The 226,408-nt window shown below is 71.6% G+C and carries 210 protein-coding genes and 2 tRNA genes (2 of these 212 running past the window's edge); 96 read left to right on the top strand and 116 right to left on the bottom strand.

The window, feature by feature from the left end; all coding sequences use genetic code 11:
- On the bottom strand, nt 1-1,140 hold the 5' portion of the coding sequence (locus OG521_37620) for an MFS transporter (protein ID WUW26180.1). Its footprint begins 105 nt before the window's first position; the window shows 1,140 of its 1,245 coding nt (coding positions 1-1,140); the start codon lies at nt 1,138-1,140; its stop codon lies beyond the left edge, outside the window.
- A gap of 119 nt (nt 1,141-1,259) precedes the next feature.
- Between OG521_37620 and OG521_37615 the strand changes: the two genes are divergently transcribed.
- The 3 genes from OG521_37615 to OG521_37605 all read left to right on the top strand — a co-directional run bounded on the left by OG521_37615 (nt 1,260) and on the right by OG521_37605 (nt 3,556).
- Nucleotides 1,260-2,276 carry a helix-turn-helix domain-containing protein gene (locus OG521_37615; protein ID WUW26179.1) on the top strand — a complete coding sequence of 339 codons (1,017 nt, stop codon included), beginning with the start codon at nt 1,260-1,262 and terminating at the stop codon, nt 2,274-2,276.
- A gap of 72 nt (nt 2,277-2,348) precedes the next feature.
- Entirely contained in the window at nt 2,349-2,627 is a 279-nt protein-coding gene (locus OG521_37610) for a hypothetical protein (GenBank protein WUW26178.1), read from the top strand.
- 365 nt (nt 2,628-2,992) lie between these two features.
- The gene (locus OG521_37605; protein ID WUW26177.1) at nt 2,993-3,556 is read left to right on the top strand and encodes a hypothetical protein; all 564 of its coding nucleotides are present in this window, start codon (nt 2,993-2,995) and stop codon (nt 3,554-3,556) included.
- 115 nt (nt 3,557-3,671) lie between these two features.
- On the opposite strand, the gene OG521_37600 is transcribed toward OG521_37605, so the two are convergent.
- From OG521_37600 to OG521_37590, 3 genes are all read right to left on the bottom strand, one after another.
- A complete protein-coding gene (locus tag OG521_37600; GenBank protein ID WUW26176.1) occupies nt 3,672-4,913 on the bottom strand; it encodes a lanthionine synthetase C family protein in 1,242 nt (413 codons plus the stop codon).
- A gap of 157 nt (nt 4,914-5,070) precedes the next feature.
- Nucleotides 5,071-5,724 carry a hypothetical protein gene (locus OG521_37595; GenBank protein WUW26175.1) on the bottom strand — a complete coding sequence of 218 codons (654 nt, stop codon included), beginning with the start codon at nt 5,722-5,724 and terminating at the stop codon, nt 5,071-5,073.
- A 331-nt stretch (nt 5,725-6,055) separates the two neighbouring features.
- Nucleotides 6,056-6,943, bottom strand: coding sequence for a helix-turn-helix domain-containing protein (locus tag OG521_37590; protein ID WUW26174.1), 888 nt, complete (start codon nt 6,941-6,943; stop codon nt 6,056-6,058).
- Between the two features lie 76 nt (nt 6,944-7,019).
- Between OG521_37590 and OG521_37585 the strand changes: the two genes are divergently transcribed.
- Together OG521_37585 and OG521_37580 are read left to right on the top strand one after the other, a co-directional pair.
- Nucleotides 7,020-7,877: an alpha/beta hydrolase gene (locus OG521_37585; protein WUW26173.1), complete on the top strand. Its 858-nt coding sequence runs from the start codon at nt 7,020-7,022 to the stop codon at nt 7,875-7,877.
- A gap of 18 nt (nt 7,878-7,895) precedes the next feature.
- Complete coding sequence (locus tag OG521_37580; GenBank protein WUW26172.1) at nt 7,896-9,119, top strand: FAD-dependent oxidoreductase; 1,224 nt, start codon at nt 7,896-7,898, stop codon at nt 9,117-9,119.
- 99 nt (nt 9,120-9,218) lie between these two features.
- On the opposite strand, the gene OG521_37575 is transcribed toward OG521_37580, so the two are convergent.
- The gene (locus OG521_37575) at nt 9,219-9,785 is read right to left on the bottom strand and encodes a TetR/AcrR family transcriptional regulator C-terminal domain-containing protein (protein WUW26171.1); all 567 of its coding nucleotides are present in this window, start codon (nt 9,783-9,785) and stop codon (nt 9,219-9,221) included.
- Nucleotides 9,786-9,880: 95 nt separating this feature from the next.
- Here OG521_37575 and OG521_37570 point away from each other — a divergent pair, with 95 nt between their 5' ends.
- On the top strand, nt 9,881-11,110 hold the full coding sequence (locus OG521_37570) for an FAD-dependent monooxygenase (GenBank protein WUW26170.1): 1,230 nt from the start codon (nt 9,881-9,883) through the stop codon (nt 11,108-11,110).
- A gap of 103 nt (nt 11,111-11,213) precedes the next feature.
- On the opposite strand, the gene OG521_37565 is transcribed toward OG521_37570, so the two are convergent.
- From OG521_37565 to OG521_37555, 3 genes are all read right to left on the bottom strand, one after another.
- Nucleotides 11,214-11,774: a cysteine hydrolase gene (locus OG521_37565; protein WUW26169.1), complete on the bottom strand. Its 561-nt coding sequence runs from the start codon at nt 11,772-11,774 to the stop codon at nt 11,214-11,216.
- Nucleotides 11,775-11,977: 203 nt separating this feature from the next.
- A complete protein-coding gene (locus tag OG521_37560; protein ID WUW26168.1) occupies nt 11,978-13,186 on the bottom strand; it encodes an alpha/beta hydrolase in 1,209 nt (402 codons plus the stop codon).
- Nucleotides 13,187-13,413: 227 nt separating this feature from the next.
- Nucleotides 13,414-14,046: a TetR/AcrR family transcriptional regulator gene (locus OG521_37555; protein ID WUW26167.1), complete on the bottom strand. Its 633-nt coding sequence runs from the start codon at nt 14,044-14,046 to the stop codon at nt 13,414-13,416.
- 94 nt (nt 14,047-14,140) lie between these two features.
- Between OG521_37555 and OG521_37550 the strand changes: the two genes are divergently transcribed.
- Nucleotides 14,141-15,298, top strand: coding sequence for a beta-lactamase family protein (locus OG521_37550; GenBank protein ID WUW26166.1), 1,158 nt, complete (start codon nt 14,141-14,143; stop codon nt 15,296-15,298).
- Between the two features lie 138 nt (nt 15,299-15,436).
- Here OG521_37550 and OG521_37545 read toward each other — a convergent pair whose 3' ends face one another.
- The 5 genes from OG521_37545 to OG521_37525 all read right to left on the bottom strand — a co-directional run bounded on the left by OG521_37545 (nt 15,437) and on the right by OG521_37525 (nt 21,608).
- Nucleotides 15,437-16,024 (bottom strand): histidine phosphatase family protein, encoded by a 588-nt coding sequence (locus tag OG521_37545; protein WUW26165.1) that lies wholly within the window; start codon nt 16,022-16,024, stop codon nt 15,437-15,439.
- A gap of 53 nt (nt 16,025-16,077) precedes the next feature.
- Nucleotides 16,078-17,130 (bottom strand): DUF4073 domain-containing protein, encoded by a 1,053-nt coding sequence (locus OG521_37540; GenBank protein ID WUW26164.1) that lies wholly within the window; start codon nt 17,128-17,130, stop codon nt 16,078-16,080.
- A 175-nt stretch (nt 17,131-17,305) separates the two neighbouring features.
- Nucleotides 17,306-19,840, bottom strand: a complete 2,535-nt coding sequence (locus OG521_37535) for an FtsX-like permease family protein (GenBank protein ID WUW26163.1) — start codon at nt 19,838-19,840, stop codon at nt 17,306-17,308.
- Nucleotides 19,837-20,667 (bottom strand): ABC transporter ATP-binding protein, encoded by an 831-nt coding sequence (locus tag OG521_37530; protein WUW26162.1) that lies wholly within the window; start codon nt 20,665-20,667, stop codon nt 19,837-19,839. Before OG521_37530 ends, OG521_37535 begins: the two co-directional genes overlap by 4 nt.
- Nucleotides 20,668-20,783: 116 nt before the next feature.
- Nucleotides 20,784-21,608, bottom strand: a complete 825-nt coding sequence (locus OG521_37525) for an SDR family oxidoreductase (protein WUW26161.1) — start codon at nt 21,606-21,608, stop codon at nt 20,784-20,786.
- Between the two features lie 224 nt (nt 21,609-21,832).
- On the opposite strand from OG521_37525, the gene OG521_37520 reads away from it, so the two are divergent.
- The 4 genes from OG521_37520 (at nt 21,833) to OG521_37505 (ending at nt 27,860) form a co-directional block, all read left to right on the top strand.
- Nucleotides 21,833-22,414, top strand: coding sequence for a TetR/AcrR family transcriptional regulator (locus OG521_37520; protein WUW26160.1), 582 nt, complete (start codon nt 21,833-21,835; stop codon nt 22,412-22,414).
- 30 nt (nt 22,415-22,444) lie between these two features.
- The gene (locus tag OG521_37515; protein WUW26159.1) at nt 22,445-22,882 is read left to right on the top strand and encodes a hypothetical protein; all 438 of its coding nucleotides are present in this window, start codon (nt 22,445-22,447) and stop codon (nt 22,880-22,882) included.
- A gap of 133 nt (nt 22,883-23,015) precedes the next feature.
- Nucleotides 23,016-23,627, top strand: coding sequence for a sugar O-acetyltransferase (locus tag OG521_37510; protein WUW26158.1), 612 nt, complete (start codon nt 23,016-23,018; stop codon nt 23,625-23,627).
- Between the two features lie 327 nt (nt 23,628-23,954).
- Complete coding sequence (locus OG521_37505; protein ID WUW26157.1) at nt 23,955-27,860, top strand: DUF4981 domain-containing protein; 3,906 nt, start codon at nt 23,955-23,957, stop codon at nt 27,858-27,860.
- 51 nt (nt 27,861-27,911) lie between these two features.
- Here the strand turns inward: OG521_37505 and OG521_37500 are convergent, their stop codons facing one another.
- Nucleotides 27,912-28,415, bottom strand: coding sequence for a hypothetical protein (locus tag OG521_37500; GenBank protein ID WUW26156.1), 504 nt, complete (start codon nt 28,413-28,415; stop codon nt 27,912-27,914).
- 159 nt (nt 28,416-28,574) lie between these two features.
- Here OG521_37500 and OG521_37495 point away from each other — a divergent pair, with 159 nt between their 5' ends.
- From OG521_37495 to OG521_37485, 3 genes are all read left to right on the top strand, one after another.
- A complete protein-coding gene (locus OG521_37495) occupies nt 28,575-30,191 on the top strand; it encodes a phosphodiester glycosidase family protein (GenBank protein ID WUW26155.1) in 1,617 nt (538 codons plus the stop codon).
- 58 nt (nt 30,192-30,249) lie between these two features.
- On the top strand, nt 30,250-31,257 hold the full coding sequence (locus OG521_37490) for an esterase family protein (protein WUW26154.1): 1,008 nt from the start codon (nt 30,250-30,252) through the stop codon (nt 31,255-31,257).
- A 95-nt stretch (nt 31,258-31,352) separates the two neighbouring features.
- Complete coding sequence (locus tag OG521_37485; GenBank protein ID WUW26153.1) at nt 31,353-32,159, top strand: dienelactone hydrolase family protein; 807 nt, start codon at nt 31,353-31,355, stop codon at nt 32,157-32,159.
- Here OG521_37485 and OG521_37480 read toward each other — a convergent pair.
- Together OG521_37480 and ppsA are read right to left on the bottom strand one after the other, a co-directional pair.
- Nucleotides 32,151-32,645, bottom strand: a complete 495-nt coding sequence (locus OG521_37480) for an ATP-binding protein (protein WUW26152.1) — start codon at nt 32,643-32,645, stop codon at nt 32,151-32,153. The genes OG521_37485 and OG521_37480 overlap by 9 nt on opposite strands.
- On the bottom strand, nt 32,638-35,265 hold the full coding sequence (ppsA, locus tag OG521_37475; protein ID WUW26151.1) for a phosphoenolpyruvate synthase: 2,628 nt from the start codon (nt 35,263-35,265) through the stop codon (nt 32,638-32,640). Before ppsA ends, OG521_37480 begins: the two co-directional genes overlap by 8 nt.
- A gap of 391 nt (nt 35,266-35,656) precedes the next feature.
- Here ppsA and OG521_37470 point away from each other — a divergent pair, with 391 nt between their 5' ends.
- On the top strand, nt 35,657-38,827 hold the full coding sequence (locus tag OG521_37470; GenBank protein WUW26150.1) for a discoidin domain-containing protein: 3,171 nt from the start codon (nt 35,657-35,659) through the stop codon (nt 38,825-38,827).
- A 101-nt stretch (nt 38,828-38,928) separates the two neighbouring features.
- On the opposite strand, the gene OG521_37465 is transcribed toward OG521_37470, so the two are convergent.
- Together OG521_37465 and OG521_37460 are read right to left on the bottom strand one after the other, a co-directional pair.
- On the bottom strand, nt 38,929-39,645 hold the full coding sequence (locus tag OG521_37465; GenBank protein ID WUW26149.1) for a cupin: 717 nt from the start codon (nt 39,643-39,645) through the stop codon (nt 38,929-38,931).
- Nucleotides 39,639-40,559 (bottom strand): PmoA family protein, encoded by a 921-nt coding sequence (locus tag OG521_37460; GenBank protein WUW26930.1) that lies wholly within the window; start codon nt 40,557-40,559, stop codon nt 39,639-39,641. Before OG521_37460 ends, OG521_37465 begins: the two co-directional genes overlap by 7 nt.
- A gap of 322 nt (nt 40,560-40,881) precedes the next feature.
- Between OG521_37460 and OG521_37455 the strand changes: the two genes are divergently transcribed.
- The 6 genes from OG521_37455 to OG521_37430 all read left to right on the top strand — a co-directional run bounded on the left by OG521_37455 (nt 40,882) and on the right by OG521_37430 (nt 48,661).
- Nucleotides 40,882-41,895, top strand: coding sequence for a LacI family transcriptional regulator (locus OG521_37455; GenBank protein WUW26929.1), 1,014 nt, complete (start codon nt 40,882-40,884; stop codon nt 41,893-41,895).
- The gene (locus tag OG521_37450; GenBank protein ID WUW26148.1) at nt 41,892-43,478 is read left to right on the top strand and encodes an FAD-dependent oxidoreductase; all 1,587 of its coding nucleotides are present in this window, start codon (nt 41,892-41,894) and stop codon (nt 43,476-43,478) included. The genes OG521_37455 and OG521_37450 overlap by 4 nt, the downstream gene beginning before the upstream one ends.
- Nucleotides 43,479-43,608: 130 nt before the next feature.
- Nucleotides 43,609-45,738: a hydantoinase/oxoprolinase family protein gene (locus tag OG521_37445; protein ID WUW26147.1), complete on the top strand. Its 2,130-nt coding sequence runs from the start codon at nt 43,609-43,611 to the stop codon at nt 45,736-45,738.
- Nucleotides 45,735-46,328: a hypothetical protein gene (locus OG521_37440; GenBank protein ID WUW26146.1), complete on the top strand. Its 594-nt coding sequence runs from the start codon at nt 45,735-45,737 to the stop codon at nt 46,326-46,328. Before OG521_37445 ends, OG521_37440 begins: the two co-directional genes overlap by 4 nt.
- Before the next feature lie 4 nt (nt 46,329-46,332).
- A complete protein-coding gene (locus OG521_37435; GenBank protein WUW26145.1) occupies nt 46,333-47,610 on the top strand; it encodes a transporter in 1,278 nt (425 codons plus the stop codon).
- A 55-nt stretch (nt 47,611-47,665) separates the two neighbouring features.
- A complete protein-coding gene (locus OG521_37430; GenBank protein WUW26144.1) occupies nt 47,666-48,661 on the top strand; it encodes a hypothetical protein in 996 nt (331 codons plus the stop codon).
- Nucleotides 48,662-48,707: 46 nt separating this feature from the next.
- Here the strand turns inward: OG521_37430 and OG521_37425 are convergent, their stop codons facing one another.
- Nucleotides 48,708-49,886 carry a beta-lactamase family protein gene (locus tag OG521_37425; protein WUW26143.1) on the bottom strand — a complete coding sequence of 393 codons (1,179 nt, stop codon included), beginning with the start codon at nt 49,884-49,886 and terminating at the stop codon, nt 48,708-48,710.
- Between the two features lie 219 nt (nt 49,887-50,105).
- On the opposite strand from OG521_37425, the gene OG521_37420 reads away from it, so the two are divergent.
- Nucleotides 50,106-51,311: an MFS transporter gene (locus OG521_37420; GenBank protein ID WUW26928.1), complete on the top strand. Its 1,206-nt coding sequence runs from the start codon at nt 50,106-50,108 to the stop codon at nt 51,309-51,311.
- A gap of 81 nt (nt 51,312-51,392) precedes the next feature.
- Here OG521_37420 and OG521_37415 read toward each other — a convergent pair whose 3' ends face one another.
- Nucleotides 51,393-52,127, bottom strand: a complete 735-nt coding sequence (locus tag OG521_37415; GenBank protein WUW26142.1) for a lipase — start codon at nt 52,125-52,127, stop codon at nt 51,393-51,395.
- Between the two features lie 190 nt (nt 52,128-52,317).
- Between OG521_37415 and OG521_37410 the strand changes: the two genes are divergently transcribed.
- A complete protein-coding gene (locus tag OG521_37410) occupies nt 52,318-53,208 on the top strand; it encodes an LLM class F420-dependent oxidoreductase (protein WUW26141.1) in 891 nt (296 codons plus the stop codon).
- A 108-nt stretch (nt 53,209-53,316) separates the two neighbouring features.
- Here the strand turns inward: OG521_37410 and OG521_37405 are convergent, their stop codons facing one another.
- On the bottom strand, nt 53,317-54,315 hold the full coding sequence (locus OG521_37405) for a GNAT family N-acetyltransferase (GenBank protein WUW26140.1): 999 nt from the start codon (nt 54,313-54,315) through the stop codon (nt 53,317-53,319).
- A 97-nt stretch (nt 54,316-54,412) separates the two neighbouring features.
- On the opposite strand from OG521_37405, the gene thpR reads away from it, so the two are divergent.
- From thpR to OG521_37385, 4 genes are all read left to right on the top strand, one after another.
- Nucleotides 54,413-55,054: an RNA 2',3'-cyclic phosphodiesterase gene (gene thpR, locus OG521_37400; protein ID WUW26139.1), complete on the top strand. Its 642-nt coding sequence runs from the start codon at nt 54,413-54,415 to the stop codon at nt 55,052-55,054.
- 204 nt (nt 55,055-55,258) lie between these two features.
- On the top strand, nt 55,259-56,425 hold the full coding sequence (locus tag OG521_37395) for an alanine--tRNA ligase-related protein (protein WUW26138.1): 1,167 nt from the start codon (nt 55,259-55,261) through the stop codon (nt 56,423-56,425).
- Between the two features lie 84 nt (nt 56,426-56,509).
- Nucleotides 56,510-57,424, top strand: coding sequence for an alpha/beta hydrolase (locus OG521_37390; GenBank protein WUW26137.1), 915 nt, complete (start codon nt 56,510-56,512; stop codon nt 57,422-57,424).
- 39 nt (nt 57,425-57,463) lie between these two features.
- Nucleotides 57,464-58,201, top strand: coding sequence for a MerR family transcriptional regulator (locus tag OG521_37385; GenBank protein WUW26136.1), 738 nt, complete (start codon nt 57,464-57,466; stop codon nt 58,199-58,201).
- A 69-nt stretch (nt 58,202-58,270) separates the two neighbouring features.
- Here the strand turns inward: OG521_37385 and OG521_37380 are convergent, their stop codons facing one another.
- The 3 genes from OG521_37380 to OG521_37370 form a co-directional block, all read right to left on the bottom strand.
- Nucleotides 58,271-59,497 carry a sensor histidine kinase gene (locus OG521_37380; GenBank protein WUW26135.1) on the bottom strand — a complete coding sequence of 409 codons (1,227 nt, stop codon included), beginning with the start codon at nt 59,495-59,497 and terminating at the stop codon, nt 58,271-58,273.
- A 153-nt stretch (nt 59,498-59,650) separates the two neighbouring features.
- Nucleotides 59,651-60,025 (bottom strand): metalloregulator ArsR/SmtB family transcription factor, encoded by a 375-nt coding sequence (locus OG521_37375; protein WUW26134.1) that lies wholly within the window; start codon nt 60,023-60,025, stop codon nt 59,651-59,653.
- On the bottom strand, nt 60,022-60,468 hold the full coding sequence (locus tag OG521_37370; protein WUW26133.1) for an SRPBCC domain-containing protein: 447 nt from the start codon (nt 60,466-60,468) through the stop codon (nt 60,022-60,024). Before OG521_37370 ends, OG521_37375 begins: the two co-directional genes overlap by 4 nt.
- Nucleotides 60,469-60,625: 157 nt before the next feature.
- Between OG521_37370 and OG521_37365 the strand changes: the two genes are divergently transcribed.
- The 3 genes from OG521_37365 to OG521_37355 all read left to right on the top strand — a co-directional run bounded on the left by OG521_37365 (nt 60,626) and on the right by OG521_37355 (nt 62,504).
- Nucleotides 60,626-61,411, top strand: coding sequence for a DeoR/GlpR family DNA-binding transcription regulator (locus OG521_37365; GenBank protein WUW26132.1), 786 nt, complete (start codon nt 60,626-60,628; stop codon nt 61,409-61,411).
- A 62-nt stretch (nt 61,412-61,473) separates the two neighbouring features.
- Nucleotides 61,474-61,827, top strand: coding sequence for a DUF4406 domain-containing protein (locus OG521_37360; protein WUW26927.1), 354 nt, complete (start codon nt 61,474-61,476; stop codon nt 61,825-61,827).
- Nucleotides 61,824-62,504 carry an NUDIX domain-containing protein gene (locus OG521_37355; protein WUW26131.1) on the top strand — a complete coding sequence of 227 codons (681 nt, stop codon included), beginning with the start codon at nt 61,824-61,826 and terminating at the stop codon, nt 62,502-62,504. Before OG521_37360 ends, OG521_37355 begins: the two co-directional genes overlap by 4 nt.
- A 64-nt stretch (nt 62,505-62,568) precedes the next feature.
- On the opposite strand, the gene OG521_37350 is transcribed toward OG521_37355, so the two are convergent.
- A complete protein-coding gene (locus OG521_37350; GenBank protein WUW26130.1) occupies nt 62,569-63,186 on the bottom strand; it encodes an ATP-dependent endonuclease in 618 nt (205 codons plus the stop codon).
- Between the two features lie 82 nt (nt 63,187-63,268).
- On the opposite strand from OG521_37350, the gene OG521_37345 reads away from it, so the two are divergent.
- The gene (locus OG521_37345; protein ID WUW26129.1) at nt 63,269-63,847 is read left to right on the top strand and encodes a GrpB family protein; all 579 of its coding nucleotides are present in this window, start codon (nt 63,269-63,271) and stop codon (nt 63,845-63,847) included.
- A gap of 70 nt (nt 63,848-63,917) precedes the next feature.
- On the opposite strand, the gene OG521_37340 is transcribed toward OG521_37345, so the two are convergent.
- The 4 genes from OG521_37340 to OG521_37325 all read right to left on the bottom strand — a co-directional run bounded on the left by OG521_37340 (nt 63,918) and on the right by OG521_37325 (nt 67,170).
- Nucleotides 63,918-64,502: a hypothetical protein gene (locus tag OG521_37340; GenBank protein WUW26128.1), complete on the bottom strand. Its 585-nt coding sequence runs from the start codon at nt 64,500-64,502 to the stop codon at nt 63,918-63,920.
- A gap of 13 nt (nt 64,503-64,515) precedes the next feature.
- A complete protein-coding gene (locus OG521_37335; GenBank protein WUW26127.1) occupies nt 64,516-65,517 on the bottom strand; it encodes a zinc-binding dehydrogenase in 1,002 nt (333 codons plus the stop codon).
- 166 nt (nt 65,518-65,683) lie between these two features.
- Nucleotides 65,684-66,283 (bottom strand): dihydrofolate reductase family protein, encoded by a 600-nt coding sequence (locus OG521_37330; protein WUW26126.1) that lies wholly within the window; start codon nt 66,281-66,283, stop codon nt 65,684-65,686.
- The gene (locus OG521_37325) at nt 66,280-67,170 is read right to left on the bottom strand and encodes a metalloregulator ArsR/SmtB family transcription factor (GenBank protein ID WUW26125.1); all 891 of its coding nucleotides are present in this window, start codon (nt 67,168-67,170) and stop codon (nt 66,280-66,282) included. Before OG521_37325 ends, OG521_37330 begins: the two co-directional genes overlap by 4 nt.
- Nucleotides 67,171-67,293: 123 nt before the next feature.
- Between OG521_37325 and OG521_37320 the strand changes: the two genes are divergently transcribed.
- Nucleotides 67,294-68,004, top strand: a complete 711-nt coding sequence (locus OG521_37320; GenBank protein WUW26124.1) for a hypothetical protein — start codon at nt 67,294-67,296, stop codon at nt 68,002-68,004.
- A 108-nt stretch (nt 68,005-68,112) separates the two neighbouring features.
- A complete protein-coding gene (locus OG521_37315) occupies nt 68,113-68,676 on the top strand; it encodes a GNAT family N-acetyltransferase (protein WUW26123.1) in 564 nt (187 codons plus the stop codon).
- Nucleotides 68,677-68,906: 230 nt separating this feature from the next.
- Here OG521_37315 and aroQ read toward each other — a convergent pair whose 3' ends face one another.
- The 4 genes from aroQ to OG521_37295 form a co-directional block, all read right to left on the bottom strand.
- Nucleotides 68,907-69,557 carry a gamma subclass chorismate mutase AroQ gene (gene aroQ, locus OG521_37310; protein WUW26926.1) on the bottom strand — a complete coding sequence of 217 codons (651 nt, stop codon included), beginning with the start codon at nt 69,555-69,557 and terminating at the stop codon, nt 68,907-68,909.
- A 227-nt stretch (nt 69,558-69,784) separates the two neighbouring features.
- On the bottom strand, nt 69,785-70,222 hold the full coding sequence (locus tag OG521_37305) for an SRPBCC family protein (protein ID WUW26122.1): 438 nt from the start codon (nt 70,220-70,222) through the stop codon (nt 69,785-69,787).
- 31 nt (nt 70,223-70,253) lie between these two features.
- Nucleotides 70,254-71,264: an aldo/keto reductase gene (locus OG521_37300; GenBank protein WUW26121.1), complete on the bottom strand. Its 1,011-nt coding sequence runs from the start codon at nt 71,262-71,264 to the stop codon at nt 70,254-70,256.
- 238 nt (nt 71,265-71,502) lie between these two features.
- Nucleotides 71,503-72,375, bottom strand: a complete 873-nt coding sequence (locus tag OG521_37295) for an NAD(P)H-binding protein (protein WUW26120.1) — start codon at nt 72,373-72,375, stop codon at nt 71,503-71,505.
- Nucleotides 72,376-72,464: 89 nt separating this feature from the next.
- Between OG521_37295 and OG521_37290 the strand changes: the two genes are divergently transcribed.
- Both OG521_37290 and OG521_37285 read left to right on the top strand, forming a co-directional pair.
- Nucleotides 72,465-73,211, top strand: coding sequence for a TetR/AcrR family transcriptional regulator (locus tag OG521_37290; protein WUW26119.1), 747 nt, complete (start codon nt 72,465-72,467; stop codon nt 73,209-73,211).
- A gap of 145 nt (nt 73,212-73,356) precedes the next feature.
- Nucleotides 73,357-73,857: a hypothetical protein gene (locus OG521_37285; GenBank protein WUW26118.1), complete on the top strand. Its 501-nt coding sequence runs from the start codon at nt 73,357-73,359 to the stop codon at nt 73,855-73,857.
- Nucleotides 73,858-73,979: 122 nt separating this feature from the next.
- Here the strand turns inward: OG521_37285 and OG521_37280 are convergent, their stop codons facing one another.
- Nucleotides 73,980-75,035, bottom strand: a complete 1,056-nt coding sequence (locus tag OG521_37280) for a methyltransferase (protein WUW26117.1) — start codon at nt 75,033-75,035, stop codon at nt 73,980-73,982.
- 456 nt (nt 75,036-75,491) lie between these two features.
- Between OG521_37280 and OG521_37275 the strand changes: the two genes are divergently transcribed.
- Nucleotides 75,492-78,866 (top strand): pyruvate carboxylase, encoded by a 3,375-nt coding sequence (locus OG521_37275; GenBank protein WUW26116.1) that lies wholly within the window; start codon nt 75,492-75,494, stop codon nt 78,864-78,866.
- Between the two features lie 17 nt (nt 78,867-78,883).
- Here the strand turns inward: OG521_37275 and OG521_37270 are convergent, their stop codons facing one another.
- The 3 genes from OG521_37270 to OG521_37260 form a co-directional block, all read right to left on the bottom strand.
- Entirely contained in the window at nt 78,884-80,725 is a 1,842-nt protein-coding gene (locus OG521_37270; GenBank protein WUW26115.1) for a hypothetical protein, read from the bottom strand.
- Nucleotides 80,722-81,783, bottom strand: a complete 1,062-nt coding sequence (locus OG521_37265; protein WUW26114.1) for a MoxR family ATPase — start codon at nt 81,781-81,783, stop codon at nt 80,722-80,724. Before OG521_37265 ends, OG521_37270 begins: the two co-directional genes overlap by 4 nt.
- Before the next feature lie 105 nt (nt 81,784-81,888).
- Nucleotides 81,889-82,329: a GNAT family N-acetyltransferase gene (locus tag OG521_37260; GenBank protein ID WUW26113.1), complete on the bottom strand. Its 441-nt coding sequence runs from the start codon at nt 82,327-82,329 to the stop codon at nt 81,889-81,891.
- 267 nt (nt 82,330-82,596) lie between these two features.
- Between OG521_37260 and OG521_37255 the strand changes: the two genes are divergently transcribed.
- Nucleotides 82,597-83,169 (top strand): GNAT family N-acetyltransferase, encoded by a 573-nt coding sequence (locus OG521_37255; protein WUW26112.1) that lies wholly within the window; start codon nt 82,597-82,599, stop codon nt 83,167-83,169.
- A gap of 104 nt (nt 83,170-83,273) precedes the next feature.
- Here OG521_37255 and OG521_37250 read toward each other — a convergent pair whose 3' ends face one another.
- The gene (locus OG521_37250; protein WUW26111.1) at nt 83,274-83,780 is read right to left on the bottom strand and encodes a cupin domain-containing protein; all 507 of its coding nucleotides are present in this window, start codon (nt 83,778-83,780) and stop codon (nt 83,274-83,276) included.
- A gap of 138 nt (nt 83,781-83,918) precedes the next feature.
- Between OG521_37250 and OG521_37245 the strand changes: the two genes are divergently transcribed.
- The 11 genes from OG521_37245 (at nt 83,919) to OG521_37195 (ending at nt 94,736) form a co-directional block, all read left to right on the top strand.
- Nucleotides 83,919-84,353: an Rrf2 family transcriptional regulator gene (locus tag OG521_37245; protein WUW26110.1), complete on the top strand. Its 435-nt coding sequence runs from the start codon at nt 83,919-83,921 to the stop codon at nt 84,351-84,353.
- Complete coding sequence (locus tag OG521_37240) at nt 84,350-85,270, top strand: DsbA family protein (protein ID WUW26109.1); 921 nt, start codon at nt 84,350-84,352, stop codon at nt 85,268-85,270. Before OG521_37245 ends, OG521_37240 begins: the two co-directional genes overlap by 4 nt.
- 577 nt (nt 85,271-85,847) lie before the next feature.
- Nucleotides 85,848-87,422: an ABC transporter substrate-binding protein gene (locus OG521_37235; protein WUW26108.1), complete on the top strand. Its 1,575-nt coding sequence runs from the start codon at nt 85,848-85,850 to the stop codon at nt 87,420-87,422.
- A 39-nt stretch (nt 87,423-87,461) separates the two neighbouring features.
- Entirely contained in the window at nt 87,462-88,490 is a 1,029-nt protein-coding gene (locus OG521_37230) for an ABC transporter permease (protein ID WUW26107.1), read from the top strand.
- Between the two features lie 3 nt (nt 88,491-88,493).
- Nucleotides 88,494-89,384, top strand: coding sequence for an ABC transporter permease (locus tag OG521_37225; GenBank protein WUW26106.1), 891 nt, complete (start codon nt 88,494-88,496; stop codon nt 89,382-89,384).
- Nucleotides 89,385-89,401: 17 nt separating this feature from the next.
- Entirely contained in the window at nt 89,402-90,271 is an 870-nt protein-coding gene (locus OG521_37220; GenBank protein WUW26925.1) for an ABC transporter ATP-binding protein, read from the top strand.
- Nucleotides 90,268-91,137, top strand: coding sequence for an ABC transporter ATP-binding protein (locus OG521_37215; protein WUW26105.1), 870 nt, complete (start codon nt 90,268-90,270; stop codon nt 91,135-91,137). Before OG521_37220 ends, OG521_37215 begins: the two co-directional genes overlap by 4 nt.
- Before the next feature lie 81 nt (nt 91,138-91,218).
- On the top strand, nt 91,219-92,577 hold the full coding sequence (locus tag OG521_37210) for an NtaA/DmoA family FMN-dependent monooxygenase (GenBank protein ID WUW26104.1): 1,359 nt from the start codon (nt 91,219-91,221) through the stop codon (nt 92,575-92,577).
- Nucleotides 92,578-92,646: 69 nt separating this feature from the next.
- Nucleotides 92,647-93,447: a lysophospholipase gene (locus OG521_37205; protein WUW26103.1), complete on the top strand. Its 801-nt coding sequence runs from the start codon at nt 92,647-92,649 to the stop codon at nt 93,445-93,447.
- Between the two features lie 78 nt (nt 93,448-93,525).
- Nucleotides 93,526-94,083, top strand: coding sequence for an NADPH-dependent FMN reductase (gene ssuE / locus OG521_37200; protein WUW26102.1), 558 nt, complete (start codon nt 93,526-93,528; stop codon nt 94,081-94,083).
- Nucleotides 94,084-94,190: 107 nt separating this feature from the next.
- Nucleotides 94,191-94,736 (top strand): AAA family ATPase, encoded by a 546-nt coding sequence (locus OG521_37195; protein ID WUW26101.1) that lies wholly within the window; start codon nt 94,191-94,193, stop codon nt 94,734-94,736.
- A gap of 39 nt (nt 94,737-94,775) precedes the next feature.
- Here OG521_37195 and OG521_37190 read toward each other — a convergent pair whose 3' ends face one another.
- A complete protein-coding gene (locus OG521_37190) occupies nt 94,776-95,354 on the bottom strand; it encodes a TetR/AcrR family transcriptional regulator (protein ID WUW26100.1) in 579 nt (192 codons plus the stop codon).
- Nucleotides 95,355-95,478: 124 nt separating this feature from the next.
- On the opposite strand from OG521_37190, the gene OG521_37185 reads away from it, so the two are divergent.
- On the top strand, nt 95,479-96,345 hold the full coding sequence (locus tag OG521_37185) for an SDR family oxidoreductase (GenBank protein WUW26099.1): 867 nt from the start codon (nt 95,479-95,481) through the stop codon (nt 96,343-96,345).
- Nucleotides 96,346-96,393: 48 nt separating this feature from the next.
- On the opposite strand, the gene OG521_37180 is transcribed toward OG521_37185, so the two are convergent.
- Together OG521_37180 and OG521_37175 are read right to left on the bottom strand one after the other, a co-directional pair.
- A complete protein-coding gene (locus OG521_37180) occupies nt 96,394-97,494 on the bottom strand; it encodes a winged helix DNA-binding domain-containing protein (protein WUW26098.1) in 1,101 nt (366 codons plus the stop codon).
- Between the two features lie 159 nt (nt 97,495-97,653).
- Nucleotides 97,654-98,232 carry a DinB family protein gene (locus tag OG521_37175; GenBank protein ID WUW26097.1) on the bottom strand — a complete coding sequence of 193 codons (579 nt, stop codon included), beginning with the start codon at nt 98,230-98,232 and terminating at the stop codon, nt 97,654-97,656.
- A 101-nt stretch (nt 98,233-98,333) separates the two neighbouring features.
- On the opposite strand from OG521_37175, the gene OG521_37170 reads away from it, so the two are divergent.
- Entirely contained in the window at nt 98,334-99,374 is a 1,041-nt protein-coding gene (locus OG521_37170) for a WYL domain-containing protein (GenBank protein ID WUW26096.1), read from the top strand.
- 109 nt (nt 99,375-99,483) lie between these two features.
- On the opposite strand, the gene OG521_37165 is transcribed toward OG521_37170, so the two are convergent.
- The 3 genes from OG521_37165 to OG521_37155 all read right to left on the bottom strand — a co-directional run bounded on the left by OG521_37165 (nt 99,484) and on the right by OG521_37155 (nt 101,325).
- Nucleotides 99,484-100,293: an AAC(3) family N-acetyltransferase gene (locus OG521_37165; GenBank protein WUW26095.1), complete on the bottom strand. Its 810-nt coding sequence runs from the start codon at nt 100,291-100,293 to the stop codon at nt 99,484-99,486.
- A gap of 163 nt (nt 100,294-100,456) precedes the next feature.
- A tRNA-Met gene (locus tag OG521_37160) sits at nt 100,457-100,530 on the bottom strand.
- Between the two features lie 87 nt (nt 100,531-100,617).
- Complete coding sequence (locus OG521_37155; GenBank protein WUW26094.1) at nt 100,618-101,325, bottom strand: SDR family NAD(P)-dependent oxidoreductase; 708 nt, start codon at nt 101,323-101,325, stop codon at nt 100,618-100,620.
- 102 nt (nt 101,326-101,427) lie between these two features.
- On the opposite strand from OG521_37155, the gene OG521_37150 reads away from it, so the two are divergent.
- From OG521_37150 to OG521_37135, 4 genes are all read left to right on the top strand, one after another.
- A complete protein-coding gene (locus OG521_37150) occupies nt 101,428-102,267 on the top strand; it encodes a helix-turn-helix transcriptional regulator (protein WUW26093.1) in 840 nt (279 codons plus the stop codon).
- A gap of 109 nt (nt 102,268-102,376) precedes the next feature.
- Entirely contained in the window at nt 102,377-103,306 is a 930-nt protein-coding gene (locus OG521_37145; GenBank protein ID WUW26092.1) for an LLM class F420-dependent oxidoreductase, read from the top strand.
- A gap of 133 nt (nt 103,307-103,439) precedes the next feature.
- The gene (locus OG521_37140) at nt 103,440-104,318 is read left to right on the top strand and encodes a sigma-70 family RNA polymerase sigma factor (protein WUW26091.1); all 879 of its coding nucleotides are present in this window, start codon (nt 103,440-103,442) and stop codon (nt 104,316-104,318) included.
- 121 nt (nt 104,319-104,439) lie between these two features.
- The gene (locus OG521_37135; protein WUW26090.1) at nt 104,440-104,955 is read left to right on the top strand and encodes a hypothetical protein; all 516 of its coding nucleotides are present in this window, start codon (nt 104,440-104,442) and stop codon (nt 104,953-104,955) included.
- Between the two features lie 40 nt (nt 104,956-104,995).
- On the opposite strand, the gene OG521_37130 is transcribed toward OG521_37135, so the two are convergent.
- Complete coding sequence (locus tag OG521_37130; GenBank protein WUW26089.1) at nt 104,996-105,283, bottom strand: DUF2087 domain-containing protein; 288 nt, start codon at nt 105,281-105,283, stop codon at nt 104,996-104,998.
- Between the two features lie 159 nt (nt 105,284-105,442).
- On the opposite strand from OG521_37130, the gene OG521_37125 reads away from it, so the two are divergent.
- Nucleotides 105,443-105,883: a GNAT family N-acetyltransferase gene (locus OG521_37125; protein WUW26088.1), complete on the top strand. Its 441-nt coding sequence runs from the start codon at nt 105,443-105,445 to the stop codon at nt 105,881-105,883.
- A gap of 63 nt (nt 105,884-105,946) precedes the next feature.
- Here the strand turns inward: OG521_37125 and OG521_37120 are convergent, their stop codons facing one another.
- Complete coding sequence (locus tag OG521_37120; protein WUW26087.1) at nt 105,947-107,197, bottom strand: MFS transporter; 1,251 nt, start codon at nt 107,195-107,197, stop codon at nt 105,947-105,949.
- Nucleotides 107,198-107,339: 142 nt separating this feature from the next.
- On the opposite strand from OG521_37120, the gene OG521_37115 reads away from it, so the two are divergent.
- Nucleotides 107,340-108,272 carry a LysR family transcriptional regulator gene (locus OG521_37115; protein WUW26086.1) on the top strand — a complete coding sequence of 311 codons (933 nt, stop codon included), beginning with the start codon at nt 107,340-107,342 and terminating at the stop codon, nt 108,270-108,272.
- Between the two features lie 72 nt (nt 108,273-108,344).
- Here OG521_37115 and OG521_37110 read toward each other — a convergent pair whose 3' ends face one another.
- Nucleotides 108,345-109,847, bottom strand: a complete 1,503-nt coding sequence (locus OG521_37110) for a UDP-N-acetylmuramoyl-L-alanyl-D-glutamate--2,6-diaminopimelate ligase (protein WUW26085.1) — start codon at nt 109,845-109,847, stop codon at nt 108,345-108,347.
- A 452-nt stretch (nt 109,848-110,299) separates the two neighbouring features.
- A complete protein-coding gene (locus OG521_37105; GenBank protein ID WUW26084.1) occupies nt 110,300-111,469 on the bottom strand; it encodes a S1 family peptidase in 1,170 nt (389 codons plus the stop codon).
- A gap of 304 nt (nt 111,470-111,773) precedes the next feature.
- Here OG521_37105 and OG521_37100 point away from each other — a divergent pair, with 304 nt between their 5' ends.
- On the top strand, nt 111,774-112,805 hold the full coding sequence (locus tag OG521_37100; GenBank protein ID WUW26083.1) for a hypothetical protein: 1,032 nt from the start codon (nt 111,774-111,776) through the stop codon (nt 112,803-112,805).
- Between the two features lie 42 nt (nt 112,806-112,847).
- Here OG521_37100 and OG521_37095 read toward each other — a convergent pair whose 3' ends face one another.
- The 5 genes from OG521_37095 to OG521_37075 form a co-directional block, all read right to left on the bottom strand.
- Nucleotides 112,848-114,371 carry a carboxylesterase family protein gene (locus OG521_37095; protein WUW26924.1) on the bottom strand — a complete coding sequence of 508 codons (1,524 nt, stop codon included), beginning with the start codon at nt 114,369-114,371 and terminating at the stop codon, nt 112,848-112,850.
- Nucleotides 114,372-114,559: 188 nt separating this feature from the next.
- Nucleotides 114,560-115,009, bottom strand: coding sequence for a spore-associated protein (locus OG521_37090; GenBank protein ID WUW26082.1), 450 nt, complete (start codon nt 115,007-115,009; stop codon nt 114,560-114,562).
- 171 nt (nt 115,010-115,180) lie between these two features.
- The gene (locus tag OG521_37085) at nt 115,181-116,311 is read right to left on the bottom strand and encodes a serine/threonine-protein phosphatase (GenBank protein WUW26081.1); all 1,131 of its coding nucleotides are present in this window, start codon (nt 116,309-116,311) and stop codon (nt 115,181-115,183) included.
- Nucleotides 116,312-116,396: 85 nt separating this feature from the next.
- Nucleotides 116,397-116,519 carry a hypothetical protein gene (locus OG521_37080; GenBank protein WUW26080.1) on the bottom strand — a complete coding sequence of 41 codons (123 nt, stop codon included), beginning with the start codon at nt 116,517-116,519 and terminating at the stop codon, nt 116,397-116,399.
- Entirely contained in the window at nt 116,516-117,055 is a 540-nt protein-coding gene (locus OG521_37075) for a helix-turn-helix domain-containing protein (GenBank protein WUW26079.1), read from the bottom strand. The genes OG521_37080 and OG521_37075 overlap by 4 nt, the downstream gene beginning before the upstream one ends.
- Nucleotides 117,056-117,091: 36 nt before the next feature.
- Here OG521_37075 and OG521_37070 point away from each other — a divergent pair, with 36 nt between their 5' ends.
- The 3 genes from OG521_37070 (at nt 117,092) to OG521_37060 (ending at nt 119,700) form a co-directional block, all read left to right on the top strand.
- A complete protein-coding gene (locus OG521_37070; GenBank protein WUW26078.1) occupies nt 117,092-118,369 on the top strand; it encodes an alpha/beta fold hydrolase in 1,278 nt (425 codons plus the stop codon).
- A 136-nt stretch (nt 118,370-118,505) separates the two neighbouring features.
- Nucleotides 118,506-118,991, top strand: a complete 486-nt coding sequence (locus OG521_37065) for an ion channel (protein WUW26077.1) — start codon at nt 118,506-118,508, stop codon at nt 118,989-118,991.
- A gap of 184 nt (nt 118,992-119,175) precedes the next feature.
- Complete coding sequence (locus OG521_37060; GenBank protein ID WUW26076.1) at nt 119,176-119,700, top strand: hypothetical protein; 525 nt, start codon at nt 119,176-119,178, stop codon at nt 119,698-119,700.
- Nucleotides 119,701-119,818: 118 nt separating this feature from the next.
- Here OG521_37060 and OG521_37055 read toward each other — a convergent pair whose 3' ends face one another.
- Together OG521_37055 and OG521_37050 are read right to left on the bottom strand one after the other, a co-directional pair.
- Entirely contained in the window at nt 119,819-121,072 is a 1,254-nt protein-coding gene (locus OG521_37055) for an amidohydrolase (GenBank protein ID WUW26075.1), read from the bottom strand.
- Between the two features lie 101 nt (nt 121,073-121,173).
- The gene (locus OG521_37050) at nt 121,174-122,040 is read right to left on the bottom strand and encodes an isocitrate lyase/phosphoenolpyruvate mutase family protein (protein WUW26074.1); all 867 of its coding nucleotides are present in this window, start codon (nt 122,038-122,040) and stop codon (nt 121,174-121,176) included.
- Between the two features lie 65 nt (nt 122,041-122,105).
- On the opposite strand from OG521_37050, the gene OG521_37045 reads away from it, so the two are divergent.
- Entirely contained in the window at nt 122,106-122,810 is a 705-nt protein-coding gene (locus tag OG521_37045) for a winged helix-turn-helix domain-containing protein (protein ID WUW26073.1), read from the top strand.
- 273 nt (nt 122,811-123,083) lie between these two features.
- On the top strand, nt 123,084-123,518 hold the full coding sequence (locus OG521_37040) for a nuclear transport factor 2 family protein (protein WUW26072.1): 435 nt from the start codon (nt 123,084-123,086) through the stop codon (nt 123,516-123,518).
- 30 nt (nt 123,519-123,548) lie between these two features.
- Here OG521_37040 and OG521_37035 read toward each other — a convergent pair whose 3' ends face one another.
- Both OG521_37035 and OG521_37030 read right to left on the bottom strand, forming a co-directional pair.
- Nucleotides 123,549-125,573, bottom strand: a complete 2,025-nt coding sequence (locus OG521_37035) for a prolyl oligopeptidase family serine peptidase (protein ID WUW26071.1) — start codon at nt 125,571-125,573, stop codon at nt 123,549-123,551.
- A 100-nt stretch (nt 125,574-125,673) separates the two neighbouring features.
- A complete protein-coding gene (locus tag OG521_37030; GenBank protein WUW26070.1) occupies nt 125,674-129,075 on the bottom strand; it encodes a discoidin domain-containing protein in 3,402 nt (1,133 codons plus the stop codon).
- Between the two features lie 373 nt (nt 129,076-129,448).
- Here OG521_37030 and ligD point away from each other — a divergent pair, with 373 nt between their 5' ends.
- Entirely contained in the window at nt 129,449-130,417 is a 969-nt protein-coding gene (gene ligD / locus OG521_37025) for a non-homologous end-joining DNA ligase (GenBank protein ID WUW26069.1), read from the top strand.
- 37 nt (nt 130,418-130,454) lie between these two features.
- Here ligD and OG521_37020 read toward each other — a convergent pair whose 3' ends face one another.
- A complete protein-coding gene (locus OG521_37020) occupies nt 130,455-131,273 on the bottom strand; it encodes an isocitrate lyase/phosphoenolpyruvate mutase family protein (GenBank protein WUW26923.1) in 819 nt (272 codons plus the stop codon).
- Between the two features lie 137 nt (nt 131,274-131,410).
- On the opposite strand from OG521_37020, the gene OG521_37015 reads away from it, so the two are divergent.
- On the top strand, nt 131,411-132,214 hold the full coding sequence (locus OG521_37015) for a methyltransferase domain-containing protein (GenBank protein ID WUW26068.1): 804 nt from the start codon (nt 131,411-131,413) through the stop codon (nt 132,212-132,214).
- A 64-nt stretch (nt 132,215-132,278) separates the two neighbouring features.
- On the opposite strand, the gene OG521_37010 is transcribed toward OG521_37015, so the two are convergent.
- Nucleotides 132,279-133,232: an immunity 49 family protein gene (locus OG521_37010; protein WUW26067.1), complete on the bottom strand. Its 954-nt coding sequence runs from the start codon at nt 133,230-133,232 to the stop codon at nt 132,279-132,281.
- A gap of 175 nt (nt 133,233-133,407) precedes the next feature.
- On the opposite strand from OG521_37010, the gene OG521_37005 reads away from it, so the two are divergent.
- A complete protein-coding gene (locus OG521_37005; protein WUW26066.1) occupies nt 133,408-133,818 on the top strand; it encodes a VOC family protein in 411 nt (136 codons plus the stop codon).
- Between the two features lie 76 nt (nt 133,819-133,894).
- On the top strand, nt 133,895-134,344 hold the full coding sequence (locus OG521_37000) for an AraC family transcriptional regulator (GenBank protein WUW26065.1): 450 nt from the start codon (nt 133,895-133,897) through the stop codon (nt 134,342-134,344).
- Here OG521_37000 and OG521_36995 read toward each other — a convergent pair.
- From OG521_36995 to OG521_36965, 7 genes are all read right to left on the bottom strand, one after another.
- Nucleotides 134,302-134,952 (bottom strand): Type 1 glutamine amidotransferase-like domain-containing protein, encoded by a 651-nt coding sequence (locus OG521_36995; protein ID WUW26064.1) that lies wholly within the window; start codon nt 134,950-134,952, stop codon nt 134,302-134,304. The genes OG521_37000 and OG521_36995 overlap by 43 nt on opposite strands.
- A gap of 43 nt (nt 134,953-134,995) precedes the next feature.
- On the bottom strand, nt 134,996-135,997 hold the full coding sequence (locus OG521_36990) for a GNAT family N-acetyltransferase (protein WUW26063.1): 1,002 nt from the start codon (nt 135,995-135,997) through the stop codon (nt 134,996-134,998).
- 30 nt (nt 135,998-136,027) lie between these two features.
- On the bottom strand, nt 136,028-136,333 hold the full coding sequence (locus OG521_36985; protein WUW26062.1) for a ferredoxin family protein: 306 nt from the start codon (nt 136,331-136,333) through the stop codon (nt 136,028-136,030).
- A gap of 47 nt (nt 136,334-136,380) precedes the next feature.
- On the bottom strand, nt 136,381-137,637 hold the full coding sequence (locus OG521_36980) for an MFS transporter (protein ID WUW26061.1): 1,257 nt from the start codon (nt 137,635-137,637) through the stop codon (nt 136,381-136,383).
- Between the two features lie 60 nt (nt 137,638-137,697).
- Complete coding sequence (locus tag OG521_36975) at nt 137,698-138,975, bottom strand: MFS transporter (protein WUW26060.1); 1,278 nt, start codon at nt 138,973-138,975, stop codon at nt 137,698-137,700.
- Between the two features lie 115 nt (nt 138,976-139,090).
- Nucleotides 139,091-139,792, bottom strand: a complete 702-nt coding sequence (locus tag OG521_36970) for a 2OG-Fe dioxygenase family protein (GenBank protein WUW26059.1) — start codon at nt 139,790-139,792, stop codon at nt 139,091-139,093.
- A 53-nt stretch (nt 139,793-139,845) separates the two neighbouring features.
- On the bottom strand, nt 139,846-141,141 hold the full coding sequence (locus tag OG521_36965) for an ATP-grasp domain-containing protein (protein ID WUW26058.1): 1,296 nt from the start codon (nt 141,139-141,141) through the stop codon (nt 139,846-139,848).
- A 918-nt stretch (nt 141,142-142,059) separates the two neighbouring features.
- Between OG521_36965 and OG521_36960 the strand changes: the two genes are divergently transcribed.
- The 5 genes from OG521_36960 (at nt 142,060) to OG521_36940 (ending at nt 150,015) form a co-directional block, all read left to right on the top strand.
- A complete protein-coding gene (locus tag OG521_36960) occupies nt 142,060-143,493 on the top strand; it encodes a radical SAM protein (protein WUW26057.1) in 1,434 nt (477 codons plus the stop codon).
- Nucleotides 143,494-143,751: 258 nt separating this feature from the next.
- Nucleotides 143,752-144,843 (top strand): DUF1152 domain-containing protein, encoded by a 1,092-nt coding sequence (locus OG521_36955; GenBank protein WUW26056.1) that lies wholly within the window; start codon nt 143,752-143,754, stop codon nt 144,841-144,843.
- 21 nt (nt 144,844-144,864) lie between these two features.
- Nucleotides 144,865-146,169 carry an ATP-grasp domain-containing protein gene (locus OG521_36950; protein ID WUW26055.1) on the top strand — a complete coding sequence of 435 codons (1,305 nt, stop codon included), beginning with the start codon at nt 144,865-144,867 and terminating at the stop codon, nt 146,167-146,169.
- Complete coding sequence (locus OG521_36945) at nt 146,169-147,533, top strand: hypothetical protein (protein ID WUW26054.1); 1,365 nt, start codon at nt 146,169-146,171, stop codon at nt 147,531-147,533. Before OG521_36950 ends, OG521_36945 begins: the two co-directional genes overlap by 1 nt.
- A 340-nt stretch (nt 147,534-147,873) precedes the next feature.
- Nucleotides 147,874-150,015, top strand: coding sequence for an AAA family ATPase (locus OG521_36940; protein ID WUW26053.1), 2,142 nt, complete (start codon nt 147,874-147,876; stop codon nt 150,013-150,015).
- Between the two features lie 116 nt (nt 150,016-150,131).
- Here OG521_36940 and OG521_36935 read toward each other — a convergent pair whose 3' ends face one another.
- Complete coding sequence (locus OG521_36935) at nt 150,132-151,679, bottom strand: polysaccharide lyase family 1 protein (protein ID WUW26052.1); 1,548 nt, start codon at nt 151,677-151,679, stop codon at nt 150,132-150,134.
- A gap of 632 nt (nt 151,680-152,311) precedes the next feature.
- Here OG521_36935 and OG521_36930 point away from each other — a divergent pair.
- Nucleotides 152,312-153,403 (top strand): helix-turn-helix domain-containing protein, encoded by a 1,092-nt coding sequence (locus OG521_36930; GenBank protein ID WUW26051.1) that lies wholly within the window; start codon nt 152,312-152,314, stop codon nt 153,401-153,403.
- Nucleotides 153,404-153,443: 40 nt separating this feature from the next.
- Here the strand turns inward: OG521_36930 and OG521_36925 are convergent, their stop codons facing one another.
- The 5 genes from OG521_36925 to OG521_36905 all read right to left on the bottom strand — a co-directional run bounded on the left by OG521_36925 (nt 153,444) and on the right by OG521_36905 (nt 159,774).
- Complete coding sequence (locus tag OG521_36925) at nt 153,444-154,703, bottom strand: MFS transporter (protein WUW26050.1); 1,260 nt, start codon at nt 154,701-154,703, stop codon at nt 153,444-153,446.
- 50 nt (nt 154,704-154,753) lie between these two features.
- Nucleotides 154,754-155,512, bottom strand: a complete 759-nt coding sequence (locus tag OG521_36920; protein ID WUW26049.1) for a GntR family transcriptional regulator — start codon at nt 155,510-155,512, stop codon at nt 154,754-154,756.
- 123 nt (nt 155,513-155,635) lie between these two features.
- Nucleotides 155,636-157,036, bottom strand: coding sequence for a carboxylesterase family protein (locus OG521_36915; GenBank protein ID WUW26048.1), 1,401 nt, complete (start codon nt 157,034-157,036; stop codon nt 155,636-155,638).
- Between the two features lie 108 nt (nt 157,037-157,144).
- The gene (locus OG521_36910; protein ID WUW26047.1) at nt 157,145-158,038 is read right to left on the bottom strand and encodes an acetylxylan esterase; all 894 of its coding nucleotides are present in this window, start codon (nt 158,036-158,038) and stop codon (nt 157,145-157,147) included.
- Nucleotides 158,039-158,247: 209 nt separating this feature from the next.
- Nucleotides 158,248-159,774, bottom strand: coding sequence for a long-chain fatty acid--CoA ligase (locus OG521_36905; GenBank protein WUW26046.1), 1,527 nt, complete (start codon nt 159,772-159,774; stop codon nt 158,248-158,250).
- 140 nt (nt 159,775-159,914) lie between these two features.
- Between OG521_36905 and OG521_36900 the strand changes: the two genes are divergently transcribed.
- Complete coding sequence (locus OG521_36900) at nt 159,915-161,126, top strand: helix-turn-helix domain-containing protein (GenBank protein ID WUW26045.1); 1,212 nt, start codon at nt 159,915-159,917, stop codon at nt 161,124-161,126.
- An 89-nt stretch (nt 161,127-161,215) separates the two neighbouring features.
- Nucleotides 161,216-162,352, top strand: coding sequence for an MFS transporter (locus OG521_36895; protein ID WUW26922.1), 1,137 nt, complete (start codon nt 161,216-161,218; stop codon nt 162,350-162,352).
- A 32-nt stretch (nt 162,353-162,384) separates the two neighbouring features.
- Here OG521_36895 and OG521_36890 read toward each other — a convergent pair whose 3' ends face one another.
- The 4 genes from OG521_36890 to OG521_36875 form a co-directional block, all read right to left on the bottom strand.
- Entirely contained in the window at nt 162,385-163,020 is a 636-nt protein-coding gene (locus OG521_36890; protein ID WUW26044.1) for a DUF4232 domain-containing protein, read from the bottom strand.
- A gap of 185 nt (nt 163,021-163,205) precedes the next feature.
- On the bottom strand, nt 163,206-163,922 hold the full coding sequence (locus tag OG521_36885) for a DUF6215 domain-containing protein (GenBank protein ID WUW26043.1): 717 nt from the start codon (nt 163,920-163,922) through the stop codon (nt 163,206-163,208).
- Between the two features lie 92 nt (nt 163,923-164,014).
- Nucleotides 164,015-164,701 carry a class F sortase gene (locus tag OG521_36880; protein WUW26921.1) on the bottom strand — a complete coding sequence of 229 codons (687 nt, stop codon included), beginning with the start codon at nt 164,699-164,701 and terminating at the stop codon, nt 164,015-164,017.
- Between the two features lie 140 nt (nt 164,702-164,841).
- Nucleotides 164,842-165,363, bottom strand: a complete 522-nt coding sequence (locus tag OG521_36875; protein ID WUW26042.1) for a hypothetical protein — start codon at nt 165,361-165,363, stop codon at nt 164,842-164,844.
- Nucleotides 165,364-165,661: 298 nt separating this feature from the next.
- On the opposite strand from OG521_36875, the gene OG521_36870 reads away from it, so the two are divergent.
- On the top strand, nt 165,662-166,369 hold the full coding sequence (locus tag OG521_36870; GenBank protein ID WUW26041.1) for a DUF2470 domain-containing protein: 708 nt from the start codon (nt 165,662-165,664) through the stop codon (nt 166,367-166,369).
- Nucleotides 166,370-166,426: 57 nt separating this feature from the next.
- On the opposite strand, the gene OG521_36865 is transcribed toward OG521_36870, so the two are convergent.
- Both OG521_36865 and OG521_36860 read right to left on the bottom strand, forming a co-directional pair.
- Nucleotides 166,427-166,924 carry a hypothetical protein gene (locus OG521_36865; GenBank protein WUW26040.1) on the bottom strand — a complete coding sequence of 166 codons (498 nt, stop codon included), beginning with the start codon at nt 166,922-166,924 and terminating at the stop codon, nt 166,427-166,429.
- A gap of 77 nt (nt 166,925-167,001) precedes the next feature.
- Nucleotides 167,002-168,099, bottom strand: coding sequence for a M20 family metallopeptidase (locus OG521_36860; GenBank protein ID WUW26920.1), 1,098 nt, complete (start codon nt 168,097-168,099; stop codon nt 167,002-167,004).
- A gap of 268 nt (nt 168,100-168,367) precedes the next feature.
- Here OG521_36860 and OG521_36855 point away from each other — a divergent pair, with 268 nt between their 5' ends.
- Nucleotides 168,368-169,294: a LysR family transcriptional regulator gene (locus OG521_36855; protein ID WUW26039.1), complete on the top strand. Its 927-nt coding sequence runs from the start codon at nt 168,368-168,370 to the stop codon at nt 169,292-169,294.
- An 86-nt stretch (nt 169,295-169,380) separates the two neighbouring features.
- A complete protein-coding gene (locus OG521_36850; protein WUW26038.1) occupies nt 169,381-170,019 on the top strand; it encodes a DUF1707 domain-containing protein in 639 nt (212 codons plus the stop codon).
- Between the two features lie 95 nt (nt 170,020-170,114).
- Here OG521_36850 and OG521_36845 read toward each other — a convergent pair whose 3' ends face one another.
- From OG521_36845 to OG521_36835, 3 genes are all read right to left on the bottom strand, one after another.
- Complete coding sequence (locus OG521_36845; protein WUW26037.1) at nt 170,115-171,209, bottom strand: beta-lactamase family protein; 1,095 nt, start codon at nt 171,207-171,209, stop codon at nt 170,115-170,117.
- A 136-nt stretch (nt 171,210-171,345) separates the two neighbouring features.
- Nucleotides 171,346-172,782: a sulfatase-like hydrolase/transferase gene (locus OG521_36840; GenBank protein ID WUW26036.1), complete on the bottom strand. Its 1,437-nt coding sequence runs from the start codon at nt 172,780-172,782 to the stop codon at nt 171,346-171,348.
- Between the two features lie 162 nt (nt 172,783-172,944).
- Nucleotides 172,945-174,060 carry an alkene reductase gene (locus tag OG521_36835; protein ID WUW26035.1) on the bottom strand — a complete coding sequence of 372 codons (1,116 nt, stop codon included), beginning with the start codon at nt 174,058-174,060 and terminating at the stop codon, nt 172,945-172,947.
- A 53-nt stretch (nt 174,061-174,113) separates the two neighbouring features.
- Between OG521_36835 and OG521_36830 the strand changes: the two genes are divergently transcribed.
- Nucleotides 174,114-174,491 (top strand): MerR family transcriptional regulator, encoded by a 378-nt coding sequence (locus tag OG521_36830; protein WUW26034.1) that lies wholly within the window; start codon nt 174,114-174,116, stop codon nt 174,489-174,491.
- A 103-nt stretch (nt 174,492-174,594) separates the two neighbouring features.
- On the opposite strand, the gene OG521_36825 is transcribed toward OG521_36830, so the two are convergent.
- On the bottom strand, nt 174,595-174,936 hold the full coding sequence (locus OG521_36825) for a DUF5713 family protein (GenBank protein WUW26033.1): 342 nt from the start codon (nt 174,934-174,936) through the stop codon (nt 174,595-174,597).
- 211 nt (nt 174,937-175,147) lie between these two features.
- Between OG521_36825 and OG521_36820 the strand changes: the two genes are divergently transcribed.
- A complete protein-coding gene (locus tag OG521_36820) occupies nt 175,148-175,576 on the top strand; it encodes a pyridoxamine 5'-phosphate oxidase family protein (GenBank protein WUW26032.1) in 429 nt (142 codons plus the stop codon).
- A 19-nt stretch (nt 175,577-175,595) separates the two neighbouring features.
- Here the strand turns inward: OG521_36820 and OG521_36815 are convergent, their stop codons facing one another.
- Nucleotides 175,596-176,162, bottom strand: coding sequence for a helix-turn-helix domain-containing protein (locus OG521_36815; protein WUW26031.1), 567 nt, complete (start codon nt 176,160-176,162; stop codon nt 175,596-175,598).
- A 108-nt stretch (nt 176,163-176,270) separates the two neighbouring features.
- Between OG521_36815 and def the strand changes: the two genes are divergently transcribed.
- A complete protein-coding gene (gene def, locus OG521_36810; GenBank protein ID WUW26030.1) occupies nt 176,271-176,930 on the top strand; it encodes a peptide deformylase in 660 nt (219 codons plus the stop codon).
- Between the two features lie 17 nt (nt 176,931-176,947).
- Here the strand turns inward: def and OG521_36805 are convergent, their stop codons facing one another.
- Both OG521_36805 and OG521_36800 read right to left on the bottom strand, forming a co-directional pair.
- Complete coding sequence (locus tag OG521_36805; protein ID WUW26029.1) at nt 176,948-177,280, bottom strand: NIPSNAP family protein; 333 nt, start codon at nt 177,278-177,280, stop codon at nt 176,948-176,950.
- Between the two features lie 117 nt (nt 177,281-177,397).
- Complete coding sequence (locus tag OG521_36800; protein ID WUW26028.1) at nt 177,398-178,219, bottom strand: SDR family NAD(P)-dependent oxidoreductase; 822 nt, start codon at nt 178,217-178,219, stop codon at nt 177,398-177,400.
- A gap of 125 nt (nt 178,220-178,344) precedes the next feature.
- Between OG521_36800 and OG521_36795 the strand changes: the two genes are divergently transcribed.
- Nucleotides 178,345-178,944, top strand: coding sequence for a TetR/AcrR family transcriptional regulator (locus OG521_36795; protein WUW26027.1), 600 nt, complete (start codon nt 178,345-178,347; stop codon nt 178,942-178,944).
- 34 nt (nt 178,945-178,978) lie between these two features.
- On the opposite strand, the gene OG521_36790 is transcribed toward OG521_36795, so the two are convergent.
- Both OG521_36790 and OG521_36785 read right to left on the bottom strand, forming a co-directional pair.
- The gene (locus OG521_36790) at nt 178,979-179,566 is read right to left on the bottom strand and encodes a hypothetical protein (protein WUW26026.1); all 588 of its coding nucleotides are present in this window, start codon (nt 179,564-179,566) and stop codon (nt 178,979-178,981) included.
- A 142-nt stretch (nt 179,567-179,708) separates the two neighbouring features.
- A tRNA-OTHER gene (locus OG521_36785) sits at nt 179,709-179,827 on the bottom strand.
- A 199-nt stretch (nt 179,828-180,026) separates the two neighbouring features.
- On the opposite strand from OG521_36785, the gene OG521_36780 reads away from it, so the two are divergent.
- A complete protein-coding gene (locus tag OG521_36780; GenBank protein WUW26025.1) occupies nt 180,027-180,215 on the top strand; it encodes a DUF6381 family protein in 189 nt (62 codons plus the stop codon).
- Between the two features lie 100 nt (nt 180,216-180,315).
- On the opposite strand, the gene OG521_36775 is transcribed toward OG521_36780, so the two are convergent.
- Nucleotides 180,316-180,714 carry a DUF6221 family protein gene (locus tag OG521_36775; GenBank protein ID WUW26024.1) on the bottom strand — a complete coding sequence of 133 codons (399 nt, stop codon included), beginning with the start codon at nt 180,712-180,714 and terminating at the stop codon, nt 180,316-180,318.
- Nucleotides 180,715-180,937: 223 nt separating this feature from the next.
- Here OG521_36775 and OG521_36770 point away from each other — a divergent pair, with 223 nt between their 5' ends.
- A complete protein-coding gene (locus OG521_36770) occupies nt 180,938-182,176 on the top strand; it encodes a cytochrome P450 (protein WUW26023.1) in 1,239 nt (412 codons plus the stop codon).
- Nucleotides 182,177-182,219: 43 nt separating this feature from the next.
- Here the strand turns inward: OG521_36770 and OG521_36765 are convergent, their stop codons facing one another.
- The 8 genes from OG521_36765 to OG521_36730 form a co-directional block, all read right to left on the bottom strand.
- Complete coding sequence (locus tag OG521_36765) at nt 182,220-182,666, bottom strand: nitroreductase family deazaflavin-dependent oxidoreductase (GenBank protein WUW26022.1); 447 nt, start codon at nt 182,664-182,666, stop codon at nt 182,220-182,222.
- 176 nt (nt 182,667-182,842) lie between these two features.
- Nucleotides 182,843-183,814, bottom strand: coding sequence for an alpha/beta fold hydrolase (locus OG521_36760; GenBank protein ID WUW26021.1), 972 nt, complete (start codon nt 183,812-183,814; stop codon nt 182,843-182,845).
- Between the two features lie 128 nt (nt 183,815-183,942).
- Nucleotides 183,943-184,455, bottom strand: a complete 513-nt coding sequence (locus OG521_36755) for a GNAT family N-acetyltransferase (protein WUW26020.1) — start codon at nt 184,453-184,455, stop codon at nt 183,943-183,945.
- 112 nt (nt 184,456-184,567) lie between these two features.
- The gene (locus OG521_36750) at nt 184,568-185,083 is read right to left on the bottom strand and encodes a lytic polysaccharide monooxygenase (protein ID WUW26019.1); all 516 of its coding nucleotides are present in this window, start codon (nt 185,081-185,083) and stop codon (nt 184,568-184,570) included.
- A gap of 275 nt (nt 185,084-185,358) precedes the next feature.
- Nucleotides 185,359-186,078: a DUF4230 domain-containing protein gene (locus tag OG521_36745; protein ID WUW26018.1), complete on the bottom strand. Its 720-nt coding sequence runs from the start codon at nt 186,076-186,078 to the stop codon at nt 185,359-185,361.
- Nucleotides 186,079-186,193: 115 nt separating this feature from the next.
- Complete coding sequence (locus tag OG521_36740) at nt 186,194-186,709, bottom strand: DinB family protein (GenBank protein ID WUW26017.1); 516 nt, start codon at nt 186,707-186,709, stop codon at nt 186,194-186,196.
- A gap of 41 nt (nt 186,710-186,750) precedes the next feature.
- Nucleotides 186,751-187,533 (bottom strand): DUF4389 domain-containing protein, encoded by a 783-nt coding sequence (locus OG521_36735; protein WUW26016.1) that lies wholly within the window; start codon nt 187,531-187,533, stop codon nt 186,751-186,753.
- 159 nt (nt 187,534-187,692) lie between these two features.
- Nucleotides 187,693-188,367, bottom strand: a complete 675-nt coding sequence (locus OG521_36730; GenBank protein WUW26015.1) for a VanZ family protein — start codon at nt 188,365-188,367, stop codon at nt 187,693-187,695.
- Nucleotides 188,368-188,510: 143 nt separating this feature from the next.
- On the opposite strand from OG521_36730, the gene OG521_36725 reads away from it, so the two are divergent.
- From OG521_36725 to OG521_36715, 3 genes are all read left to right on the top strand, one after another.
- Nucleotides 188,511-190,040 carry an SDR family oxidoreductase gene (locus OG521_36725; protein ID WUW26014.1) on the top strand — a complete coding sequence of 510 codons (1,530 nt, stop codon included), beginning with the start codon at nt 188,511-188,513 and terminating at the stop codon, nt 190,038-190,040.
- Between the two features lie 67 nt (nt 190,041-190,107).
- Nucleotides 190,108-191,481, top strand: a complete 1,374-nt coding sequence (locus OG521_36720) for a DNA photolyase family protein (protein ID WUW26013.1) — start codon at nt 190,108-190,110, stop codon at nt 191,479-191,481.
- 108 nt (nt 191,482-191,589) lie between these two features.
- Nucleotides 191,590-192,279, top strand: a complete 690-nt coding sequence (locus OG521_36715; protein WUW26012.1) for a DUF1275 domain-containing protein — start codon at nt 191,590-191,592, stop codon at nt 192,277-192,279.
- A 179-nt stretch (nt 192,280-192,458) separates the two neighbouring features.
- Here the strand turns inward: OG521_36715 and OG521_36710 are convergent, their stop codons facing one another.
- A complete protein-coding gene (locus OG521_36710) occupies nt 192,459-192,722 on the bottom strand; it encodes a type B 50S ribosomal protein L31 (GenBank protein WUW26011.1) in 264 nt (87 codons plus the stop codon).
- A gap of 62 nt (nt 192,723-192,784) precedes the next feature.
- Nucleotides 192,785-192,949 (bottom strand): 50S ribosomal protein L33, encoded by a 165-nt coding sequence (gene rpmG / locus OG521_36705; GenBank protein WUW26010.1) that lies wholly within the window; start codon nt 192,947-192,949, stop codon nt 192,785-192,787.
- A 220-nt stretch (nt 192,950-193,169) separates the two neighbouring features.
- Between rpmG and OG521_36700 the strand changes: the two genes are divergently transcribed.
- Nucleotides 193,170-193,463: a hypothetical protein gene (locus OG521_36700; GenBank protein ID WUW26009.1), complete on the top strand. Its 294-nt coding sequence runs from the start codon at nt 193,170-193,172 to the stop codon at nt 193,461-193,463.
- 345 nt (nt 193,464-193,808) lie between these two features.
- Nucleotides 193,809-195,278, top strand: coding sequence for a SpoIIE family protein phosphatase (locus OG521_36695; GenBank protein WUW26008.1), 1,470 nt, complete (start codon nt 193,809-193,811; stop codon nt 195,276-195,278).
- Nucleotides 195,279-195,357: 79 nt separating this feature from the next.
- Here the strand turns inward: OG521_36695 and OG521_36690 are convergent, their stop codons facing one another.
- Nucleotides 195,358-196,854, bottom strand: a complete 1,497-nt coding sequence (locus OG521_36690) for a hypothetical protein (GenBank protein ID WUW26007.1) — start codon at nt 196,852-196,854, stop codon at nt 195,358-195,360.
- 231 nt (nt 196,855-197,085) lie between these two features.
- On the opposite strand from OG521_36690, the gene OG521_36685 reads away from it, so the two are divergent.
- On the top strand, nt 197,086-198,219 hold the full coding sequence (locus tag OG521_36685; GenBank protein ID WUW26006.1) for an aminoglycoside phosphotransferase family protein: 1,134 nt from the start codon (nt 197,086-197,088) through the stop codon (nt 198,217-198,219).
- A gap of 119 nt (nt 198,220-198,338) precedes the next feature.
- Here the strand turns inward: OG521_36685 and OG521_36680 are convergent, their stop codons facing one another.
- A complete protein-coding gene (locus tag OG521_36680) occupies nt 198,339-199,670 on the bottom strand; it encodes an N-acetylmuramoyl-L-alanine amidase (protein ID WUW26005.1) in 1,332 nt (443 codons plus the stop codon).
- A 401-nt stretch (nt 199,671-200,071) separates the two neighbouring features.
- Between OG521_36680 and OG521_36675 the strand changes: the two genes are divergently transcribed.
- A complete protein-coding gene (locus OG521_36675) occupies nt 200,072-202,285 on the top strand; it encodes a germacradienol/geosmin synthase (GenBank protein ID WUW26004.1) in 2,214 nt (737 codons plus the stop codon).
- On the opposite strand, the gene OG521_36670 is transcribed toward OG521_36675, so the two are convergent.
- The 3 genes from OG521_36670 to OG521_36660 form a co-directional block, all read right to left on the bottom strand.
- Entirely contained in the window at nt 202,261-204,516 is a 2,256-nt protein-coding gene (locus OG521_36670; protein WUW26003.1) for a glycoside hydrolase family 95 protein, read from the bottom strand. The two genes, OG521_36675 and OG521_36670, sit on opposite strands and share 25 nt — an antisense overlap.
- 280 nt (nt 204,517-204,796) lie before the next feature.
- Nucleotides 204,797-205,297, bottom strand: coding sequence for a hypothetical protein (locus OG521_36665; GenBank protein WUW26002.1), 501 nt, complete (start codon nt 205,295-205,297; stop codon nt 204,797-204,799).
- A 94-nt stretch (nt 205,298-205,391) separates the two neighbouring features.
- Nucleotides 205,392-205,802, bottom strand: coding sequence for an ACT domain-containing protein (locus OG521_36660; GenBank protein WUW26001.1), 411 nt, complete (start codon nt 205,800-205,802; stop codon nt 205,392-205,394).
- Between the two features lie 214 nt (nt 205,803-206,016).
- Here OG521_36660 and OG521_36655 point away from each other — a divergent pair, with 214 nt between their 5' ends.
- A complete protein-coding gene (locus tag OG521_36655) occupies nt 206,017-208,131 on the top strand; it encodes a pentapeptide repeat-containing protein (GenBank protein WUW26000.1) in 2,115 nt (704 codons plus the stop codon).
- Between the two features lie 48 nt (nt 208,132-208,179).
- On the opposite strand, the gene OG521_36650 is transcribed toward OG521_36655, so the two are convergent.
- The 5 genes from OG521_36650 to OG521_36630 form a co-directional block, all read right to left on the bottom strand.
- Complete coding sequence (locus OG521_36650; protein WUW25999.1) at nt 208,180-208,449, bottom strand: DUF397 domain-containing protein; 270 nt, start codon at nt 208,447-208,449, stop codon at nt 208,180-208,182.
- A gap of 111 nt (nt 208,450-208,560) precedes the next feature.
- Nucleotides 208,561-209,727, bottom strand: coding sequence for a thiolase domain-containing protein (locus OG521_36645; protein WUW25998.1), 1,167 nt, complete (start codon nt 209,725-209,727; stop codon nt 208,561-208,563).
- A complete protein-coding gene (locus tag OG521_36640; protein ID WUW25997.1) occupies nt 209,720-210,772 on the bottom strand; it encodes a thiolase domain-containing protein in 1,053 nt (350 codons plus the stop codon). Before OG521_36640 ends, OG521_36645 begins: the two co-directional genes overlap by 8 nt.
- Entirely contained in the window at nt 210,773-211,714 is a 942-nt protein-coding gene (locus OG521_36635) for an OB-fold domain-containing protein (protein ID WUW25996.1), read from the bottom strand.
- Nucleotides 211,715-211,729: 15 nt separating this feature from the next.
- Complete coding sequence (locus tag OG521_36630) at nt 211,730-212,530, bottom strand: crotonase/enoyl-CoA hydratase family protein (protein WUW25995.1); 801 nt, start codon at nt 212,528-212,530, stop codon at nt 211,730-211,732.
- A gap of 166 nt (nt 212,531-212,696) precedes the next feature.
- Between OG521_36630 and OG521_36625 the strand changes: the two genes are divergently transcribed.
- The 3 genes from OG521_36625 to OG521_36615 all read left to right on the top strand — a co-directional run bounded on the left by OG521_36625 (nt 212,697) and on the right by OG521_36615 (nt 216,645).
- Nucleotides 212,697-214,325 (top strand): acyl-CoA synthetase, encoded by a 1,629-nt coding sequence (locus tag OG521_36625; GenBank protein WUW25994.1) that lies wholly within the window; start codon nt 212,697-212,699, stop codon nt 214,323-214,325.
- Nucleotides 214,326-214,474: 149 nt separating this feature from the next.
- Nucleotides 214,475-215,548: a right-handed parallel beta-helix repeat-containing protein gene (locus OG521_36620; GenBank protein WUW25993.1), complete on the top strand. Its 1,074-nt coding sequence runs from the start codon at nt 214,475-214,477 to the stop codon at nt 215,546-215,548.
- Between the two features lie 35 nt (nt 215,549-215,583).
- Nucleotides 215,584-216,645, top strand: a complete 1,062-nt coding sequence (locus OG521_36615) for a methyltransferase (GenBank protein WUW25992.1) — start codon at nt 215,584-215,586, stop codon at nt 216,643-216,645.
- Nucleotides 216,646-216,718: 73 nt separating this feature from the next.
- On the opposite strand, the gene OG521_36610 is transcribed toward OG521_36615, so the two are convergent.
- The 7 genes from OG521_36610 to OG521_36580 form a co-directional block, all read right to left on the bottom strand.
- Entirely contained in the window at nt 216,719-217,051 is a 333-nt protein-coding gene (locus OG521_36610) for a TcmI family type II polyketide cyclase (GenBank protein WUW25991.1), read from the bottom strand.
- 75 nt (nt 217,052-217,126) lie between these two features.
- Entirely contained in the window at nt 217,127-217,606 is a 480-nt protein-coding gene (locus OG521_36605; protein WUW25990.1) for an SRPBCC family protein, read from the bottom strand.
- Between the two features lies 1 nt (nt 217,607).
- A complete protein-coding gene (locus OG521_36600) occupies nt 217,608-217,865 on the bottom strand; it encodes an acyl carrier protein (protein WUW25989.1) in 258 nt (85 codons plus the stop codon).
- Between the two features lie 39 nt (nt 217,866-217,904).
- Nucleotides 217,905-219,152: a ketosynthase chain-length factor gene (locus tag OG521_36595; GenBank protein WUW25988.1), complete on the bottom strand. Its 1,248-nt coding sequence runs from the start codon at nt 219,150-219,152 to the stop codon at nt 217,905-217,907.
- Nucleotides 219,149-220,417, bottom strand: coding sequence for a beta-ketoacyl-[acyl-carrier-protein] synthase family protein (locus OG521_36590; protein WUW25987.1), 1,269 nt, complete (start codon nt 220,415-220,417; stop codon nt 219,149-219,151). The genes OG521_36595 and OG521_36590 overlap by 4 nt, the downstream gene beginning before the upstream one ends.
- Nucleotides 220,414-220,848 carry a cupin domain-containing protein gene (locus OG521_36585; protein WUW25986.1) on the bottom strand — a complete coding sequence of 145 codons (435 nt, stop codon included), beginning with the start codon at nt 220,846-220,848 and terminating at the stop codon, nt 220,414-220,416. The genes OG521_36590 and OG521_36585 overlap by 4 nt, the downstream gene beginning before the upstream one ends.
- A 74-nt stretch (nt 220,849-220,922) precedes the next feature.
- Nucleotides 220,923-222,044 carry an antibiotic biosynthesis monooxygenase gene (locus tag OG521_36580; GenBank protein ID WUW25985.1) on the bottom strand — a complete coding sequence of 374 codons (1,122 nt, stop codon included), beginning with the start codon at nt 222,042-222,044 and terminating at the stop codon, nt 220,923-220,925.
- A gap of 254 nt (nt 222,045-222,298) precedes the next feature.
- Between OG521_36580 and OG521_36575 the strand changes: the two genes are divergently transcribed.
- Complete coding sequence (locus OG521_36575; protein ID WUW25984.1) at nt 222,299-223,933, top strand: FAD-dependent monooxygenase; 1,635 nt, start codon at nt 222,299-222,301, stop codon at nt 223,931-223,933.
- 21 nt (nt 223,934-223,954) lie between these two features.
- Here OG521_36575 and OG521_36570 read toward each other — a convergent pair whose 3' ends face one another.
- A complete protein-coding gene (locus OG521_36570) occupies nt 223,955-225,478 on the bottom strand; it encodes an alpha/beta hydrolase (protein WUW25983.1) in 1,524 nt (507 codons plus the stop codon).
- 374 nt (nt 225,479-225,852) lie between these two features.
- Between OG521_36570 and paaF the strand changes: the two genes are divergently transcribed.
- On the top strand, nt 225,853-226,408 hold the beginning of the coding sequence (gene paaF, locus OG521_36565) for a phenylacetate--CoA ligase (GenBank protein WUW25982.1). Its footprint extends 740 nt past the window's final position; only the first 556 of its 1,296 coding nucleotides appear in the window; the start codon lies at nt 225,853-225,855; its stop codon lies beyond the right edge, outside the window.

The raw sequence follows: 226,408 nt of genomic DNA, 5'->3' as shown, positions 1-226,408 counted from the left end.
CGCAGTGCCGTACGGAATGACCAAGGTGGTCAGCAGGCCCGGGCCGAACGCCTGACTCGCGGAGATTCCGGTCTGGTAGACGCCCTGGTAGGCGCCGTGGGCGTGGTCGGGTGCCAGGTCGTAGGAGAGGGTCCAGCTGCCTGCCTGCGAACTGACCTCGCCCAGGGTGAGCAGGACGGCGGCGGCCAGGAGGACGGCGCCGGCGACGATCGGTGACCGGTGGGCGGCGCAGGCGGCGGCGAGGCATGCGGCCGCGACGAGGAGGCCTCCGCGGCGGAAGGCGCGCGCCGCCTGGGGCGGGCCGGTGATGCCACGGGTGGCACGGACCTGCAGAGCGACGACCAGGGCCGTGTTGGTGACCAGGAGCCAGCCGACCATGGCCCGTGGCGCGCTCGTGCACGTGAGGAGCCACAGGGGCAGGGCCACTTCGAGAACGACGTAGAGGGTGTTGACGACCCCGTTGAGCGCGGTGACGGCGAGGTACGGCAGGTCGCGCAGCGGCTGGGCCGCGCGCCGGCCGGGCACGGCGGCGTGCCGTGCTGCCGCGGTCTGCGCCACGTCGGTCTTCGCGGCCGGCGGCCGGGCGGTGAGAGGGATCCGGCGGAGTGGGATCAGCGCGAGGAGGAATGCGGCGGCGCTCACGCCGATGGCCGCCCGGTAGGCCGCGTCGCTGTCGAAGGCGAGGAGGAGCGATCCGAGGGCGGCGCCCGCTCCGATGCCCACGTTGTTGACCGCCCGCAGCAGGGCCAGGGCACGGGTGCGTATGCCGACGGGGAGCGCATGGGCGTACAGGGTGGCGCGCGCGGTGGCGTTGGCACGGCTGCCGGCCGTGGCCAGGCAGGCCAGCACCAGGAAGACCGGGAAGGAATCGGCGACGGCGTACAGACCGACGGCGGCCGCCTGCAGGAGGTGCAGGCAGGTCAGGACGGTCCTGGCGTTCCATCGGTCGCACGCGCGACCGGCGGGGAGGGAGGCGAGGATCCCGCAGAGCCCGGCGACGGTCAGTGCCAGTCCGACCCGCGCGACGGAGTAGCCCAGACCCTGGGTGAACCACAGGGTGCTGATCGTCAGGAAGAGTCCGTTGCCGACGGCGTTGACCGAGAGCAGTGCGGCGATCCCCCGTACGGTCGGATCGTTCATCAGCCGGGTCGTCGGGGAGGCAGGGGCCGGAGGGAGGGGTGGGGCGGAAGCGGCAGTGGTCATGGGCTTCAGCACAGCTTCGGCCCTGAGTGAGCGGAATGGATTTACCCTGGGGCTTAATGATTCGCTTCCGTCTCGGTGTGGCCGACCTCGCGGCGACCTCGTTCGCCTACTCGCCGTTGCAGGAGACCGTCCTCAGCCTGCGGATGTGGACGGGGCACGCGTGGCGCTTCCCCGCTCTGCGCGAGACCTTCGCCGGCCTCCGTCCGGACTTCGAGCATCTCGATCACGTGCTGCTCACCTCGCTGGTGGCCCGTCGGCGGTACTGGGTGCCCGACTTCCTCACGCCCCGGCCGGCCACCTCGGCACCCGACATCGGCCGGGAGTTCGCCGAGCTGCGCGCCACCGACCCGGCTCTGGTGCGGGCGGGTCTGGAGCAGACGTTCCTGCCGCTGGGCGAACCGGTCCCGGCCAGGCTGGCCGACGCCTGGGACGACCCGGCACGCCTGCTCGCCGACATCGCCGACGCCCTGGAGGAGTACTGGGCCTCGTGCCTGCGCCCCACCTGGTGGCCGCGGGCGAGGGCGGTGCTGGAGGCCGACATCGGCCACCGTGCCCGCGTACTGGCCGAGGGCGGCGCGAACGCCCTGCTCACCGGCATCAGCACCCGGCTCTCCTGGGCCGAGAACATGCTCACCATCCGGCGCGACGGCCCCTGGCCCTCGCCTCCGACCGAGATCCCCATCGACGGACGACGCCTGCTGCTGACCCCCAGCTGCTTCGCCGACGGCGTGTCCACCATGCTCAGCTCACGGGCGCTGCCCCATATCGTCTACGGCGCGCGGGGACTGGCCACCCTCACCGAGCGCCCGGCAGCGCCCGCTGCCCGAGCGCTGGAACGGCTCCTGGGCGCGCCACGCGCGCGTCTGCTGACCATGCTGGCCGAGCCCGCCTCCACCACGGAACTCGCCCACCGCCTGGGTGTCACCCCGGCCGCCGTCAGCCAGCACCTGTCCGTCCTGCACGCGGCTCGGCTCCTGGAGCGGACCCGCCACGGACGCCACGTCCGCTACCGGCACAGCTCGCTCGGCGCCGCCCTGTGCGCACCGCACCTCGGCCACGGCTCCGACCACTGAGCCCGGACCATCGGGCGGGCCTGTCGGACGCTGCGGTTGCTGCGCGGTGAGCGGGGCGCGACCGTGGTGGTTATGACGAGTCGGTACGAGGGCGACGCGGTGCTGATGGCTGGGCGCCTGCAGATCCCGGTGGAAGCGCACCTGGTCACGGTGGACCCGGACGGGTGGCGCGGCAGCCTGCGCGGTGTTCCGACCAGCCGGGTGTTCGACCTCCACGACAGTGACGTGCTCCGCCTCAGCATGCCGGACGGACAGGTGCGGCAGGTCCATATGGAGCAGGCCAGTCATGCGCATGAGAGCGAGTTCACCGTTGTGCCCGTGTCGGGTGACGGGCCGCCTCCCTTTTCGTAGGGCGTCCCTCCGCGGGTTCGGCCACCGGCACACCCGCGTCGACACCTTCGAATCGGCCCGAACACCTGTGTGTCGCGGGCGGCACATCCGTACCCATGCACGAGGGACGAACACCTCGCGCCCGTCGCGAAGTCCTTCACCGACATGTCCCCGTGAAGAGGCCGCGCAGTGGGTGCGAAGGAATCGTCGGCGCGCAACGAGCCGAGTAGGGTGTTGCCTTCAACCTGCGCAGCACCGGCGTACCAGCCTCCCTCCGCCATGGAAACGTGCCCGGTCGGCCGTTCTTCACCGTTCACACATATCGGCGAGCACCATCGCGGTGGGTACCATGCGCAGCACCGTCCAACACGAAGGAGTGCCCGGTTGTGACCAGCCAATCAGCTGCCACGCTCCGATCGCGGTATGCGGAACAAGCCGCGACGGACCTGGAGGACAACCGTCGTCTCCAGCAGGAACTGGCCGAGAAGATCAAGGTGTTGAAGCAGGAGGAAATCCTCCTGACGGGCATCATGAACCTTGCCGAGCGGCACGAGGGCCCGTCGTCGGCCCCGCCCGCCGCGCCCGAGCAGGTCCAGGGCGAGCCCGTCCCCGCGCAGCGGAAGCAAGGAACCGAGGGCACCGCCGCCGACAAGCCGTCCCGGCCCTCCGCCCCGGTCAAGAAGTCCCCGGCCAAGAGCACCGCGAGCAAGCCCGCGAAGGCCAAGTCCCCTCAGCCTCTGCTGGGAGACGTGCTTCTGGATCTGCTCCGGACGTACAACGAGCCGCGTCTCGCGAAGGAACTGCGTGACGAACTGCTGGAGAAGCACCCGGACCGCACCCCGACACCGCAGGTCGTGCGCAACACCCTTGAGGCGCTCGTCGCCAAGGGGCGCATCCGGCGCCACAAGCAGCAGCGGTCGGTGATGTACTCCCCCCTCGAGTCCTCCTGAGGCCTGACGGGAGTTCGGCCGCCGCGCCCGGGGTCATGGAGGCCGGCGTCTCCATGCCCCCGGCCGGGGAGTGCGGATGACGGTCCGGGCCCAGGAACCCGTGTGGTGCACTCGCTCAGGCAGTGGGCGGTTGGTCCGGGAAGGGAACCGCGTAGCGCGGGTCCCGGCCCGAGGTCGTGCGGGCGTACCGCAGGAGCTCGCGGATGATGCCCGCGTTGCCCATGGCCCAGCCGGTGGCCGGGTCGAGGTCACTGGGGGTTTCGCGGTGTTCGGCGTTGGACCAGCACGTTCCGTCGGCGTCGGTCCTGGCGCGGGCCGCCAGATCGGCAACAAGTACCCGGGCGAACGCGTGGCCGTCGCCGCATTCGGCCTGTCGGTCGCAGGCGAGGGCGAGGACGCCCGCGGTGCCGCAGCAGCGGCCGTTGTTGTCCCAGAATCCGGGACGGGTCCGTTGCGGGATACCGGAGTTGACGAGTGTGTGCCAGCAGCGGTCCACGAGGGCGGGCCACGTGGGGTCGTCGGGCAGGATGCGGCTCAGCAGGCGGAACGCCTGGGCGTCACCCGCCGTACCGTGACACCAGCCGTAGCTGTGGCGTTCGATCTTCTCGTGTTGCTGTTGCGGGTCGGAGTGCGCGACGAGGAAGCCGTCCGGGCCTGCCTCGTTGCGGGAGATGACGTCAGCGGCGCCCGCCGACGCGAGTTCGACGAGGTCGGGGCGGTCGGCGGCCCGTCCGACCGCGGCGAGCGCGTAGACGATACCGAGGGTGCCGTGCGACATGTGGTGCATGCGCGGAGCCACACCGGTGCGGATCTCCCACTGGACTCCGCCGGCGGTGGTTTCGGCGGTGGCCGGGTAGCGGTCGACGGCCAGGCCGGCGAGATCGAGATCCCCGCACTCCAGCGCGGCGAGCGCGATACCGGCGTTGCCTGCGATCAGTTCGAAGCAGTCGTTCCACCCTGCGCCGTCGTAGCGGGACCGCAGGAGGTCCAGAGCCCGGTCGGCGGCCGCCCCCGCCTCGGTGTCACCGAGCACGCGGTGCACACCCCGCAGGGCCACGGCCATTCCGGCCACCCCCGTGTGGAGGCCGCTGTGTCCCCACCCGTCGACCGCGTCCGCGACGCTGCGTGCACCGCGCACGGCCGCGTCCGCGTACCGGTCGTCCGCGAAGTGCGACCAGGCGTCGAGGAGGGCGGTCAGCACGCCCGAAGTCCCGTTGTACAGAATGGGCGTCGTCTGCTCGGCGGTGAGCGTGTCCGGCCAGGCCAAGCCGCCGTCGACGTCCCGCGCGGCCTTCAGCAGCCAGTCGAGGGCGCCGACGGCGAGCGATTCCGCGTTGTCCGTCGCACTGGTGGTCATCGCCCCAGCGTTCCACAGAGTCGGCGTCCCCCACGAGCCCCGGAGCAGGTCAACTCCTCATGGCGTCGCCGACTCCTGCACAGGACGCACCGGTTGAGGCGGACCGCGCGGATCAGCACGTGCCGGGGACGGCCGGGCTCCGCCCCCGCGACCGGGTTCAGCGCAGCAGCGCCGCGCGCAGGGTGATGGCGTGCCGCGTACGCAGCCGCCGCAGCTCCCACATCGCCACGGCGGTGACGGTCAGCGGGGCCCCGAGGACGAAGGCCACCCGCACGCCCGTCGACACACCGTCGTACGCACCCCGGAACACGTCGAAGAGGGCGACCTCCCACACGAGCAGGGTCGCGAGCAGCGGTGGCACCGTCTCGTGAAGATCCGCCGTCCTGAACACGTGCACGAGTGACTGCGCGATGCCGTAGAGAGCGAAGGGGGCGAGCCACAGGAGGAAGGCGCCCAGGGCGAACAGCAGTACCACCCGCCCTGCCGAAGCAGTCCAGTCCGTGTTCTCGCCCACGTATCCCAGCCCCGTGACCAGTCGTGGCGAGGCGAGCGTGACGACCAGCGCGAGCAGTGCCCCGACGGGCTTGCCCACACGGCGCAGGAACAGGCGCCGGTTCGGCGGGCGGGCCGCCATGACGAACGCGGCGACGGCGACCGGGAACGTGACTCCGAGCGCGATGAGCGTGGTCCGGATCTGGCCGAAGCGGTCGTCCATCACGTCGTCGGCGTCGGCCGCCGGCCCGTAGGACAACAGCATCCACGTGACGGCGATCAGGCCGACGACCGACCGCAGGACCTGGATCCTCTTCACCGCCGGATCGTGCACCCGGTCCGGCCGGGACGGTGTGAACACCGCACGCCCGACCGCGATCGGGTTGAAGAGTCGTCCGAAGGTCAGCCGGCGCGCCGGACCCGGAGGCCACGGACCCGCCGGCGGCACGGGTGGCACGCCTGCACCCGGCGGTGGTCCTCCGCCGTACGGATTCAACGGTGCCCCGCCGCCGCTCATCCCCCGCGTCCTTCCTGTTGCCGTCGCCGCGGACAGTGTCCGTGCGGCACAGCGACTGATTCACCTCAGCAGTTGCGCTACAGCTGTATGTTGACAGCCTTTCGGCGGCCGAGGTGGAAGGAACCCAGAGTTCCTACGACGCGACGAACCGCGATCCGCCATCGTCCGGAGAGGCGGGGCCCGGCCCTGTGCCGCGGCTCGGCCAGGCCATGTCGTCCACGGCGAGGAACCGCTCGCCGGCCACCGCGGCGGGGGTCGCCCCGGTGAACGCCATGACGTCGCGGTGCAGGTGGGACTGATCGGCGTAGCCGGCGTCCACCGCGACGTATGCCGCGGCCTCACCCGCGACCAGGCGGTGGGCGGCGTGGTCGAAGCGGACCAGGGTCATGGCGCGCTTGGGCCGCAGACCGAGTTGCGAACGGAACCGCGACCACAGGCGCTTGCGGCTCCAGCCGACCTCGGCCGCGAGCCCGTCGACGCGGACCCGTCCCCGGCTGCCGATGATCCGGTGCCAGGCCCAGGCCACCTCCGGGTCCACCTGCGGCCCCGCCTCGTACCGGCGGGCGAGCAGCGCTTCCGTCAGTGCGAAGCGCTCCTGCCAGGACGCGACATCGCCCAGTTGCCCGCGGATCCGGGACGCCTCGCGGCCCCACAGGTCACCCAGGGAGACGGCGGCGCCGTCGAGAGAGGCGGGGGACTCGCCCAGAACCGCGCGTGCGATCACCGGGGACAGGCGCACCTGCACGCACTCGACGTCCTTTCCCCACGCCCGGACCGCGCCTCCGGACCCGAGCCCGGGCCCGGCCACCATGCTTCCCCGCTGCTGCCACCCGGCGGCGCAGTCAAGGACGGGCGAGCCGGCGCCGAAGTCCAGGAGCAGTGTCACGGCCGGGTGCGGAACCATCCGGAGTTCGTTCAGGTCATGGGCGCGGAACCCGGCCATGGTGAGACCGGCCACCCTGCTCGGAATGCGGGGACATGCGACATCCCACGTAGCCTCACCGTGCCTGAAGGTCTGCACCGTTCCATGCTACGCGAGCCGGCCGACGGGACATTTGTCCAATCCGCGGGCGGGTGCGGGCAACGACAGTGCATCCATGACTGCTTCGGACAACGCACCGCATGCGAACGGCTCCACCGGAGCCACCGGGAGTTCGATCCTCTCCCTCGACGACGGCGGCCTCCACGTGTGCCAGGACGGCCCTCCCGACGCCCCCGCGCTCCTGCTCATCCACGGCTCCGCGTCCTCGGCCCGCTCGTGGGACGCGCTGGTGCCGATGCTGGCCGGATCCCACCGCGTCATCCGGATCGACCTGCTCGGACACGGCCGGTCGGCCAAGCCCGCCGACCGCAGTTACGCACTGGCCGACCAGGCGCGCCGGGCCGGCATCGCACTCGACAGCCTCGGCGTCGAACGCGCCCTGGTCGTCGGTCATTCCAGCGGCGGTGTGGTCGCCACCGCTCTCGCCGAACAGCGGCCGGCCCTGGTGACCGCGCTCGCGCTCGTCAACACCGGGCCCGGCCTGGACGCCTTCATCGCACCGCAGTCCGGCGGGGCGGGGCTGACCCAATGGCCGCCGACCGACGAGCAGATCCGGGAGTTCGCGAGCACCGGCTTCAGCCGGGCGGGGTACCGGTTCCCCGACGAGCTCCTGGACGAGGTGCGCTGCATGACCCTCCACACCCTCACCGCAACGATGCAGGGCACCCGCGACTACCTGGAACAGCAGGCGCTGCCGGGCCGGCTGGCGGTCCTCGCCAAGCCGCTGCTGGTTCTCTTCGGCGAGGACGACCGCAGGTGGAGATCCTCGTCGGCCAACGACTACCTCACCGTTCCTGGGGCGGAGGTCGAATTGCTGCCGGGTCTCGGGCACTCGCCCATACTCGAGGATCCGCCGCGCACCGCCGCCTCCCTGCTGAGGTTCGCCGCCCTCCACTCCGTACCGGTGAACTGAACGACGAGGAGGGGTGTCATGCGGATTCTCGTCTCCGGCGCAGGCGTCGCCGGTCCGGTACTGGCGTACTGGCTCACCCGGCACGGCTTCTCGGTCACCGTCGTCGAGCGCGCTCCGAGTCCGCGCAGGACCGGCGGCCACGCGGTCGACCTGTTCCGGCCCGCGATGGACGTCTCGGAGAAGATGGGTGTGCTGCCGCTCGTCGAGGAGCGGGCCACCGGCACACGGCGGATGACTGTTCACCGCGAGGGCGTACGACGTCCCGTCCGGGTGGACCTCTCCAGAATCTTCGGTGCCGCCTCCGACCGGCACGTCGAGATCATGCGCGACGACCTGAGCGAGATCTACTACGACGCCGCGCGCGATGACGTCGAGTACCTCTTCGACGAGTCGGTCACCGGGATCTCGCCCGACGGCGAGGTGCGGTTCGAGCACGGGGCGCCGCGCCGCTTCGATCTCGTCGTCGGCGCGGACGGTCTGCACTCCAACGTGCGTCGTCTCGCCTTCGGCGACGAGTCCCGCTACAGCACCTTCACGGGGGCCTACCTCGGCGTTCTGGCCCTGCCGAACGCCTCGGGACTCGACGGCGAGCTCCACATGCACGTCGGTGTGGGCCGCACGGCCGGCATGTACGGCGCGCGGCACCTCGACGACGCGCGCGCGTTGTTCCTGTTCCGGAGCGAGCATGAGCCGGCCTGCCACCACCACGACGTGCCCCGGCAGAAGCAGCTGCTGCGGCGTGCGTTCGACGGCCTGCACCCGGACGTGGACGGGTGGCTGGACGAGCTCGACCGGACTCCGGCGTTCTACTTCGACTCGATCACGCAGCTCCGCATGGACTCGTGGTCGCGGGGGCGGGTGACGCTCGTCGGCGACGCGGGCTACTGCCCGGGCCCGGCCGTCGGCGGCAGCACCAGCGTCGCGGTCGTCGGGGCCTATGTCCTCGCCGGGGAACTGGCGCGGGCGGGTGGTGACCACGAGCGCGCCTTCCCCGCCTACGAGCGCGCCATGGCGGAGTACGTACACGGCAGCCGAGCGGCCGCGCTCAGTGCGGCCAGGACGCTGATCCCCACCTCACGCCTCGGCGTGCACGGGCTGGCGCAGGGTGCGCGCCTGGTCGCCGCCCTGCCCGCAGGGCCCGGCCGCGCGCTCCTCCGTGTCGCCACCAGGACCGCACGCGTGCACGACTCGGTGACCGTCGACGACTACCCGCCGTCGCCCACCGCCCCACGGGCCCGGTGACCGTTGTCGCGTACGCCGGGGCCGGGCGCCGCGCGCCGTTCACTCATGCACGGGCCCCTGGGCGCGGCGTGTCCCGCCCCCGGCTCCGTACGCGTGCCGCTACACCCCGACGCGTTGCGCCAAGCCGTCCACGATGAGGGCCAGCCCGGCCTCGAACGCCGACTCGTTGTCGATCTCCGGGACGACCGGGTGGTCCGCGTCGGCGGCGGGGCCGGTGCCGGCCTGTTCCTCCAGGACGCTGCCCACGGTGTAGCGGCCCGCGGCCAGCATCGCCATCTGGGCCTCCCTTTCGGGCAGACCGGAGGCGAGCAGGAAGTCCATCTTCCGTGCGACCCGGTCGAGGTCCGCCCCGCCGGGCATGCTCCCGGCGTGGAGCCGTGCGCCGTCCCGGCGCAGCAGCAGGGTTCGCCGGAAGCTGCGCGTGTTCTCCAGGAACCAGTCCCGCCAGTTCTCGCCGGGCCGCGGCAGCGGAACACTCGCATGCGGCGCCATGGCGGCCTCGGCCATGGCGCTGAGCAGCTCTTTCTTGTTCCGGAAGTGGTAATAGAGCGACGGCTGCTCGACACCCAGCCGCTTGGCCAGCTGCCGGGTGCTGACAGCGTCCAGACCGGCCTCGTCGAGCAGGTCGAGCGCCTCGCCGACCACGATCTCTCGGTTCACCTTCACGTTGACAACCTATCGCTGATAGACGACGCTGTACATTCACCTATCACCGATAGAAAGTGGGTGGCGGCATGACACGGGAAGCGGGAACGCCCTCCTTGAAGGTCCTTGTGTGCGGCGGTGGGGTCGCGGGACAGGCCCTGGCCTACTGGCTCGCCCGGGGCGGCCACCGGGTGACCGTGGCCGAGCGCTTCCCGGCGCTGCGGGACACGGGCGCGCAGGTGGACCTACGGGGCCAGGGCATCGACGCCGTCGAGCGGATGGGACTCCTCGACACGGTCAGGGACAAGCTCGTGGACGAAGCCGGCGTCGCCTTCGTGAACGCGCGCGGCAAGGCGCGGGCGACCATCATGGCCAACACCTCCGGCCGGGGCCGGCAGAGCCTGACATCCGAGTACGAGATCATGCGCGGCGATCTGGTGCGCATCCTCCACGAAGCGGCCAAGGACGACGTGAACCACCTCTTCGGCGTCGCTGCCGAGCGCTTCGAGCAGGACGAGCGGAAGGTCGTGGCCCACTTCTCGGACGGCTCGTCCGGCGAGTACGACCTTCTGGTCGGCGCGGACGGCCAGGGCTCGCGCATGCGCCGGACCGTCCTGCCGGACGACTCCCCCGATCCGTACTGGCGGGTGGGCATGCACATGGCCTACTGGTTCGTCCCGCGCATCGCGTCGGACACCGATATCCGGGACACCTACAACGCCCCCGGCGGCCGCATGATCATGCGCCGGAGCCACAACCCGACCGAGACACAGGTGTACTTCGTGCTGCGCGAGGAGTCCGAGGAGGCGACGGCGGTCCACCGGGAACCGGTCGAACGCCAGAAGGAGTTCTGGGCCGACAGGTTCCGCGACGCGGGATGGCAGACCGGGCGGTTCCTCGAAGGCATGCGGACCACCGGCAGCTTCTACTCCCAGGAGGTCGTGCAGGTACGCACCGACACCTGGTCCAAGGGCCGCGCGGTGCTGGTCGGCGATGCCGCCCACTGCGCCTCTCCCTTCAGCGGCATGGGGATCTCGGGCGGGCTGACCGGTGCGTACGTCCTGGCCGGCGAGATCAACCGGTGCCCGCACGACCTGCCTCAGGCCCTGGCGAACTACGACACCGTCCTGCGGCCGTTCGTCGACGAGATCCAGGCCGAGGTGAAACCGCACCTCCTGCGCGTGGGCATGCCCATGAGCCGGCTGGCCATCGACGCCTTCCACTCCGTCACGGCACTGGCCTGCTTCCTGCGCGTCCCCGGTCTCATCGCACGGTTCTCCAGGGAGGACCGGGGCGGCAGCTGGCGGCTTCCGGACTACCCGGAACTCCGGCTCGGCGCTGCCTGACCCGGCGACCCAGCAGGGCCCCATACGAAGGACCGGCACCCGCGGCCGAGAAATGCCGCACGTCAAGACGTCGGAGTGTCAAGGCGTCGGGCGGGTCAAGGTGTCAGGCCGTGCCGCCGAGGACGACGTCCTTGGCCTCGACCGCCCCGGCCGTCCGCCCCGGTGCCGCCTGGTAGTTCCAGTACAGGTTCGTGTGCGCGATGACCTGGTCCACCGGGGGCGCGCCCCATGCCGTCTTGTCGCCGGCCGTGTGGGCGTCACTGACCAGCGTCACGTCGTACCCCCGGGTGAACGCGCCGTGGAGTGTCGAGCGGATGCACGCGTCGGTCTCCGCACCCACGACCACGAGCCGCCCCACTCCGAGTCCCGACAGCACGGTCTCCAGTGTGGTGTCCTCGAAGGAGTCCCCGTAGTTCTTCTCGACGAGCGGATCGCCGTCCTCCGGCGCGAGCTCCGGAACGATCCGCCAGTCGTCGCTCCCTCGTGTCAGCCCCTCGTCGGAATGCTGGACCCAGACGACCGGGACCCCTTCCCTGCGCGCCCGCTCCACGAGGCCCGCCACGTTCGCGACGACGACATCGCGCTGGTGGGCCCCTTCGACGACGCCGTTCTGCACGTCGATGACGAGAAGCGCGGAGTTCGGCCGGTTCTCCAGTGTGGTCATGCTCTTCCCCTATCACGCTGATCCTGTACCCCTCGCAATCTAGCCCGCCGCACTGACAACGACCCTGTGGCGGGTCGGCGAAGGGCCGCCGGCCGCATCTCTTCGCGGTCGGCGGCCCCGGTCGGCGCATGAACGGGATCAGGCACGGATCAACGCGGATCAGGCACAGATGAGGCACCGGTCAGACGGAGACCAGGCACGAATCAGCTCGGGAGCCGATCCATGATCCAGGTGCACAGCTCCTCGGTGATGGCCGTATGCGCACTGGTCGTGGAGGAACAGCGGAAGTCGTCCAACTCGCTCTCGTCCGGAGCGAGATCGTCGATGTTCACATACAGGTCGTCCTGCTTGTCGATGTCGCGAACGGCGACCGCGCTGACCGTGGGGACGAAGCACACCTCCTCCTGCCGCAGGTCCGTCTTGGCGCCGAGCTTCCTCATCGTGTCGGCGAGGATCTTGTACGTGTGCAGGGTGCCGCCCGGCGCACCGTCCAGTTCCGGGAAGGCGTCGGTCGTGACGGTCCTCTCGGCCTTGGGGAACCTGCGGTTCAGATAGGCCGCCGTCACGTCGTCGCCCCGGGCCTGGGCGTAGAAGGTGGTGCCCGGGTAGATCCGGTCGATGCGAAGGGTGACCTCGCCCGGCTCCACGTCCGGCAGTCCGAGCCCGTCGGACCGGCCGTTGGCCACGGCGATCTTCATCGGGATCTGCGGCCAGCCACCGACCCGGTCCAGAGCGGCCAGGAATTCCGTGCGCTCCGGGGCGACGCCGATCTTCTCGGTGTCCTTGTCGTAGTGCTGCCAGAGCATCTGACGCGCGGCCGGGCTGTCCATCTGCTTCGCGAAGGCGTTGGGGAACGGGATGAAGTGCGAGAACGCCTGCACGCCGACCGGGATGGAAGCGCCTCGGTGCGGGCTGTCGTAGGAGAAGTACAGTCCGGTCCGGTGGTCCATCCGCTGCGTTTCGAGACGGGCGAGCGCGTAACGGGTGACGATGCCGCCCATGCTGAACCCGCCGACGGCCAGGCGGGCGTCGCCCACCTGCTCGGCGATGGCCCGCATGATGGCGGCTTCGGCCGCGCGCGCGTTGTCCAGGATCGACGCACTGCGCTCCTCGAAACCGAGGAGGATCACGTCCCGGCCGCGTCGGCGCAGTTCGCTGATGAAGGGGAAGTCGCCGCCCTCCAGCCCGTGATAGAGCACATCGAGCTTGCTCCGGCCCAGATTGAAGCCGTCGGCCATGATCACGGGCCGGACGAGGCCGCCGTGGTTGCCCTCGCCCGGGAAGACCCAGGCGAAGCCGTTGGGCAGGGGCCATTCAGCGTGGTCCGGCACCTCGATCGGTGCGGCGGGCTCGGTGGCCGGCAGGCCGCCGAGGGTGAACGAACCGACGTTGGGCTCGGTCGTCTCGGACAAGGTCGTACTCCTTCGGAAGGGCGGGCGAGACAACGCCATCATGGGGGACGATCCGGGCACATCGCCCTTCTGAGCTGCGGGGTTCACCTCATGTGATGGAGCGGGCACAAGATTGTTTACGACAGCCCTCGGCGGCCTGCGCTCGTCGCGGGGCGCGGTCACAGCCACGCCCGTTCCCAACCCTTGCGAGTTGTCAGGACGTTGCTAACCGAGTTGTCGGGACGTAGCTAGCCGAGTTGGCCGTGTCGGCAGGTTCCGGTGAACACGCGGCCGAGTTGGTCGTCCAAAGCGGCCACGATCGCCGGTTCCGGTGTGCCGTCGGGGTCGATGTGCGCGTGCAGGGCGAGCCCTTCGGCGAACGCAACGATGCGCAGGGCCCGGTCAGCGGCGTCGACCCCCTGGGCGACCTCGCCGCAGACCGTGCCGTTGCCGATGGCCCGGGCGACGCGTGAGCGGATACCCATGAGCGTCTCCCTCTGGACGGCGGCCAGGCGGGCGCTGTGTGCGGCCTGGTCAGCAAAGGCGAGTCGGACCAGGAACTCGGCGCGGCGGGCTTCGTCGAGCGGCATGAACTCGGCCAGTGCCTGCCGCAGCATCTCGGCGATGGTCAGGCCCTCGGCCTCGCCTCGGCTCACCAGCTCGTCCACGCGCGCGGTGAACCGCCCGTTGACCCGGGTGAACGTGGCCAGCAGCATCTCGTCCTTGGCCGTGAAGTAGTGCTGCACCAGGCCCACGGACATGCCTGCTTCCGCGGCGGTCCGCGCAACGGTCACGGCGGTGAGGCCGTGGCGCACGACCAGGCGTTGGACGGCGTCGGTGATCTGCCCTTGCCGGGCGTCATGGTCGGAAACTCTCGGCACGTGAGGACGGTACCGCGTGCTATAACCGTACGTCTATATTGCTACCGGGGAGGAACCTCTGATGATCCGACTGCACTCAACCCGGCTGTTAGGCATGGGACTTGCCCTCGCTCTCCTGCTGCCACCCGGCGTGGCCACCGCGAGCCGGGCCAGTGACGGACTGGCGGCCGGCAGCCGCCGCGACCCGGCCCTGCAGGAACTGGCCGATCAGGTGGCGGCCGGCCCGAACCCCAACCCGGGCGCCTTCCTGTTCACCCGGCGTGGCCCGGACGACCGCTTCGGCGCGGCCGGTCTGGCCGACCGGTCCACCGGGAAGCCGATGGCACCGGACCTGAGGTTCCGCACCGGGAGCGTCACAAAGACGTTCACCGCGACGGTCGTCCTGCAACTCGTCGCCGAGCACCGGTTGCGACTCGACGACACCGTGCAGAGCCTGTTGCCCGAACAGGTCCGCACCGACAACGCGCTGTCCGGTGCGCCCATCACCGTCCGCCAGCTGCTCAACCACACGAGCGGGCTGTACGACTACATCGACGGGCTGCTTCCCCACTTCCGCAGCCTCGACCAGTACTGGCCCCGTGACCAGCTGATCGGCATCGGCCTCGCCCGGCCCCGGTACTTCCCGGCCCCCGGCACGCGGTTCCGCTACTCCAACACCAACTACCTGCTGCTCGACCTGATCGTCGAACGGATCACCGACCGCGACCTGCGCACCAACCTCGAACGCCGCGTCTTCGCCCCCCTCGGGCTGCGCGACACGTCGTACCCGCTGACCCGGACCACGATCGACGGCAACCACGTCCACGGCTACGCGGACGTCTCGCTCCTCCTTCCGGACGCACCGGACCCCACCCGGTTCGACGTCACCGCGCTCAGCCCGTCGGAGGCCGGCGCGTCGGGCGCCCTCGTCACGACCGCGGCCGACATCGCACGCTTCTACCGGGCCCTGCTGCAGGGACGTCTGCTGCCTCCGGACGTGCTTCGCAGGATGCTCACCGACACGGTCCCCACGACCGGCAGCGCCCCGCCCGCCGTCGCCTACGGCCTGGGCATCTACGTCTACGCCACCAGCTGCGGCCGCGCGTACGGCCACGGCGGCAGCGCACTCGGATATCTGACCTTCGCCCTCAACAGCCGCGACGGGAACGACCAACTCGTCGCCCACACCAACTGGAACCCGTTCTCCGACACCGGGATCGACGAGGACTTCTGGGCCGCCTTCCAGCAGGGCTACTGCGCAAGTGCCGGGTAGCTCCCGCCGGCGCCGGATGGCCGTCAGGACACATTTCGCCCGGAGATCCGCAGGCCACCCGCTTCGGGTGTGCGCATCTTCGGGCGGTCCGGTCGCGGTCACCGGCCGTGTGCCCGACCTGCCGGTCGCCTCCTCCCACTACGGCATGTTCCAGGCGGCAAGGACGGGCTGCGCGTCCTCGGTGGCCAGGAAGGCGAGCGTGCCCGGATGCGGATGGCCGAGCAGGCGGCCTGCGGACGCGTCGAGACCGAGCCAGCGCACGGTGAGCAGGCGCGCCAGATGACCGTGCGCGACGACGGCGACATCGCCGTCGTCCAGCAGCGGACGGATCCGGTCCAGTACCGCGTCCACCCGTGCCGACACCTGCCGGAGCTGCTCGCCGGGATGCTCGGCGTCGCCGGGAACGACGCCGTCCCGCCAGAGGTCCCAGTCCGGACGCGACTCCCGGATCTGCGCCGCCGTCAGCCCCTCGTAGCCGCCGTAGTCCCACTCCGTCAGGTCCTGATCGGGCCTGACACCGGTCAGGCCGGCCAACTCCGCCGTCCGCAACGCGCGGTTCAGCGGGCTGCTGAACACGGCCACCAGGTCGTGTCGCGCGAGCCTCGGCGCGAGCGCCCTCGCCATGGCCTCACCGGCATCGGTCAGCGGAACGTCGGTACGCCCGGCGTGCCGGCCCGACACGCTCCATTCGGTCTGACCGTGCCTGATCACCATCAGTGCGCCCATGGCCGCGCACGATACCCCGCCATGGAACGGTCGGACCGTGGGGTGCCCGCCCCTCAGCCAGTTGTGTGCAGCGGAACCGTGAGCTGCTTGAGCCAGGTGCCCGTGGTGAAGTCGCGGGCCTTGATGACGACCGCACGGGGGCCGACCTCGATCTGGAGCCCCTGGTTGAAGGCGCCGCTCACCGAGACCTCGCCGCCCTTGCCGTCGTCCGTCCAGCCCGCCTGGACCGCTGCGGTGTTCACCACGGTGAAGCCTTCGAGGTTGCCGGTGCCGGGGACGACCCTGCGTACCACCCAGTCGGACAGGTTGAGGTCCCAGTGGGTGTGGCCGGAGAAGAGGAACACGTCCTTGTGGCGGCCGAGGATCGAGAGGAGCCGGTCCGGCTGGAGGTAGTCGCTCATGTAGAGCTTGTTGTGCGTGCCCGACACCGTGTTGGGCAGCGGGTGATGGGTCATGACCATCACCGGCTTGCGTCGTCGCGCCCAGTGGGCGAGCCGGTCCTCCAGCCAGGCGAACTGCGCGTCGCTGATCCACACCTCGTCCCACAACTTCGCGTCGTGGTAGTGCGCGTAGCGCTCGGTGCCGAGGCTCAGGACCGGAATGCCGCCGAACGACGTCTCCGAGTAGACCTTGTTCCGGCCCGCGAAGTTGTAGAAGCTGCGGAAGAGGGAGTCCTCGGTGGTGCCGTTGGGCCAGGTGTCCTGGGCGAGCGTGTTCGGGTCGCGGTACTTCGGGACGTAGAACTCGTGGTTGCCGATGGCCCACGCGACGTTCCTGGGGTGCTGGTGCTGTCCGAGGGTGCGGCGGACGTCCGCGTACTCGAAGTCGTAGCCGCGGGGCGTGATGTCGCCCGCGATGCCAAGCCCGGCACTGCCGGGATTGATGCGGCGCAGGTCGTCGAGGGCTCTGCCGAAGTCGGTCAGGTCGCCCTGGATGTCGCTGATGATGTTGAACCGCACCGTGCTGTCCCCGCTGCCGTGGCCGCGCCTGTCGTCCAGCGGGGCGGCCGAGGCCGACGCGTCCGTCAGGGCTGCGCCGACGGTGAGGGCCCCGCCCGCGAGCACGGTGGCGCGGCCCGTCGTGGACATGAACGATCTGCGATCCATCGGTAGTACTTCCTTCGTCGTGCGGCCCCGGTACGGGGATGGGACGGGAGAAGCGTTTCCGATCCTGGTGACCTCCCGGCGTAGCGGAGGTGGCCGCGGACTGAAGTCCAAGGGCGCTCACCCCGGCAGGGGGCGGGCGGCGGTGTGATGCCGGCTCCCGCCCCCTGTCCATGCGCTACGACCGGCGGCGCAGCGCCGCACGGGCCGGCAGCGTGACCGCGAGCAGGGCCAGTCCCCCGGCGGCGGCCACGAAGGCTCCGTACAGCAGCGGGGGCACGTACGGTCCTTCGCCTGTCATGCCGCGCATCATGGGGACCAGCGTGGCCGCGGCGATCGCGGAGCCGAGGACCACGCCCACCAGGGAGACCAGCAGGCCCTCCCAGCGCAGCATCCGCAGCACCTGGCGCCGGGTGGCGCCGACGAGTCGCAGCGTGCCCAGTTCGCGGCGGCGGTCGAGAACGGTCATCACCAGTGTGTTGACGGCGGCGACTGCGGCGAAGCCGCCGAGGACCGCGGCCATGGTGGTGTTGGACCAGGCGCCCAGCTTCGCGTCGAGGTTCTGCTCGGTGGCGTAGCCGGAGGCGTCGGTGACCTCGCCCAGGGCGGCGAGCGACTTCGCCGTGCCGCCGCGCACCAGCAGCGTGCTGTCGAAGCCCGAGGTGACGTGCCCGGTCAGGGCGGCCCGGTCCATGGTCACCGTCGCCAGACCGAGGCCGCGGCCGTAGACGGCGACGATTTCGGGGCGGGCCTCGGTGCCGTCGGGCAGGTAGAGCGGGAGCCGGTCGCCGACGCCGGCGCCCGCGGAGGTCGCCAGGGTCGTGTCGATGGCGATGCGGTCCCGTCCTAGCCGGTCGAGGCCGCCCTCGCGTACGTCCAGGTCCTGCACCTTCGCGAGCTCGGCGCCGGATCCGGTGACGCCCTGGGTCGCCGCGCCCTGCAGCGACTTGAACTCACCGGAGCCGACGGGCACCAGCACCTGAGTGGTCAGCAGGCCGACGGCCGCGTCCACGCCCGGCGCGCGGGCGGCGCGCGCCACGGAGTCCACCGGGAGCCCGGCCGGGTCGGTCACCACGTGGTCCGCGGTGATACCGGCGCGCAGTTGCTCGTCGGCGATGTGGGTCTCGCTCGTGTGCATGAAGACGAGGGTCGACGCGAAGGCCATGGCGAGCACGATCGGGGTGATCGCGGAGGCGAGGCGGCGGGAGTTGGTACGGGAGTTGGCGACCGCCAGCGCGCCCGCCGCGCCCGCGCCGCGCAGCGGGAGGCCGAAGAGGCCCGCGCACAGCCGCGCCACCAGCGGGCCGAGCAGTGCGACGGCGAGCATGAAGAGCATGACGACGCCGAGGGCCGCCCCTGCCGCGTCGTCCCCGGTGGAGCGGGCGGCGACACCGGTGAGGATCGCGCCGCCGACGAGGGCGACGAGGCCCAGCGCGGTACGGATCACGCCCGGCCGCAGCCGCTCCACCGACGCCTCGGTGAGCGCCTGCCCCGGCTTGATCCTCGCGGGCCTGCGCCCTGCCGCCCATCCGGCGCCGAGCGCGGTGAGCAGCCCGGCCCCGACCGCGGCGACCAGCGGGATCCAGGAGACGTGCATCCGGACCGCCTCCGGGATCGCCCCGCGGTCCTGCAACTGCCCGAACCACCAGTGCGCGAGCCCGATGCCGGGCAGGCAGCCGACGATCCCGGCGAGGGGCGCGATGAGCAGCGCCTCCGAGGCCACCGCGCGGCGGATCTGTCGCGGCGTGGCACCCACGGCACGCAGCAGCGCGAATTCGCGGGCCCGCTGGGAGACGGACAGCGCCACGGTCCCGGCCGCGGTGAAGACCGCGACGATGGCGGCGATGCCGCCGAAGGAGCCGCCGATCCCGAAGAGCGTCTGCTTGGCGTAGCCGAGGCCCGGGTCCTCGATCGCGCCACGGTCGTCACCGGTGTGCACCTGGGCGCCGAAGCCGGCCAGGACCTTCTCCACGGAACCCGCGAGGGCGTCGGTATCGGTGCCGCCGTCGGCCCGCACGGCGATGGCGTCCGCCTTGCCGGGGTGGCCGGCGAGCGTGGGGGCCTGGGCGTCGGTGAACCAGGCAAGGGCGCCGGTGCTCCGGGCGGTGTCGCCGGGGCCGGTCCTGGCGATGCCCGCGACGCGGAAGTCCTGCCGCCCGGCGAGGGTGTGCAGCGCGACGGTGTCCCCGACGGCGGCCTTCGCCGTGCGGGCCGTGCCGGAGTCGAGCACGACTTCCCCGGCGCGGGGCGCGGAGCCGGTGGTCAGCGCGCTGCCGGTGAAGACGTGCGAGCCCCATCCGTGCCCGGTGAGCGCACCGCCGGGCACGGGAAGTCCGGGGGTGCCGGAGCCCACGCTGTCGTGCGCCGGGCGCACGGGGAAGGTGAAGTCCGCGACGGCGGCGGCCACGCCCGGCACCCGGGCGGCCCTCGCGGCCAGCCCGGCGTCCACCCGTGCGGTGTCCGGCAGCGGGACCGCCTCCTCCTCGCGGTCCTCGCCGCTGCCCGTGCCGATGTACTTGTACTGGTCCGCCGCCACGACGACCGGCGCGTCGGCGTACCGCTCCGCCGGCACCGACGCCCGCAGACCGGTTTCGAGCAGGATGCCGCAGGCCGTGACGATGAGCGCGGACATCAGCAGGGCGACGAAGGTCCCCGCGAACGATGCGGGCCTGGAGCGGACGGCCGCGCGGGCGAGTCCGTTGGGAAGCATCATGCCGCGGCACCCGCCATCGTGCCCGTGCGGGAGGCAGGGGCGGTGAACGCCCTCATCCGTGCCGCGATCTGCTCCGCCGATCCACGCTCCAGTCCGCCGGCGAAGGTGCCGTCGGCGAGGAACAGCACGCGGTCGGCCCAGGTGGCGGCCGCCGGGTCGTGGGTGACCATGACGACGGTGGCCCCGAGGGTGTCGACGGCGTGCCGGAGCAGGCCGAGCACCTCGGCCGCGGTGCCGGAATCGAGGGCGCCGGTGGGCTCGTCGGCGAACACCACGTCGGGGCCGGTGACCAGGGCGCGGGCCACGGCGACACGCTGCTGCTGGCCGCCGGACAGCTCGCCGGGGCGGCGCCGCGCCTTGTCGGCGAGTCCGACCTGCGCGAGCATCGAGGCCGCCAGACGGCGGTCCTGACGGCGGCCCGCGAGACGCATGGGCAGCAGCACGTTCTGCTCCACGGTCAGCGACGGCAGCAGGTTGAAGGACTGGAACACGAAGCCGAGGCGGCTGCGGCGCAGCTCGGTGAGCTGGTTCTCGCTCATGCCGGTGATCTCCGTGCCGCCGAGGCACACGGATCCGGACGAGGGCCGGTCGAGACCGGCGGCGCACTGCAGGAACGTGGACTTGCCGGACCCCGACGGCCCCATGACCGCGGTGAACGTGCCGCGCGGGAGAGCGAGATCGATGCCCGCCAGGGCGTGCACGGAGCCCGCGCCGCGGCCGTACTGCCGTCGGACACCGCGCAGTTCGACGGCCTGACCGGGTGTGGGGCCCCCGGCCGCCTCCGCCCGGTCGTCCGCCTTCTGCCGCCTTCCGCTGCGTACCCTCATGTTCCGCCCTCTCGCGATCTTCTCGTGCCGACCGGACGGAGTGTGCGTGGACGGCCGCGCGCCTGGCGTCATACCCGGGAGCCAATATGAGGGTGCTACCGCGGTAGGGGGAGGACCTACGCCGCGTGCTCCTTCGGCTTTGTGGCGCCGGGGGCGCCCCCGGGGCCCAGGACTTTCCGGGTGACGCGTTCGGCGAGGGCGGTGACCAGGGTGCGCGGCCGGCGCGGCAGCAGGTGCGCGGACAGGGCGTTGCCGAGTCCGGGCGTGACGTAGCCGCGGTCGCGGTCGAGGGCGCGCAGGGCGGCGCGTACCACGGGCTCCGGCGTGGTGAACGAGCCGTTGACGGCCGCCTTGCGGGTGCCGATGGCGTCGAAGAACGGGGTGTCGACCGGGCCGGGGCACAGGATGAGCACGCGTATGCCGCGTCCGCGGTACTCCTGGCGCAGGGCGAGCCCGAAGTTCAGCACGAAGGTCTTGCTCGCGCTGTAGACGGCGAAGTACGGGGACGGCTGGAAGGCCGCGGTGGAGGCGACGTTCACGACCGCGCCGCTGCCGCGCTCCAGCATGTCCGGGAGCAGGGCGTGGGTGAGGTCGACGAGCGCGACGACGTTGACCATGAGCTGGTCGTGGTCACGGTCCGGCGCGATGTCCTCGAAACGGCCGCAGGTGCCGAACCCGGCGTTGTTGACCAGCAGGTCGACGCTCAGCTCCAGGGCGGCGAGTCGGTCGGTGATGTGCCGGGCCGCGTCGGGCTCGGCGAGGTCCTGGACCAGGACATGGGCGCGGATGCCGTGCTCCGCGGCGAGACGATCGGCGAGGGCGGTGAGCTTGTCCCCGGAACGCGCCACCAGGATCAGATCGTGCCCGCGGGCGGCGAGTTGCGCGGCGAACTCCGCGCCGAGTCCGGATGAGGCACCGGTGACGAGCGCTGCGGTGTGCATGGGAGATCTCCTTCATTCGACGAGCTACGGACCACGAGTGCGAACCACGAACACGAACCACGAACGGCGAATCTCGAACGGCGAGCGGCGAACTGCGAATCACGAGCAACTGAGACATGAGAGTACTCACTTCTCCAGCAAGTGCAACAGCACTGATGCAGTTCACCCGAACTTGACTCACCGATGTATCGTTTTGAAGGTCACGCGGATGAGAGGGAGGCGCCATGAGCGAACCGGCGGCACGGCCGTTGCGGGCGGACGCGGAGCGCAGTGTGCGCGCGATCCTGGAGGCGGCCGAACGCGTGCTCTCCGCGGACCCCGGCGCATCGATGGAGCAGATCGCGACCGCGGCAGGCGTGGCCAGGACGACGATCCACCGGCGGTTCACCCACCGGCAGGCGCTGATCGACGCCCTGGCCTCGTCGGCCGCCCGCCAGCTCGCCCAGGCCGTGGAGGACGGCAGGCCGGACACCGCCCCGCCGATGGTGGCACTGCACCGGATCACGGCCAACGTGCTCGAGGTGAAGAGCGCCTGGGCCTTCGCCCTGGGACTGCCGGCCGCCCCCGACAGCGAAGCCACGGCACTCCATCAGGACATCGCCCGCCGTTGCCTCACCGTGCTGGAACGGGCCAGGGCGGACAGGCTCATCGACGAGGCGGCCGACCTCACCTGGGTACGGCGGTTCTACTACGCACTTCTCGGGGAATCCCTGAACGGGAACCCGGACGACGCCGGCGTCGACACCGACACGCTCGCCGCCCGCATCATCGAGACCCTGCTGCACGGCGCCGGACCGCGCCCCTGAGCACCCGAAGCGGCGGTAGCCTGCGTCATCATGATGCGCGCATGGATACCGCCGATACTGTTCACACTCAGCGGCTCAGCCGTTGCGGCCGAGCTGATCCGCCAGGGAAACCCGTGGGGAGCAGCGGCCGTCCTGGTGGTGTTCGCGCTGCCCGCGGGCGTGAACTCGCCCCTGATCTTCCCGAAGTCGGTCGGTGCGGCGGAAGCACAACGCCGTAGCGCGGCCGATGGCCGGCCGGTCGTCTTCTGGCGGCCCGGCTGCACGTACTGCATCCGGCTGCGCATGCGACTGGGCCGGAACGCCCGCCGGTTGCACTGGGTCGACATCTGGCGCGATCCGGAGGGTGCGGCGGTCGTGAGGGCCGCCAACGAGGGCAACGAGACCGTACCGACCGTGGTCGTGGCGGGCCGGCCCCACGTCAATCCGGACCCCGCCTGGGTGCGCGCGCAGCTTTCCTCATCCGCCTGACCGGGCACGGAAACCCCTCATCGGGATCAGGCAAACCCTGCCGGTGACTGCCTGCTACACGTAGGCTCTCGGCGCAGTGGATCAGGGGCACGTCAATCCGGGGTGCCCGAGCCGGACGAGGGAGTGCCCCGCTGTGACGGACACGCACGACGAGAGAGTGCTCGCCAAGATCGCGAAGGGGCTCGTCTACACCGAGTCGGAAGCATCGTTCCAGGACTCCCAGCGGCGCACCGAGGAGATCTTCGAGTACAACCGGACACCGCCGAGCGAAGAACAGAAGCGCAGGTCGCTCCTCACCGCCATCTTCGGTTCCGTCGGTGAACGCACGGTGCTGCTGCCCCCGTTCCACGCCGGGTTCGGCAGCCGGGTCCACATCGGCGACGACTTCTTCGGCAACGTGAACCTGACGTTCGTCGACGACGTCGACATCCGCATAGGCAACGATGTCATGATCGCGCCGAGCGTGACGCTGACCACGACCGGACATCCGGTGCATCCCGCGCGCCGGGCCGACTTCGGACGCTTCTCCGAGCCGATCGTGATCGAGGACAAGGTGTGGATCGGCAGCAACGTGGTCGTCCTGCCCGGCGTCCGGATCGGCTACGGGTCGGTCATCGGCGCGGGCAGCGTCGTCAGCCGCAGCATTCCCCCGATGACCGTCGCGCTTGGAACCCCTTGCCGGGTGGTCCGCCCCATCACCGACGAGGACCTCACCACCCGCGCCGCCGGGCACTGGGCGGACTGACCCGCAGGGGCGCCCACACGGCCCGGGGTGCCGTGACCGGCCGCTGCCGATGTGTGCCGATTCGGCCATTCGCATGGCGTGGTGCGGGGCCGCGGATCATGGACGACGCGTTGCGGGCGCCGATCGATTCTTTGCTGCCACCGTGGCCGGAGCGGTCGCGGCGAAGCCATGCAGTGCGTCCGGCCCGGGGCACCCAGCCGTCAGAAAACAACAAAACCTGACGTTGTCATTGTGGTGGTTGTGTTCCCTTTCTAGGGTGGGTGCGTCTCAACAGGTGTTATCCGCCACACCAGTTGCACATCTCGGCACCCGAGGAAGGCCCCCGCCATGCCACACTCGAACCCGACCCCCCACCCCCTCCCCCACCGCGGATACGTGAGCCGCCGCCGGCTCATGGAAGCGGGCGCCGCCGTGCTCGGCGGACTCGCGCTGTCCGGCGTCCTGCCGGGGGCCCGTGCCGTCGCGGCTGCCGGTGATGTGTCCGCCGACGGCGACGAATGGAACGGGCGCATCGACGTCTTCCGGCTCGGCACCGAGCGGCCGCACGCCACCCTCATGCCGTACGCGAACCTCAAGCAGGCTCTCGCCGCCGACCGCACCACCTCCCCCTGGCGTCAAAGCCTCGACGGCACATGGAAGTTCGCGTACGCCGACCGGCCCGCCGACAAGAAGCAGGACTTCTACCGCACCGACCTCGACGACTCCGGCTGGGAGACCACCCCGGTCCCCTCGGCCTGGCAGCTGCACGGCCACGACTACCCGATCTACGTCAACATCACCTACCCGTGGTGGGGCCCCAACGGACTCGGGGAGGACGCCCAGCCGCCCGCCGCTCCGACCCTGTACAACCCCGTCGGCCAGTACCGGCGCACCTTCACCGTGCCGAAGGGCTGGGCCGGCCGGCGTACGTTCCTGCACTTCGAGGGTGTCAAGTCCGCCCACTACGTGTGGATCAACGGACATCTGACGGGGTACCACGAGGACTCGTACACCGCGGCCGAGTACGACATCACCCCGTACCTCAAGGACGGCACCAACCACATCGCCGTCGAGGTCTACCGCTACTCCGACGGTGACTGGCTCCAGGACCAGGACATGATCCGGCTGAGCGGCATCTTCCGGTCGGTGTATCTGTACTCGACGCCCGGCGTCCATGTCCGGGACTTCAAGCTCGACACCCCGCTCGGGGACGGGTTCACCAGCGCCGAGCTGTCCGTCACCGCGCAGGTCAGGGACTACGCGGGCGACGCCGGCGGAGCCGCCCACACGGTCGAGACGCAGCTGTACGACGCCGACGGCCATGCCGTGTGGGCGCGGCCGCTGGCCCTGAGGGCGGTTCCCGCCGACGGCGAGGTGACCGTCAAGGGCACCAGGGCCGTGCCCTCACCGCGGCTGTGGTCCGCCGAGGACCCGTACCTGTACACCGCCGTCCTTCAGCTCCGCGACCCGTCCGGGAAGGTCGTGGAGACGCTCTCGCACCGCGTCGGGCTGCGCGAGTTCGCACTCAAGGACGGTCTGATGCGGATCAACGGGCAGCCGGTCACCTTCCGCGGCACCAACCGTCACGAGATGCACCCGGAACGCGGTTCGGCTCTCAGCCGTGCCGATCTGGTCGACGACATCACGCTCGTCAAGCGGCTCAACATCAACTCGGTCCGTACCTCGCACTATCCCAACAACCCGCTGTGGCTGGAGCTCGCCGACGAATACGGCCTCTACATCGTGGGCGAGACCAACCTGGAGACGCACGGCATCCGCGACGAGTACCCGGCCAGCCGCGCCGACTGGACACCGGCGTGTGTGGACCGTGCGCAGAACATGGTCCACCGCGACAAGAACCACGCCAGCGTCGTCATCTGGTCACTGGGCAACGAGGCCGGCTCCGGTTCGTCGTTCCGGGCCATGCACGACTGGATCCGCTCCTACGATCCGACCCGTGTGATCCAGTACGAGGGCGACGACGGGCCCGCCACCAGCGACATCCGCTCCAGGATGTACGAGTCGCCGAGCCGGATCGAGGCCCGGGCGAAGGACACCACCGACACCCGGCCCTACGTGATGATCGAGTACGCCCACTCGATGGGCAACTCCACCGGGAACTTCAACGAGTACTGGGACACCATCCGCCGCTACGACGTCCTGCAGGGCGGCTGGATCTGGGACTTCGTCGACCAGGCCCTCAGCTGGCCGACACCGACGCGCAAGCTGCTCACGGAGACCGGGCCCGCCGGGCTGAAGGGCGAGGTCATCAATCCGTCGGGCTCGTTCGGCCCCGAGCACGGCGTGAGCGGAGCGACCGTCTTCGCGCGGGACGACCGGCTCGATCTGACCGGCTCGCTGACGCTCGAGGCGTGGATGACCCCGCACGTCCGCGGCTTCCACCAGCCGATCCTGGCGAAGGGCGACACGCAGTACGCGCTGAAGCAGGCCGACAAGGGCCTGGAGTTCTACATCTACGCGAACGGGCAGTGGATCGCCGCCTCCTGGACGACCCCCGACGACGGCTGGACGGGCGAGGAGCATCACGTAGCGGGCGTCTTCGACGCGGACGCGGGGACGCTGACGCTGTACGTGGACGGCGAGGCCAAGGCCAGCAAGAGCACCGGTCTGAAGCCCAGCAGCAACACCGCCTCGCTCTCCCTCGCCGGTGAAGTGGAGAACCCGACACGGGAGTTCAGCGGGACGATCCGCCGGGCCCGGGTGTACGCGCGCGCCCTGAAGGCGGCGGAGCTCGCCGACGACGGACGTGGCCCCGGCGACGACGGTGTGCGCTTCTGGTTCGACGCGCGGACAGCCCGGTACGAGCAGAAGAAGGCCGGGGCGAAGACCTTCCACGCCTACGGCGGCGACTGGGGCGACAATCCCAACGACGGCGCGTTCGCCGGCGACGGCATCGTCCTGCCCGACCGTCGCCACACCGGCAAGGCGGCCGAGGTCAAACGCGTCCACCAGACGATCCGCGCGACCCGGACGGACGGGGCGGCGCCCGGCGAGATCACCCTCACCAACGACAACCTGTTCACCAACCTGCGCGCCTACAGCGGCCGCTGGGAACTCTCGGCCGACGGCGAGACGGTGCGGCGCGGCACGTTCAGCCGTGACCAGCTCGATGTGGCACCGATGAGCAGCAAGGCCGTCACGCTGCCCGTCGCACTGCCCGCCGGCCCCTCCGCCGGGGCCGAGTACTTCCTCCAGTTGTCCTTCGTCACGAAGGAACGCACACCATGGGCCGACGCCGGCTTCGAGGTGGCGCGGGTACAGCTGCCCCTCGACGCGGACAGTCCCGCGATCGAGCCGGTTCCGCTCGCCGAGGTGCCGGAACTGTCGTACCGGACCGATGAGGCCGAAGTCGGCGTCACCGGACGCGGGTTCGAGGTCGTCATCGACAGGTCGACCGGGCTCATCACCTCGTACGAGGCCAACGGCACGAAGCTCCTCGACTCCGGCCCGGTCCCCAACTTCTGGCGCGCCCCGACCGACAACGACCGCGGCAACGGCCAGCACACCCGCAACCAGACCTGGCGGGACGCGGGCGCGCGGCGCGCGGTGACCGACGTGACGGTGCGCGGGATCGAGGGGCGTGCGGTCGAGATCACGGTCAAGGGGACACTGCCGACGAGCACCGCATCGGCGTACACCACCACCCTCACCGTCTTCGGCAACGGCGAGATCAAGGTCGACAACACCCTCGCTCCGGGTGCGCCGGCCCTTCCGTACATTCCCGAGATCGGCACGATCCTGCGCCTGCCCGCGGCGCTGGAGCGGTTCGACTACTACGGGCGCGGCCCCGAGGAAAGTCACTGGGACCGCAAGGACGGCACGGACGTGGGGCGTTGGTCCGGGACCGTCACCGGTCAGTGGAACCCGTACCTGCGGCCGCAGGAGAACGGGAACAAGACCGATGTGCGCTGGGCGGCGCTCACCGACCGGCGCGGTCGCGGGCTGCTCGTCAGCGGCGACGGGCTCCTGGAAGTCAACGCCTCGCACTTCACACCGGAGGACCTCTCCGTGGGGGCCCGCCACGACTACCAGCTGACACCCCGTGACGAGGTGATCCTGCGGGTCAACCACCGGCAGATGGGCGTCGGCGGCGACAACAGCTGGGGCGCGCACACGCACGACGCGTACAAGCTGCTCGCCGACCGGGAGTACACGTACACGTACCGGCTGCGTCCGCTCACGGACGTGCGGGACGCGACGCGCCTGTCCCGTCGGCCGACGGCCGCCGGGTAGCCGCACCCCGGGCGAGGTGCCGTCCCCCGGCACCTCGCCCGGGACAGCCGCTCAGACCCCGGCCGTGCAGAACACGCACGCCTCCCAGAACGGCCGCGCGTCCAGCACCCGGTGGCGTACGCAGGAGGCCGTCGCGGCCTCGTGCGGCCCGGGCAGGACACTCCCGCCGGCCTGCGCCGTCGCGGGGTCGCCGGGGTCGAAATCCGCCACCATCGAGCGGTAGGCGAGCAGGTATCCCTCCGCCCTGGGCGGCTCGTACGTCAGCTCCTCCCACCTGTGGCGGGACAGTGCCAGATCGAGGACGCTCAGCAGGAAGCCCTTCGCCGCCGCCCGCTCCTGCGGTGTGTCCCCCCAGTCGAGCTCGGCCAGGCCGAAACCGACCACTCCACGCCCCATCACGTTCTGGTCCTGGAGCGTCAGCAGGGCGGCGAAGCGGAAGTCCCACGGTTCACGGGCCAGCTCGGACACGGCGAGCATCAGCACGTCCACGAACACCGCCGTGCCGCCGTTGGTCATCTCCAGGAACCGGCCGTCACCGCCCTCGAACATGTTCATGCTTCCAGGTTATAGAGAGTGGGGCGTGCTCTTGCGCCTCGCGTCCGCACACCGAGCGGCCGGCGCATCAGCATCACGCTCATTGACGTGCACACGTCTTGACTGAAGGTCTCTCCCGCACGCACCTTTGCTGAGCCCGATCTTTCCCAGGGGGTCGACATGAACAGCAAGGTCCTCGGCGCGTCCACGGTGCTGGCGCTGTTGGCCGTGGTGGGCGGCCTGCCTGCGCCCGCCTCGTCCGAGCCGCGCCCGCGGTCCGCCCGCGCCCTTCCGCTGGGCGCAGGCGGCCTGACCGAGACGCGCAGCACGCGGACACTGCAGCCCGGTGTCACCCTCACGCGGATCGTGCGCGGTGCCGAGGCCCCGGCGCTCGCGTGGACGGTCGAGCTGTCGATCCCCGGTGGTGCGACCTCGCCGGATCCCGACGCGCCGCCGACGGCGCTGAAGGACCGGGCCAGTGCCGATGAGCTGACCTCCGACGTCGGGGGCGACGGGTTCGACGCCCGGCTCGAGGAGGTCACGACTCCGGCCGTCGCCGACTACGCCGGCGGATCGCTCGGGTGGCGGGTGCGGGTCGGGCGGTTCGGCGCGCAGTCCGCCGCGACGGCCGAACTCGCCCGGCTGAAAGCGGCCGGGTACGCCGGGTCGGCCGTGTACACCGGCTGGGACGGCGATCCGGCGGACCGCGGCCCGTGGCGCGTCGACGTGCTCACCATCGACCCGCACCGCTTCCGCGGCAGGCTCGAACCGTCGTACGGCCCCGATCTGGAGAACCGCGAGAGGACCAGCGAGCTGGCGGCCGCGGCCGGCGCGACCGCGGCGGTCAACGCCGGGTTCTTCGTCCTCGACCCGAAGGCCGGGGCCCCGGGCGATCCCGCCGGTGTCGGCGTCTACGACGGCCGGCTGCTGAGCGAGCCGGTGAGCGGACGTCCCGCCCTGGTGATACGTGACTCCGGCCGGCACACCGGCGTCACCCGGCTCACCTGGCAGGGGCGAGTGGCCGGCCGGGGCGCGTCGCAACCCCTGGACGGCATCGACCGCGTACCGGGCCTGATCAGGAACTGCGGCGGCACCGCCGACGACACCCCGACCTCACTGCCGCTGCACGACGCCACCTGCACCGACCCCGACGAACTCGTCGCCTTCACGCGTGAGTACGGCGGGCAGACCCCGCACGGCGACGGCCTCGAAGCCGTACTGGACAGCCATGACCGGGTCGTGGAGCTGCGCTCACCGCGCGGCGGCGCCCTGCCGGCCGGCGGCAGCTCCGTACAGGCGACCGGCAACCGCGTCGCCGGGCTGACCGCCCTGGCGCAGGCAGGCAAGCCCCTGCGCGTCGAGAAGACACTGCGGGACGGCGACGGCCGCAGGGTCCCGCTGTCATCGACGACCGGCATCCTCAACGGAGGGCCCGAACTGGTCCGCGACGGGCGGCTGCACGTCACTCCGGCCACCGACGGGATGGTGCAGCCGGGCAACGCGAGCTTCTACTACGGCTGGGTGCACAAGCGCAATCCGCGCACCCTGGCCGGGGTGGACGCGGCGGGCCGAACGGTCCTGGTCACGGCCGACGGACGCGGCACGGCCGCACTCGGGCTGAGCATCCCCGAGAGCGCCGCCGTCGCCCGGTCGCTCGGCCTGCGCGACGCGGTCAACCTCGACGGCGGCGGGTCCACCACCCTCGTCGTCGACGGAGCAGTGCTGAACACCCCGTCCGACGCCACCGGTGAACGCCCCGTCGGGGACGCCCTGCTGATCCTGCCCGACCGGAGCTGATCCCGCCGCCCGGTCCGGGAAGGCCGGGCCGGCACCCCCACCGCGAGGAGACGATGCCATGACCGCCCTCCCGATCCGACGAACCCGCCTCCTGCTCGTCCTGGCCGCACTGCTCCTGATCCTGGTGTCGGCCCCGTCCGCACCGGCCGACGCCGCGGAAACGGACGGGCACGCCCCGAACCGGGGTGCGGAAGTCGTCGCGGTCACCCAGGTCGCCGACCGGCAGATCGACCTGTCGGTCCGGTCTGCGGCTCTCGGCGGCCAGACCGTGAAGGTGCGTCTGCTGACGCCCGACGGGTGGAAGCCGGGCGGACGCGGCCGTCACTGGCCGACCCTCTGGCTGCTGCACGGCTGCTGCGGGGACTACACGTCGTGGACCGGTCAGACCGATGTCGCGCGGACCGAGAGCCTGCGCGATGTCCTCGTGGTCATGCCGGAAGCCGGCTGGAACGGCTGGTACAGCGACTGGTGGAACTACGGCGAGGGCGGCGCCCCGGCGTGGGAGACCTTCCACACCCAGGAGTTGCGTCTCCTCCTCGAACGCGGCTGGGGCGCGAGCCCGAACCGCGTCGTGGCCGGACTCTCGATGGGCGGCCAGGGGGCGCTGCTGTACGCCGCCCGGCACCCCGGCATGTTCAAGGCCGCCGCCGCCTACTCCGGCTCGGTGCACCCGCTGCTCAACGACGAGTCCGTGAACCGCGTCATGGGGTTCTTCGCCGGCCAGGGCAACGATCCGCTGCGGGTCTGGGGCGACCCCGTCGCGCAGCGCGGCGTGTGGGAGGCCCATGATCCGTACCACCTGGCCGGGCGCCTCACATCGACCCCCGTCTACCTGTCCTGCGGTGACGGCACCGCAGGGCCCTTCGACCCGCCCGGCGCCACGGATGCGCTCGAAGCGGACTTCAACCGGCAGAACCAGGCCCTGGCGAGCGAACTCGAACGCCGTGGCGCGCGGCATGTGACCACCCACTTCTACGGACCGGGAACCCACGGCTGGGCCTACTGGCAGCGCGAGTTGCACGCCTCGCTGCCCATGCTGCTGCAGGCGTTGCGGGTCGATCGCTGAGCGATGCCACAGGGACCGGGCGTGCCCGGTTGCGGTGTTCCGCCGACGGTGAAGTCCGGCCCGATCGGGCCGGACTCACCTTACGGTCGGTTCTCATGACGACAGTCACCGCACACCCGGTCACGTACTCGGCCGACGGCCTGACGATGACCGGACACCTCGCGCTCCCCTCCGGTACCGGCCGCCGGCCCGCCGTCCTGATCGGACCCGAGGGAACCGGTCTCAACGACTTCCAGCGCCGCCGGGCCGAAGCCCTCGCCGAACTGGGCTACGTGGCCATGCTCTTCGACCTGCACGGCGACGGGCACTGGTTCACCGACCCGGAGGAGATGCTGGCGCGCGTGATGCCGCTGCTCGCCGACCCCGGCCGGATGCGCGGCATCGGCCTGGCGGCACTCGACGTGCTGCGTGCCGAACCCCGTACCGACCCCGACCGGATCGCCGCCATCGGCTACGGCACCGGGGGTGCGATCGCGCTGGAACTCGGGCGGGCCGGCGTCGACCTGCGCGCGATCGCGACGGTCAACGGGCTGACCGCGGGCCTGCCGGGCGAGGCCGCACGCATCCGTTGCCCCGTCTGGGCCGGGGTCGGGTCGGAGGACCCGATCATGTCCGCGGAGCACCGGGACGCGTTCGCGGCCGAGATGCGTGCCGCAGGCGTCGACTGGCGCCTCGTGGTCTACGGCGGGGCCCAGCACGCCTTCCACCATCCGAAGGTCGAGCAGACCGTGCGCCCCGGCGTCGGCCACCACCCGTTGCACGCGCAGCGGGCCTGGCGCGATGTCGTCGACCTGCTCACCGAGTGCCTGCCCGTCACCTTCCCGCCGCACGCGGCACCGGCCGCGGCCGCGGCCGCGGACACCTCGCCCGCGCCGGACCGGACCGCGACTCCGTCAGGCTGAGCCGGGAAGGACCGGGGGCTCCTCCCCCTCACCCACGGGGGCTTCGGAGTGCTCGGCGATCCAGGCCAGTGTCTCCCGCGAGATCACGCCGTGCTCCGGTTCGCCGTTCCGCTTCGCCAGCCTCCGCAGCAGCTCGTCGTGCGCGACCTGGAAGTGGACGAGCCGCCACCTGCCGCCGCACTCCGTGACCAGGCCCTTGTAGTCGTCCCTGACCGCGCGGGTGCCCAGGCCGTGGTCCAGCACGACCGAGCGGCCTTCCCCGAGGAGCGCGGCGAACTGTCGCCGCACGTCCTCGATCACGGGAGCCTGAAGCGCCAGGTGGTCGCTCGCCGCGTGGTCCTTGCCGATCCGTCCGTGCAGGTCCGTCATCCGGTCATCCACCGACAGACGGACGACGGCGCCCCGCGCCAACGCCGTCGCGAAGGTGGTCTTGCCGGAGCCCGGCAGGCCGGTGAGGAGCCACGCGACGGGCCGGGGGTCACTCACCGGACCGGTGCTCCGGTGCCGTGGAGGGCAGGATCTCCACGTACCCGTCCGTTCCGTGCACGCGGATGCGCTGCCCGTCCCGGATGAGCCGGGTCGCCTGTTCGACGCCCACGACGGCCGGCAGGCCGTACTCGCGGGCGATCACCGCACCGTGGGTCATCAGTCCGCCCACCTCCGTCACCAGGCCCGCGATCCCGACGAACAGCGGAGACCAGCTGGGGTCCGTGAACGTCGTGACCAGGATGTCGCCCGCTTCGAGATCGGCCTCCGCCATGTCCAGGATGACGCGGGCCCTTCCCTCGACCGTCCCGGCGGAGACCGGGAGACCGGTCAGGGCGCCGGCGGGCACGTCGTCGCGCCGGTAGGACCCGGTGACAGCCTCGCCGTCCGACGTGAGCACCCGGGGCGGTGTGAGCGCGTGGTACGAGCGGAACGCCTCCTCGCGCCGCGCGAGGAGCCGGTCGTCCACCAGGTTCGAGCGTGCCACGTCGTGGAGTTCCTGGAACGTGAGGAAGAAGATGTCCTCCTTCTCAGCGAGCACCCCGGCCCGCACGAGGCGTTCGGCCTCCGCCAGCAGCGCCTGCTTGTAGACGAAATAGCGGCTGATGATGCCGTACTTCGGGTACTCCCGGTACCCGATGAAGGTGCGGACCCGGTCGATCATCCGCTCGGCCTCGTCGGCCCTCCGGTCGCCGTCCGGCAGGTCCCGCAGGCGTGTCAGCACGTCCTGCGCCTTCTTCTCCGCCTTCTGCCGCCCCTCCTCGAAGCGGCGCCCGGCGGCGCCCGGCTCGAAGATCCTGACGTTGTCGAGGATCACGGGCACCAGCGTGCTGGGGCGTTCGCGCCAGCGTGGCCTCGTGATGTCGATCTCGCCGACGCACCGCATGCCGTAGCGGTCGAGGTAGGACTCGATGGCGTCGCGCGCCTCGGTGCCGCCCTCCAGTTTCGGCAGCCCGTCCAGGAAGTTCTCGTCGTCGACGCCCTGCAGGAACGCCACCACCTGCGGATACGGGCGGATCACGTCGGCGACGTCGAGCAGTTCGAGTCCCATCTCCGACGTGATGTTGTCGGGGGCGGACAGCGTGAGCGTGTCCGCCGCGTTCTTCTCGCCCAGCCACTCCTGCAGCTTGTCGTTGAGCCACCAGGTGGCCTCCATCCCCGCCATGATCACTTTCATGCTCTGCGGGTCGCTCAGCACGCGCCTGTGCTCGACGAACGCCTCAAGGAGGAAGTCGAACAGCTCCGGTCCGGTCTTCGTCCGGATGTCGCGCTCCAGGGCGGCGATCGACACCCTGCTGCGCTCGATCAGTTCGGTGACGATCGCCGGATCGGTGTCGATCGGGGCGGGCGCGTCCCCGGCCGGCGGGCGGCCGGGGGCCGTGTCCGGAAGCGTCGGAACGAAGTCGCCGCGGTCCAGGACGGTTTCCAGAGCGTCCCGGATCAGCGGATCGCCCTTGCCCATGGCATCCAGCAGTCCCGCGCGCGTCGCGGGTGAGGCCAGGCGCCCTGTGACGTCGACGAACAGCCGCCCGCCCGCCTCGTGCATGGCCACCATGGCCGTCAGCTGCCACATGGAGTACCCCAGGGGCTTCATGGGGTCGGTCATCATCTGGCCGTGGCCGACGGAGACGTAGACGTGGTTCTCCTCGTCGTCGGACTCCGGGACGGGGAACAGCGTCGTGATCGGTCGGCTCTGCACGATCCGGAAGCCGTCGTCGACCAGGCACCACTCGATGTCCTGCGGGCTGCCGAAGTGTGCTTCGATCCGCCGCCCGAGCCTGACGAGCCGCACGGCCTGTTCGTCCGTCAGCGCCGGCTGCTCCTGCTCCCGCGCGTCGACCGCCACTTCCTGCGTGCCGCCGGCCGGCAGGGCCTGGATGGCCAGCTGTTTGGTGCCGATCACCTTGGCGACGACTTCGTCGTTCCGCACCGTGAAGACGTCCGGGTTCACCAGGCCGGAGACGAGTGCCTCGCCGAGGCCGAAGCCGGCGTCCACCGTGGCGGTCTTCCGGTTGCCCGTGACGGGGTCGGCCGTGAACAGGATTCCGGCCGCCTGCGGGAAGACCATCTGCTGCACCACCACGGCCATGTGCACCGTGCGGTCGTCGATGCCGTTGCGCCGCCGGTAGGTCACGGCCCGCTCGGTGAACAGCGAGGCCCAGCACCGGCTGATGTGCCGGAGGATCTCCGCCGGCCCCACGATGTTCAGATACGTGTCCTGCTGGCCGGCGAAGGAGGCCGTCGGCAGGTCCTCCGCCGTCGCGCTGGACCGTACGGCGCAGGCGGTCCCCTCGCCGAGCCGGGCGAGCGCCCGGGTGACCGCCGCCGCGACCTCGTCCGGGACGGGGGTCTCCTCGATGGTCCGGCGGATCTCCGCACTCAGCGTGCGGATCCCCTCCCGGTCGTCCGGGCTCACGCGCGACAGCTCATCCAGCCGGCCGTCGAGCGACGGAGTGCCGGCGATGACCCGCCGGAAGGCGTGCGTGGTCACACACAGCCCGGGCGGCACCCGGACGCCGTCGATCCGCGACAGCGTGCCCAGGTGCGCGGCCTTGCCGCCGACGACCGCGATCTGCGTCCCGTCGACGTCCTGAAGATCCAACACATACCGCTCGTTCACCGCGTTGCCTCCGAGGCAGTCGTGTCCCATTGCCCTGCACTGGCCAAGCCAACCACCGGTGCCGCCGGCTCCGGCGCACCCTTCGTCAGGCGCGTCCCGCTCACCGTCGGCGCTCTCCCACCGGAGCCACGGCCGTCCCGCACGTCGACCGCACGCACGCCGTCGGCCCCTCGTATCCGCAGGTGGTGGGCTCGGCCGGGACATTCTGCGCCACCCCCCGGGCCTTGCCGCAAGCCCCACGGTGCGCTATAAGTTAAGAGTGGCAGGGAGAGGTCTCCCTGCCTTTTGCTTTGGGCTCCCCCGCACGACGGAACCCTTGACGGGTACCGGGACAGAGGAAAGGATGATCGCGCCTGACGTTTGACAACGTTGTCATCACCCGGAGGACCCCATGCCCGAAGCACCCGCCTACTACGACCGGCGCAGATTCGTTCAACTCGCAGGACTGACCGGACTGTTGACCGCCGGTTCACTCGCTCTCCCGGGTGCGGCCACCGCCGCGGGCCCGTCCGCCGCCCCCGGCGGCAGCCGTCACGGCGGCGGTGCGGAGCAGGACAGCATCGCGGAAACGTACTACCAGGTGCTGCTGACCCACACGCGCTGGGCGGAGACGCAGTGGGACGCCGCCCTCGGCCACTACACGGCCAAGGACTTCGGCTTCGCGGTGGTGCTCGGCAACGCGGTGCTGCTGACCCAGGGCACGTACGACTCCGGACGCGCAGGCATCGCCAAGGACGAACTGCTCTCCCGCACGCTGGCCACCCTCAAGCACTTCGCCGCCTCCAACCGCCTCACGGGCGGCACCGAGTGGGGCCGCAAGCTGTTCTTCGACACGACCTTCCAGCTGTACTTCGTGCTCGCCGCGCGGCTGCTCTGGGACCAGCTCGACGACGCCACGCGGCGGAACGTCGACACGATCGCCCGCGAACAGGCGCAGTACACCACCGCCCTCGGCGACAGGACCGATCCCGACTCCGGGGACTGGACGCCGAACGGGCTCAAGGGCGGCTTCGTCGGTGACACGAAGCTGGAGGAGATGGGCGTCTACGCCCAGTCGCTGGCACCGGGCCTCGCCTGGGCCCCCACCGATTCCCGTTACGAGGCGTGGTCCGCGGCCTTCGGCCGGTGGACCCGGAACGAGGCGGGCCTTCCCGCGGCGGACCTGGCCAATCCGGCCCTGGTCGACGGGGTCGCCGTGGACGCGAACACCGCGACCAACCTGTACGACACGTTCATCGTCGAGAACCACAACTCCTTCGGCCCTCACTACCAGGAGGAGTTGTGGCGGACCTCCGGCCGCAACGCCGCCCACTTCATCGCCGCCGGCCGTCCCATGCCGCAGGTCCTGACCTCGCAGCCGAACGCGGGGCCGCTGTGGCGCACGCTGCTGATGGTGATGAGCGACGCGGGCGAGCCGCTGATGCCCATGGTGGCCGACCGAGAGCACCTCTACGGACGCGATGTGATCCCGCTGGCGTTCCTGGCCCAGGTCACCGGGGACCGTGCCGCCGCCTGGGCGGAGGCCGCGATGGCGAAGCGGCTGGAGCCCTACCAGGCGTACGCGCCGGAGTACCGGCTCGCCAAGTTCTCGGGTGAGGCGAAGTACGAGCCGGAGGCCCGGGCCGAGATCGCCATCAGCTACCTGCTGCACCGGTGGCGGGCGGCCCACGGCGGCCCGGTGACACCGCTGTCCGACGAGGCGTTCTACGACCTGGCCTCCGGTGTGCGGGACTTCGCCGAGGGCCCCGGCCTGGTGGTCCAGCAGACCCGGGCGGCCTGGGCGGCCGCGGTGAGCAAGCCGGGCTTCGTCAAGTTCGCCTGGCAGCCCGCTCATGACGACTGGCTGTTCGCGCTGAGCGGCAGCACGCCGATGTTCCTGCCGTCGACCGGGAGCAAGGTGCAGCGCCGCTCCGTCACGACCTACCGCAAGGTCCGCGACGGCATCGACGCGACCGCGTCGGTTCTCGAACTCGACACCGGCATCGCCGGCTTCACCACCCTCCCGTCGGGTGCGGTCGTCTACGCGACGAGCGGCACGGCCGCCGGTGAGGGGCACCTCCAGATACACAACCTGACGATGCCGGGCCTGGCGGGCCTGGACGGCAGCCGTACGTACACCTCGGCCGAGGGATCGGTCCAGGTGAAGTCGAAGGACAGCGGGAACACCTCGGGCGGGACCGGACCCCGGGTGGACACCCTCGCGCTCCCCCGGGGCTCCCACCGCTTCGTCCGCATGCAGGGCGTGGCCGGGCACCCGCAGTACGGGTACTCCCTCTACACCGTCTCCGTCCGGGACGGCGCGGACGGCACCGACCTCGCCCGCACCGCCACCGCCACCGCGTCCTCGGCGGCGACGGGCCGCGAGGCGGCATACGTGCTGGACGGGGACGGCACCACCCGCTGGGCCGTCGCCGTCGCCGAACGGGGCCGCCAGGACAGCTGGCTGACGGTCGACCTCGGCAGCGCCGTCGCCTTCGACCGCATCACTCTGGCATGGGAGTCCGCGGCCGCGGCCCGGTACCAGGTGCAGGTCTCCGACGACGGGAAGACCTGGACCGAGCTGACCCGGTTCCCCGAGGCGGAGCTCACCAGCTCCGGCGGCTGGCTCTCCGTGGACGGACGGGCCGGACTCGTGGTCCGTGACGCCGCCCATCCGCTCGCCGTGTACGGCGACATGGTCGTGCTGTCCGACGGTCCCGCCGAGGCCCTCACCGTCGAGGGCCATCCGACCGGGGATCCCGCCGTGTTGAAGGCGGCGGCGGCCCGCGAGGCGCCACGGGCCGCGAACCCCGTCGTGCACGCCAGCACGGCCGGCGGGCACCTGAGTCTGTTCAACCTCTCCCCCGACTCCGTGAAGACCGTGGTGGCCCTGCCCCGGCAGGACGCCGCACTGGTCCTCTACGCAGGTACGCAGACGGTGACCGCCTCCGGCACGGACTTCTCGGCCGAACTGGACGGCGCGACCGCGGCTGTCGCCGCGGCCCGCTTCACCCTGCTTCCGGCGACGGGGCGGACGGTGCCGCCGGGTGTCCGGGCGGACGTGGTCGACGCCGCGACCGTTCGGCTGACCGGTCCGTCGTGCGATCTGTTCGTGACGGCGGGCAACGGCCGGCGCACGAAGGTCCGGCTGCGCCGGGGCCGCACCACGACGGTGTCGGTGCGCGATGTCGTCCCCTATCCGCTCGACGACGCCGCCCTGGGCCGCGACACGTTCCCGAACGCCCCGCGTCCCGCGGGCATGTCGGACCCGTCGGCCGCGGTGGACGGCGACCGGCACACGTCGTGGACTCCGGGTTCCGACGGGGCCCGGATGGTCGTGGACCTCGGTTCCGTCCTCCCGGTGGAGCGGATCCTCGTGGAGTGGACGACGAGCAGGGTGCCGCGCGCGACGGTCGGGTTCAGCGACGACGGCGTCAGTTACCGGCTCGGCGGCACGCTGCGGGGCCGCGGCACCATGACCGCCCTCACGGCCGGCGCCACCGCCCGCTATGTGGCGCTCGACGTCTCGGGCTGGAGCAGTGGGCACGCACGTCTTCGGGCCCTCTCCGTGCTCCCCCGGTAAGGGACCGCGACACCCACGCACCCGGACACGCCCCCGCCGGCAGCACCAGCTGCCGGCGGCAGGCGCGCCCGGTGGCCGGCGCCGGTTCGGCTCGCGGCGGCTCAGGCCCCCGGGAGCCGGTAGGTGTCCAGCCGCCCGCACATGCCGTACCTGCCGGCCTCCGCGGGGACCGCGGTGTGCACGGAGGCGTCCGCCAGGTGTCCGGCATCGCCCTCCGCGAGCCGGCCGAGCTGTTCCCCGGTGACCCGGGCCGCCTCGGCGGCCCCTCGTTCCCAGCGCTGCCGCCAGTCGGCGACCCGGGGCCGCACCAGCGCCGCGGCTGCCTCGTGGAACGCGAGCAGCGGGCCGTTGTCGCCGGCCTCCGAAGCGCGACGCAGCACCTCGAACCCTTCGAGCGCCAGGTCCCGGCGGCGGCGCGCGGCCCGCGCGGGGTCATCCGCCGGGAGCGCAACGGCCTGCGCGTAGCGGGCGGGGTCCGTCAGATACGGCGGCGGCAGTGTGAGGACGGCGTCACCGGCCTCCGGGAGCCCGTTGTTCTGCATGAGCACGGTGATCCGGAGCCCGCCGTCCTCGTTGACCAGCCGGTGGATCGTGCCGGGGGTGAACCAGACCAGGGACCCGGGAGCGAGCGGGGTCACGGTGAACCCGTCGGCGGTCAGGGTGTGGACCGCCCCGCGCCCGGCCTGGACCACGTACCCCTCGGAGCAGGTGAGGTGCAGGTGCGGGGTGCCTCCGTGCAGACCGTCGGCCGCCTCCCAGTCGTAGACGCCCAGATGGGAGACGCCCACGGCTCCGGGCAGTCCGGCGAAGGTCACCACGGGTGGTCCGCCAGGTACTTGACGATGTCCGCGCGCCCGAGCCGCCCGTCGGCCACGACGACCCGGTAGCGCCGGGTGAGGGTGTCGCCCGGGGGCAGCACCAGTTCGTCGTAGAACGCCCAGGAGGGGGCTACCGCGGCGAAGGGGTCGTTGCGGACGAACCAGTGGGCGGGGTGGCCGTCGCCCTCGCCGGTGTGGTCGTTCTCGGGTGCGTGCGCGAAGACGAGGGTGGCGTGTCCGTCGACGCCGTCGAGCTCGCCCGTGAAGCCGAGCCACGGCGACTGGGTGCCCATGGCGTCGGGTCCCTCGGCCCCGGCGGTCAGGATGTTCCCGCCGCGGAAGGCGCGCGGCCCGCGCCAGAAGAGGCCGGTGTAGCCGGCCATCTCGCGGCCCGCGGTCGTGGGACTGCCGAACCGCAGTTCCTCGTCACGGAGGTTGGTGATCGCGGTGGACACGGTGAGGTGCCAGCTGCCGGACGCCGGGTCCGTGACGGCCGCCTCGATCCTGCGCCTCTCGCCGGCCCACGGGTCGCCGTCGTGGTTGCGCCAGGTGAGCCGCTCCGCGATCACGGCCTGGCCGTCCTCGGCGCGCACGTCGTCGAAGCCGTCGTGGGTCATGGAGCCCACCCGGCCGGGGAGTGCGCGGTAGCCCTCGCCGTGGACGTAGCTGTTGCCGCCCCAGAGGTTCTGGCCGGAGAGGTGGGACGCGGTGATCTGCAGGCCCTTGTGCCAGCGGTGGTCGTTGGGGCGGTAGTCGGTGACGACCGCGCCCGACAGCGTGGCGAGCGGATGCAGGTAGGGCTTGGGGGCCTCGAAGGGTGCCTCGGGCGCGTAGACGTAGGAGAGCAGGCGGGTTCCGTCCTGCGACACGTCGATGCGCTCGCCGTGGACGTGTGTGAGCTTCGTACGGAACAGAGTGAACACCCCACGGTACGAGTCGGTTCAGTGAGCGCTTTCCGGGAGGAAGCCTACACAGAAAGCGCTTCCCCTCCGGGTCCGGCCGCCCTGGCGCACCGGTCAAGTGCGGCGGCCCCTCGCACGGTTCGCACCGGAATCCTTGTCGAAACCCTTGACGCGTCCGGCGGGCAGCCGCAAAGTACTCCACTAATGCGCATCAGTAATGCGTATTAGTTCAACGGAGGCATGGGTGGAACACGAGAACAGGCGGACCGGGCGCGGGCGTTCGGCGTCGCCGCGCAGCCGGACCGCACGGCCGCGGCAGGCGGAGGTCGCACGGCTGGCCGGGGTCTCCCAGGCCACGGTCTCCCTGGTCCTGGCCAACAAGCAGAACGGCGTGGTGATCTCCGACGAGACCCGTCAGAAGGTCCTCGACGCCGCTCAGGAGCTGGGCTACGTCCCCGACCCGGCCGCACGCAGTCTGGCCGCCGCGCACAACAACCTCCTCGGTGTCTTCAGCTTCACCTCGACCTTCCCGACGGATGTGCGGCACTCGTACTACCCGTTCCTGGTCGGCGTCGAGCAGGAGGCCGCGGCGCGCGGCTTCGACCTGGTGCTGTTCACCGGGTCCAGCAGCGGGGGCGCGGGGGCGCAGGCGCCGGAGGCGCTCGGCCGGGTGCGGCTGGCCGACGGCTGCCTCTTCCTCGGCCGCCACATCCCCACGGACCAGCTCCGCCGGTTCGTGGACGAGGGGTTCCCCGTGGTCCACCTCGGCCGCAGGGACGAACTCGAAGGCCTGTCCTGGGTGGGTGCCGACTACGTGAGCGCCACCCGCGAGGTCGTCGCCCATCTGGCGGCCGCGGGCCACCGGCGCCTGATGCTCGTCCGCGAGAACGACGAGGCCCCCGCATCGACCGACCGTGAGCGCGGCTTCCGCGAAGGGCTCGCGGAGGCCGGGATCGAGGGCGAGGTGTTCCGCTCGGCCGACCCCGCGGAGCAGCTCACCGCACAACGGCTGCGCGGGTGGCTCGACGACGGCGTCACCGCGCTCGTCGCGGAGGAGACCGACACCGGCAACGCCTGGCGTGCGCTGCTCGCCGCGGTGCGCGCGGCCGGGCTCCGTACCCCGGCCGACGTGTCCCTCGCGCTGCTCGGCAGTCCGCCCGCGGATCTCGCCTCCGATGCCGTACCCACCGGATTCGACATCCCCCGCAAGGAGTTGGGTGCGGCGGCGGTACGCCTGCTGGCCTCTCTCGTCGCGGGGGATCCCGTCCCCGAGCCCCTGGTGGCCTGCACCTTCCGGCCCGGTGCCACGTCCGGGCCCGTCCACAGCACCTCGCAAGGAGTTTCGTGATACCCGAACCCGACATCCTCATCGTGGGCGGCGGACTGGGCGGCGTCGCCGCCGCTCTCGCCGCCTGCCGGGCCGGCCGCACGGTCGTGCTGACCGAGGAGACCGACTGGATCGGCGGTCAGCTCACCGCACAGGCCGTACCTCCCGACGAACACCCGTGGGTCGAGCAGTTCGGCACCACCGCGTCCTACCGGGCCCTGCGCGAGGGCATCCGTACGTACTACCGCCAGTGGTACCCGATGCGCTCGGAGGCCGCCGCGCTGACCGACCTCAACCCGGGGGCGGGCCGTGTCAGCAAGCTGTGCGCGGAGCCGCGTGCCGCGCTGACCGTCCTGGAGGGCATGATCGCGCCCTACCGGTCGGCCGGACTGCTGACCCTGCTCACGGAGATCCGCCCGGTCTCGGCCCGGACCGAGGGCGACTTCGTGCGCTCGGTCACCTTCGACGACGGCTCCACCGTCGGGGCGCGCTACATCATCGACGCCACCGAGACCGGTGAACTCCTCGAACTGGCCCAAGTGGAGAACGCGCTGGGCGCCGAGGCCCGTGCGGAGTTCGACGAGCCGCACGCGCCCGAGGTGGCCGACGCCGCCAACCAGCAGGGCATCACCGTGTGTTTCGCGCTCTCGCACCACGAGGGCGAGGACCACACCATCGAGCGGCCCGCCGACTACGACTTCTGGCGCGCCTACCGGCCGGACTTCTGGCCCGGCCCGCTGCTGGGTTTCCAGGCTCCCGACCCGCGCTCGCTGGAGTCCGTCCCGCGCACCCTGGTCCCCAACCCGGAGCTCGACCCGCTCGACGTCTCCGCCGACCAGAGCACGGACGCGGGCGACAAGGAGCTGTGGGGGTTCCGGCGCATCCTCGCCCGCAGGATGCACCGGGACGGCGCCTTCGACTCCGACATCACGCTCGTCAACTGGCCGCTGAACGACTACTGGCTGAAGCCGTACATCGGGGAGACCCAGGCCGAAGCACTGGACGAGGCACGGCAGTTGTCGCTCTCGCTGCTGTACTGGCTCCAGACGGAGGCCCCCCGCGAGGACGGCGGGAAGGGGTTCCCGGGGCTCCGGATCCGTCCGGACGTGACCGGCACCGCCGACGGTCTCGCCAAGTCCGCGTACGTGCGCGAGTCCCGCCGCATCAAGGCCGTCACGACGATCACCGAGCACGACGTGGCCATCGACATCGTCGGTCCGCGGGGCGGCACCCGCTACCGCGACTCGGTCGGGGTCGGCGGCTACCGCATCGACCTGCACCCGTCCACCGGAGGTGACAACTACATCGACATCGGCTCGGTGCCGTTCGAGATCCCGCTCGGCGCGCTCGTCCCGCGGCGCGTCCGCAACCTTCTCCCGGCGTCCAAGAACATCGGCACCACCCACATCACCAACGGCTGCTACCGGCTGCATCCGGTGGAGTGGAACATCGGCGAGGTCGCCGGCGCGCTGGCCGCGCACTGCCTCACCGAGGGTGTCGAACCGCACCGGGTCCAGGCCGAGGACAAGCGGTTCGCACGGTTCGCCACCCTGCTCGACCGCGCGGGAGTCCAGCGCCACTGGCCCGACGTCCGGGGTTACTGACCCGGTTCCGCACCCCTGTCCCCGTACTCCCCGGCTCCCGCCGGGGAGCGGAACGCCGGGGGGACAGCTCCACCTGTCCCCCCGGCCCGCCCACGCAGCACAGCCCACACGCACAAGGAAGTGCCCAGCCATGACCACGCACCGCATCCGCGTCGGCATCGACGTGGGCGGAACCTTTACCGACGCCGTGGCCGTAGACGCCACGACGCTCGCGCTCCTGGGGCAAGTGAAGGTTCCCACCAGCCACCACCACGAGGACGGAGTCGCCCACGGCATCGTCGAGGCGCTCGGCCGACTGCTCGAACAGACCGGCTGCGCGCCCGATGACGTGGCGTTCCTCGCCCACGGCACCACACAGGCTACCAATGCCCTGCTGGAGGGCGACGTCGCCACCGTCGGCCTGCTGGGGATCGGCAACACCCCCGGCGCGGTCTTCACCCGCCGGCTCGCCTCACTGGCCAAGCTCGAACTGGCCCCCGGCAAGCGGCTTCCGCTCGTCTACGCCCATGTCGCCGACCCGGACGACACTCCTGCCGTGGAGCGAGCCGTCGCCGAGGTCGTCGGGCGGGGCGCCGAAGTGCTGGTCGCCAGCGAGCCCTTCGGCGTCGACCTCCCCGACGGTGAGCGCTCCGTGCTCGAATCGGCCCGGCCGCACGGACTTCCGATGGCGGCGGCGCACGAGATCACCTCGCTCTACGGACTGCACAAGCGCACGCGAACCGCCGTGGTGAACGCGGCGATCCTGCCGCGGATGCTCGCCACCGCGGACCTCGTGGACGCCTCCATCACCAAGGCGGGCGTCACGGCGCCCCTGATGGTGATGCGCTGCGACGGGGGTGTGATGTCCCTGGACGAGATGCGCCGCAGACCGCTGCTGACGGTCCTTTCAGGGCCGGCGGCGGGCGTCGCCGGTGCGCTGATGCAGGAACGCATCAGCGAGGGGGTCTTCCTGGAGACCGGCGGGACGTCCACCGACATCAGTGTCGTGCGGCGGGGCAAGGTCGCGGTGCGGCACGCGACGATCCTCGGCAAGGGCTCGTACCTCTCGGCCCTCGACGTCCGCACCGTGGGCGTCGGAGGCGGGTCGATGGTCCGTGTCGGTGACGGCAGGGTCGTCGGCGTCGGTCCGCGCAGCGCTCACATCGCGGGGCTGCCGTACGCCTGCTTCGCGTCCCTGGAGGATCTGCGCGACGCCGAGGTCGCCACCGTCCGTCCGATGGACGGCGACCCCGACGACCATGTGGTCATCGACGCGGCGGGCGGCCGGTTCGCGCTCACCATGACCTGCGCGGCCAACGCCCTCGGCCGGGTCGGCGAGGGCGACTTCGCCCGGTGCGACCAGGAGGTGGCCCGGGCCGCTCTGGAGCCGCTCGCCCGGCACCTCGGTGTCGACGTGGCCGCCGCGGCCACCCAGGTCCTCGACGCCGGCTGCGCGCAGGTGCGCAAGACGGTCGACGCGATGATCAGGGACTACCGGCTCGACGAGGACGCGGTCGTCCTCGTCGGCGGCGGAGGCGGCGCGGCGGCCGTCACCCCGCACCTCGCCGCGCTGACCGGGATGGAGGGACGCACCGCCCGCCACGCCGAGGTGATCAGTCCCATCGGTGTGGCGCTCGCCCTGGTCCGGGAGCAGATCGAGCGGATCATCCCGGGGGCCGGCCAGGAGCAGATCCTCGCCGTCCGGGCCGAGGCCGAGCAGGCCGTGATCGCCCAGGGAGCTTCCCCGGAGGGCGTCGAGGTCGAGGTCACCGTCGACCCGCAGACCTCCACGGTCCGCGCCGTCGCCACCGGCGCCACCGAACTGCGCACGCAGGACCGGGCGCACCGGGCCGACGGCGACGAACGGCTGCGGGCCGCCGCCGCGAGCCTCAAGGCGGATCCGTCGGCCGTGCGCGTCCTGGCGGGCACCCCCGCCCACACCGTGTACGGCACCGAGGTCCGGCGGCGTTTCCGCGGTGTGCGCCGGCCGGTCCGGGTCGTCGACGCCGACGGCGTGGTGCGTCTGCACGCGCCCGACGCCCGGGTGGAGACCACGACCGTGGCCGCCGCGCCGGAGTTCCTGGCCCGCCTGGTCGCCGAGTCCACGTCGTACGGCGACGGGGGCGTGCGCGCCCCTGCTCTGCGGCTGCTGCTCGGCGCCCGGATCGTCGATCTCTCCGGTGTCCTGGATCCGCAGCCGCTGCTCGCGCTCGCCGCCGGGGAGCTCCGCCCGCGTGCGGCCGACGAGCCGGTGGTCGCGGTCCTGGAGACACGCTCGTGACGGCCGCGCTCCCGACGGCGGCCGGCCCGGCCGCCCGGCTCGCCGCCGTCGACGACATCGCGTACGGCGCGGAGCTGCTGGCCTCGACGCCGACGCACGAGGGCCGCGATCCGGAGCTCCTGCGCCGGTGGGCCCGTGCGGCAACGGAGTTCGGTTCGGCGATGGCCCCGGTGGAGTGCCGGGCCCGGGTCGTGGAGAGCTCCGGCGGCCTCGCCCTCGGGCTGCTGGCCCGCTACCACTCGCGGCCCGTGCCCACCGTGGAACTGTTCACCGACACGATCGCCCTCGCCGAGGAGACGATCGACGCGTACGGCTGGCGGCACTGGTACCCGGCCGGTTCGGTCAGGGCCGCGGCGCTCGCCCACGAGGCCGTGCACGAGCGGCTCCACCACGGCCCCGCCAAGCGCGAGTTGAAACAGCTCCTCGGCCACACCGTGCTGCGCCTGGGCCGCCACCGCGTCCACGGCCATGTGGCCGGCGCCGACGAGGTCGCGGCGCACGCCTACGCCCGTACCGCCTGCGGTCTCGGCCGCAGCCCCCTGCTTCTGACCGCCGCCCTCGTGGCCGCGTCCTCCGGAAAAGAGAACTGACGCCATGGGTGTCGTCATCCTGCTCATCATGGCCGTCGGCGTCGTCGCGATGCTGACCCGCAAGATCCCCACCGCGTTCGCCCTGGTCCTGCTGGCCGTCGCCATCGCGTTCGCCGCCAAGGCGCCGCTTACCGGCGAGAACAGCGTCATGGACGGGGTCATCCAGAACGGGGCGCCGCTGCTGGCCTCGACGATGATCGCCATCATCCTCGGCTCCTGGCTCGGCAAGCTCCTGGACGAGACCGGCATCGCCGGCACCCTCGTCCGCAAGATCGTCGAGTTCGGCGGCGACCGCCCGGTCGTGGTGGCGCTCGGCATACTCGCGGTGTCGACCCTGGTCGGCACCGTCACCGGTTCCGCCCCGGCGGCGATGCTCGCGGGCATCATCGGGATCCCCGCGATGATCGCGGTCGGCATCCCGAAGGTGACGGCGGCCGGCACGATCCTGATGGGGATCGCGGCCGGAATGCCGTTCGAGCTGCCGATCTGGCAGTTCTTCTCCACGGCGCTGGAACTCCCCGTGGACACCGTCCGCGGCTTCATGCTGAAGCTGTTCCCGTTCGCGCTCGCCGCCGCGGTCCTGTTCGTCCTCGTCGAGTCCCGCCGCCGCGGCGTCGAGCACGCCTGGGCGCTGAAGTCGGCGCCCGCCCGCCCCTCGCAGCGGGAGCGCCGGGGCGACGCCCCCTGGTACGCGCTGCTCACACCGGTGATTCCGCTCGTCCTGGCCCTGGGCTTCGAACTCGCCATCATCCCCTCGCTGCTGGCGGGCATCCTGTTCGCCCTGTTCACCACCACCCGCCCGGGTGAGTACGGCAAGCGCCTGCTGCGGACCCTGTACAGCGGCTTCGAGGTGGCGGCCCCACCGATCACGCTCTTCGTCGCGATCGGCATGCTGCTCGCCGCGGTGAAGCTCCCCGGTGCCGTCTCCGCCCTCGAACCCCTGGTGAAGGCGGTCAGCCCGGACAACCCCGTGCTGTTCGTCGCCGTGTTCACCGTTCTCGTCCCACTGTGCCTCTACCGGGGCCCGCTGAACGTGTACGGGCTCGGGGCCGGCATCGCGGGGGTCCTCATCGCCGCCGGCATCTACCCCGCCGTCGCCGTGCTCGGGCTCGCCACCTCGTACAACCAGGTCTTCGGCGTCGCCGATCCGACCAGCACCCAGACCGTGTGGAGCGCGCAGTACGCGGGGGTCTCCCCGCAGCAGGTGATGGTCCGCACGCTGCCGTACGTCTGGGCGGTCGCGCTGGCCGGGCTGTGTGTCACCGCCGCCACCTACCTCTGAGCGCGTCGCACGCCCGTCCCCCCACTCGCCCCTCCGAGCTCACCTGGAGCCATCGATGTCTCCTCTCGACCGTCGCCACTTCCTGCGCGGCAGCGCCGCCGCCCTCACCGTCGGCGCCGCCGGCGGCCTGAGCGCCGGCCCCGCCGCGGCAGCCGTCCCGGCCGGGTTTCCCGCGTACAAGTACGTCCGTACGCTGCTCACCCCGTCGCAGCTCTCCTACAACCCCACCGGAGAGATCATCTTCCCGTGCATCCGGGGCGTCGCCGGGCGCATCGCCTCGCCGCTGGGCCGCTACTACCTCTACTACGCGCCGCACGACGCCCCCGGCGGCATCTGCCTCTCCTACGGCGACTCGCTCGAAGGGCCGTTCACGGAGTACCCGGGCAACCCCATCGTGCGCAACGACTGGTCGCCGCACTACAAGGTCAGTCATGTCTCGTCCCCGCACGTGATGTGGAACGAGGACGCCAAGGAGCTGTGGATGTACTTCCACGGCGAGAACACCACGACCCGCCTGGCCCGTTCCAAGGACGGCATCAACTTCACCTACGACAAGGGCGTCCTCAGCACGGCGATGCTGCCCGCCGGCACCACCGAGACGTCGTACGCCCGGGTCTTCCGGCACGACCTGCCCGCGCGCGGGGCGCGGTACGTGATGGTCTTCATGCTCAACAACACGACCAACCACCGGGACATCGGCTGGGGCTGGTCGGCCGACGGCCGCACCTGGACGTTCTCCCAGACACCGCTGGTCCGCCACGACGAGGTGGGCGCGCTCAACATCGGGGGCCCGCACCTGCTCTACCGCAACGGCAGCACGTACGTCGTCTACAACTCGAACAAGGAGAACGGCGGGAACCTCCTGCTCACCGAGGTCGGCAACGACTTCAGCCTCCGCAAGCACCTCGGGATCTTCTACGACTCCGGGTCCGCGGCGCCGGAGAACGGCCGCGCGGCGGCTCCCTCGTTCGGCACCGACGGCGGTGTCCCGTACATGATCTACGAGGCCGGCGAGCGGCTCGCCGGATCGATCGCGATGGCCCGCGGCTGATCCTCCACGCGGTCGCCGGACGGCCCGTCCGGCGACCGCGTCCTGGTTACGGCCTGCGCAGCAGCGCGCAGACGAAGTTCTCCTCCACGGTCCGCAGCCGCTCCAGCAGTTCCGGCTTGTTGGTCTTGTTGACCTGGGTGGTGAGCGAGAAGGTCAGGGACCGCTTGCCGTCCGGGGTGGCGGCGATCAGCTGGGTGTAGCCGGGGAAGTTGCCCGTGTGGCCGTACACGACGCCGCACCGGGTGTCGTACCGGAAGAGCGCGAGCCCGGCCTTGTTCGTGCCGGGGCCCGCGGGTTCGGACGCGCCGTTCACCCACTTCAGCTGCTGCCGGCGGGTCCGGTCGGAGATCAGCTTTCCGCCGGCGTAGCCGCGGACGAAGGCCGTCATGTCCTTCGGGGTCGAGACGATGCCGCCCGACGCCCACACGCCCGACGCGCTGATCGCCTCGCTGACGTCCTCGGGCGGGTTCGGCGGGGTGACGTCGTAGCCGTGCATGTACGGCTCCGGCAGCCGGTAGCCCTGGGGCAGGCTGGTGCGGCGCAGGTCGAGGGGCCGGTACACGAGCCGGGCGAGCAGGTCCTCGTAGCGGCGGCCCGTCACGGCCTCCGCCATCAGGGCCACGGCGATGTTGTCGGAGTTGGAGTAGGCGTACCGGGATCCCGGGCGGAAGACCGGCGGCTCGTCGGCGACGAAGTCCAGCAGCCGGCGGGAGTCGAAGTGGCGGCGCGGGTTCGCGGTCAGCAGTTCGAGGAACTCTTCGTTGCTGCTGAAGTCCGGCAGTCCGCTGGTGTGGTTCAGGAGCTGTCGCAGGGTGATCCGGTGCCAGGCGCGGGGCAGCCGGGGCAGCACCTTGCCGATGGTGTCGTTCAGCCGCAGCTTGCCCCGGTCGACGAGCTGGAGGGAGACCGCGCCGCTGTACGCCTTGGCCGTGCTGGCGATGCGCATGTGGTCGGTGGTCCGGATCGGACGGCTGGTGCCGGTCTCGGCGACGCCGGCCCGGTAGATCTCCGTCCGGGAGCCGCGCTTGAGCACGGCGATCACTCCGGGCGGCCCGCCGGGCTCGGTGGTGAGTTGCTGCAATTGCCTCTGAAGGGCGCGGTCGTGTCCGTGGTCGGCCGGAACGACGGCGGCCTGCGCGGGTGCGTACAACAGCCCGGCCGTGCAGGCGGCGGCCAGCAGGGCGACCAGGGGCAGGCGGACCTGCGGGGAGCGGGGAAGCGGCACGGAAGGTCTCCTGAGACGTGAGCGCGGTGGGGAGATCCAGCTTCGCCCTCCCGTGCGGACCCTGCGCGGGGGCTGTGCTCCATCCAGCCGACGCCGTGCACACTCCCGGCGCACCGCCCCTGTCCGTACCGGCCCGTCACACCTGATACCGGCTCACCCGGCCACGTCTCGCGCCGAGCACGGGCCGCGCGGGTGGCCGATCGTAGGGTGACGTGGGTGATCGTTCGAGAGCGTGCCGTCAACGCAGGAAGTGGCCGGCGGTCCGGCTACCTGGCCGCGGCCGTGGTGTTCGCCATCGGGATGGCCGGAACCACGCTGCCCACTCCCCTGTACGGGCTCTACCAGCGGCAGATCGGCTTCTCCGAGCTGATGGTGACCGTCGTCTTCGCCGTCTACGCCCTGGCGGTGATCACCGTGCTGGTGGTGGCCGGCAACTACTCCGACAAGGTCGGCCGCAGACCGGTGCTCCTGTGCGCCATGGCGCTGTCGGCGGCGAGTGCGGGGTGTTTCCTGCTGGAGAGCGGGCTGCCGCTGCTCTTCATGGGACGGCTGCTGTCGGGTGGCGCGGCCGGGCTGCTGAGCGGCGCGGCGACGGCGGCGGTGCTGGAGCTCGCCGGCCCCGGGCAGAAGGCGCGGGCCGGGTTCGCCGCCACGGCCGCGAACATGGGCGGGCTGGGCTGCGGGCCGCTGTTGTCGGGTTTCCTGGCCGAGTACACACCGTGGCCGCTCACGCTGCCGTTCTGGGTCCATCTGGGCCTCGTCGCCGTGGCGTGCGGGATCACCTGGCGGCTGCCCGAGACCGTGACGCGGCCTCAGCGGTGGCCGCGTCCGACCCCGCAGGGTGTCGCGGTTCCGGCCGCCATGAAGGGTGTGTTCGTCCGCGCCTCACTGGCGGCGTTCGCCGGCTTCGCGCTGCTCGGCCTGTTCACGGCGGTCGCGCCGAGCTTCGCCGCGCAGACGCTGGGCGTGCACAACCTGGCGGTCACCGGGGCCGTCGTCTTCTCCGTGTTCCTGGCCTCGACGCTCGGCCAGTCCCTGACCCGGCGCGTCGGCACGCGCCTCGCGCTGCCGCTCGGGTGCGGCACGCTCGTCATCGGCCTGCTGCTCGTGGCCTCGTCCCTGATCGCCGAATCCCTGCCGCTGCTCGTGCTCGGCGCCCTGTTCGGCGGAACCGGCCAGGGGCTGTCCTTCCGCGCGGCACTCACCCTGGTCAGCGACGCGGCACCGGCCACGCATCGGGGCGGCACCATCTCCGCGTTCTTCATCGTCGCGTACACGGGGATCTCCGTGCCGGTCGTCGGGGTCGGTGCCCTCGCCACCTGGCTCGGCCTGCGTGAGGCGGGGCTGATCTTCACGGGCTGCGTGATGGTGCTGGCCGCGGGCGCGGGAACGTACGCCGCGCTCCGGCCGCCCGGGCAGACGTAGCCGCCATCGGCACAACCACACGGCCCGTCCCCGGCGTTTCGGGTGCCGGGGACGGGCCGTGTCCGGGTCGCGTGCGGTGGGTCAGGAGGCGACGAAGCGCGCGATCTGTCCCAGCACGACCGTGTCCGTCAGGTACCCGATGTGGGTCTGGCAGAGCACGTTGTTGTTGGTGGCACCGCTCAGCCGGGTGCTGGTGTACGGCAGGATGATGCCGTCGCAGGCCGAGTACCAGGTGGCGTACTTGGTGTCGCCCGGTGTCTCGTCACCCGAGGTGATCTGCGAGATGAACGAGGATCCCGGGTACATCTGCTGGCACGTCGTGTAGATCAGACAGGCGCCGGCATACGTGGTCCCGTGGTTGGCGCCCGCGATCGAGGCGAGGTGGCTGACGCTGGTGTTGCCGCCCAGCACCTTCAGGTAGTACTGGCTGACCAGGCCGCCCATCGAGTGGTTGACGATCGCGACCTTGCTCGCGCCGGTCCGGGCCTTCACGTTGTTGACGAAGGTGGCCAGGCCCTGGGCGTTGGTGATGTTGTTGCCGTAGGAGTTGTACTCGTACGCGAAGAGGTTGGAGCTCGACCAGCCGTTGAGCTGGAAGACGCTCCTGGCGGTGACCCAGTTGGACGCGTTGCCCGTGTACCCGTGGACGAACACCACGGGGGTGCTGGTCGACAGGGGCTGCACGGCCGCGGACCGCGCGGCCGGGGTGGCCGTGGGCGCCGCCGCGCCGGCTGTCGGCGCCGAGGAGAACAGGGTGAACGCGACCGTGACGGCCGCGAGAACGCCGAGAAGCCGGCGGGGTGAACGACGACGCATGGAGCACTCCTGACGGGGCGTGGGGATGCGGATGCCTGCCCGGACAAGAGTCGGGGTGCGGACGGCGGCCGCCATCGGTGAAATCACCGGCCTCGGCGGAAGACAGCGGACATCCGACCCCGGAGGGGGCCGTCCGTGGGAAGCACGGGAGCCACGGGAATAGGCTGCGCGCCCCGCTGTTGATCACACCATGACTTCTGAGACGCGCGAGGCATTCGGACAGGTCGGCATCTGGAGCGGGGCCCTGCACGGGTCGCGGACGGACGACGCGGGGAGGGCGGCAATCGCGGAGGCGCTCTCCGAGCTCGATGACCTGGGTTACGGCACGGTGTGGATCGGGGGCAGCCCCTCGCCCGACGACGCGGCCGCCGTCGTCTCCGCCACCCGTTCGGTGACCGTGGCCACCGGCATCCTGAGCATCTGGGACCACCCCGCGCAGGACGTGGCGGCACGGATCGCGGCGATCGAGGCCGACGCCCGCGGGCGCTTCGTGCTCGGCCTGGGCGTCAGCCACGGCCCGATGGTGCCGCAGTACGCGAAGCCGTACAGCGCGATGGTGGCCTATCTCGACGCACTCGACAGTGCGACCCCGCCCGTGGAGCCCGGGCGCCGGGTGCTTGCTGCTCTCGGCCCGAAGATGCTCAAGCTGGCGACCGCCAGGGCGGCGGGCGCCCACCCCTACCTCGTGACCACCGAACACACGGCGGAAGCCCGCGAGGCACTCGGCCCCGACGCCCTGCTCGCCCCGGAACTGACCGTCGTACTGGACACCGACCTCGACCGGGCCCGCACTACCGCGCGGACCATGCTGAGCATGTACCTCCAGCTGCCCAACTACACCGACAACCTGCTGCGTCTGGGATTCACCGAGAGCGACTTCGCGGACGGCGGCAGCGTCCGCCTCCTCGACGCGCTGTTCGCGCTGGGCGACACCGAGCGGGTGCGGGCCCGGACGCAGGAGTACTTCGACGCCGGCGCCGACCATGTCGCACTCCAGGTGCTCACGGCCGACGAGGGCGGCTCCGGTCTGCCGCGGGCCGAGTGGCGTCAGCTGGCGGAGGCCTTCGGCGACGCGCTGTAGCGGGCCCTTGCGCCGGCCGGGCAGCGACGCCACCGCCCGGCCGGCTGCCGACGGATTCCGGGCCCCGTCGGACAGGTCGGACGGGATGGGGCGGACGGACCGGATGCATCAGGAGCGCATCGGCCTGCGATAGCGGACGTACTCGTTCCGGCGCCGGAACCCCACGCTCTCGTAGAGATCGTAGGAACGGTTCGGATTGGCCGTTCCCGTGAACAGACGCGCTGACCGCGCCCCGTGCTCGCGGAGACATCGCAACCCGTCCAGCAGCAGCGCCCGCCCCAGGCCCAGCCGCCTCGCGTCCGCGCGCACGCTGAGTTCTTCGACCTCGCCGACCGTGGGGTCGTGGCGGCGGAGGGTGCACAGGGCGACGCCGACGATCCCGTCCCCGTCCCGGGCGGCTCGCCAGCACGTCGGGGCGGCCGTGTCGACAAAGCGCTCGAACGTCCATTTCTGGGTGAAGGCGGCATCGGCGTAGGAGTCGACGACCGTCTTCCAGACCGCGTGGTAGCTGCTCGGTTCGACGGGCACGATGGTGATACCGGCCGGCCGTGCGCCGTCGTGTCCTGAAAGCTCGTGAAGATCGGTCAGTTCCAGCTCCACCAGGCTGAAGACGCGCCGGTACCCGGTCGCGAGCAGCAGCTCCGTCGCGTCGGCATCAGCGAGTGCGGCGTTCGCGCCGAACACGGCGGTCCGCGCGGTTCCGTGCTCCGCCACGAGCCGGCGGATCCGGTTCTCCGCCCAGGCGACCAGTTCCGAGCCGATGCCCCGGTCGCGGTGCTCGGGCAGGAGGTGGCCCCGGTGCAGGTACAGCCAGGTCCCGTCCCGCTCCTGCCACCACCTGACCGTCGCGTAGCCGACGACCCTGCCGTGGTGCTCCACGAGTACCTGATTCCCGGACGCGTTCTCCAGCCCGGCCGAGGTCTCGGCGATCTCCGCCGCCGTCGGAACCCCCTCCACGACGGAGTGGGGGTCGGCCCCGTCCCGCTCCGCACACCCCCGCCGCACGGCGGCCATCGCTTCGTGGTCCCCGTCGCCGCTCCAGGGCCGGAGGACGTACCCCGCAGGCCGTCCCGACGTCATGGCGCCGCTCCCGCTGTTCGCACCCATCGCGTGTCCTCCCCCGTGCCGACCGGGACAACCCTAGGGCGTGACGACGGGCCTCGGCCCGAGGAAGCGATCGCGGCGATTACTGCTCGGCCCGCGCATGCGGTACGAAGACCGGGTGAACGAACAGACTCCGCCCGCGACCGTACGCGTGTTCATCGCCCTCGCACCGCCCGACCGGGCGAAGGACGAACTCGCCCGGGAGCTGCGCCCCGCCTATCGCACGCACCCCGACATGCGGTGGAACCGCATCGAGGACTGGCACATCACGCTGGCGTTCCTCGGCGAGCTGCCGGTCGGGACCGTTCCGCTGCTGTGCCCGCCGCTCGCCGGCCTCGCGGCGGCCGCCGGGCCACCGCTCCTGGCGCTGCGCGGCAGCGGAACGTTCGACGAGCGGGTGCTGTGGAGCGGGATCGACGGCGACCTGGACGGGCTGCACGGGCTCGCCGCGGACGTGCGTACGGCGGTGAGAGGGTGCGGCGTCGCGTTCGAGGAGCGGCCCCTGCGCCCGCACCTGACGCTCGCCCGTGCGCGCCGGGGCGACCGGTCGTCGGCGGGGGAGATCGCCGAGGGGCTCGCCGCGTTCTCCGGTCAGCCGTGGCCGGCCGGCCGTCTGCACCTGGTCGGCAGCAACGCCGGACGCAGCAGTGGGCCGATCCACTACCGCGACATCATGGCCTGGCCCCTCGGCGGCGAGGACCGCACCCGAAATCAGGTGCGTCCGCAGGCCGGGCCGCGTTAGTGTCGTCGGTATGAACGTCAACGGCCCCGGCACCACCGCGACCGCGCGAGCGACCAGCTCGCCGGTTGCCGCCGTCTGACTTCCCTCCCCCCGGCGACCGGAAACGGTCCGCCGGCAGTGTCGTGGAGCCCCTGGCCCCGGCCGGGCAGCTGAGCGGTCCCGTTCTCCGGCGCCTCCCCCGCTGCCCCGCGAAGGAGCCGTCCCATGGACACGGAACAGTTGGTCAGCACGTTCGTCGAGTACTTCGAGGAGCGTGGCCATCGCCGGATCACCGGTTCCACCCTGCTGCCACCACCCGGCGACCCCGTGCTGTTCACCACCTCCGGCATGCACCCGCTGACGCCGTACCTGGAGGGCCGCCCCCATCCCCTGGGCAAGCGCCTGGTCAACGTGCAGCGATGTCTGCGCACCACGGACCTGGACGAGGTCGGCGACGCCACGCATCTGACCGTCTTCGAGATGCTCGGCACCTGGTCGCTCGGCGACTACGAGGGACCGGTGAGTCTCGACTGGGGATACGGGCTGCTCACCGAGGGCCTGGGGGTCGATCCGGGGCTGCTGCACGCCACCGTGTACGCCGGCGACGACCGGACCGGGCCGGACACCGCCTCCCTGGAGCTGTGGCAGGGCCTCGGTGTCCCGACGGAACTCACCGTGGAGGACAACTGGTGGTCCAACGGCCCCGTCGGCCCCTGCGGCCCGGACTCGGAGATCTTCCTGTGGAGCGGTGACGGCCCGCCCCGGTCGACGCCCACCCGGGACGACCGCTGGGTGGAGGTCTGGAACCACGTGACGATGAGCCACCGCAGGCTCGACGACGGTTCTCTGGTGCCGCTCCCGCAGCGCAACGTCGACACCGGGCTCGGCCTGGAGCGGCTGGCCTCGCTGCTTCAGGGCAGGTCGTCCGTGTTCGACGGCGATATCTTCGATCCCTGGCGACGGCTCGTCCCGCCCCTGTGGCAGCTGGACGAACCGTCGCTGCGTCTGGTCTGCGACCATCTGCGCTCGGCCGTCGTCATCCTCGGTGACGGCGTGCGTCCGGCCAACACCGGGCGGGGCTACGTCCTGCGCCGTCTGATGCGCCGGCTGCTCACCGTGCTGTGGCGGGACGATCCGACCCGTGATGTCGGTGACCTGCCCGGGGAACTGGTGCGGCACACCCTGGACCACTTCCGGCAGGATCTGCCGCCGGACCGGGTACGTCAGGTGCTGGTCGAGGAGCAGCACCGGTTCGGCCGGCTCCTGGAGCGCGGCCGGCACGTGCTCGCCCGGCCCCGGTTCCGGGGCCCGCTGACCGAGGACGACCTCCATTACCTCCACGACACGCATGGACTGCCCCGTGACCTGATCACCAGCCTGCGTGACGAATGACGACGGTGCCGGTGGGGTGAGGACGAGGGGCGACCGAGGCCGGGGGTTGACCTTGACCCTGCGTCAGGGTTGGAGCCTTGCCGCATGACGAACCACATCACGTCCTCCGTCCGGCCCGCCCCGCCGGTGGGAGGCTTCCAGCAGATCGGGGACCGACGGCTCTTCGTCCACCGCGCGGGCAGCGGTGGACCGGCCGTCGTGTTCCTGCCGGGTGCCAGTGCCGTCGGCCTGGACTATCTCGGTGTCCAGCAAGGTGTTTCGCGGTTCACCACCGCTGTGGTGTACGACCGCGGCGGCACGGGTTACAGCGATCCCCTCGCCCTGCCCCGCACGGCCACGGCCGTCGCCACGGAACTGCACGAGCTCCTGGGCTCCCTGGACGTCCCCGCTCCCTACGTCCTCGTGCCGCATTCCCTCGGCGGCTTCTACGCCCATCGGTTCGCACAGCTGTATCCGCAGGAGGTGGCCGGACTGGTCTGGCTGGACGCCTTCAACCGCGACTGGGACAGGTTCCTGCCGCCGGCCATGCACCTCTCGGCGCTCGAACGGGCGGCGCCCGGTCCTGAGCAGCTCGAACAGTCGCGCCCGGCGGTGCGCGACATGCGCGGCGAGTTGCTCGCGGGCTACCCGGCACACGTGCGGGAACCGCTGATCGACGCCCATGAGAGCGACGCGTGGACGCGGGTGGGCATCGCCGAACGCAGCGGACTTGCCGGACTCGCGGCCGAACTGCGCGCCGGGCCGGGCCTTCCCGACGTGCCGGCTGTCGCTCTCACCGTCCTCGGCGTCGGCCCCGCCCAGCGGGCGCAGATGCCGCAGGACACGGTGCGGGAGATGCTGGACGGCAGGACGAGGATGGACGCGGCACTGATGGACTCGGTCTCGTACGGGGAGCAGCGTCTGCTCTCCGACACCCTTCACCACCGGCTGTGCTTCGACCGCCCCGACGCCGTGGTCCGGGCGGTCCGCGACATCTTCGACCGGGTGGCCCGCGTTTAGAATTACATGATCACGTGTCACGACGACCCGAGGAGGACGGTGCTCACGATCAGTCAACTCGCCGCGACCGCGGGGGTGACCGTGCGCACCGTTCGCCACTACCACCAGGTCGGCCTGCTGCCCGAGCCCGAGCGCGATGCTTCCGGCTACCGCCGCTACAGCGCGCAGGCGGCGGTGGATCTCATCCGCATCAGGACCCTCGCCGACGCCGGGGTTCCGCTGGCCAGGATCGACGCCCTGCTGCACGCGGAGCCCGAGGAGTTCGCCTCGGCGATCGACGACATCGACGCCGGGTTGCAGCGCAAGATCGACCGGCTGAGCGAGAACCGGCGCCGGATCGCCGAACTGGCAGGCGGCGAACGTCTTGTGCTGCCTCCCGAGGTCGTCGCCGTCCTGGAGCGGATGCGCGGTCTCGGGGTCGGCGAGCTGAGGATCCGGCTGGAGCGCGACGCGTGGATCCTGATGCGGGCGATGGACCCGCAGGCCGTGGCCCGGCGAGTGCGGGAGAAGAACGCCGAACTCGACGACCCCGAGACGACGCGTCTGTTCCTCGCCTGTGACCGGTCGGCCGACTGGGATCCGTACGATCCGCGTCTGGACCGGCTCATCGACGACCTGGACGCCTGGAAGGTCGCGCACGGGCGGGACGACAGCCGGGGCACGTACCTGAAGCTGGTGTCCTCCCGGATCTCCGAGGCATCGCCCGCGTGGCAGCGGATCATCGGTGCCGTGGCCCACCGGGCCGAGCAGCGCCGGACCGCCCGTCTCGACACCTGACGCCACGCTCCCGTCCACGCCCCGGCAGCACGGAGGGCAGGTGCCGACGCCCGAAGTCCGGCTGCTGTTCTACGCGTCGTGGGGAGGCGTGAGCGGGATCGCGGCGGAGAGCACGGTGCCCTCGCCCGGGGCGGACTCGATGGTCAGGGTGCCGCCGAGTTGCTCGGCCCGGACCCGCATCGCGGGCAGACCGTGGCCTCGTACGCCGCCCGGCCTCTCGACCGGGTCGAATCCCCGCCCGTCGTCGGCGATGTCCAGGACCACCTGGTCGTCGAGGTAGGTCAGGGTCAGGGCGGCGGAACGGGCGCCGGCGTGTTCCCGGATGTTGGCCAGGGCGCCCTGTGCGATCCGCAGCAGCGCGGCCTGCACCCGCTCGGGGAGGTCGGTGACGGCGGCGCCGTCCTGGTGGAAGCGGACGGGGAGGGTGTCCGACGACTCCCGGCCGGCCAGGGCGCGCAGCGCGCCGTCGAGGCTGCCGCCGCCGGCCAGGTCGGCAGGGGCGAGGTCATGGACGAAGCGGCGGGCCTCGGCGAGGTTGTGTTCGGCGATGGAGGCCGCCGTGCGCGCGTGGCGGCGCGCGGTTCCGGGGTCGCTGTCCCAGAGCCGTTCGGCGGCCTGGAGCAGCATCTGCTGACTCGACAGGCCCTGGGCCAGGGTGTCGTGGATCTCCATGGAGAGCCGCTGGCGTTCGGCGAGGGTGCCCTCGCGGCGTTCGGTGGCGGCCAGTTCCCGGCGGGTACGGATCAGGTCGGCGATGACGGCCTGCAGCCGGGCCGCCTGCCGCTGGGCATGGAGGAACACCGCCGTCGCCAGGGCGGCGACCGCCGGCGGGCCGAGCATCAGGTTGGGGTCGAAGCCGAAACGCAGACGCAGTTTGACCTGCGCGACCACGACGAAGACCGTGATCAGTGCGACGAGGACGATCGCGGATCGCGTACGCAGGGAACGCATCGCGGTGTAGAAGAGCGGCACCGCACACATCGCGAAGCTCGGAGCGAGGATCACGAGGGTGAGCCAGACCCCGATCACGCCCGCCAGCCAGAGCCGGGCGTCCCTGATCGCCGTCCCCGGCGCGGGAGCTTCCTTCGGTCCCAGAACGGGGCCGAGTACGTACAGCAGGGACAGCACTACGGCGAGGGCGATCACCCAAGGTGTCGCCGGGGTTCCGGGGTGGACGAGCAGGTACCGGGTGAGCGACGAACACAGGAGGACGAAGAACGCCACGTGCATCACGGTCGCGAGCCACCCGGCATCGGGATCGGCCGACTCCGTGTCGACCGGCGATCGCTCGTTCATCCCCACTGCGCACTCCTCACCGGCGGCCGGCCCCTGGCCTCAGGCTATCCGGAATGATCTCCTCCGATTTGGCGGAGCGCCCGCCTCAGGCACCTGCCGGCAGCGACGGCGACCGCGGGACGGGCGAGAGGCCCGCCCCGCGGTCGCATGCGGTCAGACCGCGCCCCCGTCGGACCGCGGCGGGTGCGCTTCCCGCTCCGCCGCCTCTGCCACGCGCTTGATGGTGGCAAGACGGAGGTCCCAGTCGGCCGCGAGCGAGGCCATCCACCGCGCCGTCGCGTCGAGCGCCGCGGGCCTCACCGCGTACCGCACCTCGCGCCCCACCCGGGTACCGGCGACCAGCCCGGCGGCGTCCAGTACGGCGAGGTGTTTGACGACCGCTTGCCGGGAGACGGGAAGCCGCTCGGCGAGCGTCGTCGCGGTGGCCTCGCCACGGGCGGCGAGCTGATCCAGCAACTGCCGTCGCGTCGGGTCGGCGAGCGCGGTGAGGACGCTGTCGACGGCCTCGCCGTGGCGGTCTTCCGTCACGCGGCGGGCTGTTCGGCGCGCGACTTGAGCGCACCGAGCTCCAGGGGCCAGCCGCCGCTGTGGTCCTTGAAGTTCTGGCTGCGCAGCTCCTCGGAGCCGGCCAGTTCCGCGAACCCGCTCTCGACGACGCGCAGCCGCGTCTGCTCGCCCTCCGGGGTCAGCGTGAACTCGACGAGCGTGCTGTTGCTCTCGTGCAGCTCCTCCCCCGGGAACGCACTGGTCCACCGGTACGCCAGGTACGTCGGAGGCTCGACCTTCTCCACCCGCACGGGGAAGTCGCCGTGCTCGGCGTTCTTGGCCACCATCGACTCCCCCTCTCTGGCCACGGTGCCCGGCAGGCTCGCCTTGTCGGCCACCCAGAACCCGGGCTGGGCCACCAGTGACCAGACCCGCTCCAGAGGTGCGGAGATGAGGGTCTCGCGTTCGATCCGGTCCTCACTCATGACTGTCTCCGTTCATCGTCACCCTTGACTTGCAACTCCAGGGTTGCACGAGAATGAGACGAGTGCAACCTGTCAGTTGCACATCCATTCGTCGGCACACTCACTCGTTCGAACATCATGTTGTTCGTTTGCACGCAAGGGTGGTAGAAATGCTCGCATGAGTGTTGCTCACCGTTTGGATCTGACCCTGCGACTGGTGCAGGGCACCGACCGGGTGTCCGTGTCGGAGCTCTCCCAGCGCCTGGGCGTGTCGGAGATGACCGTGCGCAGGGACCTGGACGCACTGGAGGGCCAGGGGCTGGTCCGCCGCGTGCACGGCGGCGCAGTGGCCACGCGTTCCCGGGCCGAGGACGCCGGGTTCGTCGCGCGGGAGCCGTGGCAGGCAGCGACCAAGGACCGGCTGGGCAGCGCCGTCGCCGCACTGGTGGAGCCCGGGTCACGGGTGCTGCTGGACGCGGGCACGACGACGGTGCATGTGGCCGAGCACCTGGCGGCCCGGGCCCCATTGACGGTGGCCGTGCTGAGTCTCCAGGCCGCGGTGTGCCTGGCCGACCGGCCGGGGATCGAACTCCTGGTCGTGGGCGGCCGTTCCCGCCCGGGTGAGCGCTCGTTCGTGGGGCCGCTGGCGCTGCGGACGCTGGAGGCGCTGGCCTTCGACTGCTTCGTCATGTCCATCGGCGGCGTCCACGCCGAGCACGGCTGGTCGGAGTTCTCCCTGGACGACGCCGCGGTCAAGCAGACAGGCCTGGTCCGGGCCGACCGCACCATCGCAGTGGCGGACGCGACCAAGCTCGGCGTACGGGCCTTCAGCCGGGTCGCCCCGCTCGACTCCGCACAGCACTTCGTCACCGACAGCGCGGCCGAGAACGCCGACACCCACCCCCACGGTCCGCAGACCCTGGACGCCCTGCGCGATGCGGGCGTCGAGACGGTCCTGGCCTGAGCCCCGCCTCTTTCCCCCGAACCAAGGAGTGTGCCGTCGTGGCCGCCGATCCCCGCCCTCTGATGATCCTGGTCGCCGGTCCGTACCGCTCGGGCACCGGCGACGACCCGCACAGGCTCGAAGCCAACGTGCACGCCATGAACCGGACCGCCCTCGCCCTCTTCCGCGCCGGCCACCTGCCCGTCACCGGCGAGGCCCTGGCCCTGCCGCTCCTGGACACCGCGGGCAGCACCGGGCCCGGCGACCCGCTGTTCGACGAGATCTTCCACCCCGTCGCCGAACGGCTGCTGGCCCGCTGCGATGCCGTACTGCGGATCGGCGGCCCCTCGCAGGGCGCGGACCGGATGGTCACGCGCGCCCACGACCAGGGCAAAAGCGTCTACACCGGCCTCGCCGACGTGCCGGCCGCCCGATGACCGCCGGTGTCGACACCCCGGACCGCCGCGGCCGTACGGGCCTCGACCGGCACGGCCACGACCTGACCGGCAACCCGCGCGTGCGGATCCACGACGTGGAGGTGCTGTCCTGCGACTGGTACGTCCTGCGCAGGACGACCTTCGACTACGAGCACACCGACGGCCACGTCAGCCGCGAGCAGCGGGAGACGTACGACCGCGGTGACGGTGCGACGATCCTGCTGCACAACACCGACCACGGCACCGTGCTGCTGACCCGTCAGTTCCGCCTCCCCGCCTACGTCAACGGGCACACCGACGGCATGCTCCTGGAGACGGCCGCCGGACTCCTCGACGGGGACAGCCCGGACGAGGCGATCCGCCGCGAGGCGGCCGAGGAGACGGGACACGTCATCGGCACCCCCGAGCACGTCTTCGACGTGTTCATGAGCCCGGGCTCCGTCACCGAGCGTCTGCACTTCTACGCCGCCCCCTACGACCCGGCGGACAACCCCACCGACGCGACCGGCATCGCCGAGGAGGGCGAGGACATCACCACGGTCGAGCTCCCGTTCACCGACGCGCTCGCCATGGTGCGGGAGGGCACGATCGCCGACGCGAAGACCATCATGCTGCTCCAGTGGGCCGCCCTGGACGGTCCGTTCCGACCGCCCTCGCCACTCCCCCGGCAGAGCTGACACGCGCGCGGCACCGCAGGGCGGTCACAGCAGTCACGGCCGTCAGGACATCATCCGGCGGTCGTCAGAGGCTGGCGAGCAGGGCGTCCAGCGGGCCCGGTACGCGATCGGGGTCCAGCGCCTCGGTGAGGACCCGACCGTAGTGGATCTTGCGCCCCTTCTTCGTACCGAGGAAGCGCCGCAACTGCTGTTGCGTGGTACGGCCCCGCTGCGCGGGCTGGCGGAGGAAGGTCTGCAGGGCGCGCAGATCGCCCTCCGCCCGGATGAGCTCCTCCACGCGTGTCACGCCCAGCGCACGGATGAGTTCGTCCTCCAGGTCCGCCGCGCAGACGAAGAACTCCTGCTGTGCCGCATCGGCCCGTTCCAGGGCGCGGGAGTAGTACGGCCGCTCCGCCTCGTCGCACAGCCCGGTGAGGCGCAGGCCGAGACCGGCCGGCCCCAGAAGGAGGGCGAAACGTCCCACGCTCATCGCGCCGCCCATGGGCAGCACGCACACGCCCTCGGCGGCCAGATCCCTCCCGCGACCGGCGGCGAGCGCGCCGACCGCTGCGGCGTCGCTCGGCCCTTCCAGCAGAACGGCCGCCCGGACGGACAGCCGCGCGGCGAGTTCACGCGCGGGGTCACCGGCGCCACCCGCCGCCCAGGCAAGGACCGCATCTCGGAACAACCCCATGTCAGCCACGGTACGAGTGTCCGCCATCGCCGACGGCAACGGTAGGCAATTTCCGTCGGCGGACGGGCTGTACGGGATAGCGTGGTGAACCATGCCGTTCCCCGATGAGCCTTCGCAGGTCGATGTCGTCGAGTACCGGCCGCAGTGGCCGCAGGAGTTCGAGGCCCTCGCCGAGGTGCTCCGCGATGCGCTGGGCGGTCTCGCGCTCGGCGTCGACCACGTGGGCTCCACCTCGGTTCCGGACCTGCCGGCCAAGAACTGCATCGACGTGCAGGTGCGGATGAGGTCGGTCGACGCGGCACGTGACGTACCGCTGCTCGCGGCGATCGGCTTCCGGTGCCGCCCGGAGGCCTGGAACCGGATCGAGGTCTCCGGCGGACGGCGGTGCCACAAACTCGTCTTCGCGCCGCCGCCCGGGGCGCGCCGGTGCAATGTGCACCTCCGGGATGCCGACGGGCCCAACGCCCGCTTCGCCCTGCTGTTCCGGGACTATCTGCGCGCGGACGACTTCGCCCGCCGGGCGTGGGGCGCGTTCAAGCAGCGGCTGGCGATGAGCGTGCCCGGCCTCGTCGACTACGGGCAGATCAAGGCTTCCGCCACCGAGGTGCTGATGGCCGCGGCCGAACGCTGGGCGGCCCAGACGGGGTGGAGCGGGCCCTCGGGAGCCTGACCGAGCGTCGTCCGGCCGCGGGGGCTCACGGTTCTGCCGGCCCCGGCGAACGCGTCGGGGCCGCCGGACCCTACGGCTCCGGCGGGCGCCGAACGTCCAGGACGACCGCGGTTCCGGCCACGGACCGGTCCTCGTGCATGGTGATCACCTGACCGGGCGTGATCCGCCCCCACCTCGACGGGGAGAGCGGAGCGAGACGCACGGTGGCCCGTCCGCCGGGCTCCATGAGGGGCACGGACTCCGCCCACAGGGCGGCGACGCAGAGGTCCGGTTCGCCCGTCGGGGTGGTGCCGCCGATGTCCCACATCGGCCGGAGGACACCGGCCCCGGAGAAGGCCGTCCGCCGGTGGGACTCGTGGACGGGCGTCAGGGTGAGCTCGGCCCGGATGATGCCGTGCCGGGTCTCGTAACCGCGCCAGTGGCACCACGCCGCGCTCGTCTCCAGCCGCAACTGCTCGGCGGCCGCGGCGAGGGACTGCCAGAAGGTGACCGGAAGCGGGCGGCCGTCACCGAGTTCCTCCAGCAGGCAGAGAGCCACTTCCCACTCATCGTGAGTGAGGTGGTCCCAGACGTCGTTCACCGTGATGTCGTTCTCGGTGGCCGTCCCTTCCGGCACCAGCAGGGAGGCCGCTTCCAGCAGGCCGACGACGTCCATGCCCGAGCAGGCCCTAATGCCGGACGCGGACGACGAGTTTGCCGGTGGCACGGTTGTGCTCCATGTCGTCGTGTGCCTGCCGCACCTGCTCCAGACCGTCGTAGACCCGATCCACGGGGAAGGCCAGCCGGCCGGCCGCCACCGCGTCGAGGATCTCCTGGAAGACGTCCTGGGGCAGATCGGCGGCATCACCGAAGTAGCCGGCCAGGCGTACTCCCTTCGGCAGGTACTCGTTCGGGGAGAAGTCCCGCACCGTCCACTGGTTGGAGAGGCTGCCGCCGAAGCAGGCCGTGCCGTGCACGCGCACCGCGCGCAACGTGTCGGGCAGGGTCGGCGTGCCGACGAGATCGAGGGCGGTGTCGACGCCGCCCGGGAACAGCTCGCGCACCGCGGGTGCGACCTCACCTGTGTCGAGCAGCGGGTGGTCGACGCCGTGCTCCTTCAGCGAAGCCAGACGTCCGGGCTGCCGGGTGGTCGACAGGACGGTGGCGCCGCGCCACGAGGCGAGGGCGGCAGCGGCCAGGCCCACCGAGGACGTGCCGCCGCGGATCAGTACGGACTGCCCGGACTCCAGTCCCAGACCGACGGTGAGCGAGCCGTGGGCGGTCTGCACCATCTCCGGCAGCGCCCCCAGCACCTCCCACGGCAGGTCCGTATCGACCCGGATCACCTGCGACAGCGGCACCGACGTGTACTCGGCGTAGCCGCCGTCGAAGGTGCGCCCCATGTCCCCCATCATGGCGACGACCTTCTGCCCGGGCGCGAGGCCGCTGCCGGCCGGGGCCGCGTCCACGGTTCCGGCGGCCTCGATCCCCGGAACCCGGGGAAAGCTGACGCCCACCCCGAGCCCCAGCCGAAGCTTCAGCTCCGAGCGGTTGAGGCCGAACGCCTCGATCCGGATACGCACCCAGCCGTCCCTCTCGGGCGGGAGCGGGAGCGTGATCAGGTGGAGGTTGTCCACGGGGCCGGGGGCGGAGAGCCGGACGGCGCGCATGGTGGTCGGAGCGGACATCATGGAGCCTGCCTTCTTCCCGGAGGGTCGGTCCGCGGTGTCAACACGCGACGGCTGCGCGTTCATTCCCGGCGTTCGTTCCCGGCGTTCGTTCCCGGCGTTCATTCCCGACTGGGCCCGGTTGTCCGCCTGTTGACGCCGGCACCGTGGACGGCGCGGGGCGACCGGCTCAGCGGACCCGGTCGTAGACCATGGCCATCTCGCCGAGCCGGCCGGTCTCCTGCGTGGTGAGCGTCCACTTGGAAGCCGGCAGTCCGTCGTCGAACAGCCGCGGTCCGCCCCCGGCGATCTCGGGGAGGATCATGAGGTACAGCCGGTCGACGAGGTCGGCCGAGAGCAGTGCCTTGATGACGCTCGCGCTGCTGTTGACGAGGATCTCGCCCTCGCCCGTGGCCTTGAGTTCGGTGATGACGTCCGCGGCCGGGGCGTTCACCACACGGGCACGTTCCCACGGCGCCTCGGTGAGCGTGGTGGAGAAGACCACCTTCTCCACGTCCACCAGCCACTTCGCGTAGCCGCGATCGCGCGGATCGGCGTTCTCGTCGTCGGCGACCGAGGGCCAGAACCCCAGGAATCCCTCGGCGTTGACCCGGCCGAGCACCGCCGTCGTCGCCTCCTCCCAGATGCGGGTGAGGTGGTTGCGTGCGACGTCGGTGGTCACGTACGGGGCGATCATCCCGAAGTCGGCGGGGCCGCCGGGCCCGCTGTACCGCCCGTCGAGGGTCAGACTCAGGTTCGCGGTCACTCTGCGGTCGGTCGAGCCGGTCATGTCGAACTCCTGGTGTCGGTGATCTCAGTGGTTTCGGTGATGTCGGTGATTTCGTTGATGTGCGAGTGCCGCGGATCCGCGGCAAGGTTCGCCGCAAGCTTGTCGAGGCTCTGGCCGAAGCCGATCTCGATCCCTGCGACGAAGGCCGCGGACTCGACCACGCTGTCGGTGATCCGCCAGCGGACGTCAAGGTCCGTGCCCGTGTCGGTCGACCTCAGGTCCAGGGCGACATGGGCGGTGAAGGCGTGGCCGCCGTCGGGCAGCAGAGGAGAGAGCCGGTAGGCGAGGTGCTCCCCGGGGCGCACCTCCTCGACGACGCCCTCCGCGCGCCCGGCTGTCACGTCGGATCCGTCGACGTCCTCGGCCTCGCGGTACTCCTGGACGACCCGCCCACCCGGTCGCACATCGAAGACGAGCTCGGAGACGCGCAGGTCGTCGGGTGTCCACCAGCGCGCCAGCAGCGAAACGTCGGTCAGGTGGCGCCAGACGAGCTCGGGGGTCCCCGCCAGCGGGCGAAGGAAGGCGAACGAGCGTCCGTCGGCCCACCCCGGCTCCTCCGCGGCCAGCTGCTCCTCTTCGACGCGGGCGCCGTAACGGTCATAGGTCGCATGCGACCCGCCTTCCTCTTCCGCCGCGTCGGCCAGCCGGCCGAGCGCAGCCGCCAGATCCCGCAGGGGGCCGGGGCGGAGTGCGTAGACGCGGCGCTGGCCGGTGCGCCGGGAGGTGACGATGCCGGCGCGCTCAAGGTTCTGCAGATGCTTCGTCGTCTGCGGCTGCCGCGCCTCGGCCAGCTGGGCGAGGACACCGACCGAACGGGGCCGTTCGGCCAGAAGGCTCACGAGCCGCCAGCGGGCCGGGTCGGCCAGTGCGGTGAGGAGTGCGTCCATAAGGACAGTATTCTCCACCACGAATATTCTTGTCAAGGAATACATCTGAAGAAGCGCGATCCGGGCGCACGCACCCGCAAACCGTTCGACAGAGCAGGCCGGCACCGAGCATGATCCGCACTCGTGACAACACAGCAGCAACTCCTGGTCGGGCACGCCGCCCGCAACAACGCCGAGTGGTGCGCGGCCATGTGCCGGTCCCATGACATGGCGGGCGAGTTCGGACCACAGTCCTGGGCCGCCCCGTCCCGCACGCCGCTGTACTACCCGGACGCGGTGACCCTGGTCCCCGGGGCCGATCCCGCCGCACTGGTGGAGCGCATCGATACGGGCGCGCCCGGCGCCACCGTCAAGGACAGCTTCGGCGACGTGGACCTGTCAGGGGCCGGGTTTCAGGTGCTGTTCGAGGCACAGTGGATCCACCGCCCGGCACATGCGCCCGCACCCTCGTCGGATCTCGCCCTGGACGTCGTGGACGACCCGGGCTCCTTGCACGACTGGGCAGTCGCCTGGGACGACGGGAACGGTAACGCGGATCTCTTCCGGCCCGGACTCCTCGACGATCCGGCCACGTACGTGCTCGCCGGACGGTCGGCCGACGGCCGGATCGTCGCCGGAGCGGTGGCGAGCCGCAGCGACCAAGTGGTCGGCATCTCCAATGTCTTCGCGCTCGACGGCGGCCCCGACGCGGCCTGGCCGCTCGTACTGGGAGCGGTTCACGAGCTCTTCCCGACCTTGCCGGCCGTCGGCTACGAGCACGGCGAGGACATGGCGGCCGCGGTCCGCCATGGCTTCGAACCGATCGGTGCGCTGAGGATCTGGCTGCACGGCTAGAGTCCGTCCCGCACTTCACGGGCACGGTGGCTCGCGCCGGCGGATTGCTTCGCGAATCCGGGACCACCATCGGGAGTAGAGCCGGGATCACCATGGGGAGTAGCCGCCATGACGCATCTACTGACCGCTCCGCGTCCTGACGACTCCGCCGCTCTGGGGCCGCTGCAACTGAGGGTATGGCTGCAGACCTACTCCGACAGGGCGGCAGGGATCGACGAGGCCTGGATCCGTCGGCAGCGTGGCTCCGCCGCCACCGCGCAAGGTGTCGCCCGGTGGCGGGAGTTCATCGAGGCGGCCGCGCGGCGACCGGACCTGATGTTCTGCCGCGTGGCCCGGGAGGGCACGGAGATCGTCGGGTTCGTGTGCGGCCGCCGGGACGGCGTGGTCACCCTCGGGCCGATGTACCTGCTGGACGAGGCCCAGGGCCACGGTCTCGGCGGCCGCATGATGGAAGCGTTTCTCACCTGGGCGGGAGACGCGGCCGTGCACCTGTGGGTCACGGAGTTCAACACGCGCGCGGTCCGCTTCTACGAGCGCCACGGATTCCGGACCACGGGCGAGCGGGAGCTCTGGCGAGGGCGACTGCCCAACGTACGGATGACCCGCGCCGCCGCCACGTCGCACGAGGATCGCGGCCGGACCGTCGGAGACACCGAATCATCCGGTACGTGACGACCTCCGCGGAAACGTGCGGCAGCCCGTCGGTCAGCTCCGACGCGTTTCCGCTCCGGCGTCGGTGCACCTTCCTCAACAGGCATGCCGCGCAGCCGCGTTCAGACCCGACGCGTCATCCAGGTGCTCACCATAGGCAGACACTCTGGAGCAACGGGCCTTGCGTAGCAGCCATATGCGGGGACACAGACCGGACGTGGGCACGAGGCTCGAAGAAGCGGGGCAGCCGCCTAAGCCGAGTGGGAGAAGGAGGATCGCGCGCAGACCGACTGCAACGCCTGCTTCAGCGCCTTCGCGTGGAGGTGTCCGAGGCGGTCATGGATCCGTACGGATGTCTCGGCGGCGGTCAGCGTGCCGCCGCAGGAACGATCCGTTCGTACGGTCGCCGTGTCGGCGATCGCAGCCACCAGGTCGGCGTTGAGCCGGTTGATCTCCTTGCGCACCTCTGCGAGGTCCGGGCGGCGCGAGGGTGCCCGGGAAGGGTCGGCGTCCCAGCGATGGTGCAGCGCGCGCTGCACCTGCTTGTTCGCCTCGATCTGGTCCCGGAAGATCCGTACCGTCGCCGCCGGATCGGCTCCGGCCGCGCGCGCCTGCCGGGCAGCCGTGTCGAGGACCTGCTGCTCACGGGCAGGATCGTCGATGGGCTTGCCGGTCCCCCACTTGGCGGCCGCGACCTGGAAAGCCGTGGCGAGCCGCCCGGCCGAGAGGCCGGCAAGCAGCCGAAGCCCCGCATACCCACTGTGGTGGCCTCCGGTGACGGTCGCGGGCGACGGGGCAACGGCCACGGGCGGCGGGGCCGCTGCCGCGTCCGAACCGGCAAGGAGAGCCGCTGCGACCGAGCCGGAGATCAGCAGGCGTACGGCGTAGGCGGTCGGCTGCATGCGCATGGACCGATGCTACGGGCGCGGCCCGCCGGCGCCACGAGGGCCACTCCGCGTGTCCGGCAGGATTGCCCGGTCCGCGTGCCGGGTCGGCGCGCCCTTTCCGTCTGCCAAGGTCCGCGACCGCGGCTCCGGCTGAGACAGATCGTTGCCAGGCCGGGGCCGGTCGCGGGGCTGGTGGCGACCGGACGGCCGACTGCCGCACCCGCGGCGCGGGCGGTGTTCCTTCAGGCGTCGAGCGTCCCGGCCAAGGCGGCGAGACCGTCCCGGTAGATCCCCTCGAACAGGGCCTTCGCCTCGCTCTCGCTCACTCCGTCCGGCGTGAACGTACCCGACCATTCCACCCGGGCCCCGTCCGCTCCCCGGTCGATGACCCGCAGGGTGGAGAGGTAGCCCGTGACGGGAAACGGCGCGCGGGCGATGGAGTAGCGGTAGCTGCGGTCCGCTTCGTCGAAGGCTTCGAGGCGTTCGACGATGACGCCGCCGTCGGCGTTCGTCAGCGTGCGCAGCCGTCCGCCTTCGCCGAGCCGGCTGTCCGTGATGTACGGCAGCCAGTCGGGCAGGGACCCGAAGCCGCCGGTGACCTGCCAGACCCGGTCGGCGGGGTGCGGGGTGTCGAGGGTGATGGTGGTGCTGGTGCTGTTGGTGGTGCCGGTGGAAGCCATGGTGCGTCCTTGCGGAGTGGGTGTGTGCGGGTCAGCTGGTGGGAACGGGCGCGGACCGGTCGATGATCCGCTCCTCACGGAGGGCCTGCCAGAAGCCGTGCGGGACGTCCTGCGCGAGGGCGCCGAGGTCCTCGGCGATGCGGCTGGGCCGGGTCGCTCCGGGAATGGCCGCGGCAACGGCGGGGTGGGCCAGCACGAACTGGAGGGCGGCCGCCTTGATGCCGATGCCGTTCTCCTCAGCCAGTGCCTTGATACGGGCGACCTTGTCGACGATGTCGGCCGGCGCCTCGGCGTACTCGAAGTGACTGCCGCCGGCGAGGATGCCGGAGCTGTACGGGCCACCGACGACGATGTCGACGTCCTGAGCGGCCGCGGCGGGGAGCAGCCGCTGCAGCGCCCGCTCGTGGTCCAGGAGCGTGTACCGGCCGGCCAGCAGGAACGCGTCGGGCTGCGGCTCGTCCAGGTCCAGCGTCATCTCCAGCGGCTCGACCTTGTTGACGCCGAGGCCCCAGGCCTTGATCACGCCCTCGTCCCTGAGCCGCGTCAGCGCCCGGAAGGCACCGGTGCGGGCGCTCTCGTAGACGCTGACCCAGTCGTCGCCGTAGAAGTCCTGGGCGACGTCGTGGACCCACACGATGTCGAGCCGGTCCGTCCTCAGACGCTTGAGACTGTCCTCGACGGAGCGCAGGGTGGCGTCGGCGCTGTAGTCGTTCACGATCCTGTTGGGACGGCCGTGCTCGAACAGGGCGCCCTTCTCGCCGAGTTCGCGAGTCGCGGGGTCCTCGATCTCGTCGAGGATGACCCGTCCGACCTTGGTGGACAGGACGAACTCGTCGCGGGGCTGCTGTGCGAGGACGTCACCGAGGCGTATCTCAGCGAGTCCCGCGCCGTACAGCGGTGCGGTGTCGAAGTACCGGATGCCCTGGTCCCACGCGGCCTGCACCGTGGCGGCGGCCTCGTCGTCGGGGATGGCGCGGAACATGTTGCCGAGGGGGGCGGTGCCGAAGCCGATGCGGCCGGGCAGGAGGGAGCGAATGCTCATGGGGTGACCTCGATCAGAAGCTGGTGGGGGGGGTGAGGTGGTGTCGAAGCGGCGCGGCGCCGGATGTGCGGTTGCCGCTCCGCCCTGGAGACAATACTTGCATGCGCGGGCTATATGCAAACGCGCATTATCGGCGTCCGCCATTCGGGCACCTCCCGCCCTGTCGCACCCCACCGGCCTCACGGGTCCGGACCGCGACTGCATCCGGACCCGCATCCAGCCGTCCCCGCACCTCCGCTCAGCGCACCCCGTCCGCGGTCAGGTGCTTGCGCAGGACCTCGGCGAAGCCCGTCGGCTCGCGGCCGATCAGGGCGGCGAGGGTCGGGTCGACGGCGGAGAACTCGCCCGCACGGGCGGCGGCGAAGATGCCCAGCAGCTGATCGGCCGCATCGGCGGGCACACCGTTGCCCACCAGTTCGTCGCGGAACCGGGCGTCGGGTGCCGTGGTCCGGGTGATGGTGCGACCCGTGACAGCCGTGGCGAGGTCGGCAAGGTCGGCGAAGGTGAGCGCCTGCGCGGCGGTCAGCGGAGGCGTGGGACCTTCGAAGCGCCCCTCGTCGGCCAGGATCACGGCGGCCGCCTCCGCCAGGTCGGCGTGCGCGGTCCAGCTGACCGGACCGTCCGCGGGAAGCACCACCTGGCCGGAGTCCATGCCGTGGCCGAGGAACTGCACCGCACTGGAGGCGTAGAAGCCGTTGCGCAGCGAGGTGTACGGCACGCCGGAATCACTCAGTGCCTGTTCGGTGGCCGCATGATCGCGGCAGGCCTGGAAGTGCGAAGCGGCGTCGGCGCCCATGTGGCTGGTGTACAGGATGCGGCGGGCACCCGCGGCGACGGCTCCGTCGATCGCGGCCCGGTGCTGCCGTACGGCCTCCTCACCCATCGCGTCGACGGACACGATGAGGACCTGGGAGGCGCCTTCGAAGGCATCGACGAGTCCCCCGGCCTCGCTGAAGCTGCCGCGTCGCACCCGCACGCCACGGTCGGCGAGCGCCTGCGCCTTCTGCGGGTCGCGGACGCTGACACCGACCCGCTCCGCCGGCATACGGGCCAACAGCCGCTCGACGATCTGACCCCCGAGCTGTCCGGTGGCTCCGGTAACGATGATCATGATGAACTCCTCTTTGTGGTTCCAGTGGAATCACTTCAACCGTAACACCGATACTAACGATGGAACCAGCAAGGCTGTATCGTTGATACATGTCACCACGCTCACAGATCACGGACGGGGCCCGAGCCGATGGGTCCGGCAGCGCGGAGCCGGGTCCCCGGCAGCCGCGGCAGCGCGTCATCGAGGCCGCGGCAGACCTGCTGGCCCGTGAGGGCCGCGACGCGGTCACCACCCGGGCGGTCGCGGTCGCCGCGGGGCTCCAGCCGCCCGCCATCTACCGGCTGTTCGGCGACAAGGACGGGCTGCTCGAAGCGGTGGCCGAGCACGGCTTCGCCACGTTTCTCGCGGCGAAGCACGTCGACCCCGATCCGCGGGACCCCATCGAGGACCTGCGGGACGGCTGGAATCTGGCGGTCGAGTTCGGTCTGGACAACCCCGCCCTGTACACGCTGATGTACAGCGAGCCCGTGGGGTCCCAGTCGCCGGCCTTCAAGGCCGGCATGGATGTACTGATGGGCCGGGTCCGACGCCTGGCCGCCGGGGGCTGGCTCCGTGTGGACGAGGAGCTCGCGGCCATGATCATCCACGCCACGGCACGCGGCGCCGTGCTCACCTGGCTGTCGATGCCCGAGGACCGGCGCGATCCGGCGCTCCTGACCTCGCTGCGGGAGTCCATGGTCGCCGCCGTGACCAACGAGGAACCGGCAGTACAGCACGCGGGCCCGGCCGGTGCCGCGCGCGCCCTGCGCGCCACGCTGCCCGAACAGACGGCTCTCAGCGCCTCGGAACAGCAGCTCCTGAAGGAGTGGCTGGACCGCCTCGCCTCAGACGGCTGAAACGGCCGGGGAAGCCGGGACGGCCTGGGCATCGGACGTCGTACGCACTCACGGGCTGAGGGAATCACCGACACCGCGCATGCCGGGCGCGCCACCTCGCCGAAACCCCCTCGGCCGCGCGGCCCCGACCTGGCAGCATGCCCCCATGCCCACGCCCTGCCCCGACGGCGACTACGCGGTCACGGTCATGTACTCCGTGCCGGACGATGCCTGGTATCTGGAGCTGGACCTGGTCGCCCGTCAGCGGACCCTGGTGACCGCGATCGTGCCCGACGAGGACCCGACGCGGGAGCCCACGGTGTGCTTCGACACCCACGGTCCCCACGTGGACATCCCGTACGCCGTCATACGCTGGTTCATGGACCAGGTCGACGAGGAGATTCGCACGTCCCGCGCCTGGATGCGGATGCGGCCCGAGCTCGTCGAGGTCGTTCGCGGACTGCGCCAGGAATACCTGGGCGCCATTGCCGACGAGGAGTTCCGCGACGTCCTGCCCGAGGTGCGCCTCGCCGTACCCGAGGCCGATCTCGCCGGCGTCCTCGCGGCCGCGTTCGGCCGGCGCCCTGACGGGAGCACCGTGGACCGACCGCCCGCACCCGTACCGGCGGAAGACCGGAGCGACGGGCCCCCGGATTCCTCGTCCTGATCGTGCCCGGCTCGTCCGGCGCGTCCCGGGTCAGCACGCCGCGGCGCGCGTGATCGGCAGCCGAGCCCGGAGCACTCAGGGCCGTACGCCGTCCGGACCGGCCCAACCGCGGCCGCTTCCCGTCACGGGGCGGAGGACGCCGCGCGCGGGGCGCAGTCCAGGATCACGTGGTCCAGCGGGGTCGTGCGGACGTCGTCGACCCGCAGCCCGGCGGCCGACGCCAGAGCCTCGTACTCGTCGATGCCGCGCTCACGGCCGCCCGCGAAGACCAGCATGCGCAGGTCCATCTCCGCGAACTGCGCCGGGTCCGCGCCGGAGGTGCCATGCGCCTCGATGACGACGACCCGGCCGCGCTCGCCTGCCGCCTCCGCGCATCGGCGCAGGAGGGCGCGTGCCCGGTCGTCGTCCCAGTCGTGCACCACCTTGTTGAGTACGTAGACGTCGGACCCGGCGGGCAGCGGGTCGAAGAAGCTCTGCCCGACGGCCTCGCACCGGTCCGCCAGGCCGCGCGCGGCGAGGAACTCCCGGCCGCGGGCGGCGGTGTCCGGCAGGTCGAGCAGGGTGGCCCGCAGCCCCGGGTGGGTGTCGAGCAACTCGGCGAGCAGGGCGCCGCGTCCCCCGCCGACGTCGGTCACATGCCGGGCCGCGGACCAGTCGTAGCCTCCCGCCGCATCCCTCACCAGCGCGGCGCCGGCGGACATGGTGGCGTCGAAGGAGGCGCCCATCCGCGGATGGGCCGCCAGGTAGGGCCAGAACGGGGCGCCGAAGACCGTCTCCCAGGCGGGCTCCCCCGTGCGGACGGTGTGCAGCAGGCCGGTGAACGCCAGATCCATCGTGCCGCCGAAGCCGTCGAGGTCGAGCGAGAGCCGCAGTTCCGCCGGGTGCTCCGAACGCAGCAGTTCCGCGGTCCCGTTGAGCCCGAAGCGGCCCGGTTCCGGCTCGGTGAAGACGCCGTGGCACACCAGGTGCCGCATCATCCGGCCGAGCGCGTCCGGATCGGTGCCGGAGCGGCGGGCGAGTTCGCCGCCCTGCCCCGCACCGTCGGCGATCAGGTCGGCCAGGCGCAGCGTGGCGGCCACCCGCAGGGCCATGGGGGTGACGAGGTCCATCAGCGGTCCGATGGTCCGCCAGGCGCGCATGACGCGCTCGCCCTCGTCGCCGGATCCCGTCCCGTCCATGGCCGTCTCCTTCGTGGCCGCCCCTGTCGCCGGACACCGGCGGCCGGGGCGGCCTTCGCGCTGCCGATGCCCGCATCAGACCAGACGGCGGGGCACCGCTCCAGCCAACAGGCCGCGCGGCCGCGTTCCCGTCCGCTCCGCCGCGTTCCCGACGCTCCGGCACGGGCGGACCCTGACGGCGCGTCGGGAGCGGACAGCCGCCGCCACTCCACGCCGGCCGGGCACATCGTGGCCCCGGCCGGAAGCGCCTGCGAGCCGGTGCGGCGGCACGTGACGCACGCCATCCTTTGCGCCCGCGATCTCTGGGAAGGTCTCCGGTACGGTGTCGAACGCTCCTGGCCGGACAGCCACGGAGTACTTCGCCACCCGCCACGTGACCATCGGATGCCGCCACGCGTACCCGTGCGACATCGCCCGTCCTGAGGCCACGCGCCCGTGACACGACTGGGGAGTTTGATGTTCGAAAAGGTATTGGTCGCCAACCGCGGGGAGATCGCGATCCGCGCGTTTCGTGCGGCGTTCGAGCTCGGAATCTCCACCGTGGCCGTGTATCCGCACGAGGACCGCAACTCCCTGCACCGGGCCAAGGCCGACGAGGCCTACCGGATCGGGGAGCAGGGGCATCCCGTGCGGGCCTATCTCTCCGTGGACGAGGTGATCAAGGCCGCCCGCAAGGCGGGCGCGGACGCCGTCTACCCGGGGTACGGATTCCTGTCGGAGAACCCGGACCTCGCGGCCGCGTGCTCCGAGGCCGGGATCACGTTCGTGGGGCCGCCGGCCTCGGTGCTGAACCTGACGGGGAACAAGTCCCGGGCGGTCGCGGCCGCCCGGGAGGCCGGTGTTCCGGTGCTGAAGTCGTCCGAGCCGTCGGAGGACGTCGACGCGCTCGTCGCCGCCTCGGGTGACATCGGCTTCCCGGTCTTCGTGAAGGCGGTCGCCGGTGGCGGCGGGCGCGGGATGCGCCGGGTCGCGGAGCCGGGTGAGCTGCGCGAGGCGATCGACGCGGCGATGCGCGAGGCCAGGTCCGCGTTCGGTGACGCGACGGTCTTCCTGGAGCAGGCGGTGATCAATCCCCGCCACATCGAGGTGCAGATCCTCGCGGACGCGGCGGGCAACGTCGTGCATCTGTACGAGCGGGACTGCTCCTTGCAGCGCCGCCACCAGAAGGTCGTCGAGATCGCGCCCGCCCCGAACCTCGACCCGGCCCTGCGGGACCGGATCTGCGCCGACGCCGTCGCGTTCGCGCGGCACATCGGCTACGTGAACGCGGGCACCGTCGAATTCCTCGTCGACGAGCGCGGCAACCACGTCTTCATCGAGATGAACCCGCGCATCCAGGTCGAGCACACGGTGACCGAGCAGGTCACCGGGCGCGATCTGGTGATCGCGCAGCTGCGCATCGCCGCCGGTATGACGCTGCCCGAACTGCACCTCACCCAGGACGACATCACCCTCAACGGCACCGCGATGCAGTGCCGCATCACGACGGAGGACCCGGCCAACGGCTTCCGGCCGGACACCGGCACCATCTCCGCCTACCGCTCCCCCGGCGGGCCCGGCGTCCGGCTGGACGGCGGCACGGTCCACACCGGCGCCGAGGTGTCCGCCCACTTCGACTCGATGCTGGTCAAACTGACCTGTCACGGGCACGACTTCGGCAACGCGGCCCGCCGGGCACGCCGGGCCATCGCGGAGTTCCGCATCCGCGGTGTGGCGACCAACCTGCCCTTCCTGGGCGCGGTGCTGGACCAGCCGGACTTCCGGGCCGGGCGCATCACGACGAGCTTCATCGAGGAGCACCCGGAGCTGATCCGGGCCCGCCCGTCGGCCGACCGCGGCAGCCGCATGCTCGGCTATCTCGCCGAGACGACCGTCAACCGGCCGTACGGGCCCCGGCCTTCCGTGATCGACCCGGCGGACAAGCTGCCCGTTCTTCCGACCGGCACCCCGCCGGCCGGCTCGCGGCAGCGCCTCGCCGCTCTCGGTCCGGAGGCCTTCGCCGCCGAGCTGCGCGCCCAGTCGGCGGTCGCCGTGACCGACACGACGTTCCGCGACGCCCACCAGTCGCTGCTGGCCACCCGCGTACGGACCCGTGACCTGCTGGCCGTCGCACCGCACGTGGCCCGGACCGCACCGCAGCTGCTGAGCCTCGAATGCTGGGGAGGCGCCACCTACGACGTGGCGCTGCGCTTCCTCGCCGAGGACCCGTGGGAGCGGCTGGTGAAGATCCGGGAGGCCGTGCCCAACATCTGCACCCAGATGCTGCTGCGCGGCCGCAACACGGTCGGCTACACGCCCTACCCCACCGAGGTCACGGAGGCGTTCGTCGCCGAGGCCGCGAGCGCGGGGATGGACATCTTCCGGATCTTCGACGCCCTCAACGACGTGTCCCAGATGCGCCCGGCCATCGACGCGGTGCGTGCCACCGGGACCTCGGTCGCCGAGGTCGCGCTCTGCTACACCGCCGACCTGTCGGATCCCGGCGAGACCCTGTACACGCTGGACTACTACCTGCGTCTGGCCGAGGAGATCGTGGATGCGGGCGCCCACGTGCTCGCGATCAAGGACATGGCCGGGCTGCTGCGGCCGCCGGCCGCCCGTACGCTCGTCACGGCGCTCCGCGAGCGCTTCGACCTGCCGGTGCACCTGCACACCCACGACACGGCGGGCGGACAGCTCGGCACGCTGATCGCCGCGATCGACGCGGGAGTGGACGCGGTGGACGCGGCGGTCGCGTCCATGGCCGGCACCACCAGCCAGCCCCCTCTGTCGGCGCTGGTGGCGGCAACCGACCACACGGAGCGTGCGACCGGTCTCTCCCTCCAGGCGGTCGGTGACCTGGAGCCGTACTGGGAGGCGACCCGCAAGGTCTACGCCCCCTTCGAGTCCGGTCTCGCCTCGCCCACCGGCCGGATCTACCACCACGAGATCCCCGGCGGGCAGCTGTCCAACCTGCGCCAGCAGGCCATCGCGCTCGGCCTCGGCGACCGGTTCGAGCTCATCGAGGACTGTTACGCCGCGGCGGACCGCATGCTGGGCCGGCTGGTGAAGGTGACGCCGTCGTCGAAGGTCGTCGGCGACCTGGCGCTGCATCTGGTGGGTGCGGGTGTCGAGGCGGCGGACTTCGAGTCGGACCCGGGCAAGTTCGACGTACCGGATTCCGTGATCGGGTTCCTCCGCGGTGAGCTGGGCGACCCGCCCGGTGGCTGGCCGGAGCCGTTCCGTACGCGTGCGCTGCAGGGCCGTCCGGAGAAGGCGCAGGCGCCGCAGCTGTCGGACGAGGACCTCCAGGGTCTGCGGGAGTCGCCGCGCGCGACCCTGAACCGGCTTCTGTTCCCCGGCCCGACCAAGGAGTTCAACGCCCACCGGGAGGCGTACGGCGACACGTCCGTGCTGCCGACGCAGGACTTCCTGTACGGCCTGGAGACGGAGACCGAGCACACGGTCACGCTCGACCCGGGTGTCACCCTGCTGATCGAGCTGGAGGCGATCTCCGAGGCCGACGAGCGCGGCTTCCGCAGCGTACTGGCGACCCTCAACGGGCAGTTGCGGCCGGTGTCGGTTCGGGACAGGTCCGTCGCCACGGACGTCAAGGCGGCCGAGAAGGCGGACCGAGGCAATCAGGGCCATGTGGCCGCGCCGTTCGCCGGTGTCGTGACGCTTCAGGTGGAGGAGGGCGCGTCGGTCTCGGCCGGTCAGACGGTCGCCACCATCGAGGCGATGAAGATGGAGGCGTCGATCACCGCCCAGTCCGCGGGCGTGGTGCGGCGGCTCGCGATCGGCAGGGTACAGCAGGTCGAAGCGGGTGATCTGCTCATCGAGACCGCCTGAGGCGGACCCTCTCGGGATCAGTTGAGCCGGAAGACCGGCCCGCGGGGTGTGAACGGCAGGGAGGCACCCTGCGGGATGAGGAAGGCGTGCTCGCGCCGGATCCGCAGGGTGTCGCACCAGCCGTCGGTGATGAGGAGCAGCGGGGCCGTCGGCGGGAAGTCGTCGGCGCGCCGCAACAGGTCGACTCCGGGCTGGAGTTCGGTGCCGCCGCGGCCCCGGACCCTGACCCGGCCGGCGATCTCGGACGGCGGCAGATAGCCGGCGTCGTAGGCTGCCGCGTCGCAGAAGACGACGCGCGCCGCCGGTACGTCGCGGGCCTCCGCGTACGAGGCGATGGCGCCGAGGGCCTTGCCGAGCAGGACGGTGCTCATCGAGCCGGAGGTGTCGAGGACGACACCGAAGGTGCAGCGGGCCGTCTCCTCGGGCGGGAAGCAGCGGCCCGCGCGCGGGATGTCCGGTGTCGACGCCTGCCGCCGTGCCGGCCGCGCGTAGGACCGTACGGGCTCGGGGCGCGGGACGAACTCGTCGAACCAGCGGGCGAGTTCCGCGTCCCACGGCACGGGCGGGTGGGCCAGGGCCCGGATCTCCTGGACGAGTCCGGCGGGGAGCAGGCCGCGCTCGCCGTACCGGTGCAGGTCGAAGCCCTGGACCAGCCCGCGCCGGTAGAACTCGTCCAGGTCGGTGTACGCACGCGCCTTCGCGTGCGGCAGCGGCTCGTCGAGGATGTCGCCGGTGCCCCTGCCCCTGAGCGTCGCGAGGCGGCGCCGCAGGCGCAGGTCGCCCGCGATACGGTCGTACACCTCCTCGGCGGACAGGCCGCGCAGTTCGGGGTCGTACAGCAGCCCTTCGGGCATGTCGCCCACGCGCATCTGGACGAGCCAGTCGTTGACGACGTAGTCCGCGGCGACGTTGAAGAGGAACGAGTCGCGGCTGCCGCGGCGTTCACCGTGGCGCAGCGCGGCGTGCAGCATCTCGTGGGCGAGGACGAAGCGCCATTCCTCGTCGGTGAACGTGCGCAGCGGGTTGACGTAGATCTCGCCGGCCGCGGGGCTCACCGCGGCGACGGCGATGTTCTGCGAGCGGGCCAGTTCGGCGTCGGCCACGACGGTGAGGCCCGCGGCGATCCCGCCGAGCAGGGGGTAGGAGGAGACGAACCAGTTCAGGGCCCGGTCCCAGGGGCGTTGTGGTGCGCGCACCCCGGTGATGCTGTCCCGACGGCCGCCCGCCACGTCCATGGCGGCGGAGACGCTGCGGGTGAGCGCGTGGGCGAAGGCCGTCTCCCAGTCCGGCACGGCGGAGTTGTTCCAGGTCCGCCAGGTGGTGAGGACCTGGTCCGGGTGCGTGCCCGCGGTACCGCAGTGCTCGTACGCGGCGGGGATGCCGTCACGGCGCCAGCGTGCGGCGAGCTGCTCCTCGTCGCCACCGGGGTAGGAGTCCGGCAGGTCGGTGGGCGGACGCCCGGTGGGGTGCGTGAGCAGGAAGCGGTTGACGACCACGCAGCGCGCCGCGAGGTCGAACCGGTCGGGCTGTTCGCGCGGGTCGTCCGCGGAGGCCGGTACATGTCCGAAGCCCAGATGCAGCAGGCAGTGGGCCAGGGCCCAGGCCCACTCGGCCGGATCCGCCCGCTTGGCGGGGTGCAGGTGGAGGGTGCCGTTGGACGTGACGGCTGCCAGGCCCCCGGCCGGGGTCAGATCGCAGCCGGTCCTTCTGCACACGGATGCCTCGACGCCGGCGAAGGCGGGGTTGCGCTTCGCCATGGCGAGCCCGGCTGCGAACGCCTCGGTGGCCGGGTCGGAGGTGCCACCCGTGCCACCCTTCCCTCCCTTGCCGTTCCCGCGCCGGCCGGCGGCGGGGGTCATCGCCGCGCCTCGACGAGTCTCGGCATGTCGCGTGCGGCGTCGACGAGGAACCAGGCGGGCAGCACCGGCAGGCCGTCGGAGTCGTCCGCGATGACGGTCTGCGCGACCTCGACGGAGATCTCGGCCAGTTGCACGAGCAGCGACTTGGCCCGGTAGGAGGTCTGCCGCATCGCCGGGGACACGTGTTCCTTGCGCCGCGGCAGTTCCTTCACCAGCCGTCCGCGGAACGCCTCGGCCAGGTAGTAGAGCAGGTCGCGGTCCTCCGGTCGGGCGGGCCAGGAGGCGTCTCCCTTGAGGATCGCCTCGATGCCGAAGGTGTGGCGCACGATCTTGGCGTAGCCGCAGAAGGAGACGGCGTGGGTGGGTGTCAGCGTGCCGTGCACGACGACCTTCAGCGTCTCCTCGTCGATGTCCGGCCCGAAGGAGTGCAGGGCGTCGGACAGCATGTGCCAGGACCGGGGTGTGGAGAACGGCTCCTCGGTCTTGGGCGGCTGCGACCAGAGGTGGTCGGGCCGGTCGACGAGGTAGTCCGTCACCCACGGGTGGATGCCGTTCTCCCCCGCCCACACCAGCCAGTCCGCCGCCGAGGCCCGCAGATGGACGTGGGTGAGGCGGTTGACGAGCGCGGAGGCGATGGGCCGCGCCAGCGCGTTGTCGGTGGCGCGGTTGCCGGCTCCGATGACGATCGACCCGGCGGGCAGCTCGTACGACCCGATCCGCCGGTCCAGGATCAGCGAGTAGAAGGCCTTCTGGACGTCGGGGGTGGCGGCGTTGAGCTCGTCGAGGAAGAGGCAGTACGGCTCGTCGCGGGCGATGGCCTCCGGCGGGCAGAAGACGGAGCGCCCGTCGCGGATCTGCGGGACACCGATGAGGTCCTCCGGCGCGAGCTGCGTTCCCAGGAGGCTGACGCACTCCATGCCCAGCGCGTCGGCGAACTTCCGTACGAGCGACGACTTCCCGATCCCGGGCGCTCCCCAGAGGAACACGGGCCGCACGGTCGCGAGCCCGAGGAGCAGTTCGGGGATCTGGGCGGGAGTGACGGTGACGGCGGCCTGCACGCTGAAGGGGTCCTTAGAGCCGGGGAGTCGGAGTCCGCCCAGTATGCGGAGGCCGGATGATGCGCGCAGCCCAATTTCGTCCGGCGCGGAACGGGGACGAACGGGCTAGGAGAGGTAGCGGCGGAAGCCTTGCGCCAGTGCCTTGAAACCACATGCTTCGTAGAAGGTGTGGACGTACGCGTCGTCCGCCGCCAGCAGCTGGATCTTGTAGCAGCCCGCCGTCTCGCCCAGCCGGACGGCGGCGTCCATCAGCAGCCGGCCGACACCGTGACGCCGGAAGGAGCCGGCCACCACGACGTTCTCCACGAACAGGATGGCCCGTCCGCCGCGGGTGAGGTTCGGCATCACGAGGCAGTCGGCGGTTCCGGCCACAGCACCGTCGGCATCGGCCACCAGGACGGTACGTCCGCCCTGCCGCGACATGTCGGCCCACACGGCAGCCGCAGTCGTCCGGGACAACGGGGCGTCGTCGGGGTTCAGTTCGCTGTAGAGGGTCAGCAGATCCGGCAGATCGTCTTCGGCCGCTGTCCGCACGATGATCGTCATGTAGGGAGCCTAATTCGTGCGACGAGGCTCTCCACAGCAGCCGGGAGATCAGGTCCCGCATGTGTTCCGTGACATCGAACGTGACGCGCAGCCGGCGGCCGCCCTGTCGAAGGACAACGCCTGCGCGTTACGGGCCATATGGCCATCCGCCACGTCCGCTTCGGGCCTGTCCCGCGGTCCCCACGGACCGGCGCGCCGCACCGGAATCGACGCACCGCGCGAGCCGTCCTGGGCACGGCCTCCCTCTCCCCGTGTCAGGGTGACGTCATGACCATTGAAGTGCGCCCGGCATCGGACTTCGACGATGTCCGCACCCTCGTCGGCCCGAAGTCACCGGCCGCCAACGTCTGCTTCTGCCTGAGCCACCGCATCCCGTCCGCCCTCAACAACGAGCTCCGCGGACCGGCGCGGGCAGAGTACGTGGCCGAGCTGTGCCGCAAGGAGCCCCCTCCCGGCGTGCTCGCCTACGACGGCGACGAACCGGTCGGCTGGGCCGCGGTCGCGCCGCGCGCGGACACCACGTTCGCGCGCAGCCGCAGGATTCCGCACATCGACGACCTGCCCGTCTGGTCGCTGTGGTGCATCCGCGTGCGGCCCGGTCACCGGAAGCAGGGGATCTCGCACGCCCTGATCACGGGAGCGGTGGAATTCGCCCGCACCCACGGCGCGCCGATGATCGAGGCCTATCCCCTCGACAACCGCGGCGCCAAGGCCGACCTGACGATGGCGTACGCCGGGCTGCGGAAGAACTTCGAGCGCGCCGGATTCACCCACGCCTCCGACACCACGTCCGTGCTGGCGGGACATCCCCGGGTCCTGATGCGTCTGGATCTGCGCTGATGGTTCGTCAGCACCGACCGGGACCGCCACGTTCTCGGGCCGGCAACCCGTCGCTCCCGCCCCGCAATGGCCGAGCTGGTGCCCCGCTAGAGGCACCGCCCCGCTCAGTCCTCGTCGGCCGGAAGGGCGTACAGCCTGGGCAGGTTGACGACGATCGCCTCCTGGGTGCTGCGGGCGATGACGACCACGGCCTCCTCGGCGGGGTCGGGGTTCTCCTCGCGGTGCGGGACGAACGGGGGGACGAAGATGTAGTCGCCGGGCGAGGTGCGCAGCCGTACCTCCTCCGGTTCGTCGCCCGATCCGTCGAGGAAGACGAACTCGGGGTGGCCGCTCACCACATGGATCGCGGTCTCGGACTCGCCGTGGTGGTGGTCGGAGGACGAGGTCGCGGGGGCCACGTGGGTCTGGCCCATCCACAGTTTCTCGGAGCCGACGGTCTTTCCGCTGATGGCGGCGAACCTGCGCATGCCTCCGGTCTGGGCGGTGTCGCCGTCCAGGGCGTCCGCACGGATGTGGTGCACGCGGGTGCGCAAGGGCGCGTCCGGGCGGCCCGGGGTGTCGTGGAGGTGGGGGTGGAAGCCCTCACCGGGGGTCGTCAGCGGCTCGCTCATGGCAGGGACGCTAGAGGGGCGCCGAAAAGGATGTCAAGAGGTGTCCATTGCGTTTCACCTGCGGCAATGTTCCCGCAATGAACGGGCGGAATGGCGGGAAACCCGGGTGTGGGGCGGGCCTTCGTGCATGATGTGGGCATGCATATCTCCGCGAAGGCGGACTACGCCACGCGGGCCCTCCTGGAGCTCGCCCGTGAGCCTGGCCGTCCCCTGACCTGTGAGGCCATCGCATCCTCGCAGGAGATCCCGTTCCGGTTCCTGAAGTCCGTGGTGGGCGAGTTGCGCAGAGCAGGCCTGGTGCGCAGCCAGCGCGGCTGCGAAGGCGGTTACTGGCTCGGCCGTCCGGCCGGTGAGATCTCGTTGCTGGACGTCGTGCGCGCTGTCGACGGCGAGGTGATCACTCTGCGCGGCGACTCGCTGGCCGGGCTCGACTATCCCGGGCCCGCCGTGGCCCTGCCCGGGGTGTGGCGCCGGGTCGAGGCGGAGGCCGCGGCGGTCCTCGGTGGTCTCACGCTGACGTCGCTGCTGTCCGAGGGCGTGCGCGAGCGGACGACCGGGGTCGGTGTCTCGTGACGGGGTCGCCGCACCCGTCCCCGGTGGTGGAGGTCGTCGAGTACACCGATCCGATGTGCCCGTGGGCCTGGGGGTCGGAGCCCGTGTTCCGCAGGCTGCGGGCGGCCCTGGACGGGCGGGTGCGCTGGCGGCGTGCGTACGCGATCCTCTTCGACCACGACGACGACCCGCCGCCCGACCCGGCGGCCGAGACCGCCTGGTACGCGCGGTACGTGGAGGAGATCACCGCACACACGCTGGCGCCCCGGGCGGTCCGGCTGAGCCGGGTCGCGGCCAGTTCCTGGCCCTCCTCGCTGGTCGCCGGGGCTGCCGAGCTCCAAGGGGCCGCCGTGGCCGAGCGGGTGCTGCGGCGGCTGCGGGAGAGCGTGTTCGTACTCGGTGAACCGGCGGACACGCTCGCACGCGCGCTGGCCGCGGCGCGCGGTGTCCCGGGGCTGGATCCCGTACGGCTGGAGTCCGATGCCGCGTCCGCCGCCGTGCTCGAACGGGTCCGCGCGGACCGGGCCGAGGCGCGCCGGCCGGTGCCCGAGGTGCTGTCCGTGCAGGACGCGTCACCGCATCCCGGTGCCGCCCGGACGACTCTCGACGGCGGCAGCCGCTACGCGCTCCCGACTCTCCTTTTCCACTCCCCCGCCGGCTACCGCGCGGTGCCCGGCTGGCGACCCTTCGCCGCGTACGCGGCGGCGGTTGACGCCTTGTGTCCCGGGCTGCTGAGCGACCTCGCGCCGCTCCCGCCGGACGAGGCCCTGGAGCACCATCGCAGCCTGACCGGTCCCGAGGCGGAGCTGCTGGCGGAAGGCGGCCGGGCGCCTTCGCACGCGGTCCGGGTCGACACCGGAAACGGCCCGCTGTGGCTGCATCCCCAAGAGGCCGCGGTGCACCCCGCCACCACCCCCTGGGCAGCAACAGGGCTCTGACCTGCGGTCAGAGCCCGTCCCACCGAATGAGACACCGATTGGTGTCCATTGACAGACGCCCCGGACGGCCAGCAGGATGAGCCCATGCTCACGACGCACCCCGGTGTGGAGTGCCGATACGTGGATCTTCGGCGCACCTCCAGCGCACTCTGTCGCTGACCGCCCACCGCTCCGATCCGCAGGCGCCGCCTGACGCCCGCCGGCAGCACCGACTGCCCGCTGCCGCACCGGGCCGCACCTGCCTCGCGCCTTCGCCTCCGTGCCCTCTCCCGTGCACGGAATGTCGTGATGTTGCCGCCCCGAGGGACCTCAACTCCCCTTCGGGAAAGCTCTCGTCCGGCACTCCCACCCCCTGTGGTGCCGTCGCCCCGTTCGGGACCCTCACACGTGTGCACGTGCACGTCTGTGGGCCTGCGTGCCCGTGTGCGCTCGGGGTGTGACGGTCCGTCCCGGTGCGGTTCCGTATCACCGTCTCCCTCCGGCCGGTACCGCCCCGGTCCACTTCCGCCCGCCCTCCAGCCGCCTCCGCGGTCCGGCCTGCCCTGAACCGGGCGGGGCCTCGTACAGAGAGATCGAGATGTCTCCACGACTCAGCACCTTCCGCACCGGACCGGGTATCCGGCCCTCCCGTCGGGCCGGCAGCCTGCGTACCGCCGCCCTCGGGAGCGCCCTCGTCGCCCTGATCACACCCGCCCTGAGCGCCTGCGGCGGTGACGTCTCCGCGTCGTCCGGTGGCTCCACACTGAAGTGGGCCTCCTCCTACTTCCCCGGCCACTGGGACCCGGTGGTCTCGGGGAGCGGTGCACAGTTCCGCGAACTCGCCTTGGTTTATGCCTCGTTGACCCGGACTGACGAGAGCGGCAAGGCCGTTCCCGACCTTGCCGAGAGCTGGAAGTACAACGCCCGCGGTGACCTGATCACCTTTCACCTACGTCCCGGCCTGAAGTTCAGCGACGGCGAACCGGTCGACGCTACGGCGGTCAAGGCGGCCATCGAGCGGGCCAAGAAGCAGAAGAACTCCGCCCTGTTCGGAGATCTGACCTCGATCAGGTCGGTCGAGGCCAAGGGGCTGGACGCGGTGCTCCACCTCTCCCAGGTCGACTACCAGATTCCGCAGCTGCTCGGTGAGCGCGTGCTGCAGATCGCGAGCCCCAGGGCGGCGAAGGACCCGGGCAAGCTGGACCAGAACCCGGTCGGCGCGGGACCGTTCGTCGTCAAGCAGCTGATCCCCGGCACCAAGGCCGTACTGACGAAGAACCCCGGCTACTGGGACGCGAAGAACATCCACATCGACGATGTCGAACTGAGCTCCGCCCCCGATGCCTCGACCGTCGTCTCGGGCCTGCAGACCGGTGTGTACAACTTCGCCGACCTCGACCCGAGTCAGGCCGACGCCGCGAAGAAGGCCGGCCTCGACGTCTTCTCCCAGCCCGGCTTCAACGCCTCCAACATCAGCCTCAACATCAACAAGGCGCCCTTCGACGACGACCGGGTCGTCGACGCCGTGCGCCACGCGGTGAACCGCCAGGAGTTCGTCGACAAGCTGACGTTCGGCTACGGCGAGGTGACCGACCAGCCGTTCCCGAAGGGGTACGTCGCCTACGACCCGGAGTCGGCGGACCGCTACCCGTACGACCCCGCGAAGGCGAAGCAACTGCTCGCCGACGCCGGTCACAAGGCCGGTGACATCAAGTTGAACCTGGTCATCCCCTCGGAGGACCCGCAGGCCGAGATCGTCCAGTCGCAGCTGGCCGCGGTGGGCATCACCGTCACGATCAAGATCGACAAGAACTGGGCCACCCCGTTCTTCGCCAAGGACCTGACGTTCTCGCTGTATTCGACGACGGGTCGCGACTCCGCCGTACAGACACTCACCGCCCACTTCGGCCCCAACGGTCCGCTGAACCTCAGCACCCCGTACGAGCCGTCCGGCTTCGAGGCGGCCGTCGTCAAGGTCCGCCGCACGCCGCTGGACGCAACGGACTACACCGAGACCCTGCGGGAGGCGACCCGGGCGGGCCTGAAGAGCAAGGCGCTGGTGTTCACGTACTCCTCGCCGAACCTCTTCGCCAAGAGCAAGCAGGTCTCCGGCCTGCCGAAGAACCCCGCCCACATCGACTGGACCGGTGTGACCCTCTCCGGCGGCAGCTGACACCCACTCACGGAAGAACAGAAGAGAGGAGGCAGACCCATGACGACGAACGTTCCTCAGGCCGGACCCGTCCGCCGCGGTTCCGTGGCCACGGCCAGGGCCCGGCACGCGGCAGGCCGCGTCCTGGCGGCTCTCGCCCGGTCGGTCGCGATCTTCGTGCCCGTGTTCCTGGTCGCGACGTTCGTGACGTTCGCCCTGCGGTCGATGAGCGGACTCAGCCCGGCACGCATCCAGCTGGGCGAGGAGGCGACGCCCGAGGCCATCCACCGGATCGAGGCCCAGTGGGGCCTCGGCAAGCCCTTCCTGACGCAGTACTGGGACTGGTTCTCCGACGTCCTGCACGGTCAGCTCGGCACCAGCTGGGTCAACGGCGCCGACATCTCGACGCTGATCGGACTCGGCCTGGGCGTGAGCCTCTCGGTCGCGACGTTCGCGCTGGTCATCGGGGTGGTCGCCGGCTTCGGGCTGGGCACCCTGGCGGCGCTGAAGCGCACCACGGCGGTCGACCGGGCGATCACCGGCTTCGTCACCGTGATCTCGGTGATGCCGGCCTTCGTCGTCGGCATCGTGCTCGTCGCGGTCCTGGCGGTCGGTCTCCATCTGTTCCCCTCGGCCGGCTACATCCCGGCCGAGCAGGGCGTCGGTCCCTGGCTCGCGCACATCACCCTGCCCGCACTCGCGCTCAGCTTCGACGTCATCGCCGACGTCGCCCGCCAGCTGCGCAGCAGTCTCGTCGCGGCGTACGACGAGAACTACGTGACGGGCGCGGTGGTACGGGGGCTGAGCCCGCGGCGCATCTTCTTCGGCCATGTCCTGCGCAACGGTCTCGGTCCCGCGCTCGCCACCCTCGGCCAGAAGTTCCCGGCGCTGGTCGGGGCGTCCGTCGTGACGGAATGGATCTTCGGCCTGCAGGGCTTCGGCCGGTTCGCCAACGACTCCGCCCAGGCCGGCGACGTGCCCGCCGTGCAGGGGGTCCTGGTGGTGTCGATCGTGCTGGTCGTCTCCTTCAACCTGATCATCAATCTGGTGCTGGCACGTGTGATGCCGGCATCACAGCGGGGGGTGTGACCCATGGTGCGCCGCGTTCTCTCACTCACCACCGGCCGGATCGCCGTCGTCATCCTCGCGGTCGTCGCACTGCTCGCCGTTCTCGGCCCGTGGATCGCTCCGCAGGATCCGCTGGCCACCAGCGACAACGCGCTCTCGGCCGTGTCCGGCGCCCACTGGCTGGGCACCGACTACCTCGGCCGCGACGTGTTCAGCCGGCTCCTGGACGGTTCCCGCGTCAGTGTCCTCGGCTCGCTCGAAGTCGCGCTGATGGCCCTGGCCGTCGGGGCGGTCCCCGGCATCCTCTCGGTGTATCTCGGCCGGGCCTTCGAATGGTTCACGCTGCGGCTGGCCGACACACTGGTCGCGCTGCCGTTCCTGCTGTTCGCCATCGCCGTGATCGCCCTGCTGGGCAACGGCATCACCCAGGCCATGCTCGTGACGGGCGCGCTCGTCTCGCCGCTGTTCTACCGGGTGGCCAGGGCGGCCACGCTCGCCGTGGCCCGCTCCCCGTACGTGGAGGCAGCGGTCATCTCGGGGGCCTCCGTCGGATGGATCGTACGGCGCCACGTCTGGATCAAGGTGCTCCCGCCGATCGCGGTCGCGCTCGCCCAGACCATCGGCGTCGGCTTCGTCATCGTGTCGAGTCTGACGTTCCTCGGCATCGGGGTGCAGCCCCCGGCACCCACCTGGGGCGGGCTGCTCGCCTCGGACCTGGGCTACCTCAGCCACCAGCCCTGGGCCCCGGTGGCGCCCGCACTGCTGATCATGATCACCGTCTGGGCCTGCAACCTCCTCGCCGACGCCATCCGTGACGTCTCCGGCGAGGCCGGCCGGGCGCTCGTCAACCGGCGCAGGGCCCGGGCCAACCGCCTCGGCAGGACCGGTCCCGTTCCCACCGGAGGTTCACTGTGACGACGCTTTCGCAGAACATCGTCACCCGACACGCCGAACGCACCGTCACCGCCGACGGAGCCGTACCGGCGGCCGAGCCGGTGCTTGCCCTGCGCGACGTACGCATCAGCGACCGGGTCACCGACCGGGAGATCGTGCACGGCGTGAGCTTCGAACTCGCCCCGGGCAACGCGGTCGGCATCGTCGGCGAGTCCGGCAGCGGCAAGACGCTGACCTGCCGGGCCGCACTCGGCATCCTGCCCCCGCACTTCGACGTCTCCGGCGGCTCCATCGAGATCGCCGGAACCGACATCGCGACCCTGACACCGAGCCAGTGGACCGGTCTGCGCGGCTCCACGATCGGCGCCGTCTTCCAGGACCCGGCGTCCTATCTCAACCCGTCGATCCGGGTGGGTGCCCAGATCGCCGAGGTGCTGCGGGCCAAACTCGGGCTGAAGCGGCGCGAGGCACGGCACCGCGCCGTCGAACTGCTGCGGGCGGTTCGGCTGCGCGACCCGGAGCTGGTCTACGGCCAGTACACGTACGAACTCTCCGGCGGCATGCTCCAGCGCGTCCTGATCGCGGCGGCCATCGCCGTCGAGCCGCGCACGCTGATCGCGGACGAGGCCACGACCGCGCTCGACGTCACCGTCCAGGCCGAGATCCTCGACCTGCTGGCCGAGCTGCGCGAGCGGACCGGTCTCGCGCTCGTCGTCGTCTCCCACGACCTGGCCGTCGTCGCCCAGCTGTGCGACGAGGTCCTGGTGATGCGGCAGGGCGTCGTGGTGGAGCGCGGCCCGACCCGGTCCGTCCTGCACGATCCGCAGCACGCGTACACCCGGCTGCTGATCGACGAGCACCACCAGTACGGCCTGGAGAAGTTCCTCGCACCGAAGGAGTCGTCGTGACCACGGAGACCGCGGACGCGCGGACGGACACCCCCGCGGAGGTCGCCGGCCCCGTCCTGGACATCGCCGGGCTGGAGGTGCGCTACGGCCGGGGCCGCCGGCGCCGACGCGCCCTGCACGACGTCACGCTCGGCGTCTCTTCCGGCGAGACCGTCGGGCTCATCGGCGAGACGGGCTCCGGCAAGTCCACGCTCGCCCGTGCCGCGCTCGGGCTCGTGCCACTCTCCGCAGGCACCATCCGTATCGGCGGCGAGGACGTGAGCGCGTACGGCCACCGCCAGTGGCGCGCGCTGCGGCGCCGCGGCGTGGTCCAGTACGTCTTCCAGGACCCGCTGCGCAGCCTCGATCCGGACCTCACCGTCGAGGACTCGCTGACCGAACCGCTGCTCATCCAGGGCGTGCCGCGCAAGGAGGCGGCGGCCAGGGCCCGTTCGTTCCTCGACCGCGTCCACCTGGCCGCCGACCTGCTGGAGCGGCTGCCCGGGGAACTCTCCGGCGGCCAGCGGCAGCGCGTCGCCGTGGCCCGGGCGCTCGTCACCGAACCGCGGCTGGTCATCCTCGACGAGCCCGTCAGCGCGCTGGACTCCGCCAACCGCGTCCAGGTCCTGGAGATCCTCAAGGAGCTCCGGGACACCGGGGTGGCGCTCGTACTGATCTCCCACGACCTGGGGTCCGTGGCCGGGACCGCCGACCGCATCGCCGTCCTCTACCGCGGAGAGCTCGTCGAGGTGGGCGCCGCCCGGGACGTCATCAACCACCCCCGGCACGCCTACACCCGGCTGCTCGTCAGCTCGGCCCCGACCCTGCGCACGGGTCCCGCCGACCGGTCCGAACGCGAAGCCCTGCGCGCCCTGCTGAACGCCTGACCGGCCCGGAATCCGGACCCCCGTCCACACACACGTCCCGGACCGCCCGCCCTTCGCTGTCCGCCCCCGAAAGGAACACCCATGTCCCGCACGATCCATCTCGCACTGCACCCGTACGGCGTCGGAGGCCCGGGCCAGCACGGCCTCTGGAAGGACCCGCTCGTAGCGAAGAACTCCAGCATCGACATCAACTACTACATCCAGCAGGCCCAGGCCGCCGAACACGCGCTCTTCGACGCGCTGTTCGTCGTCGACAGCCAGTTCATCAACGACACCTACCCGTCGCACTACCTCAACCGGCTGGAACCGCTCACGCTGCTGTCCGCGGTCGCCACCCACACCAGGCACATCGGCCTGGTCGGCACGGCGAGTTCCACGTACAACTCGCCGTTCAACCTCGCCCGCCGGTTCTCCTCCCTCGACCACATCAGCGGCGGGCGCGCCGGGTGGAACGTCGTCACCAGCTTCGACACCGGCACGTCCAGGAACTTCGGCCTGGACGAACACCTCGACTACGCCACCCGGTACGGCCGCGCCCTGGAGTTCGTCCAGGTCGCCCGCGGTCTCTGGGACTCCTACGAGGACGACGCCTTCCCGGCGGACGTGGCACGTGACGTGTTCCTCGACCCGGCCAGGCTGCACGGGCTCGACCACGTCGGAGAGCACTTCAAGGTGGCCGGCCCGCTCAACCTCTCCCGTTCGCCCCAGGGCCAGCCGGTCATCTTCCAGGCGGGGGTCTCCGCCGAGGGGCGCGACCTGGCCGCTCGGGTGGCCGAGGGCATCTACGCGCCGGGCGGTTCCCTGGAGCAGGCGCAGGAGTACTACGCCGACATCAAGACGCGTACCGCCGCCTACGGACGCAACCCCGACCACATCAAGGTCTTCATCCACGGCGGCCCGATCGTCGGGGCGACCGACGCGGACGCCAGGCGGCGCGAGCGGGAGATATTCGAGGAGGACAACGACTTCGCGCGCAACCTCGCACTGCTGGGCCGCTCCTTCGGCGCGTACGACTTCAGCGTGCACGACCTGGACGCGCCGTTCCCGGACATCTCCCACCTCGCGGAGAAGGGGGGCCGGACCGGGGCGGCGAAGCTCATCGAGCGCGCCCGGACCGAGAACCTGACCCTGCGCCAGGTCGCCGAGTCCGTCAACGCGTTCCGCAGCTCCCCGTTCGTCGGCGCTCCGGAGACCGTGGCCGACACGATCGAGCGGTGGTTCGATGCCGGCACCTTCGACGGGATCAACCTCGCCTTCCGGAACAACGACGACCTCGGCCGTTTCGTGGACGGTGTGGTGCCGCTCCTGCAGAAGCGCGGCCTGTTCCGCACGGAGTACGAGGCCGACACGCTGCGCGGCAACCTCGGGCTGCCGGTGCCGGACAACCGCCACACCCTGGCGCGCGCGTCCGAGCCCGAGCCGGAGCTCGTGCACGACTGACCGCCCCCGGTCCACGGCGACGCAGCCGTGCCCCCGCCCCCACCGCACCCGAACCAGCAGGAGTCCGACATGCCCGAGTACACCGACCACTTCGGCCCCGAGGGCCTGCGCACACGCGGCACCGTCCTCGTGGTGCCGGGCCGGGGCGAGACCCGCGCGGCCTACGCCCGTTTCGGCCGGCGCCTGGCCGCCGACGCCTACCGCGTACGCGTCGTCGACGCACCCGGCCTCGGCTCCGGCGGTCTCACCGCGGCGCTGACCCGGTTCGGCGCGGAGCTGGCGGAGGCGGCAAACGGCACCGCCGCCGGCGACGACGGCGTCGTCCGTCCGGTCGTGGTGGTGGGCGCCGACTCGGGCGCCGCGGCCGTGGCCGCGCTGCTCGGTCCGACCGCGGCCCGCGGCACCTGGCGGCCGGACGCGGTCGTCCTCGCGGGCCTCCCCGGCCTGGCGTCCACGACGGCCGGGACGTGGGAGCAGGAGCTCGACGTGCGTACGTCCTGCCCCGCCCATCGCCACACGCTCAGCCAGGATTCCGGGGTGCGGCGGGGATCGCTCGGGGAGCCGGTCCCGGAAGCGCTGCTCGCGGCGGCCTACGCCGGCGAGAGCGGCGACGGGTCGGACGCGAGCGCCGCTGTCCCGACCCCGACCCTGATCCTGGTCGGGGACGAGGACCCGCTCGCCGACCACTCCGCACTGGCCGGTACGGCGAAGTCACGCTCCCGGGCCCGCCTCTCGGTGGTCCGCGGCGGCCACCACGACGTGCTGAACGATCTCCAGCACCGTTCCGTGGCTGCCGAGACCGTCACCTTCCTGGAGACCGTGCGCAACGAGCTGACGCCTGTGATCGCGGTGGAGTCCAGTGCCTGGTGACCGATGTCGTCCGGCCGCACGTCCGCCCGGCCGGTACCGCCCCGCCCACTCGCGTTCCCCGATCCGAAAGGTTCCCCCATGGCCACCATCCTGTCCGTGTCCGGCAGCCCGTCCTCGACCTCCCGCACCGCGCGGCTCCTGCGTGAGCTGGACGACCGGCTGAGGGCCCAGGGCCACGACGTGACCTCGCTGGAGGTCCGCACACTGCCTCCCCACGCGCTCCTGGGCGCGGACTTCAAGCACCCGGCGATCGTCGGGGCCACGGAACTCTTCGAGCAGGCGGACGGGGTGGTGATCGCCACTCCCGTGTACAAGGCGGCCTACTCCGGGCTGCTCAAGTCGCTGCTCGACGTGCTCCCCCAGTACGCGCTGACCGGCAAGACCGTCCTGCCGCTCGCCACCGGCGGCAGCATCGCCCATGTGCTGGCGATCGACTACGCGTTGCGCCCGGTGCTGAGCTCCATGGGCGCCGCGCACATCGTGCCGGGGTGGTTCACGCTCGACAAGGACATCACCGTCGGCCACGACGGCGCGCTGACCGTGGCGCCCGACTCGGCCGAGGCGCTGGCGCAGGTGACGGACGGGTTCTCCGCGGCGCTGGACAGCCGGACGGCGGTACTGGCGGCCGCCGAGTAGGCAAGCTGGAGTGCCGTTGGGCAGACGGGGCCGGGGGCACAGAAGCATGCTGAGGACGCAGAGCATGCCGGGGGCCTGCATGGCCCGTTCCTGGAGGAGAGGTCCGTGTGAAGGAGCTGGATTCCGCGGTCGTCCTGGTGACCGGTGTGATGGCGTCGGGGAAGTCCACGGTGGCCGAACTGCTCTGCGCTCGTCTGCCGCGGGCCGCACATGTGCGGGGCGATGTCTTCCGCCGGATGACGGTCTCCGGCCGCGAGGAGCTGCTTCCGGAGGAAACGGCGGAGTCCCGGGCCCAGTTGGAGCTCCGCTACCGCATCTCGGCGATGGTCGCCGACGCGTACGCATCGGACGGCTGGACCGCGGTCGTCCAGGACATCGTCCTGGGTGAGGACCTGCTCCGGTACGTGGAAGGGGTGCGCACCCGCCCCCTGTACGTCGTCGTGCTGGCTCCCTCCACGGACGTGGTGCGGAGCCGGGAGGCCGGACGGGCCAAGACCGGGTACGGGGTCTGGACCGTTGAAGCGCTCGACCGGTCGTTGCGCGTGGAGACCCCGGACATCGGTCTCCGGCTGGACAGTTCGGAGCTGACCCCTGACGAGACCGTCTCGGCGATCCTCGCGCGTCTGCCCGCTGCACGCGTCGATCCCCGATGAGCGTGCGGGCCCCTCGCGGACCCGCACGCTCATCCCCCTCTAACGAGCGCCGGCACCGGCCCGCAGACCGTTGACCATCAGCTCCAGCAGGTGCTCGGCATGGTCGTCGTCCACCTGCTCGCGCATCCAGGCCGCGGCGTTCATCAGCGCGTTCACGTCCGCCGCCGTGACGCCGTCGCCCACCGCACCCGCCCCGTGCGCCGCGGCCAGCAGGTCGTCCGTGATCGCCGCCATCCGCGCGCACGCCTCGTGCAGTTCCGACGCCTCGTCACCGAGGCCGCCCATCTGCAACTCCGCAAGCCCCCGGTAGGCCGCCGCGTGTGTCGCGACGGCACGCATCCACTGCGTGAGGGCGTCCAACGGCTCCCTGTCCCTGCCCAGTTCGTCGCCGAACGCGAACAGCTTCGCGTGCCGCTCGCGCAGCAAGGCAGCACACAGAGCGAGCCGGTTGGGGAAGTGCCCGTACAGCGTCCCGATCGCCACTCCGGCGCGGCGGGCGATCCCGCCCAGTGACGCACCGGTGCCCTGCGCGCGGAACGCCTCGTCCGCCGCAGCCAGGATGGACTCCTGGTTCCGCTGCCCGTCGGCGCGCGGCCGACGTGTTCGAGTGCTGCTCATCTGTGTGCTCACCTGTCCGCCCTTGTGCCTGGTCCTGCGTCTGTTCCTGTGCCTGCCCTTGTCAAGTCGAGGGGTACTCGACTTATTATCCCGAGGGATCCTCACTTTAGACGAAGGGCGTCACATGATTCTGGTCACCGGAGCCACCGGCTCCATCGGCAGACATCTGGTCCGCCGGCTGCGGGAACTCCGGGTGGAGTTCACGGCGCTCGTCCGGAATGCCGACAAGGGCCGCGCGCTCGGCTGCCGGTACGTCGTCGGGGACCTCGACGACCCCGGCTCCGTCGCGGCGGCGCTGGTGGGTGCCGACCGACTGCTGCTCAACTCCGCGGGGGCCGCCCCCACCGCCGACGGGGCACCCCAGCCGATGATCGCCCAGCAGAAGGCCGTGATCGACGCGGCCGTACGTGCGGGCGTGACCCGCATCGTCAAGGTCTCGGTCTGGCACGCGCACCGGGGCGGCAGGCTCGCCGAGGGGGCGCACTGGGAGATCGAGCAGCATCTCAAGGCGTCGGGCGTCGACTGGTCGCTGCTCCAGCCCAGCGGCTTCATGCAGAACTTCCTCACGGGAGCGGGCACGTTCAGCGACGACGGAAGTCTCATCGCGGCCGCTCCCGACGCCCCCGTCTCGTACGTCGACTGCTACGACATCGCCGCCTGTGCGGCCTCGCTGCTCACGGAGGACGGGGGCACGGGACGCGCGTTCGTGCTGACCGGCCCCGAAGCGCTGACGATGGCCGAGATCGCCGGGCAGCTCTCCCCCGTCCTCGGCCGGCCCGTCGGCATCGTGAGCCTGGGGCCTGACGCGATGGCCCTGCGGCTCCGGACGCTGGGGGTTCCCGCGCAGTTCGCCGACGACGTAGCCCACTTGTGGGCCGAGGTCGCGACCGGCTCGCTGGCCGGGACGACCCGCGAGGTCGAGAACCTGACCGGCCGCGAACCCCGCACCTTCGCCCAGTTCCTGCACGCCAACCGGGCCGCCTTCCGTTGATGCGCGGCCAAGGACGCACCGGTTCGCCGTCTCTTCCCGCCGTCGTGGTCAGCGGGGAGAAGGGGCGATCCGGACGCGTCGGCTCGCGTCGTCCGAGAGGAACGCCGCCAGCTCCCGCCCCTCCTCGGTGACGGCGCTGCGGTCGCTCCGGCCGAGGCGGGTCAGCGGAGTCACCGTCACGGTGTCCTCCTCGACGCTCCACGTCGCGGCGACCCGGCCGTCGACGAGGACGACACGCTCACCGGCGACCGACAGGCCGCGGTGGGCGTCGTCGATGATCCGGGTGCGGTCCTGATAGCCGAGGATCGCGTTGTCGAACGCGGGCAGGAAGCGCACCGGGGCGGGCGTGTCGGGGTCGGGCCTCGGCGCGTCGGGCAGGTCCAGGAGTTCGCGGCCCCGCTCGTCGCGGAAGGTCACCAGCTCCTCCCGGATCGCGGCGATCGCCGCCGGCAGTCCGGCCAGGCCGCTCCAGGCCCGCAGGTCGGCCGAGGCGGCGGGCCCGTAGGCGGCCAGATAGCGGCGGGCCAGGGCTTGACCGACGGGGTCGGTGCCGTCAGGAGCGGGCGGGTCGGCGGCGCGGCCCAGCCAGTCGGCGAGCGGCACGTTGCGCACCCCTCCCTTGGTGCGCCAGAGCCCGCGCGGCGGCGTCTGCACCATCGGGACGAGCGCGGCGACCAGCATCTCGCCGAGGGGGCGCGCCCCCGGCGCCGGCCAGCGGCCGGCGACCTCCCGGGCGAGCTGGGTCATCGATCGTGGGACACCGTCGGCCATGACGGCACGGCCGGCCGCGGCGAGTTCGTCGAGGTCCACCCCGGCGAGTTCGCTCCGGTACGTGCCGAGCACCCGTTGCCGCAGCATGGCGTCGTGCCGGGCCCGCCAGGTCAGCGCGTCGTCCGCGGTGACGAGGTGGACGGTGCGGCGCATGAGGTGCGTCCGGACCACGTCCCGTCCCGTGAGGAGGTCCGAGAGCACCGCCGGGTCGAAGGCGCGCAGCCGTGACCAGAGCCCGGTGAACGGTTCCTGCGGCTCCTGCGCCTGGAGACCGCCGAGGTGCGCGACGGCGTCGAGCGCGGGCAGATCCGCGCGGTCGAGCAGGAGCTGCCGGGCGAGCGTCGCGCGGTTGAGCGCCCGGGTGCCGAGAACGGTCATCGGGGCGCACCGGGGCGCGCACGGGGGCCGGTCACCGGGGCGTTCATTCCGGGGGCGACGGCGGGCGCGCTGCCCCGGGCGTCTGCCCGCTCCCGTTCGTACAGCTTCACAGTGGTTCCGTTCTCCTCGGTTCCGTACACGTCGCAGGTGGGCTGCCGGTCAGGTGGCGGTCCGGCCGTCGATCGTCTCGCGGAGGATGTCCGCGTGCCCGGCGTGCTGGGCGGTCTCGGCGATGACGTGCGTCAGGACCCGCCGCACGCTGCGCACCGCTCCCGGCTCGTGCCAGGGTGCCGCGGGCAGCGGGTGGGTCGCGGACAGGTCGGGTACGGAGGCGATGACCTCCTCGGTCCTGGCGGCGACCTGCTCGTAACGGGCGACGACCCCGGCCAGGGTGTCGCCGGGCAGCATCCGGAACTCGTCCTGGTGGTCGGTCATCCACTTCGGGATCTCGCGCGCGGTACCGGCCGCGAGGTCCGCCCAGGTGACTCCCTCGGGCAGGTCGTGGCCCATGGCGGACGGGCCCGAGACCACGAACCGCATCCAGCTCTCCTCCGTGGACGCGACGTGCTTGATCAGCCCGCCCAGGCAGAGCGCGCCCGCGGTCGGGGTCCGTGCGGCCTGCTCGTCGTCGAGGTCCCGGGTCGTGGCGACGAGCGCCGATCTGGCTGCCGCGAGCGCGGCGAGAAGATCCTCGCGCTCGGCGTCGACGGCGGGCTGCGGCGTGGTGGAGGGGGTCATGGCGATCGGTTCCTTCCGGTGGGTCCCGTGGTCCTGCACACACCTACCGTCGCAGGAGAAGCGGTCAGGTCATGGCCGCTTCTCCGGGCACCATGGGAGGCATGCCGAAGACATCAGCGCGACTGCTGTCACTGCTCTCACTGCTGCAGGCCCGCCGGGACTGGCCGGGGGCGCTGCTGGCCGAGCGCCTGGACGTCAGCGCGCGCACGGTCCGCCGCGACATCGACCGTCTGCGGGAGCTCGGCTATCCCGTACTGGCCTTCAAGGGGCCCGAGGGCGGGTACCGGCTCGACGCGGGGGCCGAACTGCCGCCGCTGCTGTTCGACGACGAACAGGCGGTCGCCCTCGCCATCGCCCTGCAGACCGCCACCACGACGGGGGCCGGGATCGAGGAGGCCGCTGCGCGCGCCCTGAACACCGTCCGGCAGGTCATGCCGGCCCGGCTGCGCCACCGCGTCGACACCCTCCGGGTCACCGCCGTGGAGCGTGCGGCACCCGGGGCCCACCCCCAGGCCGACAGCGCCGTGCTCATGGCGCTCAGCGCCGCCGTGCACGCGCGTGAGGTGCTGCGGCTCGACTACGCCGCCGCGGGCCCGCCGGAGGCGAAATCACCGCGCCGGGTGCAGCCCCACCACCTCGTGACGTGGGGCGGGCGCTGGTACCTCGTCGCCTGGGACCTCGACCGGGAGGACTGGCGCACCTTCCGCGCCGACCGGATCACCCCGCGCACCCCCAGGGGCCCCCGCTTCACCCCGCGCGAACTGCCCGGGGGCGATGTGACCGCCTTCGTGGCGGGCCGGTTCCGGGGCACGGGCGGCACCGGCACCTGGCCGTGCCGCGGCGAGGTGATTCTCGGCCTGCCCGCGGCCGCCGTGTCGCGCTATGCCCGGGACGGCATCGTCGAGGCCCTCGGCCCGAACCGGTGCCGGCTCGTCCTGGGCTCTTGGTCGTGGCCCGGCCTGGCCGCCGCCGTCGGCGCGTTCGACACCGACATCACGGTCGTCGGCCCGGCGGAGCTCAGGGATGCCTTCGCGCTCCTGGCCCGCCGGTACGCGGACGCGGCGGGAGACCGAGCCGCCGGACCGCCGATCGGTCACACCGCGAACCCGACCCGTGCCAGTAGCTCGCCTGCCGGTCCCTGACGGTCTGCTCGCCGGCCGGGAACACGGTGTCCGACGGCATCGTGGCTCGGCGGCAACGCGGTGTCCGGTCCGCGCCTTGCCCGAGCGGGCACCGGTACTCCGACCGCGGTCAGACGCCGTGTGCCCGCGGCCGGTGCTCGGGCAGCCAGGCCACCGCATGGGCCACGGCGTCGGTGAGCGGGAACAGCCGGGTCTCCGCGCCGCCGACCCTGCCCCGTGCCACCGGGTGCCCCTTCTCGAAGGACGCGCCCAGGTCGTCGAAGCGTTCGGAGGAGATGGAGGTGTCGCCCACCGTGCTCCAGCGGCGGCCCCGCGGGGTCATGGCCGCGAAGGAGTTCCGCACCTGCGGTGCGGCGATCCGGTACTCGGCCAGGTGGAACGCGGTACAGGAGTCGAATCCCGCGCCCAGGAGCAGAATCCGGGCGTCCGCCTCCTCCAGCCGGGCCAACGGGCTGCGCTCGCCGAGCCTGCAGTCGAGCGCGTGGCCGTCGACGATCGCGGTGGCGCGCGGTCCCACGGCCGCGAACGAGGTCTGCGGGTGGCTGCTGCGGAGCGCTCCGGGCCAGGTGCGGAGCGTCTCCGGGATGACGCCCACCCCCAGGCTGCGTGTGGTACGCGCGTCGAAAGCCGGCGTCGCGGCCCGGATGCCGTCCCACCAGGCCTCCGGAACGGGCGGGTTGGTCCAGTGCGCCGGGTCAGAGTTGTCCGCGGAGTGCGTCGGGACGACCAGGGTGCCTTCGGGCCCGAGGGTGTCGAGCAGCGCCGAGACCACGGCACCGGGGCCGCCGCAGACCCAGCCGAGCGAACTGAGCGAGGAGTGCACAAGAAGCGTCTCGCCCGGGCGTATGCCCAGTGCGCGCAGGTCGGAGGCGAGCGACTCACGGGTGCACAGGGGGCCGGTCGGGGGCTTGATCGTCATGAAGGGTCAGTCTCCGGGTGCGGCGGACCCGGCACCAGTGGTTTTCTCCCCGCCGGAAAGCCCTCGCCCGGTCGGCCGCGGGCCGGTGCAAGTGCACTCACCGGCCCACCGCACACATGCAGCAGGGCCCGGAACCTGATGGTTCCGGGCCCTGCTCCGACAGTAGCGGGGACAGGATTTGAACCTGCGACCTCTGGGTTATGAGCCCAGCGAGCTACCGAGCTGCTCCACCCCGCGTCGTTGTGTTCCCCACCGTATGCCATGTCCGGGGCCCCTCCTGACCACTTCCCCGCCCGGGCCCGGTGTTCCGGGTCGCGCGCGCCGTCACCACGGCAGCGGCCCCTCGGCGGAGAAGAAGCCCCCGGTGGGCCCGTCGGGGCCCAGGAGCGCCATCCGGACGATGATCGCGGCGCCCTGCTCGACCGTCTGCACGCCGGTGTTCCCGTTGAGATCGGTCTTCGTGTAGCCGGGTTCCACGGCGTTGATCCGGATGTCCGGGAACGCCTTGGCGTACTGCACGGTGATCATGTTCACCGCGGTCTTCGAGGCGGGATACGCCACACCCGGGTAGGCGTGCGTCGGGGTGCCGGGGTCGGTGACGCGGGCCAGCGAGGCGAGGCCGCTGCTGAGGTTCACGACGACCGGGGCGGCGGACCGCCGCAGCAGGGGCAGGAACGCGTGGGTGACGCGTACCGTGCCGAAGACGTTCGTCTCGAAGGTCCGGCGCATCATGTCGGCGGTGACATCCGCGGCGCCGACCACCTCGTTCTCCGCGCCCCGGCCTTCGACGCCCGCGTTGTTGATCAGTACGTCCAGTCCGCCGTCCGCCTCGACGGCACGGGCGGCGGCTTCGACGGACGCGTCGTCGGTGACGTCGAGAACGACCGTTCGTGCGCCCAGTTCCTCTGCGGCGAGGCGCCCGCGCCCGGCGTCCCGGCTTCCGATGTAGACGGTGTGGCCTGCGGCGACCAGCCGGCGGGCGGTCTCGCGGCCCAGGCCCTTGTTCGCTCCGGTGATCAGTGTGGTGGTCATGGGTCCAGATTGCGGCGGATGGCCGGGCGCAGCCAGACGTCCCGTCTTCCTGGGACTGCCGGTACCAGGAAGACACGCGGCCCTCGGGGCACACTGAGGGGTATGGCGACGTCGGAGTTCGGACAGGCACTGCGACGCTGGCGCGACCGGGTTCCGCCGCAGGCGGCCGGGCTTCCCGCCGGCGGGCAGCGGCGTGCGGCCGGACTGCGCCGTGAGGAGCTGGCCCTGCTCGCGGGCATCTCCGCCGACTACGTCACCCGGCTGGAACAGGGCCGGGCCTCGAACCCCTCGGCCCAGGTCGTCGAAGCCCTGGGCAGGGCGCTGCGGCTGTCGGGGACGGAGCGGACGCACCTGTTCGGGCTGGCAGGCCTCGTCCCACCGGGCCGGGACACGGTGCCCGCGTACATCACGCCGGGTGTCCACCGGCTGATCGACCGCCTGGGCGCGACCCCGCTGGCGGTCCACGACGCCTCGTGGACGCTCCTGCTGGCCAACCCGCCCTACGCGGCCCTGATGGGCGACCCCTCGGGGTGGCGCGGCCACGAGCGGAACGGCGTGTGGCGCAACTTCCTCGGACGGCCGGGGCGGGTACGTCACACCGAGGAGTCGCGACGTGAGCTGGAAGCCGCGCTGGCGGCCGACCTGCACGCGGTCGCCGACCGCTACCCCGCCGATCCGCGGCTGCGCGGACTGGTGGCGGAACTGCGCGCGGGCAGCGACCGGTTCGCCGCGCTTTGGGAGTCCGGCACCGTGGGGCAGCACCGTTCCGCGCGCAAGACGATCGACCATCCGCACGTCGGAGCGCTCACGCTCGACTGCGACGTCCTGACCGTGGAGGGCAGCGAGCTGCGCATCATGGTCTACACGGCCGAGCCGGGCACCGAGGACGCCGAACGCCTGGCACTGCTCACGGTGCTCGGCACCCAGGCCCTCGTCGGCTGACGCGCCGCCCCGGCCCGCTCCCCCGCCACCGGCTCCGACCGGTCGGCACGTCAGGAACGCCCTGTCGTAGGGTAGTTGTGGTAGCCACTCACACAGAGGGAGCACACGTATGCCGATCGCACTCGGTCTTGGTCTTCCCCAGACGAAGCAGTACGACCTCAGCCGTGACGTCGCCACCGCGGCGCGCGCCGCGGAGGCCGTGGGATACGAGAGCCTGTGGGTGTTCGAGCGGGTACTGTTCCCCGAGCCTGCGACCCAGGGTCTGTACGGGGTTCCGGGGCTGGCCTGGCCCGAGCACTACCGCGGGGTCTCCGACCCGCTGATCACGCTGACGCTGGCCGCCGCGGCCACGGAGCGGGCCCGGCTCGGCACCAGTGTCCTCGTCGCCCCGCTGCACGTGCCCTTCCAGCTCGCTCGTTCGCTGGCCACACTCGACGCCGCCAGCGGCGGCCGCGTGGTCGCCGGGCTGGGTACGGGATGGTCCCTGGACGAGTACGCGGCCGCTTCCGTCGCCCCCTTCGAGAAGCGCGGCGCGGTGCTGGACGAGCTGCTGGACGTGTGCGCGGCCGTCTGGGGTCCGGACCCCGTCTCGTACAAGGGGGATCTGACCACGATCGCGCCGTCCGAGGTGGGGCCCAAGCCGGCCCGCCCGATCCCCGTCTATCTGCCGGCCGGCAGCTCCCGGGCCAGGCGCCGTCTGGTCGACCGGGCCGACGGCTGGATGCCCGTCGCCATGGGCCCCGCGCAGCTGTCCGAGCAGTGGCGGCAGCTCCAGGACCTCGCGGCCGAGCGGGGACGCGAGCGTCCGGTCGGAGTCTGTGCCCGTGCCAACGCGCGGTACAGCGCGACCCCTGTGGCCGGCCCGGACCGGAAGCCGTTCCACGGCAACACCGCGCAGATCGTCGAGGACCTCGCCGCCCACGCCGCCACGGGCGTGCCGGAGATCATGCTGGACCTCCAGACGCAGCTGCGTGACGTGTCGGAGTACGTCGACGTGGCGACCGAGGTGTACGAGGCCGCGCGGGCGGCCGGCGTCTGACCGCACGGAAGGCGGCGGGGCTGCCGTCACGCTCCGGTCCCCGGTTCCATGACGGCTCCCCGCATCCCCGGCGGATCCGCTGCCACCTGACATTCCCCTTTCCGGGACACCCGCCGACGGAGGAACGCGACCGATGGACGACCGCACCGCACTGGCCGAGCGGTTCGAGACGGACAGGAGCCATCTGAAGGCGGTGGCCTACCGGATGCTCGGTTCGGCGGCCGAGGCCGACGACGCCCTCCAGGAGTCGTGGCTGAGGGCCTCTCAGGCCGACCTCAGCGAGGTCCGGAACCTCACCGGCTGGCTGACCACCGTCGTCGGCCGGGTCTGCCTGAACATGCTCCGCTCCCGCCGTACCCGGCGTGAGGATCCCATCGACGCGTACGACCGGACGTCCGGTCCCGGCGAGGGGGACGACCCGGAGCAGGAGGCCGTGCTGGCCGACTCGGTCGGACTGGCCCTGTTGGTGGTGCTGGACACGCTGGCGCCCGCGGAGCGTCTGGCGTTCGTGCTCCACGACATGTTCGCGGTGCCGTTCGACGAGATCGGCACGCTGCTCGACCGGTCGGCGGACTCCGCCCGGCAGCTCGCGAGCCGGGCCCGCCGCCGGGTCAAGGGCGGTGGTGCGGCGCCCGTCGCGGATCTGGCACGTCGCCGGCGGGTCGTGGAGGCCTTCCTGGCGGCGTCCCGCGGCGGGGACTTCGACGCGTTGGTCGCGCTGCTTCATCCCGATGTGGTCCTGCGTGCCGACCGCTCGGTCGTTCCCACACCGGAGCCCGTCGTGGTCCGGGGCGCCCACACCGTCGCGCAGGGCGCGATGGCGGCCACCGGACGGGCCCTGTTCACCGGGATCGCGCTCGTCGACGGGTCGGTCGCACTGGCGATGGCGCCGCTCGGGCGGCTGCGCCTGGTCCTCGGCTTCACCCTCGTGGACGGCCTGATCACCGAGATCGATGTCGTCGCGGACCCCGACCGGATCCGCGGGCTCGACATCGCCGTCCTGGAGGACTGACAGGGGCTGCGGCCGGGCCCGTTGTCATACCCCCGTGGCAGGGTTTTCGACGGATGCCCGACCGGGTGTCCGCCTCTCACTGTCGGACGCAGTCGTACGGCTGCCGAAGGAGCGCCTCACCATGTCCGTGGCCGACGACACCCGCACCTCGCTCGCCGCCGCGGCGGCGCTGCTCGCACCCGCCCATCAGGCCGTCGGTGACCGGGTGCTGCACGCCGTCGACGATCCCGGGGCGTACGTGCGCGCCCACGCCGGCGCGCTGGCGGACCGGGGTATCGACGCGCCGGTGCCCGACCTCGCCTGGATAGCGCTCATCGACGCGCTGGCCGACCACCGGCTGCTGGCGGAGCTGGACTGGAAGGAGGACTCCGCGGAGATACGCTCCCAGCTGCGCGGGCTCGACTCGCGGCCGTCCGTGGATCCTTGGGTGCTGTTCGAGGAGGGCGACATGCGCCTGCCGACCCATGAGTTCCTGGAGACGTGCGGCCGGCACTACCGCGAGGTCGGCGGGGCGCTCGTCGTCCTCGACATCGAGTCGGACTGCTATCCCGTGGTGGGCCTGCGCGCCGCACGGGTCGAGGAACTCACCGCGCTCGCCGCCCGGGCGGGGTTCACCGCGCGTCCGCTCGGCGGCTGATCACCGGGCCGGGCGATCGCCCACCCTGCGGGCCGGTCCGTCATGCCGCCGGGTCCTGGGCGCGCCGATAGCTGACGCCGTCCTTCGTCCGGGTCAGCAGGCCGCCGATGACCATGTAGCGGCGCAGAGCCGCGCAGTCCTCGTGAACGGTGAGAAGGGCGTCGTTGACCTCACGTTCGGAGTACGTCCGGCCGGGCTCGAACAGCGTTTCCGTGAGGTGGACGAGGAGTTGCTCGCGGCGGGCCGTCTTGCGCGGGATCGCCGTGAGACGGCCGTGCGAGAAGAGGGCGGCCACCCCGTGGCTGGAGCTGGATCGGTTGTCGGACATGCCGCGAAGCCTGTCAGCAGCTCCGGCCTGCGGCAACACATTTCTCGGCGCTGCCCGGCGGGGACTGACCATCGACGTCCGTCCGTCGGGATGTGTTCTCAGCGGTCTGCCCGGCGGAACCGAGTTGACGCAGGGGTGTTCACACGGTTCCCTGCTGCGATGAGTGACCTTCGCATCGAGCGGGTGGACGGCGACGCCATGCTCCTGGACTGGCGCCGCGTCCACAACACGATCATTCCCACCGCGGTGCTGTCGCTCGCGGAGGTGACCGAACGCGCCGGCCGCAACCTGCTGGCCGTCGCATACCTCGACGACGTTGCGGTGGGCTGCTCGACCGTGCGGCCGCCGGCCGATGGCGCTTCGGTGGCCACCGTGATCGCGCGGGTGCTGCCGGATCACCGCGGCCAGGGGTTCGGCGGTCAGTTGTACGCGCGTGGCCTGGCGGAGGCCCGTGCGCTCGGCGCCGCCGTGATCGAGACCTGTGTCCTCGCGTCGAACCCGGAGGGGCTGCGCTTCGCGCTCGGCCATGGATTCGTCGAGACGGATCGGTACGTACTGCCGGGCGACAGCGTGCCGTTCGTCGATCTGAGGCTGGCCTGATCCCATGACGGGCACCCGGTCCATGGACCGGGTGCCGGTGTCCTGGCCCGCGGTCGCGGTGTGTCACGGGTTGCTCGCGACCGGGTCGCCCTCGTGGTGCGGCGCGTGGTCCTGCCCGGGAAGCAGGAAGGGGGTCGTCAGGAGGAGCAGACCGGCGATGGCGATGGCGGTACGGGGGCCGCTGAGGGCCGCCAGCAGACCCCAGAGTGCGGTCAGCGCCGCGATGGTGAGTTTGCTGGTGACCGACCACGCCGACAGCGTGCGGGCGATCCGGTCGGGTGGGACCTGCTCGAGCCGGTAGGTGGCGAACACCGGGTTGAACACGCCCATGCAGGTGATCAGTCCGAACTCGACCGCGACGACGAGCGCGAGCCCGGCCACGCCGGGCTGGACGAAGGCCGGCCCGATGGACCAGCACGCGCGCATCGCCCCGGCGGTGAGCAGCACCTTGTGCCGTCCGAACCGTGCGACGAGCCGGCGGGCCAGCCGTGAGCCGACGATGCCGCCGACGCAGGGCAGGCCGAACGCGAGACCGTACTGCCAGGGGGCGAAGCCGAGGTCGCCGAGCATGAGGACGGCGAGCAGCGGCGAGGTCGCCAGGATCAGGCCGTTGACCAGGACCGTGTTGAGGAACAGGGGGCGCAGGGCCCGGTGGGTCAGGATGTGCCGCCATCCTTCGAGCAGGTCGCCGGGGCGGAGCCGCCCCCGGTGCGCGCCGGTGCGTGCGGGCTGCGGCTCGTTGCCGCCGATCGCGCGGATTCCCGCCGCCGAGAGCAGATAGCTGACCGCGTTGGCCACCACGGTCATGACCGGGCCGAAGAACCCGATCGCGGCCGTGCCGGCGGGCGGCCCGAGCACGGTGGCGGTCCAGGTCGTGGACTCGAACCGCGCGTTCGCGACGAGCAGGTCCTCCGGCCGCACGAGCGCCTTCACACACGCGCCACCGGCCGCGTTGAAGGCGATGTCGGCCGCGCCGACGACGACGGACACCACCAGGAGCTGGACGAAACCGAGCAATCCGAGCGCGTACGCGGCGGGGACGCTCATCAGCGCCACGCACCGGATCAGGTCCATCGCGATCATCACCGGCCGCTTGCGCCGGAACTCCACCCACGGCCCGAGCGGCACCGCCACCACGGCCCCCACCGCCGGCCCCGCGGCCGCCAGCACCGACACCTCGGCCGGACCGGCGCGCAGTACGAGGATCGCGATCAGTGCGAACGCGTCGAACGCGAGCCACGTGCCGAACGTGCTGACCCCGCAGGCCGCCCACAGCCACCCGAACCGCCGGCCCAGGCGTCTGTTGCCCCTCATGCCCGGCTCACCCACCCCTCAAGCTCCCGTCCGCACAAACCGAGGTTGACCAGGAGGAGCAAAGCCCGCAGCACAACAGCAGGTCAAACAACCGATCCGCCCGCAAGCCACAACCAGGAGTTGTCCTCTAGGGTGGATCGGCATGGACCTCGACACCGTCCGGACCTTCGTCGCCGTGGCTGACGCGGGACAGTTCCAGGAAGCCGCCGCCGAGCTCGCGGTCACCCAGCAGGCCGTCTCCAAGCGCATCGCCACGCTGGAGCGCGGTCTCGGCGCCCGGCTGTTCACCCGCACCGCGCGCGGCGCCGAGCTGACCATCGACGGGCAGGCGTTCCTGCCCCACGCACGTGAGCTCCTGCGTGTCGCGGAGCGCGCGTTCGCGTCCGTGCGCGGCGGCAGCCGTCCGCTGCGCGTGGACGTGATCAACTCGCGCGGCGCGGCGTCGGGCCTGATGCGCGACTTCCATCGCGCGCACCCCGGGATCGAACTCGACGTGCTGATGCTGTTCGACATCGAGGCGGCCGTCGCCGCCGTCCGGTCCGGTGCGATCGACGCGTCCTTCCGCGCCGTCGCCGTCCCCGGTCGCCCCCTTCCCGAGGACATCGAGTCCGTCCGGGTCGTCGACGAGCCGCTCCAGCTCCTCACCGGCCCCGCCCATGCGCTGGCGGGTGCCCGGTCGGTGCCGCTCGCCCGGCTCGCCGGGCACCGGATCTGGATGCCCGGCATCGTCCCGGGTACCGAGTGGGCCGCCTACTACGACGATCTCGTCGCCGAGTTCGGCCTCACCATCGAGGCGACCGGCCCCAACTTCGGCTCCGACGCGCTCCTCGACACCATCGCCGACACCCCGGCCCTGGCCACCTTCATGGGCGGGCAGACCCGCCTCGTCTGGCCCGCGGGTCACGGCCTGCGCCGCATCCCGGTGACCGACCCGACGCCCGTCTACCCGCACTCGCTGATCTGGCGCCGGGACAATCCGCACCCCGCGCTCGCCACACTGCGCGACCACCTCGGCGCCATGCGGCCCGAGCGCCCCGAAGGCGAGACCTGGACACCCGCATGGACACGGCGGTGAGCGGGGCCGCGTCGGCCGGCCGGGCCCAGCGGTGTCCGCGGAGCCCGTCCGGCCGATCCCGCGGCCCCGCGATCAGACCTGCGATCCGTCCTGCGCGGCGGCGAGTTCGCGCACCGTCGCCATGTCGCTGAAGGGGATGAGCTGTTCACCGACGATCTGGAACGGCTCACTTCCCTTCCCCGCCACCAGCACGATGTCCTCGGGTGCGGCGGATGCCAGGGCGAAGGCGATCGCGTCGCGCCGGTCCGCGTAGCGCTCGAACGGCGTTCCCGTGGCCAGGAGCCCCGGGGCGATCTGGTCCATGATCGCCTCGGGGTCCTCGTTCCTGGGGTTGTCGGAGGTCAGGACGCACAGGTCGGAGCGGGCACCGGCGATCTCGCCCATCCTGGCCCGCTTGGTGACGTCCCGGTCTCCGCCGCAGCCGAAGACGGTGATGACCCGGCCCCGCGCGAAGTCCCTTACGGCGGCGAGGACCTTGTCCAGTGAGTCCGGCGAGTGGGCGTAGTCCACGATCACGGCCGTGCCTCGCGCCGTCTCGAAGCGTTCGAGCCGGCCGGGGACCGGGGGCATCCGCTCCAGCGCGGCAACCAGCCCGGCGAGTTCGTGTCCCAGGAGGTGGCAGGCCGCCACGGAGGCCAGCGCGTTGGAGACGGAGAAGCGCCCGGGGACGGGGATCTTCGCCGGGTACTTGCTGCCGTCGTGGTGGAGGATGAACTCGGTACCGAAGGCGTTCATGTTCAGGTCCGTGGCCCAGTAGTCGGCCGGTGCGTCGATGCCGTAGGTGGCGACCCTGCCCGGCATCGTCGGGGCGATCGCCGCACCCACCGGGTCGTCCGCGTTGACCACGGCGCTGCGGCACAGCCCCTGGAAGAGACGGAGTTTGGCGTCGCGGTAGTGCTCCATCGTGCCGTGGTCGTCGAGGTGGTCCTGGGTGAGGTTGGTGAAGATGCCCACGTCCAGGAAGGCGCGGTCCACCCTGCGGTGCAGGAGTCCCATTGAGGTGGCCTCCAGGACCACCGTGCCGACCTCCTGGTCCCGCATCTGCCCGAGGAGGTACTGGAAGTCCGGTGACTCCGGCGTGGTCAGAACCGAGCGGGGCATCGGGATGAGCGCGTCACCGATCCGGCTGCCCGCCGTTCCGATCACGCCGACCTTCGCGCCCTCGGCGATCCGCAGGACGGACTCGACCATGTACGAGACCGACGTCTTCCCGTTGGTTCCGGTGACCGCCACCATGTCCATGGACCGGCCGGGTTCACCGAAGTAGCGGGAGGTGACCACCGCGGCCGCGATACGGGTGTCCGCCACGCGCACCACACACGCACCGGTGTCGGCGGCCTGCACGGCGGCCAGGATCTCCGGCTCCCCGCTCTCCAGGAGCACGGCGACGGCGCCGCGTGCCAGCGCCGGGCCGACGGCCCCGGGACCGCCCTCCTCGTGCCCGGGAACGGCGATGTAGAGCGAACCCGGTGTGACGCGATGGGCGTCGAAGCAGGCTCCGGCGGTGATCGGGGTCTCCGGATCACCGAGGAGGACCTCGTGATCGTGACCGGCCAGCAACTCCCTCAGATTCATGCAGGGGTCCTCTCGAAAATGCGGCTCGGCCCGTCGGCCGCCGTCGTGGGGTTGCCGACGGCGCGCCGCGGGAGCTGCGCATGGTGTGGGGTGCTGCGCTCGGCGCAGCGAAGGAGGTGGTGCGGCTCCGATGGCGGAGCGGTGGAGCGCGGCCGGGACGGGAAGATCGTCGTGGCGCGGCCGGCTGCGGTGGGTTCCTGGTCAGCCGTGACCGTGCAGGGCGCGGCAGCGCGCCTGGGGAGCGGCGGGGCCCAGCAGGTGAGGCACCTGTCGCAGGCACTCCCTCACCGCATCTGTGTGACCCATGAGTGGAGTGTACGTCCCGCGGGCCGTGCCGGATCCCGGTCGTGGTCGCGGCCCGGAGGGGCGGGGTCCGGGCAGCGCACCGGGGGCCTGCCACGCGGGAGCGGTGTGCTCCCGTGCGACAGGCCCCCGGGACCGGTCGGCCGGCGTCAGGCCGTGTGCAGTGTCAGCCCGTACCGGTTCAGGATCTCGTTGATCGGCTGGTGCCAGGTCTCACCGCCGGAGCTGCAGTTGCCCCACCCGCCCGAGGTGACGCCCTGCGCCTGGTCGCCGCTGATGAAGGATCCGCCCGAGTCGCCGGGTTCGGCGCAGACACTGGTCTTGGTCATCTCGTGCACCGCGCCCTGGCTGTAGTTCACCGTCTCGTTGGTGGCGAGCACGTTTCCGCAGTGCCAGTGCGAGGTGGAGCCGGAGCGGCAGATCGAGGCGCCGACCGGGGCCACGGCGGAGCCGCGGACCAGCTGGTCGGAGACGGTGCCCCAGCCCAGGACCACGGGGACGGTCCACCAGCCGTTGCCCACGCTGACCCAGGCGTAGTCGTCACCGGGGAAGGAGGATCCCTGGAAGTTGCCTATGCCCGAGCCGTCCCATCCGCTGACGGAGGCGCCGGCCTGCCCGCAGTGTCCGGCGGTGACGAAGCCGCCGTACACGGAGAAGCCGATGGAGCACCGGACGTTCCCCGTGTAGTAGGGGTCGCCGCCCACCGTCCCGGCGGAGAAGGTCCGCGGCGCCTCGGCGGTCTGCTCGACGGTGACGGGGCCGGCGTTCCTGGCCTGCGCCAGGAAGGTGCGGACATCGTTGTCAGACTGCGCGGAGGCGACGACGTCGACGACGACCTTGTTCGCCTCGGGGTCGACGTGCCAGCTGCTGACGCCGGCGGGTGCGTGGAGCCGGTCGAGCTTCGCCTTGACGGCGTCGAGGCTGCGTTCGGTGTGGGTCACCAGGCGGACGGCGGCACCCGTCGCCCGCACGGCGGCCGCCTGCTTCCGGCTGGTGACGGCGACGGTCAGGCCGCCCGTCGACGCGTCGAACCAGGAGCCGCCGTAGGAGGCTCCGGCGGCGCGTCGCGCCTCGGGCTGTATCGCGGTCGCGGTCTTCTCCGCGGTGAGCCGCGCCCGGGCCTGACTCTCCGTCAGGCCGAGGTCCTGCTGCATGGCGGCGATGAGACCGGTGGAGGCCTGTCGGGTGTCGGTCCCGACGGCGGTGGGGGCGTCCGCGGCGGAGGGAGAGGCGGAGGCGGAGGGGAACCCCGCGCCCGCCCAGGCTCCGACGAGGAGCACGGCGGACAGAGCGGTTCGTAAAGCCGTGGTGCGTCTCACGGTATTGGCCCTTCTGTTGTTCCGGCGTGGTGGGGGAGGAACAGCAGGCGTCCGGGAGGCGTCTCGTCTGAGAGCGCTCTCAGAGTGTGCCGATCCGGACTGTAGCCCAGAGTCGTTTGCAGGTCCATGCCAATGACGCGGCCGGAACGGGCCGCGTACCGATGACACCCGGGGACGCCGGGGCCCGCACATTGAGTAGGCGTACTCATCCGGCAGGCCAGCCCCGGTCCTACCTTCACATCAGGTGAACGAAGCGGGGCCGCGCCGGACTTACGGGCACGGCACACGGGCGAGGAGAGCGGACATGGGCGGGCCTCCGGGAACACGCAGGTTCAGGGCCGGGGTCACCGGCGCGCTGGTGTGCGCGGTCGCACTGACACTCGCCGGCTGCGGCGTGGTGAGCACCAAGGAGGACCGGCGCTTCGCCGAGAAGCTCGCCGAGGCGCACTACCCGGGCGTGCTCCGGGTCATCGGCGCCCGCACGCTGTTCCCGAAGTCGGGCGGCTCGGAGATCACCTTCGCCGTGGCCGACGACCCCGACGCGGTCGTCCGGATGCGGGTCGACGCCGAGGCCGGCACGTGCAACACGCATGCCTGCAAAGGAGTTCTCGACGACGCGGTGGAGCGCGGGCGGTCCGAGGCGGCCGGGCTGCGCGTGCTGATCCGTACGTTCCGGAGCTGCGGCTACGAGGTGGTCGGGGTCGAACCGTCGTCCGGCGCCCCGTGGATCGTGGCCTCCCTCACCAACGCCACCGTGACCCGCGTCCTGGCGGACATCGGCTCGTGCGTACGGAAGTGGAAGGAGCCGGACACACGCGGGGACCGGCCCGCCGGCCGGCCGGGCGCCTCGGTGAACCTGGCGTCGCCCTCGGTCGCCGGGAACCGCCCGGCCGGCAATAAGTCGCAGCCGACGGCGATGCGGCTGAGCGAGACCCGCCTCCTGGCGGCCCTCCAGTCACGCCCCTACTACGCCGCGAGCTATACGGCGGCGGACGGCCGGCTCGACACCGCGGGGCGGGCGCGGATCGTCAGACCCTTCGCGACGCAGCAGAGGTTCGCCCGCACCGCGCAGCAGGCCGTCAGGACACAGCTGCTGGCCACGCACCCGCGCGTGCAGGTCAGCGAGTTCAGCGGGGTGTGGAGTCTGGAGCCGGGGACCGTCGACCGGCTCACCGGGTACGTCCTCTACTGCGAGGAGCCGGACCGGGACAAGCGGTGCCTGGGCGACAAGGCCGTGGTCGTCACGACGGACGTGCGCGGCAACCCGGTGGGGCAGCCGCGCCCGGTCGGCACGGTCCGCCAGGGCCGGGGCCCCTTGCGGCTTCCGCCCTTGTGACACGTACGCGGACGGGTTCCCGCACACGTCGGTGCGTGCGCGTCAGGGCAGTTCGGGGCGGTAGGCGAACGGCTCCCACAGGGCGCGCAGCGCCTCGGCGTCCTGCCAGAAGTCGGGTCCCGCAGCGGACTCCGCCGTTCCCCAGATCCTGATCGCGTCGCCCGGGGCGGCGCCGGCCGGCTCCCACCCGGGGTCACCGGAGGCCGCGAAACCGGCCCAGGCCGCCACCATCCGGGCCGAGAGCCGCCGGTCATCGGGCGTGGGCGGGCCACCGATCAGAAAGCGGACGCTCTCCTCGTCCGGATTCCCGAAGGCGAAGGGCACGTCCGCGCAGTGCCAGGCGAACACCCCCGGCTCCGAGCCGCCCCGCTGCCGGGCGAAACGCGAAAGGAAGGTGCGTCCGCCGGCGCGCACCTGCGCGTCGGCGAGCCGGTTGCTGTACTCGCCGAAGCTCCGGTCCCCGTACAGCGCGAGCTGGATGTCACGCACGCCCGCATCGGGCACGAGACGGCGATACCCGGCCGGCAGGGAGTCCGGGAGCCCGAAGTCCTTGGTGAAGCGGGCCAGTTCCTCCTCGGTCGTGACCTCGGTACAACTGCCGACGGCGGCGAGCAGCCAGTACTCCTGTGTCGTGTGACAGACCAGGAGATCGATGTCCGGGGCCGCCCCTGCCGCGATCAGTTCCAGTGGCTCGGCGCGCAGGAGCCGGCCGTCGGCGACCGGGCCGAAGACGACCGGGTCCCAGGAGAGGCGCCCGGCGGAGGGGTCCTGCCGGTATCCGTCGACGACCGCGTCGGACGCCTGGACCAGGGCCTGTGCGGACAGGGCCGTCAGTCCGGCGCGGGTCGCGGGCGCTCCCGCAGCGGCTGCCACCTGCCGTGTGAGGTGTGCGGCGAGCTCCGGCGCGAAGACCGGGCCGACCGCGCTGTGGGCGATCGCGCGCCGGAACAGCCCCCGTGCCCGGTCCATGGTCATCAGACACGCGACGGACGTCGCCCCGGCGGACTGCCCGGCCACGGTGACGTTGTCCGGCGCTCCCCCGAAGGCCGCGATGTTGTCACGTACCCATTCCAGTGCGGCGATCTGGTCGAGCAGCCCGCGGTTGGGCGGGCAGGCGTCCGCGCCGTCGGCCGGGACGTGGCCGAACCCCTCGAATCCGAGACGGTAGTTGAGGGTGACCACCACCAGGCCGGCGCGCACGAGCGCGGCGCCGTCGAAGTCGGGCTGGGCGCCGGACCCGAAGGTGTAGGCGCCACCGTGGATCCAGACGAGCACGGGCAGCGGGCGCTCGGCGACGCCCTGCTCGCGCTCGGGCGTCCAGACGTTGAGGGTGAGCACGTCCTCGTCGCCCGGGGACCACCGCGGCGCGCCCGGCAGCTCCGCCGACTGCGGCGGGACGGGGCCGTGGTCCACGCAGTCGCGGATGCCCGGCCAGGGCCGCCGGGGGCGCGGCTCCCTGAACCGGTCGGCCCCGAACGGCGGTTCGGCGTACGGGATCCCGAGCACGCGGACGACGCCCCGGTCCGGGCGTCGTCCGCGCACCCGGCCGCTCGCCGTGTCGAACACGATCGTCAAGGCTGCTCCGCCGTCCTTCGCTCCCGCCCGGCCGGGCGGGGATGATCACCAGGACACCATCGCCCGTGATCCGTCGCGCGGGCAACCGCATTGCCGGCAGACCGGACCGGCCGTCGCATGTGTGACGGCCGGTCCGGGAGAGCGGCGGTGCGGTTCAGGACGGCCGGCGTGCCGCCGGATCAGCGGATCTCGGTGACCCGGTGCTCCTTGCGTGCCGCGCAGTTGGAGTTGTCCACCGAGACGTACACGTTGGCGATGTTGCCGCCCCAGCTCACGCAGTGGCCCTTGCCGTAGACGTAGGCCGGTCCGGCGTACGACGTGTAGTTCCCGTTGTCCCCGGCCCACTCGTCGGTGTCGGGCACGTAGACGTACGTCGACATGTCCTTGGCCGTGCCCGGGTTGGCGCGGATGGTCGCGACGCAGTTCTTGCCGTTCGAGGGGTTGTAGGTCAGGTAGACGGTGCCCAGCGAGCCGACGGGCACCGAGTTGACGGTCTTGTAGGCACTGCCGCACACCCGCTGCGGAGTGACGTTGGGTGCGGCGGAGGCGGTGGTCCCGAACACCGCCGTGGCTCCCGCCACCAGCGTGGTCAGCGCTCCGACAGTTGCGATATTGCGCGCACTTCGCATATTTCCCCCTTGTGTCCCTGAGAGCTGATTGCTCCCACTTGTTGGGACCCGCGAGGGCTGGGGATGGTTGTGCCGGATACGCGACGAAGCACAAATGGACCTATGGATCATCCGATCGGACATAAGGCGACACGGTGAGGCCGGAAAGCGTCAGACGTGTTCGCGCCCCGCTCACTCCTCCGCCGGCAGCCGCTCCAGAGCGACCATGGCGACGTCGTCCCCCAGACTGCCGCCCGCATGGCGCAGCAGGTCCGCGCAGAGGTACGTCAGCAGGGAGTCGGGAGTGTCGCCGCGGCGCGCGGCGAGCCGTTCCAGCAGGGGGTAGAAGTCCCCGGCCGCGTTCCTCGCCTCGATGACCCCGTCCGTGTACAGGAGCAGCAGATCGCCGACGCCGAATCGGAAGGGCTCCGGAGTGAACCGCGTGACCAGCAGGTGGGCGAGCCCCAGGGGCGGTGCGGGTTCCCGCACGTTCAGGGAGGTGATCCGGCCGTCGCGCAGCACGAGCGGAGGAGGGTGTCCGCAGTTGATGAGCGAGAGGCCGTCGCCCGCGTCGGGGATGTCGAGCACGGCGGCGGTGACGAACCCCTCGGCGGTGCTCTCGGCCTCCTCTCCCCCGTCGCCGGCTGCCATGTCCGCCCGGTGCCCGGCGACGCCCTGCTCCAGCTGCTCCACCAGGCCGGGCAGCGAGGAACCCTGGTGCGCGAGGGCCCGGAAGGCCCCGAGGACGCTCGCGGCCTCACCGATCGCGTCGAGTCCCTTGCCCCGCACGTCACCGATGATCAGCCGTGTCCCGGAGGCGGTGCGGGCCCTGGCGAAGAGGTCGCCGCCCAGTTGCGCCTCGGCCGCCGCCGCGAGGTAGATCGAGGCGGTGCGCAGCGGCCCGCTGCGTACCGGCAGCGGGCGCATCACCACGCGCTGCGCGGCCTCGGCCACTGCCCGCAGCTGCGTCATCCGCGACGCGTTCCGCTCACGCACGTGGGCGAAGAGGGTGACGAGGACCGAGATCAGGAACAGGGCGATGATCTGGTAGGTGTGGTTGAGGTCGGTGAGGCTGGTGCGTATGACGGCGACCAGGGTCTGCGCGAGTACCGCGACGGCCCCGACGAGCGCCGTCATCCGCGGGCCGGCGAACGACGCCGTGACCGCGGGCGCCGCCACCAGGAACGGGCCCATGTGGACGTCCGGCGGCACGCTGACGTCGACCGCGGTCACCGCGGCGATGAGAGCGAAGGGCATCACCAGGAGGGCCTTCCCCGGGCGCCCTGAGACGTGGAGCGACTGCGCGAACCGCCGGAAGTTCATGATTCCGGCATACCTCAGACGGCCCGCCCCCGCCCGGCCGAACGCCGTGACCTGGCCCGATCGCACCAAAATGATCAGGGGCACATCAATAGATCGCGCCCTGGGCGCCCGAGGAGCGGTGGCCCTGTTGAGGCAGCGCGAGCGGTCCGGTGAGCATCCCCGGCACTGTCGGCCGGCCCTCCGGCCGCCACGGCGGCCGAGCGGTCACTCGCCCTCCTGGCGCGGGCCCTCCACCGGGAAGTGGATCGGGCTCAGCAGGTACTGCGAGCGCTCGGGGCTCGGCCCGTTCGACAGTCTCGGCGCGATGGCCGCACGCAGGTCGGCGATCAGTCCGTCGAGTTCCGCCGGGCTGAGCCAGAGCGCGTGCTGCCGGTAGCCGACCCGGTCGGCCACCGGGTCGGCACCGTCGCGGTCGAGATAGACCTGGAACTCCGCCAGCAGGGCGGTCATCGCGGTGGCGAAGGCCTGCCTGTGCTCGTCGGCGGTCAGGACGCGGCCCGGATCGATCACGGCCCGGTCCCGGCGCAGCCGGTAGTGGCGTTCCACCGCGCCCCGCACCCGGCGCTCCTCGGCCACTTCCAGGACCCCGCCGGACGCCAGCAGTTCGATGTGGCGGTAGACGGTGGCCTTGGACGCCTCGGGAATGCGGGTGCAGAGCTGAGTGGTGGTCAGCAGTCGTCCGCCGCCCATCGCGTGAATGATCCGCAGCCGGATGGGGTGGGCCAGGAGCTCCAGGGAATCCATGCACGAACCTTCTCACGACTGCTACCTTTCTCAATTATGCGAACGGATGAAGTGATGGCGCTCGACGTGGTGCGGGGCCTGGCCACGCTGTTGCGGGCGGAGCGATTCGCCGAGGTGGTGGAACTGTTCGCGCCCCCGCTGCGCGCCGCGGTCTCCGCGGACGCGCTGCGCCTGGCCTGGGCGGCCGAGACCGCAGGCCGGGGCGGGGTCAGGGAGATCGGGGAGCCGGCGCCAGCAGCCGGCGATGGCGCCCCGGTGCGCGTGTTCCTCCCGGTGACGTGCGCCGACGGCCCTCTCACCGTGATCACGTCGGTGGGCGAGGACGGCCTGTTGCAGGGCCTGCGGCTCGACGGGGGCAGTGGCACCAAGTGGCAGCCGCCGTCCTATGCGGCGACGGACCGGTTCACCGAGCGGGAGGTCGTGGTCGGCACCGGTCAGCTCGCCGTGCCCGGCACCCTGAGCCTGCCCGTCGGCCCCGGTCCGTGGCCCGCCGTGGTGCTGCTCAGCGGCGGTGGCGCGTTCGACCGCGACGAGAGCAGCGGCCCCAACAAGCCGCTCAAGGACCTCGCCTGGGGGCTCGCCTCCCGGCAGGTGGCCGTCCTGCGTTTCGACAAGGTCACCTTCACGCAGCCCGGCCGTCTGCCGCCGGACTTCACCATGGCCGACGAGTACGTGCCGTACGCACGGGCCGCCGTCCGGCTGCTCCGGCAGGAGGCGACGGTGGACGCGGACCGGGTCCACCTCGTCGGTCACAGCATGGGCGGCAAGGCGGCGCCCCGGGTCGCCGCCGCCGAGCCGTCGGTCGCCGGCCTGGTCCTGCTCGCGGCGGACGCCCAGCCGATGCACGAGGCGGCCGTACGGGTGGCCCGCCACCTCACCTCGCTCTCCCCCGGCCCGAGCGCGGACGCGACGGTGGCGGCGCTGGTCCGGCAGACGGCGCTGGTGGCGGGCCCCGGCCTCACACCCGACACCCCGGCGGAGCTGCTGCCGCTCGGGTTCTCCGCCGCCTACTGGCTCGATCTGCGCGCCTACGATCCCGTCTCCACGGCCGCCTCGCTGACCTGCCCGATGCTCGTCCTGCAGGGCGGCCGGGACTATCAGGTGACCGTCGCCGACGACCTGGACCGCTGGCGGGACGCCCTGGCGGACCGGCCCGACGTGACCTTCCGGATCCATCCGGACGCCAACCACCTGTTCATGACCGGTCGCGGCCGGCCGACGCCTGCCGAGTACGCACGGCCGGGCCATGTCGACACCGCCGTCGTCGACGAGATCGCGGCCTGGGTGACCCGTCGGCGCCACACGACGGAGTGACGGCAGCCGGCAGGACGGGGGGCGTGATGTTCGAGGTCCGGCCGGTTTTCCGGCGTGTGTCGGGCCTCCGCCGCGCGTTCACACGGGTAGCGTCGCCGGAGACCTTCCCGCAACCCGGCGCCCGGGAGATCCGCCCGTGCAGCAGTCCTTCTTCCAATTGGTCGGCCGCCTCCTGAGCGACCCGCGGTGGCGCGCCTTCCACGTCCGGGCGGCGCTGGGCGTCACGTCCGCGACCGCCGCCGTCCTGCTGGCCGGCTCGGCGCTCGTCGTGCCCGCCGAGAGAGGTGCTGCGGGCGCGAACATCACCTCCTTCCCCAAGGCCGTCTGGTGGTCGATCGAGACGGCGACGACGGTGGGATACGGCGACCTCTACCCGGTGACCGCGTGGGGCCGGGTCATCGCGTCCGTGACGATGCTCGCCGGGATCACCACGTTCGGCATGGTCACCGCGGCGATCGCCACCTGGTTCGTCGACCGGGCGCAGAAGGAGGCGCGCGAGGTCGGCACGGCCGTACGGCGGGTCTCCCGCGAGGGCGAGGAAGCGGTCGGCTCGGAGATGCGGGTCCTGCACCAGCGCTTCGACCGCATCGAGGAGTTGCTGGAGCGTCACGGCGAGCGCTGACCGGAAACCGCCTCGCGGCGTATGCCGGATTCGCGCCGGACGAACGGCCCTTGACGTGGCGGACGGCACTGTCATCCCTTCCCCCATCCCCTTCTTTCGGGGCCGAAGATCCACTACCCTCACACCTTGTTCACATTCATGAAGCAATGGCCTGTGGTTCACGGCCGGGGTGGGGTAGCGGCGTATGCGCGATCGTAGACATGGGAGATGGAGCGCTCTGGTCGGGGTGACGGCGCTCGCCTTCTCGCTCCTGACCGCCGCACCGGCACTGGCCGACGAGGCGCCGGACGGGCTTCAGGCCGTGTCGATCCCGACGGATGCGGAGATCATCGAGGCGACGGCCCCGGAGCTGGGTCCGGAACTTCCCGCCGAAGGATCGGCAGCCCAGGCCGTCTCGCCGCCGGTCGACTGCCTCGGACAGACCGCCGCCTACGGCGCCGAAGGCTGCTTCAAGCACTACGGCGACACCGTGTGGGCGGGCGACACGGAGAAGGACGGCATGTCGGCCGCCATCGGCATCTACACCGACTACGGGCGCGCGGCCGCCGTCTGCATCAACAACCGTGGCGTGAACACGTGGGCCACGTGCAAGTACGACTACTGGGAGAAGGGACACGTGCAGTTGCGCGTGTTCCGCTACGACAGCGACACGGACACCTTCTACCAGCCCGAGAAGTGGTCGAGCTGGATTCCGGTCGACGGCGCCTGATCCGCGGTCCCGAGCAGTGAACCGACCGGTCGCGGCGCCCACATGGCGCGCCGCGGCCGGTCCTGCTGTCCGGGCAGGTGTCAGCCGCCCGGGCGGCCACGGAACGGGCGCACCGCGGTCACCCCTTGCCGAGCCAGGTCAGAGCCGCCACGACCAGCGCCTCCACACCGGTGCTCAGCGTCGGCTCGATGACGGGTGCGAAGAACGGGGAGTGGTTGCCCGGCAGTTCGTCCATCCGCCCTTCGGTGAACGCGGCGACCGTCGACTCCGTCTCCAGCCCGCCCCAGAACCAGAACACGGTCGGCACACCGAGCGACTCACCGAACACCCCCACGTCCTCGCTCGCGTTCACCTGCGGCATCGGAAGAATCCGCTGCGCACCGAAGTACTCGGAGAACGCCGCAACCGTCCTCTCCGTGGCCGCCGGCTCGCTGACGAGGGCGGGTGCGGAGGCGAACCACCTGAAGTCCGGATCCCGTTCGGCGCCGCTCGTCCGCGACTCCCCCACCACGACGCGTTCGACCGCTGCGCGGACCAGATCGCGTACGGCCGGTGTGAACGAACGTACGTTGACGCCCAGTTCGGCCTTGTCGGGGATGATGTTGTCCTTCGTGCCGGCCTGCAGACGGCCCACCGTCACCACGGCGGTCTCGGCCGGAGGCACCTCGCGCGCGACGATGCCCTGCAGCCGCGTGACCACGTTCGCCGCCATCAGCACCGGATCGATCGTCGCCTCCGGCCGGGACCCGTGTCCGCCGCGGCCGTGGAGCGTGATGTCCAGCGAGTCGGCGGCGGCCATGACCGGTCCGGTGCCGTACCCGATGAAGCCGGCGGGCAGCGGCCCGACGTGCTGGCCCAGGATGATGTCCGGCCGGGGAAAGCGTTCGAAGAGTCCGTCGTCGACCATCCCCCGAGCACCGACCGCCAGTTCCTCGGCCGGCTGGAACACCACCAGCAGTGTGCCGCTCCACGCGTCCCGGGTCTGCGCGAGCAGCGCGGCCGCACCGGCCAGGCAGACGGCGTGCATGTCGTGCCCGCACGCGTGCATCACCGGCACTTCGTGGCCGTCGCCCGCCACGGCACGCGCCGTGCTGGCGTAGGGCAGTCCGGTCCTCTCCTCGACCGGCAGCGCGTCGAAGTCCGCGCGCACCATCACCACCGGGCCGTCCCCGTTGCGCAGGACGCCCACCACACCGGTGAGACCGACCCCTTCGGCCACCTCGTCGAAACCCGCGGTCCGCAGGCGCTCGGCCAGCAGCGCCGCGGTCCGGATCTCCTGCAACGACAGCTCCGGATGGCGGTGCAGATCCCGATAGAGCTCGGCGAGGTCCTCACGCATCCGCGGCAGGCCCGCAGTCACCGTTCCGGCCATGTCCCACACCCTCCTGTGCACCGATCCGAGCACCGTACCTCCCGGTCGGTCCGGCGGCGCGGCGGGCCCGACGCTCCGCCGCGCGTCGCAGCGGTCCGGCGCTACCGGCCCTGCGGGCGGGTGCCGGAATCCTCCGCGGTCCCCGCCAGGGCCTGCACCTCGGCGTAGGACAGGACACCCCGGTCCGCGTGCCGCCCGTCACGGATGGCGACTGCCGTGTCCACGGCAGCAGTGAGCGCCGCGCGGTAGAGGAGCGAGCCGAGACTGACCCTGCGTACGCCCAGCTCCGCCAGCTCGTGGAGCGTGGGCCCGGCCGGTGTGTACAGGATGTTCAACGGTACGGCGAGGTCCGAGATCAGGCCGGCGATCCCGTCCGGATCGGTCAGCCCCGGCACGAACACCCCGTCGGCACCGGCCTGTTCGTAGCAGCCGAGGCGCGTCGCGGTCTGCTCCTCCTGCCGGGCCGACCAGTAGGTGTCGGTGCGCGCGTTGACGAACAGCGCGGGAGCGGCTTCCTTGCACGCGGCGATCTTCGCCGCGTGCAACTCCATGGGTGCCAGCGTGCCGTCGGGGCGGCCGTCCTCCAGGTTGATCCCGGCGGCGCCGGCCTCGTACAGCGTCCGGGCCAGTTCGGCCACCTCCGCCACGTCATCGCTGAAGCCGCCCTCGGCGTCGACGGTGAAGAGGAACCGCTCCTCCCCCAGGCGGCGGGCCAGGTCCACGGTCGCCCCCGCCGCGGCGGCCGCCCCGTCCGGCAGACCGGCGGCAGCGGCCACGCCCAGGCTGGTGGTACCGACGGCCGCGAAGCCCTGCCCGGCCAGGGCCGCGGCGGACGCGTGGTCCCAGGCATTGGGCAGCAGCAACGGGGCGGCCAGGTGATGGAGGCGGGCGAACGGCGTCGGCGGGCCGTCCTCCGCGACCGGCGGGCGCGGATCGGAGCGGTCGGGCTCATGCGTCGGGTGCGTCATGATCCCGACGGTAGTGCCGGTACGGTTCGGCGCACCCCGAACCGTTGCGGCGGCATCATGGCCGCATGTCCTCACTCGCCGAGACCGCCGCCCTGCTCGCCGACCGCACCCGGGCCGTCTTCTGCCAGACGCTGCTCGACGGCCGCGCCTGGACCGCCGGCGAGCTCGCCCGGGTCGCCGGGGTCAGCCCGTCCAGTGCGAGTGAGCAGCTCTCCCGCCTCATCGAGGGCGGGCTGCTGGCCGAGGAACGGCAGGGCAGGCACCGCTATGTGCGGCTGGCCGGGCCGGAGGCGGCCGCCCTGATCGAGGCCGTCGCCTCCTTCTCGCCGCACACCCCCAGCCCCCGTAACCTGCGCCAGTCGGTTCGGCTCAGCGCCGAGGCGAGGGCCCGTACGTGCTACGACCATCTCGCCGGGCACCTGGGCGTGACCCTGGCCGACGCGATGGTCTCCCGCGGTCTGGTCTCCGACGAGTCCGGACTGGCCGTCACCCCGGCGGGCCGGGAGTGGCTGGCCGGCACGCTGGACTACCGGCACCCCTCGGGCTCCCGCCGGCCCTTGGTGCGCAGTTGCCTGGACTGGACGGAACGCCGGTCGCATCTGGCCGGAGCGCTCGGGGCGGCCCTGTGTGCGACGGCGCTGGAGCGGGGGTGGGTGCGGCGGGTCGGTTCGGGGCGGGCGGTGAAGGTGACGCCGGCGGGTGCCGGGGCGTTCCGGGAGCTGCTGGGGGCGGAGACCGGCGGCCCCGTCCAGGGCGTGTTTCGAAAGTAGCGCCGTCCGCCCGAAGGGCGGGCTCGGCGGCGTCTGGTGCGTGCGATCGCAAGGCGGAGGGTCGCCCCGATACTGGGTGTATCGGGGTGATCCCGACAACGCGGCGAGGGCGCGTGCCAGGCGTCGCCGAGCAGGCGGGACTTTCGAAACACGCCCTGGCGCTGCCCGCTCATTACCCCGGGGGTAATCGACCGTTCCGCCCTTCCCCGGCAGGGTTGAGCACATCGACGGACATCCCCGCCGATGCCCCGGCCCAGCAACGAGGAGCACGCCATGTCCGCCACCTCCCCCGGCTCCACCACCGTCACCGACGCCACCCGCGCCGTCGTGCAGGAGTTCCTGGCCGCCCGGCTGGACGGGGACACGGACCGGATCGCCGCGCTCTTCGCCGACGAGGTCGACTGGCTCCTGGCGGAGAACCCCGTCGTCCCGTGGATCCGCCCGCGGCGCACCGCGGCCGAATGCGCCGCTCAGGCGGCTGAGCTGGCGCGGCACACCGTGCCCGAGGACGCGCGTGCGTCCGTCGGCACCTTCCTCGTCGACGGCGCCGACGCCGTGCTGACGGGTCATCTGTCGGGAACCGTTCGGGCCACGGGCAAGGCCTTCGCCGGCCCGTTCGCACTCCACCTCACCGTCGAGGACGGCCGCATCACCCGGCACCACCTCTACGAGAACAGCCTGTCGATCGCCGAGGCCTGCACCCCGTGAGGGAACGGCGGAGTTCCGCCCGTCGCCCGCTCAGGGCGTGTCGCGCGTGAGGTGCTGCCACAGGAAGGTGTGTACCAGGGCGTTGTTGTGGGCCGCCTGTTCGTTGTCGCCGGCGCCCGCGTGGCCGCCGCCGGTGTTCTCGTGGAGCAGGACCCGGTGGCCGAGTTCGCGCAGCCGTGCGGCCGTCTTACGGGCGTGGCCGGGATGGACGCGGTCGTCACGGGTGGAGGTCGTCAGCAGCAGCGGCGGGTAGGCGCGGTCCGCGTCGAGCCGGTGGTACGGGGACAGATCGCTGAGGTGCTCGCGGTCGGTGCGGTCGTCCGGGTTCCCGTACTCGGCGATCCAGGACGCCCCGGCGAGGAGTTCGTGGAAGCGGAGCATGTCCAGCAGCGGCACCTGCGCGACGATCGCGCCGAACAGTCCGGGGTGGCGGGTGACCATCGCCCCCATGAGGAGACCGCCGTTGCTGCCTCCCGTGGCGCCGAGCATGGCCTCGGTGGTGACGCCCCGTGCCACGAGGTCGGCGGCGACGGCCGCGAAGTCCTCGAAGGCCCGCGCCCGGTCCGCCCCGAGCGCGGCCCGGTGCCAGGCCGGTCCGTACTCGCCGCCCCCGCGGATGTTCGCGATCACATAGGTGCCTCCTCGTTCCAGCCACGCCCGGCCCGTCACCGCACCGTACGAGGGCGTCAGCGAGACCTCGAAGCCGCCGTAGCCGTAGAGCAGCGCGGGGCCGGGGCCCGTGGCGGTGCGGTCGGGGCCGATCACGAAGTACGGCACACGTGTGCCGTCCCCGGAGACGGCGAAGTGCTGCTCCACCGACAGACCGGCGGTGTCGAAGCGGGCCGGCGCCTGCTTGACGATCTCCGTGCCGCCGCCGACGGTGCCGCGGTGGAGGGTGGACGGCTGCAGGAATCCCGAGACGTCGAGGAAGTACTCGTCGGAGACGTCCGGATCCGTGTCCACGACGCTGACGGCCGACAGCTCCGGAACGTCTGCGAGCGGTGCGCGGGTCCACCCGTCGCCGGGGACGGGGGTGAGCACCTCGATGCGGGTGCTGACGTCGTGCATCGTCTCCAGGATCAGGTGGTGACGGGTCCAGGTGTGTCCGGCCAGGGCCGTTCGCGCGTCCGGGGTGAACAGGGCCTGCGGGGTGCGGTCGCCCGCCAGGAAGGCGTCGAAGCCGAAGGCCAGCAGTGAGCCCGCGCGGTGGCCGAGCCAGTCGGACTTCAGGGTGACGATCAGGTGCTCACGGTGGGCGTAGGCGTCGGCGTCGTCGGGAACGTCGATCCGGACGAGCGAGGAGCCCGCGGTCAGGAGGTACAGCTCGCTGTGGTGGAAGTCCGTCGACCTGACGACGAAGTCCCGTTCGAAACCGGGTGCGGTGTCGTGCCAGGCACCGGCCGCCACGTCCGCCGTCTCGCCCTCGAAGACCGTCTCGGCCTCGTCCAGCGGCGTACCCCGGCGCCATCTGCGGACGGTCCGCGGGTAGCCGGAATCGGTCAGCGAGCCCGGGCCCGTGTCGGTGCCGATGAAGACGGTGTCGGCGTCGATCCAGCCGATCCGTGTCTTCGCCTCCGCCACCCGGAAGCCGTCCTCGACGAACGTACGCGTGGCGAGGTCGAACTCGCGGACCTCCACGGCGTCACCGCCGTCGCGCGAGAGGCTGACCAGCGCCCGGCCGCAGTCGGGGCGGCGCAGCCGCGCTCCGGCCCACATCCACTTCACGCCCTCCGCCGCGGCGAGTGCGTCGATGTCGAGCAGGACCTCCCACGCGGGCGCGTCGGTGCGGTACTCCTCGGTCGTCGTGCGCCGCCACACACCGCGTACGTGCTCGGCGTCGCGCCAGAAGTTGTAGAGGAAGGCCCCGTGGCGCGAGACGTACGGGATCCGGTCCGGGGCGTCCAGCACCTCCCGTATGTACTCCTTGAGGGAGGTGAACGCGCCGTCGGCCGCCAGCGCGGCCTCCGTCTCGGCGTTCCGCTCGGCCACCCAGGCGAGGGCGGCCTCTCCCTCGATGTCTTCCAGCCACTGGTACGGGTCGTTGTCGATCACCATCGAATTGTGCAGGCTCCCGGGGCGCGCCGGGACCACATCCGGCCGGTGCCGCCCGGCGTTCCGCGGGTGAGGCGGATCGCCGGACGGCTCCGGTGCGGGACTACTTCCGGGCCGACGCCCCTCCCGCGCCGCCGTTGATGACGAACTGTGATCCGGGTTCGACGAGCACGTCGCCCTGGGCCGAGCCGGTGATGGTCACACCGGTCAGCGTCGCGCTGCCGCGCGCGCCGCCCATCGCGAGGATGCCGGACCCGTTGAGGGAGTTCTCGATGCGGACGTTCGAGATCTCCGCGCCGGGCACCGTCCCGCCGCCCGACTTGAACTGGATCCCGTCGTACGTCGAGTCGTAGATGTCGGTGTCGCGGATCGTGACACCCGGGATGTCCTGGCTCGCCGCGAACAGGGTGATGGCGCCGAACTCCTGGGCCTCGCCCCAGAACGCCCCGCCCGTGCGGTGGAGTGCGTTGTTGGCGATCAGCGTCTTCCCGGAGAAGGGCAGCGGATCGTGGTCCGTGGCCAGCATGATGCCGGGGTAGTTCATCGTGTCGGAGATGATGTTGTTCTCGATCGTGTTGCCGTAACCGCCGTATACCGCGATGCCGTTGGCCCTCCAGGGGAGCTGGATCGTGTTGTTGCGGAAGTGGTTGTCGTGGCCGATGTCCACCGACTGGTTCTTCACGTACTTGCTCGACCAGACGGCCAGCGAGTCGTCACCGGTGTAGCGGAAGGAGGAGTTGAACACCGTCGAATTGCGGGTGCCGTTCGCGAAGTTGATGCCGTCCGCGTACGTGTCGCGAATCCGCATCCCGTTGAACTCGACGCCGTCGCCCGGGCCCCAGAGCTCCGGGATGTTGTCGTAGTCGCGGCCGACCCACACACCCACGTTGGCGTGCTCGAGCCACACGTTGGTGATCTTGGTGTCCTTGCCGAAGCGGCCGTTGAGACCGACGCCGCCCTCGGCGTTGCCGTCACCGCCCCGGATGGTGCCGGAGCCGAAGATCGCGATGTCCGAGATCTGGGTGTTGTCGTCGATATCGAAGCCGAAGTTGCCCTCGTGCGGGTGGTTGATGCCGCCCGCGTCCTGCGGCGCGGTGAGGGTGTAGAGCTGCGAGTGCCACATGCCGGCGCCGCGGATCGTGACGTCACTGATGCCGACCTGGTTGTACTGGCCCCGGTTCAGCGGGTCGTCGGTCAGGATCTTCTGCTCCTGCCGCCACTGTCCCGCCGGAATCCACACACAGCCGATGTCACCGTTCTGGTCGGCCGTCACCGCCCGCTGGATGGCGTCGGTGTCGTCGATCCCGTCGTTCGGCACCGCACCGTAGGCGGTGATCGAGGTGCAGCCGGCCGGCTGGGCGGACGCCGGTGCCACCTGCTCCAGGTCGACGAGGTCGATGACGTAGAAGGAGGCGGAGTCGCCCGCGTCGCGCTGGAGACGGAACTTCGTCCCGGCGGGGTAGGTCTGGCCGAGAAGGGCGTTGGACTCGTCGAACATCCTGCGGGCGTCGCCCGACGGCCGGTTGGTCAGCCCCTCCGGGCTGTCCGTGTCGCCGTACAGCCAGCTGTGCTTGGAGGAGAGCGTCAGCTTCCGGACGAAGGTGTTGTTGACGTACAGGCTGATGGTGGCCTCGGCGCCGCCGCCGGCGGGGGCGTCGGGTATCGAGTTGCGGACCACGATCGAGTTCGACGGCACGGTCGAGGTGACCTCCACGAACTGGCCGGTGGAGTCGAGCCGCACGGACTGGCGGCCGGAGGACTCGGTGGCGAAGTTGGTGTGCCCGAAGGTGCGCTTCTGGTCGGTCTTGAGCAGCGTGCCCTGGTAGGCACCGGCCTCCGCCTCGTACTCGGTGTACGGGACCGCGGCCCCGCGCCCGACCACGATGGAGCGCGAGAAGACGTTGTTGTTCTCGTTGGTCTCCTCGACGACCCCGGTCGCGTCCGCGGTGGCCGTCAGGTTGGCGCCGCCGCTCTTGGCGGTCCAGCTCCCGCTGAGGGGGACGGTGACCGTGCCGCCGGCGGGGATCGTGCCGGTCGTACCGTTCAGCGTGGTGCTCTCCACGAGGAGGCGGGTGACCGTCGGGGAAGTGACCGCCGTGGTACCGCGATTGTGTACGGAAGCGGTGAACGTGACCGCAGCGCCGACGGCGGGGTTCGAGGGGCTGGAGGTGATGCCGAGCACTTCGAGGTCGGGGCCGGGGCTCTGCGCGATCTGGAGCTTGGTGGCGGCGGTGCGGCTGTTGTTGCTGTTGTCCTGCTCGACGATGGTGTCCGTCGGGTCGACGACCGCCGAGACGCTGTAGGCGCCCATCGGCCGCTTGCCGACGCCGACCTGCACGGTGGCCGTGGCTCCGGCGGCCAGGGCGCCCACGGGTGCGCTGCCCGCGACCACGCCCTCGACGCTGACGTCGACCGTCGTCGCCGCGGCTGCGGCGGTGCCCGTGTTGCGTACGGTGGCCGCGACGGTGACGTCGTCCTTCTCGGACGGCGACGCGGGCGACCAGGTCAGGTCGGAGACGGTCAGGTCGGGGTTGGGGGCTGCGGTGCCGACGACCTGGACCTCCGCGACCTGGGCGCCGGGAGCGCCGGTGTTGGAGAAGAACTTGAGCTGCGCGTCCGCGAACCGCCCGCTGACGGGGATCGTGACCGTGTTCTGGCTGCCGGAGGGGTTGAAGACGTAGTCGGCCCGGGCCTTCAGCGAGGTGAAGCCGGTGGCCGACTGGGCGCGGCCGAGCACCTCGATGCTCTGGGTGCGGGTCGCCCAGGCCTGGTCCGGGGAGAGCTTGACGACGACGGCCTCGATGTCGGCGTCGGCGCCGAGCTTCACCGTCAGGGTCGAGGGGTATCCGTTCGACTCCCAGTACGTGGTGAGCTTGTCGTCATTGGCGTTGGGCGCCACATAGCCCTGCACGAACGAGGATGCCTCGATGGGCTTGTTCAACGCCAGGTTGGACCCGACGGCGGGTGACGGGCCGCCGGGGTCGGTCCCGGCGGCCTCGCCGTGGACCTCCACCTGGGAGAGCTGGGCGGCGCTCCAGCCGGTGTTGGCGGTCACCTGCACCCGGATGTACCGCGTCTCCTTCGCGGTGAACCCGATGGTGACGGTGTTGCCGGCCGAGGGGCTGAACGCGCGTGCGGCCGAGGCGGACAGGGCGCTGAAGGTGCTTCCGTCGGTGCTGCCCTGGATGGCGAGGGTCTGGGTCCGCGCCTCCCAGGTGGCCGGCAGCTTCAGGACCACCTGGTCGACGTCGAACCGGCCGCCGAGGTCGATCCTGACCCACTGCGGGAATGCGCCGGCGCCCTCCCAGTACGTCTGCTGGCTGCCGTCGGTGACGTTGGACGCCGGGTAGGCACCGTGCGACCCGCCGGCCGTCACCTGCTTACCGAGGGCCAGGTCGGGGCCCTGCTCGGCGGCCGAGGCGGCGACCGGCAGCAGCCCGACCGTCATCAATGCCGCCGTCACCGCTCCGACGGCGAACCGCCGTCCGAGTTGCTTCCATCTCATGCTGTCCTCTGTTCCGTGGGGCCGCGGGACCGGGAGCGCACGTGGAGGCGCCGCCGGCCTCACGACGCGTGCGGCGTCATGCGGTCGGCGAGGGCCGGATGCGGGCTGCCAGGTACACCGATGGGGGCGATCGGGGACGCCGGCAGGAGGGGAAAGCAGACCGCCCACCGGAAACACACGCTCATTGCCTGGATTTTTGAGTGATCTGGTTCATTTTTTGCGGCGTTGCGGTGACAGGTTTCTATCAGGTCACCAGTTTGTCAACGGTCCTCACACGGGCACCGCCCGCGGCCCGGCGGCGAACGGCCCCGCCGGCGGGCGTTCGCCCGCCCCCCGGTCTGCGGAGATCCGCCCGCCGTTCGATCATCGAGGCATGGTCCCGAATCCTTCCGGCGCCCCGGAGCGGCCACCGTCGATCGCACCGATGCTGGCCGTGCCGGGGCCACTGCCCGTACCCGATACGGGCTGGGCGTTCGAGGCCAAATGGGACGGTGTCCGCTGCGTGCTGAGCACGACGGGCGACGGCACGGTGCGGCTGACCTCACGGGCGGGCAACGACGTCACCGCGACCTATCCCGAGCTGCGGGGGCTGGGGCGCGCGCTGCGCGGGCGCGGAGTGGTCCTGGACGGGGAGATCGTCGTCCTCGACGCGTCCGGGCGGTCCGACTTCGGCCTGCTCCAGAGCCGGATGGGCGTGGCCGACGCACGCCGCGCCGCCCTCCTGGCACGGAGCTGCCCGGTCCACTTCATGATCTTCGACGTGATGTTCCTCGACGGCCGCACCCTGCTCGCCGCTCCGTACGCCGAGCGCCGCGAGATCCTGTCGGCCCTGGGACCGGCCGGTGCGCACTGGTCGGCGCCCTCCTACGTGCACGGCAACGGGACACAGGTATGGCAGGCCGTGGTGCGCGAGGGGCTGGAGGGCGTGGTCGCGAAGCGGCTGTCCTCCCGGTACACCCCGGGAGCCCGGTCGGCCCACTGGCGCAAGACCAAGCGGGTGGAGACCCTGGACGTGGTCATCGGCGGCTGGACGCAGAGACGAGGGGCACCCGCGGGTGTGCCGGGGGCGGTGCTCGTCGGCGTGGCCGAACCCGCCGGCCTGCGGTACGCCGGCTCGGTGGGCTCGGGCATGTCGGAACGCGAACAGAGCGAACTCACCGCGTACTTCGCGGTCATCGCACGGCCGACTTCACCGTTCGCCGGCCAGGTGGACGTGGCCGGCGCGCACTGGGTGGAACCTCGGCTGGTCGCGGAGGTCACCGCGTCGGAGTGGACCAGGGCGGGCCGGCTGCGCCATCCGGTCTGGCAGCGTCTGCGGCCGGACCTGACCCGGCTGGACTGACCGCCGCCGACCGTCACACGGACGGCTCCGTGGCCGGTCAGCAGGGTGACGACAGCAGTGTGTCGAGCTCCTGGAAGTCGATCGCGTCGGCAAGGGTGCTGTAGCCGCCGGAGCCGAGCAGCTCGTCGGCGGCCCGGCGGGCGGCCGCGTACGCGGACTGCGCCACAATCGAGCCGAGACTCACACGGGCCACACCGAGCGAGCCCAGGACGGCCACGTCCGGTGCGCCGGGTCCGGCCATGATGTTCAACGGCACCGGGATTGCAGCGGCCAACGCCGCGACGGTCGCGGGGTCCGTGACACCGGGGACGAAGATTCCGTCCGCGCCGGCGTCGACGTACCGGTGCGCACGGTCCAGGGTGTCCTTCAGACGGGTGTCCGGATCACCGAGCCCGCGCAGGAAGGTGTCGGTCCGCGCGTTGAGGAAGAGGTCCGCGCCCGCCCGTTCAGCGGTCCTCCTGGCGGCGGCCAGGCGCTTCGCGAACTCGGCCGGGGGCCGGGTGCCGTCCTCGATGTTGACGCCGACGGCGCCCGCCTCGATCACCCCGGCCACGGTGTCGGCCACACCCGCGTCGTCCGTCCCGTACCCGCCCTCGATGTCGGCGGTGACCGGCACGGTGACGGCCGCGGCGATCCGGGCGACCAGGTCGAGCGCGCGGTCACGGGCGAGCGCGTCACCGTCCGGGGAGCCGAGGGACCAGGCGACTCCGGCACTGGTGGTGGCGATCGCCGGAGCACCCGCCGCCTCGATGACGCGCGCACTCGCGACGTCCCAGGCGTTGGCCAGCCTGAGGGGCGCGGAGGGCGTATGGAGGGAGCGGAGGATGCGGGCCTTGTCGGCGTACGCGGTGGTCATGCCGGAATGCGTGGTGGTCATGCCGGAATTCAAGCATCGGCCGATGCCCGCGATCTGGCGAGAATCCGACATCCACCTCACCGGCGCACGGCCTGGGGCGGCCGCTGGCCCGCCGACTCCTCTGCGAGGATTGCGCCATGGCTGAACACGACACGGAACACGGTTATCTGCTGGACAACCAGCAGTCCGAGGCGGGTATCCGCTTCGGCGCCCTCAGCGAGCTGTTCGATCCGGTGACGTTCCGGCATGTCGACCAGCTCGGCATCACGGCCGGAATGCGGTGCTGGGAGGTCGGGGCCGGCTCCGCGTCCGTACCCCGGGGGCTGGCCGAGCGGGTCGGCCCGACGGGCAAGGTCGTGGCCACCGACATCGACGTCTCCTGGACGCAGGACGTCGCCGACGGCGTCATCGAGGTGCTGCGCCACGACGTGGCGGCCGACCCGCCGCCGCCCGGCGGTTTCGACCTCGTCCACGCCCGGCTGGTCCTGGTGCACGTCACGGACCGGGCCGAGGCGCTGCGCCGGATGATCCAGTCGCTGCGGCCGGGCGGCCGGCTGCTGCTGGAGGATGCCGATCCGGGCCTGCAGCCGTTGTTGTGCCCGGACGAGTCCGGCCCCGAACAGCGGCTCGCCAACCGGCTGCGCTCCGGTTTCCGTGCGCTGATGGCGGCACGCGGCGCGGACCTGACGTACGGACGGACCCTGCCCAGGCTGCTGCGCCAAGCCGGTCTGGAGGACGTCAGGGCCGACGCGTACTTCCCGATCACCTCGCCCGCGTGTGCCGTGCTCGAAGCCGCGACCGTACGGCAGATCCGCGGCCTGCTGGTGACGGAGGGGCTCGCCACCGACGAGGAGATCGACCGCCATCTGGCAAACGTCGCGACCGGGAGCCTCGACCTGGCGACCTCGCCCATGATCTCGGCGTGGGGACGCAAGCCGTGACCGCCCCGGCCATCCCTGGCCGCGTCCGACGGCACCGACAGCCCGGCACGGTGCCCGTTCCGCCCTACTTGGCGGTCCAGCCGCCCAGGGCGTTCCGTCCGGCCTCCGCCGCCCGTCGCAGCGCGTCCGGGGAACCCAGTAGTCCGTGCGGCAGATAGCCGGACCGGATGCCCAGGTCCCATCCATGCACCTGGACGGCAAGGGCGGCGAGGGCGAGCGTGCCGAGCGGCAGCAGGGTCCTGGCGGCGGGATCGGGTCCCACGCTCTTCCGGTGCTCGACGAGCCGGGCCGCGAGCGCCTCGTCGAAGGCGTGACGGTCGTCGTCGAGAAGGACGCGCAGGAGACGCTGGTCGGGTGTCAGGGGACCTACCGCGTCCAGTTTCCGAGCCGCCCCCGCCCGCTCCTCCACGTCGGGCTTGCACAGCGTCACGGTCGGCCAGTCGCGGGGCAGATGCCCGGACGACGCGGTCAGATAGCCGCACAGCGCGTCCATCGCGGCCAGGTCGGCCGGCTCGGAGAGGGAGTCGAACGTCGAGTACGGCACTCCGTCGCGCACCGCGGGCGCGTAGTCCTCCCGCAGCAGCAGGCCGATCACCCGCTCCCATTCCCCCACCAGACCGCTGACCAGGCAGAGCTCGAACGCGTCGCACCACGTCCGCGCCGTGGGAGCCGCCTCGACGAGGTCGCCGAACGCTATGTCCTCGCTGCTCAGCACCTCGTCGATCAGCGGAAACGCGATCTCCTGGTCGCCGTTGGGGAAGCAGCCCACGCTCAGCACTCCGAGCGAGCACTCGGCCGCGGTCCGCAGAGCGGCGCGCGCGACCTCGTCGGGCGCGGAATCCTCCGCGGTGCGGGCCGCGACGTGGTCGAGGAGCTCGTCACACGTCTCCCGCAGCCTCCCCGGGGACGCGTCGTCGTAGCGCATCCAGTGCCATCGCCCATGGGTCCGTCCGGCGATGTCCGCAAGCGCGTCCTCCCTGCGCTGCGTGCCGACCTCGTGGCACATCACTTCCCGCACAGCCCTCGCCGTCCCCTCATGATCGTTTCACCCGGATGCGGCACGCTACCAGCGGGCTCCGACACCACCCCGGCCCAACGAACCGGCGGAGCGCCGTGGGACGCGCGACCCGATCGGCCGGATCGGTCAGGAATCGAGAAGCGCGGGCCATGGGGCCGGATCTAGCATGATCGCCATGGACATCAGCATTCACACGAGCTTCCTCCCGCACGACGACCCGGACGCCTCCGTGGCCTTCTACCGCGACGTACTCGGCTTCGAGGTCCGCAGCGATGTCGGCCAGGGCAAGATGCGCTGGATCACGGTCGGTCCGGCCGGTCAGCCCAGTACGTCCATCCTGCTCGCGCCGCCCGCCGTCGACCCCGGCATCACCGAGGACGAGCGCCGCACGATCACCGAGATGATGGCCAAGGGCACCTATGGCTGGATCCTGCTGGCCACGCCGGATCTCGACGGTACGTTCGCGAAGGTCCGGGCCGGCGACACCGAGGTGGTCCAGGAGCCGACCGAGCAGCCCTACGGCATCCGCGACTGCGCCTTCCGCGACCCCGCGGGCAACCTGGTCCGCATCCAGGAACTTCGCTGATCCGTCCGGCACCCGCACCGTCTCCGGCCAGGCCGGGACCGGAGTGCCCACGGACCCCGACGAACGGAGTTCACGCATGTGTCACCCCTCGTGGGGGCGGGCGCGCCTCGCGGCGCAGCGCCTCAGCGACCTGGCGCGGCTACGCCGTGTCCGCGACCGAATAGACAGGGAGTACGCGCGCCCCCTGAACGTCGAAACCCTCGCCGCCGACGCGGGCATGACCGCCGGAGAGCTGGGCCGGTCCTTCCGGCTGGCCTACGGCAGGTCTCCGTACGCGTACCTGATGGCCCGTCGTGTCGAGCGCGCCTCGGTGCTGCTGTGGCACGGTGGCCTCAGCATCACCGAGGTCTGCTTCGCCGTCGGCTGCCCGTCGACCGGCACCTTCAGCACCCGCTTCACCGAGCTCGTCGGCATGCAGCCCGACGTGTACCGGCTCCGCGCGACGGCGGCGGCGCCGCGCGTGGTGAGGCAGGCGACCGGGCCTCAGCAGACCCGTGTGCGGCCGTCCTTGGCCACCAGCACCTGACCGTCGCGCAGGGTCCGGTGCGCGATCCCCTTCGCGCGGTAGTCGGCGGCCACCCGTCCGAGAACTTCGGACTCGGGGTGGCCGGGCGAGTCGATGTGCGGCACCACGACGTGGTCCAGGAGGCCCAGCCCGTCCCAGGTGACCGGATCGCCGTAGGTCTCCGTGACCGCGTTCGGATCGTCGCACTGCTCCAGGCCGCGCAGACTCGGTGCGAGCACGCAGGCGCCCGCGCTGTAGCCGCCGTACACCAGGTCGTCCCGGCGCAGCCGCGCGCCGAGCACGGCGTCCGCTCCGCTGCGGGCGAGGGCGTGGCGGAGCATGAACACGTTGCCGCCGCGCACCCAGACGGCAGGGTAGGGGGCGAACGCGGCCTCGACGTCCTCCCTCGGCCTGCCGAAGTACGCGCGCAGGTCGATCTCGGCCGGCCGAAGCCCGATCGAGTGGAGGGCCTCCGTCTCCCGCCGCACCCCGGCAGCGCGTCGGTCCGGGGGCTGGTCGTCCGTCGCGTTGGCGATCACCGCAATGTCGGCGGGCCCGGGCGCGTCCAGGAGGGCGAGCAGCTGGTCGGGATGGTTCCCCATGCGGAAGGAGGAGAGATACATACGCATTCGAGGGACCCTACGGCCTCGTCGCAGGAACAGGGTCGTCAGGTCAGGACCCTTCGAGCGCCCACAGCGGCGAAGTGACCGCTCCCCTGAGGGTTTTGGCCCTGAGGGACTCCATGCCGAGGTGGAGCGCGGTGGCGCCTTGGGCGTAGGCGTCCTCGATGGGGAGGTAGTAGACCAGGTTGAAGTACTCGTGTGCTCCTCGCAGTTGCGCGTAGTCGTATCCGGTGGAGCGGAGCCAGAGGGTTCCCGCGTGGCGGTAGAAGAGGCTGAAGGCGACCATGTGTTCTTCGGCGAAGGCGGCGATGACGACTCCGCTGTCGGCCATGCCGTCGGCCTGGTCGCGCATGAGCCGCGTCATGAAGGCGGGGTCGGCCGGGTGGCCGTGGCGGGCCTGGAGTTGTGCGGCCAGTGCGCCGACGGCCTCGGCGCACTGGGAGAGACGTAGCGTGCGCAGCTCGTATCCGGCTTCCGCGAACGCGCGGCGTTCGCGGCGGATGGCGACGCGTCGTCTGGAGGGCAGGCCGGCGAGGTAGTCCGCGAAGGTGCTGCCGGGAAGCGGGATGCGGGCGTCCTCGTTCAGCCGCACGGGCTCGGTCCCGCAGACGTCGGCGAGTTCGGTGGCCGCCGTGTCGGTGACGTACAGCCACCACGGCTGGGCCTGCTCGGCGGCGGCGAGGGACCGGACCGCCGTCACGAGGTGGTGCAGCGCCTCGCGCCTGCGGTCAGGGGTGAGGGCGGGGTGCAGGAGCGGGGCGTTCAGGTAGCCGCGGCGGGCGCCCGCCAGGAGGGTCCTGACCGGAGGCCTGCCGGGGACGACCTCGTGCACGCGGTAGAGGTCGTTGGGCTCGCTGTCGACCACGTGGAGCGGGACGGCGGCGATCAGCAGGCCGTCATCGTGGACCAGTGCGTACCGGACCTGGGCGGTGGGATCGTCCTGCTGGGCGGCGAGCCACTGGTGGCAGAGGTAGAGGCCCGCCGGACCGGACAGCGCGTCCCATGAGTGGGCGGGGATGCGCCGTATGTCGTCGACGAGGGTGAGGTTCACGGCCGCACCTCCGCGGCGCCGGCCGCCATGTCATCGCGCCGCGACATGGGGGTGGTCCTTGTCGATCGGGCCGAGCCGCGCGGCGCCACCGGGCGATCCCAGGTCGTCGAAGAACTCGACGTTCGCTTTGTAGTAGTCCTTCCACTCCTCCGGGGTGTCGTCCTCGTAGAAGATCGCCTCGACCGGGCAGACCGGCTCGCAGGCTCCGCAGTCGACGCATTCGTCCGGGTGGATGTACAGGGACCGCCGGCCCTCGTAGATGCAGTCGACGGGACACTCCTCGATGCAGGCCTTGTCCTTGAGGTCCACACATGGCTCTGCAATGACGTACGTCATCGGGTTTCCTCTCTCCGGCGCGAGGCCGTCCGGGCAGTTGCGCGGGGTCAGCCGGCGGAGGCTTCGGCGAGTCCGCTCTCCGCCGCGCGGGGGGCGCGGTGCGTTTCGATGATTCCGGGGCGTACGCAGACGAGGGCGACGACGAGCGCTGCCGCTCCCGAGGCGCAGGTGAGCAGGAAGGCGCTGTGGTGGCCGTAGTGCTCGGCCAGCTGTCCTGCCGCCAGTGCGGCGACGCCCTGGCCGATGATGAGTCCGCTGCCGAGGAAGGCCATGGCTTCCCCCATGCGCTCCATCGGGGCGATGTGTTCCCCGAGGTTGAACACCGCGATGAGGTGCGGGGCCACCGCGAACCCGATACCTGCGATGGCCGCGGTGGCGCCGATGAAGCTGTCGACGAGGAGCAGCGGGAGCAGGAGGAGCGCCTGCGCGGCGATGGCGAGACGGAGCTGGAGTGTCAGCTCCATCGCGCTCGGACGCATCGTCATGGCGAGGCCGATGAGTGAGCTGGTCACCGCCATCGCGCCCCACACCAGACCGGCCATTCCGGTGTCGCCGAGGTGTTCGGAGAGTGCGCTCGTGCCGGCGTTGGCGCTTCCCCAGATCATTCCCTGGAGCAGCGCCATGGCGAAGACGGCGATCAGTGCGGGATGCAGCAGCCTCCCGCGTGCGGAGGTCTGTGTGGTTCTGCCCCGTGGGGCCGTGGGGTGGAGGGCGAAGAGGGTCCCGAAGACGGCGATGACCGCTCCCGCCAGGACGAGTCCGGCCGCGGGGTGGATCAGGACCACGGTCATCCCGGCGAGGGCGGGTCCTGCCATGAAGCTGAGTTCGTCGACTGCGGTGTCGAAGGAGAGCGCGCGGCGGGTCAGTTCCCGGGTGCCCGTGCCGGCCTTCCCGTCGGCAGGTCCGGTCAGCACCACCCACCGTGTCCTGGAGAGCGGCCCGATCTGCGGCACGGTGAGACCGACGACCGCGGCGAGCACGGCTTGTACGACGAGCGGCGTGCCGGTGAGCGCCGCTGCGACGAACAGAGCCAGGGCGGCCGCGTTCGCGAGGGAGGCTGCCAGGATGACGGGCCGGTGGCCTCGGCGGTCGGCGTAGCGGCCGAGGAACGGGCCGCCCACGGCCTGGCCGGTCCACAGCATTCCGGCCGCGATTCCCGCGGTGCCGATGCTGTCCAGCTCGGTCAGCATCAGGAGAGTGGCGATGGGGCAGATCGCTGCGGGCAGGCGCGCCGCGAAGGAGATGACGGGCAGCGCGGGGCCCGCGATCTGTGTGACTGCCCGAAGGCCAGTGAATGCCGGCACTTGATCGTATCCAATCGGATGGGCGACGGGTTCAACAGGGGCTTTGACAAAGGGAGTTCACTAAGGGCGTTCGACCGGCTCGGCTGTGGGGGCGGCGGCCTTCTCCGTCCGTGGACCGTCCTGCGCAGGGGCGTCGCCGAGGCTCAGCACCAGCGGCACCACCAGCAGGTTCAGCGCCCCGAGGACCACCCAGGGCCAGGCGGGCCCGTGCCCCAGGAGCATGGTGAGCAGAGCCGGGGCCATGGCGTTCCCGAGGGTCCAGGACAGCTGGAAGGCGCCGAGGTAGCGGCCCCGGATGTGCTCCGGTGCCAGGGAGGCGCTCAGCTCGCCGCTCGACGGCACGCTGAGCATCTCGGCAACCGTGAACGCCGCCATCGCCGGCACCAGGCCTGCGACGACGACCCAGCCGGGCACCGCGAGCAGCAGCCCGAACACGGTGAACGCGACGGCGTTGACCACACCGGCCAGTGCCAGTACCCGGGTCGGGCGGCGGCGTTCGGTCATCCGGGCGACGAGGGTCTGCACGAGAGCGACGAGGGCCATGTTGCCGACCGTGCAGGCTCCCACCAGCCACGTGGCGACGTGCAGGGATTCGGTGAGGTAGACGGCGAGAAGGACCGGCAGCACGCTCGCGGCGAGCACGAATGCCAGGTTCGCGAGGACCAGCCGCAGGTAGCGCGTGTCGCGCAGTACGACGGCGTACCCCTCGCCCTTCCGCGTACGGATGTGCCGGGGCGACCGGTCCTCCGTCACGGGTCGCCAGCCGGCGATCAGGCATGCGGCGATCACGAAACTGGCCGCGTTGACCACGATCAGCAGCCGGATCCAGTCGCTGCCGACCGCGAGGGCCAGCGAGGCGACGGCCGCTCCGAACCCGCCCCCGATGTTGCGCAGCGCGCCGATGAAGCCGAACCAGCGGGCCTGGTCGTGACTGTGTGCGGCCAGGAGGACGAGGCCGCGGCCGGCGGTCCAGTAGATGCTGGAGCCCGCCTGGACGACGAACTGGACGACGACGATCTTCCCTACGGTGTCCGCTGCCAGGAAGGCGGTGAAGCCGGCCGCCGAGATGAGGTTGGCGGCGATGACGACCTTGCGGGCGCCGAGCCGGTCGATCAGTGAGCCCGCCAGTACGGGGGTGGGCAGGGCGAGCAACTGCCCCAGCGACAGGGCGGCGCCGATCGAGCCGAGCGACAGCGAGGTCGTGGTGGTGAAGTAGATGACGGTGAAGGCGAGAACCAGCCCGTTGCCGAGGCTGTCCATGATGTTCGCGGAGACGAAGCGGCCGTTCCCCGCCAGGTCGGGCAGCCCCCACTTCTCCAGGACCTCCCGCCCTCTCATCGCGGCCCTCCGCGGTCACCGGAGCCGGCCGCTCCCCGGCGGCTTCGGCCCGTCCCGTCGACGCCCTTGCCACCCGACGGAACGTCACGGGTGTCCGGCCGGCCCGGCAGCGGGCTCATGCACCCGCCCCGTCCGGCTCGCCACCGCGCGGGAAGAAGTCGACGAGCAGCATGTCCCTCACCCCCACGGGCATCCCGTCGGTCACCTCGACCGGCGACACACCGTGGAACACGCGCCGGTCGTCGATGATGAGCGTGTCGAAGGGCTCGCTGAGCAGTGTGCGCAGGAGCGGGCTCCTGTCCCGGCCGTACAACTGGGACACACCACCGCGGACGTCCTGCCTGCGCATGAGGACTTGGGCGACGAAGTGGTGGCCGTCCTCGTGCACGCCCTCCGGCGCCGGCAGTCCCTCGGAGTCGCGGGAGGCGAGGATGCGGATCTGGTGGATGCCGATGGCGCCGGAGTCGATGTCGAAGGTGCCGGGGAGCCGGGCGAGGAGCGTGCGGACGAGAGCGGTGAGCAGGGGCGAGGCCGCCACCTCCTGCTCGATGGGCGCGAACTCCCGGTCCACCCCGCCGTGCAGGGGGTTGACCGCCAGTGCCTGGCGGAACGCTCCGTGCGGGGCGCGGACCAGGCCCTTGCCGGTCAGGTGGAATTCGCTGTAGCGGCGACGGCGGTAGCCGGCGCCGTCCTTCAGGTAGCGGTCGGCCCGGAGGCCGTCCCAGGACTCCCGGAGCTGTTTGATCTCGGACTCGCCGTGTGCGGCGAGGGACTCCAGGACGTCGGCGGCAGGCAGGTGGACGTACGGATCGGACATCGGGCGTAGAGGCCTTTCGTGCGGGGCGGGGCCGAGGACACTGGATCCGCCGGTCAGCCGACGGCCTGCGGGGCCGGGGTGGCGAGCAGCCCTTCGAGCAGCGCCAGCATGGCCGGGGAGAGAACGTGGTGGGCCGCGTCCAGGGACGTGATCCGCCGGAGGAAGCCGGCCTCGGCGCCGTACTCGCAGGAGACGATCATCAGTCCGCCGTACTCGCGCCCGTCGACCACGAGGGTGGGGGTGATCTGTACGACGTCCAGGGCCTGTTCGGCTTCCTTGGTGAAGGCGTCGGTCACGTTGTTGACCGGGAACTCCAGGGACCAGCGGCGCCGGGGCAGCACCGGCTCGGCCGGCGCCTTCCACTGGCCGAGCAGGATCTCGGTCATGCTCAGGTACGTGTTGTGGTCCGAGGCGGCCACGCCGAGGGCGGTGGCACCGGAGACCCGTGGGTTGATCTCCAGGACGTAGTAGGTGCCGCGGCTGTAGATGATGTCCAGGTTGATGACACCGGTGACGCCCAGGGTGGTGCACAGCTTCTTCAGCTTCTCCGCGACCGGCGCGAAGGCGGCGTCGTCCGCGGGGCGTGGCGCCGATGAGCGCAGCTCCCAGAAGGCGAAGGTGGGCTTGCCGCCGGTCGGACCGGTGAAGCAGAGCGGCTGCACGGCGTACTCGCCGTCCGCTCCCACGAGTTCGACCGTGCACAGCTCGCCGGTGACGCACTGTTCCAGGACGAAGTTCCCCTCGTCGGGGGTCGCCAGGTACTCCTCCAGATCCGCATGGTCGCGGATGAAACGGATGCCGTTGCCCGAGCTTCCCCATACCGCCTTGGTGAGGAGCGGGAAGCCGATCTCCGCCGCCTTGAGCCGGATGATGTCCGCGTAGACCGGGACCTCGGCCGCACCGTTCTTCAGCAGTGTGCCGTCGATGAGCATGCCCTGCGGGGTGTCCAGGCCGTGGTCGGCCAGGATCTTCTTCGTCTCCCATTTGTCGGCCAGCAGCCGCGAGGGTTCCAGTCCGTTGGAGACCATCGGGATGCCGTGCCGGGCGAGTTTCGCCTTCACCACCGCGTCGCGCAGCCCGGCCTCGTCGGGGAAGGCCAGCGAGACGACGCCGTCGGCACCCCAGGCGAGTACTCGCTCGACGATCTGGTCGGGGGTGGCGTCCTCGGGCAGCTTCTCCCAGGTGCCGCCGGGGAAGTCCTCGGTGGCGCAGTCACCGTCGGTGTACAGGATGTGGGCGTCCCGGCCGGTGTCCGTGACGGTCCGGGCCAACGCCGGTATGTAGGGGCCGGCGCGCGAGATCGGGATCGATCGGATGTACGCGATGCGCTTGATGTCTGACGCGGTCATGGGTCACTCCAGTTCGATCGTGAGCTCGGCGCCGGCGGCATCCGGCACTCGGCCGGTCCCGTGCGGGATGGGGGCGCGCGGAATCACCCGGACGTCCCTGACCCGTCCCGGCCGTGGCGGTGCCGGTCACGCGGGTGGGGCGCGACGGCACCGGTTTCCGCGCCCCGCCCCGGGGGGTTGACCCTGCGGGAGGCGCCCCGCCAACCGCATGTGCGGGCAGGGCAGAACGGATGGACGGAGGCGGTGTTCGCGAGCGGGTCAGGACCGGGTACTTCGACTTCGTACGGCTCAGCAGGCCTGTTGGCACTCATGTCGGCAATGGCCGCAGCAAGGCCGGCGGCGCCCTGGCGACCCGAAGGCCGGTCACTTCTCGAGCGGGGCGCGTGTGCACAGCGCGCAGGCCGCTCACGCCCTTCCCGGCCGATGGCCCGGAAAGCGAATTCGTGTCCTTCAAAATTCAACGTGTCTTCGCGGCGCCACTGCTTTCCGGTACCTCAACTCGCCTCCTGAGTCGGCCTGTTCGGTCCGGCGACCGTAACCGTACGAGCGCCGGCAGATCACCCTTCCTCCGGGCGGTCTCACAGTGCGGACAAGTTCGGAGAAGGCAACAGTGGACACCCGAGATCGTCGTAGGTTCTGTTCCTGTCGGCCCCCTCGCTCCCACCGCTCTACTGAAAAAGCCTCCGCCATTGCTGTACGCATCGACCGACAAGCTTGATTTGCGTGGCAGTTGGGCGAGAGCAGAGCCGCCGGGGGAAGTGGCTTGCGGGGCGGGGCACCGCCCATACGAATTCCCGCGCGTGTCCCTGAACACGCCCGTTCACTCCACACCTCATTCCGTGCCGCCTTGATCTGCGGCATCGCTCCCGGCCGGCAGGCAGTCCGAAGCCGTACCTCCGTACGTAAGGATCAGGCACGTTGAGCGCTATTCGCGACGAGCTCGCCAGGCACATCGAGCAGGGCGTCATACCGCCCTTCAACTACGCGTACCCTTCCCGCTCCGCCTACCGCCCACTGAACGGAACCCGGAACATCGGGGAGATCTGGGCAGAGGATCTGCAGCGACACCCGGTTCCCGAACTCAACCTGTACCTGCACGTGCCCTTCTGTCGATACAAGTGCGGATTCTGCAACCTGTACACCGTCATCTCCGAGGACATGGACGTGTACGACGCGTACATGGACGCGCTGTGCACGCAGATCCGCGACCACACGGAGATCATCCAGAGCCGCCGCCTGCGCACCATCTACATCGGTGGCGGCACTCCCAGCCTGCTGAGCCTGCGTCACTTCGAGCAGCTCTTCGCCACCTTCGACGAGGTGTACCCCAACTGGCGCAGCACGGTGGAGGAGGTGGCCATCGAGGCCACCCCGGACTCCATCGTGAAGGAGCCCGGCACCCTGGAGGGGCTCATCGACCTGGGTCTCACCAGGGCGAACATCGGCATCCAGTCGCTGGTGCCCTCCGAGATCCGGGAAGCCGGCCGCGGCCAGGCGGGAGAGCAGGTCATCCGCCGGGCCATCGAGATAACCCGCGAGAAGCAACTGCCCAATCTCAGTACCGACTTGATCATGGGCTTCGCGGGGCAGACGCCGGAGAGCTGGCGGCACTCCGTCGACGAACTGGCGGCGCTCGCCCCCGAGACGATCAGCACGTACTTCCTGACCGTCCGGCCGGACGCGTGGTTCTCCAAGACCGGCGCGTACCAGTACATGATGAGTCCGGACCTGTACGAACGGTACGACTACGCGAACGCCACGTTCCGCGAGGCCGGTTACGTGCAGGAGTCGAACGTCCGCTACAAGAAGCTGGGCCGTGGCGGATACCAGCAGAAGGTTCTGACCTTCCACGGTGTTCCGCTGCTGGGGCTCGGAGCCGGCGCGCGCAGTTACACCAGTTCGGTCGACTACATGGTCGGCAGCGTGAAGCCGAGCCTGACCGAGGTGGCGGACTACATCACCAAGGCACGGGCCCACGAACTGACCCCGCTCACCGGCTTCGTCCTCAACGACGAGGAAATCGTCCGCAAGCGGCTCGTCCTCGACTCCTTCGATCTGGACCTGAACGAGCTCAACCGCTTCGGATACCAGGAGATGGCGCATCTCTTCGAGCCGGTACTCGACGCGGCGGAGGAGGTCGGGCTTCTTCGCAGGCTGCCGACCAACCGCATTCAGCTCACGCCGGCCGGTTTCAAGTATCGCGACACCCTGTCGTGGATGCTCTTCTCGAAGAAGGTCATCGATCTGGACCGCGAATATTATGCCGGCCTGCACATGAGCAACAAGCGCGCGCAGAAGCACATGGGCAGCGAACCGCTCAGTATCTCAGGGCTGAAAACCGTAAAGGCCTGACTGCCTTTCTCAGCCACTCCTCCCGGTGCGGTCATCGAAGAGACGCCGGTGACCGCGCCGGGCCGGTGGTATGCGTTTGCCCGGAAACCCGTAAGGCCTGCATTCCGCACGCGGACCGCCCACCTCACGCACCGACCGATTCATGCCGGGCACCTCGCACATTCGGCCATTGAGACCTTGTACGGGGCTGGTTCACGGCCATCCACCACATTCCGCCGCTGTCTCCGGTGGAATCCTCCAACGACCGAAGGGTGCGCAATGACCCAGCTCCTGATCGCCGCGGGCGGCGGCGGCGACGTGATCGGCACGACCCTCGTGCACCGCGCGCTGCACGGCGACGAACCGGCGGTGGTGCTCAGCTACGCGTGGGAACGTCTGGTCGTCGACCCGCTCCCCGGCCCTCGTTCCGCGCGGGACTTCACACGCCTTCGGCCCCTCACCCCGAGTGTCTCCCGGATCACCGCGGACTCGGCCGCCCTCGCGCCGGGAGGCTCCACGCTTCCGCGGCTGGCCGCCGAGCTCCCTGTCACGCTGGGGCTGCTCGATCCGTACGGAGGAGTCACTCAACTGGCCCGCCAGATCGCGGAGACAGCCGAGAGGTACGACGTCGACGAGGTCGAGGTCGTCGATGTCGGAGGGGACGTCTTCGCCCGCGGTGACGAGCCCACGCTGCTCAGTCCGCTGCCGGACGCCCTGGTGATCGCGGCGTGCGCCACGGCAGGCGTGCGGGCCACCCTCCACCTCGCGGGCCCGGGGCTCGACTGCGAGATCCCGGAGCACGATCTGCTGCCCGGCCTGGGCACCGACTACTTCACTCTCACCGAGGACGACACCACCTGTGTCGAGCACGTCTTCGCCTGGCATCCCTCGGAGGCCAGTGCGCTCCTGGTGGCCGCCGCCCGCGGCCGGCGTGGTGGGTGCGTCGTACGGGACACCGGCAGGCCGGTGGTCCTCACCGACGCCAGTCCCCGCGTCTACCGCCGCAGCATCCAGCAGGTCCTGGACCGCAACCGGCTCGCGGGCGCTCTCTGTTCGCGTGCTGTGGACACTCTCGACGAAGCCGAGCGGGTCAGTCGGGACGTCTGCGGGTTCTCAGAACTCCAGCGCGAGCGCGACCTGTCGTCGCGGCCGGACGCACTGGGCTCACCCGACGGCTCGGTGACCGAGGCCATGCGCCGCCTGGACCCGTGGCTGGCCCGCCTGCGGACCGACGACGCGCAGGCCCGCTACGTCACGTTCCGCTGCGTGGCCGAAGGCCTCGGTCTCACCGGCGACGCGGCCCGCGCCCTGCGCGCACGTCTCATCAGTCAGCGCCCGCAACAGTACGCGGCCCCGCTGTTCGCCCTGTGACCCACACACACCCACACCCGAATGCCACGCCGGCACAACGGCGCCACCAGCACACCGACCGCCGAGGAAGGCCCCACCACCATGCCCAAGCTCCTTCTCCTCGAAGCGATGGGGAACACCGGCGAGTACGTCATCGACGCCGCTCGGGACCTCGACGTGGAAGTCGTCGTCGTCACGCACCCGGACGTCTACGAGGAGTGGTACTCCCCCACGCTCAAGCACAAGATCGAGGAAGCCGGAAAGCTCGTCTTCGTCGATCTCTCCGACAGCGAGGGCGCACTGCGCCGGCTCGCCGAGCTGGCACGGGCCGAGGACGTCAACGGTGTCGTCGCCTGCTGGGAGTTCCTGACCCCGCTGGTGGCGCAGCTTGCCGCCGCACTCGGACTTCCTGGCAACGACCCGACCCGGGCGCTCAGTTGCCGTAACAAGCGCATCATGGCGCGCGCCTTCACCGAACAGGGCATTCCGGCCCCGCTGACCCTGGCCGCACGCACCCTCGAAGAGGCGTACCAGTTGGTGGACACGGCAGGCCTGGCCTACCCCGTCGTCGTGAAGCCCTCCGAGCAGTCCGGCTCCTGGGGAGTGTCCGTGGTCGGCAGTGACGAGGAGCTGGCGACGGCCTTCGCGACCGCCAGGTCCCATCTCTTCCAGATGCCGCACGGCATCCCGCTGGACGCCCATGTGATCGTCCAGGAGTACGTCGGCGGCACCGAGTTCAGCATCGAGACGGTGGTGGTCGGGGGCGTGGCGACGCCGTTGCCGCCCTACGACAAGTTCACCACCGAAGGCGCCGCACGGGCCGAGTTCGGGCACACCGTGCCGGCGGAACTGGACGAGGCGTCGGTACGCACCCTGCAGCAGGCTGCGGTGGCGGCCGCGCACGCCCTCGGCATCACGAACGGCATCGCCCACACCGAACTCAAGCTGCTCCCCGACGGCACCACCCGCATCATCGAACTCGGGGCCCGGCTGCCCGGGGACCACATCGTCGCCCTCATGCGGCAGGCCCGCGGGATCGACGAGGCGAGGATCTACGTACAGATCGCACTCGGCGAGGAGCCGTCCCTCGCTCCCACCGCCGACACGGCGGCCGGAATCCGCTTCCTGACCCCGCCCCGGGGCGGGGTCCTCCGCTCGGTCAGCGGGATCGGCGACTCGGACGCGGTGGCACGGAGCAGGCTCACCGTCCAGCCGGGCGGCCACGTGCGCGCGCCCGGGGACAACGACTCACGGGTCGGATACGTGATCCTGCACGCCGGCACCGCCGCCGAGGTGAACACGGCCGCGGCCCAGGTGCTCGCGGATGTCCGCATCGAGGTCGCCTGATGTCCGCCGCGGCCCGGCTGGTCCGGGACTACCTGACAGGACTGCCGGCCGGCTGCACCCCGGAACGCGTGTGCGCGGACTCGCCCCTCGCCGGGGACATCTACGGAAGCGAGTTCCTGACCCGTCCGGTCTTCCTCGGCCACGAGGAGAGCCGGCGGGCCGGTGCGAGGCTGAGCCGCCTGTACGACCTCCTTCTGACGCTTCCCGAACGGTTCCACGGCGGTGACCTGCGCGCCTTCACCGCTGCCCTCGGCTGGCCTGCGGTACGGACCGGCGCCGCGCTCCGGGCCGACGGCCGGCCTCGTGTACTCCCTCGCAGCGCCCGCGCCGACCTCTACCGCGAGCGGGACGGCTTCCGCCTCCTCGAACTCAACGGCGGCAGCCCGCTCGGCGGCTGGGACATCGCGCTGCTCAACCACGCCCTGTTGCGCGAGCCCTACATCGCCTCCTTCGCTGCGGAACACGGCCTGCGGTTCACCGACGGGACCGAGGTGCTGCTGGACCTGTGGGAGGAGTCGTTCCCAGACTTCGACCGCTCCGCGAACCCGGTGGTCGCCCTGGTCGAGTGGCCCGGCAGCTACGCGTCGATGGAGCCGCACCTGCGCCGCATGGCCGCCCTGCTCGCACCCCACGGCATCGACGCGGTGCCCTGCCATCTCGGAGAGGTGGAGTACCGCGCGGACGGGGTCCACGTGGCCGGTCGCCGGGTCGACCTCGTACACCGCTGGTTCGTCATCAACGACGTCGCCGACACGGAGGACGTGGCCCTGCTCGCGCCCCTCTCCCGGGCGGCGGACCGGGGGCTGGTCAGTCTGTTCACTCCGCTGGAGAACGAGGTGTACGGCAGCAAGGCCGCGCTGGCCCTCCTCAGTGACACGCGGAACCGGTCCCTGTTCGACGCTGGGGAACTGGAGGTCATCGACGGCCTGCTCCCGTGGACCCGGCTGGTCCGGGACGAGAAGACCGAGGTCGCGGGCGAGCGCGTGGACCTCGTCCGCTTCGCGTTGGCGCACCGCGAGGACCTGGTGCTCAAGGCGAGCAGTTCGCACAGCGGCCTGGACGTGCTCGCGGGGTGGCGGACATCCGCCGGCGAATGGTCAGCCCAGGTGCGCGCGGCGGTGGGCGGCCCGTCCATCCTCCAGCGCCGGGTGCGTCCCGTGCCGGAGGAGTTCCCTGCGCCGGGCGGCGGACCGACCGAACCGGGGGTGCTCACCTGGGGTGTCTTCCTGGCCGGCCACGGTTACGGCGGTGCGTACCTCCGGGGCACGCCCGAGCTTGACAGCGGGGTCATCAGCTCGGGCAAGGGCGGACGTCTCGGGACCGTGTTCCTCTTCGATGACACCGACGACGAAGCGGACAGGTGACCTTCGCCGGGAACGAGCTCGGCGGAGCGCTCTCCTCCGCGGCGTCCGTCGGCGGGAATGCGGGCAAGGGGGAACTCCCACCTCTTGCCGCTTTCAACTTATAGCGCAGTGGGGGGCTTGCGGCAAGGCCCCGGGTGTACCGCACAATCACCCTTCGAGGCCAGAAGCTGAGGAAATGGGAGATTCACGAAGTGCATATGTTTTTGTCGGTTCTCGGGTCGTGCGGCGACGTGGAACCGATACGGGGAATCCCCTCACGGTCGTGGGCACGGCGCGCGGAGGTGTGGGAGTGCACACCGGCGGACTTCACGGACACCACCTCGGAACGGAGCCGCTGACCATGACCTCTCTCACCACCAGTGCCTTCGGCCTTCCCGACCGCCTCTCCCCCAAGGCCGAGCCGAAGCTGATCGCCGGCGACGAGGAGCATTTCGCGGCCATCGCCACCTGCCTCGAGGAGTCGGTCGCCGAGCTGTCCGAGCGCCTCGACGCCGAACGCAGGGCGCCCGGCGGCATGGGGCGTCAGGCGATGGACCGGGACATCGAGATCCACCGGCTCACCGCCCGCCTGCGCACGCTGCGCCGGTTCGGGCTCGACCTGTGCCTGGGGCACATGGTCGGCGCCGACGGTTCGGAGCCCGTGTACGTCGGCCGGCTCGGTCTCACGGACAGTTCCGGCCGCAGGCTGCTGCTCGACTGGCGTTCCCCCGCGGCCGAACCGTTCTTCGGAGCGACCCACGCCAGCCCGATGGGGCTGGCGAGCCGCCGCAGGTACCGCTGGACCCACGGCCGGATCAGCGACTACTGGGACGAGGTGTTCACCCCCGACGGGGTGGCCGGGCATGCCGCTCTCGACGACCAGTCCGCCTTCATCGCCACCCTCGGCGGGAACCGGTCGGCCCGGATGCGGGACGTGCTCGGCACCATCCAGGCCGATCAGGACGCCATCATCCGGGCGGGATCACGCGGCGCTCTCGTCGTCGACGGCGGCCCCGGTACGGGAAAGACCGTCGTCGCCCTGCACCGCTCCGCCTATCTCCTCTACTCCGATCCCCGGCTCGGCCACCACCGGGGCGGTGTGCTGTTCGTCGGCCCCCACGAGCCGTACCTCGGGTACGTGGCCGACGTGCTGCCGAGCCTCGGTGAGGAGGGCGTGCAGACGTGCACCCTGCGCGATCTCGTCGCCGAGGGAGCCGCGGCGACGGCCGAGGGGGACCCGGACGTGGCCCGCCTGAAGTCGTCCGCGGATCTGGTGCGGGCGGTCGAGGCGGCCGTCAGGTTCTACGAGGACCCGCCCACCGAGGGCATGACGGTCACCACCCCGTGGTCGGATGTCCGGGTGACCGCCGCCGACTGGGCGGTGGCGTTCGAAGCGGCACCGGGTGTCCCGCACAACGAGGCGCGCGACCAGGTCCTGGAGGAACTGGTCACCCTCCTGATGGACAAGCACGACGGCGGCGCCCCGGAGGGACTGCTCCGCAAGTCCCTGCTGCAGAACCGGGAGCTGCTGCAGGTATTCGACGGCGCGTGGCCGCTCGTCGAGGCCGCCGATCTCGTGGGCGACCTGTGGTCGGTGCCCGCCTACCTGCGTATCTGTGCGCCCTGGCTCGACCGGGACGACGTGTCACGGCTGCAGCGTGCCGACGCCCGGGCCTGGACCGTCTCCGATCTGCCGTTCCTGGACGCGGCGCGCCAGCGGCTCGGCGACCCGGAGGCATCGCTGCGCAGACGCCGGCACCAGGCGACCGTCGCCGCCGAACGCGAACACATGGCCCACGTCATCGACTCCCTGCTCGAAGCCGACGCCGACGGGGAGGGCGCGGTCACGATGCTGCACGGGCAGGACCTCAAGGACACCCTGGTCGACGGCACGGAGCTGCCCGGGGCCGAACCGGACCTGCTCGCCGGCCCGTTCGCCCATGTCGTCGTGGACGAGGCGCAGGAACTCACCGACGCGGAGTGGCAGATGCTGCTGCTCCGCTGCCCGTCCAGGAGCTTCACCATCGTCGGGGACCGCGCGCAGGCCAGGCACGGCTTCACGGAGTCCTGGCAGGAGCGGCTGGAGCGGGTCGGGCTCGACCGGATCCGCCTGGCCTCCCTGAGCATCAACTACCGGACACCGGAGGAGATCATGGCGGAGGCCGAGCCGGTCATCCTGGCGGCGCTCCCGGACGCCAACGTGCCGACGTCCGTCCGCGGCAGCGGTCTCCCCGTCGTCCACGGAGCGGCGAAGGATCTCGACGAGGTCCTCGGCACCTGGCTCGCCGCGCACGCCGACGGGATCGCCTGCGTCATCGGCGATCCCACGTTCAGGGCGACGCCCCGGGTCCGTTCGCTGACCCCGGAGCTGTCGAAGGGGCTCGAGTTCGACCTGGTGGTCCTCGTGGATCCGGCCGGGTTCGGCACGGGCATCGAAGGGGCGGTCGACCGCTATGTCGCGATGACCCGCGCGACACAGCAGCTCGTCGTCCTCACGAGCTGACGCCGTCGCGGCCCGGCCACCGCCGCGCGATGGCCGGGCCGGGGACCGTTCCCGGGGGCACGCCCTCGGGAACGGCCGCGGGTCACTCCCCGGGGCCGGGCGGGGACAGGTGGCCGCTAGCTGCCGTAGGTCTCGAACTCGGCGATCTTCGGGGTGCCGGTCGAGCCGGTGATCTGGAAGGTGATCTTGCGCAGCGAGGTCGGTGGGATCGTGATGTCGCCCGCCCCCGTGCCGGAGGTCAGAACGGCACCGGTGTCGCCGTTGACCAGCCGCCAGGACCCGAGGCTGCCGGCGGAGCCGGACGCCTCCCGGATGCCGACCGAGGAGACGGAGGTGGCCGCGGCCCACTTGACCGAGACGGAGCCGGTGGCCCCTGCGGGTGACCAGTAGGTGCTCAGGTCACCGTCGCGCACGTTGCCGTAGCTCGTCCCGGAGGCCTTGCTGGTCCCGTCGGCGCCGGCGCCGATGCTGAGGTTGGTGCCGGTGGGCCCGGTCGGGTCCGGTGTGGGGTCGGTGGGGTCGGGCGTGGGGTCGGTCGGGTCCGGTGTGGGCGTCTGCGTCGAGCAGTTGCCGTCCGACACCTTCAGGCCCTTGTTGGCGCCTGCCGTCGCGGCCACGATGCCGGGTACGCAGGCGGCCGTGTCCAAGCGGTAGGAGTAGGGGATGCTGACGGTGGTGTTGGACTTTGGGTCGGGTCCGGCCGGGTTGTTCTCGCTGCCGGGGGCGGACCACGTCACGTTGTCGAACGTGTTGCCGCTGACCTGCCAGTAGCCGGCCGCGTCCGTGTAGAAGGTGCCCAGGACGTCCTTGGAGTCCTTGAAGTAGTTGTTGTCCACCTTCGCGCGGGCCCCGGCCCGGGAGTTGATCCCTGACTCGTTGAGCTTCACGTAGTAGTTGTTGTAGATGTGCGCGATGCCGCCCCGCAGCAGAGGGGTCCGGGAGTCGAGGTTCTCGTACAGGTTGTGGTGGAAGGTGACGAAGCCGTTGGACAGTTCGGTCTCACTGGAACCGATGAGGCCGCCGCGGCCCGAGTTGCGCAGGGTGCTGTACGACAGGGTCACGTACTGGGTGTTGTCCTTCATGTCGAAGAGACCGTCGAACCCCTCCGACTCCCCGCCCGAGGCCTCCAGACTGGTGTGATCGACCCAGACGTTGCGGACGTCGCTCTCCATACCGATCGCGTCACCGCCGTTGGAGGTGGGCGAGCCCGACTTCTTGACGTTCTTCACGGTCACGTTCTGGATGATGATGTTGCTGGACTGGCGTATGTGGATGCCCAGTTGGTCGAAGACGGCGCCGCTGCCGACACCGACGATCGTGACGTTGCTGATCTGCTTGAGCTCGATCACTCCGGCGGCGGTGTTGCAGCTGTCGCCTGACACCTTGGTGGTGTTGCCGTGGTTGATGGTCCCCTCGACCTCGATGGTGATCGGGGTACTGCTGCTGGCCCGGCCGCACAGGGCCTGGTGGATCGCGGTGCCCGTCGTGGCCCGCACCGTCGCACCGCCCGCTCCGCCGGTGGTTCCGCCGTTCTGGGTGGCGTAGCCGGTGGCGCCACCGGTCGCGGCCGATGCCGAGGGCATCGTCACGACGACACCGGCCGCGGCGGCGAGGGCGGCCGTGGCCAGCGCCGCCTGAAGTCGCAGGGCGACTCGTCTCTTCATGTTCGTTCTCCTTGGTCCGTCTGCGGAGGGCGGGTGACTGAACGCCCGAGTGACTGATGACTGGTGACCGAATGACTGAATGACCGAACGCTTGAGTGACATGTTCATGACATGCCAAACCCCGTCGCGTGCCGCACCCCGGAGGGCCGTCACCGTCGAAGCGTGAAGAGCGGCGCGATGTGTCGCCGTCATGACGTGCGTCCAGGACCCCATGACGTACCGGCACCGCGCCCACAGCCCCCGCCGGATCGATGGCGGCTCGCTTGCGGAGTCACGGCGGGCTGCCAGGACTCCACTGTCACCGGCGGGGTCTGATGAAGATGGAAAGCGCTTTCCTGCTGTCTGCCCGTGAGGATAGGACCGCTCGCGACGGGCTGGCAAGACTCTGGACCGACAGTGCCCGCATCTCGTGGGCAACAGCCTTATTATTATGGGACTTTGGCGGCAATCCCACGCACCGCAACCATGACCGACGGGGCTCCCGCGCCGCTCCTGATCCGGTGGATCATTGCGTGCAAGCGCATTCTTTCGACCTGCCATTCCGTGTGCCGGTCGTCTCAGCGCGGCGGGCAGCGATTGACGCAGGCAGGGGGCGGTGTGACGATGCGCCGATGCTTGGGCTACATGCACGCATGGCCGTGCGCAGCAGCGATCTCACCGCGGACGTCGTCGCTCGCTGTGCGGCGGAAGTGCCGTTCTACGGGGAGCTGCCGCGCCACACACTCGATGGTGAGGTGAAGCGGTCGATCGCCGCGGTCTACGAACTGCTGCTGCGGGCCCTGCGTGACGGCGGGGCGATGGACCCGGGAGACCTCACGCGCCTCATCGAGTGGTCGGGCCGCAGGGCCGAGGAACGCGTGCCCCTGGAGGCGGTGATCGCCGCCTATCTCATCGGCGCCGAGGAGTGGTGGCGGGCCCTGTCCGAGACGGCGGAGCCCGAGGAGCTGACCGGAGCGGGAGCACGGCTGCTGGCCTGCCTGCACTCGGCCATGCCGGCGGTCGTCCTCGCCCACCGCAACGCCCAGGAGGACATCCACAGCGAGGACAAGCGGGTGCGCCGGGCGCTGCTGACCGCCCTGCTGACCGGTCGCCCGCACGAGGAACTGGCGGAGGCGGCAGGGGTCACGGTGGACGGCGCGCACGAGGTGGTCGCCCTGGCCTTCGAGTCGAACCCCGCGGCCAGACTGGTGCAGTCCTCGCTCGAAGCGCGGGCCGGTGTGCCGGTGCTGATGGACCACGTCGCCGGAATCGCCCTGCTGCCGGGCAGTTGCGGCGTGACCGGTCTGGCGGAGACGCTCGGGAAGGAGGTGGGGCAGCACGTGTACGCGGCCGCCGCCCCGGCCTCGACACCGGCAGCCGTCCCCACGGCGGCGGCGGAGGCGGGGCGGGTGCTGGAACTCGTCCAGCGACTGGGCCGGCCACCGGGGCTGTACCGCCTCGACGACGTCCTGCTGGAATACCAGCTCGCGCGCCCCGGTGACGCGCTGCGGCGGCTGGCGGCCAAGCTCGACCCGCTGGCGGGGCATCCGTATCTGCTGGAGACCCTGCGGGTGTTCGTCGAGCACGGGCACAACCGGCGCCGGAGCGCCCTGGAGCTCTGCATCCACCGCAACACCCTGGACTACCGGCTGCACCGGGTGAGCACGCTGACCGGACTGGACCTCGCGGTCCCCGCCGAGGCGCGGCTGCTCCAGGCGGCGCTCGTCGCCCGGGACCTCTCCTGACGGACGGCCGGTCCTGCGCGGACCTGCGGGTCGTGACCGCTCAGCGCGCGGGCTCCGGAGCCGTTTCGACGGGCGATCCGCGCAGGGTGCGCAGGGGTGACAGGAAGGTCGGCAGAACGCTCGAGGTCATGCCGGCCGCGCCGATCCACAGGGTGCCCGCCGCTCCGAACGCCGTCCCCGACGCCCCGCCCAGAAGCCCACCGAGCGGGACGCCGCCCCACGCCACGAACCGGGTCGTCGCGCTCATCCGGCCCATGAGCCGATCCGGCGTAAGGGCCTGCTGGAGGCTCGACTGGGCCACCACGCGGACCACTCCCCCGAACGACAGGGCCGCGAGCCCCGTCGCGGCGGCGTACATGCTCCAGCCCGGTCGCGCCATCGGCATGACGGCGGTCAGCGGACAGGTGACCAGGGACGCCAGCCAGATCACCCGTCCCTGGCCGGCCCGCTTCGAGAGCGTGGTGGCCGTCAGCGCGCCGAGCAGGGCACCGCACCCCATTCCCGACAGAACGAGACCGACCTCGAAGGGACGGAGGCCGAGCTGCCGGTCCAGGAACACCAGCAGCATGCTCTGATATGCGGCCAGAGAGATGTTGAAGACCGCGTCCGCGAGGACGATGGAACGCAGGGTGGGGTGCTTCAGGACGAACTTCAGGCCCTCTTCGATCTCCCGGCCCAGCCGGGGCCGCCCCCGCGGCTCCGGCATCTCCTCCCGCTTCCGGACGGTCATCGCGAGCAGGCCCGACATCGCCATCCCTGCCGAACCGGCCAGCAGCGTCACGGGGGCGCCCACCAGCCCGATCAGCGGCCCTGCGAGGGCGGGCCCGCCGACGCTGGTCACCGAGCGCGTCGCCGACAGTTTCGCGTTTCCCTCCATCAGGCTTCCGCGGCCCACCAGATGCGGGAGATAACTGACGTACGCGACATCGAAGAAGACGGTCAGCACCCCATGGGCCAGGGCGACGGCGTAGAGCCACCGGACCTCCAGCCGGCCGGACCACCAGCCCAGCGGAACCGTCAGGAGGATCAGCGCGCGGGCGAGATCGGTGCCGATCATCACCGACCGCTTGCGCATGCGGTCCACCCACGCTCCCGCCGGCAGTCCGACCAGGAGCGAGCCCGCGGCAGCGGCGGCCGTCAGCAGTCCGACCTGGAACTCATCGGCGTGCAGGGCCGAGACGGCGACGAAGGGCAACGCCAGGAAGATGATGCGGTCGCCCAGCTGACCGACCGCGGTGGCGGCGACCAGACGGCGGAAGTCCGGCTGCCGCAGGAGACCGGGCCGGGACGATTTCGGCATGCGGGTGCCTCACGTTCGTCGGGATGATTTCCGCTGACGCGGGTTCCGGTCTACGGGTGGTCGGCCGCGAACTCGTAGACCACTTCCCTGCGTGCGTCCGGAATGACCATGTCGGCCGTCTCGACGGGACGTCCGTCCGCGTCGTGGATGGTCCGCTCGATCTGCAGCACGAGGTCGCCCGCGCCGATGCCCAGCAGGTGTGCCTGCACAGGTGTGGCGCGGGCCGGGTGCGGTACCTCGATCACCGTCGACACGGTCACACCTATGGAGCGCATGCGCTCGACCACGCCCTTTCCCGCCAGAGGCCCCTTCTCGGGCAGCACGACGGGCGTTCCCTCCGTGATCGCCATCGGCTCCCAGGAGTCGGACAGTTGGACGGGGTGGCCGCCGGCCAGGAACTCGTAGTGCGTGTGCACACAGAGGTCTCCGGCGCCGATGTCCAGGCGCCGGGCGATGGTCTCGGGGGCGGGCACCCGCACCTGACTGTGCGCGTCCCAGGCGTCGGCTCCGCCCCGCTCCCGGGTGGCGGAGCGGAGCGCAGGGCTCTCCCGGCGTTCGCGGTGCCGCGAGCGGACCAGCCGCAGGCGCTCGCGGGGCGCGCGGACGAAGGTGCCCGAGCCGGCACGGCCTTCGAGGAGGCCGTCGGTGATCAGCCGGTCCATGGCCCGCTGCATGACGTTGCGCCCGACCCCGTACTCCTCGGCGAGCCGTGCCCGGGACGGCAACCGCTCCCCGGTCCCCCACTCCCCGGCGAGAATCCGTGCGCGCAGCACGTCGGCCACGGTGAGGTACGGAGCCGCTCGGGGCATGGGTGAACCTCCGGTTGTCCTGCGTGACGGCAGTGGGTCGCTCCCAGGGAGTGAGGGAAAGCTACTTCACCGGCGAAAAGCTGCTGGAGTAGCACTACGCACAGCGTCAAGAGCACATCTCTCCTAGAGCCAGGCGGCCAGTTCCTCCTGTCGGGGTGCGAGGACGAGGCCCGTGTCGGGGTGGTCGAACACCTTCACCGGGCGGCGTGCGTCCCAGGCCGGCCAGCCCGGGTCGCCCGTGGTGGCGAAGGCGACCCAGGCCCGGTGCATGGTGTCGGCGAGCGGCTGGGGAGCGTCCGGGCCGGACAGCGACTCGCCGTGGCGGAGGTTGTCGAAGACGAAGCCGATCTCCAGGGCGTGGCAGGCGCCCAGGTCCAGGACGGGCGAGCGCCAGGCGAACTCGTACAGGAAGGTCCGGGCCGGCCGGGCGTCGGCGAGGCGGTTGAGGGGGCCGCGCAGCAGCAGGTCCGTGGCCATCTCACCGAGGACCACCCCGGGGCTCGCGTCCGGCCGGGCGGCCCGGTACAGCCGCGCCACCCGCCACGGGATCCGGAGCTTCAGCAGGGCCATCCGCAGCGTGATCCCGCTGACGCGGTCCACCGCCCCGCTCGGTACGAACCAGAGGCGGTACTCCTCCCGGTTGCAGCCCAGCAGCAGATCGACCGTGGGCAGCGGGGGCTGCGCCGGTACGACGTCGTCGTCGGCCACGATGTCGAAGCCCGGGCCCCCGCTGATCGGATCGGCCCTGCCCGTCACCGCGGTCTGAGCGTCGAGCAGCCGCTCGCGGTCCACGGCGGCGAACGCCTCGGCCGTGGCGGGCACGCCGAGTTCCTTCGCGATCGCGTGCACGGTCTTCGCGGCCCGGTCGCGCGGCACCGTGTGCGGGGGGCCGCTCTGCAGGACGGCCCGGTGGAACAGGCCGGCCGCGCGTGGGGAGACCGTCAGGGCGGCGATGCTGATCGCTCCGGCGGACTCGCCGCACACCGTGACGTTCGCGGGGTCGCCACCGAACGCGGTGATGTTGTCCCGGACCCAGGTCAGGGCGGCGATCTGGTCCAGCAGGCCCCGGTTGTCGGGGGCGTCGGGGAACACGCCGAACCCCTCGACGCCGAGACGGTAGTTGACCGAGACCAGGACCACACCGTCGCGCGCGAAGGCCCGGCCGTCGTACAGCGGCATGGCGGCGGAGCCGTTGCGCAGGGAGCCGCCGTGGATCCACACCATCACCGGCAGCGGCCCTCCGCCGGCGTCGGGGGTCCAGACGTTGAGGGTGAGGCAGTCCTCGCCCGGGATGCGCACATCGGGGATCAGCCGGTCGAGCGGGGGCCGGTAGGGACGCTGCGGCGCGGTCGGACCGAATTCCAGCGCGTCCCGCACCCCTTCCCAGGGCTCGACGGGCGCGGGGGCCCGGAAGCGGTGGGCGCCGAACGGCGGGGCGGCGTAGGGGATTCCGAGGAAGGCGGCGACGCGGTCGACGACGCGGCCGCGGACCTTGCCCCGGCTCGTGGTCGCGATGGTGTCCATTGCGGGTCCTTTCACGCGTGGTGCCCGCCTCCCTGTCGCGGAGACGACCGGGAGGCGGGTACAGGGGGGCGGGGCGCCGCGGGGAGCCGCGGCGCGGCGGGTGGACGGTTACGGAGCGGTGGCCGGGACGCTCAGCGCCAGGTCGTTGCGCCGGACGTCGGACCAGGTGGCGGTGTCGGTGCAGATGCCGCAGCCGGGGCCGAAGAACTGGGCGCGGGCCTCCTGGTCGCCCATGAGCTGGGCGCGGAACCACGCCGTGGTCGGCGCGGCGAACGGGCCGGCGTCGCCCACGACCGTGAAGTGGTCGGCTCCGCGCACCTCGCCGTACAGCGCCGGTATGTGGTCGGCGGCGTCGTAGAAGGCCTTGACGAGGAAGGGGAAGACGATGCTGTCCTTCTGACCGGCCAGCAGGAGCGCGGGGACGTGCACCGAGTTGATGTTGGCCAGCGGTCCGGGCTGGATCGGCAGGATGGCGTCGATGCGGGGGTCCGAGCCGACGACGATGGCGGCCGCACCACCCTGCGAGTGGCCCGAGGCGCCGATGTGTTCCAGGTCGACGTGGTGGTGGAAGATGCTGTTCGGGTCGGCGTTGCGCTGGGTGAGCATGTCGATGCCCGCGCGCATGGAGATGCCGAGGTTGGACTGCGGGGTGTTCGCCGCGGCGACGATGAAGCCCTGGCTGGCCCAGTGCAGCAGCAGGTCCCGGTAGACGACGGGGAAGGCGAACGTGCCGTTGCCCCAGACGATCACGGGGTGGCTTCGGTCGCTGGTGGCGATGTCACGCGGGTAGTACAGGGTGGTGACCGCGCCGACCTCGACCGCGGTGGCGTACGGGCCGGGGGCGCCGAAGTCGGTGGCGGCCAACGCGGTGGGGGCACCGTTGGCGACCGCCGCAGCGCCGGCCGGGGCGGCGGACCCCGTCACGGCTCCCGCGCCGGCCGGCGCCGACAGGACGAGAGCGAGTGCGGCCAACGGGACGAGCAGTTTCCTTCTCCATGACATGGCGGCTCCTGGGTCGGGGCGATCCTGACGGGTCGTCCGGATCACATCGGTGTTCGATGGCACATCCTGGGCGAGCGGGGCCCGGCAGTCTCTGCGCAATCGCGGCAATGACGGACGGCCGGGTTTGTGCAACCTGCCGACAGCCGGGGACCGGGCGGTGCTGTCATGCTCGGTCCGCGGCGTCGTTTCCACCGGCTCATCGGTGCGCGTCAGGCGGGGGCGGTGTCGCCGTGGTTCTCCGCGGCCAGTTCGCGCTTGAGGATCTTGCCGGTGGACGTCAGGGGGAGGCTGTCGCGGAACTCCACGCTGCGGGGGTACTTGTAGGCGGCCATGCGCTCACGGCACCAGGCGATCAGGTCCGCCTCGCTCAGCTCCGTGCCGGGCGCGGGGATGACGTAGGCCTTGACGTCCTCGCCGTGCGTGGCGTGGGGTACGCCCACCACGGCGGCCATGCCGACGCCCGGATGCGTGGTCAGGACCTCTTCGATCTCGCGCGGGTAGACGTTGAACCCGCCGCGGATGATCAGGTCCTTGACCCGGTCGACGACGTAGTAGTAGCCGTCCTCGTCCCGCCGGGCGATGTCCCCGGTGCGGAACCATCCGTCGCGTACCACCGACGCCGTGTCGTGGGGCCGCCGGTGGTAGCCCTTCATGATGTTGTGGCCGCGGATCGCGATCTCGCCCCGGCCGTCGTCCGGGACGGTCTGCCAGGAGTCGTCGATGAGCTTCATCTCGACGCCCCACACGGGCCGGCCGATGGACCCGGGCCGCGGGGGCAGTCCGGGCGGGTTGAAGCAGGCGACGGGTGAGGTCTCCGACAGGCCGTACCCCTCCTGTACGTCCACACCGAAGGCCTTCCCGAACCGCTGGAGGACCTCGACGGGCAGGGCGGCTCCGCCGGAGACGGCGGTGCGCAGCGGCGGCGGCGCCTGTCCTTCGCGGGTGGCGTGTGCGCCGAGCAGGGCCCAGTACATCGTCGGTACCCCGGCGAAGAACGTCACTCCTTCCCGGTGCATGAGCCGGAGTGCCTCGTCCGCGTCGAAGCGGGGCTGGAGGACGAGGGTGGCGCCCCGGAGCAGACCCATGTTCATGACCGCGCTCTGGCCGAAGGCGTGGAACAGCGGCAGCGAGGCCAGCATCACCTCGTCCTGCGCGGCCGTGAACAGCCGGTCGGCGACCATCGCGTTCATCACCATGCTGCCGTGGCTGAGTTCGGCCCCCTTGGGCCGTCCCGTCGTGCCGCTGGTGTAGAGGATCACGGCCGTCTCCTCCGCGGCCGTGGCGACCGTCTCGACGGGCTCCGTACCGTCGTCCTCCTGGTGTCCGGCCCGGCCCAGCAGCAGGAAGTGCGCACAGCCGTCCGCCCGGTCGAAGCCGGCCCTGCCCACCTCGGCCAGGGGGAGCTGCGGGGTGCCCTCGAAGCAGAGGAAGGCCTTGGCCCGGGAGTCGTCGAGGTGGTACGCGACCTCCTGCGGGCGCAGCAGCACGTTGAGCGGCACGACGACGGCGCCGACCCGGAGGATGGCGAAGTAGGCGGCCGGGAAGTCGGGCACGTTGGGACAGGACAGTGCCACCTTGTCGCCCCGGCCCACTCCGTGGCGCCTCAGTGTGCGGGCGATGTCCCGGGACCGTGCGAGCAGTGCGGCGTAGGTCTGGCGGGTGTCACCGAAGACCAGGGCGGTGCGGCCGGGGTGTTCCCGGGCGCTGTGCTCCAGCAGGGACGACAGGTTCAGCATCGGTTTCTCCTCAGCGGCTGGTGAGTAGATGCTGAGGCACAGCGGGCCGCGTCGGCGGTGGGCGGACGACCTCGGATGCGGCACCCTCCTTGTGCGACTGCACAATTGCGGCCCGGCGGCTGAACCGTATGCTGACCGGCATGCCAGTGCAGCTTGCCGAGGACGGTCTGATCGTTCCCCCGCTGTTGTCGGTGTGCGCCGCCGAACTGCTGGATCGCGTCGACGACCTCGCCGACGACCTGTTCCGTGCGATCACCGCCGAGGTCGCCCCGTACGCGCGGCTGAGCGATGAGGTCAGGGCGGACGTACGCGACTTCAACGAACGCAATCTGCGGGAGCAGCTGACCTGCATGGCGCACCGCCGTCCGATGGCCACGGACAGCACCCGGCAGTGTGTGCGCCGCCGTGCCACGCAGGGTGTTCCTCTCGACGCGGTCCTGCACGCCTTCCGGATCGGTTACCGCCTGCTGGCCCACGCCCTCATCGGACGGGCCAAGGAGCGGCCGGGCACGACGATGGACGACATCGCGCAGGCCTCCATGTCGATCTGGTCCCTGCTCGATGCCGCGTCGCAGACGGTCAACGACGTGTACCGGGACACCCTGGTCGGTCTGGCGCGGGCCGACGAGCTCCAGCGGCTGCTGCTCCTGGACGCCCTCCTCACCGGCAAGACGGCCGACTGGGCGATGCTCGGCGGGACCGCGGCCTCTCTGGGCCTGCCCGAGCAGGGGCCGTACGTCTGCGTCGTCGCCGAGCACAGCGACGTCACCGCGCTGGAACAGGCCCTGCTGCGCAGCGGACTGCGCTCGGCGTGGCGTCCTCGTCCCGACGGTCTCGCCGGCATCGTCGCGCTGCCCGGCCCGGCCGCCGGTTCCGCGCAGGTGCCGGGAACCGGTGCGGTCGTGGCGGCCGTCGGTTCCGCGACGACGGGGCGCGCTGGGCTCAGCCCCGCCTACACCCGGCTCCGGGACAGCGCCGATGCCCTGCGCCTGGCGACAGTGGCCCGGTCCTCACTGCCCGCGGGCACGCGCGGGGCGGTCACCCTCGACCACGATCCGGCCGCGGCACTGGTCGCGGCCGGGCACGACCTGGCACTGCGGATGGCCCTCACGCTGCTCGAACCCGTCCTGGCCGTACCCGACCGCAAGGACCTCATGGAGACCCTCACCGCGTGGCTGGAGTCGACGACGGGGTCGACGTCCGAGATCGCGGAGATTCTCTACTGCCACCGCAACACGGTGCGCAACCGCCTCGACCGCGTCTCCCGCCTCACCGGACGCTCTCTGCTCAGGCCCTCGGACGTCGCCGCCCTCTACGCCGGGGTGCGGGCCATCGAACTGGGCCCGCACTGATCCGCACCGGCCGGGCGACGACGGGACGCGGCCGTCCGGTCGTGGCACAGCCGGCGCCGTGGCACGCATCCGCGGTGCTCGCGGCCCTGATGCTGGCGGCCTTCACCTTCAACACCGCGGAGAACCTGCCGGTCGGCCTCCTGGAACTGATCTCCGAGAGCCTGTCGGTGTCGGTGCCGGCGGTCGGCCTTCTCGTCACCGGTTACGGCCTGACGGTGGCCGTGGTGTCGCTGCCGCTCGCCCATGTCATGCGGGCCGTGCCCCGGCGGCATGTGCTCACGGGGGTGCTGGGCGCGCTGGTCGTGTCCAGCCTGCTCGCGGCCCTGGCGGACTCCTACGGCCTGCTCCTGGTGGCCCGGCTGCTGACGGCGCTCGCCCAGGCGTTGTTCTGGGCCGTGATGGGCCCGGTCGCGGTGGGGCTTTTCGCACCCGAGGGCCGCGGGCGTGTGGTGGGGGCGCTCTCGGTGGCCGGTTCGTGCGCCCTCGTGCTCGGCTTGCCGGCCGGCACCTGGCTGGGCCGGCACAGCGGCTGGCCCGTGCCGGTCGCCGGTCTCGCGGTTCTGGGCCTCGTCTCCCTGGTGACGATCGCCGTCCTGCTGCCGACGTCACGCCCGGAGGAGGAGCGCGCGGCGTACGGAACCCACCCGGACGCCCGCCGGTTCGGGGTCGTGCTGGCGGCCGGAACGCTGTCCGCCACGGGGGCGTTCGCCGGGTTCACGTACATGGTGAAGTTCCTCGGCGATGTGAGCGGCTTCGCGCCGGGCACGGTCGGCGTGCTGCTCGTCGCCTTCGGTGTCGCGTGTCTGGCCGGGGTGAGCATCACGGGGGCGTTGCTGGACCGGTTCCCGGACGGTGCGCCGAGCGCAGCCGTGGCCACGCAGGCCGTGGGCATGCTCGGTCTGTACGCGTCCGGCACGGCTCCGGTGGCCGCGGTGTTCTTCCTCGTCCTCATGGGCGGGGCGCTCGGGCCGGTGTTCATGACGACGCAGAACGCGATGCTGCGGTGTGCGCCGGGCCGCACCGATATGGCGCTCGCCGCCAACTCCGGTTCCTACAACGCCGGGATCGCGGCCGGTGCGGCGCTCGGCGGGCTGGTCCTGCCGCTCGCGGGCGTGCGGGGCACCTTCCTGGCCGGCGGTTTGCTGACCGTCGGATCCGGTGCGGTGCTGCTCGCGGGGTGGCTGCTGCCGGGCAGGGGCCACCCGGGATCCGCACGGAACCGGTGAGCAGACGGGGTGGGGACGTCCCCGTACGTCTGTCAGCCGGCCACGGCCGTGGTGGTGAACCGGTCGCCGCATATGTGGGGCAGGGAGGTCCGCAGGGTCAGTGCGTCCCTGGAGCCGGGCGGGTACACCCTGAGGTAGTCGGGCCGGGCCCAGCAGCCGGAGTCCTTGATTCCCTGGTTCAGGGTGTGCAGGGTGACCCCCGCGGTCCGGCCGGGACCGATCACCGTCTGCTCCGGCATCCCGCCCTCACGTTCGGCCGGTACCCCGATCACGCTGCCGTCGCGCTTGATCAGTGAGACACCGGGGAAGCCGCGCAGGGTGCATGCGGCGCCGGACTCGTTGGTGAGCGTGAGCCGGTAGTAGATCTGCCCCGCACCGGCGTCGCTGCGGCCGAGACTCATCTTCAGCCCTTCTGCCTTGCACCGCCGGTCGGTCGACCCCGCTCCGGCGGTGCCGGCCGGTTTCGGGTCGGCGGATCCGCCGGTGGCGGCGGGGGTGGGGGCGGCGGAGTCCGTGCCGGACGGGGTGGCGCTGCCCGGTGCGGAGCCGGCCGACGCGGGGCGCGACGCGGCGGACGGCTCGGCGGGGACGTCGGTGCCGCCGCAGCCTGCCGTGACGAGCGTGATCGAGGCGATCGCGACCGGGACGAGGACCTGCCGGCGGAGCACTGCGGGCTTGCCGGCCGTCCTACGGCCCCGGGACCGGAGCAATCGCGCGGACGGTGTCGAAGTGGTGCGCGAGTGTGAACTCATACCTCTCGCCTGCTCGATTTCGCTCCGTCCGAACCTCTCCTGCGTTCATTGGTACGCGAGAGGCGACGGTGACGGACGAAACCCCCCGCATCCCGTCACCCTCACTTCCCGGCAGCCCACCCGGGAATCGTCGGGAACAGCTTCTCGGCGACGCGGAGCAGCACCGCGTCGTCCGGTGCCCTGCCGTCCTCGCGCCACACGGTCACGTCGTAGGAGCCGCCGCCGTCCTTCGCGTCGCGGGCGACGGTGAGGGCACGGGCCGGGACGCCGGGTCCGGTGGTGGCGTCGCTCCCGTCGAGACGGAAACCGATGCTGACGGTCTGCTGCGAGTAGAGGACCGCCGGGCGTCCCAGGAAGGTCCGTTCCTGTGCGCCGTACCCCAGCAGGGTGGCCGAGCCCTTCACCGGGAACCGGTCATAGGACGCCGAGAGCGTCACGGTGTACGACTCGAACTCGACGCGCGCCGAGGGCGTGGCGATCTCCTTGGCGCCGGCCGGCCCGGTGGACGCGTCGCTGCCGCTCGCGGACTTGGCGATCTCTCCGGGTGTGCCCAGCAGTTCAGCGAGGTCGGAGCGGTTCAGTACCGCGCACAGACGCGCCCCGGAGACGGTCCGGGACGATTCGGCGGACTTCTTCGCGTCCTTCCCGGGCTCCCCGCCCGAGCAGGCGGCCGGCGTCGGTTCGCGATCGGATGGCGTGGTGCCTCCGAGCGCCCACACACCGCCACCGAGTGCCGCCACCAGCACCAGAGCCGCGGATGCCTGCGCCCATGCGCTCGGCCCCTTGCTCTTCGCGGCCGTGCTGATTTCGTCGCCCATGTCCCCCACCCACCATGATCCCCTGATTCGTGCCCGGGGAACCTATCCCATGATCATCGGGCGGACAAGGCTTCGCCTGGCACGGACCGGGATCAACGGACGGAGGTGAGCCGGGCGTACGCGACGACGTTGCCGTCGTAGCCCGTCTTCCGCGAGTAGCCGCCGCCGCACGTGAGGACGCGCAGCTCCGGGTCGGCCGCGTTCGCGTAGACGCGGTCCGCGGGGAATCCGGCCTTGCTGACGACCTCCACGGCGTAGACGGTGAAGACGGCGGTGCTGCCGTCGGCGCGGCGGATCTCGATGCGGCGGCCCTTGCCGAGCGCGCCGAGACCGTAGAAGACGGCGGGGCCCGCGGTGTTGTCGACATGCCCCACCACGACGGAGGTGCCGGGTTCGCCCGGGGTGACGGAACCCTCGTACCAGGCGGCCAGGTTGTTGTCGGACAGCGGCGGGGCGTCGATCCACCCGTCCGCGCCCAGAGCCACCTCGCCGACCGGTGCCCGGACGTCGATCGAGGGGATCGTGATCCGCTGGGGCAGGGAGCGGCTCAGCGGTTCGGGTGCCGGTCCCTGCGGCCAGGTCCCGGCGCCCGAGGCGCCGGACCGGTCGCCCACGGCCGATGCGGGCTGCGGGGGCCCGCCGTCGCCTCCGAACCCCTGCCGGAGCAGGGACAGTCCGAGGAGCAGGACGACCGCGAGGGTGCCCCAGCCGGGCCCGCGGCGGCCGCCGTCCGTCGCCCCCGGGTCCCCGTCGTCCTTGGCGGGGCGGCGCCCGAACAGGCCCCGGCGCACCGGCTCAGGGGGTTCGGCGGGTTCGATCCACTCGTGCCACACGGCTCTGTGCACGTCTTCTCCGCTTCCCGGTCATGTGGTCACGGACCGGGCCCGCGACGGGGCCCGGTCCGTCGGCGCACGCTCGGTCAGACGTTGCCGCCGGAGCGGCGGCGCATCTTGTGGGCGCCGAATCCCAGCGCGCCCGCGACGAGGGCGGCGCCCGCGCCGATCTCACCCGGGCTCATGCCGGAGAAGCTGCCTCCGGCGCCGGCCCGGACGCCGTTGCCGGGCATCACGGAGCCCGTGTGGTCGCCGTGGCCGGAACCCTCGCGAATGGTCAGCGGCGTGGTGCCCTTCTCGCCCTTGCAGTCGAAGGTCACGTCGTACTCGGCACCGGGCTTGGCGTCGTCGTCGACGCGTGCGGTGGCCGAGTGGCCCTCCTCGAGCCTGACGGTGTCGAACACGCCCGAGGTGACCGTCACGGACGGGACCTCGCACCCGGTGGCGTTGAGGGTGACGGTTCCGCCGGGGGCCACCGTCGACGGGGAGACCGTGAAGCCGAACGACGTGATGTTGTGGTTGCCGTCGTCGGCGAGGGCCGCCGGAGCGGCGAGTCCGAGGGCGGCGGCACCGAGCAGGGCGGCGGAAGCGACACGTATCACGCGCATGATGTTTCTCCGGGTCCTCGAGAGACAGCTGCGGACCTTTTGTCCATACAAGCGAGCAATGCCCCTCGGCCCAGGCGACGCTAGGCGCCGCCCTGACGGCCCGCCATTCGACCGGGGTGCACCCGCAGCCGAATGGAGCAGCACCCTCACACCCCGCACGGCACCGCCGACGCGCCGCCTCGGCGGTGCAGACATCCCCTGCTGCCGGCCTGTTCCACAACCCTCGACCGATGAGTTAGGTTAGGCATACCTAAGTAACTGTCATCAGGTCTCGTCACCGCTCCTCAGGAGAACTTGGATGCGCCCCTTCAGTGCCCGCGCCACACAGCCGACCCCCGCCGAGCGCATGCGGTCGATCCTGATCGCCGCCCATTCGATGACGGTGGTGAGCGACGGCCTCGACCCCGTCGAGGTGCACCGGCTCGACGGCACGGGCGCGATGGGCCACATCCACCTGCACGAACCGTCCGGGACCGGACCGGCGCACCCGGCCGCCCCCGTTCCCGTCCGGCTGGAGTTCACGGACGTCGCCCCCACACCCGTACGCGACCGGCTGCGCGCCCGCGTCACGCTGACCGGCCTGCTGGCCGCCCCCTACGACGCCGACGCCGCCGACAGCATCTGCATGGAGTTCGGCCAGGCCGTCCTCGACGACCGCGGCGGCCGTACGTTCGTCACGCTGTCCGCACTCGAAGCGGCGGCCCCCGACCCGGTCTCCGTGCACGAGGCGGACATGCTGACCCACCTCATGGACAGCCACAGCGAACTCGTCCCCATGCTCCTGCGCCTCGTACGCCCCAGGCCGGACAGGACCATGCTGCGGGCCCTGCCCGTGGCACTGGACCGCTACGGCATCACCCTGCGCCTGGAGTACCCCCGCACGCGCCGAGACGTACGGCTGCCGTTCGCGACGCCGGTCACCGACATGGATCAGGCGGGGCCCCGGATCCATGCCCTGCTGGCCGCCGCGCGGCGCGCCTCCCACCCCAACCGGCTGCTCGCCTGACCGGGCACGAAGGCCTTCTCCGGTCAGGGTGACCGGAGAAGGCCGCGGCAGCTGCCGTCACCGCCCCACGCCGTGCGCCGCCGCCCGGCTCAGCAGGGGCTCCACCAGGGCGGGCTGCATGCCCATGGCCAGGAACGCCAGCCGCCCGGCCGCTCGCCGATCGATCTCGAACCGGTGAAAGGCCATCAGGAGCGACCCGGTGACCAGCACGTTCAGGGCCGTCACATCGCCCCACGCCACGACTCCCCGCGGCCGGCCGAACAGTCCGGTGACGACCAGTCCGCCCGTGAACAGGTAGCACCTGCGGAGCCCGAGCCTGGCGGACACGAGGCCCCACGCGCGGGTCAGTCCCCACACGACGAGCAAGATCCCGACGACGATCGCGCCCTTGACCGGGGCTCCCGAGGGCCTTTTCACGACCAGGAGCACCAACAGGACCAGGCACAGCCCGGTGAGCGCCCGCCGCCCCGTCTGCGCGAGCGCGCCTCCCACTCCCGCGACGGCGTAGTCGCCGCACATCTCGCCCAGTCCGAACCCGTTCACACCTGATCTCATCCGAATCGCCTCCTGGAGAACTGCATCGGGCTGCATGGTCGCCGCGGTCTGTGCGGCCGGCAGGGCCGGGGAGTACGTCATGACCTCGTCCGTGCGACGAGTTCGGCGAGCAGCCGGGTCCGGGCAACCATCCGGGCGACCTCCACGTACTCGGAGTCCGCGTGCGCGCCGGCGCCCACGCCGCCCAGGCCGTCCAGCGTCGGACAGCCGAGCGCCGCCGTGTAGTTGGCATCGGAGGCCCCGCCGACGGAGGCACCGCCGAGTGGCCCCGAACCCTGCTCCGCGGCGATGCGGGACGCGAGGGCGAACAGCGCGACGGAGGACTCCGGCCCCATCGGCGGACGCCGGCGGCCACCCCGCACCTCCAGCCGCGCGCCGGGAGTCCGGGGGCTCAGCCCACGCAACAGGACATCGGCCGTCTCCTGGGCCGCGGTGCTGGGCACCCGTACGTCCACCGACAAGCGCGCCAGCGCGGGCACGGTGTTACGGGCGCTCCCCGCCGACAGCAGGGTGGGTGTGACGGTCGCCGCGCCCAGCGGACTGTCGTCCGCCGCGGCGAAGGAGGCACCGAGGCCGGCGACGGCCAGTACCTGGTGGGCCGCCTCGATGGTGGCGTTCACCCCGTTCTCCGGCTCCTGGCCCGCGTGCGCGGCTCTGCCGTGCACCACGATCTCGTACCGTGAGGTGCCCTTGCGCGCGGTCTTGAGCGCACCCGTGGCGTCGGCCGAAGCCTCCAGCACGAAGGCCGCCGCACACCCGGCGGCCGACTCCTCGATCAGCTGCCGCGAGGTCGTCGAGCCGACCTCCTCGTCCCCGTTGACCACCACACACACCCCCTCGGGCGAGGGCAGGGAGGCCAGTGCGTGGAACATCTGCACCAGCCCGGCCTTCATGTCCAGAACCCCGGGCCCCCGCGCCCGCCCGTCCGTCACCGACCAGGGGCGCGTCCGGATCGAGCCCATGGGCCACACCGTGTCGTGGTGCCCGACCAGCAGGACCTTCGGGGTGCCGAAGGACCAGCGCAGATGGCTCACCCCCCGGACCACGATCCTCTCGGGTGCCGCCCCCAGCAGCCTCGTCCCGAGGCCGGCGACCACCTCCGCGCTGCGCGCCACCGCATCGAGGTCGGCCGAGAAGGACTCGCAGCGCACGAGCTCTTCCAGGTCCTCCAGCATCGCGGGCAGCGAAGGCCCCCGCTCCCCGGTCATCGGTCGCGCCCGGACAGCATCCACTGACATGACAACACACGTCCCCCTTGGGTCACTTGGAGCATGGATGGAGTGGCGGAGCCCGCATCTCTGCGGCAACAGCGCCGTACGGACGACGTTAGGACGGGGCCTGACATTCCACCAGCGACTGGATTGCATGGAAGGCATGCGCCTGATGCATGGATGGGGCCACAATGACGGGCGAGGACGCAGATAACGGAGGGGCGGCAACCGGGTGTTCGAGAACGATGCGCTGCGACTGCTCGTGGCCGTGACGGAGAGCGGTTCGTTCACCCGAGCCGCGATCCGGCTCAACTACACGCAGTCCGCGGTGTCGCGGCGTATCGCCGCGCTGGAGCAGCAGGCGGGCGGGCCTCTGTTCGACCGGCTCCCGAGAGGCGTACGGCTCAACCCCGCCGGCCGGACGCTGCACCGGCACGCCACGGAGGTCCTGGACCGGCTGTCGAGGGCGGAGCGGGAACTGGCCGAACTCCACGCCGGAAAGGGCGGTCCACTGCACGTGGGCGCGTTCGCCACCGCCAACATCTCGCTGGTTCCGACCGCGCTGAGAGCGCTCCGGGACGCCAGACCGAAGATCGAGGTGGAGGCCACGGAGGGCCCGACCGAGACCTTGGTAAGGCGACTTGTCGACGGGGCTCTCGACCTCGCCGTCGTCAGCGACTACCCGTCCGGCTTGCCGGAGGCCGACGGTGTCGGCACGACGGTGCTGTGCGAGGACGAGCTGCGCGTCGCACTTCCCCGGGGACACCGGCTGGCCGGGGCCGACGCCGTCGACCTGCGTGAACTGCGCGACGAGGCCTGGCTCCAGAGCGCGTACGGCGACCGTCCGACGATGCTCGCCGATGCCTGTACCCGGGCGGGCTTCAGCCCGAGGAAGATCATCCGTATCGCGGAGTGGACCGGGAAGTTCGGCTATGTCGCAGCGGGCCTCGGCGTGGCGCTCGTCCCCTCACTCGCCGCAGGCGCGATCCCCGGCACCCTCGTCCTGCGCCGGCTCACCGACCCGGCCCTGCGCCGGACGCTGCATGTCGCGCTGCCCACCGCCCCGTTGCCGGCCGCCCTTGAACTGCGGGAGCTGCTGCGCGCGGCGGCCAACCGGGAGACCGAGGCCGGACCGGCCTTCCCGGCGCCTACGCCGTGACCCGCGGGCGCGGCCGGCTGCGGCCCCCTTCGCCGTCCTGATCAATCAACATTGCGAGGCCCCGGGAACTGCACCAGAATGCCGCTATGACGGGTGAACCGCGGGCTGCCGACGACTCCTCCGGACGCGACACCAGGCCCGAACTGCGGGCCTCCGACCGGGACCGGGACCAGGTCGTGGAGGTCCTGCAGGTCGCAGCGGGCGACGGCCGGCTCACCGCCACCGAGCTGGACGAACGGCTGGACGCCGCGCTCTCCGCCCGCACCATGGGAGAACTGACCGTCCTGACGGCCGATCTGCCGTCGGACGGAATGCCGCCGCAGGCCAAGGAACTGGTCAGGATCGACCAGCGATTCGGCGACGTGACCCGCACCGGCCGTTGGCTCGTTCCCCGCCGGATGGAGATCCGGCTGATGTTCTGCGACGCGAAGCTCGACTTCACGGAAGCGGTGATCACCCACGGCACCCTTCACCTCGATGTCGATCTGCGCGTCGGGGGGAACCTGACCCTGGTGACCAGGCCGGGGATCCTCGTCGACACCGATGGCCTGGAACGCAGCAGCGGCGAGATCAAGATCCGTCCCGTGCCGGAACCGGACGCCCCTCTCACCCTCCAGGTGCGCGTGTCGGGCCAGTCCCGCGGCGGCGACATCACCGCCCGTCCCCCGCGACGGAAGGTCTCGGAGCTGCTGCGACGCCGCGCGCCGGGGAACACCGGCTCCTGAGGCGGGTAGCACGCCGGAACGGCCCGGACGTCGCGGGCGATTCCCCGGGGCGGCCGCCCGGCCCGGCCATGGGCGAACAGCACGCCACGCGTCACTCAGACACGTGGGCCGAGCGCCGCCGAGGTCATGTCCGCGAGTCGTCGTGCGGTGTCGAAGTGAGGGGTGAGAAGGGTCTTGGTCAGGGCGAAGGAGGTGCCGGTCGCGGTGTCGGCGTAGACGTAGCTGCCGCCGCCACCCACCCAGCCGAACGTGGTGGGTGTCTCGTCCGGCCGGGTGCCGATGCGGCCGACGGGATAGCCGAGGGCCAGCCGTGCAGGGTTGCCGAAGACCCGGTCGGTGCCCTCGAAGGCCACCGTCGTCAGCGTTTCGAGCCGCTGTGCGTCGATGAGCCGGCCGTCGAGGACCGCGGCGTTCATGGCCGCGATTCCGCGCGCGGTGAAGGTGCCGACCGACGGGATGTCCGCTTGCAGGATCTCCTGGTTGTTCCCCAGCGCGGCGGTGGGTCGCATTTCCCAAGGCGCAAGCACGGCATCACCGTCGGGTCCGGCGACAGGGCCCGGCGTGCCGTCCTCCAGTCGTGCCAGCCGGGCCAGGTCGGATCGGGGCACCCCGAAGTACAGGTCGCTCTCCAGCCCCAGGGGCGCGGTGACCCAGTCGTGCAGGAGCCGGTGCATCGCTCTGCCGGTGGCCCTGCGTGCGAACTCGCCGACGAGGAAGCCGAAGGTGAACGCGTGGTACCCGGTCTCGGCTCCGGGACGCCACCGCGGTTCGGCGTCGGCCAGCGCGGTGCAGACCCTCGGCCAGTCGGGCAGGTCGGCCGGGCCGATGTCGCGAGGCATCGCCGGCACGCCGACCGAGTGCGTCAGCACGTGCCGGAGAGTCGCGGTCGCCTTGCCGCGGGCACCGAACTCCGGCCACAGGTCGGCCACGCGAGTCTCGTACCCGACCGCACCGGTCCCCACGAGCAGGTGGGCCAGGAGTGATGTCATGACCTTGCCGGAGGAAAAGCTGAAGACCGGAGTCTCCGGAGTCATCGTGCGGCCCGTCCCGGCGTCGGCGATACCGGCGACGGCGTCGACCACAAGGTCGCCGCGGTGGTGGACGGCCACCTGCAGGCCGGTTTCGGCACCGGTGTCGACGAGCTCGTCGAGAACGGTTTGGACCTTCTGCTGCAGCGAGGGGCTGTTCACATGACCCATCCTGTCCTGGATGGGTCATGTCCGGGCGGACAGGTCGGAGCAGCCCAGGTGCGCCGGCGGCCCGGCGATCACCGCTCCGTCCTCGATTGCCGTCCGCGGGGCCGCTCGCCTGTGGACGTGCGGCTTGCTACGGCGCCGGTTCGAAGGAGGTCGCGAGGGAGCCGGGCGTGACCGGGGTCCGCTGGCCGGAGCCGGTGACGGGGAGCCGGGCGCCGTCCAGGGCCGGATCGACGTACGTGGCGAACCAGGCGTCGAGCCGGGCCGCGAGCTCGGTGCGTTCGGCCGCGCGGGAGGGCCGGTCGGCCAGGTTGTCCCGCTCCCCCGGGTCGGCCGTCAGGTCGTAGAGCTCGTGCGGGCCGTGCGGGTAACGGTGGACGTACTTGCGGTCCCGGGTCCGGATCATCCGCACCGGTCCGTACTCGTCGTAGACGACGACCCGTTCCCTCTCCCGCTCCCGTTCCTCGTCGGGGTCTCCGGCCGCCCCGGTGAGGATGTCCGCGAACGACCGGCCCGGCAGGCGTGGGTCGTGGGTGTGGTCGAGGCCGAGGTGTTCGACGAGTGTGGGCAGCACGTCGTACTGGGAGAGCAGCGCGTCGCAGTGGCGTCCCGCCGGTATGCGCCCGGGCTGCGAGATCAGGCAGGGCACCAGGACCGAACTGTCGTACATGTTCTGCGGGAACGTCCCGTTGCCCTTGCCCCAGATGCCGTGGTGGCCGGCGTTGAAGCCGTTGTCGCTGGTGAAGATCACGAGCGTGGACTCGGTGAGGCCGAGCGCGTCGAGCCGGTCCAGGACCCGGCCGATGGAGGCGTCCATGGCCGTGGTGGCGGCGAAGTAGCCGATGAGCGCCTGCCGGGCGTCGCCCTCGCCCCCGACCGGAGCGCCGTTCTCGTCCAGCGGCTGCCAGGGGTGGGCCGGCTCCTGCGGGCAGGTGTCGAAGGCGCAGTCCTCGTACAACGCCGTGTACGCGTCGGGGTGCTGGCCGTGCCAGGGCTTGTGCGGTGCGGTGAAGTGGAGGGACAGGTGGAAGGGCTCCGGCCGGTCCGACTCGGCGGTGAGGAACGCCTCGGCGTCGTCCGCGAGGGCGTCGGTCAGGTAGGCGGGTTCCTCGGTCCGGGTGCCGTCGCGGTACATCGGCGCCCCGTAGTACGGCCCGCCGCCGCTCTCGTGCGCGTACCAGTGGACGAACCCCCTGCGCGGGCGGTCGTTGGCACCGAGGTGCCACTTGCCGCTGAGCCCGAGCCGGTATCCCTCGTCCGCCAGGAGATCCGTGAAGAGCGTCCGTCCGGAGAGGAAGTCGACGCCCGTCCGTCCTGCGTGGTGGTAGGACAGCCAGTCGTGGACCCCGTGCTGGGAGGGGAGTTCGCCGGTGAAGAGCGAGGCGCGGGCGGGCGAGCAGACCGGCGAGGTGCAGAAGAACCGGCTGAAGCGGATGCCGCGGTCCGCGAGGGCGTCCAGGTGCGGTGTGCGGATCTCGTCGTTCCCGGAGCACCCCATCGCCCACTGTCCCTGGTCGTCCGAGAGGATCAGCAGGACGTTGGGGCGTTCGGGGTCGCGGCTGGCCATGGGTTCCTCCTGGAGCGGTGGCCGGTGAGGGCCGGATACGGCGGGGGCTCACGCACGACGTTACGTTGCCCCCGGACACCGCCCGGCCGCGGTCCTCACCGGATCCGGACTCCGGCTCCGGGCTCCGGGCTCCGGCTCCGGCTCACGGTTCGGAGCCCGGAGTCAGAGTTCCGCCAGGGTCGGGTAGTCGTTGTACCCCTCGGCTCCGTGCACGTGCATCAGGAACTCCGGGCGGATCGGGTTGAGCGGCGCGCCCGTGCGCAGCCGCTCCACGAGGTCGGGGTTGGCGAGGAACCCGCGGCCCAGCGCGATCAGGTCGGCGCCTTCGGCCAGGAGGCGCTCCCCGCGGCGCATGCCGCCGTCTGCCGCCAGGTCCTCGCGGGAGAGCGCCGGGTTGGCGATCAGTGTGCCGGGCCACTCCTTGCGGATGGTGGAGAAGAGCGGCTGGTCCGGATCGGCGTAGATCAGGTGCAGATAGACCGGGTCGATGCGGGCGAGAGACGGCAGCAGCGCCGCGTAGATGTCCTCGGTGTCCCCCTCGTCGATGCTGTTGACGCCCAGTCCGGGCGAGATGCGTACGCCGACCCGTTCCGGGCCGATGGCCTCCGCGACGGCCCGCACCACCTCGACGGTGAAGCGGATGCGGTTCTCCGCCGGACCGCCCCACTCGTCGGTCCGGCGGTTGGTGCTCTTGGCGAGGAACTGGTGCAGCAGATGGCCGTTGGCCGAGTGGACCTCCACACCGTCGAAGCCGGCGGACACGGCGTTGCGGGCGGCGGTGGCGAAGTCGGCGATGGTGGACCTGACGTCCTCGGCGGACATCTCGATGGGCTCGACGGCATCCTGGAGCCCGCTCGGTGTGTGCAGTGTCTCCGGGAAGCGCACGGGGGACGGTGCGTGCGGGATGTGGCCGCTGGTGTCGGGGTGGCCGACCCGGCCGCCGTGCTGCAGTTGGAGGAACATCCGGCTCTCGCCGGCGGCCGCGCGCACCGCGTCGGTGACGCGGCGCCAGCCGGCGGTCTGCGCGGCGTTGTGGATACCCGGAATGTGGGGGTAGGTCTGGCCGACGGCGTTGGGTGTCGTCGCCTCGGCGATGATCAGACCGGCCGATGAGCGCTGGGCGTAGTGGGTGGCCATGAGTTCGCCGGGGACACCGTCCGCTCCGGCACGGTTGCGTGTCAGCGGCGCCATGACCAGGCGACTGGGCAGGTCCAGCCGGCCGAGGCGGACGGATTCGAAGAGGCGGGATGCGGTGGATTCCTGCTCGGTGTGCGTCATGCCGGTAACGTAGAACCTGACATTGGTGTCAGATTCAAGTCGAGGGGTGGGGCATGCGCATCGGCGAACTGGCGGCACGTACCGGCGTCGGCGAACGGTCGCTTCGCTACTACGAGGAACAGGGCCTGCTGACAGCCGACCGGACGCCCGGCGGCCACCGCGACTACCCCGAGAAGGCGGTCGACCGCGTCATCCGCATCCAGGAGCTCTACGCGGCCGGCCTGCACAGTTCGAGGATCGCCCGGATCCTGCCCTGCATGAGGGACGAGGACGGCGGTCCGTCCCTGCGGGCCACTCCGGAGCTGGTGGCCGAACTCACCACCGAGCGGGACCGGATCGACGGCAGCATCAACGACCTGCTGCGCTCCCGTGAGGTCCTGGAACAGGTCATCGACACGGCGGCGGGCCGCGCCTCCGCCGAGCCGGCGTAGTGCGCATCACGACGGCGGCGCAGCGGCTCCGGTGAGCCGCCCGCCCCCGTGTGCCCCGTCGCCTCCCCATTGACGTGATGGCCACCTGTTCCGGCCGGACGCCTCACCATTCACGAGCGGCGATGAGCGCCTCCACCTCCGCGTCGCCGAAACCGTAGGCCGTTGCGACGAACCAGAAGTCCTCGGCTATCTCCTCGCGCGCGACGGTCTCGATCTCGCTTCCCGCCGCCTCGAACTCCCCCTCCAGCGCGTTGAACTGCTTCGTCGCCGCTTCCGTGAGGGCGTACAACGCCGTGAGGTCCGAAGGCTGTTCCGCCTCGATCCGCTCGCAGAGGTCCAGGAGGATCTTCCTGCCCTTGTCCACGACGCGATCCGGGAAATACGCGTCCGCGTACAGCCCATGCAGGAACGCGTACCCCATCACCTGCTGGTTCGCGATCGACACAGTGATCCCCCACTCCTTCGGAAGCCGATGTCCCGATCCTGCACCACGCCACTGACAACGGTCCGTGCGAACGGGTCGCGGACGGAGCCCGGTGGCCCGCCCGGCGGGCATCGCCCTTCGGCCACGCTCACCGCACCACCGGCAGAAGCGGGGCGAACGTTGCATAATGCGACACCTGGAGATCCCGAGAACGAGCCCGAAGGAGTCATTCATGCCCTTGACCCGTGAAGAGCGCGAGCAGTTCCTGGCCGAACCCCATGTCGCCGCGCTGGCCGTGAACGCGACGGAGACGGACCGCGCCCCTCTCACCGTGCCGATCTGGTACGCGTACGAACCGGGCGGCGACATCTGGATCATGACGGGACGTCACTCACGGAAGGGGATCTCGATCGCCGCGGCAGGCCGGTTCTCGCTGATGGTCGACCGGGTCACGCCGACCGTTCGGTACGTCTCCGTCGAAGGTCCCGTCATCGCGACCCACGCGGCCACCCGCGAGCAACTGGTGGAGATCTCGACGCGCTATCTCCCCGCGGAGCGGGTCGACGGCTACGTCGATCTCGCCTGGCGGGAGCACGGTGAGCAGGTGGTCATCCACATGCGGCCCCAGCACTGGCTCAGTTCGGACCTCGGCGAAGCCTGAGGCGGGGAGGACGGCCGGCTCACTCCTCCAGGAGCGGGAACAGGCGCGTGACCACGGCCACGGCCACCGTGCCGGCGGGACGCGCGGCGGGGTCGTGGTCCCGGTCGCGGTACCCGGCCAGCAGGCGGCGGACGGACGCGCCGAGTTCGGCCGTCTCCGCCGGGGTCAGGTGGACCACGGTGCTGAACGACTCGTCCCGTTGCCACACGCTCGGCGCCTGTTCCCGGCGTGCCAGCCAGTGCTGGTAGCTCTCGTCCTCAAGTCCACGCGCCAGCGCGGCGAACTCCTGCGGCGCTTCCCGGCCGCTCACCTCACCGGAGTGCTCCCAGCGCAGCTGCCACGGCCGCGCCCTGCCACCGCTGTGCGGCGCCTCCTCGATGAGGCCGTGCCGGGCGAGTTGGCGCAGGTGGAAGGAGCAGAGGCCGGAGCTGTGTCCGAGGCGGGCGGCGGCCTGGGTGGAGGTGACCGTGCCGACCTCCGCGAGCAGGTCCAGGAGGGCCACTCGCACCGGGTGGTCGGGGAGGGACCGGCGGACTCGGTGCAGCCGGGGGTCCATGGACGGGACTTGACGATTCTCCTCGCTCATTTTGCAAAGGGTGCTACTTTGCAAAGCATTCGGTCAAGCTGCGCCGCGGACCGGCCGCGGATCCGCGCTTCGGCTGTCCGAGACATGTGCGGAAGGCGCTGGTACCCCATGACCGTCCCGTTCGACGACACCCCGCAGGACCGCCGGGTGCGTGTCATGGGTGAACCGGTGGACTCCTACCCCCGTGTTCCGCCCGAGGCCGAACGGGGCGCGGTGCGCCGCATCACGGTGGCCGGGGAGGAGATCCTGCGGCGGCGGTGCCGCGAGGTCACCGGCTTCGGCACGCCGGAACTGTCGCGGCTGGTCGACGACATGTTCGCCACGAACCGGGTGGCGGAGGGCGCCGGGCTCGCCGCCAATCAGGTCGATGTGGACCTGCGGTTGTTCGTGTGGGACATCGTCGACGAGTGGGGGGTGCGGCACGTCGGGCACATCGCCAATCCGGTCCTGGAGGAGGTTCCGGCGGAGCGGCGGAGCCTGGTCGAGGAGTCCGAGGGATGCCTCTCCGTTCCCGGCCCCTACCGGGTCGTGCCCCGCCTCGACCACGCCGTCGTGCGGGGCTTCGACGTGAACGGCGAACCACTGGTCATCGAGGGCCGGGGCTACTTCGCCCGGTGCCTCCAGCACGAGACGGACCACCTCCGCGGCCACCTCTATCTGGACCGGCTGGCGCAGCGGGACCGGAAGACGGCCCTGCGCGAGATGGCCGCGTCGAAGGACGAGGTGTTCGCGCGACGGGCCGCCCTCGCCGGGAAACTGGGCAAGTAGCGCCTGTGACTCTGCCGTCAGAGGCCGCTCGGGGCCTGTGACGTGCCGTCGTCGAGCGGGCGCAGGAACCGGCGTTCGTACCGGCGGATGCACTTCGTGCGGCGCGCCAGTTCGAACGCCGCCTGGCACTCGGGGTCGGTGACGCTGTCCGCGCGGTAGCGCTCGTACTCCGCGAAGCCGGGGAACGAGAAGAGGGCGTAGGCGATGTCGCTGTCTCCCTCGCTGGGCAGGAAGTATCCGTGGTGGGTGCCGCCGAACCGGTTGACGAGCACGACCCACCGACGGCCGTACTCCTCGAAGTCCTCGATGCGGTCGGGGTCGATCTCGTACTTCAGATGAATGGTGATCACCTGGGACATGGTGCCTGACCACGGTCCACCGCGGCTCACGCGCCCGTCGCGGTCACGGCCGCAGTCGCCCGGGCGCCGAGGGCTCGCGTCCGCAGGGGCCCGGGCCGCCGCCCGGGGTCAGCCCGGGGCCTTGCGGCTGAGTGCTTCCCATGCCCGGTAGACCTCGGCCCGGCCCTGGACCAGTTCCTGGACCTGGTCGAAGGACCGGTCGCCGACGATGAGCCGTCGGGGCGGATCCGGCAGTGACGCCAGTTCCATGATGACGGGGGCGGCCGTGCTCGGGTCCGGCCCGGTCTCGTCGCCCCACATCTCGGCCAGCTGGGCCCGCAGGGGCGCGTAGTGCGGGAGCGCCTCCGTCGCCGTGGTGCCCTGGGTGAACAGGCCGGTGTCGTAGCCCCCCATCTCCACGATGGTGACCTTGATGCCGAGCGGTACCACCTCCATCGCCAGCGCCTCGCTGACCGAGTCGAGCGCCACCTTGCCCGCACCGTAGAAGCCCACGGACGCCATGCCGCCGGCGGCGCCCATCGAGGTGATCTGCAGGATGCGGCCGGACCCCTGGGCGCGCATGTGCGGCAGGACGGCCTGGGCCACCCAGACCGCGCCGAAGAAGTTCACGTCCAGATGGGACCGGATCTGCTCCTCCGTGGCCTCCTCCACCATCCCGTAGAGCAGTCCCCCGGCGTTGTTGACCACGATGTCGAGCCGTCCGAAGGCCGCGGCCGCGCGCTCCACGCCGTCGAACACGGCGCGGCGGTCGGAGACGTCCAGCGCGAGCGGGACGAGCGTGTCCGGATACTCCCGGGACAGGGCCGCGAGCGGCTCGGTGTTGCGTGCCGCGGCCACGACCCGGTCCCCGGCGGCCAGAGCGGCTTCGGTGAACGCTCTGCCCAGCCCCCGGGAGGCACCGGTGATGAACCAGACTCTGGCGGTCGTCATGCAATCCCACTTCCTGCAGCTTCTTGAAACGAGACGGTTCGTCTCGCTTCGATTCAGCCTGCAGGCTCGCACCGCTCTTGTCAATACGAAACGGTCCGTCTCGTTGAAGTGCTAGCCTGAGTCCCATGACCCAGCCGATGAAGCCCGATCGCTCCCGCCGCAGCGAGCGCTCCCGTCAGGCGATCCTCGAGGCGACCCGGGCACTGGTCTCGGAGGTCGGGTACGGGAAGGTGGCGATCGAGACCATCGCCGCCCGGGCAGGGGTCGGCAAGCAGACGATCTACCGCTGGTGGCCGTCCAAGGGTGCCGTCATCTTCGACGCGTTCCTGGCGCTGAGCGAGGGCGCCGAGGGGCAGGGCACGGCGCTGCCGGACACCGGCGACATCGAGGCCGACCTGAAAGCGGTCATGCGCGCGACGGCCGCCGAGTTCGCCGACCCGGAGTTCGAGAGGCCGGTCCGTGCGCTCAACAACGAGATCAGCAACGATCCCGGCCTCGCCGCGCAGTACCACGAGAAGCTGGCCCGGCCCGTGGACGAGGCCAAGAAGGAACGGCTCCGCAGCGCGCAGCGGGCCGGCCAGCTGGCCGCGGACGCCGATCTCGATCTGGCCCTGGAAGTGCTCTACGCGCCCCTGTTCCAGCGCTGGCTGCACCGCTCGGGCCCGCTGACCGCCGCGTACGCGGACTCACTCGTCGACGTCTGGCTCAGGGCCTTCCGCCCCTGAGCGGTGTCCCCGGCGCAGCGGGCCCGGCCGGTCGTCAGCCGGCGGCCGGCCACTCCAGGGGCTCGTCGTAGAAGCCCTGGCTCAGCTGGACCGCGGCGGCCTTCTGCCCCTCGGGGATCAGGAAAGCCTTGCAGATCTTCTCCGACTGGCCCGCGGTCAGCTTCTTGAGCGAGTCGGGCGCCGGGCAGTCCGGCCACTTCGCCTCACCCATGATGACGATCAGGGCCTTCGTGCGCTCACCCTTGTCCGTCTTCACGACCAGGTCGTCGTCCATGTCGCCGACCTCCATGGCCTTGCCGCTCTTGTGCGTGACGGTCGCCCACACGTACACCGGGATCTTGGGGCTCTTGTCCTTGTCCTTGTCCAGGCCGGAATTGTCCATGTCCGCCTTCGTTCCCGTCGCCACCTTCGTGGGTGTGACGGTGAACGTGCTGCCCTTCGACTCCTTCATGGTGCTTTCCTGCGCCGGGCTCGCCTCGCCCAGGCGGTAGGTCTTCTTGTCGTCGGACGAGCCGGAGCCCTTTCCGTCCTTGGCCGAGTCCGTGCCGTTGCAGCCGCTCAGCACCACGGCCAGCGCAAGCGCGCCCATCGCCGCAGGCACGGCGCGCGTCCATGTACGCATGTGTTCCTCGTTCCCCGTTCGTACGTGCTCGTTCGCCCGCCGGAAGCATCGACTCCTGTGAGCGGGCTGTGCGTTCAAGCGCACGATCCTGCCAGAAGGGGCGGCGCGGATCGCACCGGGGGCGCAGGGAGCCGGGCGGTCGCGCGGCCGACGGGATTCGAACCCGCGGACAGGCAGGGGCAGGTCCGCCCGCACCCCGTCAGTCGTCGCGAGGGGGACCTCCCCCACGACGATCGCAATGGGCCGCTCTGCCACGGCCGCGCGACCTACGGGACCGCGCGGTCCCGATACACAGAGCATAGGTGCGGGCGAACCGGGGGCATGAGCGTTGTGCGCACCGGAGCCGTCGCGGCGTTGCGCACCGTATTCCGTAGCGGCGCGTGACCGCTCGAGATGCAGTTGAGGTGGTGCGCTGATTCGCTGGTGAGGTCGGCTCTCCCCCCGAGACCCAGGAGTGACCATGAGCATTGCGGACGAAACCGGCGGCCGCGCCGAGCGTATCCGCGCCAAGGCGCAGGAAATGAAGGAGGCCGCCGAGCGGGTCTCCGATCCTCAGGAGCGGCAGCGCCTCAAGGACAAGGCGCACCGGCTGGAGGAACGAAGCGATCAGGTCTCCACCAAGGGCGAGGGCGGCACGAACCCGCTCTGACCTGCCGTGGCGCTCCTTGCGGACCGGTGTCCCCTGTCATGGGTACGAGGGGGCGCCGGCCCGCATTGAGCCAAAGAACCACGGAACCGAGAGCTACGAGCTACTGCGTGAACCTCGGCAGCCACTTCACCCGGTAGCCCGGGTGCCCCGCGTGTTCCGCCGCCATCTGCCGGACCACGAACCCCAGCCCGAAGGCCCGGCCGGACGCGAAGTCCCGCTGGGGGCGGTCGACATCGAGCTCCGCGACCTCCGCGTACTCGTCCAAGAGCACCCTGCTGGTCTCGATGCGCTGGAGGGTCCGGGCGGGATCCTGCAAGGCGATGTGGTGGTCGTAGCCGTGCGTCCTCAGGGTGAAGGCGATGGCGCCGCCCCGGTCGTGGATCTCGCCGGGCACCTCGGCCGGGCAGCGCCACCCCTCGCCGCCCGCCGCCCGCGCGATCCCCTCTTCCTCGTCGAGACGCGCCCGGACGAACGCGACCATGTCGGAGTTGTCAGTCATCTGGTTGTGCATCCTTCCGCTCGGCTCCGCGCCTCAGGAGCCGTGGTGGACAGTATCCCGTCGCGCCGTCCTCGTCCCGCAGCCGCTCTCGGCGCCTTTGCGCACAGTCTGTGAAAGTGCGCAGCGACATCCCGTCCGGGGTTGCGAGCGTGCGGCGGGTGGGCAGTGTCCCCGCGGTCGGCTCGGACGGAGCCGGCAACGTTCGCCGGCAAGGAGAACCCCGATGCATGCCGCTCCCCACGTCCTGGACCCCTTGGCGCTCGACCGGGTCCGGGAGGACGCCGGTCTCCGTAACCGCGGGCCCGCCACTCGCGTCGACGTGCTGGGCGTCGAGGCCTGGGCCGTCACTCAGCCCGAGCTCCTGCGGCAGCTGCTCACCGATCCGCGCGTCTCCAAGGACCCGCGCAAGCACTGGCCGTTATTCCCGGACGAGGTCGTCGGCAGCTGGCCCCTGGTGCTGTGGGTGGCCGTGAACAACATGTTCACCGCCTTCGGCGACGACCACCGGCGGCTGCGCCGGCTGGTCCGGCCCGCGTTCACGGCGCGGCGCGTCCGGGCCATGACCACGGTCGTGGAAGAGATCACGGAGTCGCTGCTGGACGACCTGGCCGCCAGTCCTGACGGGACTGCCGTCGATCTCAGGGAGCGCTTCTGCTACCCGCTGCCCATCCGGGTCATCAGCCACCTGATGGGTCTCCCGGACGCCTCGCAGAGCACGTTCCGCCGGCTGATCGACAACGTCTTCTCGACCAACCTCACCCCGGAGGAGGAAAAGGCCAACAGCGCGGCGCTCTACACCGTCCTGCACGATCTGGTCGCGTCGAAGCGGACCGACCCCGGCGAGGACATGACGTCCGTGCTCATCGCCGCACGCGATTCGGAGGGCGACGGCAGCGCCCTGACCGAGGACGAGTTGCTGGACACCCTGCTGCTCGTGATCAGCGCGGGGTACGAGACGACGGTCAACCTCCTCGACCAGGCCATCACGAATCTGCTCACCCACCCCGACGAGCGCGAACTGGTGCGCAGCGGCCGGGCGCGGTGGAGCGATGTGGTGGAGGAGACCCTGCGCCGCGACGCTCCCGTCGCCCATCTCCCGCTGCGTTACGCCGTGGAGGACATCACCCTGTCCGACGGGCAGGTGATACGCCGGGGCGAGGCGATCATCGCCGGGCTCGCCGCGGCCGGCCGCCACCCCGAACTGCACGGGGCCACGGCCGACCGGTTCGACCTCACCCGTGCGGACAAGGAGCATCTGTCGTTCGGTCACGGGGTCCACCTGTGCCTGGGAGCGCCGCTGGCCCGGCTGGAGGCGGAGACGGCGCTGCGCGGGCTGTTCGGCCGGTTCCCCGGTCTCACGCTCGCGGTGCCGGAGAGCGAGCTCCGGCCGCTGCCGTCCTTCATCTCGAACGGGCACGACCGGCTTCCGGTGCACCTGGCCGGCCCTTCGGGTTCCGCGTAGCGGGACGGACGGGCGGGCGTTTCGGCCCGTCCGTCCCTGCCGCTCAGTGCGGGGTGTCCGCCGGTTCCAGGACGAGGACCGGGATCTGCCGGTCGGTCTTCTTCTGGTAGTCGGCGTAGTCGGGGTACGCCGCCACGGCGCGCTCCCACCACTGCGCCTTCTCGTCCCCCGTCACCTCACGGGCGGTCATGTCCTGGCGGACCGGCCCGTCCTGCAGTTCGGCGCGCGGGTCGGCCGTGAGGTTGTGGTACCAGACGGGGTGCTTCGGCGCCCCGCCCTGCGAGGCGACCACCGCGTACGAGCCGTTGTGCTCGACCCGCATCAGGGGTGTCTTGCGGATCTTCCCGCTCCTGGCGCCCAGCGTCGTCAGGACGATGACGGGCATGTCCCGCAGCGTCGTCCCCTCCGTTCCGCCCGAGCTCTCGTACTGCTCGACCTGGTCACGAACCCATGGGGTGGGGCTCGGCTCGTACTCGCCCTGGAGCGGCATGGCAACTGTCCCGTCGTCGGTGTGCGGCCGCGGCGACGTGTCGGCCGCGGACCCTCATCATGACTTCAACACCGCCGGCCGACGGAAAATCCGGGCACGGCCGACGTGTCGCGCGAACGGTCCGCCGCCGTCGGCGCGAGGAACCGGCCCTGCTGGCAAGGGAGTCCGGGCGACGGTCAGCGGGCGAAGCTGTCGCGGCGGCGGGCGGACGACACGAGTCCGCCGCCGAGGAACACGGCGAGCCCTGCGGCGCAGCCGGTCAGCGCGAGGACGAGCGTTCTGGTTCCCGTCGCGGCGAGGGGCCGCTGTGCGGGAGGGGTGTCTCCTGCGGCGGCGAGGATGAGGTCGGTGACCGCGTCGGGGCGGGAGGCCATGGCGACGTGCGAGGAGTTCACCTCGACGGTGTGGGCGTGGGCGCGGTCAGCCTGGAAGCGGGCCAGACGGGGCGGCACGATCCTGTCGCCGGTCGCGACCAGCGCCCAGGAGGGGATGGTCCGCCAGGCGGCCGCGGCGGCCCTTTCCCCGAACGCTGATGCGTTCAGGGGGCGTTGGGAGGCCGCCATGACGGCGGCGGCCGCTCGGGGCCGGTCCGCGGCGACGAGGGCGTGGAATCTGGCGTTCTGGATGTAGAGGTCGGCGCCCGGTGTCCCGTCGGCGTTCCGGACGGGTGTGCGCCTGAGCGCCGCACCGAGTCCGCTGCCCGGGAAGCGCGAGCTGAGTGGTCCGAGCGCCTCGCCCCGGTCCGGCATCAGGGCGGATATGTAGACCAGGGACGTGACGTGCGGATTGCCCGCTGCCGCGACGCCGATGACCGCTCCCCCGTAGCCGTGGCCCACGAGCACGACGGGGCCCGTGATGCGCTTGAGCACGTCGGCCGCTCCGGCGGCGTCCGCAGCGAGGCCACGGAGCGGGTTGGCGGGGGCGACGACCGTGTATCCGTGGCGCTGCAGTCGCTCGGCGACCGCGTTCCAGCCGGACGCGTCGGCGAAGGCGTCGTGCACCAGCACCACCGTCGGCCTGGGGTGCCCGTCCTCGCCCCGGGCGGCCGCGGCGGGTGCGGCCGCCCCGTACAGCACTGCGGTGAGGGCGGCCGCGAGGGCACATCCGCGTCGCGTACCCCGCTGGCCGAGGAAGGCCGGTATGCGCATGCCGATCCCGATTCTTCAGACGCCGTGACGCCCTCAGCGTCGCCGGACCCGGCCGGTGCGGCGCGGCCCGGGGAGCACGCGGGTGACGGCGGCGGCCATCCGGGTGCCGCTGGCCGCCCGGCGCCGGGTCATTCGGTGTCGGCGTACCCGAGGGTCCGGTTCATCCCGATGGCGCTGTCGTTCGCCGGATGGTGGAAGGTACGGATCCGCCGCACGCCGCTCTCGGCGGCGAACCGCATCCCGAACGTCTTCATCGCGAGCGAGATGCCGCGGCCCCGGTGGGCCGCCCGCACCCCGGTCATCTCGTTGAACAGGAAGTCCCCGTGGTTCGAGGTGGCCGCCATGCCGATCCACTCGTCGCCGTCCAGGGCGATCACGACGCCCCGCGGATCGTACGAAGGGGTGTCGAAGCGGCGTGTGCAGAACTCCTCGTACGAGAAGAACTCGCCCCGCTCCGGGATGTCGGCCGAGCACTCCTTGTTGAGTGCGTACAGCGCACGCCGGTGCTCCGGGGTGTCCCCCAGATCGGCGAGGGTGGTCAGGCGGATGCCCTCGTCACGGCACTTGGTCACGTGCCGCTCGAACCGGTCCGTGTCGAAGGCGGCCAGGTCGAGTTCCAGCCTCACCCAGGTGTCGGCCATGATGCGTCCTCCATCCGTCCCGCACGCCGGGACGAGAGGTTCGCAGGCCGGCGCCGTCGTCGGAGCCCCCACCCTACGCAGAGCGGGGGCTCCTGTTCGTACCGGTGTCCGGTCAGCTGACGTCGACGTCGATGCAGGCGTAGAAGGCGTTGGACGTGTCTGCGATGTTCCACACCGCGAGGACCTTCTGCTTGCCGGTGTGACTGCCGAAGTCCACCTGGTGGGTGACGGTGGCGCCGGGCTGGGCGCCGTTGTCGTTGAACTCGGCGATCTTCTGGCCTCCGGCGAAGTACTGCCAGGTGCTGGTGGAGTGGCGGGCGGTGAGCACCCACTGGAAGGAGGTGCTCCGGCTCACCGGGGTGACGTGCCAGCCCTTGGAGTCGTCGTCGAGATCGGCGAACCTGCTGTTGCCGCCGCTGCAGCTGGTCAGCCCCTTGGGGCCTTCCACGCTCTGGGGTTCGTACGTGATGTCGCCGCAGCTGACGGTGCCGGCGGCACACTGCGCCTGCCTGCTGGGCGGCGAGGAGATGTAGCCGTGGGCGCTGGCGGAGCTCACCGGGAGGGTCAGGGCGAGGACCGGTGCGAGTACGGCACCGATGGCTGCTGCGGTCTTCCTTTTCGCGTGCATGCTTCTCCTTCACATGAGGCGTCGCTGCGCGCGGGCGGACCGTGGGGGGTCCGGGAGCGGCAGACCGGCCTCTCAGGTGTGGGGCCAAGAGGCGCGAAGGGCACGGCAGGATGCGTGGCCGGACAACCCGCTGGAACGCGGGCTTCCGGCGCCGGCCCTGCACTTGGCCTAGACCATACCCATCGAGGGATGACCGTCAAGGGCGCCGCGGAGAAGGGGAGTTCACGCGTGTGGCCGGTTCTGGGCCCTGTCGGCCGTGATCCGCCGGACAGCCCTCAGCGGGGTGCCTCGCCGTAGTGGACGGTGACCTTCTCGAAGCCGAGTGAGCCGAGCAGTCCCTGGAGCATCGCGGTGGTGTTCTTCTCGGCGCGCTGCGTCAGGCCGCTCTCCTTGGCCGCTTCACCGATGTGCTGGGCGGCGAGTTTGTTGACCGCCTGCTCGCTGCCCGGGTTGTCGGAGAAGAAGTCCCCGATCCGGTCGAAGAGTCCGCGCTGCTTGGACACCGCGTACGAGCGGTCCGGGTCGAGTGCGGCCTTGCCCAGGACGGCGTGCGGCAGCCTGATCTCGGCCTCCGTGCGGTCGTCGTTGACGACGACGCCGTTGCGCGCGGTCCTGCCCAGGTCCACGGAGGCGCCGACGGTGCCGGCGCCGACGTACAGCGTGCGCGAGCCGCGGATCGCGTCGGGGAGGAACTTCGTGTCCTTCTCCAGGTCGACGACGACCTGGAAGTTGCCCGCCGCCGCCTCGTACCGGCTCATGTCCTGGATCGACTTCAGCACGGCGGGACCCGAGCGGTCCCGGGTCTCCTCGCCGAAGACGTCGGAGAGCCCCGGGAGCAGGCTGAGGCGGGTGCCGAGGAGCAGCAGGACGAGGGCGGCCGCGGCGATGGCCGCGATCCTCCCCCATCGATGGGTGCGGCGGTCCCGGACGCGGCCGGGGGCTGCGGTGTCGTCGGGCTGTCGGGACTGGTCCGTTGCCGGGTCGGTGGACGTCATACTCTCCGTGTGACCCGGCACGGGGGATTCACGCCGCCTGCCGGTGCGAATTGCGTCAGGTTCCGTACGGCGGCGCAGACGCACCGGACGTACCGTCACCGTTCGCCGCAGCCCCTCACGCCCCGGTGACCCCGTCCAGCCGCTCGCGCACCAGGTCGGCGTGGCCGATGTGGCGTGCGTACTCGCCGATCATGTGGACGTGTACGAGCCGCAGCGAGAAGACCTCGCCGTCGTGGACGAAGGTGTCGTCGAACGAGGCGCCCGCGACGATCTCGTCCGCCAGCCGGCACTCCTCGACCAGCCGGGCGTAGTCCTCGGCGGCCCGGGCCGGGTCGAGGTCCTCGAAGTCCGCGTCCCTGCCCTTCTCCGGGTCGTACATCGGGGCGAGGTCCTCACCGGCGAACCGCTGCCGGAACCAGGTGCGTTCGACCTTGGCCATGTGGCGGACGAGTCCGAGCAGCGAGAGGTTCGACGGGGGCGTGGTCCGCTCGGCGAGCTGTTCGCCGGTCAGGCCGGCGCACTTCTGGAGGAGGGTGGCGCGGAACCAGCCGAGGTATCCGGTGAGCATGTCCCGCTCTTGGGCGACGAGTGAGCCGCCCATGCGTTCGGCTTCAGGTGCTGTCCATGTCATCGGGTGATCATGCCTGCATGCGGGTGAATCGCACGAGCGCTTTATCCCCGCGCGTGGTAGTCGCTGTCGTCGGACGACGAGCGGGTCACCGACGTCGTCACGCTGCTGACGAGCCCGAGGACGAGGAAGAGGACCAGCAGCACCTTGCCCGCGGTGCTCATGACCAGGGGGCGGGTCGCGGACCGTCCCTGCTGCTGCGGTACGGACAGGGCGTCCTCGCCGAAGAACCCCTTGGGGTAGGCGGGGGTGAGCATCGAGAGATAGGCGGACACCCGCATCTCGTAGCGCAGGGTGGCCGCGGTCGCCTCGAACAGGGGGCGGGGCATCCGGCCCAGGATCAGCGTGATCAGCCACCACACGACCGCCAGGACGCACCAGCCGGACGTGGCGAGGCTCTGCAGGATGGCGGCGGGAATCACCAGGATCAGCCGGAAGAACACGGCCAGCCGGTTGAGCCGCGTCGGACGGACGTCGATCGCGACCGGGTAGCCGGACGGCTGGGTCAAGGTGAACGGCGGATAGCGGTCGACGAGGAGCATGCCGCTCGCGGCGACCCGGGTGCGGTAGGCGAGGACCGCCGCGAGGAAGCGGAAGACGGGTTCGGGCAGCCGGCCCAGGACGAGGGCCGCGAACCAGCCGAACACCACGGTGAAGAAGGCCGCGATCTCCAGGACGAACAGCACGATGAAGTGCGGGATCAGCAGGAGGAGGCGGACCAGGACGGTGAGCCGCCGCTGGCGCGTGGGCTCGATGATGTCCAGGACGGGCAGGAATTCGTCCGCGTCCCCGGTCCTTCGCCCCGGGCTCCATTGCGCGTCGGCCATGTCGCTTCTCCTCGGCAGGTGGTCCGTACGCCTGCGGGAGATGCGGCGTCACAGTCACCCCACGCTGGGACCGCCGGGGACGGCCTGCAAACGGCCACGGTCCGATCGGGTGCCACGGCCGGGGCCCGGGCGGCTGCTCCGCCGGGCCCCGGCCGTGGGTCAGCCCTTGCGGACGCGTGTCCGGGTGAAGCCGGCCCGTACTCCCTGGCGCACCCGCGTCCAGGACGTGGCCGCCCGGCCGGTCGGCTTCCCGGTCCGGGGACGGGCGGGCTTCGGACGCGGTTTGCGCGCCGGAGCCTCCTTCTTGCGGGCCGGAGCCGGCTCGGGCTCGGGTCCGGCGGCGAGCACGTGGTAGCGGTGGCTCAGCCGCCGCCCCACCAGCAGATAACCGAGCAGCGCGCCGGCCGTGTTGAGGATGACGTCGTCGATGTCGAACGCGCGCCCAGCGACGAGGGCTCCCTGCACCAGTTCCACCACGACGATGACCAGGACGGTCAGCAGCACCATGCGGACCATGCGCAGCCGCCGCGGCACGAGGATGGGCAGCAGAACGCCGAACGGCATGCCCAGCACCAGGTTGCCGCCCGCCTGTTTGCAGGCGGCGAGGAACGTGTAGTCCTCGGCGTACTGCCGCAGCGAGCGCCCCGGGCGCAGGTTCGACGTGACGATGTCCTCCGACGCGGGCGACGGTGTGAGCGTCACCTTCGCCAGGACGACGGAGAAACCGACCATGGCCAGGAGGGCCAGTACCAGGATGCTGACCTGGAGCAGCACACGGCCCCATGTCCTGTGCCGCGTTCCGTTGCGCGGACCTCTTCCAGCCTCTGCATTCATGGCCGACAGTTGCCCACGACCGGCCACGTCACACCTGCCGGCGGCACACTGCGTCGCGGCGGATCGGAAGCCAGACTGGTCGGAGCGGGCCGGTGTGCGAGCAGTACGCCGGACACGGCAGGACCGACTGATGCGGAGACCCCATGACGAGCGACCGCGGGAATCAGCCGCTGCACTGTCTGGTCACCGGCGCCACGGGCTACATCGGGGGGCGGCTGGTCCCGGAGCTGCTGGCGGCGGGGCACCGGGTGCGCTGTCTGGCGCGTACTCCGGAGAAGCTGCGGGACTACCCGTGGGCGGGCGAGGTGGAGATCGTCCGCGGTGACGTCACGGACGCGGATTCGCTCGCGCCCGCGCTGCGGGGCATCGACGTGGCGTACTACCTCGTCCACGCGCTGACGTCCGGCGAGGGTTTCGAGGAGACGGACCGCAGGGCCGCCACGGTCTTCGGTGAGCAGGCGCGTGCCGCGCACGTCGGCCGGATCGTCTACCTCGGCGGTCTCACCCCGTCCGACGTGCCCGAGCACGAGCTGTCGCCCCATCTGCGGTCGCGGGCCGAGGTCGGCAGGATCCTGCTGGACTCCGGCGTCCCGACCGCCGCGCTGCGGGCCGCGGTCATCATCGGATCCGGATCGGCGTCGTTCGAGATGCTGCGGTACCTGACCGAACGGCTGCCCGTGATGGTGACGCCGAGCTGGGTCTCGACACGGATCCAGCCGGTCGCGGTGCGGGACGTGCTGCGCTGCCTGGTCGGCAGCGCCCGGCTGCCGGGCGAGGTCAGCCGCACGTTCGACATCGGCGGACCCGACATCGTCACCTACCGCGACATGATGCAGCGCTACGCGGAGATCGCGGCGCTTCCGCACCGGCTGATCCTGCCCGTCCCGATGCTGACCCCGCGGCTGTCCAGCCACTGGATCGGGCTGGTCACGCCGGTGCCGCGGGCGATCGCGCGCCCGCTCGCGGAGTCCCTGCGGTACGAGGTCGTCTGCCGGGAACACGACATCGCCCGGTACGTCCCCGAAGGTCCCGGGCAGCCGTTCGGCCTCGACAAGGCGCTGGAACTGGCGCTGCAACGCGTCCGGGAGGCCCGGGTCACCACCCGGTGGTCCTCCGCGTCGATCCCCGGCGTGCCCAGCGATCCGCTGCCCACCGACCCCGACTGGGCCGGCGGCAGCCTGTACACGGACGTGCGCGGCCGCGAGGTCGAGGCGTCCGCGGAGGCCCTCTGGCGCGTCGTCGAGGGGATCGGCGGCGACCACGGCTGGTATTCCTTCCCGCTCGCCTGGGCGGTGCGCGGGTGGCTCGACCGGCTGGTGGGAGGTGTCGGCCTGCGGCGCGGGCGGCGTGACACCGACCGGCTGAGGGTGGGTGACTCGCTCGACTTCTGGCGCGTCGAGGAGATCGAGCCTGGCCGCCTGCTGCGGCTGCGCGCGGAGATGCGGCTGCCGGGGCTGGCGTGGCTGGAGATGCACGTGGAGCCCGACGGCCGCGGCCGGGCGCGGTACCGCCAGCGCGCCCTCTTCCACCCGCGCGGACTGCTGGGTCACGCGTACTGGTGGAGCGTGTGGCCGTTCCACTCGGTCGTGTTCGGCGGGATGGCCCGCAACATCGCCCGTACGGCAGAGGGCGCGGCATCACCCGAACGGGCGAGCGCACCGGTGTCACCCTGACCGATGGGCCCGCGGGCGGTCGGGGGACGGCAGCATGGCAGTCCCCGGCCCCCTCAGGAGTAGCGCCATGACCGTAGCGGTCGTCCTGTTCACCGCCGATCTCCGGCTCCACGACCACCCGCCGATGCGGGCGGCCCTCGCGGCGGCTGACGAGGTCGTGCCTCTCTTCGTCCGCGACCGGGCGATCACGGAGGCCGGATTCGGTGCCCCCAACCGACTGGCCTTCCTCGCGGACTGTCTGAGAGACCTCGACGCCGGGCTGCGCGAGCGGGGCGGACGGCTGGTGATCCGCTCGGGCGATGTCGTCGAAGAGGTGGGGCGGATCGTCTCCGAGACCGGCGCCGGCGACGTCCATGTGGCCGCGGGCGTCAGCGCCTACGCCCGCCGCCGCGAGGAACGGCTGCGCGCGGCGCTGGAGTCCGGCGGCCGGCGGCTGCACGTCCACGACGGCGTGGTCACGGCGGTGGCGCCCGGTGCCGTGACGCCCGCCGCGTCGGACCACTTCGCGGTGTTCACCCCGTACTTCAGGCACTGGTCCACGGAACGGATCAGGGACGCGTTCGGCGCGCCCCGCTCCGTACCGGTCCCGGACGGGCCCGGGTCCGAGCCGGTGCCGCTCCGCCCGGACGTGTCCGGGGTCTCGCCGGGGCTCGCCGAAGGCGGGGAACGACAGGCCCGTACCCGGCTGACGGCGTGGCGGCGGCACGGGATCACGGCGTACGAGGACGGGCACGACGACCTGGCCGGGGACGCGACGTCCCGGCTCTCGCCGCATCTGCACTTCGGCACCCTGTCCCCCGTCGAGCTCGTCCACCGGGCCCGTTCCGCCGGCGGGACCGGAGCCGACGCCTTCGTCCGGCAGCTGTGCTGGCGCGAGTTCCACCACCAGGTCCTCGCGGCCCGGCCCGCCGTGTCCCACGAGGACTACCGCACCCGGCACGACCGGTGGCGGTCCGAGGCGGACGCGGCCGAGGAGATCGAGGCCTGGCGGCAGGGGCGCACCGGCTACCCGGTGGTCGACGCCGCGCTGCGCCAGCTGCTCCATGAGGGCTGGATGCACAACCGCGGCCGGCTCCTCGCCGCGGGCTTCCTGACCAAGACCCTGTACGTGGACTGGCGCATCGGCGCACAGCACTTCCTGGACCTGCTGGTCGACGGAGACGTCGCCAACAACCAGCTGAACTGGCAGTGGATGGCGGGAACAGGCACGGACAGCCGCCCCAACCGGGTGCTCAACCCCGTGACGCAGGCCCGGCGCTACGACCCGGACGGCAGCTATGTGCGTCGCTGGGTGCCGGAACTGGCGGGAGTGTCCGGGCCCGCCGTGCACGAGCCCTGGAAGCTCCGGGGGCCGGAGAGCGACCGCCCGGACTATCCGGAGCCGATCGTGGAACTGTCCGACGGGCTGGCCCGCTTCCGGCGGGCGCGCGGCCTGGACTGAGGCCGGGTCCGGACCCGGCACCGCGCCGCGCCGCGCCGCGCCGCGCCGCGCCGCGCCGCGCCGGGGGCAACGTCGCCCGGCCTGCGGGATGGCGGCGAAGATGCTGACGTGCCGACCTCCACCGCCTCCACCGATCCGGCCGGCCGCGACACCGCGGACGATCCCCGCGGGCATGCGGCGCTCCTGCTGCTGTCGGCTGCCTCCGGGGCGGCGGACGCCTTCGTGTTCCTCCGGGTCGGCCAGGTCTTCGCCGGGGTGATGACGGGCAACCTTGTGCTGCTGGGCGCCTCGGCGGCGGGGGCCGGGGAGGACGGAGTCGCGCTGCGCGTGGTCACCGCGCTGGCCGGTTACGGCTGCGGGGTGGCCTGGGGCGCGGTGGCGGGTGAGCGGACGTGGTGGCGGCTGCCGGTGATGCTGCTGGCCGAGGTGGTGCTGCTGGCCGCCGGCGCGGTGCTGTGGGCCTGCGGCGTGATCACCTCGGACGGCGAGTCACTGGGCCTGCTGGTGCTCATGGCGCTGGCGATGGGCATCCAGGGACGGGTGCGTGCCACTCCCACGAACTACTTCACCGGGACGCTGACCTCACTGGTCGGGCGGCTCGCCCGGGGGGCCCTGCGCCGCGGGGACGGCTGGGTCGTCGGCCGGCTGGTCTCCGTGGTGGCGGGTGCGGCGGTGGCCGCGCTGGCGGTGCGCCTGTGGCCGGCGGCCGGGGCCGTGCCGGCGGCCGCGCTGGCCGCTGCGGCGCTGCTCGTCGAAGCGACGGGGCGGCGTGCGGTTCCGGCGCGCGAGGGGCCGTAGGCCCCGGGCAGAAGGAAGCCCCGGCCGGATCGGGGGAATCCAGCCGGGGCGGCTCAGGTGGCGGCGCTCAGCGCATCGTCCACATATAGGTGAACGATAAACCACCGACTCCTGTTCCCGGGAATCCGCACCCCGGACTGTGATCCAGGGCACGGAAGGCCGGGCGGTACGACTCGGCGTCACGCCCCGGGGGCGGACACCCCGGTGCCGTAGCGACGGTTGAACTGCTCGATCCGGCCGGCCGTGTCCAGCACCTGCTGGTTCCCCGTGTAGAACGGGTGGCTCGCCGAGGAGGTCTCCACGTCGATGACGGGATAGCTCCGGCCGTCCTCCCAGGTCACACGCTGATCCGAGTCGGCGGTCGACCGGGTGAGGAAGGCAGCCCCCGAGGCGCGGTCACGGAAGACCACCGGACGGGAGACGGGGTGGATTCGGGACTTCATGGATGTTCCTTCCCTGATGCGGTGGAGTGGGCGGACGGCGGTGCGGCCTGCTCGGCCGCCGGTCAGCGTTCCTCGCGGAACAGCACGTGGCGGCCGGCCGCGGGGTCGAACTTGCGCAGGACCAGCCGGTCGGGGTTGTTGCGACGGCTCTTACGCGTCACGTAGCTCTGCCCCGTTCCGGCGGTCGAGCGGAGGGTGACGACGGGACGGGCTTCACTGCGGGCCATGGGCACCTCCGGACTCGTACAGCGATCCCGGACCCTTGATGGGAACGGGATTCGTTTTCGTTCCGGTCGTGTAACGCGGGCACGGCCCGGAGCATTCCCGCCCCCTCCGCACTCCCGCACGGGGCGCCCAACGCGCTTCCGTGACGCCGTCACGCGGGGCGGCGACGCTCGTTGATCGCTGTGCCCGACACAGCAGAGGACCTCCCGAGGAATGTGAGCCATGCGCCTGAAGAACGCCCTGACCACGCTGGCGGCCACCGCCATGATCGCCGCCTGTTCGATCACCGCGGCCGGCCCGGCGGCCGCCGCGGGTGACACCGCGCCCGCCTGCGTGGCGCGCGAGGTCATCAAGCAGAACAAGACCGCCTGGACGACCAACAACTGCGGCCGCAACATGCACATCCAGCTGGTCATCGACCACGGCCCCGACCGGAGCTGCTGGACCACCACCCCCGGCGAGACCCTCGAATGGAAGTGGAAGATGGGCTCGTACGGCCGTATCGCACTCTGCTGATCCCACCGGCCGCCACCGCCCCGGCGGACCGGACCGGCCGGCCCCGGAGCCCCCGCCGGTCGCGGGGGCTCCGGCCGCATATGCCCCTCGGCCGCCCGCGCGCACCGCGCGCAACCGGCTCGCACAGGCGCTCGACCGTCACCGCGCGCCGGATGACTTGCATCAACACCCGCATCCAGCAAGGGTGTTCGACGGATCGCCGTTCCGGTCAGCCGCTGGCATATGACGGGTGCAAGAACGCATCGAGTGTTGCCAAACCACTTACGGGGTCCCTTCGGCTGTGCAACAGTCGTATTCGGTCCACCCTCAGACCCTGGTTGTACCGCGCCTGTATCGGAGTACGACATGCCGCCCCACCTGTCCGCGGACCGCCCCGCACCCCAGCCGCCCGAGCGCGATGCCGGTGATGCCGTAGACGCGTTGATCAGCCGGACGCGTCGGCTGCGCGGCGACGTGGACGCGGTGCGGCGCGACACCGTCCTGGTCGACGAGGACGACCCGCAGCTGCGCTGGCAGCGCGCGCTCTGCGATCTCGCGGTGCATCAGCTCGACGATCTGGGCGCACATCTGGGACAGCTGAAGGAAGGGCTCTCGCCCGAGGCGGCGGAACAGCTCGCTGCGCGGACGGCCCCGCTGACCGGCCAGGAGCCGATCGCCGACGAGCAGCCGGGCTCCCTGATCGGCCGGGTGGGCAGCGCCGAATGGAATCTGCTCACCGACGAGGTGACCTGGTCCGACGAACTGTTCCAGATCTTCGGCCGCACCGCCGAGGCCGGACCGCTCTCCCTGGACGACCTGCCCGCCGTACTCCTGCCCGAGGACCAGCCGCTGCTCACCGCGCTGGTGACCGACTGCCTCGTCGACGGCAAGCCGATAGACGGTGAATTCCGCATCCTGCGCCCGGACGGGCGGATGCGGAGCCTGCACATGATGGGCGAGCCCGTGCTCGACGCGGACGGCTGCACCGCCTCCATGTGGGCGGTCCTGCGCGATGTCAGCGCGCTGCACCGCAGCCGGCAGACGGTACGCCGGACGCAGGAGTCGGCCCGCCGCCAGCAGGACATCGCCCGGGCCGAGCGCCGGATGGCCATGGATCTGCAGGAGGCCGTGCTCCCGCCGTGGCGGGGCTCGCTGCGCCTCCCGGACCAGGGGCCCGGGGCCCTGGACATCGCGGCCCACTACCTGCCCTCGGAATCGAGCGCCCTGATCGGTGGCGGCTGGTACGACGCGATGGAACTGCCGGACGGCAGGACGCTGCTCACGGTCGGCGATCTCACCGGTCACGGCATCCAGGCCACCTCCGCCATGGCGATGATCCTCGGTGCGCTGCGCGGCATGGCCGTGGCCGGGATCGAACCCGGGGCGCTGATGGGGCACCTCAACCAGTTACTGGAGACATCGATCCAGCCCGCGCTGGGCAGCGCGGTGTGCTGCCGGTTCGACCCCGCCACCCGCAGGCTGGACTGGGCGCAGGCCGGACACCCGGCACCGCTGCTCTTCCGCGACGGGGCCGGGCGCCCGGTCCCTCCGCCGGACGGGGTGCTGCTCGGAGCGGCGTCCGGGGTCACCTACGAGCAGGAAGAACTGCACCTGCTGCCCGGTGACGTGCTGGTCCTGCACACCGACGGGCTGGCCCGGGACAACGGGAACACGCGCAACGGCCTGCGCCCGGGCACGGAGACACTGCTCGGACTCGCGCCGCGCTTCGCCGAGGCCCGTACCGCGCAGGAGTGCGTACGGACCGTCGTCGAGGAGTTCGGCGGCACCGAGCGTCTGGACGACGCGTGTGTGCTCATCGCCCGCATCGGGGCGTAGCGGCAGCACGGACGTACCCCGCGCGACGGCACGGCACGGGTGTCGAGGGACGGCGCCTCCCCGTCGTGGCGCCAGCAGGTCAGATCCCGGAACTCCTGGGCCTCTTGATGATGGAGCTCTGCGGCAGCGAGAGCTGGATCTCCTCGCGCAGGTCCTCGATCTTCGCGTAGCCGGCGAACTGACCGGTCAGCCGGTACATCTCGCGCAGCCGGTCCCAGGTGCGGTGCGAGGAGGTCTCCCCCATCGTCACCAGGGCGAGCCGGGCATAGCGGTCGGCCTGCTCGGGGTCGTCGGCGATGAAGCAGGCCGAGGCCAGCGAGATGTAGTCGAAGATCTTGGACCGCTGGCGTCCGTTGACCCGCAGCTCCAGCGCCTGCTTGGCGTGGCGCTGGGCCATGACGGCCGCCGAGGGGTCGTGCTCGGCCAGCGTGCGGAACGCCAGGGCCTGCATACCGTGCAGATCGGCCTCGTCGAACATCTGCATCCAACTCGGCGGGGGCACGTCGCCCTTGTCCGAGACGAAGAGCTCCTCGGCGCGGCCGAGGGTGCGGCGCATGGCCTGGCCCCGGCCCATGGACGCCTGCGCCCAGGCCTCGATGGTGTGCAGCATCGCCTGGGTGCGCGGCAGGACCATGTCGCCCGAGCCGGACTTGGCGAGCTTCATGAGGTCGAGGGCGTCGTCGGGACGGCCCAGGTGGACCATCTGGCGGGCCGCCCGGGAGAGTGCCTCGCCGGCGCGCGGGCGGTCGCCGCCCTCGCGCGCCGCGTGGGCGGCGATGACGAAGTACTTCTGGGCCGTGGGTTCGAGACCGATGTCGTGGGACATCCAGCCCGCGAGCACGGCGAGGTTGGCGGCGACGCCCCAGAGGCGTCGCTGCAGGTGGTCCGGGTGGCGGTAGGCGAGCATGCCGCCCACCTCGTTGAGCTGGCCCACCACGGCCTTGCGCTGGAGGCCGCCGCCGCGGGAGGCGTCCCAGGCGCGGAACACCTCCACGGAGCGCTCCAGTGCCTCGATCTCCTCCGAGCCGATGGGCGCGGCCTCGTACCGGTCGTAACCGGCCGGGTCCGCGTGCACGGGGTCGTCGATACGTGGGGCGTCGGCCGCCAGTACGGGGTCGGTGTGCAGCCAGTCGTGCATGGGGCCGGCGATCGTGGAGCCGGCGGCGAGCGCGGCGCCCGCGCTCACCAAGCCGCGTCGGTTGAGCATGAGGTCCATTCCCGTGAATTCGGTGAGGACCGCTGCCGTCCGCTCGGGCGCCCACGGGAGTTGGTCGGGATTGTGTTCCGTCCCGGTCTCCTGCCGTTTCCCCACACGCCCGCGTCGGCCGAACCCGAGGTCCTCGATGGTCACGACACGACCGAGCCGCTCGGTGAACAGGGCCGCCAGCACCTTGGGCACGGGATCGCGCGGGGACTCCCCCATGTCGATCCAGCGCCTCACCCGCGAGGTGTCGGTGGCCAGTTGGGGGTGGCCCATGGCCGCCGCCTGCCTGTTCACCATTCTCGCGAGTTCACCCTTGGACCAGCCGGCAAGGCCGAACAGGTCGGAAAGGCGGGTGTTGGGTTCTCCGGTCACGTCAAGCCCCCAGGTTCTCGGCTGTGTTGACAGTAACCCCCTGTCAGATGCCTTGCGACTATTCGCCAGGCTTCGCCAGGGGTCGCCACGTGGTCTGCCACGGGCGGTCCGGTGTCAGGTAGGAGTGCGCCACCCCGCCCGGCAGCCCTAGGTACTCCCCAGGGTGCCGAACGGCCGCCGGCCGGGGCGGCGCACGCAACTTGTCGGCGCACGAAGGGATCTGTCTCGCCCATGTACACAGCATCGTCCTCCGTGTCCGCCCCGCCCCGGCCGCTTCGCCCCCTCGGGGCGGGCGGCGGACCGTATCTCGACCCCCGCGCCGCCGCACCGGCGCCCGGCATCGGTCGGACCCGGCGGATGGCAGGGCCGGGCGCCCCTTCGCTCAGCGGAAGACTGGACCTGTCCGGCCCGCAGGGCGCGCAGCTGAGGATGGCGATCGCCTCGGTGCAACGGATCTGCCCCGAGTTCAACCCGGTGCAGGTCCTGCGGCGGAGCGGCCGTTCGGTGCTCCTCGTCGGTTCCACCGGCCGCGCCACGGCGGTCGCCAAGTGTTTACTGGACCACTCCCCCGCGTGGTCGGAGCGTTTCCGCCACGAAATAGCGGCATACCGGGCGTTCGTCCGGCACCGCCCTCCGGTCCGGGTGCCCCGGCTCATCGCCGCGGACCCCGAGAACTGCACCCTGGTCATCGAGCGGATGCCCGGCCGGGTGGCGGCGCTGACGAGGCACCCGTCGGAGGCTCCGCCCCGGGCGGATCTGCGGGCCGTGCTCGGCGCGGTCAGCCGGGTCAACGCCTGGCGCCCGCCGTCCGGTCTGTTCGACGCCCCGCTGGACTACGCGGCACGCATCGCGCGCTATCACGAGCTCGGTCTGTTCACGGACCGTGATCTGGGCGACCTGCAGAAGCTGCTGCACGGTCTCGCCGGGGGCCGTCAGGGCATGGGCCAGTTCTGCCACGGGGACGCGCTGCTCTCCAACATCCTGCTGTCGCCCACCGGCCCGGTGCTGGTGGACTGGGAGCACGCCGGCTGGTATCTGCCGGGCTACGACCTGGCGACGCTCTGGGCGGTGCTGGGTGACGCGCCGGTGGCGCGGCGTCAGATCAGCCAGCTGGCCCAGGTCGCTGGTCCCGCGGCGCGGGACGCGTTCCTGGTCAATCTGATGCTCGTGCTGACCCGGGAGATCCGGACGTACGAGACGGCTGTCCAGCGGGCCATGCGGGACACCTCCGCGCCCGCCCGCACCGGCCAGGACCGTCCGGGCGCGCTGTCGTCGGGCGAGGAGCAGCGGCTGCTGCTGCGCCGGCTGCACGACGACTGCGCCATGGCGCGGCGGGCCGTTCGAGCCGCGGTCGGCACTCGCTGACCTGACGGACGGGGGATGCGCGCTGCGGGTCCGGTGCCGACACACCGGGCCCGCGGCGCGCGCTGTTGTGCGGTGCCGTCGGGCCGGCAGCCGGGTTCCCGGGTGCCGGCCCGACGTTTTCAGTGGGCGCGGACGATGTCCACGTCGGACGCCTTCACGAAGGCGATGCGGTGGCCGATCTGGACCGTCACGTACTTCTCCTTGCCACGGAAGTACGCGTGGTCCAGGGGGTAGGAGGCGTCGATGGTCGGCGCGTAGAAGAAGCCGGTGGGGGCCTCGCCGCCGCCGGGGTAGGACTGGCCGGCCTTGATGGTGTACTGCAGCGCCGTGCCCACCCGCTGGTCCGCGAAGTCGGCGGGGTACTCGGACTTCTCGGGGTACGCCACCCCGTAGACCGGTACCTCCGCCTTGCCCGCCTTCGGCCTGACGACGTAGCCGGCCGTGGGGGTGGTGGTGCGGGTCCGGGCCGGGGTCTGGAACCAGGCCTTCTTGCCGTACCACCAGATCGCCGTCCAGCCGGGCGCGTGGTCGGCGACGACGGCCTGCTGGGTGGCGCTGATCTTGCTGCCCCAGTCGGCGGCGCAGTTGGTGCCGGGTGAGCCGTCGGTGTGGAGTCCCGGGTCGGAGAAGAGCGGTGAGGCGGTGTCGGGTTCGGTGTGGAGCGGGACGGCGCTGGAGCCCTGGACGGGCAGGTCGATGTTCTTCTCGCAGTCGCGGAAGGCCTGCTTGTTGTCCTTGAACCGGGGGCTGACGGTGATCAGTTCGCTGCTCTTGCGGGCGGTGGGCACGGTGAGTTTGCCCAGGAGCGCCATGAAGCGGTTCCAGTCCCAGTAGGTGCCCGGGTCCCAGTGCATGCTCGCGGTGCCGGCGGCGCTGGTGGGCGGCACGCCGTCGTGGCCGATGATGTGCTGGCGGTCGAGCGGGATGTCGTACTTGGCCGCGAGGTAGCGCACGAGCGCGGCGGTCGAGCGGTACATCTCGGGGGTGTACCACTTCGCACCCTCGGTGGCGACGCCCTCCTGCTCGATGCCGATGGAGTGGGTGTTGAGGTACCAGTTGCCGGCCTGCCAGGCGACGTCCTTGTTCTTCACCATCTGCGTGACATGCCCGTCGCCCGAACGCACCACGTAGTGGGCCGACGTCTGCTTCAGCGGGTTCTGGAAGATCTTCAGGGTGGTGTCGAAGTCCTCCTCGGTGTCATGGAGGACGATGAACTTGATCTTGTTGCTGTGCGGCCGGTCCGCGGTGTCGTAGTTGCCGTACGTCTCCTTGTCGGCCGGGTCGCCGGTCTGCTGGTAGGCAGCCGGGACCCAGTCGCATGCGAGACCGCGCGGGCACTCCGGCCGCACCCCGTCCGCGCCGGCCTGGGCGGCGGGACTGAGCAGCGCGACACTCAGCGCGCCTGCGGTGGTCAACGCGAGTGCGAGTCTGGTCCTCTGCTTGGACGTCATGACAACCCTTCTTGGAGCTGGGCGTTTCCCGAGCCGTGCGTGTCGAGAGGTCTTCGTGTTCCGATCTCGTGTTCGGTGGTGCGCGCACACTCTGTGACCTGAGGTGATCGCTCGTCAAGAGCGTGGTGCAGGGCGCGAGTCGAGCCAGTGGACCAGACCAGTGGCAGGCACTCTGACCTGCGAAGGGAAAGGGGCGGCGGGATTCTGGCGGTGCCGCGTTACCGGAGTTTTACGCAGCGGCGGACCGGCGGTGCGACCGGCCGGCATCCCTCGAACGGGCGTACTCCTGGTGTGATTAATGGCCGCCGCGCGTGCCTCGAACGGCCGAAGGGTAGTGCTCGCGCGGACACCACCGAACCGCGTGACGTGCACGCGGAGGCTCACCGAAAGGCCTGACGCACATGGCACAGCCCTTCACCCTGCCGGACTTCTACGTGCCCTACCCGGCGCGCCTCAACCCGCATGTGGAGGAGGCACGACAGCACACGAAGACGTGGGCGCGGGCCATAGGGATGCTGGAGGGGTCCGGTATCTGGGAGGAGAAGGACCTCGACTCCCACGACTACGCGCTGCTGTGTGCCTACACCCACCCCGACTGCTCGGCCGAGGCCCTGTCGCTCGTCACCGACTGGTACGTGTGGGTCTTCTTCTTCGACGACCACTTCCTGGAGCTGTTCAAGCGCACCCCGGACCGGGAGGGCGGCAAGGCGTATCTGGACAGGCTGCCCGCGTTCATGCCGATGGAGCGTGGTGCGCCGACGCCGGAGCCGGCCAACCCGGTCGAGGCGGGGCTGGCGGATCTGTGGGCGCGGACGGTGCCCGCCATGTCGGACGCGTGGCGGACGCGGTTCGCCGAGGCGACGAAGAACCTGCTGAACGAGTCGCTGTGGGAGCTCGCCAACATCAACGAGGGCCGCATCGCGAACCCCGTCGAGTACATCGAGATGCGCCGCAAGGTGGGCGGTGCGCCCTGGTCGGCGGGGCTGGTGGAGTACGCGGCCGGGGCGGAGGTCCCCGAGGCGGTGGCCGGTGAGCGGGCGCTGCGCGTCCTGCGCGACGCGTTCTCCGACGGCGTCCATCTGCGCAACGACCTCTTCTCGTACCAGCGGGAGGTCGAGGACGAGGGCGAGAACAGCAATGGAGTCCTGGTCCTCGAACACTTCCTCGGCTGCTCGACCCAGGAGGCGGCGGAGGCGGTGAACGATCTGCTGACCTCGCGGCTCCAGCAGTTCGAGAACACCGCGCTGACCGAACTGGGCCCGCTCTGCGCCGGCAAAGGCCTCGACCCGGCCGGGACCGCGGCCGTGCTGGCGTACGTCAAGGGGCTGCAGGACTGGCAGTCCGGCGGCCATGAGTGGCACATGCGCTCCAGCCGCTACATGAACGACGGCGGGGCCGCGCAGGCCGCTCCGGGCTTCGGCATGTCCGCCGCGTCGATCCGCTTCACACCGCGTTCGGAGTCCGCCAGGCTGCGCAGCCTGACCCATCTGCCGCATCAGCGGGTCGGCCCGTCCCTGCTGCCCGACTTCGACCTCCCGTTCGGCACCACCCTGAGTCCGCATCTGGGCGGCGCCCGGACCCGGATCGTCGACTGGGCGGACCGGATGGGCATCCTCGAAGCGCAGCCCGGGGTGCCCGGCTCGCACATCTGGGACGAGGAGCGGCTGCTGGCGATCGACCTTCCGCTGTGCGCGGCGGGCATCCATCCGGACGCCACACCGGACGAACTCGACCTGTCCTCGCAGTGGCTGGCGTGGGGGACGTACGGCGACGACTGGTTCCCGGTGGTGCACGGCCGCACCCGGGACCTGACGGGGGCCCGTCTCGCGAACGAGCGGCTGTCGCTCTTCATGCCGCTGGACGGGTCCGCGCCGCCCGAACCCGTCAACGCGCTGGAACGGGGCCTGGGCGACCTCTGGGAGCGCACCGCCGCGCCGCTGGACGACAGCGGCCGGCGCGCGTTCCGCACCTCGATCGAGGACATGACGGCCAGTTGGCTCTGGGAGCTGGCGAACCAGGCGCAGAACCGGATTCCCGACCCGGTGGACTACGTCGAGATGCGGCGTATGACGTTCGGCTCGGACCTGACGATGAGCCTGTGCCGGCTCGGGCACGGCAGGAGGGTGCCGCCGGAGATCTACGAGAGCGGCCCGCTGCGCTCCCTGGAGAACGCGGCCGCCGACTACGCCGCGCTGCTCAACGACCTCTTCTCGTACCAGAAGGAGATCGAGTACGAGGGTGAGGTGCACAACGGCGTCCTGGTGGTGCAGAACTTCTTCGGGGTCGACTACCCGACCGCGATGGAGATCGTGTACGACCTGATGAAGTCGCGGCTGCGTCAGTTCCTGCACGTCGCCGAGAACGAACTGCCGGTGCTGTACGACGACTTCGGCCTGGACGCCGAGGCGCGGGAGGTCCTCGCCGGTTACGTCCAGGAGCTGAAGCACTGGATCGCGGGCATTCTGATCTGGCACCGGGGCTGCAGGCGCTACCGCGAGGAGGATCTGCGGCGGGGCACCGCGGCCCCGTGGCACCTGGGCGGTCCCACGGGGCTCGGCACCTCGGCGGCGCGGGTGACCTCGCTGTTCGCTCAGCCCTCGGGGGTCAGTGTGTAGCTCTCCCCCGCCTGCGCCCTGATGACCTTCTCGCCGCTCGCGAACAGCGTGCTGCGGACGGTCAGTTCGCGGGTTCGGCTCGCCGTGATCACCGCGCGGCGGGCCTGCCCGCCGGCCCATTCGATGTCGACGGTGAACCCGCCCCGGGCGCGCAGCCCGCGTACCGACCCGGCCGGCCAGGCGGCGGGGAGGGCGGGGAGGATCTCGACGACGTCGTGCTGGCTCTGCAGCAGCATCTCGGCGACGCCCGATGTGGCACCGAAGTTGCCGTCGATCTGGAACGGCGGGTGGGTGTCCCAGAGGTTGGGCAGGGTGGAGCTCTTCAGCTGTTCGGAGAGCATCTTGTGGGCGTGGCTGCCGTCCCGCAGCCGCGCCCAGAAATTGATCTTCCAGGCCTTGGACCAGCCGGTGCCGCCGTCGCCGCGGGCGCCCAGGGAGACCTTGGCGGCCTCGGCCCAGTTGCTGCCGGCTTCGATCTGGCGGCCGGGGTGGAGGCCGAAGAGGTGGGAGACGTGGCGGTGATCGTCGGCCTGGTCGTCCCGGTCGGTCTTCCACTCCTGGAGCTGCCCCCACGACCCGATGCGCAGCCCGGGGTCGAGGTGGTCGAGAGCCGTTTCGAGACGGCTGCGGAAGGCGGCGGAGTCACCGAGGGTGCCGGCGGCCTCCAGGGTGTTGGTGAGGAGGTCGTGGACGATCTGCTGGGACATCGCGGCCCCGGCGGTGAAGTCGCCGTGCTCGGGCGAGTAGCTCGGAGTGACGACGAGGAGGCCGTCGCGCGGGTCGGTGCGCAGGTTGGCCAGCCAGAACTCGGCGGCCTCCTTCATCGCCGGGTAGGCGGTGGTGCGCAGGTAGTCGGTGGAGCCGCTGAAGCGGTAGTGCTCGTACATCTGCTGGGTGAGCCAGCCGGCGGCCTCGGGGAACCAGAACGAGGTGGCCCAGTCGTGGACGCCGGTGAAGCCGTACGGGTTGGTCTCGTTGTGCACGACCCAGCCCTCGGTCCCGAACATCTCCCGCGCGGTCCGGCGGCCGGGTTCGCGCATCGCCTCGACATAGCGGTCGTACGGTGCGGTCGTCTCGGCGAGGTTGGTGGCCTCGGCGAGCCAGTAGTTCATCTGGAGGTTGATGTTGCTGTGGTAGTCGGCGGACCAGGGCGGGGTGGTGGAGTTGTTCCAGACGCCCTGGAGGTTGGCGGGCAGTGAGCCGGCCCGCGAGGAGGCGATCAGCAGGTATCTGCCGTACTGGAAGAAGAGCGCCTCCAGCGCCCGGTCCGCGGGGGCGGTGCCTCCGGTGTAGCCGCTGAGCAGCTGGTCGGTGGGTACGTCGGGGAGCTGCTGGCCGATGTCGAGGGCGACCCGGTCGAACAGGGTGCGGTGGTCGTTCACGTGGGTGTCGCGGACGCTCTCGTACGAGGTCGCCGCGGCGGCGTCGACGGCGGCCGTGACAGTGGCGTGGGGGTCCTCGCCGCGGTAGGCGGGGTACGTGTCGGCGTAGTCGGTGCCCGCGGCGAGGAGGAACCAGGCGTTGTCGGCGCCGGTGACGGTGAGGCTCCCGTCGGCACCGGCGGTGACGTTGCCACCGGTGGCCCGCACCCGGATCTGGGCCTCGAAGCGCAGGCCGTTGTCCTGGAGGGCGCCGCGCACGGTGATCCGGTCACCGTCGGCGGAGGCGGTGAAGTCGTTGCGCGGTGAGGTGTAGCGCAGGGTGAACGTCACCTGTCCCGGCCGGTCGGCGGCCAGTCGTCCGGCGATGACGGAGCCGGGGTGGGAGACGAAGAACTCCCGGGTGTGGGCGACCCCTTCGTGGGTGTAGGCGACGGACGCGAGGGCGGTGCGCAGGTCCAGCCCGCGCCGGTAGGAGGCGTCGGGGGCGGCGGGCGCTCCGGGCACGTCGAGGTGCAGTTCCCCGAGGACCTGGTAGGCGCCGTAGCCGCGGCGCGGCTGCCCGAGTTCGGCGGCCACGGCCTCGGGGCCCAGGCCGCCCTCGCTGTCGAGCCGCTCCTGCACTCCAGTGAGGACGCCTGGCCTGGGGGCGGTCCAGTTACCGAAGTCGTAGCCTCCGGCCGAACCGGGGCCACCGGTCCACAGCGTCTTCTCGTTGAGGGTGAGGAGCTCGGAGGCGAGCGTGCCATGGACGCTCGCGCCCAGGGCCCCGCCGCCGATCGGCAGGGATTCGCGCTCCCAGTCGGCGGCGGGCGCACGGTAACTGAGTACCGGGTTCGGTACCTCCGCCATTCGTCGCCTCTTCACCGATTCATCGGAGGTAACGGCCGCGGCCGCCTCACCGGCGAGAGCAGGAACTCCCAGCGCCAGGGCGCCTGTTGCGCCGATCACTGTCTTCACTGTGGTGCGTCGCGTCATCCCTGAAGTCATGCCGAGGACGCTAGAGGTCCGACGACTGCCTCGACAAGGGGCATGACAAAACGGCCTCCCGAGAGGAGGCCGTGTGTATGTGGAACGGAAATGGCGCCGCCGGGCCGGGCAGTGTGCGGCCGCCCGGCGTGCGCCGCCCGGCTCAGCCCTGCTGGAAGAGCTCCGCGGGCAGCGGCTTCAGAAGGGTGTACAGGTCGTCGGTGATCGGCCGGTCCCAGCTCGCGATGGTGACGAGCACGCCGTCGCTGCGGTCGAACTGCACGCAGGAGATCCGGCTCTCGGAGAGCTTCACGCGGCGGACGATCAGCAGGTTGTCGCCCTGCATGACGGGCATGTCCTCGGTGCCGGTGACCTCGACCGGCTCGTCGTTCTCCAGCGCGAGCAGCAGCTGGGCGACCTCGAAGGGGACCTGGCCCTCCTCGGTCTCGCGGGCGGGCGAGCCCTCCGGGAGGTTGCCGATGATCATCGCCGGGCCGCGGCCGCCGAACAGGTCGTAGCGCAGGAAGACGCCCTGACAGCTCCCGTCGGGAGCGGGCAGCAGACCGGCGCCGAGGTTTCCGGGCCAGTCGCCCGGGTCCATGGCCAGGACGTCGAAGTCGGGGCCCGCGGGTGTGGCGGCGCTACGGCGGCGGAGGAAGGACATGCAGACATGTTACGTGTCCGGGTCCACCTCGCCGAGCCGGGCCCGGACGGGCCGCCGCGGTCTCCGCGCTGATCCGCCGGGGCCCGCCTCCGGGTCACCCGGCGCCGGACTCGGCGGCCAGCGCCTCCAGGACGGCGACGGCCTCGTCCGCCCGGTCGTACGGGACGAAGAGGTGGTCGTGGTGGAGTCCGGCCACCACGTTGCAGCTGATGCCCGCGTCGGTCAGGGCGAGCGAGACGGCGGCGGTCAGCCCGACGGCCGCCAGCGCGGAGTGAACACGGAGAGTGATCCAGGCGGCCGGATAGTCGGCGGCGGTGAGCCCGGCCGCCGCCGCGTCCGCCTCGGGGAGCACGAGTGTGAGCCCTTCGCCCTCCAGGACCGTGACGACGGGGACGACACCGTCGGGCACGACGCCGCCGGGCGCGGCCGCGTAGACGTAGCGCCCCGGGTGCAGCTCCGGACGCAGGTTGCTCAGCAGGACCCGAAGATCTTTCTCACCTGTCACGCACACCACGCTACCCATGGTGCGCGGCGCCGCCCGCGAAGGCGGGCCGTACGGGCACGGTCACCGAAGGCCGGCGGCGGCCCGCACGGCGAACCGCGATGCCCCGGCCCCGCTCGCGAGCCGGGGCCGATTCGCTAGGCTGCGCCGCTCGGGGGCTCGACGGTCGGACGGCCCCCTGCCCGCCATCGGTCGACACGCCCCGGGAGTTGCCGCCATGAGTCCCACTCCGGCCCCCACCCCGCAGCGGGTCTGCGGTTACGGCGTCAACCTCGGTGCCGATTTCGCGGGGTGCCCCGGCACTCTCGTCCCCGGTCACACGAGGTGCCTGGCGCATGTCACCGACGCCGGGCGCGACGCGTACCTCGCGGGTCTGACTCCCGGCGCCGACATCGACCACCGGAACACCGTCTTCGCCGGGCCGCTCCTCGCCTCGCTCCTCAACGCCCTTCACGATCCCGCCGGTTCCACGAACCGCACCGGCGTCGCGGACTTCAGGGGAGCGCAGTTCACCCGTGACGCATGCTTCGACCGGACACTGTTCTCGGGCGACGCCAGGTTCGACGGCGCGGAGTTCACCGGAGAGGCGACGTTCGACACGGCGGAGTTCCTAGGCGACGCCGGATTCCGCCGGGCGAGGTTCGCCGGCCCTGCCGCATTCCTCCACGCCCGGTTCGCCGCCCAGGCAAGTTTCTCCGGGGCGGAGTTCGCCATGAGCGGCACCTTCCGTCGGACACGGTTCGGCGGCGACACCGACTTCGACGGGGCGACGTTCCTCGATCTGACCGTGTTCGACCAGGCCCAGTTCCTGGGAGACACCGCATGGTTCGATGGGGCGTCGTTCGGGGGCCTCACGAGCTTCAGTGCCATGCGGGCCTCCGGAAGGATTTCGTTCGCCGGAGCGAACTTCGCGAACTTCGCGAGTTTCGACGGAGTGGAGCTCTCGGAACACGCCGAATTCGAGGCCGCGAAGTTCTCCAGCACGGCGAATTTCCACGGAGCACGTGTGCTCGGCACAGCCGGATTCGATGAGGTGCAGTTCTCCGGACCGGCTCGGTTCAGCGACACGCGGTTCGCGGGAGTCGCCACGTTCTACAAGGCGCGGTTCGCGGAGGACGCCGAGTTCGGTGGGGCGCGTTTCTCCCGGGACGCCGAATTCAGCGAGGCGCGGTTCCCGCTGACCGCGCACTTCGGGCCGCTGACGTGTGCGGGCACGGTGGACATGTCCGGCGCGGTGTTCGACACGCCGGTGACGTGGGAGATCGCGGCGAAGGCCGTGCGCTGCGAGCGGACGCGCTGGGAGTCCACGGCGACCCTGCGCCTGCGCTTCGCGGCCGTGGATCTCAGCCACGCCGTGCTGCTGTTCCCCCTGGCGGTCACCACGCATCACACACGGTTCGTGACCGGCCCCCACTCGGCGGTGGTGGACGAGAACCTGCTGGCAGGCTCCCGGGCCGGAGTCCGGATGGCCTCGATGCGGGGAGTGGATGCCGCGCACTTGGTGCTGACGGACATCGACCTGGCCGACTGTCTGTTCACCGGGGCCTTCCACCTCGATCAGCTCCGCCTGGAAGGACGCTGCACCTTCGCCCCCACACCCACCGGCCTTCACCGCCGCCACGTCCTGTGGCCGCACCGGTGGAGCCGCCGACGCACCCTGGCCGAGGAGCACCACTGGCGCGCGCAGACCGCGGGCCAACCCGCCCCTCCGGCCGGCCGGCCGCCCTCGCCCCGGACCTGGCGCACCGGCCCCCACCACCCCGACCCGGACCTCACCCCCGACCCGGAGGACGTGGCCACGCTCTACAGGCAGTTGCGCAAGGCGTTCGAGGACGGCAAGAACGAGCCGGGCGCGGCCGACTTCTACTACGGCGAGATGGAGATGCGCCGCCACGACCGCGCCGACACCACGGCCGGTGAACGGTTCCTGCTGTGGGGGTACTGGCTGCTCTCCGGATACGGCCTGCGCGCCTCGCGGGCACTCGGCTGGCTGCTGGTGGCGGTGGCCGCCACCGTCGTGCTCATGATGGGACTCGGCCTGCCCGACTCCTCACCCGAGCAGGTGGCCACGGGGACGGTGCCCGCCGGCGGCGGGCAGGTGACGCTGACCGTGGACAAGGAAGACCCTCGGCTGACGTTGCCGGTCGGTGACCGGTTCACCGGGGAGCGCGCCGACAAGGCCGTGCAGGTGGTGCTGAACTCCGTGGTGTTCCGCGCCAGCGGCCAGGACCTGACCACCTGGGGCACGTACACGGAGATGGTCAGCCGCTTCACCGAGCCCGTCCTGCTCGCACTGGCGGTCCTCGCGCTGCGCAGCCGCATCAAGCGCTGACCACCGGGCTACCTCGGATCGTCGGTTTCCCAGGGGTGGGCGAAGCGCTCACCCCCGTGCCGCACCGCGCCCCGGCGTCCCTCCGTCGAACTCACCGTGCCTCGCGTTCACGACGAACGCGCGCCATTCCAGCGGGTTGAAGACCAGCGGGCGGCTGGCAGGCCGCCCGGCGTTACGCATCGCGATGAAGCCCTCGACGAAGGCGATCTGGACGTCTCCGATGCCCCGACTGCCGGAACGCCAACGGGCGTTGTCGAGGTCGACCTCCGCCTTGTCCCAGCCGGCGAAGGGCCGCTGGGGCGTCGTCCTGCGAGCCACGTCGGCTCCTTCCGCTCGTCCGGTGCGGCCGGGAAGAGCCTAGCCACGATGGGCGGTCCCGAACAGGCCGCGGAGCGTGGTGGGTGCGGCCTGTCCGGGAGGGTGGGCGGGTCAGCCGGTGGGGGGTTCGGCGCCGACGAGCCACATGGAGAAGAACTGGGCGCCGCCGCCGTACGCATGGCCCAGCGCCCGGCGGGCGCCCTCCACCTGGTGCTCCCCCGCCCGTCCCCGTACCTGGAGGGCGGCCTCGGCGAAGCGGATCATGCCGGAGGCGCCGATGGGGTTGGTGGAGAGCACCCCGCCCGAGGGGTTGACCGGAAGGTCGCCGTCGAGTTCGGTGACTCCGGCCTCGGTGAGTTTCCAGCCCTCGCCCTCGTCGGCGAAGCCGAGGTTCTCCAGCCACATCGGTTCGTACCAGGAGAAGGGCACGTACATCTCGACGGCGTCGATCTCCCGGCGCGGGTCGGTGATCCCGGCCTGCCGGTAGACGTCGGCCGCGCAGTCCTTCCCGGCCTGCGGCGAGACGAAGTCCTTGCCGGCGAACAGGGTCGGTTCGCTGCGCATCGCGCCGCCGTGCACCCAGGCGGGCGGGTGCGGTGACCGGTCGGCTCCCGCCCGGTCGGTGAGGATCATCGCGCAGGCCCCGTCGGAGGACGGGCAGGTCTCCGAGTAGCGGATGGGGTCCCAGAGCATGGGCGCCGCCTGGACCTTCTCCAGGGTGAGGTCCGGGTCGTGGATGTGCGCGTACGGGTTCTTGAGCGCGTTGCGCCGGTCCTTGTACGCGACGAGGGAGCCGACGGTGTCGGGCGCCCCGGTCCGCCGCATGTAGGCGCGCACGTGCGGGGCGAAGAAGCCGCCGGCGCCCGCCAGGAGCGGCTGCTGGAACGGGATGGGGAGCGAGAGGCCCCACATCGCGTTGGACTCCGACTGCTTCTCGAAGGCCAGGGTGAGGACCGTGCGGTGGACTCGGGCGGCGACGAGGTTCGCGGCGACGAGTGCGGTCGAACCGCCCACGGAACCCGCGGTGTGGACCCGGAGCATGGGTTTGCCGACCGCGCCGAGGGCGTCGGCGAGGTAGAGCTCCGGCATCATCACGCCCTCGAAGAAGTCGGGCGCCTTGCCGATGACGACGGCGTCGATGTCCGCCCAGGTCAGCCCGGCGTCCTGGAGGGCGGCCACGGCGGCTTCGCGGACGAGACCCGCGAGGGAGACGTCGTGGCGGGCGGCGACGTGTTTGGTCTGGCCGACGCCTACGACGGCCACGGGCTCCTTAGGCATGAGCACTCTCCCCTTCGAGGACGGCGACCAGGTTCTGCTGGAGGCACGGGCCGGACGTGGCGTGGGCGAGCGCCCGGTCGGACTCGCCTCGGTGGATACGGGCGGCGGCCTCGCCGAGGCGGATCAGCCCCGCGGCCATCACCGGGTTGGCGGCCAGCGCGCCGCCAGACGGGTTGACCCTGACCTCGTCGCCCAGGCCGAGCGCCTTGCGCAGCACCACTTCCTGGGAGCTGAAGGGGGCGTGCAACTCGGCTGTGTCCACCGGTCGTTCGAAGACCCCGGCGCGTTCGGCGGCGAGCCGGGTCGACGGTGACTCGGTGAGTTCGCGCACCCCGAGCCCGTGGGCCTCGATGCGGTGGTCGATGCCGCGGATCCAGGCGGGCCGGGCGCAGAGGGCCCGTGCGGTGTCCCCGGCGGCGAGAACGACGGCGGCCGCGCCGTCGCCGATGGGCGGGCAGTCGCCGGTCCGCAGGGGCTGGACGAGGTAGTCGCCGGCCGGGACGGCGCCGCTGAGCTGGGCGTGCGGGTTGTCCGACGCGTCCGTGCGGCTGCGGGTGGCGACGGCGGCGAGCGCCGCCTCGTCGGTGTCGCCCGCGTCGATCAGCGCCTGGGCCTGGAGGGCGGCGAGGGCGACGGAGTCGGGCCACAGCGGGGCGGTGTAGTACGGGTCGAGCTGCCGGGTGAGGACGTCGCGCACCTGGCCTGGCGAGGACTTCCCGTAGGCGTACACGAGGGCGGTGTCCGCCTCGCCGGTCTGGATCTTCACCCAGGCCTCGTACAGGGCCCAGGCGCCGTCCATCTCCACATGGGACTCGGAGATCGGCGGGTGTGCGCCCACGCCGTCGAGGGCCATGGTGAAGGAGAAGGCCCGGCCGGCGAGGTAGTCGCTGGAGCCCGAGCAGGTGAAGCCGATGTCGCTGGTCCTGAGGCCCGTCGCGTCGAGGACCTGGTGCAGGACGGGCATCAGCATCTCGACTTCGGAGAGTTCGTCGGTGCGCCGCAGGTGGTCGGTCTGCGCGAAGGCGACGATCGCTACGTCTCGCATCTACAGCAGCTCCTTGTACGCGTCGTAGTCGGCGTCCGGTTCGCCGGTGGGCCGGTAGTGGTCGGGGTGACGGCTGCCCTCGGTCCATACGGGCTCGACGCGCAGCCCCATCCGCACCTGGTCGTACGGGATGCCGCCGATCCGGGCGTGCAGGGCGAGGTCCGCGCCGTCGAGGGCGATGTGCGCGTAGACGTAGGGGACTTCGATGTCGAGGTTCTTCGCCTTGATGTTGACGACGCAGAAGGTGGTGACGGTGCCGCGCGGCCCGACCTCGACCCGTTCGGTGGTGGCGACGCCGCAGGTGGGGCAGGCGCCGCGGGGCGGAACGTACACCTTGCGGCAGGACGGGCAGCGTTCGCCGACGACGCGCCTGCCGGCCAGGGCCTCCAGGTAGGCGCTCTGGGCGCGGCCCGGCGAGTAGGTGTAGTCGAGGCGTGCGGGGGTGACGATGCCGGTGACGGGGTCAGCGAACTCGCCGTCGTGCGGGGCCGCTCGGCCCGGCTCGCCCTCGTACGGCTCGAAGCAGGCGATGTCCGTGATGGCGCCGGTGCGGGACTCGGCCCAGCGGACGCGGACGCGCATTCCGGTGCGGACGGCATCGGGTCCGGGTGCGTCCAGGACGTGCAGGAGTGCGGTGTCGGCGCCGTCGAGGCGGACGAGCACCCAGGCGAAGGGGGTGTCGAGCGGCTGGTCGCGGCGGGGGTGCGGGTTCCAGGCCCAGGTGGTGACCGTGCCGGTGGCCGCGACCTCGACCAGGTCCCGGATCTCCTCGGCGGTGACGGGGTCGTACTCGACGGGCGGGACCAGGATCTTGCCGTCGCAGGTCCGGACGCCGAGCACGGTGCGTTCGCGCAGCCCGGTGAGGAAGGCGCTCTGGACGGGGCCGAGGGAGCGGGTGAAGGGGAATTCGACCACCAGCGGTGCGCTGAGGACGTCGGGCACGGGTGCCTCCTTGTTTCAGGCCCGCCGGTACACGGGCGGGCGCTTCTCGGCGAAGGCGCGGGCGCCCTCCTTGGCGTCGGCGGTGGCGAAGACGGGCCAGCCGCGCTTCAGTTCGGCGGCGAGGCCTTCGGTCTCGGTCATCTCCGCGGTCTCGTAGACCGATGCCTTGACCTCCTCGACGGCGAGCGGTCCGCAGGCGTTGATCTGCTCGGCGACGGCGAGGGCCGCCTCCAGTGCGGTGCCGTCGGGCACGACCCGGCCGATCAGTCCGATGCGGGCCGCTTCGTCCGCCGTGTAGGGGCGGCCGGTGAGCAGCATCTCCAGGGCGTGGGTGCGGGCGATCTGGCGCGGCAGCCGCACGGTGGAGCCGCCGATGGGGAAGAGGCCGCGCCGGACCTCGAAGAGGCCGAAGGTGGCGCTCTCCCCGGCGATGCGGATGTCGGTGCCCTGGAGGATCTCGGTGCCGCCCGCCACGCAGTGGCCCTCGACGGCGGCGATCACGGGTTTGCGGGGGCGGTGGTGGCGCAGCATCGCCTTCCAGTGCAGATCGGGGTCGGCCGTCATCCGGTCCCGGTACTGCTCGCCCTCCATGCCGCCGCCCGCGAGGGCCTTGAGGTCCATGCCGGCGCAGAAGCAGCCGCCGGCTCCGGTGAGGACGACGGAGCGGACCTCCTCGTCCTCGTCCGCGGCGAGCCAGCCGTCGTACAGGCCGACCAGCATCGGCAGCGAGAGCGCGTTCTTGCTCTCGGGCCTGTTCAAGGTGAGCACCAGTGTGGCGCCTTCGCGCTGCACGGTGAGGTGTTCCGTACCGCCCATGGTCTGTCTCCCGTCTCAAGGCTAGAACAGGTTGCAGTAAGCGGGAGGGCAGTTCAATAGTTTTCTGACAGGGAGTCAGATTTCTTCGCCGGGCCCTCTTCCCACTTGTGGCGGTGGGCGCTCTAATGACCGCCGGGCCACTCAGCAACCGGGGTCAGGAGGAACGGTGGAGTACAACCTTGCCGACCTGTTCGAATCGGTCGTCGACGCTGTCCCGGATCGTGAGGCGCTGGTCTACCTCGACCATCCCGGGACGGGCGCCGAGCGCCGGCTCACCTACGCGGAGCTCGACGCCGCGGCCAACCGCATCGCCCACCACCTCATCGAGGCGGGCATCGCACCCGGCGAACACCTCGGCCTGCACCTGTACAACGGCATCGAGTACCTCCAGACCGTGCTGGCCTGCCTGAAGGCGCGCGTCGTGCCGGTCAACGTCAACTACCGGTACGTCGAGGAGGAGCTGGTCTACCTCTACCGCGACGCGGATCTGGCGGCGCTGGTCTTCGACGCCGAGTTCGACGAGCGGGTCGCGGCCGCCGCACCGCAGGCGCCGCTCCTGCGCCATCTGGTCCGGGTGGGCGCATCGGCGGACGGGACGACCGGGCCGGAGGCCGTCGCCTACGCCGAGGCGGAGGCGGCCGGGGACCCCGGGCGCGGCTTCCCGCCGCGCTCCGCCGACGACCAGTTCATCATCTACACGGGCGGCACCACGGGCATGCCCAAGGGGGTGATGTGGCGCCAGGAGGACCTGTTCTTCTCCGGGCTCGGCGGTGGCGCGCCGACCGGTGATGCGGTCAAGACCCCGCAGGAGCTGGCCGAGCGGGTGGCCGCGGGCGGCGAGGGCATCACCTTCTTCCCCACTCCCCCGCTGATGCACGGCACCTCGACGCTCACGGCGTTCATCGGCTTCAACTTCGGACAGCGGGTCGTCGTCCACCGCAAGTTCGTGCCGCACGAGGTCCTCCGTACGATCGAGAAGGAGAAGGTCACCAGCGTGTCGCTGGTGGGCGACGCGATGCTGCGGCCACTGATCGACGCGCTGAAGGGACCGCTGAAGGGCACCGACTGCTCGTCGATGTTCTCCGTCTCCAGCTCGGGCGCGATCATGTCCGACTCGGTGCGGGCGGAGTTCCAGGCGCTGGTGCCCCATGTGATGCTGCTGAACAACTTCGGCTCGTCCGAGTCCGGCTTCAACGGCACCGCGACCGACGACTCCGGACCGAAGAACGGATTCCGGATCCGGATGAACGCCCGTACGGCGGTGGTGGACCCGTCGACGTACGAGCTGGTGACTCCGGGGCAGCCGGGCCGCATCGCCCAGCGCGGCCACGTACCGCTCGGCTACTACAACGACCCGGACAAGACCGCCGAGACGTTCTTCCAGCGGGGCGACGAGCGGTGGGTGCTGCTCGGCGACATGGCGACCGTCGACGCGGAGGGCGTCGTCACGGTGCTCGGCCGGGGTTCGCAGTGCATCAACACCGGGGGCGAGAAGGTGTATCCGGAGGAGGTCGAGCAGGCGCTGAAGTCCCACCCGGATGTGTACGACGCACTGGTGGCGGGCGCCCCCGACGAGCGCTGGGGCAATCAGGTCGCCGCCGTGGTGCAGCTGCGGGACGGCGCCGACGCGCCCTCGCTCGACGATGTCCAGGCGCACTGCCGGACCCGGCTCGCCGGCTACAAGATCCCGCGCCGTCTGGTGATCGCCCCGCAGATCCAGCGGTCCCCCAGCGGCAAGGCGGACTACCGGTGGGCCCGATCCGTCGTCGCACCCGCCGGCCCGGCCGCCGGCTGAGGCGGCCCGGCCCGAATCACCCGAGTGCACGGCCCCGCGTCCATGACGGGCGCGGGGCCGTGGCATGCCCGTAAGCCATTCGGGCACGCCCCGTGTCCAACCGGACACCCTGCGTGGCATCGGGGGGTGATCGCCCATAGCTTCGGCTCATGAGGAAACGACACATCACCAGCCTCGTGAGCATCGCAGCCGCCTCGGCCGCCGGACTCGGCGCGCTCGCGCCTGTCGTCCCGGCCGCCGCCGCGAGCGGCCACGTGGTACGCCCGGGCCAGTCGATCCAGGCAGCGGTGGATGCCGCGCGGCCCGGCGACACCATCGTCGTCCGTCCCGGCACCTACCGGGAGAGCGTGCTGATCACCACGCCCGGACTGACCCTGCGCGGCTCCGGCAGCCGTACGGTCATCGAGCCGGGCGCGAGCGGGTCGCAGCCGGACAACGCCTGCGCGAAGGCCGGCAACGGCATCTGCGTCCTGGGCACCGCACGCAACACCGTGGACGGCGTGTCCCTGCGGTCCCTGACCGTTTCGGGCTTCACCCGGAGCGGCGTCTGGGCGTCCTGGACGGACCGGCTCGAGGTCCGCTCGGTGACGTCCAGGTCCAACGGCATCTGGGGCATCGCCCAGCAGCGCTCCACCCGCTCCGACATCCGTGACAGCACGGTCCGCGCCAACGGCGACGCGGGCGTCTTCATCGCCAACAGCGTCGACGAGGAGGGCGGCGCCTCAGACACCCTCGGCACCCGGGTCCGTGGCAACACGCTCACCGACAACCGGATCGGGCTCACCGCCCGCCGCGTGCGCAACATGACGGTCAGCGACAACACGTTCACGGCCAACTGCAGCGGCGTGAACGTCGTGGGCGACGAGGGCACGCCGAAGGCCGGCGCCATGACCATCCGGTCCAACCGGATCACCGGGAACAACAAGTTCTGCGCCGCCACCGAGCGGCTGCCCGCGATGCAGGGCTCCGGAATCGTGCTCACCGGCGCCGAGACCACCCAGGTGCGCTCCAACGTGATCCGCGACAACGTGGGTGCCACGCCGTTCTCGGGCGGCGTCGTGCTGTTCAAGAGCTTCGTCGGAGCGAAGAACACGGACAACACCATCAGCGGCAACGTGGTGACGGGCAACCAGCCGGCGGACCTGGCCAACAAGGACACCGGCACGGGCAACCGCTTCACCGGCAATGTCTGCACCACCTCCGCACCGGCCGGGATGTGCTGACCGGTGTCCCCCCGCACAAGGAGAAGCGAGACGGTATGACCACCGTGAGCACCACCCCCACCACCACACCCGTCCAGCCCGTTCCCACCCCGCAGCCCGCGATGCGGCTGCGCGAGATCGTGTTCGGCGCCGCCCGCTCCGCCGCCGTGCGCGCCGCGGCCCGCCTAGGCGTCGCCGACGCGCTGGGCGACCAGCCGGCCACCGCGGCCGAACTGGCCGCCGTGGTGAAGACCGAGCCCGTGCCGCTTCAGCGGCTGCTGCGCGCCCTGTCCTGCTACGGCATCTTCACCGAGCACGCGGACGGCACCTTCGCCCACACCGACATGTCCCGGCTGCTGCGCGAGGACGACCCGAACAGCCTGCGGGCCATCTCCCTGTGGTGCACCGAGCCCTGGACGTGGGAGGTCTGGCCCCGGCTGGACGACGCGGTGCGCACCGGTGGCAACGTCTTCGAGGACGTGTTCGGCAAGGAGTTCTTCGACTACCTCCACCAGGACGCCCACGAGTCGGCCCAGGTGTTCAACCAGGCCATGACGACCTCCAGCGTGCAGTCCGCGCTGGACGTCGCCGCTCTGCTCGACCTCACCGGGGTGTCCGCCGTCGCGGACATCGGCGGCGGCCAGGGGCACGTGCTGGCGAGCCTGCTGGAGAAGCACCCGTCGGTCAGCGGCACCCTGATGGACCTGCCGGGTGTGGTGGCCCGGGCCGACGAGCGGCTGCGCGACGGCGGTTCGCTGGCAGGCCGGGCGAGCATCGTGGCCGGTGACTGCCGTGAGGGCATCCCCGTCGCCGCCGATCTCTACATCATCAAGAACATCCTGGAGTGGGACGACGACAGCACCCGCCGGGCGCTGCGCAGCGTCGTCGCCGCGGCGCGTCCCGGGGCCCGGGTCGTCGTCATCGAGAACCTCGTCGACGACACGCCCTCGATGCGGTTCACCACCGCCATGGACCTGCTGCTGCTCCTGAACGTCGGCGGTGCCAAGCACACCCGGCAGAGCCTGGTCGAGCGGCTGTCCGACGCCGGGCTGCTGATCGGCGAGATCCGGCCGGTCAACCCGTATCTGCACGCCTTCGAGTGCGTGGTGCCGGACTGACCCGTCCGCTGCGGGCAGTACGGAAACCGCCCCGGGTCCGGCCTTGTGGCCGGACCCGGGGCGGTCTTCCTCGTCACGCGGTGGTGTCGCTCTCCCACCGGTAGAACTCCTGCGCCATCGCGTCCTTGGGTCCCCGCCACGTCTGCGGGTCGTAGGGGCTGACGAACGCGGTGAGCCGGTCGCTGATGTCCTTGAACGCCGGGTGCTCGGTCACCTTGGCGATCTCCGGGCCCGGCGGGCGCTCGGACTCGATCAGATGCAGATAGACGTCGCCGAACTGGAAGAGCTTGCGCCGGGTGACGCCGACCAGGTGCGGCAGCTCGCTGCTGTCGGAGGCGGCGAACAGTTCGGCGATGTCCGGCGCCGACTCCGGCGCCATCCGGGCGACGATCAGAGCGTGGTGCATCGGGTGATGCCTTTCTGGGACCCGGTCCGGTACCCGGCCGGGGGCCGGGCGGCCGGACCGTCGGCGGACGGTACGTCAGTTGGCCGGGACGGAGGCCGTCCGGCGCTCGCGGTCACGCTGCTCGATCTTGTCCCGGATGAGCTCCATCTGGACGCGGGAGTTGCGGTTGATGTTGTCGGTCATCCACGCGTCGTCGACCGGGGCGTCGGGGCGCATCGCGAAGTCCTGCGCCCAGTGCATGCGGGTGCCGCCGGGGACCTCGGAGTACTCCCAGTGGATGTCCATGTGCTGGAACGGGCCGGGCTCGACACGACGGGCCCTGACCTGGCGCCCGCGCCGGTCGGTGGTGCGCTCGGAGACCCAGCTCCACACCTTGTCGTTCTCGTCGGGGTGCATCGTCAGGCGGAAGGTGGTCCGCTCGCCGTCCCGCTCGATGACCTCGACCGCGGCGTACTCGCTGAACAGCGCGGGCCAGTTCTCCAGGTCGTTCGTCATGTCCCAGACCAGGTCCAGGGGGGCGGCGATGACGATCTCGTTCTCGGTGTGTCCGGACACTTCAGGCTCCTGTCATCAGGCTGTTGTTCACGAGGTCGAGGAACTCGCGCGGGGTCTTGCAGCGGTCGGCGTCGGCCGGCAGCGGCTGCCCGTGCCGGTTCTCCAGTACGCCGACGATGCCGAGGAGCCCCAGCGAGTCGAGGCCGAACTCGTCGAAGGCGGCCGCGGACCGGTTCTCCATCTCCTTGGGGTCGACGGTCAGTCCGGCGCCCTTCTTCATCAGGACGGCCAGCTCTTCGTAGGTCAGTCGGTCGGTCATGAGGCACTTCTCCTTCTCACGAGGGGTGTCGGTGGGGGCTCACGCGGGGCGCCGCAGCACCATCGCCGCGTTCGAGCCCATGAGGCCGCGGCTGAGCACGAGGGCCGTGCGCAGTTCGGCGGGGCGGGCCCGGCCCATGACCACGTCGAGGTCGTGGCACACCTCGAAGACGTTGGGCGTGGGCGGGATCAGGCCGTGCTCCATGGCGAGGACGGCGGCGGCGGCGTCCAGGACGGGGGCGCCGCAGTAGGCCCGCCCGATCCCGGTCTTGGGCGCGGTGACCGGGACCCGCCGGCCGTGCGCGCCGAGGGCGTCGGCCAGTGCCAGCGCCTCGGCCCGGTCGGCCTCGGGGACACCGAGCGCGTCCGCGAAGACCACGTCGATCTCCTCGGGTGCGCAGCCGGCCTCGCGCAGCGCGCCCGTGATGGCGTGGGCGAGTCCCTCGCGGGACTCCTCCCAGCGCATCGCGGTGGTGAACGTGGCGGCGTGACCGGCCAGTTCGGCCCGGATCCGGGCGCCGCGCTCCCGGGCCGACTCCGCCTCCTCGACGACGAACATCGCGCCGCCCTCGGCGGGCACGAATCCGCAGGCGTCCGCGGTGAACGGGCGGTAGGCCCGCGTCGGGTCCTCGGCGGGGCTCAGGTCGCGGTAGCCGAGCTGGCAGACGACGGAGTAGGGCGCGAGCGGGGCCTCGGCCGCGCCGACCACCACGGCGTCGGTGCCGCGCCGGACGGACCGGTCGGCGTGCGCCAGGGCGTCGAGGCCGCCGGCCTCGTCGCTGGCCACCACCGCGCACGGCCCCTTGAAGCCGCCGCGGATGGAGATCTGGCCGGTGCTGGCCGCGTAGAACCAGGCGATCGACTGGTAGGGGCCGACGTACTTGGAACCCTGGCCCCACAGCCGTTGCAGTTCGCGCTGGCCGAACTCGCCGCCGCCGGAACCGGCCGCGGTGACCACGCCCACGCCGAACGGCTTGTCCTCGTAGTCGGCGCGGCCCAGCCGGGCGTCGTCCAGGGCCATGTCGGCCGCGGCCATCGCGAAGTGCGTGAACCGGTCGGTCTGGACGAGGTAGCGCTCCTCGATCAGCGAGACGGGGTCGAAGCCCCGCACCTCGCCGGCCACGTGCAGCGGCAGGTCCTCGCAGCCTTCGCGGCTGACCCGGTCCAGGACGCTCAGGCCCTCCTGCGTCCGCTTCCAGAAGGCCTCGGTGTTCGTGCCGTTGGGGGCGACGACGCCGATGCCGGTGACTACCGTCTGCCGGGGCTGCCGGCCCTTTCGGGTGCTCATGGGGTCCTCCCACCGCTTCGGGTCAGGGCCACCGCGGACTGGAATCCACCGAATCCGCTGCCGACCGACAGGACGCTGCGCAGTTTCAGCGGACGTGCGGTGCGCGGCACGTAGTCGAGGTCGCACTCGGGGTCCGGCGACTCGTAGTTGGCCGTCGGCGGAACCGTCTGGTGGACCAGGGCGAGCACGCAGGCGGCGATCTCTATCGCGCCGATCGCCCCGAGCGAGTGGCCCACCATCGACTTGATGGAGCTCATCGGTACGTCGTGGGCGTGCGCGCCGAGCGCCCGCTTCACCGCGGCGGTCTCGTGCCGGTCGTTCTGCTTGGTGCCCGAGCCGTGCGCGTTGACGTAGTCGATCTCCGAGGGGGCGATCCCGGCGTGCCCGAGCGCGCTGTTGATGGCCTCGGCCATCTCCAGGCCCTCCGGGGTCAGCCCGGTCATGTGGTAGGCGTTGCCGAAGGTCGCGTAGCCGGCGATCTCGCAGTACACCGTCGCACCGCGGGCCCGGGCGTGCTCCAGCTCCTCCAGGACGAGTACGGCGCCGCCCTCTCCCATCACGAAGCCGTCGCGGCGGGAGTCGAAGGGCCGGGAGGCGTGCTCCGGGTCCTCGTTGTTGGCCGACGTCGCCTTGATCGCGTCGAAGCACGCCACGGTGATCGGGGTGATCGGCGAGTCGGACGCGCCGGCGATGCACACGTCGACACGGCCGTCCTCGATGGAGTGGAAGGCGTAGCCGATCGCGTCGAGGCCGGAGGTGCAGCCGGTCGAGACGGTCTGCACGGGCCCGTGCGCGCCGACCTGTTCGGCGACGGCCGAGGCCAGCGAGCTGGGTGAGAAGGCCCGCTCCAGATGGGGTCCGGCCGGACGGTGGTCGACGTCCCAGCGCGCTCCGCTGCCGCTGACGGCGACGTAGTCGTGCTCCAGCCGGGTGGTTCCGCCGACCGCCGTGCCGAGCGAGACGCCCATGCGCCACGGGTCGGTGCGCTCCGGGTCGAGGCCCGCGTCGGCGAGCGCCTCACGGGCGGCCACCATCGCGAACTGCACATAGCGGTCCGAGCGGGCGATCTCCTCCTCGTCCAGCCCGTACGCCACCGGGTCGAAGTCGCACTCGGCGGCGATCCGGGACCGGAAGCCGGCCGGGTCGAAGAGGGTGATGCCCCGGGTCGCGGTGCGGCCGTTGGAGAGGAGGTCCCAGAAGGCCGGGGTGCCGATGCCGCCCGGGGCGACGACGCCGACGCCGGTGACGGCCACCCGCCGGGTCATGAAGCGGCCTCGGTTCGTTCTGGCGGCGCGCCCCGCTCGGCGGCTTCGGTGGCCTCGGTGTCGACGTGGCCGAGCTCCGGGCGGGGGGCCAGCGGACCGAGGTGGAAGACCATGCGGGCCTCTACGTCACCGACGTTGCGGAAGCGGTGGCGTACGTTCAGGGGAATCAGCAGCCCCTGGTCGCGTCGCATCGCGTACGGCTCGCCGTCCAGGTCCACTTCGAGCAGCCCGTCCACGACGTAGACGAACTCCTCCGAGTACGGGTGGTAGTGCTCCGCGATGCGGTCGCCGGGCTGAATGATGGCCAGCCCCATGAAGCCGCTGGTGGCGCCCACGGCCGTCGGGGTGAGAAGGGCTCGCAGGTCACCCCCGCGCCTGGTGTTGGGCTGGGTCTCACTGAGGTCCACGATGCGTGGCCGGTGCATGGTCATGAGTGCTTTCCTCCTGGCGCTTGGCGCGTTGTGTCGACGGGTTGAGCGAGAACCCCCGGAGTGCCGAGCGTGGCTCAGGACTCCGCGGCGCGGCGGTCGGTGATCAGCTTCATCTCGGACCGGGCGAGGAAGCGTGCGGCGTCGTCGTCGCTCGTCGGCACGGCGTTCGCCTCGCCGTCGAGGAGGCGGGCGAGCCGGGCGGCCTTGCCGGGGCCGTGGATGCCGAGGGCCTTGGCGGGCTGTGCGTCGAGCGGGCCGCCCACCTCCAGCAGACGGACCACGATGTCGTCGCGCTGGAAGATCGTGCTGCTCTCGATGGGGCTGCCGGCGTTGTCGGCCTCCTCCTCGTCGTGCTCCGCGAGGAGGCGGGCGAGCGCCATTCCGCAGCCCTCCTTGGCCTGGTAGAAGAGCGCGTGGCGCTTGCGCTCCCCGGCTGCGTGGCGGCCCGTCGTCACGTGGTGGACGGTGGGCAGGGCCGCTCGGGTGAAGAACATCCGGGCGGAGTCGGGGTCGGCCAGGTCGCGGTCCTGCTCCAGGTACGGGTTGATCGCCTCCTCGACGGCCCGGACCTCGGGCTGCCGGGAGACGTGGCGCAGGGCCGCGAGGAGGTCGCCCTCGACCTCGACCGCGCGCACCACCCGGTTGCCGTGCATGAAGAGCGAGGTGCGGCGCAGCCGGGTGTGCTCGTCGACCCGGGCCTGCGGGGAGTCGTAGTCGGCGAGGATCTTCGCGACGATCTCCTCGGTGCCCGGCTTGACGGTGAAGGTCAGCGCGTGGCGCACCACCCCGTCCCCGAGGCGGGGCGCGGCCTGGAGACCGCCCTTGAGGGGCTCGAAGCTCTCCTCGAAGGCCGCTCCGGTCTCGCGCAGGACGCTGAAGCGCAGCGAACGGGTGTCGCGCACGCAGCTGTGCAGGGGCTGGACCGTGGCGACGTGGTCCTCGCTGTTGACCCAGGCGAGGAAGGGCGGTGCGCTCTCCCACTCGCTGGTGATGAGCCATTGGGACGGGTTCTCGATGGACTGGCACAGCTGGTCGCTGATGTGTCCCGGGATCGAGGCGACCTGGTTGCGCATGTGCTCGTACGCCTCCAGGAACTGCTTCTGGGCGCCGTCGTGCAGGTCAAGCAGCAGGATGACCCGCAGCCTTGATCCGTCGAAGGCGGACTGGGAGGTCCGTTCCGAGAGGGTGGTGGTCATCTTGCGAACTCCTTCGAGACGGTGGGAGAACCGGCCGGGCCGGTGGGGAACCGTCGAGTGGGGGGGCGGAGCGGGGAATCTCCCGGCGGATGCGCACGGTCCGCCCGGACCGCGGGCGACGTCTCCGTGACCGATCGTGAAACGCTGGTCCGGCTGACGCGAGATTTATGAACCGTTCAGGTGAGGGGGCGTCCGAACCGCTCGGACAAGGGCATGGACACTGCATCTGTACGGCGTCAGAGCTGGAGCAACTGATGAACGAGAACGTCGACGTCCATGTACCGGTCCTCATCGTGGGCGGCTCCCTGGTGGGCCTGTCCGCGTCCCTCTTCCTCGGCCGGCTCGGCGTCGAGCACCTGCTGGTCGAGAAGCACGACGCCACCTCGACACACCCACGGGGCCGCGGCAACAACGTCCGCACGATGGAGATCTTCCGCCGGGCCGGGGTGGAGCCGCAGATCCGTGCGGCCGCGTCGGTCCTGGCGGAGAACCACGGCATTCTGCAGGCCGGTTCGCTGACCGGTGACGATCAGGAGTGGCTGTTCAAGGAGATCGACCCGGGTGGCGCGCTCGCCCGCTTCAGCCCGAGCGGCTGGTGCCTGTGCAGCCAGAACGACCTGGAGCCCGTCCTGCTGGACCGGGCACTGGAGCAGGGCGGCGATCTGCGGTTCTCCACGGAACTGATGTCGTTCGACCCGGACGGCTCGGGTGTGACCGCGGCCCTGAAGAACCGGCGGACGGGTGAGCACACGACCGTTCGGGCGGACTACCTGATCGCCGCCGACGGTCCGCGCAGTCCGGTCCGTGAGCAGTTGCGCATCGGCCGTTCGGGTGCCGGCGACCTGTTCCACAACGTGAGCATCACCTTCCGCTCCGCCCGGCTCGCCGAGGTGCTGGGCGACCGGCGCTTCATCGTCTGCTACCTGACGAATCCGGAGGCCGACGGCGCGCTGCTGCCGGTGGACAACGAGCGGGAGTGGGTGTTCCACGCGCCGTGGCAGCCGGACCGGGGCGAGACGCTGGAGGACTTCACGGACGAGCGGTGCGCGGCGCACATCCGCAAGGCCGTCGGGGCGCCGGACATCGACGTCGAGATCACCGGCAAGGCGCCGTGGCACGCGGCCGAGCGGGTGGCGGACCGGTACGCCCGGGGCAGGGTCTTCCTGGCCGGCGACTCGGCGCACGAGATGTCGCCCACCGGGGCCTTCGGCTCCAACACCGGTATCCAGGACGCGCACAACCTGGCGTGGAAGCTCGCCGCGGTGCTGCGCGGCGAGGCGGGTCCGGGACTGCTGGACACGTACGAGGCGGAGCGGCTGCCGGTGGCCCGGGCGACGAGCGAGCGGGCCTCGGCACGCTCGGGCGAGCACAGCCACCCGGGGTACGCGCCGCCGCCGGCCGTGGGCGGCGGCAAGCGCGGCGGGATGCTGAACGTGGCGCTCGGCTACCGGTACGTGAACGGTGCGGTGCTGGGCGTCGGTCCGGACCGGCCCGTGGTGCCCGAGGGGGTGCTGCTGAACGGTGATCCGGGCAGCAGGGCGCCGCACTTGTGGGTCCGCAGGGCCGGTGAGCGGATCTCCACGCTGGATCTGTACGAGCGGTCCTTCGTACTGCTCACCGACGCCTCGGACGTGGCGTGGCGCCGGGCCGCGGCGCGGGTCGGTGACCGGCTGGGGGCCCGGCTCGACGCGTTCGGGATCGGCACGGGACCGGGCGGCGATCTGGAGCCGGAGGCCGGTGCCGACTGGGCCGAGGCGCACGGGACGAGCGCCGGTGGCGCCGTGGTGGTGCGGCCCGACGGCTTCGTCGCCTGGCGTGCGGAGTCGGGTGTCGAGGACGCCGAGGCGGCCCTGTACGAGGTCATGGTGGCGCTGCTGCGCCGGGACTGACCCCGGGGCCCGTGTCCCGGGTCAGCCCACACCGAACGACCGGAGGGCGGCGAGGAACTCCTCCGGCCGTTCGGTGTGCACGAGGTGGCCCGCGTCGATGGTGACGTGCCGGGCGCCGGGGATCTGCCGGGCCATCCAGGCGAGGTCCTCCTGGACGATCTGGCTGCCCGGTCCGCCGCCGATGACGAGGGTGGGCGCGGTGATCTCGGCGAGGCGCTCGCGCCCCTCCGGGTCGGGCTCGTTGAGCTGGGCGTTGATGGACGGCACCACCGGCCAGTCGAAGTCGAGCCGTCCTTCGGGGCGTTCGACGGGTCCGCGGGGCGGGTCGAGCGGGAAGGGCGGGGGCGCCTCCTCCAGGACGAGCCTGCCGATGAGTCCGGGCTGCCGCTCGGCGAGCAGGAAGGCCGCGGCGCCGCCCATGGAGTGCCCGACGACCGTGGCACCGGAGAGGTTGCGGGCCTCAAGGAAGGCGTGCAGGTCGTCGCGGAACAGCTCGAAGGAGTAGCGCCCGGTCCAGTCGCTGAGTCCGTGGCCGCGGAAGTCGAAGGCGTACACCCGGTGGCCGGCGGCGAGCCGTTCGGCGACCTCGGTCCAGGTGGTGCTGTCTCCGCACCGCCCGTGGGCGAGGACGACGGGCGGTGCGGAGGGTTCCCCCCACACCCGGTAGGCGAGGCGTATTCCGCCGGCCTGGACGCTGTGCACCTCGGGGTCCAGGAACGCGGTGACGGTCCGGACGAAGGCACCCGGGTCGTCGAGCCACGGGAAGTGCCCGGCCCCGCGCTGCACGGCGAACTCCGACTCCGGGAAGAGCGCCGCCAGTTCGGCGGCCCGGTCGGGGGTGGTGAGGCCGTCGTACTCGCCGGTCAGGACGAGGACCGGGGCCGGGAACGTACGCAACGAGGCCACCGTCTCGACGGGGTTGAACGCGCCGTCGGCGTAATAGGCCTGGGCAGCAGCGGCGTTGATCTCACGGGCGGACCGGGCCGCGTGCTCCTGCGCCGCCCCGTCCCACCGCCCGTACAGGAACGGCCGGGAGGCGGCGCGCAGTTCGTCCGTGAAGTGTCCCGCCCAGATCTGTTCCAGGGCGGGGAGCGCCTGCGCGTACCAGGGCTCCGCGCAGCGCAGCGCGGCGGCTTCCCGGGCCGCGCGCTCCACGAAGGCGAATCCGGTGGCCCGGGTGCCGGGGGCGACCAGGATCAGGCTGCGCAGGGCCTCGGGGTGGCGTGCGGCGTAGAGCGAGGCGAGGTCACCGGCCGCCGAGTGGGCAAGCAGATCGACGCGGTCGAGTCCGAGATGCAGGCGCAGCGCCTCGACGTCCTCGACGAGCCGGTCGCAACGGCAGGTGGACATGTCTTCCGGTACGGCGGAGTCCCCGGTACCACGCAGGTCGAGGACGACCAGCTGCCGGGTGGCGGAGAGCCCGCCGAGGTCTCCGAGGTAGGCGCCGGCCCGCATCGCGCCGCCCGGCAGGCAGATCAGCGGTGCGCCCTCCCCCAGCACGCGATAGGCGAGTTCGGTCCCGTCGTACGTATGGAAAGTCGGCATGGACCCATCCAAACAGGGCCGACCGGGTGATGCAGCTGTGTTCGGTACGGGCGTATCCGCGATGCGGGAGGGTGCCCCGGAGGCGCGTGCCGGGGCTCAGGACGGTGCGGAGCTCATGGACGAGGTGTGGGGCGCGCTGCCGGCGCGGCTGCGCGTGGCCATGGCGGTGTTCGAGCCGGAGCGGCCGGCCGAGGCGGCTCTGCGGCACGAGGCGGCAGCGGTGCAGCGGGCCGGCCGGAGGCCGAATGCGTCGTCCCTCTTGCCACGCGGTGCAAGATCCTGAATTACTGCTCCCGGAAGGAACGACCGAATGATCGGTCGTCTGCGCGGTGCGCAGGGGCACGCCACGGGGCGCACGGGAAGAGGGGATCCGCATGACGGCTCTGCTGGACGCGGCGGAACGGATGGGCCGCGAGGAACTGGAGGCGCTGCAGCTGGAGCGGCTGCGGGCCACCCTGCGCCACGCCTACGACCGGGTCGGCCACTACCGGAAGGCGTTCGACCTGGCGGGACTGCGTCCGGACGACTGCCGTTCCCTCGCCGACCTGGCCAGGTTCCCGTTCACCACCAAGGCCGACCTGCGGGACAACTATCCGTTCGGGATGTTCGCCGTGCCCGAGGAGCAGGTGCGGCGGATCCACGCCTCCAGCGGGACGACCGGCCGCCCGACCGTCGTCGGCTACACGGAACGGGATCTGGACACCTGGGCGGACGTGGTGGCCCGCTCGATCAGGGCGGCCGGCGGGCGTCCCGGGCAGAAGGTCCATGTCGCGTACGGTTACGGGCTGTTCACCGGCGGTCTCGGCGCGCACTACGGCGCGGAGCGGCTGGGCTGCACGGTCATTCCCGCGTCGGGCGGGATGACGGGCCGGCAGGTCCAGCTGATCCAGGACTTCCGGCCCGAGATCATCATGGTGACGCCGTCGTACT

The organism is Streptomyces sp. NBC_01463 (assembly GCA_036227345.1).
Lineage (GTDB): Bacteria > Actinomycetota > Actinomycetes > Streptomycetales > Streptomycetaceae > Streptomyces.
This window is presented reverse-complemented; position numbering and strand designations above follow the sequence as displayed.

Excerpts from the sequence above, each read along its gene's own strand:
- OG521_37615 (WUW26179.1), top strand. The coding sequence starts at position 1,260 with ATGATTCGCTTCCGTCTCGGTGTGGCCGACCTCGCGGCGACCTCGTTC.
- OG521_37610 (WUW26178.1), top strand. The coding sequence starts at position 2,349 with ATGACGAGTCGGTACGAGGGCGACGCGGTGCTGATGGCTGGGCGCCTG.
- OG521_37600 (WUW26176.1), bottom strand. The coding sequence starts at position 4,913 with ATGACCACCAGTGCGACGGACAACGCGGAATCGCTCGCCGTCGGCGCC.
- OG521_37585 (WUW26173.1), top strand. The coding sequence starts at position 7,020 with ATGACTGCTTCGGACAACGCACCGCATGCGAACGGCTCCACCGGAGCC.
- OG521_37580 (WUW26172.1), top strand. The coding sequence starts at position 7,896 with ATGCGGATTCTCGTCTCCGGCGCAGGCGTCGCCGGTCCGGTACTGGCG.
- OG521_37565 (WUW26169.1), bottom strand. The coding sequence starts at position 11,774 with ATGACCACACTGGAGAACCGGCCGAACTCCGCGCTTCTCGTCATCGAC.
- OG521_37550 (WUW26166.1), top strand. The coding sequence starts at position 14,141 with ATGGGACTTGCCCTCGCTCTCCTGCTGCCACCCGGCGTGGCCACCGCG.
- OG521_37545 (WUW26165.1), bottom strand. The coding sequence starts at position 16,024 with ATGGGCGCACTGATGGTGATCAGGCACGGTCAGACCGAATGGAGCGTG.
- OG521_37540 (WUW26164.1), bottom strand. The coding sequence starts at position 17,130 with ATGGATCGCAGATCGTTCATGTCCACGACGGGCCGCGCCACCGTGCTC.
- OG521_37535 (WUW26163.1), bottom strand. The coding sequence starts at position 19,840 with ATGATGCTTCCCAACGGACTCGCCCGCGCGGCCGTCCGCTCCAGGCCC.
- OG521_37530 (WUW26162.1), bottom strand. The coding sequence starts at position 20,667 with ATGAGGGTACGCAGCGGAAGGCGGCAGAAGGCGGACGACCGGGCGGAG.
- OG521_37525 (WUW26161.1), bottom strand. The coding sequence starts at position 21,608 with ATGCACACCGCAGCGCTCGTCACCGGTGCCTCATCCGGACTCGGCGCG.
- OG521_37520 (WUW26160.1), top strand. The coding sequence starts at position 21,833 with ATGAGCGAACCGGCGGCACGGCCGTTGCGGGCGGACGCGGAGCGCAGT.
- OG521_37515 (WUW26159.1), top strand. The coding sequence starts at position 22,445 with ATGATGCGCGCATGGATACCGCCGATACTGTTCACACTCAGCGGCTCA.
- OG521_37505 (WUW26157.1), top strand. The coding sequence starts at position 23,955 with ATGCCACACTCGAACCCGACCCCCCACCCCCTCCCCCACCGCGGATAC.
- OG521_37500 (WUW26156.1), bottom strand. The coding sequence starts at position 28,415 with ATGAACATGTTCGAGGGCGGTGACGGCCGGTTCCTGGAGATGACCAAC.
- OG521_37495 (WUW26155.1), top strand. The coding sequence starts at position 28,575 with ATGAACAGCAAGGTCCTCGGCGCGTCCACGGTGCTGGCGCTGTTGGCC.
- OG521_37490 (WUW26154.1), top strand. The coding sequence starts at position 30,250 with ATGACCGCCCTCCCGATCCGACGAACCCGCCTCCTGCTCGTCCTGGCC.
- OG521_37485 (WUW26153.1), top strand. The coding sequence starts at position 31,353 with ATGACGACAGTCACCGCACACCCGGTCACGTACTCGGCCGACGGCCTG.
- OG521_37470 (WUW26150.1), top strand. The coding sequence starts at position 35,657 with ATGCCCGAAGCACCCGCCTACTACGACCGGCGCAGATTCGTTCAACTC.
- OG521_37445 (WUW26147.1), top strand. The coding sequence starts at position 43,609 with ATGACCACGCACCGCATCCGCGTCGGCATCGACGTGGGCGGAACCTTT.
- OG521_37435 (WUW26145.1), top strand. The coding sequence starts at position 46,333 with ATGGGTGTCGTCATCCTGCTCATCATGGCCGTCGGCGTCGTCGCGATG.
- OG521_37430 (WUW26144.1), top strand. The coding sequence starts at position 47,666 with ATGTCTCCTCTCGACCGTCGCCACTTCCTGCGCGGCAGCGCCGCCGCC.
- OG521_37415 (WUW26142.1), bottom strand. The coding sequence starts at position 52,127 with ATGCGTCGTCGTTCACCCCGCCGGCTTCTCGGCGTTCTCGCGGCCGTC.
- OG521_37410 (WUW26141.1), top strand. The coding sequence starts at position 52,318 with ATGACTTCTGAGACGCGCGAGGCATTCGGACAGGTCGGCATCTGGAGC.
- OG521_37405 (WUW26140.1), bottom strand. The coding sequence starts at position 54,315 with ATGGGTGCGAACAGCGGGAGCGGCGCCATGACGTCGGGACGGCCTGCG.
- thpR (WUW26139.1), top strand. The coding sequence starts at position 54,413 with ATGCGGTACGAAGACCGGGTGAACGAACAGACTCCGCCCGCGACCGTA.
- OG521_37395 (WUW26138.1), top strand. The coding sequence starts at position 55,259 with ATGGACACGGAACAGTTGGTCAGCACGTTCGTCGAGTACTTCGAGGAG.
- OG521_37390 (WUW26137.1), top strand. The coding sequence starts at position 56,510 with ATGACGAACCACATCACGTCCTCCGTCCGGCCCGCCCCGCCGGTGGGA.
- OG521_37380 (WUW26135.1), bottom strand. The coding sequence starts at position 59,497 with ATGAACGAGCGATCGCCGGTCGACACGGAGTCGGCCGATCCCGATGCC.
- OG521_37370 (WUW26133.1), bottom strand. The coding sequence starts at position 60,468 with ATGAGTGAGGACCGGATCGAACGCGAGACCCTCATCTCCGCACCTCTG.
- OG521_37365 (WUW26132.1), top strand. The coding sequence starts at position 60,626 with ATGAGTGTTGCTCACCGTTTGGATCTGACCCTGCGACTGGTGCAGGGC.
- OG521_37360 (WUW26927.1), top strand. The coding sequence starts at position 61,474 with ATGATCCTGGTCGCCGGTCCGTACCGCTCGGGCACCGGCGACGACCCG.
- OG521_37355 (WUW26131.1), top strand. The coding sequence starts at position 61,824 with ATGACCGCCGGTGTCGACACCCCGGACCGCCGCGGCCGTACGGGCCTC.
- OG521_37345 (WUW26129.1), top strand. The coding sequence starts at position 63,269 with ATGCCGTTCCCCGATGAGCCTTCGCAGGTCGATGTCGTCGAGTACCGG.
- OG521_37340 (WUW26128.1), bottom strand. The coding sequence starts at position 64,502 with ATGGACGTCGTCGGCCTGCTGGAAGCGGCCTCCCTGCTGGTGCCGGAA.
- OG521_37335 (WUW26127.1), bottom strand. The coding sequence starts at position 65,517 with ATGATGTCCGCTCCGACCACCATGCGCGCCGTCCGGCTCTCCGCCCCC.
- OG521_37330 (WUW26126.1), bottom strand. The coding sequence starts at position 66,283 with ATGACCGGCTCGACCGACCGCAGAGTGACCGCGAACCTGAGTCTGACC.
- OG521_37325 (WUW26125.1), bottom strand. The coding sequence starts at position 67,170 with ATGGACGCACTCCTCACCGCACTGGCCGACCCGGCCCGCTGGCGGCTC.
- OG521_37315 (WUW26123.1), top strand. The coding sequence starts at position 68,113 with ATGACGCATCTACTGACCGCTCCGCGTCCTGACGACTCCGCCGCTCTG.
- aroQ (WUW26926.1), bottom strand. The coding sequence starts at position 69,557 with ATGCAGCCGACCGCCTACGCCGTACGCCTGCTGATCTCCGGCTCGGTC.
- OG521_37305 (WUW26122.1), bottom strand. The coding sequence starts at position 70,222 with ATGGCTTCCACCGGCACCACCAACAGCACCAGCACCACCATCACCCTC.
- OG521_37300 (WUW26121.1), bottom strand. The coding sequence starts at position 71,264 with ATGAGCATTCGCTCCCTCCTGCCCGGCCGCATCGGCTTCGGCACCGCC.
- OG521_37295 (WUW26120.1), bottom strand. The coding sequence starts at position 72,375 with ATGATCATCGTTACCGGAGCCACCGGACAGCTCGGGGGTCAGATCGTC.
- OG521_37290 (WUW26119.1), top strand. The coding sequence starts at position 72,465 with ATGTCACCACGCTCACAGATCACGGACGGGGCCCGAGCCGATGGGTCC.
- OG521_37285 (WUW26118.1), top strand. The coding sequence starts at position 73,357 with ATGCCCACGCCCTGCCCCGACGGCGACTACGCGGTCACGGTCATGTAC.
- OG521_37280 (WUW26117.1), bottom strand. The coding sequence starts at position 75,035 with ATGGACGGGACGGGATCCGGCGACGAGGGCGAGCGCGTCATGCGCGCC.
- OG521_37275 (WUW26116.1), top strand. The coding sequence starts at position 75,492 with ATGTTCGAAAAGGTATTGGTCGCCAACCGCGGGGAGATCGCGATCCGC.
- OG521_37270 (WUW26115.1), bottom strand. The coding sequence starts at position 80,725 with ATGACCCCCGCCGCCGGCCGGCGCGGGAACGGCAAGGGAGGGAAGGGT.
- OG521_37260 (WUW26113.1), bottom strand. The coding sequence starts at position 82,329 with ATGACGATCATCGTGCGGACAGCGGCCGAAGACGATCTGCCGGATCTG.
- OG521_37255 (WUW26112.1), top strand. The coding sequence starts at position 82,597 with ATGACCATTGAAGTGCGCCCGGCATCGGACTTCGACGATGTCCGCACC.
- OG521_37250 (WUW26111.1), bottom strand. The coding sequence starts at position 83,780 with ATGAGCGAGCCGCTGACGACCCCCGGTGAGGGCTTCCACCCCCACCTC.
- OG521_37245 (WUW26110.1), top strand. The coding sequence starts at position 83,919 with ATGCATATCTCCGCGAAGGCGGACTACGCCACGCGGGCCCTCCTGGAG.
- OG521_37235 (WUW26108.1), top strand. The coding sequence starts at position 85,848 with ATGTCTCCACGACTCAGCACCTTCCGCACCGGACCGGGTATCCGGCCC.
- OG521_37230 (WUW26107.1), top strand. The coding sequence starts at position 87,462 with ATGACGACGAACGTTCCTCAGGCCGGACCCGTCCGCCGCGGTTCCGTG.
- OG521_37225 (WUW26106.1), top strand. The coding sequence starts at position 88,494 with ATGGTGCGCCGCGTTCTCTCACTCACCACCGGCCGGATCGCCGTCGTC.
- OG521_37210 (WUW26104.1), top strand. The coding sequence starts at position 91,219 with ATGTCCCGCACGATCCATCTCGCACTGCACCCGTACGGCGTCGGAGGC.
- OG521_37205 (WUW26103.1), top strand. The coding sequence starts at position 92,647 with ATGCCCGAGTACACCGACCACTTCGGCCCCGAGGGCCTGCGCACACGC.
- ssuE (WUW26102.1), top strand. The coding sequence starts at position 93,526 with ATGGCCACCATCCTGTCCGTGTCCGGCAGCCCGTCCTCGACCTCCCGC.
- OG521_37190 (WUW26100.1), bottom strand. The coding sequence starts at position 95,354 with ATGAGCAGCACTCGAACACGTCGGCCGCGCGCCGACGGGCAGCGGAAC.
- OG521_37185 (WUW26099.1), top strand. The coding sequence starts at position 95,479 with ATGATTCTGGTCACCGGAGCCACCGGCTCCATCGGCAGACATCTGGTC.
- OG521_37180 (WUW26098.1), bottom strand. The coding sequence starts at position 97,494 with ATGACCGTTCTCGGCACCCGGGCGCTCAACCGCGCGACGCTCGCCCGG.
- OG521_37175 (WUW26097.1), bottom strand. The coding sequence starts at position 98,232 with ATGACCCCCTCCACCACGCCGCAGCCCGCCGTCGACGCCGAGCGCGAG.
- OG521_37170 (WUW26096.1), top strand. The coding sequence starts at position 98,334 with ATGCCGAAGACATCAGCGCGACTGCTGTCACTGCTCTCACTGCTGCAG.
- OG521_37165 (WUW26095.1), bottom strand. The coding sequence starts at position 100,293 with ATGACGATCAAGCCCCCGACCGGCCCCCTGTGCACCCGTGAGTCGCTC.
- OG521_37155 (WUW26094.1), bottom strand. The coding sequence starts at position 101,325 with ATGACCACCACACTGATCACCGGAGCGAACAAGGGCCTGGGCCGCGAG.
- OG521_37150 (WUW26093.1), top strand. The coding sequence starts at position 101,428 with ATGGCGACGTCGGAGTTCGGACAGGCACTGCGACGCTGGCGCGACCGG.
- OG521_37145 (WUW26092.1), top strand. The coding sequence starts at position 102,377 with ATGCCGATCGCACTCGGTCTTGGTCTTCCCCAGACGAAGCAGTACGAC.
- OG521_37140 (WUW26091.1), top strand. The coding sequence starts at position 103,440 with ATGGACGACCGCACCGCACTGGCCGAGCGGTTCGAGACGGACAGGAGC.
- OG521_37135 (WUW26090.1), top strand. The coding sequence starts at position 104,440 with ATGTCCGTGGCCGACGACACCCGCACCTCGCTCGCCGCCGCGGCGGCG.
- OG521_37130 (WUW26089.1), bottom strand. The coding sequence starts at position 105,283 with ATGTCCGACAACCGATCCAGCTCCAGCCACGGGGTGGCCGCCCTCTTC.
- OG521_37125 (WUW26088.1), top strand. The coding sequence starts at position 105,443 with ATGAGTGACCTTCGCATCGAGCGGGTGGACGGCGACGCCATGCTCCTG.
- OG521_37120 (WUW26087.1), bottom strand. The coding sequence starts at position 107,197 with ATGAGGGGCAACAGACGCCTGGGCCGGCGGTTCGGGTGGCTGTGGGCG.
- OG521_37115 (WUW26086.1), top strand. The coding sequence starts at position 107,340 with ATGGACCTCGACACCGTCCGGACCTTCGTCGCCGTGGCTGACGCGGGA.
- OG521_37110 (WUW26085.1), bottom strand. The coding sequence starts at position 109,847 with ATGAATCTGAGGGAGTTGCTGGCCGGTCACGATCACGAGGTCCTCCTC.
- OG521_37100 (WUW26083.1), top strand. The coding sequence starts at position 111,774 with ATGGGCGGGCCTCCGGGAACACGCAGGTTCAGGGCCGGGGTCACCGGC.
- OG521_37090 (WUW26082.1), bottom strand. The coding sequence starts at position 115,009 with ATGCGAAGTGCGCGCAATATCGCAACTGTCGGAGCGCTGACCACGCTG.
- OG521_37085 (WUW26081.1), bottom strand. The coding sequence starts at position 116,311 with ATGAACTTCCGGCGGTTCGCGCAGTCGCTCCACGTCTCAGGGCGCCCG.
- OG521_37075 (WUW26079.1), bottom strand. The coding sequence starts at position 117,055 with ATGGATTCCCTGGAGCTCCTGGCCCACCCCATCCGGCTGCGGATCATT.
- OG521_37070 (WUW26078.1), top strand. The coding sequence starts at position 117,092 with ATGCGAACGGATGAAGTGATGGCGCTCGACGTGGTGCGGGGCCTGGCC.
- OG521_37060 (WUW26076.1), top strand. The coding sequence starts at position 119,176 with ATGCGCGATCGTAGACATGGGAGATGGAGCGCTCTGGTCGGGGTGACG.
- OG521_37055 (WUW26075.1), bottom strand. The coding sequence starts at position 121,072 with ATGGCCGGAACGGTGACTGCGGGCCTGCCGCGGATGCGTGAGGACCTC.
- OG521_37050 (WUW26074.1), bottom strand. The coding sequence starts at position 122,040 with ATGACGCACCCGACGCATGAGCCCGACCGCTCCGATCCGCGCCCGCCG.
- OG521_37045 (WUW26073.1), top strand. The coding sequence starts at position 122,106 with ATGTCCTCACTCGCCGAGACCGCCGCCCTGCTCGCCGACCGCACCCGG.
- OG521_37040 (WUW26072.1), top strand. The coding sequence starts at position 123,084 with ATGTCCGCCACCTCCCCCGGCTCCACCACCGTCACCGACGCCACCCGC.
- OG521_37035 (WUW26071.1), bottom strand. The coding sequence starts at position 125,573 with ATGGTGATCGACAACGACCCGTACCAGTGGCTGGAAGACATCGAGGGA.
- OG521_37030 (WUW26070.1), bottom strand. The coding sequence starts at position 129,075 with ATGAGATGGAAGCAACTCGGACGGCGGTTCGCCGTCGGAGCGGTGACG.
- ligD (WUW26069.1), top strand. The coding sequence starts at position 129,449 with ATGGTCCCGAATCCTTCCGGCGCCCCGGAGCGGCCACCGTCGATCGCA.
- OG521_37020 (WUW26923.1), bottom strand. The coding sequence starts at position 131,273 with ATGACCACCGCGTACGCCGACAAGGCCCGCATCCTCCGCTCCCTCCAT.
- OG521_37015 (WUW26068.1), top strand. The coding sequence starts at position 131,411 with ATGGCTGAACACGACACGGAACACGGTTATCTGCTGGACAACCAGCAG.
- OG521_37005 (WUW26066.1), top strand. The coding sequence starts at position 133,408 with ATGGACATCAGCATTCACACGAGCTTCCTCCCGCACGACGACCCGGAC.
- OG521_37000 (WUW26065.1), top strand. The coding sequence starts at position 133,895 with ATGTGTCACCCCTCGTGGGGGCGGGCGCGCCTCGCGGCGCAGCGCCTC.
- OG521_36995 (WUW26064.1), bottom strand. The coding sequence starts at position 134,952 with ATGCGTATGTATCTCTCCTCCTTCCGCATGGGGAACCATCCCGACCAG.
- OG521_36985 (WUW26062.1), bottom strand. The coding sequence starts at position 136,333 with ATGACGTACGTCATTGCAGAGCCATGTGTGGACCTCAAGGACAAGGCC.
- OG521_36975 (WUW26060.1), bottom strand. The coding sequence starts at position 138,975 with ATGAGAGGGCGGGAGGTCCTGGAGAAGTGGGGGCTGCCCGACCTGGCG.
- OG521_36970 (WUW26059.1), bottom strand. The coding sequence starts at position 139,792 with ATGTCCGATCCGTACGTCCACCTGCCTGCCGCCGACGTCCTGGAGTCC.
- OG521_36965 (WUW26058.1), bottom strand. The coding sequence starts at position 141,141 with ATGACCGCGTCAGACATCAAGCGCATCGCGTACATCCGATCGATCCCG.
- OG521_36955 (WUW26056.1), top strand. The coding sequence starts at position 143,752 with ATGACCCAGCTCCTGATCGCCGCGGGCGGCGGCGGCGACGTGATCGGC.
- OG521_36950 (WUW26055.1), top strand. The coding sequence starts at position 144,865 with ATGCCACGCCGGCACAACGGCGCCACCAGCACACCGACCGCCGAGGAA.
- OG521_36945 (WUW26054.1), top strand. The coding sequence starts at position 146,169 with ATGTCCGCCGCGGCCCGGCTGGTCCGGGACTACCTGACAGGACTGCCG.
- OG521_36940 (WUW26053.1), top strand. The coding sequence starts at position 147,874 with ATGACCTCTCTCACCACCAGTGCCTTCGGCCTTCCCGACCGCCTCTCC.
- OG521_36935 (WUW26052.1), bottom strand. The coding sequence starts at position 151,679 with ATGAAGAGACGAGTCGCCCTGCGACTTCAGGCGGCGCTGGCCACGGCC.
- OG521_36930 (WUW26051.1), top strand. The coding sequence starts at position 152,312 with ATGGCCGTGCGCAGCAGCGATCTCACCGCGGACGTCGTCGCTCGCTGT.
- OG521_36925 (WUW26050.1), bottom strand. The coding sequence starts at position 154,703 with ATGCCGAAATCGTCCCGGCCCGGTCTCCTGCGGCAGCCGGACTTCCGC.
- OG521_36920 (WUW26049.1), bottom strand. The coding sequence starts at position 155,512 with ATGCCCCGAGCGGCTCCGTACCTCACCGTGGCCGACGTGCTGCGCGCA.
- OG521_36915 (WUW26048.1), bottom strand. The coding sequence starts at position 157,036 with ATGGACACCATCGCGACCACGAGCCGGGGCAAGGTCCGCGGCCGCGTC.
- OG521_36910 (WUW26047.1), bottom strand. The coding sequence starts at position 158,038 with ATGTCATGGAGAAGGAAACTGCTCGTCCCGTTGGCCGCACTCGCTCTC.
- OG521_36905 (WUW26046.1), bottom strand. The coding sequence starts at position 159,774 with ATGCTGAACCTGTCGTCCCTGCTGGAGCACAGCGCCCGGGAACACCCC.
- OG521_36900 (WUW26045.1), top strand. The coding sequence starts at position 159,915 with ATGCCAGTGCAGCTTGCCGAGGACGGTCTGATCGTTCCCCCGCTGTTG.
- OG521_36895 (WUW26922.1), top strand. The coding sequence starts at position 161,216 with ATGCTGGCGGCCTTCACCTTCAACACCGCGGAGAACCTGCCGGTCGGC.
- OG521_36885 (WUW26043.1), bottom strand. The coding sequence starts at position 163,922 with ATGGGCGACGAAATCAGCACGGCCGCGAAGAGCAAGGGGCCGAGCGCA.
- OG521_36875 (WUW26042.1), bottom strand. The coding sequence starts at position 165,363 with ATGCGCGTGATACGTGTCGCTTCCGCCGCCCTGCTCGGTGCCGCCGCC.
- OG521_36870 (WUW26041.1), top strand. The coding sequence starts at position 165,662 with ATGCGCCCCTTCAGTGCCCGCGCCACACAGCCGACCCCCGCCGAGCGC.
- OG521_36865 (WUW26040.1), bottom strand. The coding sequence starts at position 166,924 with ATGAGATCAGGTGTGAACGGGTTCGGACTGGGCGAGATGTGCGGCGAC.
- OG521_36860 (WUW26920.1), bottom strand. The coding sequence starts at position 168,099 with ATGCTGGAGGACCTGGAAGAGCTCGTGCGCTGCGAGTCCTTCTCGGCC.
- OG521_36850 (WUW26038.1), top strand. The coding sequence starts at position 169,381 with ATGACGGGTGAACCGCGGGCTGCCGACGACTCCTCCGGACGCGACACC.
- OG521_36840 (WUW26036.1), bottom strand. The coding sequence starts at position 172,782 with ATGGCCAGCCGCGACCCCGAACGCCCCAACGTCCTGCTGATCCTCTCG.
- OG521_36835 (WUW26035.1), bottom strand. The coding sequence starts at position 174,060 with ATGACGCACACCGAGCAGGAATCCACCGCATCCCGCCTCTTCGAATCC.
- OG521_36830 (WUW26034.1), top strand. The coding sequence starts at position 174,114 with ATGCGCATCGGCGAACTGGCGGCACGTACCGGCGTCGGCGAACGGTCG.
- OG521_36820 (WUW26032.1), top strand. The coding sequence starts at position 175,148 with ATGCCCTTGACCCGTGAAGAGCGCGAGCAGTTCCTGGCCGAACCCCAT.
- OG521_36815 (WUW26031.1), bottom strand. The coding sequence starts at position 176,162 with ATGAGCGAGGAGAATCGTCAAGTCCCGTCCATGGACCCCCGGCTGCAC.
- def (WUW26030.1), top strand. The coding sequence starts at position 176,271 with ATGACCGTCCCGTTCGACGACACCCCGCAGGACCGCCGGGTGCGTGTC.
- OG521_36800 (WUW26028.1), bottom strand. The coding sequence starts at position 178,219 with ATGACGACCGCCAGAGTCTGGTTCATCACCGGTGCCTCCCGGGGGCTG.
- OG521_36795 (WUW26027.1), top strand. The coding sequence starts at position 178,345 with ATGACCCAGCCGATGAAGCCCGATCGCTCCCGCCGCAGCGAGCGCTCC.
- OG521_36790 (WUW26026.1), bottom strand. The coding sequence starts at position 179,566 with ATGCGTACATGGACGCGCGCCGTGCCTGCGGCGATGGGCGCGCTTGCG.
- OG521_36780 (WUW26025.1), top strand. The coding sequence starts at position 180,027 with ATGAGCATTGCGGACGAAACCGGCGGCCGCGCCGAGCGTATCCGCGCC.
- OG521_36775 (WUW26024.1), bottom strand. The coding sequence starts at position 180,714 with ATGACTGACAACTCCGACATGGTCGCGTTCGTCCGGGCGCGTCTCGAC.
- OG521_36770 (WUW26023.1), top strand. The coding sequence starts at position 180,938 with ATGCATGCCGCTCCCCACGTCCTGGACCCCTTGGCGCTCGACCGGGTC.
- OG521_36765 (WUW26022.1), bottom strand. The coding sequence starts at position 182,666 with ATGCCGCTCCAGGGCGAGTACGAGCCGAGCCCCACCCCATGGGTTCGT.
- OG521_36760 (WUW26021.1), bottom strand. The coding sequence starts at position 183,814 with ATGCGCATACCGGCCTTCCTCGGCCAGCGGGGTACGCGACGCGGATGT.
- OG521_36755 (WUW26020.1), bottom strand. The coding sequence starts at position 184,455 with ATGGCCGACACCTGGGTGAGGCTGGAACTCGACCTGGCCGCCTTCGAC.
- OG521_36750 (WUW26019.1), bottom strand. The coding sequence starts at position 185,083 with ATGCACGCGAAAAGGAAGACCGCAGCAGCCATCGGTGCCGTACTCGCA.
- OG521_36745 (WUW26018.1), bottom strand. The coding sequence starts at position 186,078 with ATGACGTCCACCGACCCGGCAACGGACCAGTCCCGACAGCCCGACGAC.
- OG521_36740 (WUW26017.1), bottom strand. The coding sequence starts at position 186,709 with ATGACATGGACAGCACCTGAAGCCGAACGCATGGGCGGCTCACTCGTC.
- OG521_36735 (WUW26016.1), bottom strand. The coding sequence starts at position 187,533 with ATGGCCGACGCGCAATGGAGCCCGGGGCGAAGGACCGGGGACGCGGAC.
- OG521_36730 (WUW26015.1), bottom strand. The coding sequence starts at position 188,367 with ATGAATGCAGAGGCTGGAAGAGGTCCGCGCAACGGAACGCGGCACAGG.
- OG521_36725 (WUW26014.1), top strand. The coding sequence starts at position 188,511 with ATGACGAGCGACCGCGGGAATCAGCCGCTGCACTGTCTGGTCACCGGC.
- OG521_36720 (WUW26013.1), top strand. The coding sequence starts at position 190,108 with ATGACCGTAGCGGTCGTCCTGTTCACCGCCGATCTCCGGCTCCACGAC.
- OG521_36710 (WUW26011.1), bottom strand. The coding sequence starts at position 192,722 with ATGAAGTCCCGAATCCACCCCGTCTCCCGTCCGGTGGTCTTCCGTGAC.
- rpmG (WUW26010.1), bottom strand. The coding sequence starts at position 192,949 with ATGGCCCGCAGTGAAGCCCGTCCCGTCGTCACCCTCCGCTCGACCGCC.
- OG521_36700 (WUW26009.1), top strand. The coding sequence starts at position 193,170 with ATGCGCCTGAAGAACGCCCTGACCACGCTGGCGGCCACCGCCATGATC.
- OG521_36695 (WUW26008.1), top strand. The coding sequence starts at position 193,809 with ATGCCGCCCCACCTGTCCGCGGACCGCCCCGCACCCCAGCCGCCCGAG.
- OG521_36685 (WUW26006.1), top strand. The coding sequence starts at position 197,086 with ATGTACACAGCATCGTCCTCCGTGTCCGCCCCGCCCCGGCCGCTTCGC.
- OG521_36680 (WUW26005.1), bottom strand. The coding sequence starts at position 199,670 with ATGACGTCCAAGCAGAGGACCAGACTCGCACTCGCGTTGACCACCGCA.
- OG521_36675 (WUW26004.1), top strand. The coding sequence starts at position 200,072 with ATGGCACAGCCCTTCACCCTGCCGGACTTCTACGTGCCCTACCCGGCG.
- OG521_36670 (WUW26003.1), bottom strand. The coding sequence starts at position 204,516 with ATGGCGGAGGTACCGAACCCGGTACTCAGTTACCGTGCGCCCGCCGCC.
- OG521_36665 (WUW26002.1), bottom strand. The coding sequence starts at position 205,297 with ATGTCCTTCCTCCGCCGCCGTAGCGCCGCCACACCCGCGGGCCCCGAC.
- OG521_36655 (WUW26000.1), top strand. The coding sequence starts at position 206,017 with ATGAGTCCCACTCCGGCCCCCACCCCGCAGCGGGTCTGCGGTTACGGC.
- OG521_36645 (WUW25998.1), bottom strand. The coding sequence starts at position 209,727 with ATGCCTAAGGAGCCCGTGGCCGTCGTAGGCGTCGGCCAGACCAAACAC.
- OG521_36640 (WUW25997.1), bottom strand. The coding sequence starts at position 210,772 with ATGCGAGACGTAGCGATCGTCGCCTTCGCGCAGACCGACCACCTGCGG.
- OG521_36630 (WUW25995.1), bottom strand. The coding sequence starts at position 212,530 with ATGGGCGGTACGGAACACCTCACCGTGCAGCGCGAAGGCGCCACACTG.
- OG521_36620 (WUW25993.1), top strand. The coding sequence starts at position 214,475 with ATGAGGAAACGACACATCACCAGCCTCGTGAGCATCGCAGCCGCCTCG.
- OG521_36615 (WUW25992.1), top strand. The coding sequence starts at position 215,584 with ATGACCACCGTGAGCACCACCCCCACCACCACACCCGTCCAGCCCGTT.
- OG521_36610 (WUW25991.1), bottom strand. The coding sequence starts at position 217,051 with ATGCACCACGCTCTGATCGTCGCCCGGATGGCGCCGGAGTCGGCGCCG.
- OG521_36600 (WUW25989.1), bottom strand. The coding sequence starts at position 217,865 with ATGACCGACCGACTGACCTACGAAGAGCTGGCCGTCCTGATGAAGAAG.
- OG521_36595 (WUW25988.1), bottom strand. The coding sequence starts at position 219,152 with ATGAGCACCCGAAAGGGCCGGCAGCCCCGGCAGACGGTAGTCACCGGC.
- OG521_36590 (WUW25987.1), bottom strand. The coding sequence starts at position 220,417 with ATGACCCGGCGGGTGGCCGTCACCGGCGTCGGCGTCGTCGCCCCGGGC.
- OG521_36585 (WUW25986.1), bottom strand. The coding sequence starts at position 220,848 with ATGACCATGCACCGGCCACGCATCGTGGACCTCAGTGAGACCCAGCCC.
- OG521_36580 (WUW25985.1), bottom strand. The coding sequence starts at position 222,044 with ATGACCACCACCCTCTCGGAACGGACCTCCCAGTCCGCCTTCGACGGA.
- OG521_36575 (WUW25984.1), top strand. The coding sequence starts at position 222,299 with ATGAACGAGAACGTCGACGTCCATGTACCGGTCCTCATCGTGGGCGGC.
- OG521_36570 (WUW25983.1), bottom strand. The coding sequence starts at position 225,478 with ATGCCGACTTTCCATACGTACGACGGGACCGAACTCGCCTATCGCGTG.